Source organism: Mesorhizobium calcicola (assembly GCF_042682105.1).
In the GTDB taxonomy this organism is placed as follows: Bacteria; Pseudomonadota; Alphaproteobacteria; order Rhizobiales; family Rhizobiaceae; genus Mesorhizobium; species Mesorhizobium calcicola.
Map to the genome: position 1 here is coordinate 1 of NZ_JBHUGY010000064.1, position 202,009 is coordinate 202,009.

The 202,009-nt window shown below is 62.9% G+C and carries 189 protein-coding genes, 1 tRNA gene and 11 pseudogenes; 111 read left to right on the forward strand and 90 right to left on the reverse strand.

Annotated features, from left to right (window positions below; all coding sequences use genetic code 11):
• The first annotated feature begins 1,776 nt into the window (after positions 1-1,776).
• The 5 genes and pseudogenes from ACFSQT_RS32995 to ACFSQT_RS33015 all read left to right on the forward strand — a co-directional run.
• Positions 1,777-2,145, forward strand: coding sequence for a hypothetical protein (locus ACFSQT_RS32995; protein WP_379025947.1), 369 nt, complete (start codon positions 1,777-1,779; stop codon positions 2,143-2,145).
• 200 nt (positions 2,146-2,345) lie between these two features.
• Positions 2,346-2,693 carry a hypothetical protein gene (locus ACFSQT_RS33000; RefSeq protein WP_379025949.1) on the forward strand — a complete coding sequence of 116 codons (348 nt, stop codon included), beginning with the start codon at positions 2,346-2,348 and terminating at the stop codon, positions 2,691-2,693.
• 189 nt (positions 2,694-2,882) lie between these two features.
• Positions 2,883-3,104 carry a hypothetical protein gene (locus ACFSQT_RS33005; RefSeq protein ID WP_379025951.1) on the forward strand — a complete coding sequence of 74 codons (222 nt, stop codon included), beginning with the start codon at positions 2,883-2,885 and terminating at the stop codon, positions 3,102-3,104.
• Between the two features lie 7,354 nt (positions 3,105-10,458).
• Positions 10,459-13,129: pseudogene (pepN, locus tag ACFSQT_RS33010) on the forward strand (aminopeptidase N).
• A 170-nt stretch (positions 13,130-13,299) separates the two neighbouring features.
• Positions 13,300-13,542, forward strand: a pseudogene (locus ACFSQT_RS33015) (PAS domain-containing sensor histidine kinase); the annotation flags it as partial.
• 921 nt (positions 13,543-14,463) lie between these two features.
• Here the strand turns inward: ACFSQT_RS33015 and pepN (ACFSQT_RS33020) are convergent.
• A pseudogene (gene pepN / locus ACFSQT_RS33020) lies at positions 14,464-17,115 on the reverse strand (aminopeptidase N).
• A gap of 155 nt (positions 17,116-17,270) precedes the next feature.
• On the opposite strand from pepN (ACFSQT_RS33020), the gene ACFSQT_RS33025 reads away from it, so the two are divergent.
• Positions 17,271-19,577, forward strand: a complete 2,307-nt coding sequence (locus ACFSQT_RS33025; RefSeq protein WP_379025953.1) for a xanthine dehydrogenase family protein molybdopterin-binding subunit — start codon at positions 17,271-17,273, stop codon at positions 19,575-19,577.
• Positions 19,574-20,542, forward strand: a complete 969-nt coding sequence (locus tag ACFSQT_RS33030) for a DMT family transporter (protein ID WP_379025955.1) — start codon at positions 19,574-19,576, stop codon at positions 20,540-20,542. Before ACFSQT_RS33025 ends, ACFSQT_RS33030 begins: the two co-directional genes overlap by 4 nt.
• Here the strand turns inward: ACFSQT_RS33030 and ACFSQT_RS33035 are convergent, their stop codons facing one another.
• The 3 genes from ACFSQT_RS33035 to ACFSQT_RS33045 form a co-directional block, all read right to left on the reverse strand.
• On the reverse strand, positions 20,543-21,355 hold the full coding sequence (locus ACFSQT_RS33035; protein ID WP_379025957.1) for a helix-turn-helix domain-containing protein: 813 nt from the start codon (positions 21,353-21,355) through the stop codon (positions 20,543-20,545).
• A gap of 111 nt (positions 21,356-21,466) precedes the next feature.
• On the reverse strand, positions 21,467-22,339 hold the full coding sequence (locus ACFSQT_RS33040) for a uracil-DNA glycosylase (protein ID WP_379025959.1): 873 nt from the start codon (positions 22,337-22,339) through the stop codon (positions 21,467-21,469).
• Between the two features lie 203 nt (positions 22,340-22,542).
• The gene (locus ACFSQT_RS33045) at positions 22,543-23,187 is read right to left on the reverse strand and encodes a hypothetical protein (RefSeq protein WP_379025961.1); all 645 of its coding nucleotides are present in this window, start codon (positions 23,185-23,187) and stop codon (positions 22,543-22,545) included.
• A 219-nt stretch (positions 23,188-23,406) separates the two neighbouring features.
• Between ACFSQT_RS33045 and ACFSQT_RS33050 the strand changes: the two genes are divergently transcribed.
• Complete coding sequence (locus tag ACFSQT_RS33050) at positions 23,407-25,086, forward strand: electron transfer flavoprotein-ubiquinone oxidoreductase (RefSeq protein WP_379025963.1); 1,680 nt, start codon at positions 23,407-23,409, stop codon at positions 25,084-25,086.
• Between the two features lie 62 nt (positions 25,087-25,148).
• Entirely contained in the window at positions 25,149-25,748 is a 600-nt protein-coding gene (locus ACFSQT_RS33055) for a DUF922 domain-containing protein (RefSeq protein WP_379025965.1), read from the forward strand.
• A 55-nt stretch (positions 25,749-25,803) separates the two neighbouring features.
• Here ACFSQT_RS33055 and ACFSQT_RS33060 read toward each other — a convergent pair whose 3' ends face one another.
• The 5 genes from ACFSQT_RS33060 to ACFSQT_RS33080 form a co-directional block, all read right to left on the reverse strand.
• On the reverse strand, positions 25,804-26,823 hold the full coding sequence (locus ACFSQT_RS33060; RefSeq protein ID WP_379025967.1) for an endonuclease/exonuclease/phosphatase family protein: 1,020 nt from the start codon (positions 26,821-26,823) through the stop codon (positions 25,804-25,806).
• A gap of 121 nt (positions 26,824-26,944) precedes the next feature.
• The gene (locus tag ACFSQT_RS33065; RefSeq protein WP_379025969.1) at positions 26,945-28,408 is read right to left on the reverse strand and encodes an AMP nucleosidase; all 1,464 of its coding nucleotides are present in this window, start codon (positions 28,406-28,408) and stop codon (positions 26,945-26,947) included.
• Between the two features lie 116 nt (positions 28,409-28,524).
• Complete coding sequence (locus ACFSQT_RS33070) at positions 28,525-28,719, reverse strand: hypothetical protein (RefSeq protein WP_379025971.1); 195 nt, start codon at positions 28,717-28,719, stop codon at positions 28,525-28,527.
• A 39-nt stretch (positions 28,720-28,758) separates the two neighbouring features.
• Entirely contained in the window at positions 28,759-28,917 is a 159-nt protein-coding gene (locus ACFSQT_RS33075) for a hypothetical protein (RefSeq protein ID WP_379025973.1), read from the reverse strand.
• Positions 28,918-29,142: 225 nt separating this feature from the next.
• On the reverse strand, positions 29,143-29,484 hold the full coding sequence (locus ACFSQT_RS33080; RefSeq protein ID WP_379025975.1) for a DUF2147 domain-containing protein: 342 nt from the start codon (positions 29,482-29,484) through the stop codon (positions 29,143-29,145).
• A 452-nt stretch (positions 29,485-29,936) separates the two neighbouring features.
• Here ACFSQT_RS33080 and ACFSQT_RS33085 point away from each other — a divergent pair, with 452 nt between their 5' ends.
• Together ACFSQT_RS33085 and ACFSQT_RS33090 are read left to right on the forward strand one after the other, a co-directional pair.
• On the forward strand, positions 29,937-30,203 hold the full coding sequence (locus ACFSQT_RS33085) for an SEL1-like repeat protein (RefSeq protein ID WP_010915070.1): 267 nt from the start codon (positions 29,937-29,939) through the stop codon (positions 30,201-30,203).
• A gap of 468 nt (positions 30,204-30,671) precedes the next feature.
• Positions 30,672-31,793, forward strand: coding sequence for an ABC transporter substrate-binding protein (locus ACFSQT_RS33090; protein WP_379025977.1), 1,122 nt, complete (start codon positions 30,672-30,674; stop codon positions 31,791-31,793).
• An 81-nt stretch (positions 31,794-31,874) separates the two neighbouring features.
• Here ACFSQT_RS33090 and ACFSQT_RS33095 read toward each other — a convergent pair whose 3' ends face one another.
• From ACFSQT_RS33095 to ACFSQT_RS33130, 8 genes are all read right to left on the reverse strand, one after another.
• Positions 31,875-33,857 (reverse strand): acetyl/propionyl/methylcrotonyl-CoA carboxylase subunit alpha, encoded by a 1,983-nt coding sequence (locus ACFSQT_RS33095; RefSeq protein WP_379025979.1) that lies wholly within the window; start codon positions 33,855-33,857, stop codon positions 31,875-31,877.
• Positions 33,858-33,903: 46 nt separating this feature from the next.
• Positions 33,904-34,281 carry a hypothetical protein gene (locus tag ACFSQT_RS33100; RefSeq protein ID WP_379025981.1) on the reverse strand — a complete coding sequence of 126 codons (378 nt, stop codon included), beginning with the start codon at positions 34,279-34,281 and terminating at the stop codon, positions 33,904-33,906.
• A 120-nt stretch (positions 34,282-34,401) separates the two neighbouring features.
• On the reverse strand, positions 34,402-34,929 hold the full coding sequence (locus ACFSQT_RS33105) for an O-acetyl-ADP-ribose deacetylase (protein WP_379025983.1): 528 nt from the start codon (positions 34,927-34,929) through the stop codon (positions 34,402-34,404).
• A 1-nt stretch (position 34,930) separates the two neighbouring features.
• A complete protein-coding gene (locus ACFSQT_RS33110) occupies positions 34,931-36,538 on the reverse strand; it encodes a carboxyl transferase domain-containing protein (protein ID WP_379025985.1) in 1,608 nt (535 codons plus the stop codon).
• A gap of 9 nt (positions 36,539-36,547) precedes the next feature.
• Positions 36,548-37,468 carry a DUF1444 domain-containing protein gene (locus tag ACFSQT_RS33115; protein ID WP_379025987.1) on the reverse strand — a complete coding sequence of 307 codons (921 nt, stop codon included), beginning with the start codon at positions 37,466-37,468 and terminating at the stop codon, positions 36,548-36,550.
• Positions 37,465-38,628, reverse strand: coding sequence for an isovaleryl-CoA dehydrogenase (locus ACFSQT_RS33120; RefSeq protein ID WP_379025989.1), 1,164 nt, complete (start codon positions 38,626-38,628; stop codon positions 37,465-37,467). The genes ACFSQT_RS33115 and ACFSQT_RS33120 overlap by 4 nt, the downstream gene beginning before the upstream one ends.
• A 59-nt stretch (positions 38,629-38,687) precedes the next feature.
• Positions 38,688-39,347 carry a TetR/AcrR family transcriptional regulator gene (locus ACFSQT_RS33125; protein WP_379025991.1) on the reverse strand — a complete coding sequence of 220 codons (660 nt, stop codon included), beginning with the start codon at positions 39,345-39,347 and terminating at the stop codon, positions 38,688-38,690.
• Positions 39,348-39,416: 69 nt separating this feature from the next.
• The gene (locus tag ACFSQT_RS33130) at positions 39,417-39,701 is read right to left on the reverse strand and encodes an acylphosphatase (protein ID WP_379025993.1); all 285 of its coding nucleotides are present in this window, start codon (positions 39,699-39,701) and stop codon (positions 39,417-39,419) included.
• A gap of 166 nt (positions 39,702-39,867) precedes the next feature.
• Between ACFSQT_RS33130 and ACFSQT_RS33135 the strand changes: the two genes are divergently transcribed.
• Positions 39,868-40,860 (forward strand): bifunctional helix-turn-helix transcriptional regulator/GNAT family N-acetyltransferase, encoded by a 993-nt coding sequence (locus tag ACFSQT_RS33135; protein WP_379025995.1) that lies wholly within the window; start codon positions 39,868-39,870, stop codon positions 40,858-40,860.
• Positions 40,861-40,878: 18 nt separating this feature from the next.
• Here the strand turns inward: ACFSQT_RS33135 and ACFSQT_RS33140 are convergent, their stop codons facing one another.
• From ACFSQT_RS33140 to ACFSQT_RS33160, 5 genes and pseudogenes are all read right to left on the reverse strand, one after another.
• A complete protein-coding gene (locus ACFSQT_RS33140; RefSeq protein WP_379025997.1) occupies positions 40,879-41,991 on the reverse strand; it encodes a pyridoxal phosphate-dependent aminotransferase in 1,113 nt (370 codons plus the stop codon).
• Between the two features lie 137 nt (positions 41,992-42,128).
• A pseudogene (locus ACFSQT_RS33145) lies at positions 42,129-42,337 on the reverse strand (porin); the annotation flags it as partial.
• 67 nt (positions 42,338-42,404) lie between these two features.
• Positions 42,405-42,495: transfer RNA gene (locus tag ACFSQT_RS33150), tRNA-Ser, on the reverse strand.
• 262 nt (positions 42,496-42,757) lie between these two features.
• Positions 42,758-43,657 carry an alpha/beta fold hydrolase gene (locus ACFSQT_RS33155; protein ID WP_379025999.1) on the reverse strand — a complete coding sequence of 300 codons (900 nt, stop codon included), beginning with the start codon at positions 43,655-43,657 and terminating at the stop codon, positions 42,758-42,760.
• A gap of 162 nt (positions 43,658-43,819) precedes the next feature.
• Positions 43,820-45,850 (reverse strand): lytic transglycosylase domain-containing protein, encoded by a 2,031-nt coding sequence (locus ACFSQT_RS33160; protein ID WP_379026001.1) that lies wholly within the window; start codon positions 45,848-45,850, stop codon positions 43,820-43,822.
• 292 nt (positions 45,851-46,142) lie between these two features.
• Between ACFSQT_RS33160 and dapA the strand changes: the two genes are divergently transcribed.
• From dapA to ACFSQT_RS33175, 3 genes are read left to right on the forward strand one after another with little or no spacing between them, the layout of a single operon-like run.
• Entirely contained in the window at positions 46,143-47,024 is an 882-nt protein-coding gene (gene dapA / locus ACFSQT_RS33165) for a 4-hydroxy-tetrahydrodipicolinate synthase (protein WP_379026280.1), read from the forward strand.
• Between the two features lie 25 nt (positions 47,025-47,049).
• Positions 47,050-47,529, forward strand: coding sequence for an SsrA-binding protein SmpB (smpB, locus tag ACFSQT_RS33170; protein ID WP_027144197.1), 480 nt, complete (start codon positions 47,050-47,052; stop codon positions 47,527-47,529).
• A gap of 15 nt (positions 47,530-47,544) precedes the next feature.
• Positions 47,545-48,279, forward strand: coding sequence for a glycoside hydrolase family 25 protein (locus ACFSQT_RS33175; RefSeq protein WP_379026004.1), 735 nt, complete (start codon positions 47,545-47,547; stop codon positions 48,277-48,279).
• Positions 48,280-48,317: 38 nt separating this feature from the next.
• On the opposite strand, the gene ACFSQT_RS33180 is transcribed toward ACFSQT_RS33175, so the two are convergent.
• Complete coding sequence (locus ACFSQT_RS33180) at positions 48,318-48,680, reverse strand: winged helix-turn-helix transcriptional regulator (protein ID WP_181823960.1); 363 nt, start codon at positions 48,678-48,680, stop codon at positions 48,318-48,320.
• Positions 48,681-48,804: 124 nt separating this feature from the next.
• On the opposite strand from ACFSQT_RS33180, the gene ACFSQT_RS33185 reads away from it, so the two are divergent.
• The gene (locus ACFSQT_RS33185; protein WP_379026006.1) at positions 48,805-49,818 is read left to right on the forward strand and encodes a zinc-binding alcohol dehydrogenase family protein; all 1,014 of its coding nucleotides are present in this window, start codon (positions 48,805-48,807) and stop codon (positions 49,816-49,818) included.
• Positions 49,819-49,827: 9 nt separating this feature from the next.
• Here the strand turns inward: ACFSQT_RS33185 and ACFSQT_RS33190 are convergent, their stop codons facing one another.
• Both ACFSQT_RS33190 and ACFSQT_RS33195 read right to left on the reverse strand, forming a co-directional pair.
• Entirely contained in the window at positions 49,828-50,484 is a 657-nt protein-coding gene (locus ACFSQT_RS33190; protein WP_379026008.1) for a uracil-DNA glycosylase, read from the reverse strand.
• Between the two features lie 11 nt (positions 50,485-50,495).
• Positions 50,496-51,077, reverse strand: coding sequence for a LabA-like NYN domain-containing protein (locus tag ACFSQT_RS33195; protein ID WP_010915096.1), 582 nt, complete (start codon positions 51,075-51,077; stop codon positions 50,496-50,498).
• A 325-nt stretch (positions 51,078-51,402) separates the two neighbouring features.
• Here ACFSQT_RS33195 and rpoZ point away from each other — a divergent pair, with 325 nt between their 5' ends.
• The 9 genes from rpoZ (at position 51,403) to era (ending at position 59,180) form a co-directional block, all read left to right on the forward strand.
• Positions 51,403-51,804, forward strand: coding sequence for a DNA-directed RNA polymerase subunit omega (gene rpoZ / locus ACFSQT_RS33200; protein WP_379026010.1), 402 nt, complete (start codon positions 51,403-51,405; stop codon positions 51,802-51,804).
• A gap of 215 nt (positions 51,805-52,019) precedes the next feature.
• The gene (locus tag ACFSQT_RS33205; RefSeq protein WP_379026012.1) at positions 52,020-54,248 is read left to right on the forward strand and encodes a RelA/SpoT family protein; all 2,229 of its coding nucleotides are present in this window, start codon (positions 52,020-52,022) and stop codon (positions 54,246-54,248) included.
• A 30-nt stretch (positions 54,249-54,278) separates the two neighbouring features.
• The gene (pyrE, locus tag ACFSQT_RS33210) at positions 54,279-54,857 is read left to right on the forward strand and encodes an orotate phosphoribosyltransferase (protein ID WP_379026014.1); all 579 of its coding nucleotides are present in this window, start codon (positions 54,279-54,281) and stop codon (positions 54,855-54,857) included.
• 13 nt (positions 54,858-54,870) lie between these two features.
• Positions 54,871-55,257 carry a VOC family protein gene (locus ACFSQT_RS33215; RefSeq protein WP_379026016.1) on the forward strand — a complete coding sequence of 129 codons (387 nt, stop codon included), beginning with the start codon at positions 54,871-54,873 and terminating at the stop codon, positions 55,255-55,257.
• 211 nt (positions 55,258-55,468) lie between these two features.
• Positions 55,469-56,068 carry a DUF2062 domain-containing protein gene (locus tag ACFSQT_RS33220; protein ID WP_379026018.1) on the forward strand — a complete coding sequence of 200 codons (600 nt, stop codon included), beginning with the start codon at positions 55,469-55,471 and terminating at the stop codon, positions 56,066-56,068.
• Entirely contained in the window at positions 56,065-56,478 is a 414-nt protein-coding gene (gene acpS, locus ACFSQT_RS33225; RefSeq protein WP_379026020.1) for a holo-ACP synthase, read from the forward strand. Before ACFSQT_RS33220 ends, acpS begins: the two co-directional genes overlap by 4 nt.
• A 77-nt stretch (positions 56,479-56,555) precedes the next feature.
• Positions 56,556-57,305 (forward strand): signal peptidase I, encoded by a 750-nt coding sequence (gene lepB / locus ACFSQT_RS33230; RefSeq protein ID WP_379026022.1) that lies wholly within the window; start codon positions 56,556-56,558, stop codon positions 57,303-57,305.
• Positions 57,305-58,051, forward strand: a complete 747-nt coding sequence (rnc, locus tag ACFSQT_RS33235; protein ID WP_379026282.1) for a ribonuclease III — start codon at positions 57,305-57,307, stop codon at positions 58,049-58,051. Before lepB ends, rnc begins: the two co-directional genes overlap by 1 nt.
• Before the next feature lie 196 nt (positions 58,052-58,247).
• The gene (gene era, locus ACFSQT_RS33240) at positions 58,248-59,180 is read left to right on the forward strand and encodes a GTPase Era (RefSeq protein ID WP_379026024.1); all 933 of its coding nucleotides are present in this window, start codon (positions 58,248-58,250) and stop codon (positions 59,178-59,180) included.
• Between the two features lie 218 nt (positions 59,181-59,398).
• Here the strand turns inward: era and ACFSQT_RS33245 are convergent, their stop codons facing one another.
• Together ACFSQT_RS33245 and ACFSQT_RS33250 are read right to left on the reverse strand one after the other, a co-directional pair.
• Entirely contained in the window at positions 59,399-60,904 is a 1,506-nt protein-coding gene (locus ACFSQT_RS33245; protein ID WP_379026026.1) for a winged helix-turn-helix domain-containing tetratricopeptide repeat protein, read from the reverse strand.
• Positions 60,905-61,035: 131 nt separating this feature from the next.
• Entirely contained in the window at positions 61,036-61,839 is an 804-nt protein-coding gene (locus tag ACFSQT_RS33250; protein WP_379026028.1) for a CPBP family intramembrane glutamic endopeptidase, read from the reverse strand.
• 805 nt (positions 61,840-62,644) lie between these two features.
• On the opposite strand from ACFSQT_RS33250, the gene ACFSQT_RS33255 reads away from it, so the two are divergent.
• The 11 genes from ACFSQT_RS33255 to ACFSQT_RS33305 all read left to right on the forward strand — a co-directional run bounded on the left by ACFSQT_RS33255 (position 62,645) and on the right by ACFSQT_RS33305 (position 72,855).
• On the forward strand, positions 62,645-63,814 hold the full coding sequence (locus tag ACFSQT_RS33255; RefSeq protein WP_379026030.1) for a porin: 1,170 nt from the start codon (positions 62,645-62,647) through the stop codon (positions 63,812-63,814).
• A gap of 136 nt (positions 63,815-63,950) precedes the next feature.
• A complete protein-coding gene (gene recO, locus ACFSQT_RS33260) occupies positions 63,951-64,712 on the forward strand; it encodes a DNA repair protein RecO (protein WP_379026032.1) in 762 nt (253 codons plus the stop codon).
• Positions 64,709-64,834, forward strand: coding sequence for a hypothetical protein (locus ACFSQT_RS33265; RefSeq protein ID WP_379026034.1), 126 nt, complete (start codon positions 64,709-64,711; stop codon positions 64,832-64,834). Before recO ends, ACFSQT_RS33265 begins: the two co-directional genes overlap by 4 nt.
• A 27-nt stretch (positions 64,835-64,861) precedes the next feature.
• Positions 64,862-67,606 carry a DUF2339 domain-containing protein gene (locus tag ACFSQT_RS33270; RefSeq protein ID WP_379026036.1) on the forward strand — a complete coding sequence of 915 codons (2,745 nt, stop codon included), beginning with the start codon at positions 64,862-64,864 and terminating at the stop codon, positions 67,604-67,606.
• Between the two features lie 63 nt (positions 67,607-67,669).
• Positions 67,670-67,912, forward strand: a complete 243-nt coding sequence (locus ACFSQT_RS33275) for a type II toxin-antitoxin system VapB family antitoxin (protein WP_379026038.1) — start codon at positions 67,670-67,672, stop codon at positions 67,910-67,912.
• The gene (locus ACFSQT_RS33280; protein ID WP_379026040.1) at positions 67,912-68,328 is read left to right on the forward strand and encodes a type II toxin-antitoxin system VapC family toxin; all 417 of its coding nucleotides are present in this window, start codon (positions 67,912-67,914) and stop codon (positions 68,326-68,328) included. Before ACFSQT_RS33275 ends, ACFSQT_RS33280 begins: the two co-directional genes overlap by 1 nt.
• A 157-nt stretch (positions 68,329-68,485) precedes the next feature.
• Positions 68,486-69,004 carry a sigma-70 family RNA polymerase sigma factor gene (locus tag ACFSQT_RS33285; protein WP_379026042.1) on the forward strand — a complete coding sequence of 173 codons (519 nt, stop codon included), beginning with the start codon at positions 68,486-68,488 and terminating at the stop codon, positions 69,002-69,004.
• Positions 69,001-69,792, forward strand: coding sequence for an anti-sigma factor family protein (locus tag ACFSQT_RS33290; RefSeq protein WP_379026044.1), 792 nt, complete (start codon positions 69,001-69,003; stop codon positions 69,790-69,792). The genes ACFSQT_RS33285 and ACFSQT_RS33290 overlap by 4 nt, the downstream gene beginning before the upstream one ends.
• Before the next feature lie 207 nt (positions 69,793-69,999).
• Positions 70,000-71,106 carry a peptidase C39 family protein gene (locus tag ACFSQT_RS33295; protein ID WP_379026046.1) on the forward strand — a complete coding sequence of 369 codons (1,107 nt, stop codon included), beginning with the start codon at positions 70,000-70,002 and terminating at the stop codon, positions 71,104-71,106.
• Positions 71,103-72,566: a RimK family protein gene (locus tag ACFSQT_RS33300; RefSeq protein ID WP_379026048.1), complete on the forward strand. Its 1,464-nt coding sequence runs from the start codon at positions 71,103-71,105 to the stop codon at positions 72,564-72,566. Before ACFSQT_RS33295 ends, ACFSQT_RS33300 begins: the two co-directional genes overlap by 4 nt.
• Before the next feature lie 16 nt (positions 72,567-72,582).
• The gene (locus ACFSQT_RS33305; protein ID WP_379026050.1) at positions 72,583-72,855 is read left to right on the forward strand and encodes a DUF3303 domain-containing protein; all 273 of its coding nucleotides are present in this window, start codon (positions 72,583-72,585) and stop codon (positions 72,853-72,855) included.
• 10 nt (positions 72,856-72,865) lie between these two features.
• Here the strand turns inward: ACFSQT_RS33305 and ACFSQT_RS33310 are convergent, their stop codons facing one another.
• Positions 72,866-73,798 (reverse strand): LysR substrate-binding domain-containing protein, encoded by a 933-nt coding sequence (locus ACFSQT_RS33310; protein WP_379026052.1) that lies wholly within the window; start codon positions 73,796-73,798, stop codon positions 72,866-72,868.
• A 113-nt stretch (positions 73,799-73,911) separates the two neighbouring features.
• Here ACFSQT_RS33310 and ACFSQT_RS33315 point away from each other — a divergent pair, with 113 nt between their 5' ends.
• Positions 73,912-74,802: a fatty acid desaturase family protein gene (locus tag ACFSQT_RS33315; protein WP_379026054.1), complete on the forward strand. Its 891-nt coding sequence runs from the start codon at positions 73,912-73,914 to the stop codon at positions 74,800-74,802.
• 99 nt (positions 74,803-74,901) lie between these two features.
• A pseudogene (locus ACFSQT_RS33320) lies at positions 74,902-75,051 on the forward strand (LysR family transcriptional regulator); the annotation flags it as partial.
• Between the two features lie 99 nt (positions 75,052-75,150).
• Here the strand turns inward: ACFSQT_RS33320 and ACFSQT_RS33325 are convergent.
• The 3 genes from ACFSQT_RS33325 to ygfZ all read right to left on the reverse strand — a co-directional run bounded on the left by ACFSQT_RS33325 (position 75,151) and on the right by ygfZ (position 78,847).
• The gene (locus tag ACFSQT_RS33325; RefSeq protein WP_379026056.1) at positions 75,151-77,289 is read right to left on the reverse strand and encodes a putative bifunctional diguanylate cyclase/phosphodiesterase; all 2,139 of its coding nucleotides are present in this window, start codon (positions 77,287-77,289) and stop codon (positions 75,151-75,153) included.
• 65 nt (positions 77,290-77,354) lie between these two features.
• Entirely contained in the window at positions 77,355-77,987 is a 633-nt protein-coding gene (locus ACFSQT_RS33330; RefSeq protein ID WP_379026058.1) for an HD domain-containing protein, read from the reverse strand.
• The gene (ygfZ, locus tag ACFSQT_RS33335) at positions 77,987-78,847 is read right to left on the reverse strand and encodes a CAF17-like 4Fe-4S cluster assembly/insertion protein YgfZ (RefSeq protein ID WP_379026060.1); all 861 of its coding nucleotides are present in this window, start codon (positions 78,845-78,847) and stop codon (positions 77,987-77,989) included. Before ygfZ ends, ACFSQT_RS33330 begins: the two co-directional genes overlap by 1 nt.
• 75 nt (positions 78,848-78,922) lie before the next feature.
• On the opposite strand from ygfZ, the gene ACFSQT_RS33340 reads away from it, so the two are divergent.
• The gene (locus ACFSQT_RS33340) at positions 78,923-80,254 is read left to right on the forward strand and encodes a dihydroorotase (RefSeq protein ID WP_379026062.1); all 1,332 of its coding nucleotides are present in this window, start codon (positions 78,923-78,925) and stop codon (positions 80,252-80,254) included.
• A gap of 33 nt (positions 80,255-80,287) precedes the next feature.
• On the opposite strand, the gene ACFSQT_RS33345 is transcribed toward ACFSQT_RS33340, so the two are convergent.
• From ACFSQT_RS33345 to ACFSQT_RS33360, 4 genes are all read right to left on the reverse strand, one after another.
• Positions 80,288-81,073: a hypothetical protein gene (locus ACFSQT_RS33345; RefSeq protein ID WP_379026064.1), complete on the reverse strand. Its 786-nt coding sequence runs from the start codon at positions 81,071-81,073 to the stop codon at positions 80,288-80,290.
• A 67-nt stretch (positions 81,074-81,140) separates the two neighbouring features.
• Positions 81,141-81,398, reverse strand: a complete 258-nt coding sequence (locus tag ACFSQT_RS33350) for a hypothetical protein (RefSeq protein ID WP_008874920.1) — start codon at positions 81,396-81,398, stop codon at positions 81,141-81,143.
• A gap of 467 nt (positions 81,399-81,865) precedes the next feature.
• Positions 81,866-82,243, reverse strand: a complete 378-nt coding sequence (locus ACFSQT_RS33355; protein ID WP_379026066.1) for a TIGR02301 family protein — start codon at positions 82,241-82,243, stop codon at positions 81,866-81,868.
• A gap of 141 nt (positions 82,244-82,384) precedes the next feature.
• On the reverse strand, positions 82,385-82,798 hold the full coding sequence (locus ACFSQT_RS33360; protein WP_379026068.1) for an NUDIX hydrolase: 414 nt from the start codon (positions 82,796-82,798) through the stop codon (positions 82,385-82,387).
• A gap of 131 nt (positions 82,799-82,929) precedes the next feature.
• On the opposite strand from ACFSQT_RS33360, the gene ACFSQT_RS33365 reads away from it, so the two are divergent.
• Positions 82,930-83,691: an SOS response-associated peptidase gene (locus tag ACFSQT_RS33365; protein ID WP_379026070.1), complete on the forward strand. Its 762-nt coding sequence runs from the start codon at positions 82,930-82,932 to the stop codon at positions 83,689-83,691.
• Positions 83,692-83,814: 123 nt separating this feature from the next.
• On the opposite strand, the gene ACFSQT_RS33370 is transcribed toward ACFSQT_RS33365, so the two are convergent.
• Together ACFSQT_RS33370 and ACFSQT_RS33375 are read right to left on the reverse strand one after the other, a co-directional pair.
• Positions 83,815-83,970, reverse strand: a complete 156-nt coding sequence (locus ACFSQT_RS33370; protein ID WP_379026072.1) for a hypothetical protein — start codon at positions 83,968-83,970, stop codon at positions 83,815-83,817.
• A 110-nt stretch (positions 83,971-84,080) separates the two neighbouring features.
• The gene (locus ACFSQT_RS33375; protein ID WP_379026074.1) at positions 84,081-84,236 is read right to left on the reverse strand and encodes a hypothetical protein; all 156 of its coding nucleotides are present in this window, start codon (positions 84,234-84,236) and stop codon (positions 84,081-84,083) included.
• A 148-nt stretch (positions 84,237-84,384) separates the two neighbouring features.
• Here ACFSQT_RS33375 and cysS point away from each other — a divergent pair, with 148 nt between their 5' ends.
• The 8 genes from cysS to rarD all read left to right on the forward strand — a co-directional run bounded on the left by cysS (position 84,385) and on the right by rarD (position 91,494).
• Positions 84,385-85,818: a cysteine--tRNA ligase gene (cysS, locus tag ACFSQT_RS33380; RefSeq protein ID WP_379026076.1), complete on the forward strand. Its 1,434-nt coding sequence runs from the start codon at positions 84,385-84,387 to the stop codon at positions 85,816-85,818.
• 268 nt (positions 85,819-86,086) lie between these two features.
• Positions 86,087-86,494, forward strand: coding sequence for an endonuclease domain-containing protein (locus tag ACFSQT_RS33385; protein ID WP_379026078.1), 408 nt, complete (start codon positions 86,087-86,089; stop codon positions 86,492-86,494).
• Positions 86,491-86,877: a VOC family protein gene (locus tag ACFSQT_RS33390; RefSeq protein WP_379026080.1), complete on the forward strand. Its 387-nt coding sequence runs from the start codon at positions 86,491-86,493 to the stop codon at positions 86,875-86,877. Before ACFSQT_RS33385 ends, ACFSQT_RS33390 begins: the two co-directional genes overlap by 4 nt.
• Positions 86,878-86,883: 6 nt before the next feature.
• Positions 86,884-87,375 carry a GFA family protein gene (locus ACFSQT_RS33395; protein ID WP_379026082.1) on the forward strand — a complete coding sequence of 164 codons (492 nt, stop codon included), beginning with the start codon at positions 86,884-86,886 and terminating at the stop codon, positions 87,373-87,375.
• Positions 87,372-87,848: a GFA family protein gene (locus ACFSQT_RS33400; RefSeq protein ID WP_379026084.1), complete on the forward strand. Its 477-nt coding sequence runs from the start codon at positions 87,372-87,374 to the stop codon at positions 87,846-87,848. Before ACFSQT_RS33395 ends, ACFSQT_RS33400 begins: the two co-directional genes overlap by 4 nt.
• Complete coding sequence (gene pip, locus ACFSQT_RS33405) at positions 87,845-88,801, forward strand: prolyl aminopeptidase (RefSeq protein WP_379026086.1); 957 nt, start codon at positions 87,845-87,847, stop codon at positions 88,799-88,801. Before ACFSQT_RS33400 ends, pip begins: the two co-directional genes overlap by 4 nt.
• Entirely contained in the window at positions 88,798-90,420 is a 1,623-nt protein-coding gene (gene cimA, locus ACFSQT_RS33410) for a citramalate synthase (RefSeq protein ID WP_379026088.1), read from the forward strand. The genes pip and cimA overlap by 4 nt, the downstream gene beginning before the upstream one ends.
• 156 nt (positions 90,421-90,576) lie before the next feature.
• Complete coding sequence (gene rarD, locus ACFSQT_RS33415) at positions 90,577-91,494, forward strand: EamA family transporter RarD (RefSeq protein ID WP_379026090.1); 918 nt, start codon at positions 90,577-90,579, stop codon at positions 91,492-91,494.
• 153 nt (positions 91,495-91,647) lie between these two features.
• Here rarD and ACFSQT_RS33420 read toward each other — a convergent pair whose 3' ends face one another.
• The 5 genes and pseudogenes from ACFSQT_RS33420 to ACFSQT_RS33440 form a co-directional block, all read right to left on the reverse strand.
• Complete coding sequence (locus ACFSQT_RS33420) at positions 91,648-92,646, reverse strand: transporter (RefSeq protein ID WP_379026092.1); 999 nt, start codon at positions 92,644-92,646, stop codon at positions 91,648-91,650.
• A gap of 157 nt (positions 92,647-92,803) precedes the next feature.
• On the reverse strand, positions 92,804-94,198 hold the full coding sequence (locus ACFSQT_RS33425; RefSeq protein ID WP_379026294.1) for a hypothetical protein: 1,395 nt from the start codon (positions 94,196-94,198) through the stop codon (positions 92,804-92,806).
• A 6-nt stretch (positions 94,199-94,204) separates the two neighbouring features.
• A pseudogene (locus tag ACFSQT_RS33430) lies at positions 94,205-94,624 on the reverse strand (class I SAM-dependent methyltransferase); the annotation flags it as partial.
• Between the two features lie 58 nt (positions 94,625-94,682).
• On the reverse strand, positions 94,683-95,789 hold the full coding sequence (locus ACFSQT_RS33435; protein WP_379026094.1) for a glycosyltransferase: 1,107 nt from the start codon (positions 95,787-95,789) through the stop codon (positions 94,683-94,685).
• Positions 95,790-95,947: 158 nt separating this feature from the next.
• The gene (locus tag ACFSQT_RS33440; RefSeq protein WP_379026096.1) at positions 95,948-96,238 is read right to left on the reverse strand and encodes a muconolactone Delta-isomerase family protein; all 291 of its coding nucleotides are present in this window, start codon (positions 96,236-96,238) and stop codon (positions 95,948-95,950) included.
• A 110-nt stretch (positions 96,239-96,348) separates the two neighbouring features.
• On the opposite strand from ACFSQT_RS33440, the gene ACFSQT_RS33445 reads away from it, so the two are divergent.
• A complete protein-coding gene (locus ACFSQT_RS33445) occupies positions 96,349-97,257 on the forward strand; it encodes a LysR substrate-binding domain-containing protein (RefSeq protein ID WP_379026098.1) in 909 nt (302 codons plus the stop codon).
• Between the two features lie 94 nt (positions 97,258-97,351).
• On the opposite strand, the gene ACFSQT_RS33450 is transcribed toward ACFSQT_RS33445, so the two are convergent.
• Complete coding sequence (locus ACFSQT_RS33450) at positions 97,352-97,963, reverse strand: LOG family protein (protein WP_379026100.1); 612 nt, start codon at positions 97,961-97,963, stop codon at positions 97,352-97,354.
• 113 nt (positions 97,964-98,076) lie between these two features.
• Here ACFSQT_RS33450 and ACFSQT_RS33455 point away from each other — a divergent pair, with 113 nt between their 5' ends.
• Entirely contained in the window at positions 98,077-99,690 is a 1,614-nt protein-coding gene (locus ACFSQT_RS33455) for a LysM peptidoglycan-binding domain-containing protein (protein WP_379026102.1), read from the forward strand.
• 28 nt (positions 99,691-99,718) lie between these two features.
• Here the strand turns inward: ACFSQT_RS33455 and ACFSQT_RS33460 are convergent, their stop codons facing one another.
• Complete coding sequence (locus ACFSQT_RS33460) at positions 99,719-100,510, reverse strand: NAD(P)H-dependent oxidoreductase (protein ID WP_379026104.1); 792 nt, start codon at positions 100,508-100,510, stop codon at positions 99,719-99,721.
• 93 nt (positions 100,511-100,603) lie between these two features.
• On the opposite strand from ACFSQT_RS33460, the gene ACFSQT_RS33465 reads away from it, so the two are divergent.
• The 4 genes from ACFSQT_RS33465 to ACFSQT_RS33480 all read left to right on the forward strand — a co-directional run bounded on the left by ACFSQT_RS33465 (position 100,604) and on the right by ACFSQT_RS33480 (position 104,332).
• Positions 100,604-101,536 (forward strand): LysR family transcriptional regulator, encoded by a 933-nt coding sequence (locus tag ACFSQT_RS33465; RefSeq protein WP_379026106.1) that lies wholly within the window; start codon positions 100,604-100,606, stop codon positions 101,534-101,536.
• 68 nt (positions 101,537-101,604) lie between these two features.
• Entirely contained in the window at positions 101,605-101,952 is a 348-nt protein-coding gene (locus ACFSQT_RS33470; protein WP_379026108.1) for an ArsR/SmtB family transcription factor, read from the forward strand.
• A gap of 23 nt (positions 101,953-101,975) precedes the next feature.
• Positions 101,976-103,856, forward strand: a complete 1,881-nt coding sequence (locus ACFSQT_RS33475; RefSeq protein WP_379026110.1) for an ABCB family ABC transporter ATP-binding protein/permease — start codon at positions 101,976-101,978, stop codon at positions 103,854-103,856.
• A gap of 128 nt (positions 103,857-103,984) precedes the next feature.
• Positions 103,985-104,332 carry an antibiotic biosynthesis monooxygenase gene (locus ACFSQT_RS33480; RefSeq protein WP_379026112.1) on the forward strand — a complete coding sequence of 116 codons (348 nt, stop codon included), beginning with the start codon at positions 103,985-103,987 and terminating at the stop codon, positions 104,330-104,332.
• An 8-nt stretch (positions 104,333-104,340) separates the two neighbouring features.
• Here ACFSQT_RS33480 and ACFSQT_RS33485 read toward each other — a convergent pair whose 3' ends face one another.
• Positions 104,341-105,204 carry an SMP-30/gluconolactonase/LRE family protein gene (locus ACFSQT_RS33485; protein ID WP_379026114.1) on the reverse strand — a complete coding sequence of 288 codons (864 nt, stop codon included), beginning with the start codon at positions 105,202-105,204 and terminating at the stop codon, positions 104,341-104,343.
• 251 nt (positions 105,205-105,455) lie between these two features.
• Between ACFSQT_RS33485 and ACFSQT_RS33490 the strand changes: the two genes are divergently transcribed.
• Both ACFSQT_RS33490 and ACFSQT_RS33495 read left to right on the forward strand, forming a co-directional pair.
• A complete protein-coding gene (locus ACFSQT_RS33490; protein WP_379026116.1) occupies positions 105,456-106,154 on the forward strand; it encodes a phosphatidylserine decarboxylase in 699 nt (232 codons plus the stop codon).
• 3 nt (positions 106,155-106,157) lie between these two features.
• Positions 106,158-106,976: a CDP-alcohol phosphatidyltransferase family protein gene (locus tag ACFSQT_RS33495; RefSeq protein ID WP_379026118.1), complete on the forward strand. Its 819-nt coding sequence runs from the start codon at positions 106,158-106,160 to the stop codon at positions 106,974-106,976.
• Between the two features lie 54 nt (positions 106,977-107,030).
• Here the strand turns inward: ACFSQT_RS33495 and ACFSQT_RS33500 are convergent, their stop codons facing one another.
• Positions 107,031-109,253, reverse strand: coding sequence for an AMP-binding protein (locus ACFSQT_RS33500; RefSeq protein ID WP_379026120.1), 2,223 nt, complete (start codon positions 109,251-109,253; stop codon positions 107,031-107,033).
• Between the two features lie 254 nt (positions 109,254-109,507).
• Positions 109,508-109,915 (reverse strand): tautomerase family protein, encoded by a 408-nt coding sequence (locus ACFSQT_RS33505; RefSeq protein WP_379026122.1) that lies wholly within the window; start codon positions 109,913-109,915, stop codon positions 109,508-109,510.
• Between the two features lie 112 nt (positions 109,916-110,027).
• On the opposite strand from ACFSQT_RS33505, the gene ACFSQT_RS33510 reads away from it, so the two are divergent.
• On the forward strand, positions 110,028-110,891 hold the full coding sequence (locus ACFSQT_RS33510) for a LysR substrate-binding domain-containing protein (protein ID WP_379026124.1): 864 nt from the start codon (positions 110,028-110,030) through the stop codon (positions 110,889-110,891).
• Between the two features lie 239 nt (positions 110,892-111,130).
• On the opposite strand, the gene ACFSQT_RS33515 is transcribed toward ACFSQT_RS33510, so the two are convergent.
• From ACFSQT_RS33515 to ACFSQT_RS33525, 3 genes are all read right to left on the reverse strand, one after another.
• Positions 111,131-112,051, reverse strand: a complete 921-nt coding sequence (locus ACFSQT_RS33515) for a DMT family transporter (RefSeq protein ID WP_379026126.1) — start codon at positions 112,049-112,051, stop codon at positions 111,131-111,133.
• Between the two features lie 63 nt (positions 112,052-112,114).
• Entirely contained in the window at positions 112,115-113,002 is an 888-nt protein-coding gene (locus ACFSQT_RS33520) for a DMT family transporter (protein WP_379026128.1), read from the reverse strand.
• A gap of 175 nt (positions 113,003-113,177) precedes the next feature.
• Positions 113,178-114,689: a S10 family peptidase gene (locus ACFSQT_RS33525; RefSeq protein ID WP_379026130.1), complete on the reverse strand. Its 1,512-nt coding sequence runs from the start codon at positions 114,687-114,689 to the stop codon at positions 113,178-113,180.
• Positions 114,690-114,849: 160 nt separating this feature from the next.
• On the opposite strand from ACFSQT_RS33525, the gene ACFSQT_RS33530 reads away from it, so the two are divergent.
• Positions 114,850-115,356: an OsmC family protein gene (locus ACFSQT_RS33530; protein ID WP_379026132.1), complete on the forward strand. Its 507-nt coding sequence runs from the start codon at positions 114,850-114,852 to the stop codon at positions 115,354-115,356.
• 16 nt (positions 115,357-115,372) lie between these two features.
• Here the strand turns inward: ACFSQT_RS33530 and ACFSQT_RS33535 are convergent, their stop codons facing one another.
• The 12 genes from ACFSQT_RS33535 to rpsF form a co-directional block, all read right to left on the reverse strand.
• Complete coding sequence (locus ACFSQT_RS33535; protein ID WP_015318519.1) at positions 115,373-115,591, reverse strand: hypothetical protein; 219 nt, start codon at positions 115,589-115,591, stop codon at positions 115,373-115,375.
• Between the two features lie 239 nt (positions 115,592-115,830).
• On the reverse strand, positions 115,831-116,571 hold the full coding sequence (locus tag ACFSQT_RS33540; protein WP_379026134.1) for an SDR family NAD(P)-dependent oxidoreductase: 741 nt from the start codon (positions 116,569-116,571) through the stop codon (positions 115,831-115,833).
• Positions 116,572-116,619: 48 nt separating this feature from the next.
• Positions 116,620-118,089 carry an amidophosphoribosyltransferase gene (gene purF, locus ACFSQT_RS33545; protein ID WP_379026136.1) on the reverse strand — a complete coding sequence of 490 codons (1,470 nt, stop codon included), beginning with the start codon at positions 118,087-118,089 and terminating at the stop codon, positions 116,620-116,622.
• A gap of 104 nt (positions 118,090-118,193) precedes the next feature.
• Positions 118,194-118,865: a CvpA family protein gene (locus ACFSQT_RS33550; RefSeq protein ID WP_379026138.1), complete on the reverse strand. Its 672-nt coding sequence runs from the start codon at positions 118,863-118,865 to the stop codon at positions 118,194-118,196.
• An 82-nt stretch (positions 118,866-118,947) separates the two neighbouring features.
• Positions 118,948-120,351: a DNA repair protein RadA gene (radA, locus tag ACFSQT_RS33555; protein ID WP_379026140.1), complete on the reverse strand. Its 1,404-nt coding sequence runs from the start codon at positions 120,349-120,351 to the stop codon at positions 118,948-118,950.
• 231 nt (positions 120,352-120,582) lie between these two features.
• Complete coding sequence (locus ACFSQT_RS33560; RefSeq protein WP_258592706.1) at positions 120,583-122,073, reverse strand: replicative DNA helicase; 1,491 nt, start codon at positions 122,071-122,073, stop codon at positions 120,583-120,585.
• 208 nt (positions 122,074-122,281) lie between these two features.
• Entirely contained in the window at positions 122,282-123,259 is a 978-nt protein-coding gene (locus ACFSQT_RS33565) for a small ribosomal subunit Rsm22 family protein (RefSeq protein WP_379026143.1), read from the reverse strand.
• 1 nt (position 123,260) lies between these two features.
• Complete coding sequence (locus ACFSQT_RS33570) at positions 123,261-123,584, reverse strand: YnfA family protein (protein WP_379026145.1); 324 nt, start codon at positions 123,582-123,584, stop codon at positions 123,261-123,263.
• 174 nt (positions 123,585-123,758) lie between these two features.
• Positions 123,759-125,057 carry a class I SAM-dependent methyltransferase gene (locus ACFSQT_RS33575; RefSeq protein ID WP_379026147.1) on the reverse strand — a complete coding sequence of 433 codons (1,299 nt, stop codon included), beginning with the start codon at positions 125,055-125,057 and terminating at the stop codon, positions 123,759-123,761.
• Between the two features lie 280 nt (positions 125,058-125,337).
• The gene (rplI, locus tag ACFSQT_RS33580; protein WP_379026149.1) at positions 125,338-125,919 is read right to left on the reverse strand and encodes a 50S ribosomal protein L9; all 582 of its coding nucleotides are present in this window, start codon (positions 125,917-125,919) and stop codon (positions 125,338-125,340) included.
• A 272-nt stretch (positions 125,920-126,191) separates the two neighbouring features.
• Positions 126,192-126,440 (reverse strand): 30S ribosomal protein S18, encoded by a 249-nt coding sequence (rpsR, locus tag ACFSQT_RS33585; RefSeq protein WP_006203718.1) that lies wholly within the window; start codon positions 126,438-126,440, stop codon positions 126,192-126,194.
• Positions 126,440-126,940, reverse strand: a complete 501-nt coding sequence (rpsF, locus tag ACFSQT_RS33590) for a 30S ribosomal protein S6 (protein ID WP_379026151.1) — start codon at positions 126,938-126,940, stop codon at positions 126,440-126,442. The genes rpsR and rpsF overlap by 1 nt, the downstream gene beginning before the upstream one ends.
• A gap of 463 nt (positions 126,941-127,403) precedes the next feature.
• On the opposite strand from rpsF, the gene ACFSQT_RS33595 reads away from it, so the two are divergent.
• Complete coding sequence (locus ACFSQT_RS33595; protein ID WP_379026153.1) at positions 127,404-129,050, forward strand: pilus assembly protein TadG-related protein; 1,647 nt, start codon at positions 127,404-127,406, stop codon at positions 129,048-129,050.
• Positions 129,051-129,098: 48 nt separating this feature from the next.
• Here the strand turns inward: ACFSQT_RS33595 and ACFSQT_RS33600 are convergent, their stop codons facing one another.
• Complete coding sequence (locus tag ACFSQT_RS33600; RefSeq protein WP_379026284.1) at positions 129,099-131,051, reverse strand: LTA synthase family protein; 1,953 nt, start codon at positions 131,049-131,051, stop codon at positions 129,099-129,101.
• Positions 131,052-131,304: 253 nt separating this feature from the next.
• Here ACFSQT_RS33600 and fabD point away from each other — a divergent pair, with 253 nt between their 5' ends.
• The 4 genes from fabD (at position 131,305) to fabF (ending at position 134,801) form a co-directional block, all read left to right on the forward strand.
• Positions 131,305-132,258 carry an ACP S-malonyltransferase gene (fabD, locus tag ACFSQT_RS33605; RefSeq protein WP_379026155.1) on the forward strand — a complete coding sequence of 318 codons (954 nt, stop codon included), beginning with the start codon at positions 131,305-131,307 and terminating at the stop codon, positions 132,256-132,258.
• A gap of 60 nt (positions 132,259-132,318) precedes the next feature.
• A complete protein-coding gene (gene fabG / locus ACFSQT_RS33610) occupies positions 132,319-133,056 on the forward strand; it encodes a 3-oxoacyl-[acyl-carrier-protein] reductase (protein WP_352829971.1) in 738 nt (245 codons plus the stop codon).
• Positions 133,057-133,267: 211 nt separating this feature from the next.
• Positions 133,268-133,504, forward strand: coding sequence for an acyl carrier protein (locus ACFSQT_RS33615; RefSeq protein WP_006203723.1), 237 nt, complete (start codon positions 133,268-133,270; stop codon positions 133,502-133,504).
• 34 nt (positions 133,505-133,538) lie between these two features.
• Positions 133,539-134,801 (forward strand): beta-ketoacyl-ACP synthase II, encoded by a 1,263-nt coding sequence (gene fabF, locus ACFSQT_RS33620; RefSeq protein WP_379026158.1) that lies wholly within the window; start codon positions 133,539-133,541, stop codon positions 134,799-134,801.
• Here the strand turns inward: fabF and ACFSQT_RS33625 are convergent.
• Positions 134,789-135,058, reverse strand: a complete 270-nt coding sequence (locus tag ACFSQT_RS33625) for a hypothetical protein (protein WP_379026160.1) — start codon at positions 135,056-135,058, stop codon at positions 134,789-134,791. The genes fabF and ACFSQT_RS33625 overlap by 13 nt on opposite strands.
• Between ACFSQT_RS33625 and mltG the strand changes: the two genes are divergently transcribed.
• The 3 genes from mltG (at position 135,057) to gmk (ending at position 137,831) form a co-directional block, all read left to right on the forward strand.
• Positions 135,057-136,127, forward strand: a complete 1,071-nt coding sequence (gene mltG / locus ACFSQT_RS33630; protein ID WP_379026162.1) for an endolytic transglycosylase MltG — start codon at positions 135,057-135,059, stop codon at positions 136,125-136,127. The genes ACFSQT_RS33625 and mltG overlap by 2 nt on opposite strands.
• 153 nt (positions 136,128-136,280) lie before the next feature.
• Positions 136,281-137,171: a YicC/YloC family endoribonuclease gene (locus ACFSQT_RS33635; protein WP_379026164.1), complete on the forward strand. Its 891-nt coding sequence runs from the start codon at positions 136,281-136,283 to the stop codon at positions 137,169-137,171.
• Positions 137,172-137,174: 3 nt separating this feature from the next.
• Positions 137,175-137,831 (forward strand): guanylate kinase, encoded by a 657-nt coding sequence (gmk, locus tag ACFSQT_RS33640; protein WP_091577205.1) that lies wholly within the window; start codon positions 137,175-137,177, stop codon positions 137,829-137,831.
• Positions 137,832-137,874: 43 nt separating this feature from the next.
• On the opposite strand, the gene rsmA is transcribed toward gmk, so the two are convergent.
• From rsmA to ACFSQT_RS33675, 7 genes are all read right to left on the reverse strand, one after another.
• Positions 137,875-138,714, reverse strand: a complete 840-nt coding sequence (gene rsmA / locus ACFSQT_RS33645) for a 16S rRNA (adenine(1518)-N(6)/adenine(1519)-N(6))-dimethyltransferase RsmA (protein WP_379026166.1) — start codon at positions 138,712-138,714, stop codon at positions 137,875-137,877.
• 25 nt (positions 138,715-138,739) lie between these two features.
• Positions 138,740-139,756: a 4-hydroxythreonine-4-phosphate dehydrogenase PdxA gene (pdxA, locus tag ACFSQT_RS33650; RefSeq protein WP_379026168.1), complete on the reverse strand. Its 1,017-nt coding sequence runs from the start codon at positions 139,754-139,756 to the stop codon at positions 138,740-138,742.
• Positions 139,757-139,769: 13 nt separating this feature from the next.
• On the reverse strand, positions 139,770-140,705 hold the full coding sequence (locus tag ACFSQT_RS33655; RefSeq protein WP_379026170.1) for a peptidylprolyl isomerase: 936 nt from the start codon (positions 140,703-140,705) through the stop codon (positions 139,770-139,772).
• A 90-nt stretch (positions 140,706-140,795) separates the two neighbouring features.
• A complete protein-coding gene (locus ACFSQT_RS33660; RefSeq protein ID WP_379026172.1) occupies positions 140,796-143,237 on the reverse strand; it encodes an LPS-assembly protein LptD in 2,442 nt (813 codons plus the stop codon).
• Entirely contained in the window at positions 143,237-144,322 is a 1,086-nt protein-coding gene (gene lptG / locus ACFSQT_RS33665) for an LPS export ABC transporter permease LptG (protein ID WP_379026286.1), read from the reverse strand. The genes ACFSQT_RS33660 and lptG overlap by 1 nt, the downstream gene beginning before the upstream one ends.
• Positions 144,319-145,521, reverse strand: coding sequence for an LPS export ABC transporter permease LptF (lptF, locus tag ACFSQT_RS33670; protein WP_379026174.1), 1,203 nt, complete (start codon positions 145,519-145,521; stop codon positions 144,319-144,321). Before lptF ends, lptG begins: the two co-directional genes overlap by 4 nt.
• Positions 145,522-145,633: 112 nt before the next feature.
• A complete protein-coding gene (locus ACFSQT_RS33675) occupies positions 145,634-145,843 on the reverse strand; it encodes a hypothetical protein (RefSeq protein WP_379026176.1) in 210 nt (69 codons plus the stop codon).
• Between the two features lie 30 nt (positions 145,844-145,873).
• Between ACFSQT_RS33675 and ACFSQT_RS33680 the strand changes: the two genes are divergently transcribed.
• Both ACFSQT_RS33680 and ACFSQT_RS33685 read left to right on the forward strand, forming a co-directional pair.
• The gene (locus ACFSQT_RS33680) at positions 145,874-147,364 is read left to right on the forward strand and encodes a leucyl aminopeptidase (protein WP_379026178.1); all 1,491 of its coding nucleotides are present in this window, start codon (positions 145,874-145,876) and stop codon (positions 147,362-147,364) included.
• 28 nt (positions 147,365-147,392) lie between these two features.
• Complete coding sequence (locus ACFSQT_RS33685; RefSeq protein WP_379026180.1) at positions 147,393-147,842, forward strand: DNA polymerase III subunit chi; 450 nt, start codon at positions 147,393-147,395, stop codon at positions 147,840-147,842.
• Positions 147,843-148,174: 332 nt separating this feature from the next.
• Here the strand turns inward: ACFSQT_RS33685 and ACFSQT_RS33690 are convergent, their stop codons facing one another.
• The gene (locus ACFSQT_RS33690) at positions 148,175-148,630 is read right to left on the reverse strand and encodes a DUF995 domain-containing protein (RefSeq protein ID WP_379026182.1); all 456 of its coding nucleotides are present in this window, start codon (positions 148,628-148,630) and stop codon (positions 148,175-148,177) included.
• Positions 148,631-148,867: 237 nt separating this feature from the next.
• The gene (locus ACFSQT_RS33695; RefSeq protein WP_379026184.1) at positions 148,868-149,791 is read right to left on the reverse strand and encodes a glycoside hydrolase family 26 protein; all 924 of its coding nucleotides are present in this window, start codon (positions 149,789-149,791) and stop codon (positions 148,868-148,870) included.
• A gap of 622 nt (positions 149,792-150,413) precedes the next feature.
• On the opposite strand from ACFSQT_RS33695, the gene ACFSQT_RS33700 reads away from it, so the two are divergent.
• The 3 genes from ACFSQT_RS33700 (at position 150,414) to ACFSQT_RS33710 (ending at position 153,703) form a co-directional block, all read left to right on the forward strand.
• The gene (locus ACFSQT_RS33700; RefSeq protein WP_379026186.1) at positions 150,414-152,294 is read left to right on the forward strand and encodes a glycosyltransferase family 2 protein; all 1,881 of its coding nucleotides are present in this window, start codon (positions 150,414-150,416) and stop codon (positions 152,292-152,294) included.
• Positions 152,295-152,372: 78 nt separating this feature from the next.
• Entirely contained in the window at positions 152,373-152,924 is a 552-nt protein-coding gene (locus tag ACFSQT_RS33705; protein ID WP_379026188.1) for a DUF995 domain-containing protein, read from the forward strand.
• A 356-nt stretch (positions 152,925-153,280) separates the two neighbouring features.
• Entirely contained in the window at positions 153,281-153,703 is a 423-nt protein-coding gene (locus ACFSQT_RS33710) for a hypothetical protein (RefSeq protein WP_379026190.1), read from the forward strand.
• Here ACFSQT_RS33710 and galE read toward each other — a convergent pair.
• Both galE and ACFSQT_RS33720 read right to left on the reverse strand, forming a co-directional pair.
• Complete coding sequence (gene galE / locus ACFSQT_RS33715; RefSeq protein WP_379026192.1) at positions 153,657-154,736, reverse strand: UDP-glucose 4-epimerase GalE; 1,080 nt, start codon at positions 154,734-154,736, stop codon at positions 153,657-153,659. The genes ACFSQT_RS33710 and galE overlap by 47 nt on opposite strands.
• Positions 154,712-155,773: a UDP-glucuronic acid decarboxylase family protein gene (locus ACFSQT_RS33720; RefSeq protein WP_379026194.1), complete on the reverse strand. Its 1,062-nt coding sequence runs from the start codon at positions 155,771-155,773 to the stop codon at positions 154,712-154,714. Before ACFSQT_RS33720 ends, galE begins: the two co-directional genes overlap by 25 nt.
• Before the next feature lie 391 nt (positions 155,774-156,164).
• Here ACFSQT_RS33720 and ACFSQT_RS33725 point away from each other — a divergent pair.
• Positions 156,165-156,314, forward strand: a pseudogene (locus tag ACFSQT_RS33725) (ArsC/Spx/MgsR family protein); the annotation flags it as partial.
• 99 nt (positions 156,315-156,413) lie between these two features.
• Here the strand turns inward: ACFSQT_RS33725 and ACFSQT_RS33730 are convergent.
• Positions 156,414-156,884, reverse strand: coding sequence for a carboxymuconolactone decarboxylase family protein (locus ACFSQT_RS33730; RefSeq protein ID WP_379026196.1), 471 nt, complete (start codon positions 156,882-156,884; stop codon positions 156,414-156,416).
• Positions 156,885-156,996: 112 nt separating this feature from the next.
• Here ACFSQT_RS33730 and ACFSQT_RS33735 point away from each other — a divergent pair, with 112 nt between their 5' ends.
• The 5 genes from ACFSQT_RS33735 (at position 156,997) to ACFSQT_RS33755 (ending at position 160,531) form a co-directional block, all read left to right on the forward strand.
• Positions 156,997-157,629, forward strand: a complete 633-nt coding sequence (locus ACFSQT_RS33735; protein ID WP_379026198.1) for a TetR/AcrR family transcriptional regulator — start codon at positions 156,997-156,999, stop codon at positions 157,627-157,629.
• 25 nt (positions 157,630-157,654) lie between these two features.
• Entirely contained in the window at positions 157,655-158,266 is a 612-nt protein-coding gene (locus ACFSQT_RS33740; protein ID WP_379026200.1) for a hypothetical protein, read from the forward strand.
• Positions 158,263-159,117: a 23S rRNA (adenine(2030)-N(6))-methyltransferase RlmJ gene (locus tag ACFSQT_RS33745; protein WP_379026202.1), complete on the forward strand. Its 855-nt coding sequence runs from the start codon at positions 158,263-158,265 to the stop codon at positions 159,115-159,117. Before ACFSQT_RS33740 ends, ACFSQT_RS33745 begins: the two co-directional genes overlap by 4 nt.
• A gap of 272 nt (positions 159,118-159,389) precedes the next feature.
• Complete coding sequence (locus ACFSQT_RS33750; RefSeq protein WP_379026204.1) at positions 159,390-159,842, forward strand: hypothetical protein; 453 nt, start codon at positions 159,390-159,392, stop codon at positions 159,840-159,842.
• A gap of 74 nt (positions 159,843-159,916) precedes the next feature.
• Positions 159,917-160,531 carry a LysE family translocator gene (locus ACFSQT_RS33755; protein ID WP_379026206.1) on the forward strand — a complete coding sequence of 205 codons (615 nt, stop codon included), beginning with the start codon at positions 159,917-159,919 and terminating at the stop codon, positions 160,529-160,531.
• An 84-nt stretch (positions 160,532-160,615) separates the two neighbouring features.
• On the opposite strand, the gene ACFSQT_RS33760 is transcribed toward ACFSQT_RS33755, so the two are convergent.
• On the reverse strand, positions 160,616-160,927 hold the full coding sequence (locus ACFSQT_RS33760) for a transcriptional regulator (protein WP_379026208.1): 312 nt from the start codon (positions 160,925-160,927) through the stop codon (positions 160,616-160,618).
• A gap of 618 nt (positions 160,928-161,545) precedes the next feature.
• Here ACFSQT_RS33760 and ACFSQT_RS33765 point away from each other — a divergent pair.
• Together ACFSQT_RS33765 and ACFSQT_RS33770 are read left to right on the forward strand one after the other, a co-directional pair.
• A complete protein-coding gene (locus ACFSQT_RS33765; RefSeq protein WP_379026210.1) occupies positions 161,546-161,971 on the forward strand; it encodes a hypothetical protein in 426 nt (141 codons plus the stop codon).
• Between the two features lie 446 nt (positions 161,972-162,417).
• Positions 162,418-163,014, forward strand: coding sequence for a glutathione S-transferase family protein (locus ACFSQT_RS33770; protein WP_379026212.1), 597 nt, complete (start codon positions 162,418-162,420; stop codon positions 163,012-163,014).
• A gap of 124 nt (positions 163,015-163,138) precedes the next feature.
• Here the strand turns inward: ACFSQT_RS33770 and ACFSQT_RS33775 are convergent, their stop codons facing one another.
• Complete coding sequence (locus ACFSQT_RS33775; protein WP_379026214.1) at positions 163,139-163,798, reverse strand: outer membrane protein; 660 nt, start codon at positions 163,796-163,798, stop codon at positions 163,139-163,141.
• A 413-nt stretch (positions 163,799-164,211) separates the two neighbouring features.
• On the opposite strand from ACFSQT_RS33775, the gene ACFSQT_RS33780 reads away from it, so the two are divergent.
• From ACFSQT_RS33780 to ACFSQT_RS33815, 8 genes are all read left to right on the forward strand, one after another.
• Positions 164,212-164,973: an SDR family oxidoreductase gene (locus ACFSQT_RS33780; RefSeq protein WP_379026216.1), complete on the forward strand. Its 762-nt coding sequence runs from the start codon at positions 164,212-164,214 to the stop codon at positions 164,971-164,973.
• The gene (gene uvrC, locus ACFSQT_RS33785) at positions 164,970-167,039 is read left to right on the forward strand and encodes an excinuclease ABC subunit UvrC (RefSeq protein ID WP_379026218.1); all 2,070 of its coding nucleotides are present in this window, start codon (positions 164,970-164,972) and stop codon (positions 167,037-167,039) included. Before ACFSQT_RS33780 ends, uvrC begins: the two co-directional genes overlap by 4 nt.
• A 3-nt stretch (positions 167,040-167,042) precedes the next feature.
• Positions 167,043-167,264 (forward strand): hypothetical protein, encoded by a 222-nt coding sequence (locus ACFSQT_RS33790; protein ID WP_379026220.1) that lies wholly within the window; start codon positions 167,043-167,045, stop codon positions 167,262-167,264.
• A gap of 54 nt (positions 167,265-167,318) precedes the next feature.
• Positions 167,319-167,915 carry a CDP-diacylglycerol--glycerol-3-phosphate 3-phosphatidyltransferase gene (pgsA, locus tag ACFSQT_RS33795; RefSeq protein ID WP_269903927.1) on the forward strand — a complete coding sequence of 199 codons (597 nt, stop codon included), beginning with the start codon at positions 167,319-167,321 and terminating at the stop codon, positions 167,913-167,915.
• Position 167,916: 1 nt separating this feature from the next.
• Positions 167,917-168,174 (forward strand): molybdopterin converting factor subunit 1, encoded by a 258-nt coding sequence (gene moaD, locus ACFSQT_RS33800; RefSeq protein WP_379026223.1) that lies wholly within the window; start codon positions 167,917-167,919, stop codon positions 168,172-168,174.
• A 2-nt stretch (positions 168,175-168,176) separates the two neighbouring features.
• Complete coding sequence (locus ACFSQT_RS33805) at positions 168,177-168,653, forward strand: molybdenum cofactor biosynthesis protein MoaE (protein WP_379026225.1); 477 nt, start codon at positions 168,177-168,179, stop codon at positions 168,651-168,653.
• 96 nt (positions 168,654-168,749) lie between these two features.
• A complete protein-coding gene (locus ACFSQT_RS33810) occupies positions 168,750-169,514 on the forward strand; it encodes a YbaY family lipoprotein (RefSeq protein ID WP_379026227.1) in 765 nt (254 codons plus the stop codon).
• Positions 169,515-169,680: 166 nt separating this feature from the next.
• Positions 169,681-169,950: a hypothetical protein gene (locus ACFSQT_RS33815; RefSeq protein ID WP_379026229.1), complete on the forward strand. Its 270-nt coding sequence runs from the start codon at positions 169,681-169,683 to the stop codon at positions 169,948-169,950.
• A gap of 96 nt (positions 169,951-170,046) precedes the next feature.
• Here the strand turns inward: ACFSQT_RS33815 and ndk are convergent, their stop codons facing one another.
• Complete coding sequence (gene ndk, locus ACFSQT_RS33820; RefSeq protein WP_379026231.1) at positions 170,047-170,469, reverse strand: nucleoside-diphosphate kinase; 423 nt, start codon at positions 170,467-170,469, stop codon at positions 170,047-170,049.
• A 314-nt stretch (positions 170,470-170,783) separates the two neighbouring features.
• On the opposite strand from ndk, the gene ACFSQT_RS33825 reads away from it, so the two are divergent.
• Both ACFSQT_RS33825 and ACFSQT_RS33830 read left to right on the forward strand, forming a co-directional pair.
• Positions 170,784-171,038, forward strand: coding sequence for a DUF2934 domain-containing protein (locus tag ACFSQT_RS33825; RefSeq protein WP_379026233.1), 255 nt, complete (start codon positions 170,784-170,786; stop codon positions 171,036-171,038).
• Between the two features lie 214 nt (positions 171,039-171,252).
• Positions 171,253-171,765 carry a DinB family protein gene (locus tag ACFSQT_RS33830; protein ID WP_379026235.1) on the forward strand — a complete coding sequence of 171 codons (513 nt, stop codon included), beginning with the start codon at positions 171,253-171,255 and terminating at the stop codon, positions 171,763-171,765.
• Positions 171,766-171,814: 49 nt separating this feature from the next.
• On the opposite strand, the gene ACFSQT_RS33835 is transcribed toward ACFSQT_RS33830, so the two are convergent.
• On the reverse strand, positions 171,815-172,510 hold the full coding sequence (locus ACFSQT_RS33835; RefSeq protein ID WP_379026237.1) for a GNAT family N-acetyltransferase: 696 nt from the start codon (positions 172,508-172,510) through the stop codon (positions 171,815-171,817).
• A 2-nt stretch (positions 172,511-172,512) separates the two neighbouring features.
• Positions 172,513-173,454, reverse strand: coding sequence for a LysR substrate-binding domain-containing protein (locus tag ACFSQT_RS33840; RefSeq protein WP_379026239.1), 942 nt, complete (start codon positions 173,452-173,454; stop codon positions 172,513-172,515).
• Positions 173,455-173,565: 111 nt separating this feature from the next.
• Here ACFSQT_RS33840 and ACFSQT_RS33845 point away from each other — a divergent pair, with 111 nt between their 5' ends.
• From ACFSQT_RS33845 to ACFSQT_RS33875, 7 genes are all read left to right on the forward strand, one after another.
• Positions 173,566-174,399, forward strand: coding sequence for a hypothetical protein (locus ACFSQT_RS33845; protein ID WP_379026241.1), 834 nt, complete (start codon positions 173,566-173,568; stop codon positions 174,397-174,399).
• 45 nt (positions 174,400-174,444) lie between these two features.
• Positions 174,445-175,371, forward strand: a complete 927-nt coding sequence (locus tag ACFSQT_RS33850; protein ID WP_379026288.1) for a DMT family transporter — start codon at positions 174,445-174,447, stop codon at positions 175,369-175,371.
• Positions 175,364-175,567 carry a hypothetical protein gene (locus tag ACFSQT_RS33855; protein ID WP_379026243.1) on the forward strand — a complete coding sequence of 68 codons (204 nt, stop codon included), beginning with the start codon at positions 175,364-175,366 and terminating at the stop codon, positions 175,565-175,567. The genes ACFSQT_RS33850 and ACFSQT_RS33855 overlap by 8 nt, the downstream gene beginning before the upstream one ends.
• A 161-nt stretch (positions 175,568-175,728) precedes the next feature.
• The gene (locus tag ACFSQT_RS33860) at positions 175,729-176,178 is read left to right on the forward strand and encodes a Ros/MucR family transcriptional regulator (protein WP_379026245.1); all 450 of its coding nucleotides are present in this window, start codon (positions 175,729-175,731) and stop codon (positions 176,176-176,178) included.
• 137 nt (positions 176,179-176,315) lie between these two features.
• Complete coding sequence (locus tag ACFSQT_RS33865; protein WP_379026247.1) at positions 176,316-178,193, forward strand: ABC-F family ATP-binding cassette domain-containing protein; 1,878 nt, start codon at positions 176,316-176,318, stop codon at positions 178,191-178,193.
• Between the two features lie 4 nt (positions 178,194-178,197).
• Entirely contained in the window at positions 178,198-178,395 is a 198-nt protein-coding gene (locus tag ACFSQT_RS33870) for a hypothetical protein (protein WP_379026249.1), read from the forward strand.
• Positions 178,396-178,445: 50 nt separating this feature from the next.
• Positions 178,446-180,554: a molybdopterin-containing oxidoreductase family protein gene (locus ACFSQT_RS33875; RefSeq protein ID WP_379026251.1), complete on the forward strand. Its 2,109-nt coding sequence runs from the start codon at positions 178,446-178,448 to the stop codon at positions 180,552-180,554.
• Between the two features lie 33 nt (positions 180,555-180,587).
• Here the strand turns inward: ACFSQT_RS33875 and ACFSQT_RS33880 are convergent, their stop codons facing one another.
• Both ACFSQT_RS33880 and ACFSQT_RS33885 read right to left on the reverse strand, forming a co-directional pair.
• The gene (locus tag ACFSQT_RS33880) at positions 180,588-181,730 is read right to left on the reverse strand and encodes a flavin-containing monooxygenase (RefSeq protein ID WP_379026253.1); all 1,143 of its coding nucleotides are present in this window, start codon (positions 181,728-181,730) and stop codon (positions 180,588-180,590) included.
• 73 nt (positions 181,731-181,803) lie between these two features.
• Entirely contained in the window at positions 181,804-182,283 is a 480-nt protein-coding gene (locus ACFSQT_RS33885; protein WP_379026255.1) for an Lrp/AsnC family transcriptional regulator, read from the reverse strand.
• Positions 182,284-182,388: 105 nt separating this feature from the next.
• On the opposite strand from ACFSQT_RS33885, the pseudogene ACFSQT_RS33890 reads away from it, so the two are divergent.
• From ACFSQT_RS33890 to ACFSQT_RS33935, 10 genes and pseudogenes are all read left to right on the forward strand, one after another.
• Positions 182,389-183,599: pseudogene (locus ACFSQT_RS33890) on the forward strand (diaminopropionate ammonia-lyase).
• Complete coding sequence (locus ACFSQT_RS33895; RefSeq protein ID WP_379026257.1) at positions 183,596-184,822, forward strand: Zn-dependent hydrolase; 1,227 nt, start codon at positions 183,596-183,598, stop codon at positions 184,820-184,822. The pseudogene ACFSQT_RS33890 and the gene ACFSQT_RS33895 overlap by 4 nt, the downstream one beginning before the upstream one ends.
• An 18-nt stretch (positions 184,823-184,840) precedes the next feature.
• A complete protein-coding gene (locus ACFSQT_RS33900; RefSeq protein WP_379026259.1) occupies positions 184,841-186,013 on the forward strand; it encodes a M20 aminoacylase family protein in 1,173 nt (390 codons plus the stop codon).
• Between the two features lie 108 nt (positions 186,014-186,121).
• Positions 186,122-186,919 carry an agmatinase family protein gene (locus tag ACFSQT_RS33905; RefSeq protein WP_379026261.1) on the forward strand — a complete coding sequence of 266 codons (798 nt, stop codon included), beginning with the start codon at positions 186,122-186,124 and terminating at the stop codon, positions 186,917-186,919.
• Between the two features lie 276 nt (positions 186,920-187,195).
• Entirely contained in the window at positions 187,196-187,369 is a 174-nt protein-coding gene (locus tag ACFSQT_RS33910; RefSeq protein WP_184871105.1) for a hypothetical protein, read from the forward strand.
• A gap of 85 nt (positions 187,370-187,454) precedes the next feature.
• Complete coding sequence (locus ACFSQT_RS33915; RefSeq protein WP_379026263.1) at positions 187,455-189,548, forward strand: ATP-dependent helicase; 2,094 nt, start codon at positions 187,455-187,457, stop codon at positions 189,546-189,548.
• Between the two features lie 15 nt (positions 189,549-189,563).
• Complete coding sequence (gene dapB, locus ACFSQT_RS33920) at positions 189,564-190,355, forward strand: 4-hydroxy-tetrahydrodipicolinate reductase (protein WP_379026265.1); 792 nt, start codon at positions 189,564-189,566, stop codon at positions 190,353-190,355.
• A 229-nt stretch (positions 190,356-190,584) separates the two neighbouring features.
• Positions 190,585-191,541, forward strand: coding sequence for an ABC transporter substrate-binding protein (locus ACFSQT_RS33925; protein ID WP_379026290.1), 957 nt, complete (start codon positions 190,585-190,587; stop codon positions 191,539-191,541).
• Between the two features lie 108 nt (positions 191,542-191,649).
• Entirely contained in the window at positions 191,650-192,459 is an 810-nt protein-coding gene (locus ACFSQT_RS33930; protein WP_379026267.1) for an ABC transporter ATP-binding protein, read from the forward strand.
• Positions 192,460-192,470: 11 nt separating this feature from the next.
• Positions 192,471-193,349 (forward strand): ABC transporter permease, encoded by an 879-nt coding sequence (locus ACFSQT_RS33935; protein ID WP_379026269.1) that lies wholly within the window; start codon positions 192,471-192,473, stop codon positions 193,347-193,349.
• A gap of 111 nt (positions 193,350-193,460) precedes the next feature.
• On the opposite strand, the gene ACFSQT_RS33940 is transcribed toward ACFSQT_RS33935, so the two are convergent.
• Together ACFSQT_RS33940 and ACFSQT_RS33945 are read right to left on the reverse strand one after the other, a co-directional pair.
• A complete protein-coding gene (locus ACFSQT_RS33940) occupies positions 193,461-194,819 on the reverse strand; it encodes a sensor histidine kinase (RefSeq protein WP_379026271.1) in 1,359 nt (452 codons plus the stop codon).
• Positions 194,809-195,477: a response regulator gene (locus ACFSQT_RS33945; protein WP_379026273.1), complete on the reverse strand. Its 669-nt coding sequence runs from the start codon at positions 195,475-195,477 to the stop codon at positions 194,809-194,811. The genes ACFSQT_RS33940 and ACFSQT_RS33945 overlap by 11 nt, the downstream gene beginning before the upstream one ends.
• Before the next feature lie 546 nt (positions 195,478-196,023).
• Here ACFSQT_RS33945 and ACFSQT_RS33950 point away from each other — a divergent pair.
• The 3 genes from ACFSQT_RS33950 (at position 196,024) to ACFSQT_RS33960 (ending at position 196,962) form a co-directional block, all read left to right on the forward strand.
• On the forward strand, positions 196,024-196,221 hold the full coding sequence (locus tag ACFSQT_RS33950) for a DUF680 domain-containing protein (RefSeq protein WP_379026275.1): 198 nt from the start codon (positions 196,024-196,026) through the stop codon (positions 196,219-196,221).
• Between the two features lie 47 nt (positions 196,222-196,268).
• The gene (locus ACFSQT_RS33955) at positions 196,269-196,496 is read left to right on the forward strand and encodes a DUF680 domain-containing protein (RefSeq protein ID WP_379026277.1); all 228 of its coding nucleotides are present in this window, start codon (positions 196,269-196,271) and stop codon (positions 196,494-196,496) included.
• Between the two features lie 226 nt (positions 196,497-196,722).
• Positions 196,723-196,962, forward strand: a complete 240-nt coding sequence (locus tag ACFSQT_RS33960; RefSeq protein ID WP_379016387.1) for a DUF680 domain-containing protein — start codon at positions 196,723-196,725, stop codon at positions 196,960-196,962.
• Between the two features lie 53 nt (positions 196,963-197,015).
• Here the strand turns inward: ACFSQT_RS33960 and ACFSQT_RS33965 are convergent, their stop codons facing one another.
• From ACFSQT_RS33965 to purM, 3 genes and pseudogenes are all read right to left on the reverse strand, one after another.
• Positions 197,016-197,525, reverse strand: a complete 510-nt coding sequence (locus ACFSQT_RS33965) for a SixA phosphatase family protein (protein ID WP_379016388.1) — start codon at positions 197,523-197,525, stop codon at positions 197,016-197,018.
• 400 nt (positions 197,526-197,925) lie between these two features.
• Positions 197,926-198,639 carry a phosphoribosylglycinamide formyltransferase gene (gene purN / locus ACFSQT_RS33970; protein ID WP_379016389.1) on the reverse strand — a complete coding sequence of 238 codons (714 nt, stop codon included), beginning with the start codon at positions 198,637-198,639 and terminating at the stop codon, positions 197,926-197,928.
• Positions 198,636-199,731 (reverse strand): annotated as a pseudogene (gene purM, locus ACFSQT_RS33975) (phosphoribosylformylglycinamidine cyclo-ligase). The gene purN and the pseudogene purM overlap by 4 nt, the downstream one beginning before the upstream one ends.
• Positions 199,732-199,945: 214 nt before the next feature.
• Here purM and ACFSQT_RS33980 point away from each other — a divergent pair.
• A pseudogene (locus tag ACFSQT_RS33980) lies at positions 199,946-200,506 on the forward strand (CDP-alcohol phosphatidyltransferase family protein).
• Between the two features lie 63 nt (positions 200,507-200,569).
• Here the strand turns inward: ACFSQT_RS33980 and ACFSQT_RS33985 are convergent.
• Both ACFSQT_RS33985 and ACFSQT_RS33990 read right to left on the reverse strand, forming a co-directional pair.
• Positions 200,570-200,892: pseudogene (locus ACFSQT_RS33985) on the reverse strand (GNAT family N-acetyltransferase); the annotation flags it as partial.
• A gap of 21 nt (positions 200,893-200,913) precedes the next feature.
• Positions 200,914-201,195 (reverse strand): type II toxin-antitoxin system TacA family antitoxin, encoded by a 282-nt coding sequence (locus ACFSQT_RS33990; RefSeq protein WP_379026278.1) that lies wholly within the window; start codon positions 201,193-201,195, stop codon positions 200,914-200,916.
• Between the two features lie 233 nt (positions 201,196-201,428).
• Between ACFSQT_RS33990 and ACFSQT_RS33995 the strand changes: the two genes are divergently transcribed.
• On the forward strand, positions 201,429-202,009 hold a 581-nt coding region (locus ACFSQT_RS33995; protein ID WP_379026292.1), incomplete at its 3' end, for a sulfate ABC transporter substrate-binding protein.

The following is a 202,009-nucleotide window of genomic DNA, read 5'->3' on the forward strand; positions in this document are numbered from 1 at the left end:
CGTATGTCTCGCCGATAGGCTGGTCGCGTGTCCATTATCCCTATCTTCGGGCTGGGCGGTTTTTAACGAATGTCCGAGGAGTCGAAAACGGAGCCTGTGACTCTTGTGCTTCCTCCGTTCCATTGGCAGCTCTCTACGTACTCCTGTCAGCGTGGCGCCTTGATACTCACACGCACACCACCCTTGGCCCGTCTAATTTCCTCTCTCGGGTGCTGCTGTGCTTAGTGCGTCTGGGCGTGTCATTCCTGCCTAGGTGGACCGTACGTCTGCATTCCTTTCTGTGAACGGATAATGCTGGTCGAACTAATGGGAATTACTTTCCTCCGCCAGTGCGCCCACGATCTCGACCCTACCCGGTCGAAGAAGTCCGCCGCCGTGCCTTAATTTTCATTCCGGCCCGAGCAGTTTCCACGTTTTCCTACCGCACGCGGGAGGACCGGGGCGGCGGGAGGCCTCTACGACACTGGCGAGTTTGTCGAAGGCCCACATGAAAAACGCGCGCATCGAACAGAAGCGGGAATGAAGAAAGGCGTCTATAAGGAATTTATAGTTTGGTTGCCGTGCGGCTCGGAGAGCTCGAACAGTCGAAAGCAACAGGCGGAAAGTATCCGCGGATCGATATGTCGAGGGCATGGCGAACCTATATCGAGGGCCGCTGCGCGTTACTGCCCGGGTTCGGCGAGCCCGGCCATTCGTCACGAACAGCCAAGTCGGACGACGGCACGTGACGCTCGAGCACCCAGACGCAACGGACAGGGGCAACGCCACCGCTAGTAACGCGCAATTCCTGTCGGAAAATCTCAATCATCGACATCTGACAAGAAATCCATGTCCCGCCAGGGCGACACCGACGAATTGAAAGGCCGCGGCGGCAAACCGGCGGCTCGCGCTCCATTCCGGCTCGGCGGCGTTTCCGTCGTCACGCGCCATGTAGGAAAAGTTAGTTCAGGGTCGAGAGGACCTGGCCAACAAGATCAATCGTGCAATCGCCTCCGATGTATCTGGAGGCCTCGGCCGTACGAAACACGAGCTGTCTGAGTGGCGTTGCTCTCGCAATCGTCGGGCAACCATGATCCTGGAACCATCAGATTTTTCAGAGGCATCGCCAAAGCCGCCAAACCCCGACGATCTCAAGGAGGGTTTGGCGAGTTCGGTCCAGGACGAGATGCTCCCTATCCCCAAACGGCACCCATATCTGCGAGTTACTTCTCGAGATCGACCCCGATATCCGCGACGAGCCGACAATCGTCCGCTACACCATGCGTCGACGATATTTCAGGCGTCACTGGTGCAAAAGTCCTGCTCCTGCTCGCCGGACAGGGGGATTGCTAATGTGCGGCGTGGTGCAAGGCATTGGCCAGGCGCTAGACTCGGGGAGGAAAGGAGACGATCTTATGGCGAGGATGGGCAACACTGCTTACGCAAGCTTCATGGACTACGCGCATGTCCGCGCCGCAGACGTGACAAATTTCCCGTTCTTGGGCCCATTTCGTAGACCCGACGGTTCCTCTCGACACCAATGCGCTCGTCATCAAGGGGGCAGGCGAAGCCGGCACCCCATCGGCCTCGACACCGGAGCACTCAACGCGGTGACCGATGCACTCTGGCGCGCCTACGGTGTGCAACACATCGACATGCCGGCTACACCGGCGCGGCATCTGGCAACGATCCGGGAAGCGGCCTGCAGCGTGACAGCAAAACCCAGCCGTCGACGCCGGACACCATGCCGGCGGGCACAACACGCTCACCGCGCATCATCGCTCAAAGATCGTATCGGTGGCGGTCTTCGTCGGCATGTCGACCTGCATCAAGGCGGCGGGCACCGTTCTCAGCGGGCCAGATCGTCTTCTTCCGATCTTTCTTCGCCTTTTTCCGATGTTGCCTTTCTGGCTTTCAAGGGAAAACTCGCACCTTGCATTCACCACCAGCGCCCTCTCAATTCACATGCGCGCGCGGCGTCGTCGGCGTCTGCGCCATGGTGGCTCGGCTTTTTTCGCGCTGACCGCGGCTGCCGCTGCCGAGGCGATCACGCTGAACTCGCGCAGGCCGCTGCTGGTGGTGGGTGTTCAGTTCGATCTTCCTCGGCGAAGCCATTCGGGTCTATCGCTGGAAGCGCGGTCGCGGTCGGCCTGGTCGGCGTGCTGAATACATCTCCTGGCCGGAACTGGAACGCTGCTACATTCCGACGAGGCGCTCGGCGAACAGGAGATTGCTTTGCGTCATCGCCCGCCTCTTGTCGCGGCTGCGATCTCGGCCGTCGCCATGCTGCTGGTGCGCCAACCTCGTGCAGAGCGAGCGCACCGCGAACCATCGTGCTGTGGTTTTCGGTGACGGGGCAGAGCGTCATGGCGCTGCTGTCGGTGCAGCCGTTCGGCTGGCAGGCGCTGAACGCCGCGCCAGGCGGCTCTTTCTGGTTGCCGCCGGTTTCTGCGGCGGTCCTCGGCCAGATCCTGATGACGTCGGCCTATCGCCATGCCGAAGCCCTCGGTCGTGGCGCCCTTCGAATACACCTCGATGAATCCCTTGGGCGTTCGTCGTCGTGTATCATCGTCTTTGGCCGACGTCGCCACGCTCAACATGCTTGTCGGGCGGCCCTGATCGTCGTTGCCGCAGGCATCTTCATCATCTGGCGCGAGCGCCAACTCGGCCTGGAGCGCACCGCACAAGAAAGGCGGCGCCGCCGGCAGGGGTGATTACGATCGTTCGGCCAGCTCTTTGCGCCATCCGCACAGCACCGCCCGCGTTCCTGCTCGTCGGCCGGGAGAAAACGATTCGATCGCGCAGCTCCGACAGCGTTACGTCGAGCGGTGTGCCGAACACGGTGATGGTGCTGATGAACGACAGCACCTGATCGCCATGGCGCCAGCCTGAGCGGATGCACGATGGCATTCGGCTCGACCGGCGTTGGCTTGCTGCCCTTTAAACCCAGGACGGATAATTCCGCAGTTCGCGGCTGCCAGGTCGATCAGAACCGGGTCGCCGCTCGGGCATCATTTCTGGTGTTTGAGACGCTCAAGGCAGATGACGTCCACGCCATCTCCGAGAGGATTGACGATGCGCGGCGCGATGCCGCCCGGGTGCAGGCTCAGGCGAAGCACGTTTGACCGGCGCGTCAGCAGCGAAGGGTCCGTGACGTCGGCAAGAAAATGGCGCGATGGGCGGGCGGGAGGGGGTGTTGGCTGAACCAGGTTGACCAGTGCCGGTTCGACGGCCAGCGGCCGGGAACGGCTCATGCCCCTTATAGCACGATCTCGCACCTAGGTCGTCGTGACGCGCCATGATGTCGTAGCCCGTCGCCAGCGTCGCTGTCGCTGAGGCACCGGCTCGCCGAAGCTCGGGGCGAACAGTGCCCTGGCCGGCCAGCAGCAGGCCGGTTGTCGCTGCCGGAGCGGGAGTCGACAATTTGCTCGGCCGGTTATGCTTCTTCACCATCGTCGCGAGGGCGAACGGCGCGGTGGCGTCGGGTTGAAGGTGGAGCGGCCGCTCTCTGGAGCATTAAAGCGTCAGGATGCTCTGACTGCTAGCGGTGAGATTTCGTGGCTTCCATACTCATGGCGGCTGGTCGAGCTGTGCGACATGCCCGGCGGTTGCGGGGCATTCGCTGATATATGAGACTTGCCGCGCGTCATTTTGGGATGGTGTCGTTCATGGTGAGCTATGGCTTTTAGGAGCTGCCAGCCGTGTGCTGGCGATTTCTTTATCGCTTTGTGTGTACAGTGTTTTAGGGTTGAGTGGCGCTGGGGTCCTTCTTTCCCCTTTGTTGGGTCCACGGAATGGGGTGAGAATAGGGATGTGGGGACAGGTGGTCTGCTTGCCCGCCTTTCACTGGTTTTCGGAAATAAATCCCGCCACTCCAGCTCTTGTGTGCATCGGTTCGTTAACGCTGGCAGAGAAAGGAGGAATACAGCAGTTGAGTCCGGATTGCATGCGTGCTGGCTTGCGGAATGGTGCCGAGTGTCGCATTCTGGGGGTACATCGTGCAGCGATTCGTTTGTGTGTCAGACGGGTGCCAGTTGTACCCGTGTGTGTGCGCATAGTCCGTCAAGTATACACACGTGTGGCAGGTGCCGATATTGTCTCAGTTCTCTGTGCGAACAAAACTCTACTCGGTCTAGGTGAGGGATGATGTGATGTTATGAAAAAAACACCACATCAAATTATCGGGAACTGTGGTGAGCTATTGTTGGGGGGTGTCGACGACGGCGAGGTGGCCGTCTGCATTTGCGGTCTCCTAAGTGCTGTTTTTTGCGCGTGTGAGGAGTTACCTATTGTTTGTTGAAGTGACATTAGCCTGCACTAGACGAGAGAAGGCTGTGGGCGTGTCGTGATTTTTTCTCTGATCAGAGTGCTTAAGGGTGTGCTAACGTTCGCGGGGCTGATTGGGTGATTCCGTAATGGCTGCATGGTCCAGCTCCTTCCCTGTCTTCAGCCTCGTGTGTTGCCTGCGTCATCTGGCAAATTGTGTGACATTAATGACTAAGGGGCATAACCTCCCGAAGGTAATTTGAAATATAGCGTGCCCGCTTGCATGCCTATCCTAATGCTCCCTATGGACTTTAAAGTCGCTCAAGAATGCCGTGTGCCGGCAGCGTCTGGGCGTTCCTCCTCCGGCTCGCATGTCGCTAGCTCGTGAACCTTCATTGGGTGGTTTTATGGGGTTGATTTTTGTTGTCTCCATTTGGAATGTCGGCATATCGTTGGTAGCTTCTGGTGCTTGTGTGTGTGTGTCGATTCTGGTCCGGGCGGGGGCTAGGCTTTGGCCCCTGTGAGCTTACGGCGAGCGTGTAGTCGCCTCGCATTAGTGGCGTAACGCGAAGCTGGCGCCGAGCGATTGCGGCGGTGTAGTATCGTGCTCTTCTGAAGGTGCATGAGGCCGTTTCCCGGCGCATGGCCGTTCGACTCGGCACGTGAACCTGGTTTACTAGCCGTGACGGTCATTCCCTGTGACGCCATTCCTCTTCTATTAATCTCTCAATGTCCTTTCACTTTCTTGCTAATTTATTGCCTCCCCCTTTAGCCCCCTTGCCACACCCCTTTCTTGTGCCACATCCTGTCTGCCCCCGCTCCAACTCTTCCCCCCCCCCATTCCTTCTTCTTCATTTTTTCGTTCCCTCCTCCCCCTTCTTGCTGGGAGGCCGTTCCCCCCCCCCCCCCCCACTCAAAACCACACCAGAATGAATGCCGAGGCGGCGGACCCCCGGTTTTTTCCTGAAATCGGGACCTGGAGGCCCGCGGGAAAAACTGCCCGGAAACACTTTATCCGTCCCGGGTTCAAGGGCAGCAAAGCCAACGCCCCGGTTCCGAGCCCGAATGGCCCCCATCCCGGTGCAAAAAATCCCGCTCAGGCCTTGGCCGCATGGGCCGGGAAATCAAAGGTTGGCTGTCCCCCCCCCACCCCCCCCGTTTTTCATCAGCACCATCACCTCCGTGTTTTCGGCCCAAACACGAAACCGCTTCCGACCCCGTTAACGCCTGTCCCCCCGGAGCTGGGGCGAATCGAAATCCGGGGGGTGTTTTTTTTTTTTCTTTTCCCCCGGCCCCGAACGAGCAGACGCTGGGCCGGTGGCGGTGCGGGGGCCTGGCGAAAGGAGCTTGGCCCCGAAAACCAGTCGTAAATCACCCCCTAAGCCGCGGCGGCGCCCCCCCCCCCCCGCCCCCCCCCTTTCTTTCCCCGTTGGTGCGGGGTGGGCGCCCCCTCCCGGCCGAACCTAACCAAACTCAATTAAATGGCCGCACTCGCGGGCCCCAGATGGATGAAGATGGCCCTGCCGGCCAACGTACCGATTCAGGCCCGCCGAAACAAAAGCAAATGTTTTTGGCGGTGGCCCCGCACCGTCCCCCCCCCCCCCCCCCCCCCCCCGCCAAAGACGGAAGAAAAATAACCGACGACGACCGCCAAGGGGGGATCCATCTGAGGGGGGGGGAGGTTGTAAAGATTCGAAAGGGGAGGACCACGAGACCGAGGCTTCGGCCATGGCCGATAAAGCTCCAGGCCCCCCGACGTCAAATCAGGATCTGGGCCCCCGAGGCCCCGCACGCAGAAAACCGGCCCGGCAAACCAGAAGGAGCCCGCCCCTGGTGGCGGGCACGGGGCGGTCCCCCCAGCCCCCTGCCCCCAAGGCCCGAACGGCTGGCGGAACAGCCAGCGCCATGAACGCCCCCCCCCCTCGCCGGTCCCACCGAAAAGCCACAGCACGAAATGGTCGCGAGTGGGGTGGCGCCTCGCCTTTTTCTGCCGATGGTGTTTTGCGCCCCACCAGCAGCAAAATGGCACCGACCGGCCGGAGAAAAAATCGCGCCCCCCCCGCCGAACAAAGCCGGCGGGATTGGAACCCGGCCAAAGCAATTTCCCTTGGGTCCCCCCCCCGAACAAGGCGCCTCGTTCCCGTGGAATTTTAGCAGCGTCCATTTTTTTTTTTCCCGGCCCCCAGGAGATTGAAATACAAGGCCGGCCGAACCATGGCCCGTAACCCGCGAACCACATGCCCCGCTCCAGCCCGGATAGACCCGAATGGGCTTCGCCCGAGGGAAAGATCGGAACTTGGAACACAAAAACCACCACCAGCAAAAGCGGGGCCCACTTGCCGCGTAAAAGTTCAGCAGCGGTGATCGCCCCCTTCCGGCCCAGCCGGCGCCCGCGGTCCCAGGCGGCGAAAAAAAGCCGAGCCCCAATGGCCCGCCAGAGGAAAACGCCCAAAACGTACGAAACCCCCAGGGGGGGGGGGGGGGGGCCCGCCCTGGGGGGGGGGGGCGGATTTGTTGAATTGAAGGCGGGCCGTGCCTTAGGGGTGGTTTGAAAATGCGGGTGCCCGGTTGTTTTTCACCCGAAGGTTTTTCCCCTTGAAGCCAGAAAGGTGCCCAACAATCGTAAAAAAAAAATGGGCGGGAAAGAAAAATGATCGGAAGAAGGAACCGAAAATTCCTGTGCACCCCCCTGCCCCTTGTGGAACGGGTGCCCCTCCCCCCCGGGCCCCCCCTTGTGATTGCATGTCCGAACCTTGCCCCCGACCGAGGACCGACCGAACCTGGAAAAATAAACGAAATCCTTTAGCGTGGAATTGACCGGTGGGGGGGAAAGCGTGGGTTGTTTGCCCGCCCGGCCATGGTCCGTCCCCGGCCGTTCCCCGAAAGCGGGCCTTGGTTTTTTTTTGGCTGTTCCACGCTGGCCAAAGCCCCTTTTATTCCCCTCTTCCCCGGAAATCGTTTTTTTGGCCCAGATGCCGGCACGGTGTTTGCCGGGCATGTTCGATTTGTGTTTTTTTTTTTGACCACCGTAAGGGCCCGCGGGGCCCAGAGTGCATCGGGGTGTTCCCCCCCCCCCACAGCCCGCGTTTGGAGTGGGGGCTGGCCGGTTGTCGAGCCCTGATGGTGCCCGGGCCCCGTTTCGCCTTGACCCCCTGTGAATGTGCCCGAGCGCATTTGGGGGGAATTGGGGGGTCCGAAAGTCCACCGGTTGGCGGGGTCCCCCTCCCCGAAAATGGAAAGAAACGGGAAAAAATTGTGTCCCCCCGGCGCCGCGGGCCCATGGCCGGGGGGAGTCCCCATGGAAGCCTTGCCGTTAAGCAGTTTTTGCCCATCCCTCGCCCATAGAAATTTCCGTCCCCCCCCCCCCACACTCCCTGGTCCCCCCCCCCCAGCGTGCACCCTGGCCAATGCCTTTTGCACCCCCACGTCCCCGCACATGCAACCTGTCCCCCCAGGCGAGCAGGAGCGGGAAAAATTTGCAACGGTGGGAAACTGCCCCGGAAAAATCTCCCCGACGATGGGGTGGTTAGCGACGATGTCCCCCCCGGTACACCCCCGGCGCCGGTAAAATCGGGGTCGATCTCGACCTCGCAGATATGGGGTTGGGGGCCCGTTTGGGATAGGGGGTTGCAATTACGTTCCCCCCCTGGACGAACTACCCGCCAAACCCCTTTGGAAAGAGATTTCGTCCCCCGGGGGTTTTTTTGGCGGCTTTTGTGGCCGATGGCCCTTTCCGGAAAAAAGTCTAATGGTCCCCCGGTCGTGTGGTTTGGGCCCGACGATGCGGGCAACGCACCACCACATCAAGAACAAGCTTTTCCGATTTATCCCCCCCGTAAACCCGGCCCCGAGCTGGCCCCTCCAGTTTTTTTTTTTCCATCTCGGCGGGGCAGATGCCCCGCTTTGATTCTGGTTTTGGCCAGGTCCCCTCGCCGGCCAGCGTTGGGACGCGGAAACGCCCCGCCCCGATGCGGGAATGGGCGCGGGGAGCCCCCGCCGGGTGGGCCGAGCCCGCCCCGGGCCCTTTCAAGATTTTCGTCGGTGTTCCCCCCCCCGACCCCTGGCGGGAATGGATTTCTTTGGGGGGGTCGCATGGTTCGAGATTGAAAGCCCCTTTTTTTTTTTTCCGACAGGAATTGCGACCCCGTAGCGGTGCCCGTCCCCCTGTCCGTTTTTGGCCCTGGGTGCCGATCCTTCCAAGCGTCCCCCCAAACCGTGAAACCGTCCCCACCCCGGCCCCTTGAAGTCGAGCCCAAAGGCAGGCCTCCGAAACCCGGGAAAGACGCAAGGCCTCCGATATAAAGGTCCGCCCCCATGCCCCGAGAACCGCGGATCTTTTCCCGCCTGCTTTCCGAACAACAATTTTCGAAGCCGCCCGCGGAAAAACCCCCTTCCCATTCCCCGCCTTGTTCGATTGCGCGGTTCAATGTGGCCCCCTTTCCGAAACTCGCCAGTTGTCCCCCTAAGAAGGCCCGGCCCCGGTCTGCGTGCGGTAAGGAAAACTGCTCCGGGCCGGAAGAAAATGCGGCCGGCGGAACACCTCTTCGAACGGGTAGGTCCGAGATCGTGGGCGCAGGACGATCGACCAGCTTCTCCCAGCAGGAAAAAAATGCCGCTTTCCCACACACACCGGCACCGGCCGGGCCGCCAATAGGCCATCGACCGGGCCCCAAAAGTTGGTGTTAGAAGGCCCCCCCCCGGTGAAACCGAGACCGTCACGACACGCCCTGGATATCGTAAAAAGACCCGGCCATCGACATCCGTAACGCCCGAATAGGGAAATGAACGGACCGTAAAAAAATTGCGAAGCATAGCCCCCCGCCCCACATATTGGCGAGCCAGAGGTCCCCCACACCTTCCAATGCCCCCCCAGAAAGCGGCCATACCCTTGTCCCCCAGCCGCCATCTCGGCAAGCCCCCCACGAACCAATTGTACCCCCGCGGCCCTTGCCGCGCCGGTCCCCCACAAAAAATGTTCGGTGCGCGGTCCCCCCGCCCCGCCCCCATTTCCACCGGACGGCCAAGCCCCCGCTTTTGCCCGCCCTTCCAGCACCAAAGCGGATATTCCCCGGTAAGAACGAAGCTCTTCGGTCCGAAAAACCACCAACGACCATCCGGAGTGATGAACCCGCCGCAGTTGGTGCTTCTTGATCTTGAAACAGGCCCGGCCCAGATGTACTGCATGGAAAAAGCCAACGCCCCTGAACCCCCCGTGGTCCAGCCACGAAGCGGTTCCTCCCGCACGTTCCCACTCCGCCCGATCGCCCCGAGCCACGCGGCCCCCCCATGTAGTTGCCAGACCAGCCGTTTGTTGACGAATTCCCGAACTTGCGGGTGACCCATGGGCCCCCGTGCGCTGGCGAAAGCGCGTCCCGGTCCCTTTTTTCCTTATCAGCCCCCAATATGGTAGTTGAAAAGCCCGTGGAACCCGAAGTTCCGGCCCCACAAACCAACCGGCCCGTGCCCCATTCCGGCCAAGCGCCCAGTCGCCGGTTTCCCGGGAACCGCCCGCATCTTCGCCTGTCATAGCCCTACGTCCCATCAGTTCGGCCGGCAATCCCCTGCCGCCCAAAAGCCGGCTGTCGGCCGAAACCGACCGAAGGCCAAAACGGCGTCCCCCCGCCCGACCAATAGATTGAACGCGGTCCCCCACGGCAACAGGAACTCGGAATGTCGCCGGGTACCGGCGCCCCTGTGCCCCCGTCCGGCTGTTCACCTGCATGAAACGCCCCGGAATTTAGAATCGCCCGAGAATGGGCAAGGTCCCCCCCCCCCATTGCCGGTCCAAAACACCCCAAAAGAATGCACAACCGGACGCAGCCTTCGCCGCCTCGGTCGAAACCGATGGGGTGAAAAAACTGGCCTTGGACGACCGGCCGGAAGGCGCAGGACATAGGCCAATGCAGCAACCGCCAGGCCGGCCTGGATTGTCCCCCCCCCGTCGGGTATAGCGGGGCCACTGTTCCCCTGGATGAAAGGGGCATCCCATCCCCGCGCCGCAGCACGGAATGCGCCCATGCCCCGAATTTTTCGGTGTGACGACGGTCATGGAATGCCCTCGTGATGATGGACTGGAGGGGAACGCCTGAAATTAGGCATTGCCTCAGTTTTGTCGAGGGGCGGTTTTCGTGTAAGAGCGTCGGACTTTCAAATTTCTTGGACCAGCGGAGAACAATCTCCGCCGCCAACGCATCGACAGTGAAAAACCACGGAATGCGCACGGACACCGGCAGGTCTCAGCTCGAGGACTACGCCCAACGACTACCCTCATTCCGCAAACCAGCCTCACCTTACCGTCTTTCGCCCAGAACGCAACGCTGTGTCACCGCCGTGCTCACGTCGAGCGCCGTGATGGCGTATCCGCGTCGGCTCCGCTGGTGGCTTGACGGCGACGGGCTTGACGCTCAAGCGCATCGAGATCGGCGGCAAGAAAGCGGAACGGCCGATATTGTGGTGACATCAGACCGAGTGACCATCCTCAAGCTCCGCCGGCCACAAACGTCGCTTCCAGTTGTCGTCTCGAGACCGAGCTGGCGCCGGCGGGCAATGAAGCCCTGATGGGGCCTCTACACATAACCGTCCAGCAACGTCTACTGCACGCAGTGGCGAGGCCGAGGCTTTCTCGCCGCGTCAACCTATTTCCTCGATCGGCCCGATATCCTTTCGGTGTACACGGTGCGGATCGAGGCATTGCGTGACGACGCGCCGCTGCTTCTGTCCAAACGGCAACCCGGTCCGACAAGGGCGATCTCGGCGATGGCTGGCACTATGCCGTGTGGCACGACCCCCTTCCCCAAGCCGTCCTATCTCTTCGCGCTGGTGTCCGGCAATCTCGGCCGGATCGCCGACAGTTTCGTCACCCTGTCCGGCCGCACGGTCGAGCTCGGCATCTATGTCGAGCCCGGCAAGGAGACGCTTGGCCGGCTACGCGATGGACGCCCTGAAAGCGGTCGATGAAATGGGACGAGGAGGCGTTCGGCGCCGCGAATACGACCTCGACGTCTTCAACATCGTCGCCGTGTCCGACTTCAACATGGGCGCGATGGAGAACAAGGGCCTCAACATCTTCAACGACAAATATGTTGCTGGCCGATCAGGAGACCGCGACGGATGCCGATTTCGCCAATATCGAGGCGATCATCGCGCATGAATATTTCCACAATTGGACAGGCAACAGAATCACCTGCCGCGACTGGTTCCAGCTCTGCCTGAAGGAAGGCCTGACGGTCTTCCGCGACCATGAATTCTCCGCCGACCAGCGCTCGCGCGCGGTCAAGCGCATCGCTGAAGTGCGCACGCTGCGCGCCCACCAGTTTCCCGAGGACCAGGCCCGCTGGCGCATCCGGTACGGCCGCGCCGCTACCGCGAGATCAACAATTTCTACACGGCGACGGTCTACGAAAAGGGCTCCGAAGTGGTGCGCATGATCCGCACCATTCTCGGGCTTGCTGCGTTTCGCGCCCGGCATGGACCTCTATTTTCGAGCGACACGACGGCGACGCGGCGACGATCGAGGATTTCATCAAGGTGTTCGAGGATGCGTCCGGCCGCGATCTGTCGCAGTTCGCGCTCTGGTACCACCAGGCGGGCACACCCAACCTGACCCATCAGTTCGACGCACAATCCGGCTTCGCAGGAATTCACGCTCGAAATTGAGCAGTCGGTGCCGCCGACGCCCTCCGAAAGCCGCAAGCGGCTGATGCACATCCCGCTCGCCTTCGGCCTGATCGGCGCTGGCGGCAAGCCGGTCGATTATAGCGGCGTCGAGGGCGCCAGCGTCGAGGGCGGCGTCATCCATGTCCGCAAGCGCCGCCACATGGTGCGCTTCTCCGGTGTTGCCGAACGCCCGGCGGTGTCGCTCAACCGCGGCTTTTCGGCGCCGGTGACGCTTTCGGTCGAGCAGAAAGCCGACGACCAGTTCTTCCTCGCCCGCCACGACAGCGACGCCTTCTCGCGCTGGCAGGCCTTCAACACGCTCTTGACCGATGCGCTGATCGCGGCCTTCCGCGAGATCCTCGGCGGCAAGCAGCCGGTTTTCGCATCGAGGCTGACCGAACTCGCCGGCGGCATCGCCGGTGACGAGACGCTGGAGCCGGCCTACCGGGCGCTGGCGCTGGCGCTGCCTGGCGAAGCCGACATTGCCCGCGACATCGGCGGGAACATCGACCCCGAGGCCATCTACGCTGCCCGCGAGGCGCTTGCGCTGGCAATCGGCGCCGCCAACCGGAACAGTTTTGCCGACCTCTACGGCGGCCTCGCCGACAAGGCCGCGTTCAGCCCGGATGCGGCGAGCGCCGGACGACGCGCCTTGCGCAACACCCTGCTGGACTATCTCTCGCTGCAGCCCGGCGGAGCGGCACTTGCCGTCAGGCATTTCCAGTCGGCGACCAACATGACCGACCGCGCGGCGGCACTTACCGTGCTTGCCCATCGCCACCACGGTTCGCCCGAAGCCGTCCAGGCGCTGGCGGCTTTCGAGACGACTTATGGCTCCGACCCGCTGGTCATGGACAAATGGTTCCAGATCCAGGCCAGTGTGCCCGGGCCGCGGACCGTTGATACGGTGCGCGCCCTGACCGGCCATCCAGCCTTCTCGATGGGCAATCCCAACCGGGTGCGGTCGTTGATCGGCACATTCTCCAGCGCCAACCAGACCGGCTTCCACCGTGCCGACGGCGAGGGATACCGGCTCTTCTCGCAGACGGTGCTGGAGGTCGAAAAGCGCAACCCGCAAGTGGCGGCAAGGCTGGCGACGGCACTACGCTCATGGCGCTCGCTCGAACCTGGCCGGCAGGCCAAGGCCAGGGAAGCGCTGCTTTCGATCGCCAATACCGAAAACCTGTCGGCGGATCTGAGGGACATTGTCGAGCGCACGCTGGCGTGAGCGTGCACTTTTGTCCGGGAACGGCCGTTTCGGCATTATTTTAGTCGATTTTTAATCTTTTTTCGCTCGCCCACTGGACAAGGCGAATCACCTTTGATTCTTTACTGACGATTCGGATGTGCGGCGTTTTCCGGATCAAGCAGCATAGGCAAATTCGGGGAGTGCCATTTATGGCGAAGGCGGACGCGTGGGGCGCGCCCGGAGGGACGGCTTTTGCGCATCGCGAGACGCGAAGCGACGGCCTTGCCGGGAATGCGCGGCTCATCGCCGAACCGGCCTACCGGCGGCTCCTGGCCGCCGAGCCGCTGCTGCGCCGATCGATACCGGCCCTCATCATCACCTTCCTGATCGTCATCGCGGCGCTGCGGGTCCTGTCGCTGACGAACGAGCGCGACGATGTCGAGCGCAACGCCCATGGCCGAAAATGTCCCACTGACGCCTTGGCCGGTCGGGAAAAACCAAAACACGTGGTCCCCACCATGCGATCTTCCCCCTGTTCGTCTCAACAAACACCAAAAACGCTCAGGAGAACGGGGTTGGAGTGAGTGGGGAGAGAACAAACGGGGAGGAAGGGATGAAAAAGGGAGAGATAGGGAAAAAAAAATTCGCATGAACCCAACCCGTTGGTAATGTGGTTTCCCCGCCGGAATCCCCGCCGGCCAGCGGGTCCAAAAGATCGGCCCTTGTGCGTTTGCGCTCGGAACCCCCATCGGGGGGGGGGTACCCCCCCGCGCCCTTCGTTTCGTCCCAAGCGGACAGGGACTCCCTTAGCGGCCCCCGCCCAAAAAAGCGCGGGAAGCGTCGGGGACCCGCGATTGACACGCTCATTGAAAATGTTTGGTGATGATGGAGGCCCGGTTCATCGATCGGGGCTGCAGCAGCGGGCCTTGCTTTTCGGCTGGCCAAGACAGCCCCGCCGTTAAAAAGGCCGGTTTTTCGGCCCGGATATGAGCCCCCCGCGCGAATTCCCCCCGGGCCCAAAAGGCCGTCCCGCTTCGGCGTCCCCCCCCCCCCCCCGTTCTATCTTCTCGCCGACTGCCCGCAAAAAAGCCCGTCCCCTCACCGGCCAGCGCCCCCCACGCGTCCGGCCTTCCACCCCGCCCCGCCGCATAAATGGCAAACCTATTAGCAAACTTCCCGAATTGGTTGCCCCCTATGCCGCTTTGATCTTTTTCCGGAAAAAACCGCCCCCGCACCGGTACCGAAAAATCCGTTACCAGTAAAACGAAAAAATCAAAGGTGACCTTTTCGCCTTGTCCAGTGGGGCGAGCGAAAAAAGATAAAAATCGACTAAAATAATGCCGAAACGGCCGTTCCCGGACAAAAGTGCACGCTCACGCCAGCGTGCGCTCGACAATGTCCCTCAGATCCGCCGACAGGTTTTCGGTATTGGCGATCGAAAGCAGCGCTTCCCTGGCCTTGGCCTGCCGGCCAGGTTCGAGCGAGCGCCATGAGCGTAGTGCCGTCGCCAGCCTTGCCGCCACTTGCGGGTTGCGCTTTTCGACCTCCAGCACCGTCTGCGAGAAGAGCCGGTATCCCTCGCCGTCGGCACGGTGGAAGCCGGTCTGGTTGGCGCTGGAGAATGTGCCGATCAACGACCGCACCCGGTTGGGATTGCCCATCGAGAAGGCTGGATGGCCGGTCAGGGCGCGCACCGTATCAACGGTCCGCGGCCCGGGCACACTGGCCTGGATCTGGAAACCATTTGTCCATGACCAGCGGGTCGGAGCCATAAGTCGTCTCGAAAGCCGCCAGCGCCTGGACGGCTTCGGGCGAACCGTGGTGGCGATGGGCAAGCACGGTAAGTGCCGCCGCGCGGTCGGTCATGTTGGTCGCCGACTGGGAAATGCCTGACGGCAAGTGCCGCTCCGCCGGGCTGCAGCGAGAGATAGTCCAGCAGGGTGTTGCGCAAGGCGCGTCGTCCGGCGCTCGCCGCATCCGGGCTGAACGCGGCCTTGTCGGCGAGGCCGCCGTAGAGGTCGGCAAAACTGTTCCGGTTGGCGGCGCCGATTGCCAGCGCAAGCGCCTCGCGGGCAGCGTAGATGGCCTCGGGGTCGATGTTCCCGCCCGATGTCGCGGGCAATGTCGGCTTCGCCAGGCAGCGCCAGCGCCAGCGCCCGGTAGGCCGGCTCCAGCGTCTCGTCACCCGGCGATGCCGCCGGCGAGTTCGGTCAGCCTCGATGCGAAAACCGGCTGCTTGCCGCCGAGGATCTCGCGGAAGGCCGCGATCAGCGCATCGGTCAAGAGCGTGTTGAAGGCCTGCCAGCGCGAGAAGGCGTCGCTGTCGTGGCGGGCGAGGAAGAACTGGTCGTCGGCTTTCTGCTCGACCGAAAGCGTCACCGGCGCCGAAAAGCCGCGGTTGAGCGACACCGCCGGGCGTTCGGCAACACCGGAGAAGCGCACCATGTGGCGGCGCTTGCGGACATGGATGGACGCCGCCCTCGACGCTGGCGCCCTCGACGCCGCTATAATCGACCGGCTTGCCGCCAGCGCCGATCAGGCCGAAGGCGAGCGGGATGTGCATCAGCCGCTTGCGGCTTTCGGAGGGCGTCGGCGGCACCGACTGCTCAATTTCGAGCGTGAATTCCTGCGAAGCCGGATTGTGCGTCGAACTGATGGTCAGGTTGGGTGTGCCCGCCTGGTGGTACCAGAGCGCGAACTGCGACAGATCGCGGCCGGACGCATCCTCGAACACCTTGATGAAATCCTCGATCGTCGCCGCGTCGCCGTCGTGTCGCTCGAAATAGAGGTCCATGCCGGCGCGAAACGCAGCAAGCCCGAGAATGGTGCGGATCATGCGCCACCACTTCGGAGCCCTTTTCGTAGACCGTCGCCGTGTAGAAATTGTTGATCTCGCGGTAGCGGCGCGGCCGTACCGGATGCGCCAGCGGGCCCTGGTCCTCGGGAAACTGGTGGGCGCGCAGCGTGCGCACTTCAGCGATGCGCTTGACCGCGCGCGAGCGCTGGTCGGCGGAGAATTCATGGTCGCGGAAGACCGTCAGGCCTTCCTTCAGGCAGAGCTGGAACCAGTCGCGGCAGGTGATTCTGTTGCCTGTCCAATTGTGGAAATATTCATGCGCGATGATCGCCTCGATATTGGCGAAATCGGCATCCGTCGCGGTCTCCTGATCGGCCAGCACATATTTGTCGTTGAAGATGTTGAGGCCCTTGTTCTCCATCGCGCCCATGTTGAAGTCGGACACGGCGACGATGTTGAAGACGTCGAGGTCGTATTCGCGGCCGAACGCCTCCTCGTCCCATTTCATCGACCGCTTCAGGGCGTCCATCGCGTAGCCGGCCAGCGTCTCCTTGCCGGGCTCGACATAGATGCCGAGCTCGACCGTGCGGCCGGACAGGGTGACGAAACTGTCGGCGATCCGGCCGAGATTGCCGGCCACCAGCGCGAAGAGATAGGACGGCTTGGGGAAGGGGTCGTGCCACACGGCATAGTGCCAGCCATCGCCGAGATCGCCCTTGTCGACCGGGTTGCCGTTGGACAGAAGCAGCGGCGCGTCGTCACGCAATGCCTCGATCCGCACCGTGTACACCGAAAGGATATCGGGCCGATCGAGGAAATAGGTGACGCGGCGAAAGCCCTCGGCCTCGCACTGCGTGCAGTAGACGTTGCTGGAACGGTAGAGGCCCATCAGGGCTTCATTGCCCGCCGGCGCCAGCTCGGTCTCGATGAGCAACTGGAAGCGACGTGTGGCCGGCGGCTTGAGGATGGTCAACTGGTCTGATGTCACCACAATATCGGCCGGTTTCGCTTTCTTGCCGCCGATCTCGATGCGCTTGAGCGTCAGCCCGTCGCCGTCAAGCACCAGCGGAGCCGACGCGGATACGCCATCACGGCGCTCGACCGTGAGCACGGCGGTGACACGCGTTGCGTCTGGCGAAAGACGGAAGGTGAGGCTGGTTTGCGGAATGAGGTAGTCGTTGGGGCGGTAGTCCTCGAGCTTGAAGACCTGGCCGGTGTCCGTGCGCATTCCGTGGGTTTTCCTGTCGATTGCGTTGGCGGCGGATTGTCTCCGCTGGTCCAAGAAATTTGAAGTCCGCGCTCTTTACACGAAACCGCCCCTCGACAAAACTGAGGCAATGCCTATTTCAGGCGTTCCCCTCCAGTCATCATCACGAGGCATCCATGACCGTCGTCACACCGAAATTCGGCATGGGCGCATCCGTGCTGCGGCGCGAGGATGCCGCCTTCATCCAGGGACAGGGCCGCTATACCGACGACATCCAGCCGGCTGGCGTCCTGCATGGCTATGTCCTGCGCTCGCCGGTCGCCAAGGCCAGTTTCACCATCGGTTCGACCGAGGCGGCGAAGGCTGCGTCCGGTGTGCATCTGGTGTTGACCGGCAAGGACCTTGCCCATCTCGGCGATCTCAAATCCGGCGTCATGCAGGAACAGCCGGACGGCACCAGGGCGCCGACCCGCGACATTCCGATCCTGTGCCGTGACCGCGTCAACTATGTCGGCGACGCCGTTGCCTTCGTCGTCGCCGACAGCCGCGCTTTGGCGCAGGATGCCGCCGAACTGATCGACGTCGACTATGACAGCGAAGATGCGGCGTCCGGAACCGCGACGGCGCTTGCCGAAGGCACGCCGCTGGTGTGGCCGGAACTCGGCTCCAACCGGGCTTTCAACTACCATATGGGCGATAAGAAAAAGACGGACGCGGCGTTCGCCAGCGCCGCCCATGTCACCCGCATCGAATTCGTCAACAACCGGCTGGTCTGCAACTACATGGAGCCGCGCTCGGCGATCGGCGAGTGGAACGTGCGGGAGAACCGCTTCGTGCTGACCACGGGGTCTCAGGGCGTGCATTCCATGCAGTACATCCTGGCCGGCCTGTTCAAGATCAAGAAGCACCAACTGCGCGTCATCACGCCGGATGTCGGTGGTGGTTTCGGACCGAAGAGCTTCGTCTACCGCGAATATCCGCTGGTGCTCGAAGCGGCAAAGCGGCTTGGCCGTCCGGTGAAATGGGCGGGCGACCGCACCGAACATTTTTTGACCGACGCGCAAGGCCGCGACAATGTCGTGGCTGCCGAGATGGCGCTGGACAAGGATGGCCGCTTCCTGGGCATGAAGGTGGACCTGCTCGCCAATATGGGCGCCTATGTCTCGCAATACGGTCCGTTCATTCCCTATATCGGCGTTACGATGTCGACCGGCGTCTACGATATCCAGGCGCTCGACGTCTCGGTCACCGGCCTCTACACCAACACCTGCCCGGTCGATGCCTATCGCGGCGCCGGCCGGCCGGAAGCGGCATTCCTGCTGGAGAAGCTGGTCGACGCCTGCGCCCACGATCTCGACCTACCCGTCGAAGAGATCCGCCGCCGCAATTTCATCCGGCCCGAGCAGTTTCCCTACCGCACGCAGACCGGCCGCCTCTACGACACTGGCGAGTTCGAAGGCCACATGAACCGCGCCATCGAACAAGCGGAATGGAAGGCGTTTCCGCGGCGGCTCGAACAGTCGAAAGCAGGCGGAAAGATCCGCGGTCTCGGCATGGCGACCTATATCGAGGCCTGCGCTTTCCCGGGTTCGGAGCCGGCCTTCGTCGAACTCAACGGCGACGGCACGGTGACGCTGAAGATCGGCACCCAGACCAACGGACAGGGGCACGCCACCGCTTACGCGCAATTCCTGTCGGAAAAGCTCAATCTCGACATCGACAAGATCCATGTCCGCCAGGGCGACACCGACGAATTGAAGGCCGGCGGCGGCACCGGCGGCTCGCGCTCCATTCCGCTCGGCGGCGTTTCCGCGTCACGCGCCGGCGAGGACCTGGCCAACAAGATCAAGCGCATCGCCGCCGATGAACTGGAGGCCTCGGCCGGCGACATCGAGCTGTCTGATGGCGTTGCCCGCATCGTCGGCACCGACCGGACCATCGATTTTTCGAGCATCGCCAAAGCCGCCAAAACCCCGGACGATCTCAAGGGGTTTGGCGAGTTCGTCCAGGACGAATGCACCTATCCCAACGGCACCCATATCTGCGAGGTCGAGATCGACCCCGATACCGGCGCGACCGACATCGTCCGCTACACCATCGTCGACGATTTCGGCGTCACCGTGAATCCGCTCCTGCTCGCCGGACAGGTGCATGGCGGCGTGGTGCAAGGCATTGGCCAGGCGCTGACCGAGGAGACGATCTATGGCGAGGATGGGCAACTGCTTACGGCAAGCTTCATGGACTACGCCATGCCGCGCGCCGACAATTTCCCGTTCTTCCATTTCGAGACCCGCAACGTGCCTTCGACCACCAATGCGCTCGGCATCAAGGGGGCAGGCGAAGCCGGCACCATCGGCTCGACACCGGCAGCACTCAACGCGGTGACCGATGCACTCTGGCGCGCCTACGGTGTCAAACACATCGACATGCCGGCAACACCGGCGCGCATCTGGGCAACGATCCGGGAAGCGGCTGCAGCGTGACAGCAAAACCAGCCGTCGACGCCGACGACCATGCCGGCGGGCACAACACGCTCACCGGCATCACGCTCAAGATCGTATCGGTGGCGGTCTTCGTCGGCATGTCGACCTGCATCAAGGCGGCGGGCACCGTTCCAGCGGGCCAGATCGTCTTCTTCCGATCTTTCTTCGCCATTTTTCCGATTGTTGCCTTTCTGGCTTTCAAGGGAAAACTCGGCACCGCATTCACCACCAAGCGCCCGCTCAATCACATCGCGCGCGGCGTCGTCGGCGTCTGCGCCATGGGGCTCGGCTTTTTCGCGCTGACGCGGCTGCCGCTGCCGGAGGCGATCACGCTGAACTACGCGCAGCCGCTGCTGGTGGTGGTGTTCAGTTCGATCTTCCTCGGCGAAGCCATTCGGGTCTATCGCTGGAGCGCGGTCGCGGTCGGCCTGGTCGGCGTGCTGATCATCTCCTGGCCGGAACTGACGCTGCTCAATTCCGACGAGGCGCTCGGCGACCAGGAAGTGCTTGGCGTCATCGCCGCTCTTGTCGCGGCTGCGATCTCGGCCGTCGCCATGCTGCTGGTGCGCAACCTCGTGCAGAGCGAGCGCACCGCGACCATCGTGCTGTGGTTTTCGGTGACGGCGAGCGTCATGGCGCTGCTGTCGCAGCCGTTCGGCTGGCAGGCGCTGACGCCGCGCCAGGCGGCTCTTCTGGTTGCCGCCGGTTTCTGCGGCGGCCTCGGCCAGATCCTGATGACGTCGGCCTATCGCCATGCCGAAGCCTCGGTCGTGGCGCCCTTCGAATACACCTCGATGATCCTTGGCGTCGTCGTCGGTTATCTCGTCTTTGGCGACGTCGCCACGCTCAACATGCTTGTCGGCGGCCTGATCGTCGTTGCCGCAGGCATCTTCATCATCTGGCGCGAGCGCCAACTCGGCCTGGAGCGCACCCGCACAAGAAAGGCGGCGCCGCCGCAGGGGTGATTACGATCGTTCGGCCAGCTCTTTCGCCAGCCGCACCAGCACCGCCCGCGTCTGCTCGTCGGCCGGGAAAAACGATTCGATCGCCAGCTCCGACAGCGTTACGTCGAGCGGTGTGCCGAACACGGTGATGGTGCTGATGAACGACAGCACCTGATCGCCATGCGCCAGCCTGAGCGGATGCACGATGGCATTCGGCTCGACCGGCGTTGGCTTGCTGCCCTTTAACCCGGACGGATAAGTCCGCAGTTCGCGCTCCAGGTCGATCAGAACCGGGTCGCCGCTCGCATCATTCTGGTGTTTGAGACGCTCAAGCAGATGCGTCCGCCACTCCGAGAGATTGACGATGCGCGGCGCGATGCCGCCCGGGTGCAGGCTCAGGCGAAGCACGTTGACCGGCGGCGTCAGCAGCGAAGGGTCCGTGACGTCGGCAAGAAATGGCGCGATAGCGGCGTTGGCTGAAACCAGGTTCCAGTGCCGGTCGACGGCCAGCGCCGGGAACGGCTCATGCCCCTTGAGCACGATCTCCACCGCCGCCATCGCCGGCGCCAGCGTCGCGTCGCTGAGCGACCGCTCGCCGAAGCTCGGGGCAAAGCCTGCCGCCAGCAGCAGCCGGTTGCGCTGCCGGAGCGGGATCGACAATTGCTCGGCCAGATGCAGCACCATGTCGCGCGACGGCGCGGCTCGGCCGCTCTCGACAAAGCTCAGATGCCGCTGCGAGATTTCGGCTTCCATGGCGAGGTCGAGCTGCGACATGCGCCGGCGGGTGCGCCATTCGCGAATGAGACTGCCGGCGGCATTTTGGGATGTCGTCATGGGAGCATGGTTAGGCTGCCAGCGGGCGCATTTCAATTACCTGGGAGGTTATGGCCCTGTCCTTCTCCCCTTGTGGGCCCACGAGGGGAGAAGGGAAGGGCTGCTGCCCGTTCACCCAATCGCCCGCAACTTCGCCTTCACTTCGAGAAAATCCCGCCACGCCAGCTTCTTGTGTGCAGGCGTCCGCAACAGATAGGCCGGATGCAGCGTCGGCATGGCGGGAATGGCGATGCCGGATGCCGTCGTGTGGACGCGCCAGTTGCCGCGCAGCCGCAAGATGCCTTCCGAGGTGTTGAGCAAGGTCTTGGCCGAGGGGCCGCCGAGATTGATCAGCACCTTGGGATTGACCAGCTCGATCTGCCGCTCGATGAACGGCCGGCAGATCTCGGTCTCGTGCGGCGTGGGCGTGCGATTGCCCGGCGGCCGCCACGGAATGACATTGGCGATGTAGACCGATGTGCGGTCGAGCCCGATCGCCGCCAGCATGCGGTCGAGCAGCCGGCCGGAGCGGCCGACGAAGGGCAGGCCCTCGATGTCCTCGTCGCGGCCGGGCGCTTCGCCGACCAGCATCACCGCGGCCTCCGGGTTGCCGTCGGCAAACACCAGGTTCTTGGCTGTGGTTTTGAGATTGCAGCCGTCGAAGGCCGCCATGTGCTGGCGAAGCTCGTCCAGGGTCGTTGCCATCGTCGCCAATTGGCGCGCCAGTGCCGCCTGCGCCTCGTCGGGAACCGCGGCGGTTGCGGACGGTGCGCGCGCAATAGGCGGCACATTTGCCCTGTCGCCGGGCTCGGGGCGGGACACGCTGGTCGAGCGAGGTAGCGCAACGGCGTCGGCGGACGGCGCCACCGCCCGCTCCACCGATTTGGGCGCCTCGGCGAACCGGTTCACAGGCTGGTCTTCAAGCGCTTCGTCAACGCCCGCGCTGGCGTAAAAGGCCAGTAGGTCGGCAAGGTCCGGTCTGTTGTTTGGGGAAGCGGCAATCATGCCGGCACATTCGTCCGCATGACGGCAATTTGCAAGGCTGGGCGGCGTTGGGCTCCGCGTCGAAATATGTTGAGATTCAGGGGAGGCCGTGCGGAAAATGGTGGTGTCCGAGAACCGGAGCGGAGCGTACGTAGAGTACGTGAGCACCGGAAGCGCAGGGCACCGCCGTTTGCAGGCCGGGATCGCCTGAATATCGGCATATTTCAGCCCGTCGGGATGCGCGGATCCTGCACCAGATAGAAGGTCCAGCGCGGCGTATAGTCGGTCATCAGGAATTCGAACCTGACTGTTTTCATCGGGTCGACCTTGCCGTTCTTGAACAGCAGGCGGTCATAGGGTTCGAAATCGCGGTCGAAATCGGCGAAATTGCTCGACCGGATGTTGTCGGGCGACTTGTTGCGCTGGTCGAACGAAAGCCCGTCGCCGAACACGCTCGGCTGGTTCAGGATCTCCTGCAGCTCGAACTGGAATTCAACCCAGGCCTGGCCGCTGTTGTTGAGCACGTCGATGCGCATATACATGATGCCGTTGGCGAATTCGCCGGCCGCGCCGAAGGCCTGGATCGGCTTTGTCGTGCGGATGGTCAGCGTCACCGGCGTTGATGAATTCAGCTCTTCGGTGATGACCAGCGGGTCGTCCTTCGTTCCGGTCCCCGAGGCGCCGGTGATATGGAAGCCGCCGAGCTCGTCGGAGAAGGAGTATGCGCCCGCGGCCCAGACTTTCACCTCGTCCGCGGCGGTATGACCCGGTGCCAGCATCGGAAGGGCCAAAAGGAGCGCCCGGCAGGCCCGGCCGGGCGTCGATGGAAAGCGCGTCGATGAAAAGCCGGCTGGCCCAGGAATGCGCATGGCGTGAAGTATGGCCGATAAGCAAGCCGCCGAACAATTAAAAACGTAAGCTCGCGTGCCATGTCAGACGAAAACACCCCATCCAGCCTCGCTATGCGCGACTTTTTGGCCAAAACGGCATTGTCACGTATGCGCCGGTTTCCTGTCGCCAATTGATGCGCTATGCAGCGCAGGAGCCAGCAAGATACCCGAATGGGATAAGCCAGTGCGGAGGGGTAGATGAGCGACATCGAACGCGAAAGCATGGAATTCGACGTGGTTGTCGTCGGCGCCGGCCCGGCCGGCCTTGCCGCCGCCATCCGCCTGAAGCAGGTCAATCCCGAGCTCTCGGTTGTCGTTCTGGAAAAGGGCGGCGAGGTCGGCGCCCATATCCTCTCCGGTGCCGTCGTCGATCCGATTGGCATCGACCGGCTGCTGCCGGGCTGGCGCCAGGAGGAAGGCCATCCTTTCAAGACGCCGGTCACGGCGGACCATTTCCTCGTGCTCGGTCCTGCCGGTTCGTTCCGTCTGCCCAACTTCCTGATGCCGCCGCTGATGAACAATCACGGCAACTACATCGTCTCGCTCGGCAATGTCTGCCGCTGGCTGGCGACCAAGGCCGAGGCGCTGGGCGTCGAGATCTATCCGGGCTTTGCCGCCGCCGGCCTGCTCTACAATGAGGAAGGCGCCGTCACCGGCGTCGTCACCGGCGACATGGGGGTCGAGAAGGACGGCACGCACGGCTCCGGCTTTGCACCGGGCATGGCGCTGATGGGCAAATACGTGCTGATCGGCGAGGGTGCGCGCGGTTCGCTCGCCAAGCAGTTGATCGCCAAGTACAAGCTGTCCGATGGCCGCGAGCCCGGCAAGTACGGCATCGGCCTCAAGGAGCTCTGGCAGGTCAAGCCGGAGAACCACAAGCCGGGCCTGGTGCAGCATTCCTTCGGCTGGCCGCTCGACATGAAGACCGGCGGCGGCTCCTTCCTCTACCATATCGAGGACAACCAGGTGGCGGTCGGCTTCGTCCTCCACCTCAATTACAAGAACCCCTGGCTGTCACCGTTCGAGGAATTCCAGCGCTTCAAGACCCATCCGGCAATCCGGGGCACCTTCGATGGCGCCAAGCGCCTGGGCTATGGCGCGCGCGCCATCACCGAGGGCGGCTGGCAATCGGTGCCGAAACTGTCCTTCCCCGGTGGCGCGCTGATGGGCTGCGCTGCGGGCTTCGTCAACGTGCCGCGCATCAAGGGCTCGCACAATGCCGTGCTGTCCGGCATGCTGGCGGCCGAACATGTCGCCGAGGCGATCGGCGCCGGCCGCGCCAATGACGAGCTTTCCTCCTACGAGGCAGCCTGGCGGGCAACCGACATCGGCAAGGACCTGAAGAAGGTGCGCAACGTCAAGCCGCTATGGTCGCGCTTCGGCACCATCGTAGGCGTCGGTCTCGGCGGCCTCGACATGTGGCTGAACACGCTGTTCGGCGTCTCGCCCTTCGGCACGCTCAAGCATGGCAAGGCCGATTATGCGACGCTGGAGCCGGCCGCCCAGCACCGGAAGATCGCCTATCCGAAGCCCGATGGTGTGCTGACTTTCGACCGCCTGTCCTCGGTGTTCCTGTCCAACACCAACCATGAGGAAAACGAACCGGTGCACCTGCTTGTCGCCGACATGGCCCTGCAGCAGCGCTCCGAACACGATGTCTTTGCCGGGCCCTCGACACGCTATTGTCCGGCCGGCGTCTATGAGTGGGTCGACAAGGACGGCAACGCCGCCGCCGATCCGGCGGCCAAGGACGTGCGCTTCGTCATCAACGCGCAGAACTGCGTCCACTGCAAAACCTGCGACATCAAGGACCCGAACCAGAACATCAACTGGATACCGCCGCAAGGCGGCGAGGGACCGGTCTACCAAGGCATGTGAAGTGCCCCGCGCCGGCGGCACTCTGCCGCCGGTCCGCTCGTCGTCGTTGAAAGGAGCCGGATATGCGCTTGCTCACTCTTTCAGGTCTGGCGATCATCGGCGCCTTGTTCGGCTCCGCGACGGCCGCATCGGCTGATGTGAAAATCCTGGTCAAGACGCAGACATACGACATCTCCGGCAAGACCGGAGAGGCTCTGATCGAGTCCATGGACCGCAACGGGCCGAGGCATGGCTTCATGGCTCGCACCATCGCACAGACCAGCTATACAAAGGCTTGGAACTTCGACCTTGTTGAGGTCAAGGGCACCTGCCGCATCGGGCAGGTCAACGGAACGCTCAACCTGAATTTCACCTATCCCCATGTCGCGTCCACCCTGCCGCCGGCACTCAGCAGGCGCTGGGCGCGGTTCTTCGCCGGCGTTCGTACGCATGAGGAGACCCATGGCGACATTGCCAGGCAGATGATGAAGGCGACCGAGAAGTCGCTTACGGGCCTGACTGTCCCCAATGACGCGCAGTGTTCCAGGACACGGCGCGAGGCGCGCCGGCGGATCGACGCTATCTTTGACGAATACGAGGCCAGGCAGAACGCCTTCGACGCGCGTGAGCACCGGGAAGGCGGTCACGTAGAATATCTGGTTGACGCCTTGGCGAAATCATAGAGCCTCATTCGCGGTTCCGGATGGAGCCGGTGCCCGTACGATAGATGCCGCAGGCTCAGATTCGTGGCTTGGCCGATGTCAGCGACGCGGTCGCGGTCTCGTGTTCGTCCGTCGGCTTTTGCTCGTTGAGCCTGAGCGAGAACTCAACCAGCACCGGCAGGTGGTCCGAGCCGGTTTCTTCCAGCCGTGTCGCGGAATGAATGGTCACCCCGCCCTTGCTGAAAACCTGATCGATCGGCAGGCCGGCGAAGCGCCGCAGGAAATCCGGCAACTTGATGTAGATCCAGGTCGGTCCCGCGGATGGCATAACGGTCAGCCCGCCGAGCGCGGCGACGCGGCGCACGGCGGCACTCCACGGCACGGCGTTGCAGTCGCCCGCCATGATGGCCGTCTCGCCTAGCGAGGAGAGCGATTCCGCAAGCTCACCGATCTGCCAGTGCTGCTCGCGTGGCCATGGCCAGCTGAGATGGATCGCCGCGACATCGGCGTCAATACCGCCGAAGTCGACGGTCGCCATAGCCATGGCGCCGCGCCGCTCGCAACGCGGCTCGGTGCCGGCGGCAAAGGGCCGCCGCGACAGCAGTGCGACGCCGAATATGCCGTTCGGGTAGGGACAAAGGATCCGGTATGGGTACGCGCTGGTGATGTAGCCAAGCTCGGTCGTCCACATCGCCGACACCTCGTCGAGGGTGATCACGTCGGGATTGGTCCGGCCAATCAGCGACAGCACCTTCTTCGGCGTCGGATTGTCGTAGCGCAGGTTCATCTGCAGCAGCTTGTAAACCGCGTGGTCTTCGTTCTTGGCTTCATAAGCCGCCTGGACCGGCCACAAACGCGAAAATGGCAGCGCGCTGGAGGTGGTGGCAAAGGCCGCCAGGGCAAAAAGCAGCGCCGCGGCCGCTTGCAGGCGAAATGGCGTGGCCAGCAGCGGCAGCGCGCAAAGCGCCATCAGCACGGCAAGATGAACGCGGAAATGCGAGAAGGAATCGAAGGCCGGATGCAGCGTTCCGAAGAACCCGGCGACCAGCGCAACCGAGAACATCATCATCGCGATGAATGCCAGTGAAGCTGCCATGTCTCGACTGCGTCTCATCGGGTCAGGTCTGCATGGGTTGCCAGAAATGCTGCTGGCACGGTTATCTGCAAAAATGCGGCCCAATCAAGATGAAGAAATGCCCGTGCGAAGCGTGATCAGCCTATTGGAACGCCGTCTCCGAAAAACTTCTCAGCTTGCGTGAATGCAGCCGCTCCATCGGCATTTCCGCGAGCTTCTCCATCGCCCTGATGCCGATGGTCAGGTGCTGCGCCACCTGGCGCTTGTAGAACTCGGTCGCCATGCCGGGCAGCTTCAACTCACCATGGAGTGGTTTGTCCGAAACGCACAGCAGCGTGCCGTAGGGCACGCGGAAGCGGAAGCCGTTGGCCGCGATCGTCGCCGATTCCATGTCGAGCGCGATGGCGCGCGACTGCGACAGTCGCTGCACCGGTCCGCGCTGGTCGCGCAGTTCCCAGTTGCGGTTGTCGATGGTGGCAACGGTGCCGGTGCGCATGATGCGCTTGAGGTCATAGCCGGACAGGCCGGTAACCTCTGCGACAGCTTCCTGCAGCGCCACCTGGATCTCGGCCAGCGGCGGGATCGGCACCCAGACAGGAAGATCGTCGTCGAGGACGTGATCCTCGCGCACATAGGCATGCGCCAGCACATAGTCGCCGAGCGCCTGGGTGTTGCGCAGCCCGGCGCAATGGCCAAGCATGACCCAGGCATGTGGCCTCAGCACCGCGATATGGTCGGTGATCGTCTTGGCGTTGGAAGGCCCGACGCCGATGTTGACCATGGTGATGCCGCCATGGTTCGGCTTCTTCAGATGATAGGCCGGCATCTGTGGCAGGCGCGGCGGTGCGGCCCCTTCGCTGGGCGCGCTTTGCCCAACCTTGGTGATGACATTGCCCGGCTCGACGAACTCGGTATAGCCGTCGCCGCCATTGGCCATCAGGTCGCGGGCGCGGGCGACGAACTCGTCGATGTAGAACTGATAATTGGTGAACAGCACAAAGTTCTGAAAATGCTGCGGCGTGGTCGCCGTATAGTGCGACAGGCGGTGCAGCGAATAGTCGATGCGCTGTGCCGTGAAGGGCGCCAATGGCCGCGGTTCGCCGAAGGCCACTTCGAAAGTGCCGTTGGCGATCTGGTCGTCGGTGCCGTCGAGGTCCGGGACGTCGAACAGGTCGCGGATCGGCCGCTTGATGCGCTCGGCCGTTGTGCCGTCGACATGGGTGCCTTCGAGAAAGGCGAAATGCAGCGGGATGGGCGTGGTCGATTCCGAAACGGTGACCGCGACACCATGATTGCGCATGATCAGGCGCAACTGCTCGATCAGGTAGCTCTCGAACAGGCCCGGTTGGGTGATCGTGGTCGAAAAATGCCCGGGCGTCGGCATATGGCCATAGGCCTGGCGCGAGTCGATCTGGGTGAACGAATTGGTGGTGACGCCGATCTCCGGGTAGAAGGCGCGGTAGCGCTTGCCGTTGTCGCCGCCCGCTGCCGCCAGCGCCGCAAAGGAGTCGCGCAGGAACCTGGTGTTGCGGTCGTACAGCGCCTGCAGTGCCGCGACGGCCTTTTCGGCGCGATCAAAGCTTTGCCGGCCAAAAGGCTCCGGCATGACGACCGATTCGATGGGTTGTGGATAGATTCGCTTTTCCATGGCTCAATATAGAGACTTGGATCGGCACTTGGGAGGGGTGTCGCGATCGAAGGCAGCCAAAGCGTCTTTTTTCTTTAACCGCGCTGCAGGCTGACCAGGAGCACGAAGCCGACGCCGGACTTCTTCAAAGCTGGCGCTTCGATCGTCGAACCGGCATCGGCGCGCATCATCGGCACGGCCAGCACCGGAGCGGCGAGAACCATCAGGATAAGCGCCGCCCGCGGCAGAAGCCGAAGGGTCTTGAGAGTGTTGGCGGCGATGCGGTTCATGGTGTTCTGCTTTTCTTTTCGAGGTCTTGGTTTCTTTGTTCAGTTGCGAAGATGGGTGGGGCAGGCGAGGCGGCAGGTTCTGGAACTGGCCTCGTCCCAGGCGCGGGCTGGACGGCCCGCTTCGGCGACGAGGATGGCGAAGAACATTCCAAACAGGCTCATCAGCAGGCAGACGATGGCGAAGCGGCGAGCAAGCATTGGGTCGTGTCTCCTTCAACACGCAGGAGAATGCCCGAGCGCGACTGAACCGGCTCTGATGCCGGCGTTCATCTGCGGTTCAAATTGGTTGACGGGCTTTGTCGGCGCCAGCGTCGGTTTGGACGGGTGCTGGCCGGTCTCGAGCATCACCGGCGCAGGATGTCTCGATAAAACGAAAACGGGGCCCGTTGGGGCCCCGTTGTCATGTCGCAAGGATACGATCGATCAGAGCTTGTGCCAGGTCTGGCTCTTGCAGATCAGTCCGCCGAGCACGCAGCCGCTCATCTTAAGCGAGGTGCCCGACAATGTTGCCTTGCCCGAATAGGTCTTGTCGTTTGCCGGATCGGTGATGCTGCCGGCATATTTGTTGTCGCCTGCCGCCTCGAGCGAGCCAATGGTCTTGCCGGCATATTTGCCGGACTTGAGCGTGATGGAAAATGCGCCGCCGCCAGCGATGGCCGCGGTATCGCCGGCCTGCGTCTTCCAGTTGCCTTCGATCGGATCGGCCGACGCCGCGCCAGCCATGATCAATGTGGCCGCAAGGGCCAGGCTTACTTTTCGAAACATGCTCTTCCTCCCTTTGGATGTCCGGCCGGATGCTCCGCCTCGCCGGTCTGCCGCTTACGCAAACGTAAGCTAGTCCAGCTCCCGGCAAAACAAAAGCGGTGCCGCTGCGGAAGACTTTGGGATTTTGAAAAGGCGCCAATGCGGGCCGCGCGGGCAAGAAAAGGAAGGCATCGGCGGATCGTGTTTGTTTCCCGTGGTTAGCGGAGTGTTGATTCTCGCCACGAAAATTTTCGTCAAATTTGGCGAAAACCAGCGCGATTGCTGGCTTTGTATCCTTAACGAATTTCCGCGTTTACCTCTTGTTTTAGCTTTGTTTTCCTCAAATTAAGCACGCCATTTAACGACGGATTCAAGCCTCCACGGCATTCTCGAAAGCATCGGAAGAGCAGCCCGCAAGGACAAACGAAGGCAGCTCTCGGGAGCCAGACAGGGCCAGAACAGGGGATTTGAAAATGGCACGTTTTGAAATGCTTGAAGCAGGCTTCGGCGCCATGGGGGCAACAGCCCAGGCCGACATTCTTTTCGAACTGGGCATGATGTATGCGACCGGCCGCGATTGCGAGACCGATGTCGTTGCCGCCCACAAATGGTTCAACATCGCCGCGATCAAGGGCTCGGCCCGCGCCGCGGAACTGCGTTCGGAACTTTCGGCGGCGATGTCGAAGGTCGAGATTGCCAAGGCGCTTCGCGAAGCCCGCGAATGGATGACCATGCACTGAGATCGGCCAATCGCGGATAGACTACCGAAGACAGGGAAGCCCCGGGATCAAGACCGCACAGACGGCCAGACCCGGCGGAACAGAAGGCCGCGCAAGACGGTCGACGACCTCGAGCATGATCCCGAAAAGCGGAATCCGATTTTCTCGGACAAACGGAAACCGTATGTCCGGAGATCAGGCTCGAACAAAGAGATAGAAAAGAACGCGGCAGGCCGGAAAGGCTCAGTCGCGCGACGCGGGGAGGTGAGCGGGATTTCGGGGTGCGGGGGCGCTTGGGGACCGCTTGACGGGCAAAAAGCCACGACCAGCCGAAACAAGGCTGGCGTGGCTTTTTTGCGTGGAAGACGTCTTGCAGGCCCAATCGAGTGCCGCCGATGCGCCTAGACAGGCCCGGTGAAGGGTGAAATTGTCCCGCCTCTATGGAAGAAGCGCGGCCGGGCGGCCGCGCGTGAGTGGAGGAGTTCTACCATGAAAAAAATAAGTATTTTGAGCGCGGCCGTTTTTGGCCTGATGATGAGTGCGCCGGTTGCATTCGCCGACGACATCACCTTTGCGGTGGTCGGTCCGATGACCGGACAACTCGCCACCATCGGCGATCAGTTCAAGCAGGGCGCACAGGCCGCTGCTGACGCAATCAACGCGGCGGGCGGTGTCGACGGTCGCCAGATCAAGCTGAGCATCCAGGACGACCAGTGCGATCCCAAGCAGGCCGTTTCGGTCGCCAACCGCATCGTCGCCGATGGCGTCAAGTTCATCGACGGCCACGCCTGCTCGGGTTCGAGCATTCCGGCCTCCGCCGTCTATGCCGAGGCCGGCGCCCTGATGATGAGCCCGGCCTCGTCGAACCCGGTGCTGACCGACGCGGCGGCCAAGGCCGGCTGGCCGACGATCATGCGCCTTTATACGCGCGACGACGCGCAGGGGGCCTTCATCGGCCCGTGGATCGCCAAGAAGTTTGCCGGCAAGAACGTCGTCATCCTGCACGACAAGAGCGCCTACGGACAGGGCGTGGCTGACGCCGTCAGGGCAACCATGAATACCGGCGGCCTCAAGGAAGTGTATTATGACGGCATCAATGCCGGCGAGAAGGACTATTCGGCTCTCGTCACCAAGCTCAAGGACTTGAAGGCCGACGTGGTCTATTTCGGCGGTTACCATCCGGAAGCCGGCCTGATCCTGCGTCAGTCGGCGGAACAGAACCTGAAGTACCAGCTGATCATGCCGGACTCCATCGCCTCACCGGAATTCTGGCAGGTCGCCGGCCCGGCCGGCGAGGGCACCATGTTCGTCTTCCCGTCGGATCCGCAGGCAAAGCCCGAAGCCAAGGCAGCCGTCGAGAAGATCAAGGCGGGCGGCTTCGTGCCGGAAGGCTTCACGCTGTTCTCCTACGCGGTGATCCAGGCCTTTGCCGAGGGCGTCAAGCGCGCCGGCAGCGACGATCCGGCCAAGGTTGCCGAAGCGCTGAAGAACGGCACGCCGATCAGCACCGTTGTCGGCAACGTCACCTTCGACGAAAAGGGTGACCTCAAGAATGCCAGCTACGACATCAACCAGTGGCACGACGGCAAGTACGCGCCGATCGCGCAGTAATCGTCGCCCTGGCGGCCACATAGCGTAAAGGAATGGCCGGGTTCGTCCCGGCCATTTTTCTTTGTCGTCCGCTTTCGGCTGTCAGCTTGCGGCAGCGGCCGAAGGGTTCTGGTCCTCGACGAACCGCACCAGCACGGTCCCCTCGGTGACCTGCGCTCCTTCGGTGGCGATCTCGGCGATCACCCCGTCATGCGGGGCGGCAATGGTATGCTCCATCTTCATCGCTTCGAGGATCAGCAGCGGCCGGCCCTTGATCACAACATCGCCTTTTGCCGCGCGCACCAGCTTGACCAGTCCCGGCATCGGTGCGCGCAGGCTGCCGGCGCCTGCTGCCGCCTCATCCGCCCGGCCCAGCGGGTCCGGCACGGCGAAGGTATAGCCAACGGCGCCTTCGAACACGGCGATGTGGCCAGGCCAGCGGGCAAGGCGTGGCGCGGCGCGAAAATCATGTGAATTGGTGTCGTCAAAAGGCTTGTCCAACGCCACCTGGAACCGCCCGTCCGGCCGCACCGAAACCCTTGCCGCGATGTCGTCATCGCCGAACTTCAGCCGTGTGCGCCGCGCCACGCCGTGGAAATGCGCATAGCCGGCAAGCGACGACCACGGATCGTCGGATGGCGGCGATGCTCCGGCACCTGAGGCCGCAAGCGCGGCTGCCGCAACGATTTCGCCGCTCGGCGGCGGTACGATCGTCAATGTCTCCTGATGCCTGGCGATCAGGCTCGTGTCGACATCGCCTGCGGCAAAGTCCGGGTCGGTGGCGAGGGCGGCAAGAAAGGCGGTGTTGACGGTCGAGCCGGCAATCTCGGTTCGCGACAGCGCCGCGCCGAGCGCGTCCAGTGCTGCCTGCCTGTCCTTTGCGTGGACGACCAGCTTGGCGATCATCGGGTCGTAATAGGGTGAAATGGCATCGCCGGCCCGCACGCCGGTCTCGATGCGCATCGTGGCGCCTTCGGGGGCTGCGTCCGGAAACTTCAGATGATGCAACGTGCCGGTTGCCGGCAGGAACCCCTTTGCTGCATCCTCGGCATAGATGCGCGCCTCGAAGGCATGACCGGCAAGCGTGATCTCGCTCTGCGTCTTCGGCAGCTGTTCGCCGCTGGCGACCCGCAACTGCCACTCGACCAGGTCGGTGCCGGTCACCATTTCGGTGACCGGGTGTTCGACCTGCAGGCGGGTGTTCATTTCCATGAACCAGAAGCGGTCGGCCTTGAGGCCCTGCGAGGCGTCGACGATGAACTCGATGGTGCCGGCGCCGGAATAGTTGATCGCCTTGGCGGCTTTCACCGCCGCATCCGTCATCGCCTTGCGCAGTGCCGGTGTCATGCCGGGGGCGGGGGCTTCCTCGATCACCTTCTGGTGCCGCCGCTGCGCCGAGCAGTCCCGCTCATAGAGGTGCACGGCGTTACCGAGATTGTCGCCGAACACCTGCACCTCGATGTGTCGCGGTTTGTCGACATATTTCTCGACCAGCACGCGGTCGTCGCCGAAAGCGGCTTTCGCCTCGCGCCGCGCGCTGGACAGTGCCTCGGAAAACTCATCGGGGTGCTCGACCCGGCGCATGCCCTTGCCGCCGCCGCCGGCGCGTGCCTTGATCAGCACGGGATAACCGATCTCGCGCGCCTTGGACGCCAGCAGCACGATCTCCTGCGCCTCGCCATGGTAGCCCGGCACCACTGGCACGCCGGCCTTTTCCATCAGTCGCTTGGCGGCATCCTTCAGTCCCATGGCGCGGATCGAAGCCGCCGACGGACCGATGAAGACCAACCCCGCCGCCACCACCTGGTCGACGAAATCAGGGTTTTCCGACAGGAAGCCGTAACCGGGATGAATGGCTTGCGCGCCTGTCGCCAAGGCTGCCGCGACAATCTTGTCGCCGCGCAGATAGCTTTCGCCGACGGGCGAGGGGCCGATGGGCACGGCTTCGTCGGCCAACTCGACATGCAGGGATTTCGCATCGGCATCCGAGTAGACGGCAACGGTGTGCACGCCCAGCTTGCGCGCCGTGCGGATGACCCGGCAAGCGATCTCGCCGCGATTGGCGATCAGGATCTTGGCGAACATGGAGCCTCCCGGGTTTGCCTCGGGCGGCGCCAGTCCGGCCGCCGGCTTACTTCGACGCAGCGATCGTGCAGCCGCCGCTTGCGGTCTTGACCTTCCACCTGGCGAAGCCGGTCTGACAGGCACGCAACGCAGTCTCCTCGGCGGCCTTCTGCGAAGGTGCGTTCAGCTTCACGCTGCAGAAAATATGGAGATCGACGACGCGCGAATAGAACGTCGTGGCGTAGGCCGAATGGCCGCTCGCCGCGATATAGGCGAGGTAGGATTTGTAGCAGGCTTCCTTCGGATCGAGCGACAAGGTCGGAGAAAACCGCTTGTCGCCCATCTTGCCCGCCAGCGATTCCGCCGAACCGGCGCCATGTGTTGCGAATATGAGCAAACTTGCAAGTATCGAAGCAATCGTCTTCTGGCAATATTCCAGTTTCATTTCCGCCCTGTCCCCATTGCACTGTGCGGGATGAGCGATAGCGAATATTTTGTTTCGCCGCCAGCTGGCCAGCGGAGATTCGACGCGGCCTATTCTGGTCAATCGGTTGGTCCATACAGTTCAGCCTTTTCGCAGGGCAGCAACGGCCTGCCGGTATAGTTCCGCCGTTTGGTCGTCGAAGCAGCAAAAAATGACGGTTTCCGGCAGTGTTCGTTTCTCGATGAACCTGCTGACCGTGTCGACGGCGATCTGCGTCGCCTCTTCTTTCGGGTAGCGGTAGACACCCGTGGAGATCGCAGGAAACGCTACGGTGCGGCAGTCATTGGCGGCGGCGAGTTCGAGCGAGCGGATATAGCAAGAGGCCAGCAATTCGGCTTCGCCCTTGCCGCCGCCTTGCCAGACCGGCCCGACCGTGTGGATGATGTGTCGCGCCGGCAGTTTGTAGCCCTTGGTGATCTTGGCTTCGCCGATCTTGCATCCATTCAACATGCGGCATTCGAACTCGAGCTCACGGCCGGCCGCACGGTGAATCGCGCCATCGACCCCGCCACCACCGAGAAGCGAGGTGTTGGCGGCGTTGACGATGGCATCGACGGCCATTTTGGTGATGTCGCCGGCATGAACCTGAATCCGCGCACGATCGTTCATGTCACATCCTGAACACGCCGAAGCGCGTCTCCTCGATCTCGGCGTTGCGCGCGGCGGACAGGCTGAGCGCCAGCACCTCGCGCGTCTTCGCCGGGTCGATGATGCCGTCGTCCCAGAGGCGGGCGGACGAGTAGAGCGGGTGGCCCTCGTGCTCGTATTTCATCAGGATCGGCTTCTTGAACTTTGCCTCCTCCTCGGCGCTCCATTCGCCGCCCTTGCGCTCGATGCCTTCGCGCTTGACCATGGCGAGCACCGTTGCCGCCTGTTCGCCGCCCATCACCGAGATGCGGGCATTCGGCCACATCCACACGAAGCGCGGTGAATAGGCGCGGCCGCACATGCCGTAATTGCCGGCGCCGAACGAACCGCCGATGATGACAGTCACCTTCGGCACCCTGGCGGTGGCCACCGCCATCACCAGCTTGGCGCCGTCCTTGGCGATGCCGCCCGCTTCATATTTTCTGCCGACCATGAAGCCGGTGATGTTCTGCAGGAAAACAAGCGGGATCTTGCGCTGGCAGCAGAGCTGGATGAAGTGCGCGCCCTTCAATGCGCTATCGGAAAACAGCACGCCGTTGTTGGCGATGATGCCGACCGGCATGCCATGGAGATGGGCAAAGCCGGTGATCAGCGTGGTGCCGTAATTCTGCTTGAACTCATCGAATTCGGAGCCGTCGACGATGCGCGCGATCACCTCGCGCACGTCATAGGGCTGGCGCAGATCCGTCGGTACGATGCCGTACAACTCATCCGCTGCGTGAAGCGGTGGAATCGATCTCTGTAAGTTTAGGCTTACGGTCTTGTTCCGATTCAGGTTTTTGACGATACGACGACAGATTGCGAGCGCATGGTCGTCGTCCAGCGCATAGTGGTCGGCAACGCCGGAAAGGCGGGTGTGCACGTCCGCGCCGCCGAGGTCCTCGGCGCTGACGTCTTCACCGGTGGCCGCTTTCACCAGCGGCGGCCCGCCGAGGAAGATGGTCGCCTGGTTGCGCACCATGATCGTCTCGTCCGACATTGCCGGCACATAGGCGCCGCCCGCTGTGCACGAACCCATGACGCAGGCGATCTGCGGGATGCCGGCCGCCGACATGTTTGCCTGGTTGTAGAAGATGCGGCCGAAATGCTCGCGGTCGGGAAACACCTCGTCCTGGTTGGGTAGATTGGCGCCGCCGCTGTCGACCAGATAGATGCAAGGCAGATTGTTCTGCAGCGCGATCTCCTGCGCCCGCAAGTGCTTCTTCACGGTCAGCGGATAATAGGTGCCGCCCTTCACCGTGGCGTCGTTGACGACGATCATCACCTCGGTGCCTTCGACACGACCGATGCCGGCGATCAAGCCGGCCGCGGAAATCTCCTCGCCATACATCGACCATGCCGCGAACTGGCCGATCTCGAGGAAGGGCGAGCCGATGTCGAGCAACTGCGCAAGGCGCTCGCGCGGCAAAAGCTTGCCGCGGGAAACGTGGCGTTCCCGCGCCTCGTCCGACCCGCCGCGCTCGACGCCTGCCGCCTTGTCCGCGATGTCGGCGACCAGCGCCCGCATGCGCTCGGCATTGGCGCGAAAGGTGTCTGAGGCGGGGGAGATCTGGGTTTGCAATGTAGCCATGATCGATTCCTAATGCTCCGCCACGACTAGCAACTTACCGTCTCGTCGCTCGAAAACATATTCGGATAGAAGGTCGGGTTCGTCCTCGAAAACTTTGTCTATCAAGGCGCGAGCAATCTGGATTGTGTTGGGCACACGCTTGTCCAAAACCACAACCGCGTCACGTTGGGGAATGGCTATCAGCATGCCGCCTGGAAATTGAGCTTCAAGCAGAGCCCAGAATTTGTCGGTCAGAAGCAGAGCCGGGGAGATGGCTTCGTCACCCTCGACGGTAAAAATGGATATTCCTTCCAGGATTTCGCTTTGCCTGACCTGCGTCATCTGCCTGTTGATGTTTTCTAGTGCAAGCTGACGGAGCTGTGCGAAGGAGCGACCTCCAACATCGGCAAACTGTAAACTGGCAAGCGTGTCCTCGGTGTCAATTTGGTAGAGAACCACGACATCCCCAGCCAAATCTTCGTAGACGGGTTCTGCATCAGGTGTGGCGGCTTTTGATTCCAGGCCGCTGAGATGTTCGCGAGGTCGAATGTTCGCTATCAAATGACCAGCATCGAAACCGTCTTCGGTGTCGTTGAGGACAAGCACGCGCAGAAAACGTTGGATCTCTGTTTCAGCTTCCGCCGCCGGCAAATCGCGGATCCTGCCAAGCAAGTTTGTAACATCCACCTGGAGTTCCAGATCTTTGCCGGATCGGCGCTGCCTGGTTACTTTCAACCTAGCCGGATCGTCGGAGTCGGGAATGGTCTCCTTGATGCGACTGTCGGTCTTCAGACGCGAAATGACCTCAGCGCGCAGTGCCGCGACGTTTTCGAATTTCAGCGGATCGGAATAGGCGGTCCCCGCAGGCACCGACAGCGAAATCAAGGCGACGGCGGCGCGTGTGATTGTTCCGAAATATTCCTGCAAGCTACGCATTCTGAAATCGCTCACACCCCCTCCGCGATGATTTCGCGCCCGATCAGCCAGCGGCGGATTTCGCTGGTGCCGGCACCGATTTCGTAGAGTTTCGCGTCGCGCAACAACCGCCCGGTCGGATAGTCGTTGATATAGCCATTGCCGCCAAGCAGCTGGAGAGCGTCGAGCGCCATCTGCGTCGCCTTTTCGGCGGCAAACAGCACGCAGCCGGCGGCATCCTTGCGCGTCGTCTGGCCGCGGTCGCATGCGGCGGCGACGGCATAGACGTAGGCGCGCGCGGCGCTCATCGTCGTGTACATGTCGGCGAGCTTGCCTTGCACCAGCTGGAACTCGCCGATAGGCTGGCCGAACTGCTTGCGCTCGTGCACGTAGGGGATCGCCACGTCGAGACACGCCGCCATAAGGCCGATCGGGCCGCCGGCAAGCACGGTGCGCTCGTAGTCGAGGCCAGACATCAGCACCTCGACGCCGCGGCCTTCCTCGTGCAGCACGTTTTCGAACGGCACTTCGACATCCGAAAAAACCAGTTCGCCGGTGTTGGAGCCGCGCATGCCGAGCTTGTCGAGTTTTTGCGCCACGGAAAACCCGGCCATCGCCTTCTCGACGATGAAGGCGGTGATGCCGCGCGATTTCCGCTCCGGGTCGGTCTTGGCATAGACGACTAGCGTCTCGGCGTCCGGCCCGTTGGTGATCCACATCTTGGTGCCGTTGAGCACATAGCGGTCATTGCGCTTTTCGGCGCGCAGCTTGAGTGAGACGACGTCCGAGCCGGCCCCGGATTCCGACATCGCCAGCGCGCCGATGCGCTCGCCGGAACAGAGCGGCGGCAGGAATTTCTCCTTCTGCGCCGGCGTTGCCCAGCGGTTGATCTGGTTGACGCAGAGGTTGGAGTGGGCGCCGTAGGAGAGGCCGACCGATGCCGAGGCGCGAGAGATCTCCTCGACGGCGATGACATGCGCAAGATAGCCCATGCCGCTGCCGCCGAAATCGGGATCGGCCGTAATGCCGAGCAGCCCGAGCGCGCCGAGTTCGCGCCACAGATGCGCCGGGAATTCGTTCGCGCGATCGATGTCGGCGGCGATCGGCGCGATCCTGTCCTGCGCGAAGCGCCGCACCATGTCGCGCAGCGCCTCGATATCCTCGTCATGCCCGAAGCTGAGCGTGTTCGTGTACATGCTTTCCTCCTGCCTGCATGACCCCGAAGATCTCGATCTTCGAAGGAGCATACGCGAAATCAAGGTGCTGCGGCGTCTCTTGCGCGTCCGAAGGCGCGCGCGGTGTCATGGGTCGTCTCGCCGTCGGTTCCTGCTCCAACCAGGCGCATCGTCATCGAAAGATATGTCGCCGTCACTTCAGCGATCGACAGCCGCTCGCCCGGGCGAAACCAGACGATGACGCCGGTCATCATCTGGATCAGGGCCATGGCCGTCAGCCCGGTGTCGTCGATGCTGAAGACGCCTGCCTCGGCGCCATCGCGCAGGATGGCGCGCAGCTCCTTTTCGTAAGCGGTGCGCATCCGCAGGATCTGTGTCAGCCGTTCGGGCGACAGGCTGCGCAATTCCATGTTCGACACATGCGTGGCGTGCCGACGTTCGATATGAAAAGCGATGTGGTTTTCGACATAGGCGGAGAGCCGCCGCACGGGATCCGTGCTGGCGGGCCTGGCTGCTTCCCAGGCGTCGGTCAGGCCTTCCATATGTTCGCGCATGAGCGTGAACAGAAGCTCTTCCTTGGTCGGGAAATAGCGGTAGAGCGCGGCTGCCTGGACGCCGACTTCGGCGGCAAGCTGGCGCATTGACATCGCTTCGTAGCCAAAGCGCGCGATCAGGTTGATCGCCGCCTCACGGATGGCCGCTTCGGTCTTTTCGCCATCGGATCCTGTGGTACGCGCCATGGTCGCTCCCTGCGGAGCAATATTAAAACGAACGTTCAATTAATTCAAGGTACGGAACCAAATCCGCCGTCATGCAATGATCCTGAACCCGACAAGAGTGTTTCCGGCTGCCAACTCCTCGACATCGACCCTGGAAACGGAAGCACCGGACGGCCCTTTCCATAGGCGCTCGATCATTGTCGAGACCGCTTCATCGAGGCCTGCGATCTGGGTCGCTACGGACCCGTCCGCTTCATTGCGAACCCAGCCCGCAAGACCAAGGTTTGTGGCCTCGCGCCGAGCCCAGATTCTGAAGCCGACGCCTTGAACATTGCCGTAGACGCGTGCCCGCACTTCCCTGCGATGACCAGCCATGAATCTCTCCAAGCCTGTCTCCTTGGAATCTGGCGCACGGCCCGAGGAATGCAACCTGAGAATTGTGCGCACGACGCAACAGCTGGGCTCTCTGGTTTTTGAAATTTAATTGACTCAGTCCATTAATTTTTGGAAAATGAGGCCGCCTTATTGGGGTTGGATGCAAATGTTGGACGAACGCAACGCATTGGTGGCGCAGATCCGCCACTTCAACCGATTCTACACCCGCACCATCGGCCTTCTCGACGAGACCCTGACGCAGAGCGCTTTCACCTTGACCGAGGCGCGCGTGCTGTTCGAAGTGGGCCATCACAGCAGCCCGGCTTCCGCCGAGATCGCCGGCGAACGCGGTTTCCTGGCCGGAGCATTTCGGCTGGAGAACGGCCCGGCGGCCTCCGAAATCGCCAGGCAACTGCGTGTCGATGCCGCCTATCTGACGCGGATTCTGCGCAAGTTTGCCGCCGAGGGGCTGACCGAGGCCAGAACGGATCCGGCCGACCGTCGTCGAAGGGTTCTCTCGCTGACATCAAGGGGCGAGGCCGCGCTTGCCAGGCTTCAGGCGGCGGCTGATCGGGACACGGCGCGGCTGATCGAAAGCGTCCCCGACGACAGGCTACACGAACTGGGCAGCGCGTTGCGCAAGGCCGGGGAATTGCTGGGGGATCCTGCCGGTGAAAACGGCGAGGTGACGCTGAGGCCGCACCGCGTTGGCGACGTCGGCTGGGTCGTGCAGCGGCAGGCCCAGCTCTACGCCGATGAATATGGCTGGAACATCGAGTTCGAAGCCATGCTCGCCGAGATTGGTGCGGATTTCATCCGCAATTTCGTGCCCGGCCGCGATTTCTGCTGGATCGCCGAACGTGGCAGCGAGCCGGTTGGCGCGGTGTTCCTGGTTCATCTGGACGACGAGGTGGCCAAGCTGAGGCTGCTGCATGTCGAGGCGGCGGCGCGGGGCCTGGGCATCGGCAAACGCCTGGTCGCGGAATGCGTGAGCCAGGCCCGCGCCTGCGGCTACATCAGGCTGGTGCTGTGGACCAACGACATCCTCGTCGCGGCGCGCGCGATCTATGAGCGCGCCGGCTTCAGGCTGGTCTCGGAGGAACATCACCACAGTTTCGGCAAGGAATTGACCGGCCAGACCTGGGAACTGGATTTGTAAGCGCGACCGGCCCCAGCTCTAATTCCCCCGCGCCGCCGCCAGCGCGCCGGGCAGTTCCTCGGCGAAAATGTCGAGTTCATGGTCGAGGCCGACGCTGACTCGAATGCAGCGGTCGAGCACTGGCACCATCGGCTTGCGGATGAAGACGTCGCGTGACAGCAGGCCCTGCAGCACCTTCAGCGCGAAGGCGCCATCGCCGCCACAGTCGATGGTGACGAAATTGGTTGCCGAGACCAGCGGCTTCAGCCCGTTCTGCTCGGCTATGCCGGCGATGCGTCGGCGGCCGGCCTCAACCCGCGCCACCACGCTCTGCAGATAGTCCTGATCGGCGAGCGCCTCGACGCCGGCGATCTGGGCCATGCGGCTGACGCCGTAATGGTTGCGGATCTTCTCGAAGTCACGGATCACCTGGGACTCGGCAACCGCATAGCCGCAGCGTATGCCGGCGAGCCCATACGCCTTCGAGAATGTGCGCATGCGGATGACGTTCGGTCTGGAGATATCGATCGGTGGCAGCGCCGAGGCCGGTCCGAGTTCGCCATAGGCCTCGTCGAGCACCAGCATGGTGGTTTCCGGCAGCGCCTCGATGAAGCGGATGAGCTCGTCCGCCTCCCACCAGCTGCCCATCGGGTTGTCGGGGTTGGACAGGTAGACCAGCGGCGCCTTGTCCTTGCGCACCGCCGCAAGCAAGCCGTCCAGGCTTTCCCTGTCGTTCTCATAGGGGACCGTGACCAGCCGCCCGCCGACACCGGCAATATGGAAGTTGAAGGTTGGATACGCGCCGAGCGAGGTGACCACGGCATCGCCAGGCGCCACATACATGCGCGCCACCAGGTTGAGCAGGCCGTCTATGCCTTCGCCGACCACGATGTTTTCGGCCTTCACGTCGTGATGCGCGGCAACCGCCACTTTCAGATCATGATTGTCGGGATCGCAATACATCCACATGTCCCGGGCGATTCCGGCCATGCGCTCGATGACGCGCGGCGAAGGACCAAAACTGCTCTCATTGGCGCCGATGCGGGCGCGAAAAGCGCGGCCACGTTCGCGCTCCTGTGCTTCGGGGCCGACAAACGGCACCGTCGAGGGAAGCGCTGCGATGATCGGCGTTAGGGGAGGGCGCTGGCGCATGGTGAAAGCTCGCTTGAAAAGGGCCTTCTTGCTACCGCGCCGGTTGGGCGCGCGCAAGTTGCCGACCGAGCGGCACTTCAATGCAAAAAACCCGGCGGTTGCCCGCCGGGTTTTCGATTTCGACAAGTCGAAATGTATTAGGACGAGCGCTGGAAGCGGAGGATGCCGCCGATGCTGCTCTTCTTGTCGGCGCCAGTCCAGTGGAGAAGTCGGCGTCGTCGAACTTACCAGCATTGAGGTAGTCGACTTCGGCCGTGATCGTCAGGCCCGGTACGACGTCGTAGGCGATGTTCGCGGCAACGCCGAGATTCTTCCATTCGTCATACGAGATCTGAGCGCCGAGGCTTCGGAGGGCATCCTGCTTCGCGGAAAGGGAAGGACTTGTCCTGCGAAGCGCGAAGCGCGTAGCAGGATGGCGGAGAGGATGGGATTCGAACCCACGAGAAGCTTTTGACCTCTACTCCCTTAGCAGGGGAGCGCCTTCGACCACTCGGCCACCTCTCCGTTGCGCCGCTGGATAAAGAAAAGCGCCGGCACAATCAACAAGCCCGCGTCATTATATGGAAAAATAAGAGCGCACCGAACCGCGGCTCCCTCTTTTCGTCGCCCGTGACCGCGCCTTCATCCCGGGCGGCAGCACGGAAACAGAGAGACGAGGCAGCGGCGGCCTCGATGAAAGCGCCTCGGAAAAGTTCAAAAAGCCAAGTAGGCTGGCGAGCTGGCCTATACTGTTGTGACGACCAAAATCCTGGTTTTGTCTTGGAATTTACTTGAGGCTATTCTGTCGCTCGGCTCGATCAAGAAAGGCCGCGATGTCGTCGGGCAGGCTACCCGTATCGAGGAATGGCGCATGGCCCTGGCCCTCGACCGTGATCGTCTCCATCACCGAATGATGCTCCCGCATCTGCCGCAACGTGTCTGTGGACAGCAATCTCGAATTGGCGCCGCGTATGGTGAGCAGAGGAATCGCACCCAACGCGTCGAATTGCTGCCATAGGGCCGGCAAAGGCTGCGTCAGATCGAGACCCGCAACGGTCTCGACCAGCTTCGGGTCGAAATCCGGCACCAGGCCTTGATCCGTCTCGCGGTTGAGCGCCCGTACCATTCGCGCCCAATCCGTATCGATGAGTGCGGAAAAGTCCTGGCCGTGAACGCTGCGCTGGGCATCCAGTGCCTCGGTGAAGGTCTTGGGCTTCGGCGCGCGTTCAAGATAGGACTGGATGTGGGCAAGGCCGGCCGGCTCGATCACCGGACCGATGTCATTGAAAACAATGGCTTTCAGGGTGGCCGGCTGCATCATGCCGAGCACATGGATGATCAGCCCGCCGCGCGATGTGCCGATGAAGGCCGCCGCCTCCATTCCCAATGCCACCAGCCCGGCAAGGATGTCGCCAGCTTCGACGCCGACATTGTAACGACCGATATCGGCATCGTAGGCGGACTGTCCGCGCCCGCGATAGTCGAAGGCTACCACCTTGCGCGGAACCGCGGCTCGGGCCGAAAGATGGAGCGCCAGCTCATGAAAATCCCGGGCGTTGCGGGTCAGGCCGGGCAGGCAGACGACCGGCCAGTGTCCGGAATTTGCTTCACCATAGACGCGCGCGTGAAGTTTCAGCCCATCCGGCGCGCTGTAGAAAAAGTCGGAAAAGCCTTCAGTGCTCGACATCTGGATTCTATCCCTTCCCGTCGCCGGATTGTTCCTCGACAGCTACAGGTGAGGGAAGGTGGGGTCAAATGAAGAGCGGGACGCCGAAGCTGCCGATCTCCCCTCTTGCGGGGGAGATTGGCAGCTTCGGTGATGTCGCCTCTGGAGCCGTCACCTTGTCGGTCAGCCGCGCCCGTTCACCAGATCTCCAACGATGTCGTATTTGCCGGAAATACGCATCTTGTAAACCTCGTAATTCTCCATCACGCGCTGCACGTAACTTCTTGTTTCCGTGTAGGGAATTCGCTCGATCCAGTCGACGATGGCGTCGATGTCCTTGCCGCGCGGATCACCGTATTTCGCTACCCACTGGCTGGCCCGGTTGGGACCGGCATTGTAGCCGGCGAAGGTCAGCACATAGGAGCCGTTGAAACGATCGAGCTGCTCGCCGAGGAAGGCCGAACCCAGCGTCGCGTTGTAACCGGCGTCGGTGGTCAGTCGTGTCGGCGAGAATTGCAGTCCGGCCTTCTTCGCCAATTGCCTGGCTGTGCCCGGCATCAGCTGCAGCAACCCGCGCGCGCCGGCGCTGGACACGGCGCCGATGTTGAACTCGCTCTCCTGGCGGGCGATCGCATAGGCCAGCGCCTTTCCCGATCCGGAGATGTTGGCCGAATCGGGAATGACTCCGAGCGGATGCGACAGCGCGCCGACATCGATGCCGCGCGCCCCGGCGATCTTGCCGATTTTCAGCGCCATGAAGTGGTTGCCCTGTTTTTCCGCCAGGACGGCGAGCAGAGCCAGTTCGCCGGGGCTGGTCAACTGCCCGGCAAGGTCGCGATAGAGCGTTTCGGCATAGCGGTCGTAACCGGCCTCCTGCAGCCGCTTGATGGCGCTGACGGCTTCGCGGCCGGCAAAATTCCGCCGGTCGGCGGCGTCGGGCTGCGGATAGACGATGTTCAGCGCCTGCCGGCCGACACGTTCGGCGGCAAGCTGGCCGTAGAATGTCGTGCCGTAGGCAGCGGCGCGCGCAAAATAGTCCTTGGCATTGCCCGGGCCACCGACTTCCGCCGCACGGCCGAGCCAGTAGTAGGCGCGCGACAGGGTCATCGGTCCCTGGGCGAGGTCGGCGATGCGCGTAAAATGCGTTGCAGCAAGCTTGGGGTCGTTCAGGCCACGCAGCGCATACCAACCGGCATGGAACTCGGCCTCCGCCGCATTGGTGGCACTTTCGGCAGCATGCGTGGCGACGATCCGGTAGGCCGTCTTCATGTCGCCCTGGTCGACCAGTTCGCGCGACAACACCCGGCGCTCGACCCACCAGGCATCCGGATCGACCAGAGCTTCGCGATCGGTCGGTGCCTGCATCACGACAGCCGCGGCGCCGGCAAAATTCTCTTGCTTGCGCAGATATTCGGCCTGCGCAAAGAAATAGCCGGCAGAACGCTGTGCCGCCGGCACCGCCTTCAGCAGTTTAGGTGCATTCTTGTCGCCGCGGTCGGCCGCCGCCCAGGCATCGGCAAGCTGCTGGGCACCGGCGAGGCCGGCCACACGTCGTGCCGAATTCGCCCGATCGGCATAGAACATGCGCTCCATGCGAAAACGGTGGTCGGCGGCCGGAATCAGGCTGCCGAATTCCGTGATCAGCGCCGTCTCGTCCTTGGCCTCCAGGATCGCCGTGCGCCAGAATGGCGACAGCACCGAGCGCGCCGCCTTGGCATTGCCCGACGCCACGTAGGCGCGGGCGAGAACCATCACGCCTTCGAATGTCTGCGGCTGGCTGCCGTCGAACGCCGCAATGACGGTATCGGGGGCAGGGTTCTCGCGATAGAGCGCGCGCTCGCTGTTCTTGCGCAAGGCGACGGTGCCGGGCCAGTTGGGCAGCTCCCTGGCGGCGGCGGCAATATCGCCGCTCGGAACCTTGTCGCCGCCGTAAAGCGCGATCGCCCAGGCAAGGATGTGCTGGTCGAGCGAGTGGCCGGGGAGGGCATCACGCACGGCGCGGGCGCCGGGAATGTCGCCAGCCGCCAGCGCATCCAGCCCGCTTTTCAACAGGGCGACGCTTGGCGAGGCATCCTGTTGCGTCTCGGCCTGCAGGCCCGGCATCGTGATGGCCGAGACGACCTGCACATCGACGCTACCGCCGATCGCCATGCCCGGCATCAGCGCGAGCGTGGCGCCAAGCAGCGCGAAGAGGTGAGGCCGACTGGCCGGCATGGTCTTTACGTCTTTCCTTGTCCTGGCATTCTACCAGCAGGCGCAGAGGCCTCGAAGCCTAAACTTAGGTCGTGAAGAGCCCGTAAACAAAGAGTTAGCGCCGTCGTTCGAATTGCGCTTGCTGGCACCATGGCAATGCTTGCCGCGCAACCATGTCGAGACTATGGTGCGCCGCTTCGCTTTCGGCTAGAAGGCGCGCACGACAAAACACCGATGCATGTCGCCTGAGAGTGGGTACCGGTTTTGGGACAACGACATGCTTGAACAAAGAAGCCCCAAGGAGTTGGACGACATGCTGAGAGGCTCGCTTACTGCGCTCGTGACACCGTTCGAAAAGAGCGGGCGTTTCGACGAGAAAGCCTTTCGCGCGTTCGTCGACTGGCAGATCGCCGAGGGCACGACAGGCCTTGTCCCGGTCGGCACCACTGGTGAGTCGCCGACGCTGTCGCATGACGAGCACCGCCATGTCGTCAAGGTGTGCATCGAGGTGGCCAGGGGCCGGGTTCCGGTGGTTGCCGGCGCCGGCTCCAACAACACCGAGGAAGCGGTCGGGCTGGTGCAATATGCCGAGAAGGCCGGCGCGAACGCCGCACTCGTCGTCACCCCCTATTACAACAGGCCGACCCAGCGCGGCCTCTACGCGCATTTCGCCGCCGTCGCCAAGGCGACCAACTTGCCGATCATCATCTACAACATCCCGCCGCGCTCGGTCATCGACATGAGCCCGGAGACGATGGGCCAGTTGGTGCACGACTTCAAGAACATCATCGGCGTCAAGGATGCCACCGGCAAGGTCGAGCGGGTTTCCGAGCAGCGCGCTACATGCGGCAAGGATTTCATCCAGCTTTCGGGTGAGGACGCTTCGGCGCTCGGCTTCAACGCGCATGGCGGCGTCGGCTGCATTTCGGTGACGTCGAATGTCGCGCCACGGCTCTGCGCCGAATTCCAGGAAGCTACGCTTTCCGGGAACAGCGCCAAGGCGCTGGAGTTGCAGGACCGCCTGCTGCCGCTGCACAAGGCGATCTTCCTCGAGCCCGGCGTTTCCGGCGCGAAATATGCGCTGTCGAAGCTGGGCAAGATCGAGAACGTGCTGCGTTCGCCGCTGATGACGGTCGAACAGTCGACCGCCGACAAGATCGATGCGGCGATGAAGCACGCCGGCTTGATAAACTAGGGATGAGGCGCCACCTCTCCACATCATGAATCAAGTCAGAAAAGCCGATCCCAACAACAAGACCGTTGCGGAAAACCGCAAGGCGCGATTTTCCTATGAGGTGCTCGACACGATCGAGACCGGCCTTGTGCTGACCGGCACCGAGGTCAAGTCGCTGCGCCAGGGCCAGGCCAACATCCAGGACAGCTATGCCTCGGTCGAAGGCGGCGAGATCTGGCTGATCAATTCCTATCTGCCGGAGTATCTGCAGGCCAACCGCTTCAACCACGAGCCGCGCCGGCGCCGCAAACTCCTGCTCAACAAGCGCGAAATGGCCAAGCTGTCGCAAAGCGTCGACCGCGAAGGCATGACGCTGGTGCCGCTGAAGATCTATTTCAACGATCAGGGCCGCGCCAAGCTTCTGCTCGCCGTCGGCCGCGGCAAGAAGCTGCACGACAAGCGTGAAACCGAGAAGCAGCGCGACTGGTCGCGCGAGAAGGGCAGGCTCTTAAAAGAGCGTGGGTAGGCTGGGGCCATTCGTTTGAAGAACCGGATTGTCCTTTTGGGTTTGGCCAGCCTGATCTTGGTGTGTTTCATCGCTGCCGGCGGCTATCTCTATTTCAGGGCATTCTCGCCAGACCGTGGCAAGTATCCGGTCAGAGGCATCGACGTCTCCCATCATCAGGGCCAGATCGACTGGCGGCGCGTTGCCTCCGACGATGTCGCCTTCGCCGTCATCAAGGCGACCGAAGGCGGCGATCATGTCGACGATGCCTTCTCCACCAATCTGCGTGAGGCCCGCGCGGCTGGTCTTGCCGTCGGCGCCTATCATTTCTTCACCTTCTGCCGGCCCGGTGCCGACCAGGCGAAGAATTTCATCTCGGTGGTGCCGCACGATCAGCCTTTGTTGCCACCGGTCGTCGACATCGAGTTCGGCGGCAATTGCCCGCAGCGGCCAACACCCGAGCAACTGAACGCCGAACTGGCGGCGTTCCTCGCGCCTGTCGAGGCCGCCTTCGGCAAGCCGGCGATCGTCTATCTGACCGACGAGGCTGAGCAGGCCTATGCTGGGCGTATCCCCGCCCGGCCGCTTTGGCTTCGCTCATTGCTGCTGCAGCCGGACCGCGGCGACTGGGTCTACTGGCAGTACCACAACAGGGGCCGCGTCGACGGCATCGACGGCGATGTCGATCTGAATGTGCTGCAGGGTGGACCGGCCGTGCTGGCCACGCTGTCTGCGGCATCACCTGGATCGATCTCTCCGGAAGCCAAGTGATCCCCTGAGCCCATTCGGGGACCCTGCTTGCCGCCGCCTCATGCCGCAGCCTGGGAAACCTCCGGCGCGAGCGTCACATTGGCATCGCCCCAGACTTTCAACGCGGTGATCACCGGTTCCAGGCTCCTGCCGCGCGGCGTCAGGCTATATTCCACCTTTGGCGGCACTTCAGGATAGATCTTGCGCGCAATCAGCCCATCGGCTTCCAGTTCGCGAAGCTGGTTGGTCAGCATGCGCTGCGTGCAGTTCGGAATGCGCCGGCGTATCTCGTTGAAGCGCAGCGTGCCCTCGAACAGATGGTAGAGCACGACGCCTTTCCACTTTCCATCGATGTAGCGCAGCGTTCCCTCCACGGTGCAGCCGGGGCTGCAATCGAATCGCTCATGGCGAATGCGCGGCATGACGGTATCCTTTTCGACACTATGTGCTTTATATGTGCATTCTTGCGCTCCCGGCACATAATCCGCATCTCTGCTCCAAGCAACGCCCAACAGCAATCGCCCAACAGCAATCGCGGAGACCAAAATGCGCGCCGTCGGCTATCAAATCCCAGCCCCCATCACCTATGAGACCTCGCTTGTCGACATCGACTTGCCCAGGCCCGAGCCGAAAGGCCGTGAGTTGCTGGTCGAGGTGAGGGCAATCTCGGTCAACCCGGTCGACACCAAGGTGCGGCAAAGCGCCAGGCCCGAAGCCGGAGCGTGGCGGGTGCTCGGCTGGGACGCTGCCGGCCGGGTGGTTGGGACCGGTCCGAACGCCAGCCTGTCCAAGGCGGGTGATGATGTCTTCTATTCCGGCGCCCTGGCGCCGCAAGGCACCAATGCCGAGTTTCACCTTGTCGACGAGCGCCTTGTCGGCCGCAAACCCGGCTCGCTCGGCTATGCGCAGGCAGCGGCGCTGCCGTTGACCGCGGTCACCGCCTGGGAGACTCTGTTCGACCGCCTCGATGTCAGGAAGCCTGTCGCGGGCGCGGCGAAGGCCATCCTGATCATTGGCGGCGCCGGCGGCGTCGGCTCGATCGCGGTGCAGCTAGCGCGCCAACTCACCGATCTGACGGTGATCGCCACCGCATCGAGGCCCGAGACGCGCGACTGGGCGCTGGAGCTCGGCGCCCATCATGTCGTCGATCATTCCAGGCCGCTCGCCGCCGAAGTCGCGGCCCTTGGCCTCGGCGCACCAGCCTTTGTGTTCTCGACAACCAACACCGACCGGCACCTGGCCGAGATCGCCGAATTGATCGCCCCGCAAGGCCGTTTCGGACTGATCGACGATCCCAAATCGCTCGACATCAATCCGTTCAAGCGCAAGAGCGTGTCCGTGCATTGGGAGTTCATGTTCACCCGCTCGATGTTCGAGACGCAGGACATGGCCGCACAAGGAGAGTACCTCGACGAATTGGCCCGGCTTGTCGACGCCGGCACCATCCGCACGACACTGGGCGAGACATTCGGTCCTATCAATGCCGCCAATCTGAAGCGCGCCCACGCGCTGATCGAGACCGGCAAGGCCAAGGGCAAGATCGTGCTCGAAGGGTTCTGAAGTCGGGTGCTATGTCTGCAGGAAGGCCGCGATCTCGCTGAAGACGCTGACGAACATCGCTTCGGTCAACACGCCGGTGTTGGTGTTGTAGCGGGAGCAGTGATAGCTCGAAAACAGCGTGACGCCGCCGGCCGGCAGCTGCCCGCCATGCTTGAACGGGTAGGCGGCGATGCGCCCACCCAGCGCACGCACCGTCGACTGGTGCGCGATCGTTCCGAGCGCCAGCACGGCGCGCAGGTTGGGAAAGCGTGCGATCGTCGGCACCAGGAACGTCCGGCAGGTGGCAATCTCGGCGCCCACCGGCTTGTTCTCCGGCGGCACGCAGCGCACCGCATTGGTGATCGCCGTGCCGACGAGCTCCAGCCCATCATCGGGCCGCGCCTTGAACTCGCCGCGCGCAAAACCGTGCGAGATCAGCGTCGAGTAGAGCAGGTCGCCGGCATAGTCGCCGGTGAAGGGCCGTCCGGTGCGGTTGGCGCCGCGCAAGCCGGGCGCCAGCCCGACGATCAGAAGCCGGACGGCATCGTCGCCATTAGGTGGCACGAAGGTCGGCACCGGCGCGTTGAACCAGGATGGTTCCAGTTGTCGCCATTCAGCGATAAAGTCATGCAGCCGCGGGCAGAGCGGGCAGTCGCGGCCGGGTTCGGAGGGGGAAAGGGCGGTCAAGGCGACCGACCTCAGTAGTCGTCCTCGTCGACTTCGGCCGGCTCGGGCCGGCGCACCGGCCTCTCCGACGGATCGCGGCCGACTTCGTTCTTCAGCGTCGTCAGGTCGATGAAATGGTCGGCCTGGCGGCGCAGATCGTCGCTGATCATCGGCGGCTGGGAGGCCATGGTCGAGACGATCGACACCTTTCGGCCGCGGCGCTGCAGCGCCTCGACCAGCGTGCGGAAATCGCCATCGCCGGAAAAGATGACGTAGTGGTCGACGACATCGGCGAGTTCCAGCGCATCGACCGTGAGCTCGATGTCCATATTGCCCTTGATCTTGCGGCGGCCGGTCGAGTCGGTGAATTCCTTGGCCGGCTTGGTGACCACCTTGAAGCCGTTGTAGTCGAGCCAGTCGATCAAGGGACGGATCGAGGAGTATTCCTGATCCTCGACCAGCGCGGTGTAGTAATAGGCGCGCAGCAGATAGCCACGCTTCTGGAAGCTCGACAGAAGCTTGCGATAGTCGATGTCGAAGCCGAGCGCGCGCGACGTCGCGTAGAGATTGGCGCCGTCGATGAATAGGGCGATTTTTTCACGGGGGTCGAACATGGAAAATGGTCCTTTCGAAATAAGCGGCCGTCTAAACGAAATGCGATAGCGGCTGTCGGTCAGGCTCATAATAAACCGGCTGACCTTGGCGCTATCCGAGATAACGCCAGTTTCGCGGCAATCCAAGGGCGCGTTGCCGCACGCAAGCAATTGTGATCGAGGCGGCCGAACCCATGGATGCAGCTTGTTTTGCCGAATCGCCTGTTTAAACGAAGGATTGGGCGCCCTGCGGCCCGGCCATTGCCATGATGCTTGTATTTTGGCGGCGTTCGGGTTATGGACCGCGCCTGTTTTCCATCAAATCCATCGCATGAAAGGGGCATCCATGGCCCGCGTAACCGTTGAAGATTGCATCGACAAGGTCGACAACCGCTTCGAGCTGGTGCTCCTTGCCGGCCACCGCGCCCGCCAGATCAGCCAGGGGGCGCCGATCACCGTGCCGCGTGACAACGACAAGAACCCGGTGGTGGCGCTGCGCGAGATCGCCGACGAGACACTGTCGCCCGACGACCTCAAGGAAGACCTGATCCATTCGCTGCAGAAGCACGTCGAGGTTGACGAGCCCGAAGCCGATGGCGAGGCGATCGCCGACCAGACCGGCGCCGCTGTCGCGGCCACCGATGCCGATGGCGCCGAGGAGAACATCACTTTCGACCGGATGACCGAGGAAGATCTCCTGGCCGGCATCGAGGGCCTGGTGCCCCCCGAAAAGAGCGACGACTACTAAGCGAGCCTCTGTTGCGGAGGTCGCTGGAATAATCGTCCGGCACTTCCGTATCGGCAGTTTCGTGGCTATCTAGTACCAACTGTCGCAAATACCAGATGCAGTTTTGGCCGCGCTTGGCATAATGCATGAATCTGGTATTTGCGACAGTTGGTACCGGACATGCGCCGTACAGCAGTGCGGCGCATGATTCATTTCACCGCTGCGAGATCCCGCCCATGATGCGTCAGTATGAGCTTGTCGAGCGCGTCCAGCGCTACAAGCCTGACGTCAACGAGGCGTTGCTCAACAAGGCCTACGTCTATGCCATGCAGAAGCATGGCCACCAGAAGCGCGCTTCCGGCGATCCCTATTTCTCGCATCCGCTCGAAGTCGCCGCGATCCTCACCGAAATGCACATGGACGAGGCGACGATCGCGGTCGCCCTGCTGCATGACACCATCGAGGACACCACGGCGACGCGGGCCGAAATCGACGAGCTGTTCGGTCCCGAAATGGGCAAGCTGGTCGAGGGGCTGACCAAGCTGAAAAAGCTCGACCTGGTGTCGAAGAAGGCCGAGCAGGCGGAAAACCTGCGCAAGCTTCTGCTGGCGATTTCGGAAGACGTCCGCGTCCTGCTGGTCAAGCTCGCCGACCGCCTGCACAACATGCGCACCCTCGACCACATGCCGGAGGCCAAGCGCCTGCGCATCGCCGAGGAGACGATGGACATCTATGCGCCGCTGGCCGGACGCATGGGCATGCAAGGCATGCGCGAGGAGCTGGAGGAGATCGCCTTCCGCTACATCAATCCGGAAGCCTATCGCGCCGTCACCGCCCGGCTCGCCGAAATCTTCGAGCGCAACAAGGATGTGCTGTCCGAGATCGAGAAGGCACTGTCCACGCTGTTTGAAAAGCATGCGATCAAGGCCAGCGTGAAAAGCCGTCAGAAGAAGCCGTGGTCGGTGTTCCGCAAGATGGAGGCCAAGGCGTTGTCCTTCGAGCAGCTGTCCGACATTTTCGGCTTTCGTGTCGTCGTCGATACGGTCGAGGATTGTTATCGCGCGCTCGGCGCCATCCATACCGCCTGGTCGATGGTGCCTGGCCGTTTCAAGGATTACATCTCGACGCCGAAGCAGAACGACTACCGGTCTATCCACACCACCATCGTCGGGCCGTCGCGCCAGCGCGTCGAGCTGCAGATCCGCACCCGGCAGATGAACAAGATCGCCGAATACGGCGTTGCCGCGCATTCGATCTACAAGGATACCGGCGGCAAGGCCAACGGCGCCGCGCATGCGATCTCGAAAGAGACCAACGCCTATGCCTGGCTGCGGCGCACCATCGAGCAGCTTGCCGAGGGCGACAACCCGGAAGACTTTCTCGAAAACACCAAGCTGGAACTGTTCCAGGACCAGGTGTTCTGCTTCACGCCGAAAGGCATGCTGATCGCGCTGCCGCGCGGTGCCACGCCCATCGACTTTGCCTATGCTGTGCACACCGATGTCGGCGACACCTGCGTCGGTGCCAAGGTCAACGGCCGCATCATGCCACTGATGACGGAACTGAAGAACGGCGACGAGGTCGAGATCATCCGCTCCAAGGCGCAGGTGCCGCCGGCGGCGTGGGAATCGGTCGTCGTCACCGGCAAGGCGCGCTCGGCAATCCGCCGCGCCACCAAGAATGCCATCCGCAAGCAGTATTCCGGGCTCGGCATTCGCATCCTGGAACGCGCCTTCGAGCGCGCCGGCAAGACCTTCACCAAGGAGAGCCTGAAGCAGGTGCTGCACCGGCTGGCGCGCAAGGACATCGAGGACGTGCTGGCCTCGGTCGGCCGTGGCGAGCTTGCCTCCACCGATGTCATGAAGGCGGTGTTCCCCGACTACAAGGACGAGCGCGTCACCACCGCCGCGCCCAAGCAGCGCGAGGAGGGCTGGTCGAAGATCCGCAACGCCGCCGGCATGCTGTTCCAGATTCCGGGCCGGGCCGCGCGTAAGGACAAGGACCAGCCGCGCGACGGCGCCGTGCCGATCCGCGGCGTGCGTGGCGACCTGCCGGTGCGCTTCGCGCCGGAAGGGGCGGTGCCTGGCGACCGTATCGTCGGCATCGTCCAGCCTGGCACCGGCATCACCATCTATCCGATCCAGTCGCCGGCGTTGCAGGCCTTCGATGACCAGCCCGAGCGCTGGATCGACGTGCGCTGGGACATTGACGAGCGCACCAAGGAACGGTTTCCGGCCCGCGTCTCGGTCACCGCCATCAATGCGCCGGGTTCGCTCGCCGATATCGCCCAGGTGGTTGCATCGAACGACGCCAACATCCACACGCTGTCGATGGTGCGCACCGCGCCCGACTTCACCGAAATGCTGATCGATCTCGAAGTCTGGGACCTGAAGCATCTCAACCGGCTGCTGTCGCAGCTCAAGGACAATTCGAGCGTCAGTGATGCAAGGCGTGTGAACGGCTGATAGCGATAATCTGTTTGGGGATAGGCAGAAATGAACACCGATGAAGTGCTGGGGATTTTCCGCGAGGCGGGTGCTGTTCTCGAAGGGCATTTCATTTTGACCTCGGGCCTGAGAAGTCCGGTCTTCCTGCAGAAGGCACGCGTGTTCATGCATGCCGACAAGACCGAGCGGCTGTGCAAGGCGCTGGCCGAAAAGATCCGCGCTGGCGTGCCGGGCAAGATCGACTACGTGGTCGGCCCGGCGATCGGCGGGCTGATCCCGGCTTACGAGACGTCGCGCCACCTCGGCGTGCCGGCCATCTGGGTCGAGCGGGAAGGGGGTGAATTCCGCCTGCGCCGCTTCGAGATCGCCAGGGGCGCGCGCGTCGTCATTGTCGAGGACATCGTCACCACCGGCCTGTCGATCCGCGAAACCATCGAGTGCCTGCGCGAACTTGGCGCCGAAGTGGTTGCTGCCGCCTGCATCATCGACCGTTCAGCCGGCAAGACCCATGTCGGCGTGCCGCTGATCGCGCTCGCCGAATATGAGGTTCCGGCCTATCCGGCGGACCGGCTGCCGCCGGAACTGGCCGCCATACCGGCGGTTAAGCCCGGCAGCCGCAATATCTGACGGGGAGGGCGGGATGATCGCCGGCATCGATCATTTCGTGCTGACGGTCGCTTCGCTGGAAGTGACCTGCGCCTTTTATCAGCGCGTGCTGGGCTTTGAACGCATCGACGCGCCCGGCCGGCCGACAGCGCTGGCTTTCGGCACCCACAAGATCAATGTGCACGAGGTCGGCCGTACCTTCGAGCCGAAAGCCAAGTCGCCGACGCCCGGCTCGGGCGACTTCTGCCTGATCACCGACCGGCCGCTGGGCGAAGTCAGCACCCGTCTCGCGGCCAACGGCGTGGTGGTGGAACTCGGACCGGTCGAACGCATTGGGGCCCGTGGTCCGATGATGTCGGTCTATTTCCGCGACCCGGACGGCAATCTGGTCGAGGTCAGCGAATACCGGCCGGTTCCTTAAATTCGCCGCGATTGTCCAATGTTCGAAGCAGCGAATGCCACCCCGAAAGGGCGGCAACAAGCGTGCGCCGCGCAGGCGGTGTTTGGTTGTTCTCCTGCCGGCGCGTCGCTATATCAAGGTTGCGATTGCCATAGGGGGATCGTCAAGCGCAAGATGGTGCTGTCGCGCCCGGCTGAAAGTGCCGGCGTGGGAGCTGTGAAACGGGTATAGAGTGCTTTTTCGACGCCGCAAGCCTGATGGCCTTTTCGAGCGGGTGCGTACCTATCTGTGGCCGCGCCGCTCGTTTTCGCGCTCGCTTCAGTATTTCTCCAAGCGCATCCTGCGGCTGAAGGCCACACCGCACGCGGTGGCGGCCGGTGTCGCCGCCGGCGTCTTTGCCTCGTTCTTTCCCGTGGGCTTTCATTTCGCCATTGCCGCCGTCCTGTGCTGGGTGATCGCGGGCAATTTGGTGGCGGCCGGTGTCGCCGCCGTGTTCTTCGGCAACCCGCTGACCTTTCCGCTGCTGTGGGGCGCGTCCTGGGAAACGGGCAAGCTGATCTTGCATGATCGCCTGCCGGCGCACGGCCCGCCCGCGCATCTGGGCGAGATGCTGCACAAGCTGTCCTTTGCGCAATTGTGGAAACCTATCCTTGAGCCGATGCTGATCGGCGCGATCCCGCTCGGGCTGGTGTTCGGCCTCTTGTTCTATGGCATCACGCGCTGGGGCATGAGCGCTTTCCGAGAACAGCGGCGCAAGCGCCTTGCCGAGCGCGCGAGCCGGCATGTGCAATCGTCTCATCCCGGCGGAAGCATCGGTTCCGCCGCACGATGATCATCGGCATCGGCAGCGACCTGATCGATATCAGACGCATCGAGAAGTCGCTGGAGCGTCACGGCCAGCGCTTCATCCAGAGAATCTACACCGAGGTCGAGCAGGCCCGCTCCGAGAACCGCCGGGCGCGTGCGGCGTCCTACGCCAAGCGCTTCGCCGCCAAGGAAGCCTGCGCCAAGGCGCTGGGCACTGGCCTGGCGCAGGGCGTCTTCTGGCGCGACATGGGTGTCGTCAACCTGCCCAGCGGCGCGCCGACCATGGCGCTGACGGGAGGGGCGCGGGCGCGCCTGGACAAAATCCTGCCAAAGGGTCATCGGGCGGCAATCCACCTCACCATCACCGATGATTTCCCGCTCGCTCAAGCCTTTGTGATCATCGAGGCGTTGCTCGTCGAAGAAGCGCCACATTGATTGCATCTGACGACCGGCACGACGTTGCCCAGCGCGCGCCGAGACTCTATACCATCCAACGCACAATCGAGGACGACATGAGCGTGGTTGAAAAATCTGAGAAGAAATCCGGCGGCCTTGGCGAGACCGTCAGCGTCATCGTCCAGGCGCTTTTGCTCGCCCTGGTCATCCGCACGCTGTTGTTCCAGCCCTTTTCGATCCCGTCGGGATCGATGCGGCCAACACTTCTGGAAGGCGACTATCTGTTCGTTACCAAATGGTCCTACGGCTATTCGCGCTACTCGCTGCCTTTCGGCCCCGATATCTTTTCGGGCCGCATCTGGGGCTCCGAGCCGAAGCGCGGCGACGTGGTGGTGTTCAAGTTCCCGCCTGATCCGTCTATCGACTATATCAAACGCGTGGTCGGCCTGCCCGGCGACAAGATCCAGGTCAAGGACGGCCAGCTATTCATCAACGGCGTCGGCGTGCCGCGCGTGAAGACCGGCCAGATCGACAATCCCGACATCACTGAGGAATCACGCCCTATCGATGTCTATCGCGAGACCTTGCCCAACGGTGTCAGCTACGACACGCTCGACTTGAATCCGAACTCGATCGGCGACAACACGCGCGAATTCGACGTGCCGCCAGGCCACTATTTCATGATGGGCGACAACAGGGACAATTCCGCCGACAGCCGTTTCACCGTCGGCTACGTTCCCGCGGAAAATCTGGTTGGCCGCGCCAATCTTGTTTTCTTCTCGATCGCCGGCAAGGCGAGCCCGCTCGAAATCTGGAAATGGCCGTCGCTGATGCGCGCTTCGCGCCTGTTCCACTTCGTCAATTGATGGCTTTGAAGCGCCCGACAGGCGAAACACTGGCCGGTGTGGTGAAAGCCAAGACCGGTCATGTCTTCAAGGATATCCGCTTGCTTGAGACCGCCTTGACGCACTCCAGTGCGGTCAAGGCGGCCAGCAACAATCAGCGTCTCGAATTCCTTGGCGATCGCGTGCTTGGGCTTGTCATCGCCGATATGCTTTTCGAAAAGTTCCCCGACGCGCCGGAAGGTGAAATCGCGCCCCGCTTCAATGCGCTGGTGGATGCGAAAACATGCTCCGAAATCGGCATCGAAATGCAGTTGGAGGATCTGGTTCGGGCCGACGCTGCCTTGAAGACGCGGTCGCGTGGCTCGGGCGGAAACTATCTGGCGGATGCGGTCGAAGCCCTGATCGCGGCGGTTTACGTCGACGGTGGCATCGACGCCGCGCGGCGCTTCGTCCTGCGTTACTGGGAGCCGCGCTCGCGCACCGTCGTGGCAAAGCCGCTCAATCCGAAATCCGATTTGCAGGAATGGATTGCCAAGACCAGCGATGCGCGCCCCGAATATGTGATCGAAAAACGCGAAGGACCCGACCATCAGCCTGTCTTCACGGTGTCCCTGCAGGTCAGCGGCTTTGCGCTTTCCATCGGCACCGGCGGCTCCCGCAGGGCCGCCGAAGAAGCGGCGGCTTCGGCATTTCTTGTGCGCGAAGGCGTCTGGGCTAACGCATCGGCCAAAAAATCGGAGCCGATTTTTGGAAAGCACGATGCGTAGATTCAAAGTTTTAGAGCGTCCTTTGCGCGTCCAAGCGGACGCGCGGCGCTCTGGAGCAATTCCAGGAAAAGTGTATAGCAGTTTTTCCGGGGAAAAGCGCGCGGCGCTTTCCCTTGGGAATTGCGTCAAAACAAGGAGATAGAGCGGTTCGGCGTTTCCGTGAAACGATGAACCGCTCTGATGAAGGGAGCGCGGCATGACCGCCACCGAAGACACCTCTCCGGCAACGGAGGTCGCCGCCACGCACTCCGGCTTCGTCGCGCTGATCGGCGCGCCCAATGCCGGCAAGTCGACGCTGGTCAACCAGCTGGTCGGCGCCAAGGTGTCGATCGTCACCCACAAGGTGCAGACGACCCGCGCCATCGTGCGCGGCATTGCCACGCATGACAATGCGCAGATCGTCTTTGTCGATACGCCCGGCATCTTCAAGCCCAAGCGGCGGCTCGACACGGCGATGGTGACCACCGCCTGGGGCGGCGCCAAGGACGCCGATATCGTGCTGCTTTTGATCGACGCCGAGCGCGGCATCCGGGGCGATGCCGACGCTATTCTCGAACGGCTGAAGGACGTCCGCCAGCCGATGGTGCTGATCCTCAACAAGGTCGACCGGGTCAAGCACGAGGCGCTGCTGGCCCTTTCAGCGGCAGCGAACGAGAAAGTGCCGTTCAAGCGCACCTTCATGGTCTCGGCGCTGACCGGGTCAGGCTGCAAGGACCTGCTCGACTATCTCGCCGAAGCCTTGCCGGCCGGCCCCTGGTATTATCCGGAAGACCAGATCTCCGACCTGCCGATGCGCCAGCTGGCGGCCGAGATCACCCGCGAAAAGCTTTATCTGCGGCTGCATCAGGAACTGCCCTATTCCTCGCATATCGAGACCGAGAAATGGGAAGAGAAGCCGGACGGCTCGGTGCGCATCGACCAAACCATCTATGTCGAGCGCGACAGCCAGAAGAAGATCGTCCTCGGCCACAAGGGCGAGACAATCCGCGCCATAGGCCAGGCGGCGCGCATGGAGATAGCAGGCATCCTCGAACAGAAGGTGCACCTGTTCCTGTTCGTCAAGGTGCGCGAGAACTGGGGCGACGACCCCGAACGTTATCGCGAGATGGGGTTGGAGTTTCCGCGCTAGAGAGAAGCGGTTTTCCGTCCGAAATTGCGGCGAAACAACTAGGTCTATGGACAGAAAGCCGAACATCGTCAGCCGGCTGATCGCCACGCAATTTCCCGCTGGAAGAACCTTGCAGTCAGGCCGCTTGAATTTGGCGGCTAGGACAGCAGGATGACGGATGACCGTGTGGCTGCCGAGCGCGGCGGCCTGTTCTCTGCAAGCGGATAAGGAACATCGGACTACCGCGGCTGTCCAAGCGCCAGCAGCACGCCATTGGCGAGATGCTCCGCGTCGGCCCTGCTTTCGAACGGAACGACAGACCTCGCATACTCGACCGGCGAGAAATCGGATCCTTCGGCATTGATCAGCGCGGCCTGGCGGCTTGCCGCATCCATGTTGCCGAGCTGCGCATAACAGGCGGCAAGTCGCGTTCGGATCCATGGCGTCGGCCGCGTCGCCAGTTCCAGCGCCTCGGCGGCCGGCCGGTACTCGCCCAGCATGTAGAGCGCCAGCGATCGATCGTACTGGTACCAGTGCGGATTGAGCGGGTCGATCCTGATCGCGCGCGCCAGCCAGGCAAGCGCCTCAAGCGGCCGCCCGCACATTGTCAGCAGATGCCCCATCTGCTCGATGCATTCGGCGTCGCCTGGATTGAGCTGAAGCGCGATCCGCAAATGATGCTCGGCCGCCTCGTGGTCGCGCAGGCTGAGCCGCACCAGTGACTGGATGCGGTGTGCGGTGGCCTGGTCGGGGGACAGCGCGATGCCCCTGTCGGCAAGGTCGCGGGCTTTCGCCAGCACGGCATCGCTGGTAGGCCCGAATTCGCTGTTCAGCACATATGACAACGCCAGATAGGTATGGGCGAGGCCATAGACCGGATCCCTGGCGATCGCGGCCTCGAACAGCGCCGCCGCTCCTTGTAAGTCGCTCTGCGCCGGGTCGCGCAGCAAGGCGACGCCGCGCAGCACCAGCTCATAGGCGGCCAGGCTGGTCATCGGCCGTCGCGCGGCGCGCTGCAACCCGGCATTGTTGACCCGCACAACCAGCCGGCCGACGATCTCCTCGACAATGTCCTGCTGGATGGCGAACAGCCCGGCAGCCTCGGCCTGATAGCGATCGCCCCAGATCTGGGTGGCGCTGGCTGCATCGACGAGATTGACCGCGGCGACGATGCGGTCCGCCTGCCGCCGCACCGAGCCCTCGACGAGATAGTCGGCGCCGATGCGCGAGCGGATGGCCGGCCATTCGGCGGGCGAATGGGACGCAAACGAAAAGCTTGAATTGCGCGCCAGCACCGTTACCGTGCCGAAGCGGGCGAGGCCGTTGATGATGTCTTCGGCAAATCCGTCGACGATTGCGTCGTTGGCCGGATCGCCGCTGTCGTTGCGGAATCTGAGCACCGCCACGATCGGCTGTGCGCCGGGTTCGGGCACCGCTTCAGTCTCGGGCACCAGCATGTAGCCACGCTTCGACACCGTTCGCACCAACTCTTCGCCAAGCACCTTGCGGATCTCACGCACCGACTGCGTCAGCGAATCCTCGGTGACGAAAACGCCCGGCCAGACCGAGTCCATCAGTTCCGATTTCGGCACCACGCGGCCGATGTTGCGGGCGAGGTGCGTCAGCAACGCATAGGCCTTCGGCCGCAGAAAGGCCGGCTGGCCGGCCCGGCTGAGCGTGCCCTTGCCCAGATCGAGCGTGAAACCGCCGAATTGAAAAATCTGGTCGGTGGCCAAGACCGCCATCAAAAGGCCTGCTCCGTGGAAGCCATGCCGGCATTGGCCTATGGCTGACGGGCTGGGTCAAGACCCATGCGTGTCCAGCGGCGGACGAAAAAGCGCAGCGCCCGGCCTCGGACACCGCGCCCGTTGCGAGCCTAGACGGCGCCAGCCAAGGCGAGCTGCGTCCTTGGCCGACGAACGAAGCTTTCGGTGCCGTAGCAGGCGACGATGGCGACCGCGACGATCGCCCAGATGGCCACGCCGATCCACTGCTGCTGCACATAGTCGCCGCCGGTGAACACCTTGCCGAGGAAGCGCACGCTGTTCTGGTGCGTCACGTGCATGATGAAGGCGAGGAGCACGCTGCCAGTGTTCTGATAGAGCCAGGTGAACACAATTCCCGCCAGCACGACATTGATCGTGCCGTAGAGGCTGAGGTCGCCGACCAGGCCGAGCGGAAAGTGCCAGATGGCCCAGATCACGCCGAGGATCAGGCTGCCGGCCAGTGCTGAATGGCCGGCGAGCAGACGTGGCGTCGCAAAGCCACGCCAGCCAGGCTCTTCACCGAGCGGACCGCTGAAGACTGCGTAGAGCGCGATGATCGGCAGCAGCTCGGAGAGAGCCGGAATGTTGCTCCAGGCCGGTGCCGTCGCGCCAAACAGCGGATTGATCAGGATCGAGATCAACTGTGTTCCGAAGGGCAGGCCGAATGCCACCAGGTACCAGGACGGGTGAACCCGCCATTTCACCATCGAGGCGAGGATGGTCTTGACCGAACCCCAGCCGCCGGAAAAAGCCGCGACGATGAAGCCGGCGACCATCGGACCGAAGGTGAACCAGGGAATGCTGTCGCCATTCGACAGCCAGAATGGGATGAACGCCAGCCAGGTCAGGCCAAGCGCAAGCGAAAAGAAGGCGGTCAGCTGGTGCCTTCGCACCAGGCTCGGGACGGAAGTCATGTCAGGTCCTCTCGGCGGGCAGATTGGTCATGAGAGGTCGCCGGGCTGCCCGATCGGACGACATGCATCTGGAAACGGACCAGCCGCACTGTTCGGCAGTCCGTGCCGACCGCTTCGGTCAACCCGTTCTTATTGGCGCCGGCACGGCCAAAAATCCCGAGCGGGTTCTGAGAGATTTCCGATATTTCCATAGGCGAGGCCGACACCGTTTGGCTGTCGCGTCGTTGCAGGACGATCCGCCTCAATTGGCGCGCGACCAGCTCACACAGAATCGTCTTCAACGGTTGGCGGCTGTCACAATCAGCAATTCGACAGCGCTTGGGCGGGTTTCGATCGCCTCGGCAAAAGCAAAACCAGCCCGAAGGCGTCGCCCGGCGTTTCGCGCAGCGCCAGAGTACGATTGGCGGACGGACGTCACTGGATGGTCGGCGGATGAAAAAATATGCAGACGGGTTTCACTGAAAATGGGCGAATATTCCGCAAATAGAGCGAAATTGTAGAAATTTGATGCCTTAACGGATAGTTAGCCGCGAAATTATCTGGATATATATTGAATATATGACGATGTTCCAGTTGTGCCAACTGCCATTGCGGAAAGTGTTATTTGTGCAACACAGCATTATTCTATATATGGAGTCGGATTTATTTCTGGAATTGTCATTGAAGGCAGATGATCGATGGGTATGTTCGCCGCTGAAAAGGGCGAGCGGTGCGAGCCTTTTTCGTTGTGGGGGTGAGGCGGGAAAAACATTGCCGCCAGCCACAAATCCGAAGCCATTTAAACTATGACTGGAAAGGTCAGAAAATGAACATCAAGAGCCTCCTTCTCGGCTCAGCCGCGGCATTGATCGCGGTCAGCGGCGCGCGTGCCGCCGACGCTGTCGTCGTCGCCGAACCGGAACCGGCCGAATACGTCAAGATCTGCGACGTCTACGGCGCCGGCTACTTCTACATCCCGGGCACCGAAACCTGCCTGCGCATCGGCGGCTATGTCCGTTATGACATCGGCGTCGGCGATGCCGGCTCGCTCGATGGTGTCAACCATGTCCCTGACCACCAGAGCGCCGGCGACACGCACTCGACCTACTACAAAAACACCCGCTTCACGCTGAAGACCTGGACCGGCCAGGAAACCGAACTCGGTACCTTGAAGACCTACACCGAAACCCGGTTCAACTACGGCAACAGCAGCGGCGACTATTCTAATCAAGGCGCCTCCAGTGCGAACGACTGGCAAGGCCGTAACAAGTCTCTCTCGCTGCGTTACGCTTGGATTCAGCTCGGTGGCCTGCGCGTCGGCAAGGACGATACGGCTTTCGATACGTTCATCGGCTACGCCGGCAACGTCATCCAGGATACGCTGGTTCCCTATGGCGGCCAGGAGAGCAACGTCGTTCAGTACTACTTCGACGCGGGCAATGGCCTCTCGGCCGTGGCATCGCTCGAAGAAGGCGCCGGCGCGGTCGGCACCATCGACAGCTATGTTCCGCATGTCGTCGGCGGCTTGAAGTACAAGGGCGACTGGGGTGCGATCACCGGCGTCGTCGCCTATGACAGCAATTACGAGGAAGTGGCAGGCAAGGTTCGCTTGGACGTCAATGTCAGCAAGGAACTGACGCTGTTCGTCATCGGCGGTTACGGCACGGACGACAACCTCAACGATCCGACCAACGCCTTCAATGCCAAGGGTCGCGGCTTCTACAAGCAGTGGGGCGGCAACTGGGCAGTCTGGGGCGGCGGCACCTACAAGTTCAACGACAAGACTTCGTTCAACGCCCAGGTCTCTTATGACGACTGGAAGAACCTCGGCATCGCCGCCAATGTTGCCTACATCGTTGTGCCCGGCTTTACGGTCACGGCTGAAGTCGACTACCTCAATGCTGGAAAGTTCGACGACGCCGATTTCAGCAACTGGACCAAGGCCAACAAGAAGAGCAGCGTCGGCGGCATTCTCCGCTTCCAGCGCTCGTTCTAACGGATCGATTGATCTCACCGGCCGCCCGCAGCGTATCGCTGCGGGCGGTTTTTTGTGCGCTGTGCTTGCGCCGGCCTGTCAGCTGCCCAACTCCATACCCTTGATTTCGCCATCCAACCGGTGAAAAGCTCTGGACATGGAATGGCGCGATGAGGGAATCATTCTCGGCACCCGCAAGCATGGCGAAACCAGCGCCATTCTCGAGGTGATGACACGCGCGCATGGCCGTCATCTCGGCCTTGTCCGTGGTGGCCGTTCGCGCAAGCAGCAGCCCGTCCTCCAACCCGGCAACCGCGTCGATCTGCTGTGGCGGGCGCGGCTTGACGAGCATCTCGGCACGTTCCAGGCCGAGGCGATCGAGATGAACGCCGCCCGGCTGATGGACAGCGCGGTGGCCGTCTATGGGCTGCAGACCATGGCCGCGCATTTGCGCCTGTTGCCCGAGCGCGACGCTCATGAAGGTCTCTACGAAACGCTTGCCGTGATGATCGTCCATCTCGACGATGCCGACGCGGCCGGTGAACTGGTGGCGCGCTTCGAGCTTCTGGTGCTGGACGAACTCGGCTTTGGCCTCGATCTCAGTCGATGCGCCTCAACCGGCACGCGGCAGGACTTGGCCTATGTTTCGCCGAAATCGGGTCGCGCCGTGTCTCGTGAAGCCGGTGCGCCATGGCGCGACAAAATGCTGGCCTTGCCGGCCTTCCTGCAGCGCGGCTCCGGCCTGCGCGCGGATCCGGCGGCGGTCGACGACGCCTTCCGGCTCACCGGCTTCTTCTTCACCCGCCACGTCTATGAGCCGCGCGGCATCGAGCCGCCAGACGCCCGTGCCGGCTTCCTCGCCGCACTGCGCAAACATCACGCGCGCAGCAAGGCCACAGCCGGAGAGGATGCTGCATGAGCAAGCTGCTGGCTTTCGGCACTGAAACAGCTCGATCTTTCCCGCCGCCAATCTGGCGGCGCGTTGAGTTTCCGGCCGTTTGGCCGCCGCATTTGAATGTCAGTGAGACTGAACGTCAGTGAAAACTGGCCTGGTTTGGGGGAACCGCCATGTTTGAAAGCCTGATCGGCCTTGTCGCCATCATAGCCTTGTTCGTCATCATTTCGCGCCAGCAGAGCCGCATTGGCCTGGTCGAGCGCGAGCTTGGCGCGCTGCGCAGCCTTGTCCTTTCCGGCGTCGTATTGCCTGCGGCCAAGCCGTCCGAACAGGCAACGGCCGACAACGCGCCCGCCGACGTGCCTCCAGCCGTTGCGGCGGCCGATATCGCCTCGCCAGCAGTAGGCGAGGCCGTCACCGCGCAAGCGCCGGTCATGGAAACGGAAGCTCCAAGCAGCGAGGTCGTGTCCGGGCCGTGGGCCGCAGGCGAGGCGGCGCCGAAGGCAGCAGAACCTGCCGAGCCGGCCGCGGCGGCGAAGGCCGCCCGTCAGTCCGATGTCGAAACCGCGCTCGGCACCCGCTGGGCGGTCTGGGTCGGTGGCATCGCGCTGGCGCTGGGCGGCCTGTTCCTGATCCGCTACACCATCGAGGCCGGCATTTTCGGCCCCGGCGTGCGGCTGACCATGGCCGCGGTTCTCGGCCTGGTGCTGGTCGCCGGCGGCGAGTTCATCCGCCGCACCGGCTTCAAGGTGCCGGTGCAAGGTGCCGCCGGCGCCTACATTCCGGCGATCCTGACAGCGGCCGGTGCCTTCATCCTGTTCGGCACCGTCTATGCCGCGCATGGCATTTACGGCTTCATCGGCCCGGCGCTCGCCTTCACGCTACTCGGCGCCATCGGCGTGGCGACGATCGCGGCAGCCCTGGTCCATGGCCAGGCGCTGGCCGGCATCGGCCTCATCGGCGCCATGGTGACGCCGGTGCTGATCGCCTCGCAGGCGCCCAATCCCTGGGCGCTGTTCGGCTATCTCTCGATCGTGCTCGCGGCCACCGCCGCCATCGCCCGCATGCGCGACTGGAAATTGCTGATGGCGGCGGCCTTTTTCGGCACCGGTGTCTGGACCATCCTCTACATGACCGATGCGCCGGGCGCGAACCTCTCCACCATCCTGTTCATCGACGCCGTCACGCTGGCCGTGCTTGCGTTTGTCTGGCTCAGCCGCCGTGGCAATGAGGCCGGACCAGCTGAGGCTTTCGACTGGCCGTCGATCGTACCTGGACTGTTCGTCGCATTCTCGGCGCTGGGCCTGTCAGTCGACCCGGTCTTCGCCGCCGCCGGCGATGCCTTGCCGGGCGCAGTGCTGATCGCCGCAATGGTGGCCGTCGCGCTCTACCGCCCGCCGGCGCTGCCGCTGCTCTATGGCGCAGGAGTGGCGACGGTGATGATCTATCTCGGCATCATCCCGCCGACCTCGATCGCCTCCGATTTTTCGGGCGGCGCCTTGGGCGTCGATGGCTTGCCCGTGGCCACCTCGAACGCGCTGACATTGCGCATCGGCATCGCGCTTGGCCTGGTCTTCATCGGCGCCGGCTTCTGGGCGGCCCGCGGGTTCGCCGCTACGACACAGATCCGCGCCGCCTCATGGGCGGCGTGGGGCGTCATCGTGCCGCTGGTCATCCTGCTGGCGCTCTGGTTCACCTTCGGCGATCTCGATCGTGACCTTGTCTACGCCGCCGTCGCGGCTCTGCTGGTCGTGGTTTTCGCTGCCGGCAGCGAATGGATCGCACGCAGCGAGGACCCGCCGCTCAAGGGCGGCGTGGCGGTGTCGTTTGCCCTGGGCGGCGCGGCCATCGCCGGCCTCCTGATGCTGCATATGGCTTTCGATTCCGGCTGGACCACCATCCTGCTCGGTGCGGCGGCCATCGTGCCGGCGCTGGCGACGCGCTGGCGCTCTTATCCCGTGCTTGGCTGGATTTCGGTTGGCGCGGTGATCGCCGTGCTTGGCCGCGTCGCCTTCGATCCGACCATCGTCGGCGCCGAGTTCCTGTCGACGACACCGGTGTTCAACTGGCTGCTGCCGGGCTACGGCGTGCCGGCGCTGGCCTTCGGTTTCGCCGCCTGGCAGCTCGCCCGCACCACCAACGGCCGGCCGCGCCTCGCCATGGAAGCGGCGGCGGCGCTGTTTGCGCTGCTGACCGTTGCCATACTGGTGCGTCATGCCATGCATGGCGGGGTCATCGACACGGGAGCCGCGACGCTCGCCGAACAAGCGATCTATACGCTGATCGCCATCGGCGCCGGCGCCATCCTGGTCGCCATCGACATGCGCTCGCCGAGTTCGGTGCTGCGCTATGGCTCGATGGCGGCGGGCGTGGTTTCGGTGGCCTTCGTCGTCATCCGGCATTTCGTGGTGCTGAACCCGCTGTTCACGGACGAATCGACCGGCCAGATCCCGGTCTTCAACCTGCTGTTCCTGGCCTATCTCCTGCCGGCCATCGCTGCCGGCGGACTGGCGCTCTATGCCAGGGACAAGCGGCCGAAATGGTATGCGCAGATGCTGGCGCTGATGGCGGCCGTGCTTGCCTTCGCCTATGCCACGCTCTCGGTGAGGCGTCTGTTCAAAGGCGAGTTCATAGGCCTGTGGAGCGGTCTCGGCCAGCTGGAAACCTACACCTACTCAGCGCTCTGGCTGGTCATCGGTGTGGTCCTGCTCACCGCCGGCGTCTGGCTGAAATCGCAGGTGCTGCGCATCGCCTCGGCCGCGCTGATCGCGACCGCCGTGCTGAAGGTCTTCATCTTCGACATGTCGGAACTGGAAGGCGTGCTGAGGGCCTTGTCCTTCATCGGCCTCGGCGCGGTGCTGATCGGCATCGGCCTGTTCTACCAGCGGCTTTTGACGCGGGCGGCAAAGGAGACCTGAGGGTTGGGATTGTCTGAATATTCAAAATGGAATATATGAATATTCAACGGGAGATATTCCAAGATGCCGCTCTACATCCGCGACGACGCGGTGGACGCGCTGGCGACGAAACTGCAGCGCGAGACCAACGCCCCGAGCAAGACGGAAGCTGTGCGGACCGCGCTTTTGCATGAGCTCGAGCGTAACCGCGCACGTAAGCCACTGCGCGAGAGGATTGCCGTTCTTCAGGCCCAGGCAGCAGCGTTGGGGCCGCCCGATCCCAACTTCGACATGAAGGCGTTCATGGACGAGATGTGGGAAGATTGATGTTCGTCGATGCGTCGGTGATCGTTGCGATTCTCGCCAAGGAACAGGGTTGGGAGGAATTGCTCAAACAGATCGACGGCGCCGGCGGTCTGCATGTTTCAGCGCTTGTCCGGCTTGAAGCAACGCTTGCCCTTGGACGGGTGAATGCCGATGCCGGGAGAAAGCCGACCCCCGAAATGCTCGCTGCGGCGCGCGATCTGGTCGATGCATTCATTGTTGAGGTCGACGCTCGCAACGTGTCCATCGATGAGGACATCGGCGGGCGCGCCATTGACGCCAGCATCCGCTACGGCAAAGCAGTCGGTCATCCAGCAGATCTCAATCTAGGCGACTGTTTCGCGTATGCCTGTGCCAAGGCGCTCGATGTACCGTTGCTCTACATGGGCAATGACTTTCTTCGGACGGATCTGGCGTAAGTTGGCGTTCGATAGCCGGGAATAAATCGGCTCCTGCCAGCGTTATCCTATTGCTTGGGTGACCGGGGCGGCGGACCGCTTCGCGCTGGCCGCTTGCGCCGCGCCGGGAAGGCGCGTTCAATTGGGATCAACAAGGGCGACCTCAGAACCAGCGGTCATGGACGAAAAGAAGGCAGCAATCCTTGGCGAAATACCGCGTCTGCGCCGCTACGCGCGCTCGCTTTTGCGCGACCGCGATGCTGCCGACGATCTCGTTCAGGATTGCCTCGAACGGGCGCTTGTGCGGCTCGACAACTGGCAGACGGGAGAAAGCCCCCGGAGGTGGCTGTTTACGATCATGCATCATTTGTTCATCGACCAGATGCGCAAGGTGAACCGTCGCGGCGAAGCGGCGATGCTACCTCTGGAAGCGGGCGAGGCGATGGCCCAGCCGGCCGAGCAGGTGGAAAGCATCGCTTCGCGCGAGATCATCGACGCATTGCAGGCGATCAGCCCCGACCGCCGCGCCGCTCTCGTCATGGTCGCCATCGAAGGTTTTTCCTATGCCGAAGCCGCCAACATTCTGGGCGTCCCAGCGGGCACATTGATGTCGCGTATCGCGCGCGGGCGTGAGGAATTGCGCGGGTTGCTGGACGACACCGCGCGCCGCCGCGCAATAAGGATCGTCGAGAAATGATCCGCCGCGATTTTTCCGAACGTGACATCCACATGGCGCTCGATGGCGAGCTGCCCGGCGACGAGCGCGCCGCCTACGATGCCTGGCTCGACGCCAATCCCGAGATGAAGGCCAGGAGCGCCCGCTTTACCGCCGATCGGACGGCATTGCGTGCCGCCTTCGCCGGCGTGCTCGACGAAACCGTCCCAGTGCGGTTGCGCAAGGTCGTGTTCGGGGAGACGCCGGTCAAGGCCGCGGCGTCACGCTCGCGCTGGTGGCTTGCCGCAGCGGCAGCCGTGCTTGTGGTCGCCGGTGGAGTTGGCGGCTATTTTGCCGGCGCCGACGGCATCGGGCAGGAGAGCCCGGCGGAGGATCGGCTGGCCGAACAGGCAATTGCGGCCCACGTCGTCTTCGCCACCGAAAAGCGGCACGCGGTCGAAGTGCCGGCGAGCGACAAGGATCATCTGCAGACCTGGCTCTCCAACCGGGTAGGGCTGAAGCTGGTGGCGCCGGACCTGACCGCGAACGGTTTCCAACTGATCGGCGGCCGGCTGCTGCCGGCCGGAGAAAGCAAGGCCGCCATGCTGCTCTACGAGGACGACAAGGGCGAGCGCATATCCCTCTTCGTCACGGCGGAATCGGCGGAGAATGCCAAGGGTACTTATGCTTCGGCGCAAGACGGTCCCCAGGCCGTCTACTGGCTGGACAAGGGCTATGGCTGCGCCGTCGTCGGCACACTGCCGCGCGAACAATTGGCCGCCGTGGCAAAGAGCGCCTATGGCCAGCTTCTAGCCGGCCTGGCCAGTTGAAAGGCGCCGCTTTTGGAGGCGGCGCCTTTCCACAAATAGGGATCCTGTTCAAAGCGTTTTTGCATCGCCGGGCCGCTGCCGAATCTGTCACAATTCGGCCCTATTCGAGGTGCGATAGCGCTTTATGGCTAACGCAATTTCAGCTGATGTCCTGAGCGTCTTCGAGTAGGGCATTTCCCACCATCAATCGGGGTTTTCTCAAGCCGCATGCCTGCCGAGATCCGCACGGCCCGCGCGTCTGACGTCGATGATCTCGCCGCCATCGAGAAAGCTGTATTCCAAAGCGACCGAATTTCGCGCCGCTCCTTCCGCCTGTTCATCGAGCGTGAAACCGCCGAGACGCTGGTCGCCGAAATCGATGGCCGCATGGCCGGCTATGCGATCGTGCTGTTTCGCAAGGGTAGCGGCGTGGCACGCCTCTACTCGATCGCTACCGGCCCCTTCTTCGGTGGGCTGGGTGTCGGCCGTCAGCTGCTTGGGTCCGCGGAAGACGCCGCCTTCGAGCATGGCCGCATGATGCTGCGTCTCGAGGTGCGCGAGGACAACAGCCGAGCGATCCGCATCTACGAGCAGGCCGGCTATCGCAAGATCGGCCGCGAATCCGGCTACTATGAGGATGGTGAGACAGCGCTTCGTTATGAAAAGACGTTGCGCGGCGACGTCCCGCTCGCCACCAAGGTGCCGTTCTACCAGCAGACCTGCGAATTCACCTGCGGCCCATGCTGCCTGATGATGGCCATGGCCAATTTCGATCGCGGCTTCGTGCCGGATCCGGTCATGGAAATCCGACTGTGGCGCGAAGCGACGACCGTCTTCATGATGTCGGGACCCGGTGGCTGCGAGCCGTTCGGCCTCGCCGTCTCGGGCTATGAAAGCGGGCTTGCGGCGGAGGTCTATGTTTCCTTCTACGGCGCGCTGTTCCTGCAGTCGGTGCGCAGCGAGGACAAGCGCCGGGTGATGGAACTGGCCCAGGTCGACTTTCGCCGCCGCGCGGAACTTTACGGCATCCCGGTGAATTACCGTTCGTTCACCATTGACGACATTCGCGCCGCGATCGCGGAGGGAAAACTGGTGCTGGTGCTGGTCAGCGGTTTCCTTATGTTCGGCAAGAAGGTTCCGCACTGGGTGCTGGCCATCGGCGATGACGGCGACCACATCCTGATCCACGATCCCTGGGTCGAGGACGAAAGGCAGGAAACCATCCTTGATGCCGCCAACATTCCCGTGCCTTACGGCATCTTCATGAACATGGCGCAGTTCGGCCGCGACGGACTGCGTGCCGCCATCACTCTGGGGAAGCGCGACAGACAATGACCTGGGTCATCCTTACCGGCCGGCAGAGCGATCTCGACCAGGTGGCGACACCGCACAAGATCATCACCAACCGTGATTATCTTGCGCATCCGTCGCTGTTTCGCGGCCAACGGCCGAAGGTCATCAACCTGTCGAACAATTACGGCTACCAGAGCCGCGGCTATTATGCCTCGCTGCTGGCGGGTTCGCGCGGCCACAAGGTCATCCCGACCGTCGAGACGATGATCGACTTGTCGGAACGCAAGCTCTACGAGCATGCATTGCCGGAACTGGAGCTGGCGCTAAACAAATGCCGCAAGGATCTCGGCGGCGCCTTTCCGACCAAGGTCTGTATCTTCTTCGGCATCGGTCCGTCGAAAATCTGGGACCGTTTCGCCAAGTTGTTGTTCGACTGGTTCCGAGCGCCGGCGCTCGAAGTCCACATCAAGGACAGCGCCGAATGGGCCTCGATCCGCAAGATCGGCTTCCATCCGCTGGCGCGGATGACCGAGGACGAAGAAAAAAGCTTCATCCAGTGCCTGGAGACCTACACCAACCGTGAGTGGCGCGACACCAAGGGCCGCACCCCGGCGCGCTATACCTTCGCCACGCTGGTCGATCCGCATGAGGAATTGCCGCCGTCGGAAATATCGTCGCTGCGCTACTGGGCCAAGATCGCCGAAAAGATGGGCGTCGAAATCGAGCCCATCACCAAGCGGGACCTGGCCAAGCTCGCCAACTACGACGCGCTGTTCATCCGCGAGACCACCTCGATCTCCAACCACACCTATCGTTTCGCCCGCCGTGCCCAGCAGGAAGGCATGCCGGTGATCGACGATCCGCTGTCGATGATCCGCTGCACCAACAAGGTCTACCTCAACGAGCTGATGGCCTACAACAAGGTGCCGGTGCCGCCGACGGTGATGATCGCCGGCACTTCGGACCTCGAACTGGCGGCGCAGACATTAGGCTTTCCGCTGGTATTGAAGATTCCGGATTCGTCGTTCTCGCGCGGCGTCAAGAAATGCGCCAACTTCGAGGAGTTGAAGACGCTTGCCACGGAATGGCTGGAGGATTCCGACCTTCTGATCGCGCAGAAATTCATTCCGACCGAATATGACTGGCGCGTCGGGGTGCTCGGCGGCCAGCCACTGTTCGCCGTCCACTATCTGATGGCCAAGAAGCACTGGCAGATCGTCAACCACAAGGCCAACGGCAAGCCCGACCAGGGCGGCATCAAGACCTTCACGCTGAAGGAAACCCCGGCCCATGTCGTCGAGACGGCGGTGAAGGCGGCGCGTTGCATCGGCGACGGGCTCTACGGTGTCGATCTCAAGGAAACCAAGGACGGCGTCTTTGTCATCGAGGTCAACGACAACCCCAACCTCGACCACGGCTGGGAGGACTCTGGCGAAAAGGACGAGGTCTGGGTGCGGCTGACGCAGTGGTTCCTGGAGCGGTTGGACCGGCCCGGGCGGTAATCACCGAGGGAAAAAGATGCTGTTCATCGTGATCGAGGATTTTACCGGCTGCGATCGCAAGGAGATCTACCGCCGCTTCCGCGACCGTGGTCGCCTGAAGCCGGACGAGCTTCTCGTGCACCACAGCTGGATCGCGGCGGATATGAGCCGCTGCTTCCTGCTGGTGGAGGCCGATGACGTCACGCTGCTGCAGCGCTGGGTCATCGAATGGGCGGATCTGGTGGAGTTCGAGATCGTTCCCGTGGCGACGAACAAGGACATGGTCGGGGCGTTGAGCGGGCACCTCTGAGCGGCGGCCGTCAACGGCTCTCGATCAGCGCCGGCGATTTGACCGCGCGCACGCATTGCTTGATGAGCCATTGGCGGAATGCCGCCACCACGTCGCGCCTTGCGCTACGTTCCGGGATTGTCAGGCAGTAGGGCTGGCGCAGTCCCAACGCCTGGGCGAGGGGCCTGACAAGCCGGCCGTCTTCCAGGGCTTCGGCGCAATAGATCCCCTGCGCCAGCGCCACGCCGAGGCCGGAAATGGCAAGATCGAGCGCCGCCCGCGACGAATTGGCCGACAGGCCGCGCTGGGCTGCCCGGCCGGGCTCAATGCCCATCGCTTCGAACCAGTTGCGCCATGACGGGAACGACGCGCCCGTCGGTCCCCAGTCGGTGTGGATCAGCGGCAGGCCGGCGAGGGCGGCAGCATCCCGAGGTTTGATCGTCGCGACGAGATCCGGCGCGCAAACCGGGTAGACGGCATCCCTGACAATGTCTTCCGTTGCCTGGTCGCGATAATGAGAACGCCCGTAGGAAAGGCGGATGTCGGTCAGGTCGCGATCGAACGACACCGGATCGTCTTCGCCTCTGAGCGATATGTCGACAGCGCCGTGGGCCGCGACAAAACCCGCCAGGCGCGACGAAAGCCAGCCCATCGCCATCGATGGCGGCACCGACACCACCAGCCGGGAGCGGAACTCCGCGCCGCTCAGTTCGCGTGACACGCTGCCAATCTCGCCAAATGCCGTTGTCAGCCGAGGCAAGATTTCCCTGCCGGCATCGGTGAGGACGACGCGGCGGTTGACGCGGTTGAACAGCTTGCGACCCATCTGGTCCTCAACGGTCCGGACCAACTGGCTGACGGCCGCGGCCGAGATGGACAGCTCCTCGGCGGCGGCAGCGAAGCTGCCGGAGCGCGCTGCTGCCTCGAAAGCCTGGAGCCCCCGCAGGGATGGAAATGCGATCATGACGGCCCCAATAGATAAGCTTAGCTTATCTAAATCGCAGAATTCCTCGTTTTCAGAAAGCTTTTTTGTTGATTACGATAGGCTTTCGACATTTTCCAGCTTGGATGACGCCTGTGGACCATCGCGACATAATTGCATCCTTGACGCAGGAAGAGCGCAACCGCTTGACCGCCAAGTCGGATGTCTCAGGTCTCGTTCAACTTGCCGCCCATTGGGGCGCGATCGTGGTCATCGGATCGCTGATCGCCGCCAAGGCGCCGTTCTGGCCGCTGCTGATGCTGCCGCAAGGCATCCTGATCGTCTTCCTGTTCACGCTGCTGCACGAGACGGTTCATCGCACGGCCTTCGAAACGCAATGGCTGAACGATGCCGTGGCGCGGGTCTGTAGCCTGGCGATCGCGCTGCCGGCGGACTGGTTCCGCTACTTCCATTTCGCCCACCACCGATACACCCAGGATCCGGACAATGATCCGGAACTGGCTTTCCCCAAGCCGGAGACATGGCGGCAATACCTGGTCCATGTCTCCGGCATCCCGTTGTGGTGGGGGCACCTCAAGACGCTCTATGGCAATGCGATGGATCGCGGCCGGGAAAGCTATATTCCGCCAAAAGGCCACGCCAAGGTGCGCATCGAGGCGCGCGCCATGCTTGCCTTCTATGCCGTGATCATGCTGCTGGCAGTCTATTTCCGGCTCACGGTGCTTCTCTATGTCTGGATCGTGCCGGCCTTGCTCGGGCAGCCGTTTCTGCGCCTCTATCTCCTGGCCGAGCACGGCCGCTGTCCGTTCGTCGCCAACATGCTGGAGAACACGAGGACCACGCTGACCAACTGGCTGGTCCGCAAGCTGGCGTGGAACATGCCGTTCCATGCCGAGCATCATGCCTATCCCGGCGTGCCGTTTCATCAACTGCCGGAGTTTCATGCGCTGATCGAACGCCATCTGAAGGTGGTCGAACCGGGCTATGTCAGCTTCCACGAAAAATACATCGAGACGCTGCGCTGATGCTGCGCCGTCGCATACCGGTCGCGCCCCACTTAAAGACGCGACCGGTATGGTGGCTAGACTTGGGCAATGCTGACGCGCTGATTCCAACAGTGCTGCCTGGAAGCGATCCTGACCGACTGGACTTTGCCGAGGGGCGCGCTGTATTTCGTCACGCTGTCAGCACGCTCGCGCCCCGCCAAGGTCGAAGCCGTTGCCGGTTTCATGGCAGCACGCCTCTCACAGCCAAGCTGGCCGGTTCCAAAATAGCCGCAGCACCCGCTGGGCCTAGAGCCGGATGATTTCAGGTCGAATCGACCTGAAATCTGAATCCGCCTCTAACTCAAAGAGATAGAGCATGATGTCATCCTAGCCGGATTGCCCGACGGCGACGGTCGTTTTCAGCAGCCGAACTATGTCTGTCGCCTTTGAAGGCACGCCGATCAAATACCCCTGGGCTTCGACACAGCCATCCTTGCGCAGAATGTCGAGCTGCATCTCGGTTTCGACGCCCTCGGCGGTGACCGTGATGCCGAGCTCGCTGCCCAGCCCGATGATGGTGCGAACGATCGCCGCCGTATCGCGATTGCCGATGTCGCGGATGAACGAACGGTCGATCTTGATCTTGTCGACGGGAAAGCGCCTGAGATAGCCGAGCGAGGAATAGCCGGTGCCGAAATCGTCCAGCGCAATGCGGATGCCCAGTTCGCGCAATTGACGCAGCGTCTTCAGCACGGTCTCGCTTTCGTCCATCAGCACGGTTTCGGTGATTTCGAGTTCCAGCCGGCTGGCCGGCACCCCGGAGAAGGCCAGCGCCGAGATGACGTTGCGGGCAAAGCCGCTGCTTTTGAGCTGGACGGCCGAGACATTGACCGCGATGCGCAGGGCGGAAGGCCAGCCAGCCGCCGCCGCGCAGGCTTTCCTCAATGCCCATTCGCCAAGCCGCACGATCAGCCCCGTTTCTTCGGCGACCGGAATGAAGTTGTCCGGCGCCACCGTGCCGCGTGTCGGCGAATGCCAGCGCATCAAGGCCTCCGCGCCGACGATCTCGCCGGATTCTATGTTCATGATGGGCTGGAAATCGAGATCAAATTCCTGGCGAGGCAGCGCTGTCTCGAGGTCGGCCTCAAGCGCCCGGCGCGTTTGCACCGTGGCGTCCATTCCGGGCTCGAAGAAGCGGTACAGGTTGCGCCCCTCGCTCTTCGCTCGGTAGAGCGCCGTATCGGCGTTCTTCAGCAGCGTGTCTGCATCCCTGCCATCGTCGGGGAAAACGGCGATGCCCAGGCTGATGCCGACATGCATGTCCCGGTTCTTGTCGCGAAACGGTTTTGCGATCACCTCGACGATGCGCTTCGCCATTTTTTCCACTTCGGCCAGGCCTCTGGAAGGGAACTGGATGATGACGAATTCGTCACCGCCAAAACGCGCGACGACGTCTGTTTCATTGCGCAGGCAACGCTGCAGCCTCTCGGCCACGCTCTTCAACAGCCAGTCGCCGGCCGGATGTCCCCAAGTGTCGTTGACGGCCTTGAAGCGGTCGAGATCGAGAGAGAAGATTGCCAGCGGTGCGGCAGCGTCCTCCAACGCATAGTCGAGCCGTTCGCGAAACATCGAGCGATTGGGCAGTCCCGTCAGCGTGTCGTGATGCGCAAGATGGGTCATGCGCTCTTCGGTGCGGCGACGTTCGGTGACGTCGTCGAAGGTCACCACCCAGCCGCCGCCGCTCATCGGCCGGCGTGTGACTAGAACCGTCCTGCCGTCGGTAAGATACCGATAGGCCGAATGCGTTTTGGCCGCCGCCAGGCAGGCTTGGGTTTTGGCGACTTCGCTGTCGACGTCGATCTTCGTATAGATGCCGAGTTCCAGCAATCGTTCGAGCGCGTCGCGGTGCGTCGTTCCAATCGGGAAGTCCGCCGCCGTGACGTTGTAGAGCTCCAGAAAACGCCGGTTGCGCACGATCATCTTGCTATCGGCGTCATACATCAGCAGGCCTTGCGACATGTTGGCAAGCGCTGCGTCGAAGCGCCGGTGCTGCTCCTTGAGATCCTGTTGGGCGCGCCGCTGTTCGGTGATGTCCTCGTAAATCGAGACCCAGCCGCCCGAAGCCAGCGGGCGATGCGAGATGTTGATGATGCGGCCATCCGACAGCGTCTCCTCGTAGGTCGAGGGTTTCGCCTGGTCGATATAGGGCTTGCGGATGGCATAGAGTTCGTCGGCGCTTTGCGAGGCGATACCGATGTCGACGCTGTGGCGCAGGATGTCGAGAAACCGGATGCCGGGCCGCATCACCCTGGGGTCGAGGCAGAAGATGTTGATGTAATTGCCGTTGCAGATGATCATGCGCTCGTCGGCGTCGAACATGCACAAACCATACGACATGTTCTCGACCGCGGCCGAAAAGCGTTCGTTCTGTTCGCGCAGTTCGTCTTCCATGTGGCGCGACCGATCCATGCCTTCGGTCCCCGGTTCCGGGACGGGCGAACCATCCTTGGCATCAGCGACGGGCATGAGGCGCGCCTGCGGATCGTGATCGAACGGTCTAGTGTGGTCGCCGCCGGTTAATTTAGCGTTTTTCAGCCGATGGCGGGTGCGGTTACCTGGCGCCGCGCATTATCGAGCGCCGAAAAACGCTTCAGGAACGCATTCTGCGCCCAGGTCACCGAGCGTGGCGTGAAATCGAAACGATCGGCATTGAAGCCGCGCGGCCGGCCGAAGTATTCGGTCGCCTCGGCGGTCGAAAAACCGGCAAGCAGCGTTGCTTCGAAATAGGCGGCGATCTGGTCGGCGCGCTTGATCTCCTTGCGCAGCGCCGCGGCTGGTTCCGCCAGGGAGAAGCGAAGGTGGATGGCGCGCTGCAACCGCAATTCACAGTCCTTATAGCTGCCGCCCATCACCGATTTGAACGGCGAGATCATGTCGCCGATGACATATTCGGGGGCGTCGTGCAGCAGGGCCGCCAGCCGGGCGTCGGCCGAAGCCTCGGGCACCAGGTCGCCGTACAGCGCCTCGACCAGCAGCGAGTGCTGGGCAACCGAAAAGGCGTGCTCGCCGCGGGTCTGGCCGTTCCAGCGGGCGACGCGGGCGAGCCCATGCGCAATGTCCGATATCTCGATGTCGAGCGGCGAGGGGTCGAGCAGGTCGAGCCGGCGGCCGGACAGCATGCGCTGCCAGGCGCGTGCCGGCGCGCCGACGCGATCGGCCGCCATCAGGCCTCCTCCGCGCTGACGGCTTCCTGCGGGAAGCTGAACTTCGCCCAGCCGGGAATGGTCACGGCAACCGGAACGTCTCCCGCCATGATCGGCTGACCGGCGTCGAGCGCCGCCTTGACCCTGTCGATGCGGGCAATGGCGAGCCCAGCCGTGCCGGCATTCGAACCAAGCGTCCCGACCGGCCGCGCATCGACGGTGAGTTCCGTGCCAGCGGCGGGCAGGGGAAGTCCAGCCTGGATGATCAGCACGCGCCGCCTGGCCGTGCCGCGGTGCTGCATGCGCGAAACAACCTCCTGGCCGACATAGCAGCCCTTCTTGAAGCCGACGCCGCCGGTTTCGTCCAGCAGCACGTCGTGCGGAAAGGCATCGCCAAGTTGGTAGTCGGCCCCACTTTCGGCAATGCCGCTGGCGATGCGGAAGGCCTGCCATGCCGCAAGGTCGCTCCGCCCATCTGTTTCGCCATAGGAACGCGTGACAGCGGCGTTCGGAAAGCGCGTGTCGGCGACTGCCGTTGAATCAGATTGTGAGGTGGTTGACTCATTTCCCCACGCGACGGTGACAAGCGCCTGATCGGCCTTGGCAATCTCGACCTTCGCGCGCAGTTTATACAGCGTCAGCCGGCGGACGAAATCGTCTGAAATGTCGGCACGGCATTCGAGCCGGAATGCATTCTCGCCGGCGCGCGAGATCAGGAAATCGAACAGGATCTTGCCTTGCGGCGAAAGCAGTGCACCGGGCTTTGCCTGGCCGGGTGTCAATACGTCCAGGTCGGTGGTCAGGATGTTCTGCAAAAAATGCTCGGCATCAGGACCCGAGACGGAGATGAGTGCGCGGTCTTTAAGCTGGGCAAAGGGCATGGGCGGAAAAGCAGCCTGATCTTGCAAAACGGTCGGCCTTTACGTAAGCCGCTGGCACTCCCCCCGCAAGAGAGCATGGCCATGACCTACGACCTCATCCTGACAGGCGGCACCGTGGTCAACCATGATGGCGAGGGGGCTCGCGACATCGGTGTGAAGGACGGACGCATCGCTGCCGTCGGCGATCTCGGCCAGGCCTCGGCCGGCGAGACGGTCGACTGCCGCAGCCTGCACATCCTGCCAGGTGTCGTCGACAGCCAGGTGCATTTCCGTGAGCCGGGGCTTGAGCACAAGGAAGATCTGGAGACCGGTTCGCGGGCGGCGGTGCTGGGCGGCGTCACCGCCGTGTTCGAGATGCCCAACACCAATCCGCTGACCACCAGCGAGGCGGCACTCGCCGACAAGGTCCGGCGCGGCAGTGGCCGCATGCATTGCGATTTTGCCTTCTGGGTAGGCGGCACGCGTGAGAATGCGAAGGATGTCGGCGAGTTCGAGCGGCTGCCGGGCGCGGCCGGGATCAAGGTTTTCATGGGATCGTCCACCGGCGACCTGCTGGTCGAGGACGACGAGGGCGTCGCCTCGATCCTGAGGAATACGCGCCGCCGCGCCGCCTTCCACTCCGAGGACGAATTCCGGCTGCGCGAGCGTCTGGGCGAACGCATCGAGGGCGACCCGTCATCGCACCCCGTGTGGCGTGACGAGATCGCCGCTTTGCGCTGCACCGAGCGGCTGGTGCGCATCGCGCGCAATGTTCGAGCCCGCATCCATGTCCTGCACATCTCGACCGCGGAGGAGATCCTGTTCCTCGAGCAGCACAAGGATGTCGCGACCTGCGAGGCGACGCCGCACCACCTGACCCTGTCGGCTGACGACTACGCGCGGCTGGGCACGCTGATCCAGATGAACCCGCCGGTGCGCGAAAGGCGCCATCGCGATGGCGTCTGGCATGGCATCGCGCAAGGCATCGTCGATGTGCTCGGCTCCGATCACGCACCGCACACACTGGCCGAGAAAGCCAAACCCTATCCGGCCTCGCCGTCGGGGATGACCGGTGTGCAGACGCTGGTGCCGATCATGCTTGACCATGTCAATGCTGGCCGGCTGACGCTGCAGCGCTTTGTCGATCTCTCCAGCCATGGTCCGCAACGGATCTTCGGCATGGCGAGAAAAGGCCGCATCGCCGCCGGCTACGACGCCGATTTCACCATTGTCGACATGAAGCGGCGTGAGACCATAACCAACGCACAGGCCGGCTCGAAAGCCGGCTGGACACCTTATGACGGCAGGCAAGTCACAGGCTGGCCGGTCGGCACCGTCATCCGCGGCCGCCGCGTGATGTGGGAAGGCGAGATCGTCACGCCGGGCCAGGGCAGGGCAGTGGAGTTTTCCGAGGCATTGCCTCGCTAGGCTCCTACCTCCCGCAAGGCGGGCCAAAAAGGCTCAATCGCCGGCGACGAAGAATGTCCACTGCCCGGTAGGCGTGATGCCGACGCGGTAGAAGATGTAGGCGCCGAACTGCTTCATGTCGTCGAAATCGCCAGCGGTGACGATCTTGAACAGTTCGACGCGCTGCTTGGCATCGAGCTTGTCCAATGGCAGCGCGAAGAAATACGGCCAGACATAGAGCTCTTCCGGCTTGCCGGCATCGAGGTGGACGTAGCCGGCATTGAGCACTTCCTCCAGGATGGCCAGGATTTCCTGGCCCTCCGGGTCGCCGGAGAGACCCTTGAGGAAGGCGATGGCGTCGCCGTCTATATCGGTCAGCGACAATTGTGTGGTGTTGTCGCCCGTGCCGATCAAGGGCCGCAGCTTTTCGATGTCGCCGCTCTTGCAGGCCTCGACAATCAGGTCGTGCATGCGCCGTACCGGTTCTGGCAGCGTGCCGAGATCGTAGACGACCTCAGGCACCGGCGTCTCCGGATCGACGCGCGGCCTGGTCACGCTGCCGCCGCTCGGCGGGCTGTCCGGCTCCGCTTCGCCAGGGGCAACCGGCTTGCTGGCTGGAGGTGGCGTTCCGACCGGGTCGGGCATTGGCACGGTGCTTCCCGGCGGCGACATGTCGTCATCCGCCGACGGCTGGACCGGTGAGGGAAGCTCTTCGCGCTTGATCTCACTCAGGGCATGAGCGGGACTGCTCACGAGAACCAGGGGGAACGCGGCACAGCAGGCGACGAGACTGATGCAAAGGGCCAAGCCACGCGGCTTGCCTGACATCGAAAAATTCACTGCCCGCTTCTCCTTGATTCCGGGCATTATGCCCGAGCGGCATATCGTCAAAGAACCGGACGTCGGTTCAGTGCCGCAGCCGTTCAGGTTCGAAGGCGCCAGCAATCACCTTTTCACGCATACGGTCGAGCAGGGCAAGGGCCGAGGTCTCGCCATTGGCACGCAACATCTCGCCAAACGCCGTCTCGAGCGCTGCTTCGGCAATGATCTCTGGCTCTATGCCGGCGGAGAGACCTTCCGCCCAGGCTTCGCTGTGGCTTTCCACGGCGGTCAGGCGTTTCTCTTCCCTGACCAGCGCGTCGATGTCGTTGACACCATGTTCCATATGCGATGTCCACCCTTTCAAGCGGCGATCCGTCGATGCGGATCAGGCTTGATCTGTTCATTTCACACGCAAGGTCAATTAAGTATTTGTAAATACGACATTTTTTTGATCGTTTTTTACAAAGGCCGATTGCCTTGTGCGGAGCTGCGTTCAACTCGGGCCAAACTTAGCCGATTAGGGCGGCCTGCGGGGCGAAAACCTTCAGTTTGAGTTAATTCCGCATTCGCGGAGTAAGGTTTCATTAATACTGTTGCAGAAGTGCCACATGAGGATTGCACCAAGATGTCACTTGGCACAAGCCGGATAAATCGGCCGTCGCCAGCGATGGTCCGGATATCTGTGGATGAGCGGTCGCGAGCACTTAAGCGCGTCGCGTTGAAACGGGTTCGGTCGACGCGCTTTTTTTAGCTTTTGTCCTAATGCATCTCGCTGTCCCAAAACCGCGGCGCGCTTTTGGGCGACATGCATTAGTTGCCGTAACGCGAGGCGATGTCGCGCGACAGCGTCTCGCCTTCTTTCATATAACGGCTGATGGCTTCAGTCGCCGAGGGGGTGCATCGCGTGTAGGTGCCGCCGAAGGAGCGGTAGCCGCGATTGAAGCTGGCGATGAAGCGGGCGCGCCGCTCGGCGTCGGGATTTTCCGAATCGAGCAGCTTCTGCATCTCGATACGCCACTGGTCGCCTTTCTCACCGCACAAATTGCGCAGGAAATGCAGCGACCCCAGAACTTCCGCCAGCCGCATCAGCCCGGGCTCGAACGGCGACTCGGCGCTGAGCGCCGGCCGTGTCGAGACGACCGTGCTGGCGGCAAGGCATACAGCGAGGAGCATGGATCGACGGTTCATAAGCCTTCTCTGCCCAACGGTGTTAGCCGTTGTGGTCCGCCCAACGGCGTTGGCCGTTGCGGCTCCGCCAAACAGCATAAGCCTTTGTGGCGAAACAATTTGTCGCCCGCAAGGCGATTTTCTCGGCTGCACCCCGGCGTTTCAGCGAAGGCCCAACAAGTCCTCGGCGACGGCAAAGACCGAGCCGGCGAGCGGCAGCCCCGCCATTTCGCCGAGCGTGTAAAAGGCGGCTGTCTCAGCGTCGTCGCTGGCCACCGCCTCGCCGCCGGCATAGGCAGCGCCAAAGACTGTGAGGAGATAATCGACCGGATGGCGGTCGTCCCTGCCGTCGATGTGGATTTCCCGAAGCGGGCGGTAATCGGCGGCGTGCAAGCCGGTTTCTTCCAGCAGTTCCCGCCTGGCCGCTGCCTCCAGCGTTTCGCCGGCCTCGACCTTGCCGCCCGGAAATGCATAGAGCCCCTGCGACGGCTGTCGCGCCCGCTTGACCAGGAGCACGGTGTCGCCACGCACGACAGCCACCGAGACTGCCGGAAGTGTCTTGCGCGCTTCGTTCATGGCTTCCCGATCAGGCTCGTTTGAAGGCAGGACTGTTGTGGACCGCCCAGCATGGGGAAGCTTTAGCGGTTGCGCAACGCCGGTTCCATCGCCACTTTCAAACCGAACCAGTCGAAGGGTGCCAGTCGACCATGTGCGGACGTTTTGCCTTGACCGCGACGCCGGATCAGACCGCCGCCTTTCTGGACGTGGCGGGGCTTGAGGATTTCCCGGCGCGCTACAACATCGCGCCGACGCAGCCGATCCTGGTGGCGACCGCCGGCGCCCCGCGGGCACCTGGCTCCAATCTGCCGGACCGCCAGCCGATGCTGGTGCGCTGGGGGCTGATCCCGACCTGGGTGAAGGACACCAGGGAGTTTCCGCTGCTGTTCAACGCACGCTCTGAAGGGGCCGCCGAAAAGGCCTCGTTCAAAGCCGCCATGCGCCATCGCCGTGCGCTGGTGCCGGCATCCGGCTTTTACGAGTGGCGGCAAACCGGAGGCAAGAAGGGACAGCCCTATTGGATACGGCCCAGGCATGGCGGGTTGGTCGCCTTTGCGGGACTGATCGAGACCTACGCCGAGCCGGGCGGTTCGGAAATGGACACCGGCGCCATCCTGACCGTCAATGCCAATGCCGACATCGCCTATATCCGCGACCGCATGCCGGTGGTGGTCGATCCCAGGGACTTCGCCCGCTGGCTGGATTGCCGCACGCTTGAGCCGCGCGATGTCGCCGACCTCTTGCGGCCGGCGCAGCTTGATTTCTTCGAGGCAATTCCGGTTTCCGACCTCGTCAACAAGGTCGCCAACACCGGACCGGAAATTCAGGAGAGGGGCGTCCTGGGGCCGGAGCCCGAGAAGGTCAGGCGCCAGAAGTCCGACACGGACAACGGTCAGATGACGCTGTTTTAGAGCATGATCCTGAAAAGTGGTCCCGGTTTTCGGGAAAGATCACGCTCAAACAAGAGGACGTAAGCTGGAGGCGCCTGTCGGCGCCATCATGCCCGGCGCCTTTGGCGCCGGCCGCGCACCGCTTCAGGCAGCGCGGGGCGATACGATCTTCTGCGCCGGCTTTTTCTTCTTCGCGGTGTGGAGAAGGGCGGCGACGATCGCGGCCGGGCCGATTGCGCGATAGTGGTTGGCCAGCGCCGGTTGCTTGACGCGGGTGGCTTCCTGCTTGCTTCGAGGCATGTTTCTCTTCCCAGGTAACGTTTTCGTGTTCGCGTTTGACCGTTGAATCCGACCAAATCGTGACGTTTGGTGAACTAGCCGGCGAATGTTTCATGACTGTGCCGACATGTTTAATAAAATGTTTCACTGCCTGATTCTGCGTGATCGAGCGAAGCGTTTGCCAATCTTTGCGGCGTTTTTCTCGGAATCAGCGGCTTGACGGCAACACTGACCAAGGCGATAAAGCCGCCCATGAAAACGTCTTTCGCCATTTGTGGCATTTGCATTATTGGCTAGCCTCGCGCTGGTCCGGACGTTTTCGCCTCATCTTTCCACAGATTGGACAAACGCCCCGGCCAGCAGGCTGGAATCCGGTTTACGCCTTGGCGCAAGCTGGCTCCATCCAAACAAAAGTTCTGAATCGGGAAGGCACGAATGTCTGACGCATCGCAGGGCTTGCGCCTCTACAACACGCTGACGCGGAAGGAAGTGGATTTCGTCCCGATCGATCCGCGCAATGTGCGCATGTATGTCTGCGGCCCAACGGTCTACGACTTTGCCCATATCGGCAATGCCAGGCCGGTAATCGTGTTCGACGTGCTGTTCCGCTTGTTGCGCCATCTCTATGGCGAGACGCACGTCACCTACGTGCGCAACATCACCGACGTCGACGACAAGATCAACGCGCGCGCCTTGCGGGACTTCGGCGGCGAGATCGCTTCAGGCAGGCTCTCGCTCAACGAGGCGATCCGGCGGGTCACCGAAAAGACCGCCGACCAGTTCCACAAGGATGTGGCTGTTCTCGGCTGCCTGGAGCCGACGGTCGAGCCGCGCGCCACCGAATTCGTCGAGCCCCGCGCCGATGGCAAGGCCGACATGATCAGCTTGATTCAAAGCCTGATCGAACGCGGCCATGCCTATGTCGCGGCAGGCGAAGTCCTGTTCGACACCGCCTCGATGCCGGACTACGGCCAACTGTCGAAGCGCAATCTCGACGAGCAGCAGGCCGGTGCTCGGATCGCTGTCGACGCGCACAAGAAAAACCCGCAAGATTTCGTGCTGTGGAAGCTGTCCTCGCCCGAGGAGCCCGGCTGGAATTCGCCATGGGGCAGGGGCAGGCCGGGCTGGCACATCGAATGCTCGGCGATGTCGGCCGCCTATCTCGGCGAGGTCTTCGATATCCACGGCGGCGGGCTCGACCTGATCTTCCCGCACCATGAGAACGAGATCGCCCAGTCGCGCTGCGCCCATGGTACCGACGTCATGGCCAACATCTGGATGCACAACGGCTTCCTGCAGGTTGAAGGTCAGAAGATGTCGAAGAGCCTCGGCAATTTCTTTTCGATCAACGAACTGCTGGAGACGGAGACTTTTGGCGGCCGCAAATGGCCGGGAGAAGTGCTGCGGCTGGCGATGCTGATGACACACTATCGCGAGCCCATCGACTTTTCCGTGCGCAAGCTGGAGGAAGCCGAAAACACGCTGCGCAAATGGAAGCGGGCGGCCGATCTGGCACCGGGGGCGGGGCAGTTGCCGGTGGAGGTCATCGACGCCTTGTCGGACGATCTCGCCACCTATGCCGCCTTCCAGGTCCTGACGCAGTTGGCCGGCGAGGCCGCGGACGGCAACGAAGCCGCCGCTGCGCTGAAGGCATCGCTGCTGTTTCTCGGCTTCGATGTCGCGTCGGCCGACATCGATGAAGGTGGTGTTGCCAAGGCAATCGCCAATCGCCTCGCGCTCATCGCCGCAAAGAACTGGACCGAGGCCGACCGCATCCGCGACGAGTTGCTGGCGCAAGGTGTACAGTTGAAGGACGGCAAGGACCCCGTCACTGGCGAACGTGTGACCACCTGGGAGGTCAAGCGGTGAGGGCGGTGCTGGATACCAAGTTGGCGAAAGCGCCGATGACAGCCAATCTCCCCCCTTGCGGGGGAGATGTCCGGCAGGACAGAGGGGGGTGGGAAGGATCGCCAACCTCTCAATCCATTCCCATCGACAGACGGCTCAGGGCATCGCCACAATTGGCTGATAGGCCGGAGGGACAGCACCCCCCTCTGTCCTGCCGGACATCTCCCCCGCAAGGGGGGAGATTGGCCGTCATTTATGATTTCGCCAACCTCAAAAACGAGGGTGCCTAATGGGTCACGACCTCGTCTCGTCGCGCCAGCGCAGGAACGCAAAATCCATGCGTCGTGTAATGACCGACGCCGAACTGAAGCTCTGGAACGAGCTTCGCGCGCACAGGCTGATGGGATTGAGCTTTCGCCGGCAGGTGCCGATCGGCCTCTACATCGTTGATTTTGCCTGCTCGGACAAAAAGCTGATCGTGGAGGTCGATGGCAGCCAGCATGCAGACGCTGAGCATGTCGAGCGCGATGTGGAACGCAGCGCTTATTTGAAGAGCAGCGGCTGGACCATCCTGCGCTTCTGGAACGACGACGTCATTCGCGATATCGACAATGTCTGCCAGCATATCGTGATCGAGGCCGGTCTGGCCGGCGCCGAAATGCCGGCAAGCGAACCAGCAAGGGAGTCCGTTCCATGATCGATCATCTCGGCATCACCGTGGCCGATTTCGATGCTTCGAAGGCTTTCTACGACAAGGCGATGGCTCCGCTTGGCGCCTTGCTCCTTTACATGGTCCCGCTGGAATACACCGGTGGCGCCAAGGTCGGTGGTTATGGCCGTGACCGGCCGGTGTTCTGGCTGAGTTCGGCCAAGGACAAGCCGAGAGATCGCCAGCACGTCGCCTTCACCGCGCGCAGCCGCGCCGAGGTCGATGCCTTCTATGCCGCGGCACTTGCCGCCGGCGGCAAGGACAATGGCGGGCCGGGCCTGCGCCCGCACTATCACGCCAACTATTACGCCGCCTTCGTTTTCGACCCCGACGGCAACAATGTCGAGGCCGTCTGCCATGCCCCGGAGTGACCAGCGATGAGCCTCGACAACCGGCCGATCTACACCGGCGGCTGCCAATGCGGCGCGGTGCGCTTTCGTGTCGAGGGCGCGCTTGGCGACGCTTCGATCTGCCATTGCCGTATGTGCCAGAAGGCGTTCGGCTCGTTCTACGCGCCGCTGGTGTCGGTGCGCGGCGCCAGGCTCGACTGGACCCGCGGCGAGCCGAAATATTTCCGCTCTTCCAGCCATGTCGACCGCGGCTTTTGCGCCGATTGCGGCACGCCGCTGACCTTCACCGCGCCGGATGGTGTCGGTCTCGCCATCGGCGCGTTCGACAATCCGGCGGAGATCGTGCCGCTGATCCAGTGGGGCACCGAGGCAAAACTGCCCTATGTCGACACGATCCCGCAATTGCCGGGCGAGGAGACGATGGCCGACATATCGTCGGCCCCCTATCTGGCCGATCTCGTCTCCTATCAGCACCCGGACCACGACACCGAACAATGGCCGCCGAAGGAAAGATCATGACCGAAACAATACGAACCGGCGGCTGCCAGTGCGGCGCGGTGCGCTTCCGCATCAAGGGCGCGCTCGGCCGTCCGTCGATCTGCCATTGCCGCATGTGCCAGAAGCAGTTCGGCTCGTTCTTCGGTGCGCTGGTCATCGTGCCCAAGGATGGCGTCGAATGGACCCATGAAGAACCGAGCTATTTCCAGTCGTCGGTCAACATCGATCGCGGCTTCTGCGCCCGTTGCGGGACGCCGCTGACCTACCGCCAGCCCGGCGGACTGGAGATTGCCATCGGCGCCTTTGACGACCGTTCCGATCTCGCCCCGCAAATCCAGGTCAACTACGCCGCGCGGCTTCCCTGGGTGGAGACGATCTTCGATCAGCCCGTCCATCAGGACCCCGACTACTATGCCCGGCAGGAGCAGATCATTTCCTTCCAGCACCCCGACCATGAAACGGCGGACTGGCCGACCAAGGGTTTGCAGCTATGAGCAGCCAATTGCGTAGCCTCTATCCCGAGATCGAGGCGGTCGAGTCCGGCATGCTCGACGTCGGCGACGGCCATCAGGTCTATTGGGAACGCTCCGGCACCAGGGGCGCCAAGCCGGCGGTGTTCCTGCATGGCGGGCCGGGCGGCACCATCTCGCCGAAACACCGGCGGCTGTTCGACCCAAAGCTTTACGACGTCATCCTGTTCGACCAGCGCGGCTGCGGAAAGTCGACGCCCAACGCCTCGCTCGAAGCCAACACCACATGGCATCTCGTCGCCGACATCGAACTGCTGCGCGAGATGGCCGGTTTCGACAAATGGCTGGTGTTCGGCGGCTCCTGGGGCTCGACGCTGGCACTGGCCTATGCCGAGACACACCCTGATCGCGTCAGTGAACTGGTGGTGCGCGGCATCTACACGCTGACGCGCGCGGAACTCGAATGGTATTACCAGTTCGGTGTCTCGGAAATGTTCCCGGACAAATGGGAGCGGTTCCTGGCGCCGATCCCCGAGGCCGAGCGCGGCGACATGATGGCCGCATACCGCAAGCGGCTGGTGGGCAGCGACCGCAACGCGCAGATCGAGGCAGCCCGCGCCTGGAGCCTGTGGGAGGGCGAGACGATCACGCTTTTGCCCGAGCCCGAAACCAGCGGCCCGTTCGGGCAGGATGATTACGCCATCGCTTTTGCCCGTATCGAGAACCATTATTTCGTCCATGGCGGCTGGCTGGAAGAGGGGCAGTTGCTGCGCGATGCCTGGAAGCTTAGGGATATTCCCGGCACCATCGTCCATGGCCGCTACGACATGCCGTGTCCGGCGCACTATGCCTGGGCGCTGCACAAGGCCTGGCCAAAGGCGGATTTCCACCTGATCGAGGGTGCCGGCCATGCCTATTCGGAGCCGGGCATCCTGGACCAGCTGATCCGGGCGACGGACAGGTTTGCGGGGAAATGACCATGACCCGCGAGCGCCTCTATCTCTTCGACACCACCTTGCGCGATGGCCAGCAGACGCCGGGCATCGACTTTTCCGTCGAGGACAAGATCGCCATCGCCAGATTGCTCGACGACTTCGGCCTCGACTATGTCGAGGGCGGTTACCCCGGCGCCAACCCGACCGACACCGCCTTCTTCCAGGAGAAGCGCACGGCGCGCGCCAAATTCGTTGCCTTCGGCATGACCAAGCGGGCAGGGGTGTCGACGTCCAACGATCCCGGCCTTGCAGCCCTTGTGCAATCGAAGTCGGACGCCATCTGCTTCGTCGCCAAGAGCTGGGATTACCATGTCCGCGTCGCGCTTGGCTGCACCAACGAGGAAAACCTCGACGCCATCAAGGCCTCGGTCGAGGCGGCGATTGCCGCCGGCAAGGAGGCGATGGTCGACTGCGAGCATTTCTTCGATGGTTTCAAGGCCAATCCCGACTATGCGCTGGCCTGCGCCAGGACGGCCTACGATGCCGGCGCGCGCTGGGTGGTGCTGTGCGACACAAATGGCGGCACGCAGCCGTCGGAAGTCCGCGCCATTGTCGAGAGCGTCATCGCCTCCGGTATTCCCGGCGGCCATCTCGGCATCCATGCCCATGACGACACCGGCCAGGCCGTCGCCAATTCGCTGGCCGCGGTCGAGGCCGGCGTGCGCCAGATCCAGGGCACGCTCAACGGCATCGGCGAGCGCTGCGGCAATGCCAATCTGATCTCGATTGTGCCGACTCTGGCGCTGAAGCCGGCGTTCTCGAGCCGATTTGACACCGGTATTTCGGCGGAGGCCTTGACCGGCGTCTCCAGGCTGTCGCGCGCCTTCGACGAGCTCTTGAACCGTGCGCCGGAAGCGCAGGCACCCTATGTCGGCGCCTCGGCCTTCGCCACCAAGGCAGGCATCCACGCTTCAGCCCTGGCCAAGGAGCCGGCGACCTATGAGCACGTGCCCCCGGAAACGGTCGGCAACCGCCGCCGCGTCATGGTCTCCGACCAGGGCGGCAAGGCCAATTTCCTCGCCGAGCTGAAGCGGCGCGGCATCGAGGTGCCGAAGGACGATCATCGGCTCGATGCGCTGATTGCCGTGGTCAAGGAGCGTGAAGCCGAGGGCTACGCCTATGAAGGCGCCGACGCCAGCTTCGAGCTGTTGGCGCGCAAGATGCTGCACGGCCTGCCGGAATTCTTCAACGTCACCTCGTTCCGCTGCATGGTCGAGCGCCGCTTCGACGCCAACGGCCAGCTGAAGACGGTGTCCGAAGCGATCGTCAAAGTGCTGGTCGACGGCGAGGAGAAGATGTCGGTGGCCGAGGGGCATGGCCCGGTCAACGCGCTCGATATCGCGCTGCGCAAGGATCTCGGCAAATTCCAGGGCGAGATCGCCGACATGGAGCTCGCCGACTTCAAGGTGCGTATCCTCAATGGCGGCACCGAAGCGATCACCCGCGTGCTGATCGAATCGCATGACGGCACCGGCGCGCGCTGGTGGACGGTCGGCGTGTCCGAAAACATCATCGACGCCTCGTTCCAAGCGCTGATGGATTCCATCATCTACAAGCTGATGAAGAATCGCGAGATGGCCGGGCTGGTGGCGGCGGAGTAGTTCCTCGCCCCGCCGAGCGAGGGAGAGGAATCCAGGTTCTGCGAGGGCGATCGCCAAATAGAGCGGCGAACGCCTTTGAACCATCAGCGAAAGTCCATTGATCCATCAGAACTTTGCGATGGTCTTGTCAAGGTGGCTGGGCCATAGCGTTGGCCCATGGCCACTCAAGCACTTACCCTGGACGCCGATTCAAAGGCCCGTCGCGGCTTTCTGCTGGCGCTTGGCGCCTATCTCCTGTGGGGGTTGCTGCCCTTCTACATGAAGGCGGTGGCGCATTTGCCGCTCGCCGAAGTCATTGCCCACCGTATCGTCTGGTCGGTGCCGATCGCCGCTGCCGTGCTGGTCTGGGCCGGCCGCACGGCGGATTTCAAGGCGGCACTTCGCTCACCTCGCACCATCGCCATGGCCGCCCTGACGGCGGCTCTGATTTCGGTCAACTGGGGCATCTATGTCTGGGCGATCGCCGTCGACCGCACCGTCGAGACCGCGCTCGGCTATTACATCAATCCGCTGGTCAGCGTCGTCGTCGGCGCGCTGCTGCTCGGCGAGCGCCTCGACCGGCTGCAGATCGCCGCGGTGGTGCTGGCGGCGATCGCGGTCGCGGTGCTGACCATCGAAGGCGGCAAGCTGCCCTGGGTGTCGCTGGCATTGGCATTTTCCTTCGCCGCCTACGGTTTCTTCCGCAAGACGCTGCCGATCGGCCCGAGCCAGGGCTTCCTGCTCGAAGTGCTTTTGTTGTCGGTGCCGGCGCTGGGCTACATCGCCTACCTGATCGCGACCGGGCAGGACCACATCGTCTCCGGCAATGCCACCGACACGGCATTGCTGATCGGCTGCGGTCCGGTCACATCGATCCCGCTGCTGCTGTTCGCCTTCGGCGCCAAGCTGCTGCGCCTCTCCACCATCGGCATCATGCAATACATCGCGCCGACCATGGTGTTCCTGATCGCCGTCCTGATCTTCGACGAGCCTTTCGGCACCACCCAGGCCGTCGCGTTCGCCCTCATCTGGGCGGCATTGGCGATCTATTCCTGGTCGATGCTGACGAGCGCGCGCAAGGCTTCTGTCAGGTAAGAGGCTGTTTCGAAATTCGCCTGGCGAGGGCGCGCGCCCCGGGCGCGCTCGGGCGCCGCCGAAATGCATTCGAGCTTCACCGCATTGCGCGATGCATGCCGGTACCGTTGTGGAAGATCTTCGCGCTTCGGCGTAAAAGCCACCGGGCTGCTGTTACACCCCCCGGCCAAGCCGCCTGACGAATAGATAGGTGGCTGCCGCGATAAACACCGATACCGCCGTTACCACCCAGAAGCCCATCGGCGTGTCGACCAGCGGCAGCCCGCCGACATTCATGCCGAACAGGCCCGAGATGATGGTCGTCGGCAGCAGCACCGCCGTCATGACAGAGAGAACGTAGAGCAACTGGTTCGACTGCATGGTCAGCTTGGCCATCAGCTCGTCTTGCAACAGCCTTGTGCGCGCCTGCAATTGCTCGCCGTCATGGTAGAGAGTATGCGCCCGCTGCGAGAGCCTGGCCGCCATGTCGTTGATCGGGTCAGGCAGCTCGTTGCGATGCGAATGGTCGAGATGTCGGAACAGATTGGTGATCGTCGCCATCTGCCGATGGATGACCACCAATTGCCGGCGCGCCTCGACCAGCGCTTGTCGCTCATTGTGCCACGCATCGCGTACGACGCGGTCCTCGATGCCGTCGAGCTTGTCGCCCAGCTTGCGGAGCTCAGCCGACATGCCGTCGAGCGACTGGCCCGTGACCGCCTCGATCAGTTCCGCCGGCGAGCGGAACTTGCGCGATCCACTCTCCACTGACTTGCGGACGGCATCGACCGATTCCAGCGGCTGCTTGCGAGCGCCGATCAGCGTCGTCTCGTTGAAGGCGAAGCGGAAATGGACAAGCCCGCGCGCCTCGGAAAAATTGTGTCTGAGATCCGGCAGATCGCCATAGAGCCAGCCATCCTCGAAGTCGATGTGACAGCCATGGCTGGGGGCAAGGAAGGCGTCGCGCACCGGCCCCGGCAAAGCCTTCTCAGCGCCGATCTCCTGGCGTGCATGCAGGTCGGTGATCTGATAGCTGCGCCAGTTCCAGCACGCCTGTCCCGGGTCCTTGGTGCGCAGGCCATCGGCGGTGAAATGATAGATGAAGAACAGCCCGTGCTCGTCGGGCAGGTAAGGCGACAGGTCGGTGCCTTCCGGGGCAAGAGCGACATCCATGGGCAGTACCAGATGCAGTTTTCGGACATGGCGCCGCGTGGCGGCAGCCTGACCGCGATCTCTAGCACGGACGAGCCTGGTTGCGTGTGACGGTTTCTTGACAGCCGATCACAGTCTGCCGAGCGCCGGCGTCGCGCCGCCGCGATCGATCTTGCCGTCATCTTCGGCGCACGAAAGGGCCGCGCACCCATCGCAACGGTGCGGTCAAGCGCCAGCTGCGTGACGCGAGGATCGCGTTGCGTTCTTCGCGGAGAGCGTCTCGGTCACGGACGAGCGCGTCGCGTTCGAGCCTAAGGTCGTCATGGGCGCGAATGAGTTCGTCCTGCTCGAGTGTGAGGTCACGCGTCGTGGCCGTCGGCTGCGGGTGGTCCCGCAGCGGCAGCCGGGCCGCAAGCCATTCGGAAATTGCCGCCGGAAGGGCCAGCTTCCCTTGCATTATCGGATTTACATCCGCTGACGCGTCGCTGAACAGGCCATGATAGTGGATGTGGACCAGGCGCGCCGCGTTGGGCGCCGGCAGCCCCGCGAGGTTGTTGAGAGGAAAATTGTGCGTATCCGGCAAAAGTCGCACGGGGTGGTTTCCGGCAACTGCCGCCAGCGAGAAGGCGGCCTGGCTGGTGCCCCAATAGGTGGTGGCCTCTCCGTGCAGGACCCCGGTCCCGGTGTCGAAAGTTGGCCCGTCGGCCCACGGCTTCATATCCGCGGCCACCAATTGTTTGAAAATGGCTTCGGTACGCTGGAAAAGCCCGCATGCCCTTGTTGCTACAAAAAGCCCGCCATTGTAGCTCGCTCGCACCGCCTGGCCACCGACCGTTGTCCGCACGATGGGGAGATGCTCATAGTCGACGCCGACAAGCGCGCATAACTGTCTCCAGTAGCTGTCGAATGGGTCGCCAGGCCCCGTCGTGCACATTCCCTTGACGTCTACCGGGCGCGCGGCGGCCGAACTTGCGCCCAACGATAAATCGGGCTCGGCGACAAATATCGTATCGCTGTCGAGCTGGACGATGACAGGCGGCCCCGGCCGGCGTTCGACGTGAGCGAGCGCGTGAATGCGATACGACGTGCCGTATTGCGGGTAGTAACTCTGGATCTCGATCGGCAGGTATTCGACATCCAGCTGCTCGAATTTGCGCAGCGTCGACAAGGATGGGCGGCGGCTGCTCCTTGGTGAGACGACCGTTATCGGGCACCGCGAATAGGCGCCTGCAAAACATCGTATGCTCTCGCACAGCAGCAGGGCTTGCGCTTCGAGAATGCCCGCTTCGGCAATCAGCACAAACTCGACACTCTTCTCGGCGATGTCGAGCGCCGGACCGGCCTCCCGCGGCAGTGCCGGCGTGCCCGGCGAAGGCGCCCGTGATGGCTCGGCTTCGATCTTCTGGATAATGATCTGCTCGCCCCGATACAACTCGCGGTACTGGCCGGCATGCACCGCCAGGAAGGTATCGATCCCGAGTTTTGGATGGTCGATTTCGTCGGGGAAGAATGTCCATTCATAGTCGTCGAGAATGATGATGCCGCCGTCCCTGACCATCTGCCAGGAAAACACGGCATCGGCCTGGACATCGGCGCTGTGATGGCTGCCATCGATGAAGACGACCTCGAAGCTGCGTTCCTCGGAAATGAGGCGGGCCAGCGCCTGCGACGAACGGCTTTTGATCTTTTCGACCCGTCCGCCGAATTCAGCGAGATTGGCGTCGAAACGTTGTTCCACATGGGCAAGCTGGTCGGCCCATTTGGGGCGAAGCGCGTGTTCGGGACTTCCACTGAACGTATCGATGCATGTCAGCTGGCATTTGCTCAGATACTGCAGAAAGAAAACCGCCGACCGGCCCTCCCATGAGCCGATTTCCAGAACCTTCAGGGGCTCGTCACGGCGCGCTGCGAGCAGCGACGCCCACACCGAGAAGAACCGCGACGTCCAGTCGGTGGAAAGGTACTTGCCTTCAAACCACGCCGAAAAAACAGGGTCCATTATGCTCTCTCGATACGGACGGGCAGGGATAGCAATTCTCGCGCCGTGGAGATCCCGCTCACGGCTGGTTCATCCCAGACCGGCTCAGCCATTTTCCCGCCGCCCGCAGCCGGGCGCTGGCGCCAACTGCCAACCGTCTCATCGCCGCACTGGTCGCAGCCCGCCGATCGAGCGGCCAGCACAGCGTGCAGACCTCCAGCACCTCTCGCAGCCGCATCGGCGGGCTGGCGAGTATGCGCGCGACCGTACTTTGCGCCAGCCGCCGGGCGTCGTCGGCATCCTCGGCATGCGCAAACGGCTGCGATGCGGCGAGAAAGACGCGCAGCACGCCAAGCAGTTTGCGGTAGGCGGCGACGCGCCGCTCGGTGGCGATTTCATTCCCGCGCAGGAAACGCGACAGATCCTGCGCGAAGGCGTCGTCGTAGAGGTCGTAGGTCAGGCCGAGACGGGTCCACAAAGCCTCGCGGATCGGATGCGTCCGGTTGCGTGCGTTCTTCGAGTTCATAATTGTCAGTCCAAGCGTGTTCACCCGATAGCGCGTCAACGGCTCGGCGAGGTTTCGCGCGCGGCACAAGGGCAGCATCTGAAACCAGAGATAGTGGTCCTGCGAGACCAATTCCTCGATCCTGTAGGGTCCGGCCGCGTCGAAGCAGCTGCGGCGATAGGCGACCGCCGAATGGTAGAATGGGTTGTGGAACAGGATGGTCCATCGGATCTCGAGATCCGTTTGCGGCATTGCCTGCACATAGTGGACCTGATCGGCTTCGTCGATCAGCGTCACGGAACTTCCGACCAGGCCCAGCTGCGGATCCTCGGCCAGTGCCGCGACGAGGCGCCCGACATGCGTCGGCTCGGCGATGTCATCCGCGTCCAGGCGAAGAATGATGTCGCCGCGAGCCGCTTCGATGCCGCGGTTGGCGGCGGCGGCGGTGCCCAGATTGGTGGGACTGACGACAACCCGGATGCGCGGGTCGCGACGCGCCAGTGCCTGGAAGACCGCATCCTGGCCCGTTCCATCATCGACGATGATAAGCTCGAGATCGCCGAATTCCTGCGCGAGTATGCTGTCGACCGCCGCATCGAGGAAGCGCCGGTCGGTGTAGACCGTCATGACGACGGATGCGTGTGGGACGCGATCTGTTCCCGTCTCGGATCTGTTCTCCAAAATATCTCCCCCTGCCGACATTTCCCGATAGCCAACTCGCCCGCGAGCAGCAAACGGAAATCGTCACAGGACGGGTTTGCCTACCCGTGTCAGGCGAAAGTTCTCGAGGTAGAAAGGAAGGCGGCAAGCCTTGCGACCGCCGCGCCTCTTGCTCTCGTTCAGCGCTTCGGGCCGAAGCCCGGGTAGGGGTTGAGCGGTACGATGGCGGCGATATCCATCATGCCGGCCTTCACCAGCGGCAAGGTGGCGAGATGGCCGCGCACGTCGGCGTCGCTGCCGGCCTCGAACATCATGCCGCTGCCGGGGACGTCGCCGCGGTTCCAGACCTGGCGTACCGCGCCTTCGGCATAGAGCGTGCGCCGCTGCTCGGCCTCGCCCGGCAGCAGCGGCGCGAAATCGGCATCGCTGAACTTTTCGGTGTTGCGGGTGAGAAGGGCAAAGAACTGCATGGCGGTCTCCTTTGGTTGGGATGACCCAACTATCGCCGCGGCTAGCCAGACTGTCCAAGACTGAATAAGCTAAAGTTGAGACCTCAAAGGACTTGAAAGCCTGGAGAAAAATGTTCGACCTGCGCCAGCTTCGCTATTTCGTCACGGTCGCCGAAACCGGCAATGTCGGCCGCGCCGCCGAAATGCTGCATATTTCGCAATCGCCGCTCAGCCGGCGGATCATGCAGCTCGAGGAGCAGCTTGGCGTTCCCCTGTTTGAAAGAGCCAGGCAACGGGTCCATCTCAACGCCGAAGGCCGCGCCTTCCTCGCCGAGGCCCGCTCGCTGCTGTCCAACGCGCGACGGTTGGAGGAGTTCGGCCGCAACCTGGCCAGCGGTGCCGTCGGCCGTCTCGCCATCGGCTATGTCGAAGGAGCCGTGCATGCCGGCCTTGTCGCCGGGATGCTGCGCCAGTTCCGCCGCGAGCGGCCGGATTTTCACCTTCAATTGCGAAGCCTGCGTTCGGCGGCGCAACTGGAGGCATTACGGCAGCGCTCGCTCGACCTGGGCTTCGTCTATTCGCCGCCGGCTGGCGATGATCCGGACATCGCCACCATCGCGCTGCGCCATGAACCATTGGTGCTGGCGATCCCCGAAGACGATCCGCTTGTCGGGTTGTCGGACATCAGGCCACGCCACCTCGACGGCCGCACCTGGATCACCGTCGTGCGCCAACCCGACGACACCAACCGCGGCCAGTTCCTGGCTGCCTGTGCCAAGGCCGGCTTTCTGCCCGACATCGCTTATGAGACGGCCGATCCGTTGACCTCGCTCGGACTGGTCAGCGCCGGTCTTGGCTTGGCGACGGTGCAGGCCAGCCTGCGTGCCGCCGCACCGCCGCGGATCGTGTTTCGCGACCTGCCATGGTTCGAACGAAAGGTTTCGATCCATCTTGCCTGGCGTCGTCTTGACCACCGAGCGGTGATCGCCGGCTTGCGGGAGGCAGCGGAGGAAGAGGGCAGTAGGGCAGTAGGGCAGTAGGGCAGTAGGGCAGTAGGGCAGTAGGGCAAACCCACTCCAGGCAATCTACATACTGCCTTACTGCCATATTCCCTTACTGCCCTACATTTTGCTCCTACATCTTGTCTATCACCGACTGCACGCCCTCGGTCGGGGCATCGACGGAGGACCCCGCCACCATGATGGCGGCGACGATTGCCTCGGGGTCGTTGACGACCAGCGGCTTGACCCGCTGCGCGGTGTGGATGAAGCCCTCGGCGGCCATGTGATCGAGCAACGCCAGCATCGGATCCCAGAATCCGCCGACATTGCCGAAGACGATCGGCTTGCGGTGATGGCCGAGCTGTCCCCAGGTCATCACCTCGACGATCTCCTCGACCGTGCCGATGCCGCCCGGCAGCGCCACAAAGGCGTCGGATTTTTCGAACATCCTATGTTTGCGCTCGTGCATGTTGTCGGTGATCACGAGCTCGTCGAGCCGGTCAAGCGCGGTTTCGGTTGCCTCCTTGTTGATGAGGAAGCGCGGAATGATGCCCGTCACCTTGCCGCCGGCACGCAGGGCGCCCTCGGCAACGGCGCCCATGATGCCTTTGGTGCCGCCGCCGTAAATCAGCCTGAGGCCGGAGCGCGCAAGCGAGCGCCCAAGCAGGTGTCCGGCCTTGGCATAGGTTTCATCGCGGCCCGGAGACGAGCCGCAGTAGACGCAGACGGATCGAATCGTGTTCATGCCGATGATTGGTGATTGGGTCTGAAAGCGGGGTCAAGCCCGGGCGGGCTTTTTCTTGTCGGTTTTGGCAAAACAGGCTAGACCGGCATTAGGTGGCTAAGGGGTAGGCAAATATGGCGATTAATCCACTGAAGGTGTTCCTGTTCGCGGCGGGTGGGACCGTCGCGGCCGCGGGAACCGCCTATGTATCGGGTGCACTCGATGCGTATCTCAATCGCACGCCGCCGGCGCAAGTAGCGGCCTTGACGCCACCCGAGGCGCCGAAACCGGCCGATCCCGGCACGCAAGCGCGCCTGCCGGCGCCGGCGGTGCCGGCTGCTCCCGCCGCGGCGCCCCAGGCGGCAGCCCCGGCCGCACCGGCAACGGAGGCTCCAGCAGCGCCCGCAACCGAGGCGACAGCTCCTGCAGCGCCCGCGCCGGATGCGGCGGCGCCCGCCACGGCCGGTCCGATCGCGCCGTCCTTCGATGTCGTGCGCGTCGAGAGCAACGGCTCGATCGTCGTTGCCGGCAATGCGGCGCCCAACTCGAAGGTCGAGATACTCACCGGCACGACCGTGCTCGGCTCGACGGTCGCGGGCCCTGATGGCGCCTTTGTCATCGTGCTCGACGATCCGCTGAAACCCGGCGACTATACAATCGCGTTGCGCGCCACCATCGGCGATGTCGTGACCGCCTCGGCGCAGACCGCCGTCGTTTCGGTTCCCAAGGATGCGGCCGGCCAGGTGCTGGCCATGGTCGAGGAGCCGGGCAAGCCGGCCGAACTGCTCACCGTTCCGGCGCCCGAGACAAACCCGGCCGCCCCGGCCGCCGACGACCAGGCTGCCGCCCCGGCTGCTCCCGCGGCCGAAGCGCCTGCACCTGCCGCCCCGGCGGCTCCGGCGCCAGCCGCGGTTGAAGCAGTACCTGCTCCGGCGACTCCGGCAACGCCCCCCGCCGCAGCCGTGGCCGAACCCAAGATCGTCGTCGAGGCGGTCGAGATCGACGGCAACAAGATCTTTGTTGCCGGTCTCGCCGATCCCGGCCGCAAGGTGCGCGCCTACGCCAACGATATCCTGCTCGGTGACGCGCAGACGTCATCGGACGGCCACTTCCTGGTCGAGGCGACGCGCGACATTCCGGTCGGCAGCTACACCATCCATGTCGACGGTCTCGATGCCGACGGGGTGAAAGTTGTGGCCCGTGCCGCCGTGCCGTTCGAGCGTGAGCCGGGTGAATCGGTCGCCGCCGTGGCGCCCGCCGATCTCAAACCCGCCGAAGCAAAGCCTGCCGAGCCGAAACCGGTCGCGCCCGCTGTTGTCGCGGCGGCCCCGGCGGAGCCCGCACCGGCTCCTGCCGCACCGGCCACCGAGGCGCCGGCCGTTGCCGCCGCACCGGCCGAGATGGCACCGGCCACGACGCCCGCTCCTGCCACTGAGGCTCCGGCCGTCGTGGCGGCGGCAACGCCGCCAGGCGATGTGCCCGAGACCGTCGCGCCCAAGCTCGAGCATGCCGACGGCGCCGTCGTCATCCGCCGCAACGATACGCTGTGGCGGATTTCGCGGCGCGTCTACGGCCATGGCGTGCGTTATTCGACCATCTACCTCGCCAACCAGGATCAGATCAGCAATCCCGACCGCATCTGGCCAGGGCAGGTGTTCAAGGTTCCGGAAAAGTCGAAGGAAGGCGAAGCCGCCGACCTCAAGACGATGGGCGAGCAGGCGACGAAAGCGCCGACCAAGACCAAATAGAGCCAAGGCCATCCAGGGTCGTAGTCAGCTAGCTCTTTGAGCCGCTCAGGTGAAGTTTGAACCCGGTTGTGTTCTGATCGCCCAGGTCAGGGCGCAGGTTCATGCTCGGAATCAAATAGTCGCCGCCATTCTGCCGGCGATAGGGGATCGGCTGCGTGGTAGCGAGCGTTCTCATCCGCTCGCGCAAGCGCTGGGCAGCGGGCTCGAAGTCGGCTTCACCAAAGCGGTCGACGCTATAGATGACAAACGGCGGAAGCACGTCGTAACCCGGGTAGTAGAGAATCCCGTGATTGATCGGGAACAGCAGGTCGTCGATCTCGCCGTTGACGCCGCGAGGCGCATAATGCTCTTTCCAGCCGCCTGCCGTCACGATCAGCATTGCGCGCTTGCCGACCAAGGTTCCGTCCCCGTAGCGGTCGCCCCATCGCTTGTCGCTATGCTCACCAACACCGTAGGCGAAGCCGTAAGCGAAGACCCTGTCGACCCAACCTTTGAGAATCGCCGGCATGGCAAACCACCAGAGCGGAAACTGGAGGATCAATGCATCCGCCCAAATCAGCTTGGCGATCTCGGCCTTGACGTCTTCGGTCAGCGCGTCGGCTTCGAAAGACTTCTTGGACGCCGTGGCAGGTATCAGCCGCGTGTCCGACGCCAAGACCGGAAAGTCGGTCCGATCGACCGCTGATTTCCAGCCCTGGGCGTAAAGGTCCGTTACCCGCACTTCATGGCCTTGTGCCTCCAGTTCCGTGATGGCGACGTCGCGGAGCGCGGCGTTGAGCGAGCGCGATTCGGGATGAGCGAAGACAAGCAGAATTTTCATGCGGCGACTCCAGGGATTGAAAACCTGTTCGTCAGGTAGGCAATATCGATGCAATCCGCTATGTATCGGCAATGGATAAGATTGTGCCGAATAATGGATAAATCGGATATCACGCTCGAACGCATGCGCACCTTCGTTCGCGTCGCAGAACGGGGGAAGCTGTCGTCGGTTGCCAATGAACTGGGCATCGGGCAATCGACGGTCACGCGGCATTTGCAGGAGCTCGAGGAGGCGGTGGGTGTGCCTTTGCTCAGCCGAACCACCCGGCGGGTCACGTTGACCGATGAGGGTAACCGGTACTACGCAAACAGCATCCAGATCCTGCGCCTTGTGGAGCAGGCCGGCGATGAAGCGCGCGGCGCGCGCGGTGCGCCGGCTGGCACCGTCCGGATCTCCTGTACGGCAGCCTTCGGGGTCTTGCACGCCAGCCGGTTCGTCTTCGCCTTTCAGGATCGATATCCCGAGATCGGAATTGATCTCAGCCTCACGGACGAACGTGTGGATCTCGTCCGGGAGGGCGTCGATATCGCGCTTCGCCTTGGGCCACTCACTGACAGCTCGTTGAAGCTGCGCGCCCTCGGCCAATCACGGCGTCTGCTCGTGGCATCGCCGGATTATCTGGCGGCGCGAGGGAGACCGGTCGTCCCATCGGATCTTTCTCGGCATGAGGGCATCCGCATGTCGAATGTGGCGGGCAGCGAAACTCTTGCTTTGCAAGGCGCCGGCGGCGAACTCCATATGGTGCCTTTCGCAGGGCGACTGCGTATCGACCATGGACTGGCCGCACGCGAGGCCTTGGTCGCTGGCCGAGGGATTGCACCGGCTCATCGATGGCTTGTCGACGATCTTTTGGCAGCAGGCTTGCTCGAGACGATACTGGCGGAATATTCGCTGCCCTCCGTCCCATTGAACATGCTGATTGTCCCGGAGCGCGCGGGCATCGCAAGGGTCCGCTTACTGGTCGACTTTCTGGCCGAACAGATACTCGATATGCCGGGGATCGAGAAATCGATCTCAAAGCGTTAGTCGCCAGCCAAATCTGCCCATAAGCGCAGCTTGCCGCAGGACCGGTCATCGTTTATCGCCGATGGACGATGGCCGAATCCCCCTTCGAAGCAGACGGATGCCGCCCCGCGCCGGGCAACTGCGCCCCCGACAGCCACGCGGTCGCCGCCCGGCTTGCCGCGCTTTCGCACCCGGCGCGCATCGAAATCATAAAGCACCTGTCAGCCAGCAACTCCTGTTGCTGCCGCGAAGTCGTCGATCGTTTCGATCTGGCGCAGTCCACCGTGTCACAACACCTGAAGATACTGGTCGAAGCCGGGCTGGTCCGATTCGAGCCCGATCGCCAGCGCTCGCGTTATGCGGTCGACCACGCCGCGCTCGCCGATGTTTCCGCATCGGTCGCCGCGCTCGTCAATTCCTGCTGCTCCGGCCGCTGAGAATAAGAAGAAGGCATCAAAAAATGGCCGAAAAAACCGTCTCCGACTCCTCGACCTTCAAGACGCTGCTCAACCTGTGGCCTTACATGTGGCCGGCGGACCGCGCCGATCTCAGGGCGCGGGTCACCTGGGCGACGCTGCTGCTGGTCGTCGCCAAGCTGACGCTGGTCGCCGGGCCCTACTTCTTCAAATGGGCGACCGATGCGCTGGCCGGCGACGCCAAATCGGTGCCGCCGCTGCCGACCTTTCTGCTGGCGCCGGTCATGCTGGTCGTCGCCTACAATGTCGTGCGCCTAGTGCAGCTTGGCTTCAACCAGCTGCGCGACGCGCTGTTTGCCCGGGTCGGCCAGTACGCGGTGCGGCAGCTCGCCTTCCGCACCTTCGTCCACATGCACGAACTGTCGCTGCGCTTTCATCTCGAGCGGCGCACCGGCGGTCTGTCGCGTATCATCGAGCGCGGCACCAAGGGCATCGAGACGATTGTGCGTTTCATCATGCTCAACACCGCGCCGACCATCCTCGAATTCGCACTGACCACCGGCATCTTCGCCTACACCTATGGCTGGAAATACGTCGTCGTCGTCGCGGTCACCGTCTGGGTCTATGTCTGGTTCACGGTGCGGGCGAGCGACTGGCGCATCGCGATCCGCCGCGACATGAACGACAGCGACACCGATGCCAACACCAAGGCGATCGACTCGCTGCTCAACTACGAGACGGTCAAATATTTCAACAACGAAGGCATGGAGGCCGAGCGCTTCGACCGCTCGATGGCGCGCTACGAAATATCGGCGACGCGGATCTGGACCTCGCTCGGCTGGCTGAATTTCGGCCAGGGCATCATCTTCGGCCTCGGCACCGTCATCGTCATGTGCATGTCGGCGCTCGAAGTGCAGGCCGGCACGCAGACGGTCGGCGACTTCGTCTTCATCAACGCCATGTTGATGCAGCTGTCGGTGCCGCTCAATTTCATCGGCTTCATCTACCGCGAAATCCGCCAGGGGCTGACCGATATCGAGCAGATGTTCGATCTGCTCGATGTGCCGCGGGAGATCGTCGACAAGCCGGATGCCAGGCCGCTCGCCGTCAGCGCCGGCAAGGTCGAGTTCCGTGACGTGCATTTCTCCTATGATCCGAACCGCAAGATCCTGAAGGGCATCAGCTTCGAGGTGCCGGCCGGCAAGACGGTCGCCATCGTCGGGCCGTCGGGCGCCGGCAAGTCGACCATCTCGCGGCTTCTGTTCCGCTTCTACGACGTGCAGGGCGGCCAGGTGCTGATCGACGGCCAGGACATCAGAGACGTGACGCAGGAGAGCCTGCGTGGGGCGATCGGCATGGTGCCGCAAGACACCGTGCTGTTCAACGACACCATCGCCTACAACATCCGCTATGGCCGCATCGGCGCCAGCGAGGAGGATATGCGCAAGGCGGCCGAACTCGCCCAGATCGGCCCGTTCATCGAGCGACTGCCAGAGGGCTACAAGTCGATGGTCGGCGAGCGTGGGCTAAAACTCTCCGGCGGCGAGAAGCAGCGCGTGGCGATCGCCCGCACCATCCTGAAAGCACCGCCGATCCTGATGCTGGATGAAGCGACGTCGGCGCTCGACAGCCACACCGAGCAGGAGATCCAGGCCGCGCTCGATCTGGTCAGCCGCGGCCGCACCACCATCGTCATCGCCCACCGGCTGTCGACGGTGATTTCCGCAGACGAGATCATCGTGCTGCAGGACGGCCAGATCGCCGAGCGCGGCACCCATGCCGAGCTGATGCGAAAGCACGGCCTCTACGCCTCGATGTGGGACCGCCAGCGCGAAGCGACCGAGGCCGAGGAGCGGCTGCGCATTGCCCGCGAGGGCGACGAGCTTGGCGTCATCGTCCGCCGCCGCACGTCGGAGGTGTCATAGCGTTTTCCCTTCTCCCAAAGGAGAGAAGGGAAAGGTGTCGAAAAAATCCGCTTGACCTCAACTTTAGTTGAGATTGTAGGCCGTTCTTGGAGCCCGGAAAACCAAGATCCAAGAACGGAACAATCGAGATGAGCAAGACAAATCAGAGTGTTGACGGTAGCAGCGTGTTCAGGGTGGACAAATTCGTCGTCCCGGCGGCCGCTCGCGAGGAGATACTCGCCAAGGTCAGGGCAACACATGACCTGCTGCGCCGGCAGGATGGCTTCGTGCAGGATTTCCTGCTCGAGCAGTTCTCGGGGCCGGGCGAATTCAACCTCGTCACGATCGTCGAATGGGAAAGCCAGGCGGCCGTCGACCGGGTCGTGCCGATCGTCACGGCCGAGCATGCGCGTGCCGGGTTCAATCGGCAGGAGACGCTCGCCCGGCTTGGCGTGCGAGCCGACATCGCCAATTATCAGCGGATCCCCGGACTGTAAAAAGGCTTCTACGGCCAGCCGACGCCAGGTGCCGGCGCTTCAACGCTGAGCACCTGGCCGGTGCGGGCATCCCCAACCATATGCTCGAAGCCGCGCCATTCGGCGGCGGCGATGAACAGCGTTTTCTTGTCCGCACCGCCCAGCATGCAGGCAAAGCAGCCGCGATCGACATTGACGGTCTGCAGCACCTCGCCGCCTTCGAGCACCCGCTCGCAGTGCTTGTTGGGTACATCCGCATACCAGACCGCGCCTTCGGCATCGAGGCAGATGCCGTCGGGAAAGCCATCGAGATCGGCCCAGACCCGGCGGTTGGAAAGGGTGCCGTCCGCGGCGATGTCGAAGGCGGTCAGCCGGTTGGCGTGCGACTCGGCAACGATCAGCGTCTTGTTGTCCGGGGTTATGGCCATGCCGTTGGCAAAGGCGATATTTTCCGCCACCTGCCGGACCGCGCCGTCCGGCGTGATCAGCACGACGGTGCCTGGGCCGAAATATTGGCCGGGAGCCGGCGCCGGGCCGCCGCCATTGACATAGATGTTGCCCCGCCCGTCGACGACGATCTCATTCCACGGGCCTTTCGACAGCGGTCGCAAATCGGCGTGGGTAACCAGTGAACCGTCGGCTTCCTGCCTGAGCAGCAGCCCTTCGCGACCGGACACGACGAGCAGGTGGCCATACGGCAGCCAGTCGATGGAGTAGGGCAGCACAGCCGGAACTGTGAGCACGATTTCGCGGTTGCCATCGGCATCGACGGCCACGATCTCGCCGGTTCCCCAGTTGCAGAGCCACAGGCGTCCGTCACGCCAGCGCGGCGATTCACCGAAGGCAAGGCCGGCAGTAACGAGACGCGCTTGGGTGGTTGATTGTTTCTGCATATGCGGGACCTCCTGGTTGCACGTCATCGCGGCCGAAAGACCGACGAATGACGCTGTCTCACCAAGGACGGGCGAGGCGTCCTCGTCCCGACAGCAGCCCCACGGCTTTTCGCTCATGAAAAACTGCCATCGGCATGGCCGTTGGCGCCGCGTGACGGGCGGCTCGGAATTGCCTCGCCGATTGTTGCGTTGCGGCGAAGTGGGCTTTCGGCTATTGAGGCCGGACTTGAAACGGAGCCTACCCCAGCCCGATGAGCCTAGTCGATACGGTCAAGAACGCGTTCGTACCGATCCATCGCGAAGGCTATCCCTTCATCGCGGCCTTTGGCGCGGGCACACTTTTCCTCGGCTATTTCTCCTCGATCCTGTTCTGGATCGGCCTTATCCTGACCGCCTGGTGCGTTTATTTCTTCCGCGATCCCGAGCGGGTCACGCCGGTCGACGACCGCCTGGTGGTGAGCCCCGCCGACGGCATCATCTCGGCGGTCGGACCGGCCGTGCCGCCGCGCGAACTTGGCCTCGGCAATGTCGAGATGACCCGCATCTCGGTGTTCATGAACGTCTTCTCCTGCCATGTGAACCGCGCCCCGGTACGCGGCCGCATCGCCAAGATCGAACACCGGCCCGGAAAATTCCTCAATGCCGAACTCGACAAGGCGAGCACCGAGAACGAGCGCAACGGCCTGGTCATCGACAGCCCCAACGGCACGGTCGCGGCTGTCCAGATCGCCGGCCTGGTGGCGCGCCGCATCGTCTGCTGGGCCGAGGCCGGCGGCTCGATCGCCATTGGCGAGCGTTTCGGCCTGATCCGCTTCGGCTCGCGCGTCGACGTGTTCCTGCCCCTGACCGCCACGCCGCGCGTTGCCGTTGGCCAGACGGCGGTCGGTGGCGAAACCGTGCTGGCTGAATTCGGCGGTGTCGCCGGCACCCCCCTCGTGCGGATTTCCTGAGCAGTGGGCGCTCCGTTCAAGAAATTCGAGGCCCATGCCAGCGGCGGTCCGCGTATCCGAGAAATCCCGATGCGCATGGTGCTGCCCAACCTGGTCACCGTGCTTGCCATATGTGCTGGCCTGTCCGGCATCCGCTTCGGCTTCGAAGGCCGTTTTGAGCCCGCCGTGGTGATGGTGCTGCTTGCCGCGTTCCTCGACGGCATCGATGGCCGGCTGGCGCGGATGCTGAAGGCGACCTCCAAATTCGGCGCGCAGATGGATTCGCTGGCCGACATCGTCAATTTCGGCGTCGCGCCCGCTCTGGTGCTCTATGCCTTCCTGCTCGATCGGGCCGGATCGCCGGGCTGGATCGCGGCACTCCTGTTTGCCATCGCCTGCGGGCTCAGACTTGCCCGCTTCAACGTGCTCGACGACGAAAAGGCCGAACGCCCCTTGTGGCAGTCCGAATATTTCGTCGGCGTGCCGGCGCCGGCAGGCGCGGTGCTGGTGATGCTGCCGCTCTATCTCTATTTCCTGCGCACAGGCCTGGAGCCCAGTCGCCCGGCCGCCTTCGTCGCCACCGGCTTCACCGTCCTGGTCGCCTTTCTGCTGGTCAGCCGGCTGCCGGTCTATTCCGGCAAAAGCCTGAGAATTCCGGGCGACAAGGTGCTGCCGATCATCCTTGGTGTCGTGCTCTACGTGCTCTTGCTGATGACCTATCCCTGGTACACGCTGACCGCCTCGGTAGCCGGTTATCTGCTCTTCCTGCCGTTCAGCGTGCGCGCCTATTCGAAGCGCGCCAAGCTGGAGGGCGAGAAAGTGCCGCCTTCGGACATAGGATAGGGTTGCTCGAAGCTTTCCCGCGGCGCCCGGACGAGAACCGCTTTCGTTTCTACTCTACGCCGCCACGCCCAGCCCCAGCCTGTCGATCGCCAGCTTTCTCGTCGACACATAGTCGGTCTTGCCGGAACCCAGAACCGGGATTTCGTCGACCTTGACGATGTCGTTCGGCACCATCAGTTCGGCGGCACCCGCCTGTTTGCCGAACTTGCGCAACTCGTCGGGATTGGCGTCGTCTGCGGTGGTGACCAACACGATGCGCTCGCCGCGCCTTTTGTCCGGCACCGCCACCGCCGCATGGCGTTCTTCCGGCCACAGCGACTGCACCAGCATCTCGACCGCCCCCAGAGACACCATCTCGCCAGCGATCTTGGCGAAGCGCTTGGCGCGGCCGCGAATGGTGATGAAGCCTTCGCGGTCGACGGCAACGATGTCGCCGGTGTCGTGCCAGCCGGTTAGCGGCTGCAATTCACCGGGACGGTCCGCAGTCATATAGCCCATCATCAGGTTGGGTCCGTCGAGCCACAACTGACCCGCGTCGGAGATGCCCTCGACCGGCTCCAGTTTCATGCGCATCGCCGGCAACAGCCGCCCGACGGTGCCGTCGCGGCCATGGATCGCCGTGTTGACGGCGACCACGGGGGCTGCCTCGGTCAGCCCGAAGCCTTCGATGATCTCGGCCTGGAAGCGTTCGCGATAGACGCGGCGTGTTTCCGGCTTCACCGCCTCGGCGCCGGCGACGACGAAGCGCAGGCTGGAAAAATCGCCGTCCTTGGCGGTGCGCGCATAGTTGGCGAGGAACGTGTCGGTGCCGAACATGACCGTCGGCTTCACCTTGCGCGCGACCTCGGGGATGATCTTGTAGTGCAGCGGCGAGGGGTAGAGGAACAGTTTTACCCCGGTAACCAGCGGCAGGATGGTGCCGCCTGTCAGGCCGAAGGAGTGGAACACCGGCAGCACGTTGAGCAGGATGTCGGCCGGCGAGATGGTGATGCGCGCCTCGGCCTGCATGGCGTTGGCAAGCAGGTTCTTGTGCGACAGCAGCACCGCCTTGGGCGTACCTTCCGAACCCGAGGTGAACAGGATCACCGCCGGCTTGGCCGCATCCTGCCGCTGCAGCGGCCAGCGCCACAGCAAAGCGGCGGCAAGCTTGTCCAGCGCGGTGACGCCTTCCCGCACATCCTCCAGCCACAGCAGCCTGGCGCCGCCCTTTTCGACCGCCGCGACGATATCGGCGAGGTCGGCCTTCTCGATGAAGGCACGGGAGGAGACAACCGTGCGGATTGTCGCCGTGCGCACTGCTGCGGTCACGCTGGCGGGGCCGGCGGTGTAGTTGACCATCGCCGCCACCCGGCCGGCAGACAGCAGGCCGACAAACGACAGCACCACGCCATTGGCGTTGGGCAGAAGCAGGCCGACCGCTTCGCCTGGCGCCGTCACCGCCTCGAACCGGCGCCCCAGGACGCGGGCGCCGATGAACATCTTGCGGTAGCTCAGCGTGCCGGAGATGACATCCTCGATGATTGGGTGCGAGGCGCCGACACGGGTTGCCGCGTCGCGCATGGCCAGGAACAGGCCGCGATCGAGGTCGCTGCCGAAAAGCCGGGCCTCGGCGACACGGTCGAACAGCGCGTTGGTGTTCGAGGCCTGGTCGGGGTTGCGCGCCACCAGTTCGGCGATGGTCATCGGCTCCAGCACGCTGATCGACAGCTGCGGAAACCAGCGCCGCGGTGCCTTGTCCGCCGGCGTCAGCGACACCGGCAGGCTGCGCGCGCCGCCGACGAAGATCGGCACGATCTTGGCGTCGGCCTGCATGGCAATGCGGGTGACAGCGCGAAACAGGCGAAACGTCTTGACGTCAGGCTCGACCGCATCCGGCAAATAGACCGCGAGCCTCCCCTTGCCCTTGAGCACGCGCACCAGCCGGCGGCTGACGAAGACATGTTCGGCGTTGAAGGCGATGGTGCGGCCAAGCTCGCGCCACGGTTCGAGCCATGGCGACCGCGCCGAGACCTCGTCGAGTATATGCAAGGTATCGTCCGGCAGCAGCGACAGCATCAGCGCCGGCTCGAAACGCGATTGATGCGAGATGACGTAGATGACGGGGGCCTGCGCCTTGCGGGCGATCCTGATGCGGTTGTCGCCGATCCGGTAGGCAAGCTTGAACGGCACATAGAGCAGCGCCTGGGTGAAACGCAGGTCGAGGCGGAATTTCTCCACCACGCCGATCAGCAGCCAGGCCAGAACAAAACCCGCAAGCAGCGCCAGTGTCAGGATCATGCCGCGTCTCTCCCAACGATTTTAGCATAGCGGCTCTTTTGCGGCCGCTTCAGGGCAGAGCGTAGCGGAATGGAGGGCAAGGTCAATGTGGAGGCGCAAGGCTCTTTTCCTTCCCCCTTGTGGGTGAAGGTGGCCGAGCGAAGCTCGGTCGGATGAGGTGTGTTGGAGGGATCGCAGCGTTGAAGAAATGGCACTTGGAGTTTCGATTTTTCGGTGCCGCATTTCTTCCAACACACTCATCCGACTAGGCGCCCTTACGCCGCTTTCAACCGCCCGCTGATGAAACGAAACTCCTGCGTCTTGCCGCCATAGCCATAGGCGGCGGCCGGCACTTCATGCACGAAGGCGTAGCTTTCCTCGTGCACGCCGCCCAGCAGGCGGCCGAAGGCGTCGAAGATCGCCTTCATATAGGCTTCCAGCTCGAGCTTGGTGTTGGTGCCGTCGACCACCTTGATATCCAGCCAGAACGTGTTGCTGCCGTGCTCGGCCAGTGACTTGCCGCCGGCGAACCAGTGCTGCGGATCGATGTAGGATACGGCAACGGCGGTGATCGTCGGATCCTTGCGCAGCTCCCTAGCGGTGATCTCGGTGATTTCTCTGGCGATGCTGGCGGACAGGGCGGCGTCAGGCTTGCCGGTGATGCTGATATTGATGATGGGCATTTTCCTTCTCCTGGTTCGAGCGGCGTCTGATCGCCGTTGGAGGAACCGTGCCATCATCATTTGGTCAAAAAAATCGAATTGTTTTCAATCGAAGATTCGATATTATCGAATTATGGAAACACTCGACCCCGACCTGCTCAGGACCTTTCTCGCTTTCGTCGACAGCGGCTCGCTGGCGCAGGCGGCTTCAAGCGTCGGCCGTTCACCCTCGGCGGTGACCGCGCAGATGCAGCGGCTCGAGGAAATCGTCGGCGAGCTGCTTCTGGCGCCGCAAGGTCGGGGCCGAGGCCTGACGCCGGCGGGCGAGGACCTCGTCGGCCATGCGAGACGCATCCTGGCGGCGCATCGCGAGGCGTGGCTGGCACTGAAGGGCGCGCGCGCCGCCGGGCGCGTTGCCATCGGCACGACGCAGGACTTCGCCGACAGCGGTTTGCCCGAGCTGCTGCGCGCCTTCGCCGTCAGCCATCCGCGCGTCAGGATCGAATTGCGTGTCGGCCGCTCCGCCGAACTGGCGCAAGCGCTGCAATCCGGTGGGCTCGATCTGGCAATCGTCATGCGCCAGGTGGCAACGCCGGACGAGGTCGGCGTGCTGCGCGAGCCGATGATATGGCTGTGTTCGCAAAAAGGGCTGGCCTCGCGGCAGGAAGAATTGCCGCTGGCGCTGCTCGATCCGTATTGCGGCTTTCGCGAAGCCGCACTTGCCGCACTCGATGCGGCTGGCCGCCGCTACCGCATCGCCGCCGGCAGCGCCAGCCTGGCCGGCCTGCGCACGGCGGTGAATGCAGGTGTCGCGCTGACGCTGCGAACGGCGCGCTTTGCCCATTCCGGCATTGTCGAAGCCTCGCGCGACCTTGGCCTGCCACAGGTTCCGACGGCTGAATTCGCCATTCGGCTGCGCCTCGGCGCCGATGGCCCGGCAGCCGACCTTGCTGCACTGCTCGGCGGCAATTTGGCTCTGTCCGGGCTGCTTGGCTGAATTCGGCAAGATCCGTCTCGCGGCGCCAAAGAAAAGCCGACCTTGCGGTCGCCGATCTTACGGTCAGTTGAGTGGCAAAGAAAAAGCCGACCTTGCGGTCGGTTGAGTGGCAAAGAAAAAGCCGACCTTGCGGTCGGCTTGGGAGTAGGACGGGCCGAGGGGTTTGGGGGGACTTGGGGATGGCCCGTCGCACCAACAATGCCTGACCCGGATGATGGTTCCGTGACTGTGTCACTTTTTTACGAAATATTTGACGTATGTGTTGCGACCGGGCGTTGCGACCGGGCCATCAGCCAGTCGCGGCCAGCATGGGCAAACACCGCGCAGAGCACGATGGCGCCGCCAATCATGCTGGCGGCTGGTGCAATCTCGCCCAGGAACAGGAAGGCAAACACAATCGCGAACGGCACTTCGGCCGAGCCGAGCAGCCCGGATTCGGCGGCTGGAATAAGCCGTGCGCCCTCCGTCCACAGGATCGAGGACAGCGCGAACGATGCCCCGAAGGTGACGAGCAGAACGGCATCCCTCGGCGAAACCGCCAGCGGGTCGGTGACGAACCAGCCAAGCACGAACAGCAGGAAGGCCGAGACCGCGCCGGCCCACACTACGGGCGTGTCGCGGAAGGTCCGCACCATGATCATGTAAAGCGCGCTGCCGATGGTCATCAGCAGCGCCAGCCCGTCACCGAACAGATTGCCGGTGCCGAAGCCGGACCAGACCATGATCGCCACGCCGCATAGCGACACGGCGGCGGCGACCATCGTCTGCAACCGGCACCGTTCACGTGTCAGAATCCAGGCCAGCAGCGCGGTGACGAAAGGCGCCGTGGCATAGATGATCGCGACATTGGCGACGAAGGTGAACTTGAAGGCCGAGATGAAAGCGATGCTGGCCAGCGCCCCTTCCACCGCTAGCAGCCAGCCGCGCCAGCCAAGACGCAACGTTTCGCGGCCGCCGGAGCGGTGGCGGCGCCACAGCACATAAAGGCTGATCAGGATCGAGCCGACCAAGCCGCGCCAGCAGGTGATGGTCAGCGGATCCGCATGGATCGACTTAGTCAGCACCCCGGTCAGGCCGAACACTGCCGCCGAGGACGACACCAGCAGGATACCCAGCGTGCGCTCAGTGGTGCTGTCCCTCGTGGCCGCAATGTCACTCATGCCGCCAGCCTACGCCGTTCAGTCCTGACATCGTAGCGTCAGCAGTAGTGATGGCGATCCACGTCATAGCCGCTTGCGGAAATGCTCGCCGCCGACGATCAACAGTCCGGCGGCGATGATGAGGGCAGCACCCAGGAACACTTCGCGCCGCGGCACGTCGCCCCAGATCGCAAAGCCGAGCGCGAACGCCCACAACAGCGAGGTGTATTCGAGGGGTGCAAGGATCGAAGCCGGCGATCGCTTCATACCTTCGAACAGAAGATATTGCGCGAAGCCACCGAGCGCGCCGACGCTGGCAAGGAGCAGCAACTGGGTCCAGTCCGGCGTCTGCCACCAGAGCAGCGCCGGCGCCGCCGAAAACAGCAGGAAATAGAAATTGTTGAGGAGGAGCTGGATCATCGAACGCTCGGCAAGGGCGGTCTTGCGCAAGAGCACGATCGCGATGCCCCACAAAAAGGCGGCCGCCAGCACCAGCAGCACCGGCACGGACAGGCCGAGATGGGTCGGGTCGCACGCGACGAAGACGCCGGCAAAGCCGACCAGCACCGCCAGCCAGCGCAGCATCGGCACCTTTTCGCCGAGCATCACCACCGAAAGCACGGTGACGATGATCGGTGCCGCGTAATAGACGGTGGTCAGTTCGGCGAGCTGCAGGCTGCGCGCGGCGTTGTAGTAGCAAAGCCAGGCGGCGAGCGTGAAGGCGCTGCGCACCAGCATCGGCCGCATGATCGGCGAGCGCACCGTGTCGGCAAACAGCTGCCGCCCGCCGATCGCCGCGCAGGCGCTCAGAATGGTGATGCTGCGGAAGAACATGATCTGCCAGACCGTCATGCCGGTCACCAGCAGCTTGATCGAAGCATCCTGCGTCGAAAACAGGAGATAGGCCGCACCGGTCAGCAGGATGCCGGCGAGAACCCTTTCGCGGGTTTCGAGAATGGCGATATCGGCCATAAGGCGCGGGACCAGTGTTGCAGGAAGCGACAGAAATGGGGTGTGTGGCGACGCGAAGGGCCTGGAAAGCCAAGCTTCGCTCCAAGCTATACGGTCGAAAGTTGGCGCGGCGCTACGCCAGTCCCATGCTTGCGTTGGGGCAGGGGTTCCTGGGCGAACTGCGTTGTTGCGAATCTTACTGTGTCGCCTGGTAGAGTTCCGAAGCGGCCTCTTTCAGCGCGCGACGACCGTCGGGTCTGAAATACATCATGTGCCCGCCCTCGACGACATCGAGACGGATGGGCTTGGCATTGGCGAGTGACGGGATCTGACTCACCAGGTAGCGCGAAGCCAGGTAAGGCGTGACAAGGTCGGTGTAGCCATTGACGATGACCACGCCAAGCGCGGGGTTTAGCGAGCGCGCTCGCTGCAGATCATCCATCACGCCGGCATAGCCTTGTCGCGACATGCCGTAATCCCAATTGTGGCTGATATCACCGTTGAGCAACCGGTAGCTGACATCGGTGCGGAAATTCAGTTCGTCACGGGCGTAGCCGACGAAAGCCGAGGTCAGTGCCGGCACGCTGCGGTCGAGCACCGGATCCGGACCGGCGATGCCGGCGCTCTCCGGCGCGATATCGGCAGTCGCGATCGTGCCGTCATAGGGACTGAGCACATTGCCGCTGGCGCGGGCGAATTCCCTTGCGAAAAGGCCGGTCGGGATGCGGGCGGAGTTCCGCTGGACGAGGTCGAGCGGCAGGCCGGTGATCTCCGCAACGCGCTGGCTGGCCAGCCGTCCGCCTTGCTCCAGCCCGCTGGCGAGAGCCGCAAGATAATCGCCCAACGCATAGTGCTCGACCTCGGCGAGCTTCTCCCGCAGCGCATCGCCACCGACGCCTTGGGAGTGTAGCCGCACCGCCGCCAGAGAGGGGAGTTCGAGCGCCCAATGCAGCGGCTCGAATTCATCGGGCTGGACAAGCATGAATTCGAGCGCGGGCGAGATCAGCACGATGCCGCTCGGACTGATCCCGATATCCTCTTGCAGTGTCCGGGCGAGCAGTGCCGCCCGGAACCCGCCATAGCTTTCCCCGGCAAGGAAGAGCGGAGATCCGGTGCGGCTGTTCTGAGCAAGATAGAGCCGGATGAAAGCCCCCATCGAACTCGCATCCTGGTTGACACCCCAGAAGTCGTGCATGTCCTGGCCCGGTGCCTCGCGGCTGTAGCCGGTTCCGACCGGATCGACGAAGACGAGGTCGGTCATGTCGAGCCAACTGTCCGGATTGTCGATGAGTCTTTGCGGCGAGGGCAGGAATTCCCCTTGGGTGCCGGTGGCTATCACGCGCGGGCCGAGTGCGCCGATATGCAGATAGGCGGACGCCGCTCCCGGGCCGCCGTTGAACACGAAGGTGATTGGTCGCCGCGGATCCTTCACCCCGCCCGCCGGCGATTTCAGCGTGTAGGCGACATAGAAGACCTCCGCCGTGACCTCGCCTTTGCCCGAAAGCAGCGATAGCGTGCCGGCCTTTGCCTGATATTGCAGGCTGCGCCCGGCGATGGTGATCGAATGCTCGGTGGTCTGCGCAGGTGGCAGCAACGACAGCACGCCACCCGTCGGCGGAGCGCGTTCGGCTGTTTCAGCGAAGACGGGTTGCGCGAGGCCGGTGAGCATCAGCAGGATGGCGGGAATGAGTCTCAGCTTTGCACGCATGACACCTCCGGGAACGACTGTCGCATAGGTATGGCCGGGACGATCGAAGTCAAAGGAAATGGCTGTTGCGATGGTCTTGTCTTCCTGCGCCGCGTTCCTTCGCGCTTCCCCCGCAAGACAATGCTAAGAACACACCAAAGGCTGCCCGAAAGGAACGAACATGGATGCGACCGCACTCAAGGCCATGCAGGCGCCGCTGAAGCAGGCCTATCGCGACGACGCTTCGCAAGCGCTGATCACGCTTCGCGCCAAAGGCTCGATCGACGACCAGTCGGTTGCCTGCAAGGTGGAGACGGGCAGGGCGATCGCGATCGCCGGACTTCATCCGGCAACCGGTGGCTCAGGGCTCGAGCTCTGCTCGGGCGATATGCTGCTGGAGGCGCTGGTGGCCTGCGCCGGGGTGACGCTGAAGGCGGTGGCGACGGCGCTCGAATTCAAGCTGAGTGCTGCCACGGTGGAAGCCGAAGGCGACCTTGATTTTCGCGGCACGCTCGGTGTCGCCAGGGATGCGCCGGTCGGCTTTCGCGCCATCCGGCTCAATTTCAGTCTCGACACCGATGAGCCGCAGGAGCGGATAGACTCGCTGCTGAAACTGACCGAGCGCTATTGCGTGGTGTTTCAGACCATCAACCAGAAGCCGGAACTCACGGTGAGCGCACGGCGCTGAAACGCCATGCGGGTGCTTACTGCGCCGCCGGCTCTTCTGCGTCGCCTTCGTCGGTGAAGGGCGAGGCGCTCGGCACGCATTGCACCGACCAGCCGGCCGGTGTCGGCTGCTTCTGATATTCGGTGATGGCGGCGGTGCATTGTTCGCGCTTGTCGAAGGTGCTGGGCAGCACGACCATGCCGCCCTGCGGGCCGGCGATTACCAGATACCAGACCAACGCTGCGGTTGTTGCCATGGGGATGTCCTTGTTCTGCCCAACTGGGGCGCTTGTTGCGGGAGTCGTTTCGATCCTACCAACTCCATGGAAATGACGAAAGCATGACCGCCGCACAGCCTTCCCGCCTCACATCACAGCCGCGTGATGATGCTGCGGATTTTGGCCTCAATTTTTGAGGCCAGTCCGGCTCAGTTGAAAGCGGTCTGCGCATGATTTGGGCCCCGGCAGCCCGAATCCTTCTGGCGAAAAGGGTGCGCTTATTCTGGCTGACGATAGGCGACGAAGCGATTGTGCTTGGCTTGGAAGATCAGCCCTGTCTCTTTCAGGTCGGGGCTGGCCAGCGGTACGATACGTTTGGCGATCTCCGAAGGGTGCGGCAGCGTTGCCGGGTCCTCGCCAGGCACCGCCTGGGCGCGCATGGCGGTGCGGGTGGCGCCAGGGTCGGCGGCGTTGACCCTGAGCGGCAGGCTTTCCGTCTCATGCGCCCAGGAGCGCATCATCGTCTCGACCGCCGCCTTGGACGCCGCGTAGGGCGCCCAGAAGGCGCGCGCCGAGTGCGCCGCGTTGGAGGACAGCAAAATGGCGCGTCCGGCGTCGGAGAGCCGCAGCAGCGGGTCGACCGAGCGGATCAGCCGCCATGTCGAGGTGACGTTGATGGTCATCACCTTCTCGAAGGTCTTGGCCTCGACATGGCCGATCGGCGAGATGACGCCGAGCACGCCGGCATTGGCGACGAGAATGTCGAGCTTGCCCCAGCGCTCATGGATGGCGCCGCCCAGCCGGTCGATGCCGGCCATGTCGGCGAGGTCGAGCGGCACCAGCGTCGCCTGGCCGCCAGCCGCCTTGATCTGGTCGTCGAGCTCTTCCAGGCCGCCGACCGTGCGTGCAACCGCGATGACATGCGCGCCTGCGGCGGCAAGCTCCTTGGCGATGAAATAGCCAATGCCGCGCGAGGCGCCGGTGACGACCGCAACGCGGCCGGTAAGGTCGAGGGTCATGCTATGGATTCCGGGAACTTGACTAACGCAGATGACGGTCCGGCAATCCTACGACCCGCTTGTCGCCAGCAGCGACAGCGTGCGCACATTGTCGTGGCCTTCGAAGTCGAGCAGGCGGGTCGGATATTCGCCGGTGAAGCAGGCGTCGCAAAATTGCGGCTGGTCGTTGTCGCGGCTGGCTTCGCCGACGGCGCGATAAAGGCCCTCGATGGTGAGGAAGCCGAGCGAATCGACGCGAATGAACTCGGCCATCTCCTCGATCGACATGCGCGATGCCAGAAGCTTCGATTTTTCCGGCGTGTCGACGCCATAGAAGCAGGAGGCGCGCGTCGGCGGCGAAGCGATGCGCATGTGCACTTCCCTGGCGCCGGCGTCGCGCACCATCTGCACGATCTTCTGGCTGGTGGTGCCGCGCACGATGCTGTCGTCGACCAGCACCACGCGCTTGCCCTCGATCATGCGGCGGTTGGCGTTGTGCTTAAGCTTGACGCCCATGTGGCGGATCGAATCGCCCGGCTGGATGAAGGTGCGGCCGACATAGTGGTTGCGGATGATGCCGAGCTCGAAGGGAATGCCGGCCGCCTGGGAAAAGCCGATCGCGGCCGGGGTGCCGGAATCCGGCACCGGCACGACGATGTCGGCCTCGACGGGGCTTTCCTGCGCCAGTTCGGCGCCGATGCGCTTGCGCACCTCGTAGACGTTGCGGCCTTCGACCGAGGAATCCGGCCGCGCGAAATAGACATATTCGAAGATGCAGAAGCGGGTCTTCTGCGGCTCGAACGGAAACAGGCTCTCGATGCCTTTGGACGTGACGACGACCATCTCGCCGGGTTTCAGGTCGCGCACGAAACGCGCTCCGATGATGTCGAGCGCGCAGGTTTCGGACGCCAGGATCCAGGCGCCGTCGAGATCGCCGAGCACCAGCGGCCGAATGCCGAGCGGATCGCGGCAGCCGATCATCTTCTTGGATGTCATCGCCACCAGCGAGAAGGCGCCCTCGACCTGGCGCACCGCGTCGATGAAACGCGAGTTCAAATCGCGCTCCTTGCTGGTGGCGACGAGGTGCAGCAGCGTCTCGGTATCGGAGGTGGAGGAGAAAATCGCGCCTTGCTTCTGCAGCGCCCGCTGCACGGTCATGGCGTTGGTCAGGTTGCCGTTATGGGCGACGGCAAAGCCACCATCGGCCAGTTCGGCGAAGAAGGGTTGGATGTTGCGCATGCCGGCGCCGCCCGTGGTGGCGTAGCGCGTATGGCCGATGGCGCGGTTGCCCTGCAGGCTGTCGATGACGCGCTGTTTGGTGAAGGTGTCGCCGATCAGGCCGACATGGCGTTCGACATGGAACTGGCTGCCGTCATAGGAAACGATGCCGGCGGCTTCCTGGCCGCGATGCTGCAGCGCATGCAGGCCCAGCGTGACGATGGCCGCCGCGTCCTGTCGGCCGAAGATGCCGAACACGCCGCATTCGTCATGGAAATGGTCGTCGGCCTCGGCGGAAAGCACGTCGTCTGCGTCTGCCATCTTAAGCTCCGCTAAAATCGCCATATAGTGCGGGTTCGCGCCGAAAGCAACGCGCACCGTGCAGCGTTCACACCATCGTTTGTTTCTGGTGACCGTTCCGGGCGTCAGTTCGCCGGTGCCGCCGGTGCCGGATTGGCCGGAGCGTTGTCCGCGGGCGGCGTTGCGGGGTCATTGTCGTCAGGCGCCGGCGTGTTGGCATCGTCACCGCCCGCTGGAGCGTCCGCCGCCGGGGCGTCCGGAGCCGCGGGCGTCTCGGCCGCCGGCTGATTCGGATTGAGCTTCTTGAGGATGGCGTTTTCCGGATCTTCGGGCAGCAGGCTTTCGAGCTTGGCGCCGATCTGCTCAAGCAACGGCCGCGACTTGGCATCCGTGACCCAGGCAGGTGCCTTGGCGCCAGCCAGCCAGTTGAAGAACAGCAGCGCGACGGCAACGACCAGAATGCCGCGCGCCGCGCCGTAGAGGAAACCCAGCGTGCGGTCGAGTGCGCCGATCCTGGAATCGATGATCCAGTCGGCGAGCTTCATGGTGATGACCGAGACGACGATCAGCGCGATGACGAAGACGATGCCGGCGGCCGCCGCCATGGCGATCTTTTCGTTGTCGATGTAAGGCTTGAGGTAAGGCAGGACCGGCTTGTAGAAGAAGAACGCCGCCGCTGCCGCCGCTGCCCAGGAGACGACGGACAGGATTTCACGCGAGAAGCCGCGAACCATGGCGAGCATCGCCGAGACGAGGGTGAAGCCGACGAGAATTCCGTCAAGCAGCGTAATCGGCATGTTTTTCGCCCCACTCCATGAGCCGCATTATAGCGCGGAGCATCGGTTTTCCCAAACCGGATCCCAGTTTGGGTCCGATGCTCTAGTCCTGCTCGTCGACGCGGCTTCGGCGTGAGCCGGCTATGCGTGCCACGAGGTCGGCAAGCTCGGTCGGCTGGAAAGCACCGGCCCCAATCCCCCCGGTAAGTTCCTCGCTGCCCAAGGGCAGAACCGCGCTTCCAAAACCCAGCTTTTCGGCTTCCTTGAGGCGCTGTTGCGCATGCGCAACCGGCCTCACGGCGCCCGAAAGGCTGATTTCGCCGAAATAGACGCAATCGGCCGGGAGGGCAAGACCGGTGAGCGAGGAAACCAGCGCCGCCGCCACCGCCAGATCGGCCGCGGGCTCGGAAATGCGATAGCCGCCGGCGACGTTGAGGTAGACGTCATGGCTGCCGAAGCGCACCCCGCAATGGGCTTCCAGAACCGCCAGGATCATCGACAGCCGGGCGCCATCCCAGCCGACGACGGCGCGGCGCGGCGTGCCGAGCGAGGACGGCGCGACCAGCGCCTGGATCTCGACCAGCACCGGCCTCGTGCCCTCCATGCCGGCGAAAACAGCGGCACCCAGCGATTTCGCGTGGCGTTCGCCAAGGAAAAGCTCGGACGGGTTGGCAACCTCGCGCAGGCCCTTGTCCGACATTTCGAAGACGCCGATCTCGTCGGTCGGCCCAAAACGGTTCTTCACCGTGCGCAGGATGCGGAAGTGATGGCCGCCTTCGCCCTCGAAGTAGAGCACGGCGTCGACCATATGCTCGACGACGCGCGGCCCGGCGATCTGGCCTTCCTTGGTGACATGGCCGACCAGCACGATCGCCGCACCCGTGGATTTCGCATAACGGATCATCGCCTGGGCGGCGGCGCGCACCTGGGTGACGGTGCCCGGCGCCGAATCGGCGAGGTCGGTCCACAGCGTCTGGATCGAATCCAGAATAACGAGGTCCGGCCGCTTGCCGTCGGCGATGGTAGCGAGGATGTCCTCGACATTGGTCTCGGCCGCAAGTTCCACAGGTGTGGCGGCAACACCGAGCCGCTGCGCACGCAGCCTGATCTGGGCGACGGCCTCTTCGCCCGAGACGTAGACGACGCGGTGGCCTTTTGACGCGAGCGCAGCCGCTGCCTGGGTCAAAAGCGTCGATTTGCCGATGCCGGGATCGCCGCCGACCAGCAGCGCCGAGCCACGCACGAAGCCGCCACCGGTGGCGCGATCGAGCTCGCCGATGCCCGAGATGATGCGCGGCGCGTCCTCGATATCGCCCGACAGCGTGGTCAGCACCACCGCGCGGCCCTTGCGGGCATTGCGCGTGTTGGCCGGCCCCGAGCCGATGCCGCCGGAGGTGCCTTCCTCGACCAGCGTGTTCCATTCGCCGCAGGCATCGCATTTGCCGGCCCAGCGCTGGTGCACCGATCCGCAATTCTGGCAGATGAACTGAACGCGCGACTTGGCCATTAGGCGTGGCCTGCCTGAAAGTAATCGGGGGTTGGCGATCCTGCCCACCCCCCTCTGTCCTGCCGGACATCTCCCCCGCAAGGGGGGAGATTGGATGTCATCACTGTCTTCGCCAATTGCTCGCGTCGAAGAGAGGGCGCCGCAAATGAAACTGCCGATCTCCCCCCTTGCGGGGGAGATGCCCGGCAGGGCAGACGGGGGTGTGACGGAATGCGAGATTGGATCAAAAACTCACTCGAACCTTTCCGGCAAATGATGCTCCTCGGCAAGGTCGGAGAAGCGGGTGAACTCGCCCTGGAAGGCAAGGCTGACGGTGCCGGTCGGTCCGTGGCGCTGCTTGGCGATGATCACTTCGGCCTTGCCCTGGACCTCGACCATCTTTGTTTCCCAGGCGAGGTGCTCGGGCGTGCCTTTCTCCGGCTCCTTGTTTTTGATGTAATATTCCTCGCGATACACAAACAGCACCACGTCGGCGTCCTGCTCGATCGAGCCGGATTCGCGCAAGTCGGACAGCTGCGGATGCTTGTCGTCGCGGCTTTCGACCTGACGCGAGAGCTGCGAGAGCGCGATGATCGGCACGCCAAGCTCCTTGCCGAGCGCCTTCAGTCCGGTGGTGATCTCGGTGATTTCCTGGACCCGGTTCTGCGACGCCTTGGCGGACGACCCCTGCATGAGCTGGATATAGTCGATGACCATCAGATCCAGCCCGCGCTGGCGCTTGAGGCGGCGGGCGCGAGCCGCGAGCTGGGCAATCGAAATACCGCCCGTCTGGTCGATGTAGAGCGGGCGCTTGTGGTTCTCCTGCGTGTAGGCGACCAGCTTGCCGAAATCGGCTTCGGTCAGGTCACCGCGCCTGATCTTCGAGGATGGGATCTCGGTCTGCTCGGAGATGATGCGGGTGGCCAATTGCTCCGACGACATTTCGAGCGAGAAGAAGCCGACGACGCCGCCATTGGCCGCCTTGACTGAGCCGTCCGCCTGCTGGGCGGGCTCATAGGCGGCGGCGATATTATAGGCGATGTTGGTGGCCAGCGACGTCTTGCCCATGCCCGGACGGCCGGCGATGATGATCAAATCCGATGGCTGCAAGCCGCCCATGCGGTGGTCGAGATCGCGCAGGCCCGTGGCAATGCCGGACAGGTGGCCATCGCGCATATAGGCAGCACTCGCCATGTCGACGGCGTTCTTCAACGCATCGGAAAAACTTTCGAAACCGCCATCGTAGCGGCCGTTTTCGGCCAGCTCGAACAGCCGCCGCTCGGCATCCTCGATCTGTTCGGTGGGCGCCATGTCGACCGGCGCGTCATAGGCGATGTTGACCATGTCCTCGCCGACGGTGATCAGCGCGCGGCGCGTCGCAAGGTCGTAGATGGCACGGCCATAGTCGGTGGCGTTGACGACGGTGACGGCCTCGACCGCCAGCCGCACGACATATTGCGCCATCGTCATGTCGCCGACCTTCTCGTCGGCCGGCAGGAAGGTTTTCAGGGTGATCGGCGTCGCCACCTTGCCCATGCGGATGAACTCGGACGCCACCTCATAGATTTTGCGGTGCAGCGGCTCGTAGAAATGGCTGGCTTTCAGGAAATCCGAGACGCGGTAGAAGGCGTCGTTGTTGACGAGAATGGCGCCGAGCAGCGCCTGCTCGGCCTCGATGTTGTTTGGCGCTTCACGATAAAGCGGTGTTTCCGCGACGCCGAATTTTCGCGCTGCTTCTGCCATGATGTCCCCGATTTCGATCCCGGTCTGTCGTTAGCAGATGGCAGGCTCCGCGTCCGGCCATTGTCTGCTTATTCGTTTCCCATGCACGCGATTCACAGGAAGGATAAATCGTCCACAGGAGAGTATTCCCGTGCCCCGATTCCGGTTGACTCGACAAGGCACCGATTCGTATCTGACTCGCTAGAACGAAGCAAGAACAATGCGTCGGTCATATTGACGTTTTGTCTAGCCTGTCGCCCCAGTCCAGCCGCCGGGCCAGCTTGAAATCCGCGCCATCGCGCTTGGTGAACAAGCGCTCGGTGGCGGTGCCGTCTTCCTGACAAAGCTTGAGCAGAACCTTGCCCGAGCCGGATTTCGGTGGCGCCAGAACCCGTGCCTGGTTGGACGTGGGCCCGTCTCGGGAAGCGGCGACATAGATGAACTTCTCGTCCTCCCATGGCACATCGGCGTCCTTGGTCAGCCGGTGCAGGCGCGAGCGGGCGACGCGGCGGGAAAAATGGCACCAGTCGGGCGGGGCGAGCGGGCAGGGCGCCTGATGCGGGCAAGGTGCAAGCACATGCGCGCCCGCCTCGATCAGCTGCCGGCGCACGGCAAGGATGCGCTGCCATCCGGCCGGCGTGCCCGGCTCGACGACCAGCAGCGTGTCGCCAGTGAGTTGCCACAACCGAGCGATGAGCTTCGGCAGTGAAGCAGGGACGATCTCGTCGAGCACATAGGCGCACGTGACCAGATCGGCGGGCTCGATGGCGGCAAGGTCGATGGTTGCGTCGCCGGCCAGCCATCTGGTTCGGGCGGCAATCGCGTCGGCGGCAAGCGCCTCGCCGACCTTGCGCACTGCGGTGCTGGCTTCGAACAGCACCGCCTGTTCGAGATTGGGCCATAGGTCGGTCGTGGCCCAAAGCACCGTACCAGGACCGGCGCCGACATCGAGCAGGCTCCTGGGTTGAAAGCCGGGCTTGGCGTCGCTCAGCGCGTCGAGACTGGCACGGACGGCAGCGTAGGTCGCCGGCAGCCGCGTCGCCAGGTAGGCCTGCACGGCCACCTCCTGCGCCATATGCAGACGGCCGTCGCGCAGCTCGGCGCGGTAGCGGTCGGACAGCGTTTTTGCCGCCTGCTTCAGTGTCGCCAGCGGAACGTTTTCGAGCAGGCGCTCGACACCCTGGCGAAGTGGGGCCGGCAATTCCATCTCACGCGCCCCGTGGCGCGATGAGGATCACCGAGGCGCCGGCAATGCAGAGCGCCGCACCGGCAAGGTCCCAGCGGTCGGGGCGCACGCCCTCCACCAGCCACAGCCAGCCAAGCGACGCCGCGATGTAGATGCCGCCATAGGCGGCGTAGGCGCGGCCGGCGGCGCTGGTGTCGACCAGCGCCAGCAGGAAGCCGAACAGGGCGAGCGAAGCGAGCCCGGGAAGCAGCCACAGCGGCGATTTCTCCAGCCGCCACCAGGCCCAGAACGAAAAGCAGCCGGCGATCTCGGCCAGAGCGGCGGCGACATAGAGGACATAAGTCATGAAGAAGGTCCCGTGGCGATCACGGGACCTTTTTCAGTGCAGGGGCGGGCAATGGCAAGCGGCAAACCTATTTCTCATGCATGTCGCCCAAAAGCAGCCCCGGTTTTGGGTGGACGACATGCATAGAAACAAACCTAAAGCGCGTCGCATGCGTCCGTTAAAACGCGACGCGCCTTACTCCGCAACCTTGCGGCGGCGAGCAGGCTTGGCGGCTGGGCTCTTTTTGATGGGAGGCGTTTCAAGGTGTCCCATATCACGCATCTCAAGCGCCTTCTCGCACTTGGCTATGTAGTCGCGCGTCATCGGCAAGGTGTCGTTCTTCTTGGCGATCTGGATCTGGAAGATCACAAGATCCTGCCAGCGGAAGGCGGCTTCCGAGGCGGCCAGATAGAACTCCCACATGCGGCAGAAGCGCTCGTCGTAGATCGCCTTGGCCTTGTCGCGGTTGGCGGCGAAGCGCTCGCCCCAGTGCTTCAGCGTGTCGGCATAGTGCAGCCGCAGGATTTCGATGTCGGTGACGACCAGGCCTGACTTCTCGATCGCCGGCATGACTTCGGAGAGCGCGGGGATATAGCCGCCCGGGAAGATGTATTTGCGGATGAAGGCGCTGGTCGCCCACGGCACGCCGGAGCGGCCGATCGTGTGCAGCAGCATGACGCCATCCGGCTTGAGCAGCGTCGCGCTCTTGTCGAAGAAGGTGCGGAAGTGGTTGACGCCGACATGCTCGAACATGCCGACCGAAACGATGCGGTCGAAACGCTCGTTGAGCTCGCGGTAGTCCTTGAGCTCGAAATGCACGCGGCTTTCCAACCCTTGCGCATGCGCGCGGTCGGTGGCGACGCCATGCTGTTCGGTCGACAACGTCACGCCCTGTACGTCGACGTCGAACGCCTTGGCGAGATAGAGGCCGAGCCCGCCCCAGCCGGAGCCGATGTCGAGCACCGTCTGGCCGGCCTTCAGCCTGAGCTTGGCGGCGATGTGGCGTTTCTTGGCGGCTTGCGCTTCGTCGAGCGTCATGTCCGGCTGCTCGAAATAGGCGCAGGAATACTGCATGTCCTCGTCAAGGAAGAGCCGGTAGAGGTCGCCCGACAGGTCGTAGTGGCGCTGCACGTTGCGGCGCGAGCGCGAGGCGGTGTTGATCTGCTGCAGACGGCGGAAGGCGTGGCGCAGGCCTTCGATGGCTTTCGACCAGGTGGCATCGATGCCACCGCTGCCCATGTTCTGGAAGGCGATACGCATCACACCCAGCACGCCACCTTCAAGGATGTCGAGTTCGCCGTCCATGTAGGATTCCGGCACCGCCAGCATCGGATCGAAGGTGATGGCGCGCTCGGCATGCGTGGTCTTGATGTGCATGTGCACCGGCTCGCCACTGCCGTCGCCGAACACCACTGTCGAGCCCTTGGGGCCAGTTACCTTGAGATTGCCGGTGCGCACCAGGCGGTCGAGAACGCGCTTCAACAGAATATTCATGACCAAATGTCCCCTCAGACAGGCTGTCTCGGCGCATGACCCCGAAAATCGATTTTCGGACAGGGATCGTGCGTCAAACCACAGTATCACACCGTCCTTCGCGCGACCAAAGGACGCGCGGCGCTGTAGTCTGCATCAATATATAGGGGTTCGAAAAGTTCCATTTGGTACAAAAATGCCCGGGCGAGAGGCCCGGGCATTGGTCCAGTATGGCTGAAGCCGACTGGGATCAAGCTAAAGTGCGGCACGCCCCTGCAGGGCGCACCGGCAACTCAAATCGTCAGGCGTTATCGCCGCCTTCGAACTCGGTGTTCGGGTCGAAGAAGTTTTCCGGCCGAGCATTGTCGTTGATGTCGTCGCCGTAGATGGCTTCGGCGGTGGTCAGCGTCTCGCCCTTGGCCTGGCGTTCGGCCTCTTCGGCCGTGCGGGCGATGTTGAGTGTGATCGTGACCTCGACTTCCGGATGCAGCGCGATCGCCACATTGGTGAGGCCGATGGTCTTGATCGGCTGGTTGAGCAGGATCTGGTTGCGGTTGACCGTGAAACCTTCCGCCGTCAGCAGCTCGGCGATGTCGCGGGTCGAAACGGAACCGTAGAGCTGCCCGGTTTCACCAGCGGAGCGAACGGCGATGAAGCTCTTGCCGTCGAGCTTTTCGGCGACCTCGGTGGCTTCCGACTTGCGCTCGAGGTTGCGGGCTTCAAGCTGGGCGCGCTGGCCTTCGAACTTCTTCTTGTTGGCTTCGTTGGCGCGCAGCGCCTTGCCCTGCGGCAGCAGGAAATTACGGGCAAAGCCGTCCTTGACCTTGACGGTATCGCCCATCTGGCCGAGGCGGGAAACGCGTTCGAGAAGAATGACTTCCATGGTTTTGTTCCTTTGGTTGCACGCCAATCACCGGGATCGACGCCGAATATCTTGGGAACAGGTCAGGAAGCTTGGGCGCCTTGGCGCCGGTGTCGCTGTCCTGCCTGTTCAGGCAGTTAGAGGTTTGACCTCAACTCGGGATTTGAAAGCGATCCACACGGCGCCCGTCGCCGTGGGAAAGGAAGCGGGCGGCAAGCCGCCCGCTGGCTAGACCATGATCCCGAAAAGTGGATACCGGTTTTCGGAAAAGATCATGGTCAAATCAAAAGACCTTAGCGAACCACGTAGGGCAGCAGGCCGAGGAAGCGGGCGCGCTTGATCGCCTTGGCGAGTTCGCGCTGCTTCTTCTGGCTGACGGCGGTGATGCGCGACGGCACGATCTTGCCGCGCTCGGAAATGTAGCGCTGCAGGAGACGCACGTCCTTGTAGTCGATCTTGGGCGCGTTGGCGCCGGAGAACGGGCAGGTCTTGCGGCGGCGATGGAACGGGCGCCGGGTCGGGATCTGGTTGATGTCGACCATTATTCTGCACCCCCTTCAACGCCTTCGCGCGGACGGCGCGGACCACGATCGGCACCGGCGTCGCCAAACGAGCGCGGCGGACGATCGCCACGGTCGCCGCGATCACGGTCGCCGAACGAGCGCGGGCCACGATCGCCACGGTCGCGGTCGCCGAAGCCGCCGCGTTCCGAGCGCTCTTCGCGCTTCTGCATCATGGCCGACGGGCCTTCCTCATGCGCCTCGACCTTGACGGTCAGGAAACGCAGCACGTCTTCGGACAGGCCCATCTGGCGCTCCATCTCGTTGAGCGCGGCCGGCGGGCAGTTCAGGTCCATCAGCGTGTAGTAAGCCTTCCGGTTCTTGTTGACCCGGTAGGTGAGGGACTTCAGTCCCCAGTTCTCGACCCGGCCGACGGACCCGCCATTCGCGGAGATGACGCCCTTGTACTGTTCGACAAGCGCATCGACCTGCTGCTGCGAGAGGTCCTGCCGGGCAAGAAACACATGTTCGTAAAGAGCCATTATGTTCAGTGCCTTTCTTCGTTTCTCTCCCGGTTCCCGGCGGCAAAAGCCTCTGCAACTTCTCTGACCCGCAAACCCTCGAAGGGCACGGGGAAGAAAGGAGCATGACGAGACGGTCGAGAGCGGAGACACGGGAGGCGGAAGCGCTTCTGGCTTCACACGAAGGTTTTCGAAAAAACCTCCGGCCCTCCGTTCAGCCCCCAGCTGGGACCGGCAGATTGAGGGCGTCTATACAGCAATCCGCCCACAACGCAAGCGCAAGCGGCATTCTCTTGTGTCGCAGGGGCCGAAAAGCCCGGCAGCGACAACGGCCGGGCTTGGTGGTTTCCCGCAACCAGGTCTTAACCACGATGTCAGCTTGTGCGGAGTTGAAACCTCGCCGTCAACGGTCGGTTCATTGTGGGAGGCGCAGAAACCGGGACGGCCCGCACAAAAAGCGGCAAGCATTTCCCGGGGGGTAAGGATGCTTCTCAATAAGTTCTGGCGCTCGACGAGCGGCAATTTTACGCTTGTGCTGGGGCTGGGGTTGCCGGCCATCCTCACGGCTGTCGCCTTCGCGACCGATGTCTCCACCGTCATGCGGGCAAAGAGCAATCTGCAGAATGCGCTCGATGCGGCAAACCTTGCCTCTTCGCATCTCGGCGATCTCGACATCACCCGCAATGAAGCCTTCGACCGCTATTTCCAGGCCAACATCGCCGGCCATGGCGAACTCGGCAATGCGAAGGCGACGTTGACCGTCGACAGGGGCATCAATTTCGTCAAGACAAAGGCGGTTGCCTCGGCCGACGTCAATTTGAACTTCGCCTTCCTGTTCGGCAAGGACAAGCACATCGAGGTCGATGCCTCGGCCGTCGAATCGAACAACCAACTCGAAGTCGTGCTGGTGCTGGACAACACCGGCTCCATGGCCGGCGCGCGGATGACGGCGCTGAGGACGGCGACCAGTGCCTTGCTCGACACTCTCGAATCGGCAAAATCGCCGACGCGCCAGATTCGCGCCTCGCTGGTTCCGTTCGTCACGGCCGTCAACGTCGATGGCGATGAATTCGACCCGTCCTGGATCGACATGGACGGCAAGTCTTCCACCAACGGCGTCAATTTCCCGGTCATCGACGGCAAGCGTCCCAATCATATGGCGCTTTTCAAGCAGCTCAAGGAGACCGGATGGACCGAGGCCGGATGGAACGGCACCGGATGGAAAGGCTGTGTCGAGGCGCGGCCGGGCGCTTACAACATTTCCGACACCCCACCCGACCCGGACAAGCCCGACACGCTGTTCGTTCCGTATTTCGCGCCGGACGATCCGGAGGATGCCCAAAAGCCGTCTGGCTCCTATGGCAATGCGGCCAGATACTACAACAATTCCTATCTCGACGACGTCAGCGACAAGACCAAGGCCGCCAAGCTGAAAGGCAACCTTCTCGGCATCGATCTCAGCAGTCTGACCGACGCTGTGCCACCGGCAGACAAGAGTGCCAAGGAAAAGGTGGCCAAATACGTTGCGCCGGTCAAGGAGCTCATCACCGAGACGGGTTCCCCGATCACCGTCGGCCCGAACCGCGCTTGCCCGACCCCCGTCGTCCCTCTCACCGACGATTTCGACAAGCTGCGCAAGGCAGCAAGCGAGATGACCGAGTGGAACGGTTCGGGCACCAATGTCTCCGAAGGTCTGTCGTGGGGCATGCGGGTGCTGTCGCCTGCCGCGCCCTACACCGATGGAGCGCCGTGGAAGACGCCCGGTATCAGCAAGATCGTGCTGTTGCTCACCGACGGCGAGAACGTCGTCTATGGCGCCAGCGAACAGCCGACGAAGTCCGACTACACATCCTATGGCTATCTGGCGGGTGGCCGTTTCGGATCGGACGACCAGACCGCCGCGGCGCGCAATGTCGACGGCTGGACCAAAAGCGTTTGCACGCAATTGAAGAACCAGGGCGTGCAGATCTACACCATGGTGCTGCAATCCGACACCGCCGCCAACCGCGCGCTTTACAGCGCCTGCGCTTCGGATCCCAGCGACTATTATGCCGTCAACGATCCGACCAAGCTGCCGAACGTGTTCCAGCAGGTCGCCAACAAGTTCTCGAAGCTGCAATTGACGAATTGAAACCCATGGCCCGGGAGCGCCGGGCCGGTCCCGAACGGATCGGTTGGGTCAACTCGTATGGGCGACAACCCTGTCGACCGTTTCGGGGAAGAAATCGGGCGCCGCGAGGCGTTTACCGAACATCATGTCGTATTGCAGCAGGCGGAAATCGCGGATCGCCGGATCGATCTCCTTCTGCCGTGCCCAATCGGGCGTGGCCTCGCCAGCCGGCGTCAGCAACAGGTTGCGGTCGACGACCCGGTAGCGTTCGCGCATCTCGCCCAGGAAGCCGGTGTAGTAAGGATGGGTGATGCCGGCCGTGGTCAGGATATGATAGGGCAGGAACGCGGGGCTGACCGCACCCAGGTTCTCGACCGGACCGGAGTGGTTCGACCAGATGATCAGCGGCGTCTGATGATGTTCAAGGGCGGCTTCCGGCGTCGGTTCATTGCGCGGCGCGACATTGTCCTTCAGGAAGCCGGTTTCGACATAGACCGGTCCCAGCGGCGGCAGATGGTCGCCGAAGAAGGCGATCACAGTGGGGCGGGAGCGTTTCTTCGCCCATTCGACAAGGCGTTCAAGGCCGCGATCGGCGTCGGCTGAGCCCTCGGCGTAGCTGAGCAGCGATTCGCGCGCCCACTGGCTGATGGGTGCCTGCACCGCGTGTGTCGGATTGTAATAGCGGTTCGGCTCGTAGGGACCGTGGTTTTGCAGGCTGACGGCAAAGAAGAACACCGGGTCATCGCTGGCGTCGGCCTCGCTGATGATCTCATCGGTCATCGCCGCGTCGGATGCCAGCGGCCCGCGCTTTTGCATGGGCGGCAGCGTCTCTTCGGATTTGAAATCGTTGAAGCCGAAATCGGCATAGACCGCGCCACGGTTCCAGAACCAGTTGGTGCCGGGATGGATGGCGCGCGCCCGGTAACCCTGGCTCTTCAGGAAGGTTGCGAGCGAAGGCGTCGGCGTGCGCACATATTGCTGATAGGGGATGCTGCCGGCTGGCAGGAATGCGTTGGAAAAGCCGGTCAGCGCCTCGAATTCGATGTTGGCGGTCATGCCGCCGAATTCGGGCGAGAACATCGAGCCCGAGCGCAGCGCCCGCACATTGGGGATCGGGTCGGGCGTGATGCTGACGCCGGGCAGCTTCGTCGGATCCCAGAAGGATTCACTCATGACGATGATGATGTCGGGCTTCTCGGCTGGCACCGAGGCGGTCACATCCGAGCGGTCGATCGCCGCGATTGCCTTGTCGGAATAGCCCGGCGGCGCCGACACATGCGCCATCGGCACGTTGAGGGCAAAGGCCAGGGCAAAGCCGTTGGAGGCATAGTTTTCCTTCTGGTCCCACATGATCGGGATGATCTGCAGCCGGTCCCTTGTCCAGGAGAAGGTGGCGTAGTCCATGATCGAAACGAAGAAGGCGAGCAGCGGCACTGCCAGCGTCAGCCGGGCAAGGCGGCCCTTGCGGCTGAGCGCCGGAACCTTGCGGCGCCACAGCCGCCAGCCGTAGACGAGCAGCGACAGGCCGGTGACGATACCGACGACCATGGCAAGCGCGGTCATCGGCCGGTCGCGAACCAGGAGCGGCAGCAGCGCGAAGATCTGGCGGGCATAGAGGAAATCGGTGGGATAGAGCGGATCGCCGAGATAATGCGACTTCTGATGGCCGACGAAGGCCAGGGAAAGGGTCAACGGCGCGACGATCATCAGGCTCTGGTGGCTGCGGCCGAGCACGGCATCGAGGCCGATCAGGATCAGCGCAAACACGACGATGGTGGTCCAGCCCGGCTTGAGCGGCTGCAGGAAGAAGGAGATAGTGCCGGCAAAGTCGCCGCGCACGGTCAATTCGATGGCAAACACCAGGACGGCCGCGATTGCCAGGCTAATCAGCCCATAGCGCACGACCGGCCATCTCCTGCCCGGCAGATAGCCGGTGGACGGATCGTCTTCCAAGAACTGTGGCGCGGCCTTGCCGGCGCGTTTTGAACTCTTTGCCACCTTAACTTCCCCGCCCAGCGACAAACACGTCACTCGATTGTCATAGAACTGTCACGCAAAGCTAGCGCCTGTGGCGGAAATAAGAAGAGCCAGCAAACGAATCGTGAGCGGTTTTCATCAGGAGTGATCGCCAAAAAGCCTTTCGGAACAGGCACTCGGCCGGCGACGATGCCACCGGGCAGGGTCGAACTGGGCTTGACTTGACGGCCTGCCTTGCGTCACAGGCAAGAAAAACTCGACTATCAGGCAAGCAAAACCAGCCCTTGGGAGCCCTCGCATGGCCGTTGCATTCACCTTTCCTGGACAAGGCAGCCAGGCAGTCGGCATGGGCAAGGATCTCGCCGATGCCTTTCCCGAGGCGCGCGGGGTCTTCCAGGAAGTTGACGACGCGCTTGGCGAAAACCTGTCGGAGCTGATCTGGGAAGGGCCGGAAGAGACGTTGACGCTGACCGCCAACGCGCAGCCGGCGCTGATGGCGGTGTCGCTGGCCGCGATCAGGGCGCTGGAATCGCGCGGCTTCTCGCTGAAGGGCAAGGTCGCCTATGTTGCCGGCCATTCGCTGGGCGAATATTCGGCGCTCGCGGCCGCCGGCTTTGTTTCGGTTGCCGATGCCGCCCGGCTGCTGCGCATCCGGGGCAATGCCATGCAGGCGGCGGTGCCGGCCGGCGAGGGCGCGATGGCGGCGATCATCGGACTGGAACAGGCTGACGTCGAAGCCGCCTGCGCCGAGGCTGCCGAAGGGGCCGGCACGGACTCGGTTTGCCAGATCGCCAACGACAATGGCGGTGGCCAGCTGGTGATTTCCGGCGCCAAGGCGGCGGTCGAACTGGCAGCGAAACTCTGCACGGAAAAGGGCGCGAAGCGCGCGCTCATGCTGCAAGTCTCTGCGCCTTTCCATTCGGCGCTGATGGCGCCGGCCGCGAACGTCATGCGCGAAGCCCTGGCTGGCGTGACCAAGAATGTGCCGGCCGTCCCGGTCGTCTCCAACGTGTCGGTGACGCCCTCGATCGACCCCGACGAGATTGCGCGGCGGCTGGTTGAACAGGTTACCGGCCGCGTGCGCTGGCGCGAGACGGTGGAATGGTTCGGCGCAAACGGCATCACCACGCTTTACGAAATCGGCGCCGGCAAGGTGCTCTCGGGCCTGGCGCGGCGCATCAACCGCGACATCGCCACCGCGTCTGTGGGCGCCGCGGCTGAGGTCGAGACGGCGTTGGCGACGCTTGCTTAATCTCGTGCCATTTGACCCTGCCCGTGCAAAGGGTGTTCTCTTTTCAATCAGGAGACAAAAATGTTCGAATTGACTGGCCGCAAGGCACTCGTCACCGGCGCATCGGGGGGCATTGGCGAGGCGATCGCCAGGGTGCTGCATGCGCAAGGCGCCATCGTCGGCCTGCACGGCACCCGCGTCGAGAAACTGGAGGCGCTGGCCGCAGAGCTTGGTGACCGGGTCAAGTTGTTCCCGGCCAACCTGTCGAACCGCGACGAGGTCAAGGCGCTCGGCCAGAAGGCGGAGGCCGATCTCGAAGGCGTCGACATCCTGGTCAACAATGCCGGCATCACCAAGGACGGCCTGTTCGTGCGCATGTCTGACGCCGACTGGGACACCGTGCTCGAGGTCAATCTGACCGCCGTGTTCAGGCTGACCCGCGAACTCACCCATCCGATGATGCGCCGCCGCCACGGCCGCATCATCAACATCACCTCGGTGGTCGGCGTCACTGGCAATCCCGGCCAGACCAATTACTGCGCCTCCAAGGCCGGCATGATCGGTTTTTCCAAATCGCTGGCGCAGGAGATCGCCACCCGCAACATCACCGTCAACTGTGTCGCCCCAGGCTTCATCGAATCGGCGATGACCGGCAAGCTCAACGACAAGCAGAAGGAGGCGATCATGGCGGCGATCCCGACGCGCCGCATGGGCACCAGCGTTGAAGTCGCGTCCGCCGTTGCCTATCTCGCTTCTAACGAAGCCGCCTACGTCACCGGCCAGACCATCCATGTGAATGGCGGCATGGCGATGATTTGAACGCGGTCCGGCCGCGTTGTGGCCGGCTGTGAAAAGAGACCATTTCGGCTTGGACCTCAGCTATTTTTCGTGTAATGCGGCCCGCAACCCGGCGGTTCGGGCAAAAACCGGTTCGTAGCCGTTGCGTTTCCGGCAGGACCATCTTTCAGCTTGATTAGCGGCATTCTGCCCGCTAACGAAGACAGACAAACAAAAGACGAGGATGCCCCAAATGAGTGACACCGCAGAGCGCGTCAAGAAGATCGTCATCGAGCACCTTGGCGTCGATGCCGACAAAGTGACGGAGCAGGCGAGCTTCATCGATGATCTGGGCGCCGACAGCCTCGACACGGTCGAACTCGTCATGGCGTTTGAAGAAGAATTCGGCGTCGAGATTCCCGACGATGCGGCCGAGACCATCCTGACCGTCGGCGATGCGGTGAAGTATATCGACAAGGCATCCGCCTGACGCTTTCCGAAGTCATCACCGGGGAGGACCTGCGATGAGGCGTGTCGTCGTCACGGGCCTTGGGTTGCTGTCGCCGTTCGGCATGGGCTTCGAGCACAGCTGGAAGGAACTTCTGACCGGCCGCAGCGCAGCCAAGCGCATTACCGAGTTCGAGGTGGAGGATCTTGCTTGCAAGGTCGCCCACGTCATTCCACGTGGTGACGGCAGCAACGCCACCTTCAATCCCGAGGCCGTGCTCGAGCCGAAGGAATTGCGCAAGATCGGCGACTTCATCCTGTACGGGATTGCCGCCGCCGACGAAGCGCTGAAGGATTCCGGCTGGGAGCCCAAGAGCCATGCCGAGCAGTGCGCCACCGGCGTGCTGATCGGCTCCGGCATCGGCGGCATCGAAGGCATCGCCGAGAACGCGATGATCCTCAGGGAACGCGGCCCGCGCCGCATCAGCCCTTTCTTCATCCCGGGCCAGATCATCAATCTGGTCTCCGGACAGGTTTCGATCCGGCACGGGCTGAAAGGCCCGAACCATGCCGTCGTCACGGCCTGTTCGACCGGCGCGCACGCCATTGGCGACGCTGCCCGGTTGATCATGTGGGGCGATGCCGACGTCATGGTCGCTGGTGGCGCCGAAGCGCCGGTGACGCGGCTGTCGATCGCCGGCTTCGCCGCATGCCGGGCGCTGTCGACCGATCGCAACGATGCGCCGCAAACTGCGTCGCGCCCCTATGACCGCGACCGCGACGGCTTCGTCATGGGCGAGGGCGCCGGCGTCGTCGTGCTCGAAGAACTCGAACATGCCAAGGCGCGCAGCGCGAAGATTTACGCAGAGGTGACCGGTTACGGTCTCACCGGTGACGCCTACCACATCACCGCGCCCGCTGAAGACGGCGACGGCGCCTTCCGCTGCATGACGGCGGCGTTGAACCGGGCCAAGCTGACGCCCGCCGATGTCGACTACATCAACGCGCACGGCACCTCGACCATGGCCGACACCATCGAGCTCGGCGCCGTCGAGCGGCTTGTCGGCAATGCCGCGTCGAAGATTTCGATGTCGTCGACCAAGTCGTCGATCGGCCATCTGCTGGGGGCGGCGGGTGCTGCCGAAGCGATCTTTTCGATCCTAGCCATTCGCGACAACGTCGCGCCGGCAACCATCAACCTCGACAACCCGGAGCGCGAAACCGCGATCGACCTGGTGCCCAACAAACCGCGCGCTCGGCAGATCGACGTTGCGCTGTCCAATTCCTTCGGCTTTGGCGGCACCAACGCTTCGCTCGTCTTCCAACGCTACAATGGCTGATCGTCCGGTTGCCGGGCGACGATCTGGCGTGCCGTCAATTTTGCCATATTCGCCCCTACTCTGCCGCTGGGGATTCGTTGGGCGATCAAACGGTAGGGCGAAATGAACACAAATCCGGCAGACAACGGAGAATTCGGGCAGCGTCCGGCATCGGGTCCCATCGTGCCGAAGACGGCCAGCGAGGCCTTGCGCCCGGAGGCCGGCACACCGCCGCCGAAGCGCTCGCGCGCGTCGCGCAGCCAGATCGTCGTGTTCATGAACTTCGTCATCTCTTTGGTGATGCTGATGGTTCTGACGGCGGGCGTCGCGCTCTATTTCGGCAAGCAGGCATTCACTGAAGCTGGCCCCTCGGCCAATGGCGACACCTTCCTGGTCAAGCCGAATACCGGCGTCCAGGATATTGCCGACCAGCTCGAACGCCGCGGGCTGATCAGCGACGCCCGTGTCTTCCGCCTCGGCGTGCGCGCCTTCGGCAATGATTCGGCGCTGAAGGCCGGCGAGTACGAGATCAAGCCCAGGGCTTCCATGCGCGACATCATGGAGCTTTTGAAAAGCGGCAAGTCGGTGATGTATTCGCTGACCGTTCCTGAAGGGCTGACGGTCGAGCAGGCGCTGCAGCGCATCGCCGACGAGCCTGCCTTGAGCGGCGATATGCCGGCGACCACTCCTCCCGAGGGCAGCCTCGCCACCGACACGCTGCGCTTCACCCGCGGCGCGACGCGCCAGCAGATGGTCGACAAGCTGCTGGCGGATCAGAAGAAGCTGGTCGACGATGTCTGGCAGCGGCGCGCGCCCGATCTGCCGCTGGCCAATGTCGAAGAGTTCGTCACGCTGGCCTCGATCGTCGAGAAGGAAACGGGCAAGGGCGACGAGCGTTCGCGGGTTGCCGCCGTTTTCTTGAACCGGCTGGCCAAGGGCATGCGCCTGCAGTCCGACCCGACCATCATCTACGGTCTGTTCGGCGGCAAGGGCAAGCCGGCGGACCGGCCGATCTACCAGTCGGACATCCAGAAGCAGACGCCCTACAACACCTATATGATCAACGGCCTGCCACCGACGCCGATCGCCAATCCGGGTCGGGCGGCGCTGGAGGCGGTGGCCAATCCATCGAAGACCGACGATCTTTACTTCGTCGCCGATGGTACCGGCGGGCATGTCTTTGCCGCGACGCTGGAAGAGCACAATGAGAACGTCGCCCGCTATCGCGCGTTGCAGAAGAAGCAGGCTGATGACGCCGCCAAGGCCGCCGGCGCCACCGATGCCAGCGACAGCAATGCCGACAAGCCGGCTGACAGTGGCGACGGTGATACGGGCACTGCCCAGTAGGACGGAGAAAGGCGTTGCCTGCCAGGCGACGCCCTTTGCAAGAGCGCCGCGCGTCCGATTTCGACGCACCCGCGGCGCAATCATTTTTAAGCCGCACTTGCCCTTCTCCGGAAAACCGGCTTCGGGGCGATGTGCCAGGGACTTGTGGGCAATATGAATTTGCAGAGCATGACCGGTTTTGCACGTGCCGTCGCCGATCATGAAGGCACCGCGATCGCCTGGGAGGTCAAGTCCGTCAACGGCAAGAGCGTCGAGGTGCGGCTGCGATTGCCGCAAGGCTTCGAGCGGCTGGAACCGGCCGTCAGGCAGACGCTTCAGAAGCGTTTTGCGCGCGGTAATTTCCAGGCGACGCTGACCATCGGCCGGGCTGCCGGCGCGCAGGCGCAGCCCATCGTCAACGAAGCCTTCCTGAAGGACCTGGCGGGACTCGCCAAGCGGTTGCAGGAGCAGTTCGGTGTCGCCGCCGCGACAGCAGACGGACTGCTTTCGCTGCGCGGCGTGCTCGATATTCCCGAAACGGTCGAAACCGAAGAGGTGCGCACGGCACTCGACATCGCGATCACGGCCGCGCTCGAGGTGGCCCTCAAAGGACTGGAACAGGCGAGACAGGGCGAAGGTGCCGCACTGGCTTTGCTGCTGGCGGGCCATATCGACGCTATCGAGGCGCTGACGCTGCGGGCCGAGGCGGATCCGTCACGCGAGACAGGCGCGATCCGCGAACGCCTCGCCGAGCAGGTCAGGCTTTTGATGGACGCTTCCGCCAATCTGGACGCCGGCCGGCTGCACATGGAGGCGGCTTTCCTGGCCACCAAAGCCGATATTCGCGAAGAGATCGACCGCCTGAAAACGCATGTTGCGTCTGGTCGGGCACTCCTTGAGGGTGGCGGCGCGGTCGGCCGCAAGCTCGATTTTCTGGCACAGGAATTTAACCGCGAATCGAATACGCTGTGCTCGAAGTCGAACGCCGCTACGGTCACCGCGATCGGGCTTGAGCTGAAGGCCGTGGTCGACCAGTTTCGTGAACAGATCCAGAATCTGGAGTAGCCAATGGTTGCCAAGGATTTAGGGTCCCGCATTCGCCGCCGGGGCCTGATGCTCGTCCTGTCGTCGCCCTCCGGCGCCGGCAAGTCGACGATCGCGCGCAACCTTCTGGAAAGCGATTCCAGCCTTGAACTGTCGGTCTCGGTCACCACCAGGCCACGCCGCGGCAGCGAGATCGAAGGTGTCCACTACCATTTCCGGACGATGCGCGATTTCGAGCGACTGCGCGATTCCGACGCCCTGCTCGAATGGGCCGAAGTGCACGGCAATTGCTACGCGACACCGCGCGAGCCGGCCGAACTGGCGCTGGCTCAAGGACGCGACATGCTGTTCGACATCGACTGGCAAGGTGCACAGCAGCTCAAGGAGAAGATGCGCGCCGACATTGTCTCGATTTTCATCCTGCCGCCGTCGATGAAGGAATTGAAGGCGCGGCTGAAGCGCCGCGCCGAAGATCAGGAGGCGGTGATCGAGACGCGGCTGAAGAACGCCCGTAACGAGATCGAGCACTGGAAGGAGTATGATTTTGTCATCGTCAATGACGATCTCGATCGCGCCTTCGCCGAAGTGCGCGGCATCGTCGTCGCCGAGCGGCTAAGACGCGATCGCCGGCCCGGCCTGTTCGATTTCGTCTCGGGACTGTTGGACGAGAAGACGGACTGAGGCCTCGTCTTCCTTCTCCCACTAGATGAAGGAAGAGGCGGCACTACACAGTGTTGGTCAGGCGTACGAATTCCTCGACGCTGAGTGTTTCGGCGCGGCGTGTCGGATCGATGCCGGCGCGTTCGAGCAAGGCTTCGCCGCCGAGGCTTTTCACGCTCTGCCGCAGCATCTTGCGGCGTTGACCGAAGGCGGCTTCGGTGACGCGGCCGAGTTTCTTCACATCGGCGGGCAGGGGTGTCGCGCGCGGCTCCAGGTGCACCACCGAAGACGTGACCTTGGGCGGCGGCGTGAACGCCTGTGGCGGCACGTCGAAGGCGATCCTGGCCTGCGTGCGCCAGCCGGCCAGCACCCCAAGCCGGCCATAGGCATCGCTGCCGGGTGTGGCGACGATGCGTTGCGCCACCTCGCGCTGGAACATCAGCGTCATCGAGGCGTAGAAGGGCGGCCATTCGGTGACCGTCAACCAGCGGATCAGGAGTTCGGTGCCGATATTGTAGGGCAGGTTGGCGACGATCTTTACCGGCTTTCCGTTCCCATCCGCTTCGCGGGCCAGTGCCGCAAAGTCCGTTTTCAGCGCATCGCCGGCGATGATCTCCAGCCGGCCCGGATAGTGATCCGACACCTCGGCCAGCGCCGCCAGGCAACGCTCGTCGCGTTCGATGGCGATGACGCGGCGAGCGCCATGCAACAACAGTGCGCGGGTCAATCCGCCGGGGCCCGGTCCCACCTCGATCACGGTGGTGTTTGTCAGGTCGCCCGCGGCACGTGCAACCTTGCCGGTCAAATTGAGGTCGAGCAGAAAGTTCTGGCCGAGCGCTTTTTTCGCCTGCAACTCATGGCGCTCGATGACGTCGCGCAGCGGCGGCAAACCGTCGATGCTCATGCGCGCAGGCTCCGGCAGGAAGCGCTCATGCGGCCGCGGCCTTTGTGTCGGTGTCGGCCAATCGTCTGGCAAGCTTCAGCGCCGCCATCAGGCTGTCGGGCCGCGCCACGCCCTTGCCGGCGATGTCGAAGGCGGTGCCGTGGTCGGGCGAGGTGCGGATGAAGGGCAGGCCGAGCGTGACATTGACCGCCTCGTCGAAGGCCAGCGCCTTGGCCGGGATCAGCGCCTGGTCGTGATACATGCACAGCGCTGCGTCATAGCCGGCCCTTGCCCGGGCGTGGAACAATGTGTCGGCGGGCAAGGGGCCGAAGGCGTCGATGCCTTCGGCTCGCAGGATGTCGACAGCCGGGCGCACGATCTGCTCATCCTCGAGGCCCATGGCGCCGCCTTCACCTGCATGCGGATTGAGCCCGGCAATGGCCAGCCGCGGCCTGGCGATGCCGAAGCGGCGGGCGAGGTCGGCGGCGGTGATGCGCGCGGTGGCGACGATCAATTCCGTGGTCAGCGCCTTCGGCACCTCCGCCAGCGCAATGTGGATGGTGACGGGGACGGTGCGCAGATCGGGGCCAGCCAGCATCATCACCGGCATCGCCTCGACGCCGCTGTGTCGGGCTGCCAGGTGCGCCAGATATTCGGTGTGGCCGGGAAAGCTGAAGCCGGCATCGTAGAGCGGCTTCTTGGCGATCGGGCATGTAACGACGGCTGAAGCCTCGCCGGCAAGGCAGTCGGCGACGGCGCGGTCGATGGCTTCGATGGTGGCGGCCGCATTAGCCGGGTCCGGTCGGCCGGGGCTGTCGATGCAGCGAGCTGCCAGCGGAACGATCGGCAGGGCGAGGGCGAACACTTGCGCCGCTTGCGCGGGCGTCGTTTCGACAACCGGCAGCGAAATGCCGAGGAGGCGCGCCCGGGAGGCAATCAGCTCCGGATCGGCGAGCAGATAGAAGGGAGGCAAGGCGGCGGCCTCGCGCGCCATGAAGGCGGCGATGGCAATCTCCGGCCCGATGCCAGACGGATCGCCGGCGCTCAGCGCGAGCGCAATCATTGTGCTGCCCACGTCAGCGCTTAACGATACGGGCTTTCGCCTTCAGCTCGTCGACGTATTTCTTGCTGAGCTCGTCGGCGTTCTTGTCGCCGGAGCCTTCGCTCTGGAACACCATCTGGGCCACCTTGTCGTCGGACACTTCGCGCGACGAGCAGATGCCGATGAATTCGACGCCGCGCTCGGTCTCACGCGTGACGGTGGCGCCGCCGACCTTGGTAGCCTTGATCTGCTCGGCCCAGTCCGGCGGCAGTTGCGGCGCCAATACCCGGCCCAGATCACGAACGGTGACGTCGATCAGCCCTTTGGCGAATTCGCGCGTCGTGTTGCAGCCGTTGAAGCGGGCGCGCATGGCGTCGGCCTCGCGCTTGCGCTTGGCCAGCGTCGAGCTGCGCTCGGCCGCCGGCACCACGAAAATGACCTGCTGAAGCATGTACTCAGTGGCGCTCGGCTTGGAGCCGCCTTTTTCGAGCATCTTCCTGACAAGGTCCTGTTCGCTGACCGCGCCGGTGCCGTCGCCCGAACGGTAACGCGCGCTCAAGGCCTGGTTCCAGGCCATCTGGGCGCGGATGAATTCTTTGAAGTGGCCCTTGCTGACGCCTGACTTCTCCATGACGCCGTCGAGCTGGCTGAGCTGCATCTTGTTGGTCGAGGCAAAGCGCTGGTAGGCGGCCTCGACCTGCGCGTCGCTGACGCGGATACCGAGCCGCTTGGCCTCGGCCAGGCGCAGCGTTTGGTCGATCATTTCCTGGGCGGCATCGCCCTTCTTGCGCTGCAGCTTCAGGAAGGCGGCGCGATGCGCGATGTCGCCGGTGGTGACCGGAATGTCGTTGACGACGTATTTGATCTCGCTGGCGAAAGCCGGTGGCGTCATCACGGTGATCGACACGGACGTCGCCGCCACAAGCAGCGCGAACCCTGCTGAAAAGAGGTATTTCCTCATCGTTGGCATCCCAATTCTATCCCGGTTCCGCCCAATTTATCTTTCCCGGGTGCGCGAAACCCGTGCCAGCCCTATGCGGCGAAACGATGTCGCCGACTGTTACTGGGTGGCGAAGGCACTGCTCGATGAGCCGAAGTCACCGAGGGTGCGGAACGACAGGTTGAAACCGATGCTCTGCGACACCTCTCGGGTGTTCAGGTCGCGCGACTGCGAGTAGCTCATCAAATAGGTGAAGCAGGAATCACTGTAGGCGAAGCCGACGCCGTCTCTGACCAGCAAGCTTTGCTGCAAATCGTAGGTTCCGGACCCGAAGACGCGCCAGTTCTCGGCTAGCTGCGTCGACGCACCAAGCGATACCTCGTGGCGGTCGGTCGTGAACCCGTAAAGCGGCTGTGCCTGGATGAAGGCGTATCTGGCGGTCAGCGACACCGGCAGGCCGGTATAGGCGGCCTTTAGCTCGGCTCGGCGCACCTCGAAGCTCTGTTCGTCGAAACGACCGCTGACCGAGGCCGCGAATCCGTTGGGACTGTTGAAGCCAAACAGGCCGACATAGTCCGACTTGGTGGTGTCGAGACCCGAATGGGCGCCGACATTGACCAGGTCAGGTGCTGCGAAGGAATTCTCGCCGCCGATCTGATAGGATTGGCCGAAAATGGCATTGGTGCCCCAGCCATTGTTGTAGGAGCCGGAATAGCGCAGGCCGACATTGGCGCGCGAACCGCCTTCGACCCGGTCGTAACCGGAGAACTTGTCGCGTTCGAACAGCGTGGTCGCGTCGAAGACCATGCTTTGCGCGTCTTCGTTGGGGACGGCGAGACCGCCGACATATTGCTCGTTCGGGCGCATGAAGACCTGCGCCATCGGCTCGAACACATGGTTCGAATTGGCACTCGAAAACAGCACGGGCCAACGCATTTCGAGCCCGGCGGTTGCCATGTAACGGGCAAACGACGAGCGCGTATCGGCCTGCTGGCCCAGATTCGTTGCCATCTGGTTGACGGCGTTGAGCGAAGCCGACGATGCGTTGACGTAGTCGACGTCGCCCTGCAGCGCAAGCAATGGCGTCAGCACCAGCCCGTCGTCGGTGATGAAGCTTCGTTTCCACTCGGCCTCGGCGGTGAGACGTCCGGATTGGCCTTCGATGCCGCGGACACGCTCGGTCGCAACTGCCGGATTTACGATCGGGTTTATAACCCTAAAGGTTTGATCGAGAGCGTCGCGGCTGATGACTCGCGAGTTGACGTTGAGTGACAGTTGGCCGCCAGCCACCGACACGTCGGGAATATAGGCATAGTCGAGCGACGGCAGCACCCAGGGCTGCTTGCCGCTTCGTGCCGAGGCATAGCTGTTTGGGGTATTTTCCTGCACTTCGAAGTGCATGGCGCGCAGGTCGAAATAGTTGCGGCCATTGAGACCCGTCAGGTAAACCGACGACTGGTGGACGCTGGCACTATACTTGTCGATGTTGTAGGTGTTCGAGAAGTTCTTGTCGGTCTGCAGCAGCACATCCCAGCCGAAATCCCAACGCGGATTGATGGCGAACTGGCCCTGGGTGCCCATCATGCCGCGGAACTTGTTCGCATCGCCAACTCCGCCCGAATTGATGTTGTGGCCAGAGGTCGGGGGGAACGCACTTCCGTCCAGGAAGGCGTCAGGATCCTGCTGGTGAATACCGGCGATCTTCAGACTGTACTGGCCATTGTTGAAGCGCTGGCGCCACTCCGCTTCACCGAGGAAGCCCTGCTTGGTGTAGCCGGTGCCGATGACGGTCAGGTCGTAGGTCGGTGACAATGCGAGATAATAGGGAACCTTCACGCCGACGCCGAGATCGCTCTTGTAGACGATGCTGGGGATCAGGAAGCCGCTCTTGCGCTTCACGGTCGGGTCGGCGATCTCGAACGCAGGCAGATAGGCAAGCGGGAAGCCGAAGAACTCAAAATTCGCATTCTCGAAGCGAACCGTCTTCTTCTCGCCGTTCCAGATGATCTTCCTGGCCTTGACGCGCCATGTCGGTGCCTTGTCGGGCTTGTCCTCGCATGGTTCGCAGGCGGTGTAGACGCCATTGTGGAACGTGGTCAGCACGCCGCCCATGCGCTCGGCGCTTTCGGCGGCGAAATAGGCCTTGTCGATGGTTTCGACCCGCAGCGCGTTGACGAAGCCGTCGGCGAAATCATCGGTGATGTCGATATGATCCGAATTGATCTTGGTGCCGTCGCTGTTGATCACTTCGACATTGCCGCTCGCGACCATCCGCTTGGTATTGCGGTTGTATTCGACCCGCTGGGCGACAAGGCGATTGCCGCCATAGTCGATCTGCACGCCACCGACTGCTGTCACCGTCTGATTGTCGTTGTTGTAGACCAGCGTGTCGGCGGCCAGCAGCATCTGCGAGCCGGACGGAACTGTCGCCGCCATGTCGCCGACGTCCTGCGCAAGCGCGGGCATCGGCACGGCGTAGGCAAGCACGCACGCCAAGGCGCTGGCCGCATAGAGGCGCGCCAAACCGGCCTGCCTGTTGCTGGGCAAAAACGCCTCCCTCACTAGCCGTCTTCCTTGTATAGCAGGAAAGTCACCCCGAAGAACATAGCCACCACGACCGGTACCCAGGCGGCTACGACAGTCGGCACGAACCCCGCCACGCCGAATGCCTTCACCAGCACCGAAACGACATAAAGCAGAAACCCGGCGACGATGCCACCCAGAATCATCGTTGCCGACTGCCCCATCCTAGCAAATCGCATTGAAACTGTTGCCGCAATCAGCGTCATGGCGACGAGAAGGAACGGCAACGCCACCAGCGAATCAAACTGCATGGCAAAGGCATTTGCCTTGAGGCCGAAGGAACGGGCAACCTCGATCTTTCCGGGCAGATCGTAGAAGGGGATGGTTTCGGGGCGCGCCAGCCGCTCCTGCACGAATTCTGGCTTCAGATTGGTCGGCACGCGATCGCTTGCCGATGCCTGGATCGTGCCGTCGCGAAACGTCTTGACGTCCTGCAAATCCCAATAGCCGTCGCGCAGGAAGGCGCGCGCGGCGTCCTTGCGCTCGACGATGTCGCCTTGCGGGTCGAGCATGAAGAAGACGACATCGGCCATCTCGAGGCCCTGGTTGAGGATGGCCCGTGCGCCGATGATGGTGTCCCCGGAACTGGTTTTCTGCCGGATCCAGGGGGCGGCATCGGCCGAAACCGTGTTCGATTTGCCGGAGCGCAGCTCGGTTTCGATCTGCTCGGACCAGGAAAAGGCGTGCGCGGCGAGCGGATTGATGACGCCGACCGACAGGACGCCGAACAGCAACGCCCCGATGCAGCACGGCAACAGGAATTGCCAGGCGGAAACGCCGGCGGAACGCGCGATGACCAGCTCGTAGCGCCGGTTGAGCGACACCAGCGTCGCCATTGCAGAGAACAGGCCGACAAACGGTACCGTCTGCAGCATAATCATCGGCATCCGCAGCGCGGAAATGGCCACTGCCGTCCCGTAGGTGAAGCCGGGCAGGCCGGTGGTGCGGCCGGAGAGCTCGGTGAAATCGATCAGGAACACCAGCGCCAGGAGGCCGATGAAGAACCAGATGGTGATCGTCACGTAACGGAAGAAGAAATAGCGGCCCAGCGTCCAGCCCATCAGCTGACCCCTTGCCCTGAAGTGCCGCGCCCGGACAAACGCAGTTTCAGCGCGTTCCAGCTGTCACCGACACGGGTGGCGAAGTTTGTCATCCAGTCCGCCCAGGCCACCGGCAGTTCCATGGTCCGGTTGGAGACGATGAACCAGATCGCCACCGCCGAAGCCACAATGGGCACGCCATAGACCATATAGGCATATTGCGGGATCTCATCGGCCTTGCTGGCGGCAAAGAAGCCCAGCCAGCGCACGAACAGCGATACCGAAATCGCCGTGATCAGCGGATTGACGCGTGCCTCGCGGTGCGAGCGCGCGTCCCCGGCGACCGCGAGCGCGATCAGTGCGAAGACCATGGAATAGGTCCATTCCGAAAACCGCTGGTTGAGCTCGGCCCGGTATTCAATGGGGATTTGCTGGTAATTCTTGTCGTTGGGGTTTGGATTGAGCAGGTACTGGGTCGTCTGGTCCTTCGGCAGCAGAGTCACCTCCGAAGCCGCGGCCATGAAGGCCGACATGTCGAAGGCATAGGATGTGAACCGGATGAGCGACAGGTCGCCGGTCAGCGTTTTGCGATGGATGACGCCGTCATTCATCATCAGCACCTTTTCGCCGCCGCGTTCGATGATGTTGCCGGTCTTGGCGTAGTAGACGAGGTTGACCCCTTCTTCGCGCGAATCCGCGACGAAGATGCCGCCCAGCCGATTGTCGGGAAGCCGCTCGCCGATCTGCAGGAACAGCCCGTCCTCGATCTTGCGGAACGTGCCTTCCTGGATGATCAGCGACAACAGATCCGCGTGCGACGCCGCCACCAGGGCGCGGTTTTTCTGCCGTGCATAGGGGTCGATGCCGTTGTCGACGGCAAAGGAAAAGACGCTTGCCGCGAGTGCCAGAAGCATGATCGGCCGCACGATCGTCCAACGCGAGGCGCCCGCGGCGTTGACGACGGCGAGCTCCGAATCCGAATTCATGACGCTGAGTGTCTGTGCGACCGCCACCACCAGCGCAAAGGGCACGACGATCGGGATGATCGAGGGAAGGATGAGAGCGGCGACCTCGAAGAAGGTCAGCGACGACTGGCCGCTGTCGGTGACCAGATCGATCTTGGCCAGCACCTGCGTCGTCCACACGATGGCCAGCGTCCACACAAGTGCGGCCAGGAAGACCACGAAAGCGCGGCGCATGATGTAGCGTTCAATGACCTTCATGAAGGCTTTTCTCGATTTTCTCGAACGGCATCATGCCACCGCACAAGGGTAGCTGTCCGGCGGCGCCTGCACAACTGGCTCCATGGATGGTCGATCCGGTTCTCGTCCCATGTCACGCGCCCCGGCGGGCCGGAGTGTCGGCGGCAATGGATAAGAAAGGGCAAACATCGATGGTTAACAACAGGTTGCGGCAAAAAGCGGGGCCGTGCCGCGAAGAATCGCCATCGATTCCGTTGGTCATATGGGGTGCGAATTTGGCAAAGTCTTGCCAAATGCCGGAAAACGACCAAATGTCGCGCATCGCTTCGAACCACTTCCCCAAAAGCTACGCATTTTCCGAAAGCAGGACCTGATGAGCCAAAGACCGTCGATCGCCTTCGCCAAATTTTCCGCACCCAAGACGGGCATGGTCTTCTTGCTGTCGGCGGATGAGGGCGGCCTGAGCGATGCCGCCAAGGCTTGTGATCCTGGCAGGACATTGGAGCGGGCCTTCCCGGTGGCCGAGTTCACCGGCAAGTTCGCCAGCGCCGTCGAGGTTCTGGCGCCGGAAGGAACGTCGCTCGACAGGCTGGTTGCGATCGGCGCCGGCAAGGTGTCGGGGCTCGACGAATATGCGTGGCTGAAGCTTGGCGCAACCATTGCCGCGTCGCTGCGCAAGGCGACCGACGTGGCCGTGGTCCTCGAAATGGCCGGCGCCTCGCCGAGCGGCAAGGACGCGGCTAGCCTGGCGGCAGGCATTCTCCTGCGCAGCTATTCCTTCGACAAATACAAGACCCGGAAGGACAAGGACGACGCCGAGCCGAAAAAGCCGGTCAAGGTCACCATCCACACCACCGCCCCGGCCGCTGCGAAAAAGGCCTTTGCCGACGCCGAGGCGGTGATCGACGGCGTGCTTCTGGCGCGCGACCTCGTCAACGAACCGGCAAACATGCTTGGGCCGGTTGAGTTCGCCGCCCGCGCCAAGGAACTCGAAGCGCTCGGCGTCAAGGTCGAGATCCTGGCCGAGAAGGAGATGAAGAAGCTCGGCATGGGCTCGCTGCTCGGTGTCGCCCAAGGCTCGCCGCGCGGTGCCCGCATGGCGATCATGCAGTGGAACGGCGGCAAACCAAAGGACAGCCCGGTTGCCTTCGTCGGCAAAGGCGTCACTTTCGACACCGGCGGCAATTCGATGAAGCCGGCCTCCGGCATGGAGGACATGAAGGGCGACATGGGCGGTGCCGCCGCTGTCACCGGTCTGATGCATGCACTGGCCGCGCGCAAGGCGAAGGCCAATGTCGTCGGCATCATCGGTCTGGTCGAAAACGCCGTCGACGGCCATGCCCAGCGCCCAGGCGACATCGTCACCTCGATGTCTGGCCAGACCATCGAAGTGCTCAACACCGACGCGGAAGGGCGCCTCGTGCTGGCCGACGCGCTGTGGTACTGCAACGACCGCTTCCAGCCGAAATTCATGGTCAACCTGGCGACGCTGACCGGCGCCATCATGGTGGCGCTCGGCCAGCACTATGCCGGCCTGTTTTCGAACAATGACGACTTGGCGCTAAGGCTGACGGCGGCGGGGCAGGCGACGCAGGAGCGGTTGTGGCGCATGCCGCTCGGCGCCGAGTACGACAAGCTGATCGATTCCAAGAACGCCGATATGAAGAACATCGGCGGCCGCTATGGCGGCGCCATCATTGCCGCGCAATTCCTGCAGCGCTTCGTCAAGGAGACGCCATGGGCGCATCTCGACATTGCCGGCACGGCGATGGGCTCGCCGTCGAACGAGATCAACCAGTCCTGGGGTTCCGGTTTCGGCGTCAGGCTGCTCGATCGGCTGGTGCGAGACAATTATGAGCAGTGAGCGGGTTCATCCGGTATAGGCTGAGGCGATGGCCGACGTCCTGTTCTACCACCTGACCGAATCGACGCTCGAGGATGCGCTGCCAGGCCTCTTGGAGCGCAGCGTCGACCGCGGCTGGCGCGTCGTGGTGCAGACCGGCACTGAGGAACGCCGCGATGCTCTCGACCAGCATCTTTGGACTTTCCGTGACGATTCGTTCCTGGCGCACGCGACCGATCGTGAGGCCTATCCCGGTGAACAGCCGATCTTGTTGACCACCGGCGACGGCAATCCCAACGACGCGAAGATCCGCTTCCTGGTCGATGGCGCCATGCCGCCCGAGCTTGGCGGCTACGAGCGTGCGGTGTTCCTGTTCGACGGCCACGATGCCGCCCAGGTCGAAGCGGCCCGGGGGCACTGGAAGACGATGAAAGATGCCGGCCATGCCATCACCTACTGGCAGCAGACTCCGGACCGCCGCTGGGAGCGCAAGGCGTAGACGGCTTTAACGGTCGCCGATCGTCACCTTGTTGATTTTCGTGCCGGGAGGAAGGTCTTTTATCTGCCCGTGGATCTGGCGCCAACCGCTTTGTAGGTTGATAGGCGCCAACTCGTCGCATGTGCTCGGGGGCTCGGCCATGGCCAGCTCGAAGCCGCTACCGGCGTTATCGAGCGCTATGCCAGTGGCGGGGCAGGCGACGCCTCAGTGCGCCGTGGCGCATGCCGCTCGGCGCGCCATACAGCAAGCGGATCGATCCGGGAACGCCGACATGAAGAACATCCACGATCGTTATGGCGACGCCATTATCGGCTTGTCGCGGATGACACTGTCTACGGCTTTGCCTTTATCCGGTTCTGTTTCCAGGTGACGTAGTCGCCATATTTTATTTTCATGAACTCGTCCGCCAGGTTGCGATGCGAGTTCCTGAAAACGTACCAGTCGCCATCCGGAATCTTGCGTTGGTAAAGCACCCTGCCGGCTTGGCGATGCTCGAAACAGGTGAGGGCGTTGGAGTCGCCTCCTGCTCCGTGCCATTTTGCGCGGAAGCAAAGCTTGCCTCCTCCAGGGATGAACCAGATGCCGTCGCCGTAGCCCAGCTTGCCCTTGTCCGAGGTCCAGGCGCTGAATTGACGGCGCTGCATGGCAAAATATCCAGCGCCGTTTCGACCCCAGAGCCACGAACGGTTCTGATACATCTGGTAGATACCCTCATCGGGCACCGCCTCGGCCTGCTTGGCCAGTTCGGCGACTTGCGCCGCTGTCTTGGCAGTCGCGGGAAGCTGCAAGGCGAAGACACCTATGGAACAGGCAAGCGCCGTTCCGATACAATTCCCCAGCACTCGTTTCACAACTCTACCCCCATTATTTTACGCCACGCCCGGTTTTGCACCACGCCCGGTACAGCATCCCCGGAGCATCATGTCGAAAAGATGCGAAGCGGTTTTCGGACGACATCATGCTCTATCTTTGATCTAGAGGCGGATTTCAGATTTCAGGTCGATTCGACCTGAAATCATCCGGCTCTAGGGCAAGACATGCTGGGTAACCCTCCAATCGGGCAGCCCATAGTCACCCAACCACGGCCACACTTCCTTCTGGTTGAAGTAGACGACCGAGGTCAGAGCAGGAAATTCCGAATAGGACTTGCGGGTATCGATTTCCCATCGCGAGACATATTCCTGCTTCCCGACATAGCCGAGCTCCGCCACCACGACCGGCTTGTTGAAGCCCGCGACGCGGTCATAGCCGGGCTTCAGCGCCTCGGCGAACGTCCGGTCATGACCGGTCTCGTTATTGTCCTTTTTCTGCAGGCCGAACACCGACAGGCCGATGACGTCGACGTAGTCGTCGCCAGGGTAATATTTTTCCAGACCCTCTTCGCCCTTGGGTGACCACATATATTTGGCGGCCGGGGCCGCCTTGCGGCAGAGATCGACTTCACGTTTGTAGGCCGCGATATAGTCCTTTGGCGCCCAGTTGGCCCAGGTGAAGCGGCCGTTCTTGTCCTCCATTTCCTGCGCCCAGCGAATGGTTACAGGGCTCTTCATGGCGCCTGCCAGGTTGCAGATTGCCTGCATGTTGGCGTCATACTTGCCGCTCAATATGCCGTTGCGCAGTTCGATCGGGGTGATGCGCCAGTCCTTCGACCAGGTCCATGGCTCAACCGTGATCAACAGCGAACGTCCACGCTGAAGGGCATAGGCATCGGCCAAGGGAAGGCTCGCCAGATCGACGTCTTCCCAGGGCAGGAACAGCTCTTCGATGCTGGCGCTCTTGTCGGCACTGAAGTCCCCGTAGGGATCATAGGAACCGAACGCCGAAGCGGCGCTGCTCGTCTGAACGGGGTCCGTTGCCGCCGCGGAGCCGGCGCCTCCCGCGGTGGGGAACGCGGCGCTTCCGCCCAATACCAGCGCGATTGCAAGTGCATTTGTTGCGGAGTTCTTCATGTTGATCTCCCATGGCTTCGACATCCTGCGGAAGTTGAAGCTTCGCCCGTGCGCGGCGATGCCTGATCGACGCGACTACCCAAGACCGATCGGCTCTATTGGTGGAATCTGCGGGATTTCGGAGCGACCACCGGCAGGCTTGCGAACCTCGCACAGGGCCCACCCAACAAACTATTATCTCTCAAGGCGCCGACATCGAGGAGCTACGGAGAGAAGGATCGCCGCGATACTCACAAATTCGCGTCAATATCCCGATATATTATCCCTAGCTAAATTAAGAGCCGGTCGCGACCAAGAGTCAAGGACAATTAACGGTTGATTAACCCTGTCGCCCGAAACATGGTTAACGCTTCTCCCGAGCCTGCTCCGCCACCGAACAGCTTCGGCCCGTCAGCGAACTTTCAACACTGAAAAGTTTGCCGGCTCGTCATTGCGAGGCTGGGTCGGTGACGTTTTATTCCCCTCCCGATTCAAGGTGTTAGACTAACCAGACCTCAACAATTGTAGTTAACGAACGCTTAATTTAGTTGACTCTAAGAAAGCGTGAGCTGATTCTACCGTCGGGATTTGAGAGCTTTCAGCCATCTGTCGGTGGAAGCCCAAAGTGGCGGCGAGTAAGTGTATGGGTGCTTCCGTTCAGGCAGGCACTGTCGGCCGTACAAGCAGACGGGCACGTCGACCTGAGACGGCCCTGGCCGCCACTGCGCGGAAGGGTCCCTTTCTGGTGCCTGTGCTGTCGACCACCCAGCAATGGGTCTTGAGACTGGCCCTGGTTTTCTGGTTCGTCACGCTGGGATTTTTCTGGTTCTGGTGGCTGAAGCCCGAGCATGTCGAGCATGTCGGGCCATACGCATTCGCGACACTCATTCTGGTGTGGCTGACGCTCATGCCGTTGTACTTCCTCCTGAACGTGCATGCGTCGAAAAAGCCGTCCAAGCTTCACACGATCCTGAAGCGTTCGCGGGTCGCGATGGTGGTCACCAAGGCCCCATCCGAACCGTTTGCCGTGGTTGCGCGCACGCTCGAAGCGATGCTGGCGCAGGATTATCCACATGATACATGGCTGGCCGACGAGGACCCATCCGAGGAGACGATCGCCTGGTGCGATGCCCACAACGTCATGATTTCGACCCGGCGGGGCCGGGAAGATTATCATCGCAAGGTGTGGCCACGCCGGACGCGCTGCAAAGAGGGGAACCTGGCATTTTTCTACGATCACTATGGCTATGAGCGCTATGATTTCGTCGCTCAGATGGATGCCGACCACGTACCAACGCCAACCTATCTCCGGGAAATCCTGTTTCCTTTCGCCGATCCTGCGGTTGGCTATGTCTCGGCGCCGAGCATTTGCGACAACAATGCCGTTGACAGCTGGTCGGCGCGCGGCCGGCTGTTTCCGGAAGGGATGTTTCACGGGCCCCTGCAGTCCGGCCACACGGGCGGTGGAGCTCCGCTTTGCATCGGCTCGCACTATGCCGTGCGAACCACCGCGCTGAGGCAAGCGGGTGGTCTTGGCCCGGAACTGGCCGAGGATCATTCCACGTCGATGCTGATCAATGCGGCCGGATGGCGCGGTGTGCATGCCATCGACGCCATCGCGCATGGCGACGGCCCGCAAACCTTTGCTGATCTTGTCACGCAGGAATTCCAGTGGTCGCGGAGCCTGATGACGATCTTGCTCGAATACTCGCCCAGCTACCTTTCCAAGCTGCCGCGACGGTTGAAATTTCAGTTCCTGTTTTGCCAGCTTTGGTATCCGCTGTTCGCCGTGTTTGCGCTTCTGATGTACGTCATGCCGATCTATGCGCTGTGTTCGGGCCAGAACTTTGCCGACGTGATGTATGCCGACTTCCTGTTCTACTATGCTCCGAACTCGATTGCCCTCATCGTCCTCGTGATGATGCTGAAGGCGTTCGGCCTTTCGCGCCCGATCACCGCCAAGACGCTCAGCTGGGAGGGGACGCTGTTCCTGTTCTTCGCGCGTTGGCCATGGGTGCTCGCCGGCACGCTGTCGTCGATCCGCGATTTCCTGACCAAATCCTTCGTCGATTTCCGCGTTACCCCCAAGGGGAGCGGTCCCAAGGACCTTCTGCCCGCCCGCGTCATCGTTCCCTATGTGGTGCTTGCGGTTGGTGCGTCCTTGCCGGTTCTTCTCGTGGATCATCCTTCGAACGCCACCGGCTTCTACTGGCTCGCCGCGTTCAATGCGTTGATCTACGGGCTGCTGGTGGTTGTGATCGTCACCAGGCACCTCATCGAGAACAGGATTTCGCTGCGCGCCAATATTGTGAAACTCGCCTGGCAGGCATCGCTCGCCTGTATTGCGCTCTCGGTTCCGGCCGTGGGATTTTACGACCGCGGACTGGAAGGCATATATGGGCTGCAGCAGGGCGCTGGTCGCGTCCGCATCGTCAGGATCGCCTATGTGGTTTCCGGTGCTGGCCGGGGCGAAGCCGGCGACCGCAATTTCTACTTCGATCCGGGCTGGAACGAGAGTCGGTGACAAACAAGAAGAGATGAGATGGTACGCTAGCCGGCCCTGTCCCACCCTCAGCCGGTTGTCATTTGGAGGATCACTTCCGTGGCTGGTATCCTGTCGATCCGCTGCTTTCTGTTGACGATGATTGTTGCGCAGCCGCTGTTGGTCAGCGGCCCAAACGCCGCGACGGCCGAGGAAGTCGACGTGTCGGCGGTCGCCGCGGCGGCGCCGATCACCCCGGCGGAATTGGTTCCCCTCTATGCCGACCGCACATGGGTCTGGGAAAATGGCGCTGCCTATTTTGCCAAGGATGGGCGCCAGTTTCGCGCCTGGACCGGCGGCGCCAATGCATCGATCGGCCAGGGCAGGTGGTTGGTCACCAAGAATGGCAAATTATGCATGGATGCAAAATGGAAGACGCTTGCCGGTAGCACGCAGGGGCGAGCCTGCTTCAGCCATCACAGATTGGGCGGCACGATATACCAGATGAAGGATCCGCGCGGCTCCTGGTATGTTTTTCAGGCGTCGCCGGCGCAGCTCGGGCAGGAGTACGACAAGTTCAAATCCGGAGATACGACAGCTGCGACTTTCGAAAAGACACGTCAGATGATCAGCCCCGACCAGCAGCCAGATCCAGTCAAAAGCGGCGGTTGAGCGGAACTGCACCCCCGCGCCGGTCCCCATCCTGACAGGTTGAGCATACAACCCAGATTCGTCTCTGTTTTGAGCAGGCTGCTGCTCTTGCCGGGCGGCTGTCACGGCATTGGCGAATCACTTATCGTGAAGCTCAAGCGGTCAGGCCTGTGGGGTCGGCGCGCTGACTGCGGATTGATCGCATTTCAATAGAATCTGACGGAACGACCAGACGGCAAGCTCACCATATGGTTTTCATGAATTTTAATAAGTGATGTCTAATGTTCCTGCGTATGTGGTAGCGAGCGGTCGCTTACGCGGCGTGAAAGCGACGAAAGCAAAGTATGTCGCAACTCGCCTCTGGCAGGGGACACCTAATGAAAAATTTCGCAATAGGCGCGTTTGGCTCAGGCAAAAACAACGCGTTTGTCATTGTGGCTGCGGTGGTGGTCGCGATGGTTTCAGGTTGTCAGAGTATGGATGCAACCAAAACCAATTCGATCCTCGTCAAGCCTGTGGTCCACTCGCTTCGCGGCAAACCCGCGGTCCAGCCGGTCCGCGCCAGGTCCACGGTTCATTCGCTCAGAAGCGAGCCTCTTGTCCAGATGACGAGCGCAGTGCGGGCGATTGAAAAGGCTTACGCCTTTGCATCGCCGCAGCGGGTCAAGGTCCGCACGCCGGCGCCGGTGAAAGCCTCTTACAATCCGGGCAATGGCGGCCCGTTCCTGGGGAATTCGCCTTATATCTGCAGCCCTAGCGGATTTGGCCAACGCGCGAGCTGCCGCCCCCGCTATTCCTGAGCCATCGAACGGCGACAGGCGCTGCCGCCTTGGTTGGCGGCAGTCTCATCGGTTTCGCCTCCAGACCAAAAAATGGGGCAGCCGTCCTGACGATCGTGTCGATGTCGGAAAGCTCCGGCATAAAGCCAAGATGTTCGCGCGCGCTTGCCGGATCGGCGTAGAGCTCCGCCGGGTCTCCCGGGCGCCGGGTCCTGAGGACGACTGGAACCGATCTTGACGTCATTCGGCTGACCGCCTGGACAATCTCCTTGATGGACACGCCCCGCCCTGTGCCGAGGTTGACCGCCAGGCTTTGTCCGCCGCCCTCGAGATGCATGAGAGCTTTCAGATGGGCGCGGGCCAGATCGCTGACGTGGATATAATCCCGCACGCACGTGCCGTCCGACGTGTCGTAGTCCGTGCCGAAAACCTCGATCTCGTCGATGATGCCTGATGCGGCCATGAGCACCCTGGGAACCAGGTGCGTTTCGGGCGAATGCCACTCGCCAAGCTCGCCGTCGGGGTCGGCGCCGCAAGCGTTGAAATAGCGCAAGATGACAAATTTCATTCCGTATGCGGACGCATAGTCGCCGATGATCTGTTCGCCCATCAGCTTGGTGCGCCCGTAGGGGCTGATCGGATTTTGCGAGGAGGTCTCGCGAATGGGCAACGCTTCCGGCACGCCGTAGGTTGCGCAGCTGCTGGAGAAGATGATGGTCTCGATGGTGTTCGCGCGCGCCGCATCAAGCACCGCGATGGTGCCCGTCACATTGGTCGAATAGTATTCAGCCGGCTCGTGAACGGACTCGCCGACATAGGCCAGCGCCGCAAAGTGGATGACCGCTGCCGGCCGGTGGGTCTTCATCGCCCGCTGCAGCGCATTCCGGTCCCGGATGTCGCCGACGACAAGCGGCCCCCAGGCGACGGATTTCTCGTTGCCGCGGCTCAGATTGTCGAAAACCACCGGCAAATAGCCGGCGGCGGCCAACTGCTTGCAGGTGTGGCTGCCGATGAAGCCGGCACCACCGGTCACCAGGATTGTAGGGCGGGCCATGACGCTGCGGCTCCTTTGACCAGCTTGCTCCCGTAGAGCAGGGTGTCGAAATAGTCGACGGTATGCGCGAGCCCCTGGCTCAGGCTGATTTTCGGCTCCCAACCGAGATTGTCCCTGGCAAAGGAAATGTCCGGCTTGCGCTGTCTGGGATCGTCGACCGGCAGCGGCCGATGCACGATCTTCGATCGGGAGTTGGTGTGGTCGACGACCAGCGTCGCCAGTTCCATGATCGTGAATTCGCCGGGGTTGCCGAGATTGACCGGATGCTTGGGCGCACTCGGCGCATTCATCAGCCGGACAAAGCCCTCGATCAGGTCGTCGGCATAGCAGAAGGAACGCGTCTGCAGGCCGCTGCCATAGACGGTCAGGTCTTCGCCGCGCAGCGCCTGGACGATGAAGTTCGAAACCACGCGCCCATCGTCGGGCTGCATGCGGCGGCCATAGGTGTTGAAAATGCGGGCGACGCGGACATCGAGGCCATATGTTCTCGAATAGTCGAAGAACAGGGTCTCGGCCGAGCGCTTGCCCTCATCGTAGCAGGACCGCGGTCCGTGCGTGTTGACGTTGCCGAAATAGCTCTCGGGCTGTGGGTGCACGAAAGGGTCGCCATAGACTTCGGACGTCGATGCCTGGAATATCTTGGCGTTGTTCTGCCGCGCCAGTTCCAGAAGGTTCAGCGAACCAAGCACGCTTGTCTTGAAAGTATGGATCGGGTCTTCCTGGTAGTGCGGCGGAGAGGCTGGGCAGGCGAGATTGTAGATCTCATCGAATTGAAGACCCAAAGGCAATGCATCGACGATGTCGTGCTCGATGCACGTGAATCTCGGATTGCGCAGCAGGACATTGAGATTGTATCGCTTGCCAGTGTGGAAATTATCCAGCGCGACAACGTCATATCCGTCCCGCAAAAGACGTTCACACAGATGCGATCCCAAAAATCCCGCACCTCCGGCGACCAGGGCGCGGCTTCGTTTTTGGTTGGCGCCCCTTTGACTGTTCCCGGATTCCAGTTTCAGGACCTTGATGAGCTTACTCATGCTGCCTCACACGCACCCGCACGCTACCGCCGGGCCGGGACAAGAGCATTGCCCGGCCACGTCCTTGAGAACGTGACAACCCTCCGCGTCGGCGGAATCGCCATCATTGATGTGCTTTAATTGTTCTGTGGGTTCGCGGAGCTGGTGCTGCTACACGATCTGTATGCTGCCGTTCAGCATTTCTCTGCGCCGCGAAATCTCGATTACACGCTTGGTGCCATCATCGTCGATTGCCCGCCCAAATTGCACATCCCAACGCATCAAAAATATACCTGTGAAAATTCCAGTCAACTAATTTAGCAATTCCTTAATTAACTCTGTTTGTGAATGGTTAACCATAAGGCCGACGCCGGGCTTCTCGACCACGCCGCCAATCTGGTTGCTCCCGATGGTCGCACCGCGCGAACTGCGACGCGAGAAGGGCACGCCTTACGCGGAACCCGGCCTTGGCGATCCCAAGGGGAGTGACGACGAGATCCCGGATTTCATGCTGGGGCGTCCGATCCTGATCAACCGGCCGATCGTGGTGGACCCACTCGGCATTGTTGGGACCAGCGGCAAGCGGGTGCTCCGGATGGGCATGACCCGTCATCGGCGGGCCATGCCATGATCTCGGGCAGCAGGTTTTTGATCCCAGCCTTCACTCCCCGCCCATTTCCTTCTTGAACGTCTCGAAATCGACCTGCATTCCATTGAAGATGGTGCTCCAGTGGCGGGTCAGTGCTGCCATTGCCACGGCTTCCTGAATCTCCTCGTCGGTGGCGCCGGCGCGCTTGGCGTCCTGGGTGTCCGACCAGATGCAGTAGTTGCAGGGAATCTGCGCCGCCACCGCCAGCGAGATCAGCGACTTGACCTTTGGCGGCAGCGCCGTCTTGTCGCTGAGTTCGATGGCCTTGACCTCGGCCCAGGCTCCGGGCAGGCCCGCTTTGGGAAACTGCTTCACAAAGCTGGGCACGCCGCCCATGGTCGACTGGATGTCCTTGATGGTTGCATCGTATTCATCGGCATGGGCTGAGGCCGCGCCGAAGGAGAGGACGCAGGCCGCGGCGGTGAGCAGGAAGGCACGGCGGATGGAAGAGTGCAGGGATTCGACGATGCGACGGTTCGACATGATTTTCACCTCTGGTCTTTGTTAGCCTTACTGTGTAAGGTAGAGTGGAAAATGAACCTTACAGTGTAAGTTGTCAAGCGACGCCATGGACTCATCGATCAAAAAAAAGAGAATGCGCGGGCGGCTGTCTCGCGAGATGATCGAGGACGCGGCCTTCGAGGTGATCGAGAGGGAGGGGCTTGCCGGCTTTTCGATGCGCAAGCTGGCGGCCGCGCTCGGCTGTGAGGCGATGAGCATCTACCATCACTTTCCCTCGCAGGCGCATCTTTACGAGGCGCTGGTCGATCGGCAGATGAGCGCGATTGTCATCCCCGATGACAGCGTGCCCTGGCGCGAAAGGATCCGTATCGGCATGCAGGAATACCGTCGCGTCGCGACCGAGCATCCGGCCTTCGCGCCGTTCGTTGTCGTCTACCGCATGAATTCGCCGCCATGCCTTGCCAAGCTGGACGGTGTCATCGGCCTGTTCGAAGCGGGAGGCTTCGGTCCGGAGCTGAGCGCACGGCTGTTCCGCGCCGCCAGCTATTACCTTATGGGTGCGATCCTCGACGAGACCGCGGGCTACGCCAAAGGCCCTTCGGCGGTGACCACGGTCAGTGACGAGCAGCTGGCGAGGGATTTTCCCAGCGTCAGGACAGCCGGGGCCTATTTCGGAAGCGCCGGTTTCCACAAGACCTTCGAGCTTGGCCTCGACATGCTACTGGACGAGATGGAGCGTATCCGCGACGGTGCCAATGGAGGATAGTCGCATCAAGGGGGGCTTTATTCGCATGCGCTTTCTGTTTGTCCTGATCCTGCTCGCCGGCACGGGCATCAGTGTCATCTATCCCTGGGCGATGAGCAATTTCTCCGGTCACGAGATCGGCACCTGGCGCGTCTATGAGCAGGGCCGCTTCAAGCCGCTGACGGTGCCGCTCGGCAGCCGCGACGCGCCGGTGCGGGTGCTTGTCGACCTGACCGCAAGAGCCGAGCGCATTGTCTCGCAGCAGCGCACGGTGCTGACGCTGACATCAGCCACCAATGGCCGCACGGTGCTCGCCTCGACGCTGCAGTTCAACCATGCCGACAATCCGCGCCAGGCCAGCCCGCAACTGCCCGATAAGATTTTTCGCGATGAGGCCGGCGTGATCGCGACCGTCAGCCCCGGTCCGTACCTCTTCACCGTCGGTCCGGGTGATGCCGAGGACATTCCGATGCGGGCGGTCGATCTCATCCTGCGCTCCGGCGTCGGCGAGATCGACAGCCGCGCACGACCGGTTGGCTACTCGCTGATGGCGATCGGCCTGGTCGGGTTTCTGCTGACCTTGCGGACTGCTGGCGGGCGGCCGGCAAATCCGAATTCGCAGCCGCCACCGCCACGCTGGGGCAGGGGCCCCAAGTGAACTACCGCCACGCCTATCACGCCGGAAACTTTGCCGACGTCGTCAAGCATGTCGTGCTGACACGACTGCTTGAATATCTCAAGCAGAAGGACAAGGCGTTTCGTGTTGTCGACACCCATGCAGGAATCGGCCGCTACGATCTGTCCTCGGTCGAGGCGCAGAAGACTGGCGAGTGGCAAGGCGGCATCGGCCGGTTGATCGATGCCCCGCTCAGCCGCACGGTGGCGGAACTGCTCGCGCCCTATCTGGAAGCCGTGCGGTCGCTCAATCCCGACGGCGGCATCCAGAAATATCCGGGCTCGCCGCTGATTGCGCGTCATCTCATGCGCAAGCAGGACCGGCTGTCGGCGATCGAACTGCACCCCAAGGACGCGGGCAAGCTGCGGACACTCTTTGCCGGCGATTTCCAGGCCCGTGTCATTGAGCTCGACGGCTGGCTGGCGCTCGGCGCGCATCTGCCGCCGAAGGAAAAGCGCGGCCTGGTGCTCATCGATCCGCCATTCGAGGAAGCCGGCGAATTCGAACGCCTCGTCGACGGGCTCATAAGGGCGCACAAGCGCTGGCCCGGCGGCATCTATGCGCTGTGGTATCCGATCAAAGACCGCAAGGCGATCATCGCGTTCCGCAAGGCGCTGAAGCAATCCGGCATCCCGAAGCTGCTCGACATAGAATTCGAGATCAGGCCCGCCTCTTCGCAACCCAGCCTCGACGGCAGCGGCCTGCTGGTGGTCAACCCGCCTTTCACGCTGGAGGGCGAACTGCGGACGCTGCTGCCGGCGCTACACGGATTGCTCGCCGTGGAAAGGCCGGCGCACTGGTCAATGGAATGGCTGGCCGGCGAGCAGGCTTGACGGAGGCGAACTGGGCAAAGATCGGCAATCAGCTGCGGGGTTCGCGCTGGTCGGTCTGAGAGCGGTTTTCGTAAGTCGACTGACTTGCCGGACGAGGCGACGCTCAGCGCTTGGCGACGATGCGCGGAAGCGATCACCGGAGCCATTCCGGTTCCATGCAAGTCCGGCTTTGGCCAACGCGGTTTCGAACTGGGAAACCATCGTCAGCGCAACCGCTTGACCGCCGCCAAGCGAATCCGCAGAGTGCGCGCAATCGACCTTGAGAGGCTGCCATGACTCGCTTCGCCAAATCCGCACTTGCTGCCCTGATTTCGCTCTGCACTCCGCTTGCCGTGCCTCTCGGCGTCACCCAGGCCGTGCAGGCGGCCGACCTCGGCGTCTATTCCGACGATGATGGCGGCGTCTGCGGCGAAGCCTGGGTGCTCAACAAGATCACCAGCCGCTTTTCCTATCAGGTGCGTCACGTGCCGCATCTGCCGGACGTGCAGATCACCGATTTCCGGCGCATCCATCAGCATCGTTATCTGGCGGCCAACGACACCTGGCCGATCGGCCGCCGCTACTGCGGCGCCACCGTCAGCCTGTCAGACGGCCGTGACCGCACCATCTGGTATCTGATCGAGGAAGGCCAGGGCTTCGCCTCGATCGGCGACAATGTCGAATTCTGCGTCTCGGGCTTCGACCGCTGGATGGTCTACAACGGCCGCTGCCGCGTCCTGCGCTAAACGCGGCTTTCCCGCCGGCAGGCAAATCGGCTAGCCTGAACGCCCGAGAGCGACAGGCCAGTTCGGGAGTCTTCATGGACCTTGCCACCATCCTTGCCTTCACGGCGGCCTTCTTCGTGTTCGCTGCCAGTCCCGGTCCGGACAACATGACGATCGTCGCCCGTACGATCTCCAGCGGTGCTGCGTCGGGCATTGCCTATGGCGCGGGCACGGTGGTCGGCATTCTCATCTTCCTGGTCCTCGCCGCCTTCGGCCTGTCGATGATCGCCGCCAAGATGGCGATCGTCATGATGGTGCTTCGCTATGGCGGAGCGGCCTATCTGATCTGGATGGGCATCAGGCTGTGGACCGCCGTGCCCGTGGTGCCGGACCTGCAACCCGTCTCCGGACGATGCGGGCTGCTGACGATCTTCGCTACGGGTATCGCGCTCAACCTCGGCAATCCGAAAATGCCGCTGTTCTATGTGGCGCAGCTGCCGAACGTGGTCGGCGCGGCGCTCGACGCTGGTCATCTCGGTGTGCTGACGATGGTGATCCTGGCTGTCGAACTCGTGGTGATCGGCGGCCATGTCATCCTCGCCGGCCGCGCCCGCGGCCTGCTGCGCACGCCAAAGATCGTGCGTAGGGTCAACCGTGCGGCGGGCGGTGTGATGATCGGCGCCGGCGTCGCCGTGGTCGCCACGCGTTAGAGCAATTCCAGGAAAAGTGCGAAACGGCTTTCCGTCCGGAATTGCGTCAAACAAGAGTTAGAGAGATTTCGCCCAATCGCAGCGCTATTTTTTGCGCTGCGCCGCCTCGGCCTGATCGAGAATTTTGCGCAGAAAAGCGACGTGACCGCGGAACGCGCGCCGTCCGCTCGTCGTTGCCCTGATGCGAGTCTGCGGCCGGCGCCCGACGAACAGCTTTTCGATCTCGACATAACCGGCCCTGGCCAGCGTATCGAGATGCGCGCCAAGATTGCCGTCGGTGACGCCCACGATGGCCTTCAGCCGGGTGAATTCCAGCATCTCGCGCGTTTCCAGCATGTTCAGGGCGACCATGATCCTGAGCCGCGTGCTCTGGTGGATGATTTCGTCCGCGCTCATCGATCGGCTCCGAAGGGACGAAGCCGACGACCACAGACGAGGTCGCCATGGAACGCGATCTCGGGCAACGACAGCGCCGCTTGCTCTTGTGCGATCGACATCGAAACGCTCCTCTGCCCCACGCAGAATACTCTGTGATGTAGAGTCATCTGTCAATTCACGCGCAAGCGGGTGACGGGATCATGCTTGACAAGGTGATGCGGCGATCGGTCGTCGCATTGCTCTGGTGATCTGTGTAGATCGTCCGCTTCAACGAGATGATCGTACGATCGAGCAGCAGGTCATGATGTTCGCGGCCGAAGATCAACGCACAAAGCCGCTCGCTGACCTTCAGGGGCGCCGGTCTCGCAGGGCGCGGAGAGTGTCGGCGGCGAACTGCTGGCAGTGATCGAAGATCAGCAGAGAATCTTTGCGGTGATCAGCATGATCGTGTGCCATCCGTAACCAAAATTTAAGCTGCAGAAATCACTCTATTGCTTCGCTGGCTAGAGAGCCGCGAGTCAGATATGCATTGCCCGCCGAGGTCATTCACGGCCGTCGGCGTAACGCAAGGGGCATGACATGGCGAAACAGTCGTCTAAGGCGCCGGCATCCAAGACACCGGCAAAGAAAGCACCCGTGAAAGCAGCAACGGCGAAGGTCGCGGCAGCGGTGAAGAAAGCAGCACCTGCGGCCAAGCCGAAGGCAGCGCCGGCAAAGGCAAAAGCAGCGCCGGCCAAGAAGCCGGCAGCAGCCAAGGCCGCGGCGAAACCGGCAGTGAAGAAGGCAGCGCCGGCGAAGGCAGCGGCAAAGCCGGCCGCCAAGGCAGCACCGGCCAAGAAGCCGGCAGCCAAGGCGGCGGCGAAACCCGCGGCGAAGCCCGCAGCCAAGAAGGCAGCTCCCGCGAAGGCCGCGGCCAAGCCCGCCGCCAAGGCAGCACCGGCTAAGAAAGCAGCACCGGCCAAGAAAGCGGCGGCGGCAGCAACAAAGCCCGCCGTGAAGAAAGCAGCGGCCCCCAAGGCCAAGGCAGCGCCGGCAAAGGCGAAGGCGCCGGCCAAGAAGTAGACCGCGTCTCGTTGGAGCACTGTGTGTCCTGCTGGATGCGCGGAGAACGCTTCGACACTTGCGATCGGCGCATGATCATTCCGGAAACCGGAACTGGTTTTCGGGCCGTGCGCAAGACCGTCGGAGAAGGGGGCCAGGGCAGCAAAGCGAGGCGCCGGACAGGCTGCCTCGCTTGCTCGCATCGTTTGGCTTTCTTTCGCGCCTGGTCATGAAGCGAATGCCCCGCCGCAAAGCCGGGGTTGCGGAGGATTGAAACGCAGGTCGGGTGTTCCGCTCTGCCGAGTTTTTCTTGCTCCGTCTGGATCGCGTATCCGTCTGTAGCCAGGTCACGGTGGCCATGGCAGGAAACCTTCACCGGTTTTCTGGCAGTTGGTTTTTTGTCGCCTGGCCATTGCCGGGCAGCCGCTCCCGGGCAAAAGTGCCGGCCGGCAAACAGGAACCCGATCATGCCCAGACTGCTCTATGCTTCTTCTTCTCCCTACAGTTCCAAAGTGCGCATGGCAGCAGCCTATGCCGGCATCGCCATCGATCTCGTGCCGGTCAAGACCGAGGACAAACCGGCCGAACTGACCGGCGCCAATCCACTGGGCAAGATCCCGGTGCTGGTGCTCGACGACGGCCGCTCGATCCATGACAGCCGCGCCATTACCCAGCACCTCAATCGTGTTTCGAAGAACGCGCTGTTTCCGCGCAATCCCGACAAGCGCCTCGAGGCGGAAGTGCTGGAGGCGTTGGCGGATGGCATTTGCGACTGTGCGCTGTCGATGGTCTATGAACGACGCACGCGGCCTGAAGAGATGGTCTATCAGCCCTGGCTCGATCGCCAGTGGGCAAAGATCACGGCAGCGCTCGATCTGCTCAACGCCAACCCGCCAAAGCTGCCGAAGAAGATCACCGCCGGCCACATGGCCCTGCGCGCCTGCCTCGGCTACCTCTCACTGCGCTTTGCCGGAAAATGGGAAAAGGGCCGCGCCCGGCTGATACGCTGGGCAGCGCGCTTCGACGAGAAATTTCCGGAGCTGAAAGGTTGCATCCCCGGGTGATCGATTGATCACCCCGGGTGATCTTGTTGATCACCCCAGGGGTGATCGATTCCCCAAATGACCCATTGGACACAAAAAAAGCCGGGCGCGAGGCCCGGCTTTTTCGTGTCGTGGCTTGAACGACTTAGAACTTCATACCGACGCCGAAGGTGACGCGGTTGTCGGTGGCCTTTACGTTGCCGATACCACCACCGAAGTCCTTGCTGCCGAAATCGGTGTAGCGATACTCGACGCGGCCGAAGACATTGTCGGTCAGCTTGATGTCAGTACCGACGCCGGCGGTCCAGCCGAGCATGGTAGCGCGATCGCTGGTGCCAAGGACAGTGTCTTCCACCTTCAGGCTCCTGCCGGCGAGACCGCCGGTGCCATAGAGCAGGATTTCCGGGGTCACGGCATAGCCAAGACGGGCACGCAGCGAGCCTTCGAAGCCAGCCTTGGAGTCGATGCCGTTATCGTCGCCCTTGACGCCGTTGTAGCCGAGTTCGGCTTCAGCACCGTAGACGAAGTTCTCCTGCTGCCACTGGTAGCCGCCGAAGGCACTGCCGATGAAACCCTTGGTGTCGGTTTCAACGCCGAAATCCCTTTCCTTGGTACGGCCGCTGAAGCCATAGCCAACATTGAGACCGGCATAGGGGCCAGCCCAGGATGCGACGGGGAGTTCGGCAACCGGGGCGGGTGCCGGCGGCTCTTCCTGGACGACGTCCGCGGCGTAGGCGGTTCCGCTGAGGGCGAAGAGCCCGAGCGCCACGGCCAGCGGCCGTGCGAATTTGAGATTGGCTTGCATTGTTCTTTACTCCTTAAGCCACAGGACACAGGCTTGTTTTCTCACGATCGCCATCGACCCGTCCGGGGGGTGAAACGGATCTGGCGTTCGTCGGTTCCAAATGTCGTGTCAAAATGCGGCTGAAGCGAACCTGAACTTGGGTCATTCCCCGGCGCGATTGAGGCGGAACCTTGACGTTGCATCTTCGCAACAGCGAAATGGCAGGAGCCGCTTCATGCCGCACGGCACGCCGCTTGGTGCAAGGAGTCCAGCGTCCTATATTGCGAACGGGGGCTCCGGGTCCAGGACGAGTCGGAACGCCCAAACGGTCGTTTCGCCACAATGCTGCCCAAGGTGCGAACGCCACTTAACGCATGCCGGGCCACATTTCGCCGGCATCGGTTTTTCGGACCGAAATTGAGGATTGACGCCATATGAGCAAAGCCACTGCCACGGCGCTGGTGACGGGCGGGGCGAGACGGATCGGCAGGGCGATCGTCGAGGATCTCGCCGCCCACGGTTTTGCCGTAGCCATCCACTGCAATCGGTCGCGTGACGAAGCGGATGCAATGGCCGGCCTGATCAACCGGACCGGTGGCCGCGCCGCCGTGGTCGCCGCCGACCTCACCGATATGGACGCCGTCGGCGACCTCGTCGGCCAGGCGGAAGCGCTCGGGCCGCTCTCGCTGCTGGTCAACAATGCGTCGCTGTTCGAGGACGATTCAGTTCTGGACTTCGACTGGCGGGCTTGGGATAGGCACTTTGCCGTGCATGTGAAGGCGCCGGCGCTGCTGGCGCAGCACTTCGCCCGGGCGTTGCCGCCAGCGCAGGAGGGCCTCATCGTCAACATCATCGATCAGCGCGTTTGGCGGCCGACGCCGCGGTATTTCTCCTATGCGCTGTCCAAGTCGACGCTGTGGACCGCCACGCAGATGATGGCGCAAGCGCTCGGTCCCCGCATCCGCGTCAATGCCATTGGTCCGGGCCCGACCCTGAAGAACGCTCGCCAGGACGACAGCGATTTTGCTGCGCAGGTCGAAGGTTTGATCCTCAAGCGTGGCCCGGAATTGCCGGAATTCGGCGCCACCATCCGCTATCTCTGGGAAGCGCGCTCTGTCACCGGCCAGATGATCGCGCTCGATGGCGGCCAGCATCTTGCATGGCAGACGCCCGATGTGACAGGCATGGCGGAATGAGTCCTGTAGACCACAAAAGCAAGCCGCGCGGCGGCGACGACGATCTGCCCCCCGATATCGACCTTGAGGACGAGGCGGCGGAAGAGATTGTTGCGCCTGCTGGGCCCGACATAGCCTTTACCGCCATCGACTGGACGCCGCATGCCGGCGACGTCGAAGGCATGGTCGGCGCCGAGGTGATCCAGACACTGGTCAAGCGGTTGCCCAACGCGCCCGGCGTCTACCGCATGATGAACGCCGCCGGCGACGTGCTTTATGTCGGCAAGGCGCGCAACCTGAAGAAGCGCGTCACCAACTACGCTCAAGGTAGGTTCCACACCAACCGCATCGGCCGCATGGTGCGCGAGACGTCGACGATGGAGTTCGTCGTCACCCGCACCGAGATCGAAGCGCTGCTGCTCGAAGCCAATCTTATCAAGCGCTTGCGGCCGCGATTCAATGTGCTGATGCGCGACGACAAGTCGTTTCCCTATATCCTCCTGACCGGCGACCATGTCTCGCCCGGCATCTACAAGCATCGCGGCGCGCGGTCGCGCAAAGGCGATTATTTCGGCCCCTTTGCCTCTGCCGGCGCGGTTGGCCGCACTATCAATTCGCTGCAACGCGCCTTCCTGCTGCGCAGCTGCACCAACTCCTTCTACGAGAACCGCACGCGGCCATGCCTGCTCTACCAGATCAAGCGCTGTGCCGGCCCCTGCACCGGAGAGGTTTCGCATGAGGACTATGCCGAGCTGGTCGGCGAGGCGAAGGACTTCTTGTCGGGTCGCAGCCAGAAGGTGAAGACGGAGATCTCCGCAGCCATGCAGCAGGCCTCGGAAGACCTCGATTTCGAGCGCGCCGCGATCTATCGCGACCGGCTGGCGGCCCTGTCGCATGTGCAGAGCCACCAAGGCATCAACCCGGCGACGGTCGACGAGGCCGATGTCTTCGCCATCCATCAGGAAGGCGGCCAGGTCTGTATCCAGGTGTTCTTCTTCCGCACCGGCCAGAACTGGGGCAACCGCGCCTATTTCCCCAAGGCCGATCCGGCGCTGGAGGGATCGGAAGTGCTGGGCTCGTTCCTGGCGCAGTTCTATGACGACAAGCCGACGCCGCGCACCATCCTTTTGTCGCACGCCGTCGAGGATCAGGAACTGCTGGCCGAGGCGCTGTCGACCCGCGCCGGCCGCAAGGTCGCGATCTCGGTGCCGCAGCGCGGCGAGAAGAAGGACCTGACCGGCAACGCCCTGCAGAACGCCCGTGAGGCGCTGGGCCGCCGGCTGGCCGAGACCTCGACGCAAGGCCGGCTGCTTGCCGGTTTCGCCGAGACCTTCGGCTTGCCGAAGCCGCCGGTGCGCATCGAGGTCTACGACAACTCCCACATCATGGGCACCAATGCCGTCGGCGCCATGGTCGTCGCCGGGCCGGAGGGCTTCGTCAAGAACCAGTATCGAAAGTTCAACATCCGCTCGACCGAGATCACGCCGGGCGACGATTTCGGCATGATGCGAGAGGTGATGGAGCGGCGTTTTTCGCGGCTGCTCAAGGAGCATGGCGACGTTGCCGTGGCCGATGATGCGGCGGCAGGCGAGGCGGCCGATGATACCGAGGACGATATCTCCGGCAGCTTCCCGGCCTGGCCCGACGTCATCCTGATCGACGGCGGCCAGGGCCAGATGACGGCGGTGCGCAAGATCCTCTCGGATCTCGGCATCGAGAACCGCGTCGTGGCCATCGGCATCGCCAAGGGCCAGGACCGCGACGCCGGCCGCGAGCGCTTCTTCGTCAAGGGCAGGGACTCGTTTTCGCTGCCGGTTCGCGATCCCGTCCTCTACTTTGTCCAGCGGCTGCGCGACGAGGTCCACCGTTTCGCCATCGGCTCGCATCGTGCGCGCCGCAAGAAGGAGATGGTCAAGAGCCCGCTCGACGAGATCAGCGGCATCGGTCCCGGCCGCAAGCGCGCCCTGCTGATGCATTTCGGCACCGCCAAGGCGGTCAGTCGCGCCGCCATCGAGGATCTGAGGAAAGTCGACGGCATTTCCGAACAGGTGGCGAAACTGGTCTACAATCATTTCCACGAGAGCTGATGCATGTCGCCCAAAAGTGCGCAGCGGTTTTGGGACAACGACATGCATCAACCGAAAGAATGCATGTCGCCCAAAAGTGCGCAGCGGTTTTGGGACAACGACATGCATCAACCGAAAGAATGCATGTCGCCCAAAAGTGCGCAGCGGTTTTGGGGCAACGACATGCATCGCACTTTAAAGCGGATTCGGCAGTTTTCGGCTGGCCAATCGATTTTGGCCTGTTGACCCCCTACATTCGCTTCTGATTTGAGTAGGCAGGCAGAAAGAGTTCCCCAAGACATGGCCAAGCGCGCGTTCAACCTGCCCAACATGCTCACCTATGCCCGCATCATTGCGGTGCCGCTGGTGGTGCTGTGCTTTTTTCTCGAGGGCCATCTGAAGTCGAGCGACTTCGCCCGCTGGTCGGCGCTGATCATCTTCCTGCTCGCAAGCGTCACGGATTACCTGGACGGCTATCTGGCGCGCGCCTGGCAGCAGACCTCCAACATCGGCAAGATGCTCGATCCGATCGCCGATAAATTGCTGGTCGCCACCTGCCTGCTGCTGCTGGCGGCCGACACCGATCGCCACGCCGGCATTGCCGGCTGGTCGCTGTGGGCGGCGATCATCATCCTGTGCCGTGAAATCCTCGTCTCGGGCCTGCGCGAATATCTGGCGGCGCTGAAGGTCTCGGTGCCGGTGACGCAGCTGGCAAAATGGAAGACCGCCATCCAGATGGTCGCCATCGCCTTCCTGCTGGCCGGACCGGCCGGCGACAAGATCTTCCCGCTGACCACCCAGACCGGGCTGGTGCTGCTATGGATCGCGGCGCTGGTTACGCTCTACACCGGCTACGACTATTTCCGCGCCGGCCTCAAGCACATCATGGACGAGTGAGATGACGACCCGGCTCATCTATTTTGCCTGGGTGCGCGAGCGCATCGGCCTGCCTGAGGAAGACGTCGACCTGCCTGCCGGCGTCGAGACGGTCGCCGACCTCCTACGCTGGCTGAAATCGCGTGGCGAGGGCTACGAGCATGCGCTGCAATATCCCGACGTGATCCGCGTCGCCATCAACCAGGAACATGTCGAGCACCGCGAGAAGATATCGGGCGCCCGCGAGATTGCGCTGTTCCCGCCGATGACCGGGGGCTGACCATGCCGGCCGCCGTGGTGCCGACGGTGCGGATCCAGCGCGAAGATTTCGACGTCGCCGCCGAGATCGCCAGACTGACGCAGGGTCGCGCCGACATTGGCGCCGTGGTGACATTCTCCGGCCTTTGCCGCGACGAACAGGGTGCGCTCTCGGCACTCGAACTCGAGCATTATCCCGGCATGGCGGAGGCCGAGATCAGCCGCATCGCCACCGAAGCGGTTCAGCGCTGGCCGCTGCAAGGCCTCACCGCCATCCACCGCCACGGCAGGATCGCGCCCGGCGACAACATCGTGCTGGTGGTGGCGGCCTCGGCGCATCGCCAGGCGGCGTTCGAGGCGGCGAACTTTCTCATGGACTACCTGAAATCGCGCGCGCCGTTCTGGAAGAAGGAGCATCGCGCTGACGGCTCCGAGGGCGGCTGGGTCGAGGCCAAGGAAGCCGACGCCAGGGCCGCACAGCGCTGGAAACCGTCCGAATAAAATCCTGCCGCAGCCATGCATTGACCGCAATCCTTTGGCCAATTGATCGCGGTTGGTCAGCTTGGGCATTGGCAGCCCGGGGCGACGGAGATGGTCATGCTGGACAGGATCGCGGAGTTCTTCGTCTTCGGGTTCGTGCCTCTCGTCGTTGGCATGCTGGCCGTGCCGGAACTGTCCGTTGCCGCCGAAAGTTCCGTGCGAGGCGAGGTGATCTATCGCGAGCGCATCGCCCTGCCGCCCAGTGCCGTGCTCTCCGTCCAGCTTGCCGACGTGTCGCTGGCCGATGCGCCGGCCACGATCATCGGTGAGCAGAAAGTGAAGCCGGCCGGCCAGGTGCCGATCAGCTTCGAGATCAAATTCGACCCTTCCGTCATCCGCTCGCAGATGACCTACGCGCTTCAAGCCCGCATCACCGTCGACGATAAGCTCATGTTCATCTCCGATATGCGCCATCAGGTCGATCCGCTGACCGACGTGCCGCAGACCATTGTGCTGAAGATGGTCACGCCAAACGCCGAGCCGGCGGCTTCCGTCTTTGATCAGCTCTGGGTGGTGGACTATGTCGACGGCATTGGCGCCATCGCCGCGCCGCAAGCGACGTTCAGGGTCAGCGAGGCCGGCAAGGCAGGCGGCAGCGGCCCCTGCAACACCTATTTCGCCACCGCCAAGGTCGATGGCCAGGCGATCGCGATCAGCGACATCGGCTCGACCTACAAGGCCTGCGCGCCCGAAGTGATGGCCGAGGAAAAGGCACTGTTCGATGCGCTGGCCAAGGCCGCGTCATACCGTGTCGACGCCGGCAAACTCGTCATATCAGACAAGGATGGCCGCGAGATCCTGCGCTTCAGCGCCGCGAGTTAGCGCGTAGTTCGATCGCCCGACACTTTTCCGGAATAATTCGGGCGGGAGAAGCGTTTCTCTCCCAGACATGGCGGGTAAGGCAAAAGGGATATTTTCGAATGTCCCTTCGTTGAAGCCGCCAGACCTGCTGCGGCTCGTTCTGGCCTTAACTCAAAGGAGTCCAGAGATGAAAACCCACGCGCTTATCTTTGTTGCCACAGGCGTATCGCTCCTTGCTCTTACCGGCCTTGCGAAGGCGGACGACCATCTGTTCAATGCCGTTCAGCATGGCCTCAGCGCCGATGGCCAACCCTTCCAGACCAACAAGGCCGGCCACAGCGGCGATCTCGCGCCTGGGCAGGGTAGTCCGTTTGCAGGTGCCGATACCCAGACACCGGCCACCGACACGGCAGCAGCGAACGCCCATGCGAACGTAAAAGATCGCCAGCCGAAGTGACCAGCACCCGCCGTTGCGATGCCTGACTGTTTCGTCAATGAAAAAGGCCGGCGAAACGCCGGCCTTTTTACGGGGTTCAAGGTGTGGACTGTCGGCTCAGCCGACGATCTCGGTGTCCGAGAACCAGTACTTGATCTCATCTGCTGCCGTTTCCGTCGCATCGGAGCCGTGCACCGAGTTTTCGCCGATCGACAGCGCGTGCACCTTGCGAATGGTGCCTTCAGCGGCATTGGCCGGGTTGGTGGCGCCCATCACTTCGCGGTTCCGGGCAATGGCGTTCTCGCCTTCCAGCACCTGCACGATGGTCGGAGCCGACGACATGAACTCCACCAGTTCGCCGAAGAACGGGCGGTCCTTGTGGACGGCATAAAAGCCTTCCGCCTCGCGGCGGCTCATCCACACCCGGCGCGAAGCGATGACGCGCAGGCCGGCCTCTTCCAGCATCTTGGTGATGGCGCCGGTGAGGTTGCGCCGGGTTGCGTCCGGCTTGATCATGGAAAAGGTGCGTTCGAGCGCCATGGGTCGTCCTTGTCTGAGAATGGAATTGAGAGTGGCGGGCTCTATACAAGCCGCCCGGCTCATTGCCAAGGGGTGAGGCCAAAGGGGTTAGGGATGGTTCGCGAAGCGGACGGAAAGCCGATTGCCTGGCTTTCCGGGTAACGAATGCCCGCAGCGATGCGAAGGGCCAGGGCCACTGCGCGTTTGTGCGCCAGGCAGGCCACCCATGGGGCGGACCGGCAGGCGAGATCGGATGGCTGTAATGCGATGCTTTGCTTGCTATAGTCGCGTGTCGGCGCCGCGCTGAAGTCGGCCCGAATGGAGACAGGATGACCATGACAGACGATCGTCAGGAACGCATTCGCAACCGCGCGCATCAGATCTGGCTGCAAGAGGGACAGCCGGCTGGCGAGCATGAGCGCCATTGGCATCAGGCGGCAGCCGACGTCGACCAGGAGGATGCGGCCGGGAAGTCGGAAGCAAAGAAGCCCGCCAAGAAGGCAGCCGGCGCCGCCAAGCCAAAAGCCGCCCCCAAGAAGGCGAAGGCCGACGCGAAGACCAGCAAGCCCAAAAAGGCTGCAGCCAAGTAAGGCCTGGTCATCCCGCTGCTAACCTTGCTCGCAAGGAATTGACGGCGCTCGTGCTGCCTTGCGGTCAGGGCAGGCGTCACGCCGCTGCCGCCACCTTTTGTGCCAACCCGGCGGGTCGCGCCGCGTCCGGCGAGGTCATGGAGCAGAATGGTCATTGGCGTCGACCCCCTCGCGGGTTAGGTAGGCCCGTATCGACGCGAGCCGAGGGGAAACCATGAGACAGCATTTCATGATGTTTGCGGCCTACAACCAATGGGCCAACAACCGCATCTATGATGCCGCCGCCGAACTCGATGAAGAGGAACTCAGCCGCGACGTCGGGGCTTTTTTCGGCTCGATGATGGGCACGCTCAATCACCTGCTGACAGCCGACCGCATCTGGATGAAGCGCTTCACCGGCGAGGGCGACGCGCCGACGACGCTGGACGCCATTCTGTACCGGGCCTTGCCCGGCCTGCGGATGGCGCGTGAAGCCGAGGACAGAAGGATCATCGATTGGGTCGGCGGCCTCGGCGACAAAGCGCTGACGGGCCGCTTCACCTACATGACTGTCTCGGACATGCGCACGGTTTCGCAAAGGCTGGCGCCGGCGCTGGATCATGTCTTCAACCACCAGACACATCATCGCGGCCAGGTGCATACGATTCTGACCATCTTGGGACGGCCTAGCCTGGGTCTGGACCTGATGCTCTTCCAGCGCACCGAGGAGGGCAGGGCTTTCGCCTGATCCCGTGAAGCTTTCCTTGGTAGTCCTCGGATTGCGCGGCCAGCGCTGACTATCGCTGCATTTTGTGCAGCAGCTTTGCCTTCACGTCCGGCCACTCGGAATCAATGATGCTGAACCGGACGGAATTGCGCTTCCTGCCGTCCGGCATGATCCGCTCGTTGCGGACGATCCCCTCCTGCTTTGCCCCTATTCGCAGGATCGCCGCCCTTGATGCGTCGTTCAGTTCGTCCGTGGTGAATTGCACACGGACACAACTCATGACCTCGAATGCATGGGTCAGCAGAAGATACTTCGCCTCGGTATTGATCCCTGAACGCTGAGCCGATCTGCCGAGCCAGGTATGCCCAATCTCCAACTTTCTATTGGTGCGATCGATCTTCCAAAACCGCGTACTCCCGCAGATCACTCCCGTGCTACGCATGACGATTGCGTAAGGCATGACAGTGCCGGCCAGTCGTCCAGTCAGGGCTTTGGCAATATATCCATCGATCGTGCCCGGTCCCGGGACCACGGTGGCCTTCAGGTTCCAAAGCTCGCCATCCGCTGCCGCGCTCAGGAGCTCGGACGAATGTTCCTGCCGAAGCGGCGTGAGCTCAACGGTCTTGCCGACCAGTGTTGGTTGTCTGGATTGGAGGTCGGCGTCCATTGACCGATGGTTCTCAACTTCGGACATTGCTTCTGATCGGTCGACTCCAATCAAACCGACCAATCCGACGCTTGCGCGCACGGATTTCCGGACGTTCAAGCTCAGCCGCCTATCTCGCTGTCCAACTGAATCTGCATCAAAGCCGCTTCGGCCGTTATCCACTGCTTGAACAGTGATACCTTGCGAGGGGGCAGCGTCTTGTAGGGGCAGACGAAATACCAACCCGCCGTATTCGGGTGATGCACAGCGAATGGCGCTACCAGCCTTTCCGCACGGATATCGCCGGCCATATAGGCACGATTGGCCACCGCAAATCCCAACCCGGCGGCGGCCGCCTCGTAGGACATCATGCAGGAATCGAAATAGATGCTTTTGGTCTCCTGGAGCACGAAGCCGGCGCCGACGAAGTCGAGCCACGATTGCCAGTTCTGGGTGCAGGTATCGGAATGCAGCAGCGTGAAGTGGCGCAGATCTTCGGGCTTCACCTTCGACAGCGGCTTGTCGCCGAGGACCTCATGGAACAGCTTGCGGCTGCACACCGGCGTCAGGTCTTCCCGAAACAGCAGATCGGACTGCAGCCCGTGAAAGTGGCCGTCGCCATAGCGGATCTCGACATCGAATTCCGATGTCGAGAATTCATGCGTCGCGTAGGAGGTTGAGACGTGCATCTCGATATCCGGATATTGCTGCTGGAACAGCGGCAGGCGCGGAAACAGCCAGCGTACCGCAAAGGTCGGCAGCACCGATATCTTCAACACATGTTCCTGTGATTGCCCGGTCGCTTCCATGCTGGCGGCGACGATTCGCTCCAGCGCCTCGCGAACGCGCGAGACATAGGTCTCGCCTTCCGGCGTCAACGAGACCGCATTGCCGCCGCGCTGGAAAATCTTGAAGCGCAGTTGATCTTCCAGGCTTTTGACGCGCTGGCTGACCGCTGAAGCGGTGATGAACTGTTCTTCGCCGGCGCGCGTGAAATTCCTGTGCCTCGCAGCACTCTCCACGATTTTCAGCGAGTTGAGGTTGACCTGACTGAGCAGACGCACGGGCTTCGACCTTAAGCTGGGCTTACACTAGCACCAGCATTCCTAATTTTACAGGGGTGGGCGAACTAATCGACTGTTTCCCAAGTGTTGCCCCCATCCTGGAGAAGTACAATGAATGCCCATACCATTCCCGAACTGCGTTATGCGATGAGCCGCGAAGCCATCATCGGTCATGAAACAGCCTGGAAAGTGTCCAGCTTCGGCGTCGCGCAATATCTGCACGGCTATGACCCGGCACTGCTTGCCGCGATCGAGGAGGCAGCTCTGAAGCTCAAGGCCAGCCATGCAGTGCACAAGCACCTCGACCTGACCTTCATCACCGGCGCTGACCGTTTCATTCCCGAAATCAAGGAGTTGCTGCACGACAAGCTGCGCCTGGAGCGGCTGTCCGACATGATGGGCACCAAGCTGGAGCCCTATCCGCTGTCGATCGTCGGCTCGACGGTGACCTTCATGAATCCCAAGGACGGCGCCGTGGAATGGCATTGCGATGGCGTTCCGGTCACCGAACTCATTCCGTTGTCGATCAGCAATCCGCTGGTCGGCGGCCACCTCGAAATCTATTGCGACGACTCGGAAACCGGCCGCGCCATCCTCGAATCCGGTCGCGAGATCCCGCGCAACCGTGTCATGCGCATCGATCACAAGATGAACTACGCCACGCTTGGGCAGTTCCTCGGTGTCCTGCACCGCACCGCGCCGATCCGATTCGGCGAGCGCGTCACGCTGGTGCTCAACCAGCGCTCGGTGGCCAAACCCTATGTCGACGACAACCGCATGTTCTATCTCGCCGCCGACAACGACCATGACCGCGAATGGGTCAACGAGTTGGCCGAAGACGTCTGGACCAACCAGTTGCCGGCCTATCGCCGGTTCGAGGAAGAGCGTCCCGTTCCGGTGTCGCCCGAGGCGCCGGTTCCGGGCGGAGCCAGGGAATTATGGTAACGAACCATGATCCCGAAAAGTGGGAGCCGGTTTTCGGACGAGATCATGGTCGAACACAGGGATAGAGCTCCAAGCCGATTCTTTCGGCATGGATCAGGCTCGATATCCGCGCTGGCCTTCGCGGCCGGCGCGGTGGCGTTGTGGTCGACCAATGCGCTGGTCGGCAAATCCCTGCTGGCCAGCCACCCGGTGTCGCAGGTGCAGTTCCTGCAATTTACAGGAGCTGCCCTCGTCTTCGCCGCCATCCGGTTGATGAGCCGGGAACGAGCCGCGCCAGTCACGGCCGGGGCCGCGCTCATGGCTCTGGCGATAGGCTTCATCGGTCTGGTCGGCACCATGGTGCTGCAATACATCGCCTTCGCTTCGATGCCGGTGATCGAGGCCAATCTGGTGGCCTACACTTGGCCGTTGATGGTCGCGGCCGCGGTCATCGCTTTGCAGAACCCGCGGCGCCCGGCACTGCTGGGCCTTGCCGCGGTCGTGGGCTTCATCGGCGTCGCACTGGTGATTTCTGGAGGGCGTAACCAATCCTGGCTCCAGGGCGAACTCGTCGGCTATGTCGCCGCATTCGGGTCCGCATTGTGCATGGCTTTCTATTCGATCATGGTGGGGCGCGTTGTCACCTCGCCGGATCGTCTGTTGCTGCCATCGTCGCTGATTGGTGTGGTCTTGACGTTTTTGTGGTGCGCTCGCGACGGTTTCACCTGGCTCGTCGGCACGGACCTGGCTCTCGGCCTCTATCTCGGCGCCGGTCCGATGGGGTTGGGCTACTACTTCTGGTCGCGCGCCTTGAAGCTCGAAGGCAGCGGCAAGGTCGCGGTCGTCGCCTATCTCACGCCGATCGCTTCGACGCTGCTGCTGACCTTGTCCGGCGAAAGGCTGACGATAACGGCAATTGTCGGAGCCATCCTCGTCATCGGCAGTTGCGTCGCGGTCGGCGTGGAGCGTTCGGAGGCCGAAAACCATGTTTGATGAAAATGAACGTCTCGCCAGGCAGGAAGCGCACTGGCTTATCAAGGAATTCGGCGCCGAGGCACCCCTCTACGCCGCAATGAAGGCCGAAAAGGCGATAGAACAGAAGGATTTCGGGCGTTGCGCCCGGTGGAAGCGTATTCTAGAGATATTGGCCGACGGCCATACTGCGAAGTCTGCTAGTTCCAAGTATTAGATTTTCTAATTTGCGCGACGGCGATTTCCCGAGAAAAATAATTTCTGGAGTCTTGATTCGTTGTTGAGACTTGGCGATCCGTTGGGGGACGCGGTTAAAGAGATAAATCGACACAAGTCTTCGCAGGGGTGGGTGGCTTTGTCGCAAATAGGGTGAAAGAATTGTCAAATATCGATGATAAGACCGTTATCGAGCTGACGGCCGATATTGTCTCGGCCTATATCGGCAACAATCCGCTTCCGGCTTCCGGTTTGCCTGAGTTGATTGCAAGCGTCAGCGCGTCGGTTCGCAAGCTGGCTGGTGCGCCTGTCGTGGAAAGCCCAAGCCTGGTTCCGGCCGTCAACCCGAAGAAGTCGGTGTTTCCCGACTACATCATCTGCCTTGAGGACGGAAAGAAGTTCAAATCGCTCAAGCGACACCTCAGGACGGACTATGGCCTGAGCCCGGACGACTATCGGGCCAAATGGGGCTTGCCGCCGGACTATCCGATGGTTGCGCCAAACTATTCGGCGACACGATCGGCGCTGGCGAAGTCGACGGGACTTGGCCGCAAGCCGGCAGCGGCGCCGGCCGCCGTAGCCAAGGCGACGAAGCGCAAGGCGAATGCCTGAGCGCTGCCTTGCCGGGTAGGCAGGCCGCTGATCGGCTGCCTTGACGGCGCCCTTGCGGGCGTCGTTTCCGGGCCTTGTGCGGCCAATTGGGCCGCAAGGTCTTGCGGAGCGTTGATGTCCGGTGCAAAAGCGCGGCCATGCTGATCATCAACGACCTTTCGCTCCGCATGGCCGGACGCCTGCTTCTCGACCATGCCTCGCTGACCTTGCCGGCCGGCACCAAGGCCGGCCTTGTCGGCCGCAACGGCACTGGCAAGACGACGCTGTTCAAGGCCATCACCGGTGACCTTGCCTCCGAGACCGGCTCGATCAGCCTGCCCAAGAACACGCGCATCGGCCAGGTGGCGCAGGAAGCGCCAGGCACCGAGGATCCGCTGATCGAGATCGTGCTCAAGGCCGATCTTGAGCGCACGGCACTCCTCGAAGAAGAAAAGACCGCCACCGATCCGCACCGCATCGCCGACATCCATATGCGGCTGGCCGACATCGACGCGCACTCGGCCGAGTCGCGCGCGGCCACCATTCTTGCCGGTCTCGGCTTCGACGATGCGGCGCAGCGCCGCCCAGCCTCGTCGTTCTCCGGCGGCTGGCGCATGCGCGTGGCGCTTGCGGCGGTGCTGTTTGCCGAGCCCGATCTTTTGCTGCTCGACGAGCCGACCAACTATCTCGACCTCGAAGGCACGCTGTGGCTGGAAAACTATGTGTCGAAGTATCCGCACACCGTGCTTTTGATCTCGCATGACCGCGACCTGCTCAACCGCGCCGTCAATTCTATCGTTCATCTTGATCAGAAGAAGCTGACCTTCTGGCGCGGCGGCTACGACCAGTTCGAGCGTCAGTATACCGAGCAGAAAGAACTGCAGGAGAAGGGCCGCGTCAAGCAGGAGGCCGCCCGCAAGCATATGGAATCCTTCGTCGAGCGCTTCCGCGCCAAGGCCTCCAAGGCGAGGCAGGCGCAATCGCGCATCAAGGCGCTGGAGAGGATGAAGCCGATCGCGGCGATCGTGAACGACACGGTGCGGCCATTCTCCTTCCCGGAGCCGGTCAAGACGGTGGCATCGCCGATCGTGGCGCTGAACAACGTCAATGTCGGCTACACCGAGGGGCAGCCGATCCTCAAGAAGATGACGCTGCGCATCGACGCCGACGACCGTATCGCGCTGCTTGGCGCCAACGGCAACGGCAAGTCGACCTTCGCCAAATTGCTGTCCGGCCGGCTGAAGCAGGAGACCGGCACCATGACGGTTGCGCCTGGGCTGAGGGTGGCGATCTTCGCCCAGCACCAACTCGACGATCTCAGGCCTGAGGAAAACGCCTATGAGCATGTCCGCCGGCTGATGCCGGAAGCGCCGGAGTCCAAGGTGCGCGGCCGCGTCGCCCAGTTTGGTCTCACGACCGAGAAGATGAACACCGCCGCCAAGGACCTGTCCGGTGGCGAGAAGGCGAGGCTGCTGATGGGCCTGTCAGCCTTCGAGGGACCGAACCTGTTCATCCTCGACGAACCGACCAACCATCTCGACATCGACAGCCGCGAATCGCTGATCCATGCGCTGAACGAATTTCCGGGCGCCGTGATCCTGATCTCGCACGACCGCCATCTGCTGGAGGCGACCGCCGACCGGCTGTGGCTGGTCAAGGATGGCGCGGTCAATCCCTATGATGGCGATCTCGAGGACTATAAGACGCTGGTCACCGGTGTGTCGGGCGACCGCCGCGGCAAGCGCGAGGCGGACAAGGCGTCAAAGGCCGACCGCCGCCGCGATGCGGCGGCGCGCCGCGCCGCATTCGAGCCGCTGGCCAAGGAAATCCGCGCCACCGAAGCGCTGATGGACCGCATCCGCAAGCGCATCGACGGCATCGAGGACGACCTGTCCAATCCCGCCGTCTATGAGAAGGATCCGTCGACGGCGACAAGGCTGGCCAAGGAGCGCTCGCAACTCGCCCAGACGCTGGCCGGCCACGAGGAGAAATGGTTGACCATGTCGGCCGAATATGAAGAAGGCACGGCGGAGTAGGGTAGTGTCGAGAGAACGTTGGATCGAAGCCGGGAAGGTTTTGGCGGTCAACCCCGATGCGATCGTCAGATGCCCCGACTGCGGTGAAGCAGACCTGGACGTGCTCAATACCAAGGCAGGAGCAACCCATTTCGAGCGCCACATGCGTTGCCCGAAATGCGGCGCCTACAATGCGCTGCTAAAGAGTAACGGCGAGACGTAAAAGCAAAACTGGCCCTACGCGCCACGCGCGAAAGCCGGTAGACAGGGCGCATGAACCAGCACGCCAAGCTCCGCATCGGCCATTCGGCCTGTCCGCATGATTGCCCGTCGACCTGCGCGCTCGAAGTCGAGTTGCTCGATGGCAACCGCATCGGCCGTGTCCATGGCGCCAAGACCAACAGCTACACGGCTGGTGTCATCTGCGCCAAGGTCGCCCGCTATGCCGACCGCGTCCATCATCCTGATCGGCTGCTGAAGCCGCTGGTGCGGGCCGGCGCCAAGGGCGACGGCGTCTGGAAGGAAGCAAGCTGGGAAGCAGCGCTCGACCTCGTCGCCGAGAAATTCATCGCGGCCGAGGACAAATACGGCTCGGAGACAGTCTGGCCCTATTACTATGCCGGCACGATGGGGCTGGTGCAGCGCGACGGCATCGACCGGCTGCGCCACGCCAAAAAATATTCCGGCTTTTTCGGTTCGATCTGCACCAATCTGGCCTGGACCGGCTGGATGATGGGGGCCGGCGCCTTGCGCGGGCCCGATCCGCGCGAGATGGCGAAATCCGATTGCGTGGTGATCTGGGGCACCAATGCCGTGGTGACGCAGGTCAACGTCATGACCCACGCCATCAAGGCGCGCAAGGAGCGCGGCGCCAGGATCGTCGTCATCGACGTCTATGAAAACGCGACGATGAAGCAGGCCGATCTCGGCCTGGTGCTGAGGCCCGGCACTGATGGTGCGCTGGCCTGCGCGGTCATGCATGTTCTGTTCAGGGAAGGCATGGCCGACCGCGCCTATCTCGAAAAGTACACCGACGACCCCAAGGGGCTGGAAGCGCATCTGAGGACTCGCACACCGGAATGGGCGGCAGGTATCACCGGTTTGACGGTGGCCGAGATCGAGGCCTTTGCCCGTCTCGTCGGCACGACGAAAAAGACCTATTTCCGTCTCGGTTATGGGTTTGCGCGCCAGCGCAATGGCTCGGTCAACATGCACGCGGCCGCCTCCATCGCCGCCGTCACCGGCTGCTGGCAATATGAGGGCGGCGGCGCCTTCCACTCCAATTCCGGCATCTTCAAGCTCAACCAGGAAGTGCTGGAAGGCACGAAGATGCGCGATCCCTCGATCCGCTATCTCGACCATTCACGCATCGGCCCGGTGCTGACCGGGGCGAAGGACGCGCTCTATGGCGGCCCGCCGGTGACGGCGATGCTTATCCAGAACACCAATCCGGTGAATGTCGCGCCCGAACAGCGCCTAGTGAAGCAGGGTTTTCTGCGCGACGACCTGTTCACTTGCGTGCACGAGCAGTTCATGACCGACACGGCCAAGCTCGCCGATGTGGTTCTGCCGGCGACAATGTTCCTCGAACACGACGACCTCTACAAGGGCGGCGGCAACCAGCACATCACGCTCGGTCCCAAGCTGATCGACCCGCCGGAAGGGCCGCGCACCAACCATTTCGTCATCGAGGAACTGGCAAAGCGCCTCGGCGTCGCCGATCGTCCGGGCTTCGGCCTGACCGAGCAGCAGCATATCGACATCATCCTGGGCAAGCGCGGGCTGGGCAGCTTCGACAGCTTGAAGGAAGACAAGTGGGTCGACCTGCAGCCGGATTTCGACACCGCGCATTTCATCAAAGGTTTCGGCCATGCGGATGGGAAATTCCGCTTCCGCGCCGACTGGACCGGGCAGGCGGCGCCCAACAGGCCGCCGAAGAGCATGGGCCTGTTCGGCCCGGTGGAGCGGCTGCCGGAATTCCCTGACCATGTCGACCTGATCGAGGTCGCCGACGCGGCACACCCGTTCCGGCTGACGACATCGCCGGCGCGCAACTTCCTCAATTCGACCTTTTCCGAAACGCCGGTGTCGAAGGCCAAGGAAGGGCGGCCGGAACTGTTGCTGCATCCGGACGATGCCGCAGCTCATGGACTGACCGACGGCGACCGTGTCGAGGTTGGCAACCAGCGCGGCGAAGTCGTGCTGCACGCAAAACTGTTCGACGGCATCAAGCGTGGCGTCGTCATCGCCGAAGGCATCTGGCCGAACAGCGCCCATGAGCGCGGCGAGGGCATCAACGTGCTGACCGGCGCCGACGCACCCGCACCCTATGGTGGTGCCGCCTTCCACGACAACAAGGTGTGGCTGCGCGCGGCAAGCTGAGGCTGAAGAGACCTCCGCTCGTCCCGCGCCGAATCATACCGGCAGGATTTCGGCCGCCTTCTTTCGGTCTCGCCGCAGCCGGATGTCGTCGGCGATCTGCTCTGCCTCGATCGAGATTTCGCGCAGCAATCCGGTGACCGGATTGTGGAAGCCGATGAGATAGAGGCCGAGCTCCGAAGCCCGCGCGTTGACGCCGCTGCGACCCGGCTGAATGCCGGGCTCGAGCAACCCAGCATAGCCCGGCCGAAAGCCCGTGGCGAAGATGATCGCATCGAACTCGCTGTGCCTGCCATCGGCAAAATGGGCGCCCTGTCCGGTGATCTCGGCAATGTCGGGGGCGACCTTGATCGCGCCTTCGCGAATCTTGCCGACCGTGCCGACATCGATCACCGGGATACGCGACGCCACGGCGATCTGCTGCAACATCCCTTGGCTCGGCCGCTTGAGCCCATATTTCTCCAGCCTGCCCAGCGCCAGATCGAGGATGACAGGGAACAACGCATCGTTGATGCGTTGCGGCATCAGGCGGGCCGCCATGCCGATCATCTGTATGGGCACGCCAAGCAGCTCGCGCGGCACGATATGAACGCCGCCGCGCACCGAAATGGTCGGTCGCGCGCCGCCTTCCACCAGATCGAGCGCAATCTCGGCGCCGGTGTTGCCCATGCCGATGATCAGCACCGATTGGCCGGCAAAAGGCATGGCGTTGCGATAGTCGGCGCTATGCAGCCGTTTGCCCCTAAAGACATCGGCGCCGGCAAATCCGGGCATCAGCGGCTCGGCGTTGTTGCCCGACGCGATCACCACGTGGGAGGCATGCAGGGCACCGGATGTCGCCTCGACAAGCCAGCTTCGACCTTGCCGGGAGGCCGCCCGCACCGTTTCTCCAAATCGGGGCCGCAGGTCGAAGCGTTGCGCGTAGGCATCGAGATAGTCGGCGAAAAGATCGCGCGGCACATAACGCGGATAATGCCGGGGAAAGGGCACGAAGGGCAGCGAGGAATAGCGTTTGGTCGTATGCAGGTGGACGCGCTCATAGTGGCGTCGCCAAGCGGGCGCGGCCTGCTGTTCCTTTTCGAGAATGACGAAGTCGACGCCGGCCTGCCGCAGGCAAGCGGCAACAGCCAGGCCTGCTGGCCCGGCACCGATGATTGCAACTGGGGTGGTGTCTTCCAAGCCCGCCTCCGCCAAAACAAATTCGCCTCCGGAGAATGTCAAAAGCATGGCAGCCGGAGCCTGCCTGCGATTCTCATCCGGGCAACGGCACCGTCAGACCGACCTTGACGCGATCCATGGCGACGAAGGTGCGGAACTTCCGCACATTGTTGCTGTCGAAGAACAGTTTTCGCGTCAGCGCCTCATAGGCGCCCATGTCGGCCACGGTGATGACCAGGATGAAGTCGGCCTCGCCGGTGACGTAGTAGCATTGCTGCACTTCCGGCGCCGCCGAGAATTGTCGCTTGGCCGCGTCGATCAGTTCGGTGCGTTCGCTATCGAGCTCGACCTCGACGAAGATTGTGATGGGCTGGCCGACCGCCGCTGGCTCAACCAGGGCAACATTGCCCGCAATAACGCCGGTCTGTTCCATGCGCTTGATGCGGCGCTGCACCGCCGGCGCCGACAGGTTGACGGCTTCGCCGATCAGCCGTTGCGGCGTCGTGTTGTCCCGCTGCAGGATGGCAAGGATGGCGAAATCGAAACTGTCGAGTGAGGGTGGCAGTGCAGGCAATAGAAACATCCTGGCGAAACAAACTTGCATTTTCAGGGCCATATTACAGCGCTCTTTGCGCCGGTCCTGCAATATGTTCTCGCTGAACGCCAAGGAGGCCGCCAAGTGTTCCTGCTCAACCAGAATGCCTTGTATCGCCGGCCGCTCGATCCAGCCGATGCCGAAACACTTGGAGTTGTTGGGACCGACACGGTCGAGCGTTTCCTTGCCCAACGCGACAATCACCTGATAACGCCGCTGCATGCGCTGCCGGCGCTCGCCGCCGAACTCGGCCTCGGTGCGTTGCATGTCAAGGATGAGGGGTTTCGCCTCGGCCTCGGCAGCTTCAAGGCACTGGGGGGCGCCTATGCCGTCTTTCGCCTGGTGCTGGAAGAAGCCAGCCGGTCGCTTGGTCGGCCTGTCGATGTGGCCGATCTCAACCAGCCTGATGTGCGGGCGGTCGCCGCGATGATGACGGTTGCCTGCGCGACCGACGGCAATCATGGGCGCTCGGTCGCGCAAGGCGCGCAACTCGTCGGTGCGCGCGCGGCGATCTTCGTCCACGCCGGCGTCAGCGAGGAGCGTGTCGCGGCGATAGCCCGCTATGGCGCCGAGATGATCCGCGTCGACGGCAATTATGACGACTCGGTCAGGCAAGCCGCTCAAGTTTCGGCTGAGAACGGCTGGACCGTGGTCTCCGACACCTCATGGCCGGGCTATGAGCGCATTCCCGGCCTCGTCATGCAGGGCGCTATACGGCGATCGTGCGCGAAGCGTTGCGCCAGCTCCGGGAGCCACCGAGCCATGTCTTCGTGCAGGCCGGGGTCGGCGGCATTGCCGCCGCGGTAGCAGGCCATCTCGCCATCGTGCTCGGCAATGCCAGGCCGACCTTCATCGTGGTCGAGCCCGCGCGCGCTGCGTGCGTTCTTGCAGCCGCCCAGGCCGGGCGCCCGGTCAAGGTTGCGCATGGCCAGCCGACGGTGATGGCGATGCTTGAATGCTACGAGGCGTCTCCGGTCGCCTGGCGGGTGTTGGCGCGTGTCGCCGACGTCTTCATGACGGTGGATGAGGACGAGGCCATCGCGGTGATGCGGCGTTTGGCGCGGCCGGCCGCAGGCGATCCGGTGATCGTCGCCGGCGAGAGCGGCGGCGTCGGCCTTGCCGGGCTGATCCGGGCGGTGGCCGACAACCGCGCCGATCTCGGACTCGACCGCAAATCCCGAGTGTTGGTGATCAACACCGAAGGCGCCACCGATCCGCATCGCTATGCCGAACTGGTTGGCGTGAGCCCGGCCGATGTGCTGGCCGGCAAGATGCTTGCAGGGGCAATGCCATGATCGGGGTCGACGCGCAGCGCCTGCTCGGCCGTATCCGCGAACTCGGCACCGTTGGTCGGGACGGCGAGGGCAGGCTGATCCGGTTGGCGGCTTCCGACACCGACAAGCAGGGCCGCGATCTCTTGGTCGGCTGGCTGAGGCAGGCCGGGCTCGATATCGCCATCGACCGGGTCGGCAACATTTTCGGCATCTGGCAAAGCGCTGACAATGCAGGGCAGGCGCCACTGCTCATCGGCTCGCATATCGACACCGTCATCGATGCCGGCATCTATGATGGCTGCTATGGTGTGCTTGCCGGGCTGGAGGTGATCGAGATGCTCATGGCATCGGGCTTTTCGCCGTTGCGCCCGATCGCTGTCGCTGCTTTCACCAACGAGGAGGGCGTGCGCTACACCCCCGACATGATGGGCTCGCTGGTGCATGCCGGCGGCATCGGCGTCGAGACGGTGCTGGCGGCTGTCGGCACCGACGACAGCGTGCTCGGGCAGGAGCTTGCCCGTATCGGCTATGCCGGTGACAAGGAACCCGGCTTCCTCAAGCCGCATGCCTATCTCGAGCTGCATATCGAGCAGGGGCCGGTGCTGGAGCGCGAAGGCCTGCCGATCGGCGCGGTCGAGAATCTGCAAGGCATCTCCTGGCAGCGCATCACCATCGACGGCGTCGCCAACCACGCCGGCACCACGCCGATGTCGATGCGCAGCGACGCTGGTCACGCCGCCGCGCGGGTCATCACCTTCCTGCACGACAGGGCCAAAGCCTCGAACACGCCGACGGTCGCCACCATCGGTACGATGCGCTTCGAGCCGAATGCCATCAATGTCATTCCGTCCCGCGCCGTGTTCACTGTCGACCTGCGCGATCCCGACGAGCAGCGCCTGCAGGCGGAGGAGGTGGCACTTGCTGCCTATCTCGAGCAACTTGCCGCCGCCGAGAACGTGACGGTTTCGGTCGAACGGCTGGCGCGCTTCGAGCCGGTGCTGTTCGACATCCGCATCGTCGAGTTGATCGAGGCTGCCGCGAAAAGCCGCGGCCTCGGCGCCAAACGCATGACGTCGGGCGCCGGCCATGATGCGCAGATGATGGCGCGCATCGCGCCGGCAGCGATGATCTTCGTGCCGAGTGCCGGCGGTATCAGCCACAGTCCGCGCGAGCACACCGAAGATGCCGAGCTTGTCGCCGGCGCCAACATCCTGCTTGATGTCATCACCCAACTTGCAAAATAGGTCAGGAGGGGCGGAAGAATGTCCGAATTCGATCGTGATGCGCTGAAGCAGGAGATGATTTTCTGGCGGCACGATCTGCATGCGCATCCGGAGTTCGGCTTCGAGGAAAGGCGCACCGCCGCCTTCGTCGCCGCCAAGCTGCGTGAATTCGGGTTGGACGACGTCGCCGAAGGAGTCGGCGGCACCGGCGTCGTCGGAACGCTGAAACGCGGCAGCGGCAGCCGGGCAATCGCGCTCAGGGCCGATATGGATGCGCTGCGCATCACCGAGCAGTCCGCCGCGCCCTACCGTTCCAGCAATCCCGGCATCATGCATGCCTGCGGCCATGACGGCCACACCACCATGCTGCTCGGCGCGGCAAAGCTGCTGGCGCGGGAGGGCGGGTTCGACGGCACCGTACGCTTCATCTTCCAGCCGGCCGAAGAATGGGGCAGGGGCGCGCTGGCAATGCTCGACGATGGGCTGATGCAGCGCTTTCCCTTTGACGGGATCTTTGGCCTGCACAACATGCCCGGCCTGCCCATCGGCCATTTCGAGACCCGCGCCGGCCCGATCATGTCGGCCGAGGACAATTTCGAGATCGTGCTGAAAGGGCTCGGCGGCCATGCCGCACGGCCGCATTCGGGGAACGAAACGCTGGTCGCCGCCTGCGCACTGGTCACCAATCTGCAGACCATCGTCTCGCGCCGGCTGAGCCCGGCCGACATAGCGGTGGTGTCGGTGACCGAACTGATCACCGACGGCACGCGCAACGCACTGCCCGGTCTTGCCCGCATTCTTGGCGATGCGCGCAGCTTCCGCCCCGAGGTCAGCGCCGAGATCGAGCGGCAGATGCGCATCATCGCCGAGGGCACCGCCATCGCCTATAATGTTACCGCCGAGGTCAACTACAGCCGCGAATTCGTGCCGCTGAGCAATGATGCCGAACTGGTCGATGCGGCGTTTGCCGCCGCGAGAAGCGTTTTCGAGCCCGGCAACATCGCCGTCGCTCGCGAGCCGATGACCGGCTCGGAGGATTTCGCCCGCTTCCTCGACCATGTGCCGGGCTGTTTCGTCTTCCTCGGCAATGGCGAGACCTCGGCACCGCTGCACAATTCGAGCTACGACTTCAACGATGACGGGCTGTTGTTCGGCACGAATTTCCATGTCGCCATGGCCAGGCAAAGACTGGGCGGCGAAGCCGGGAGTTGATTGCGTTTTGATTGCCGGGGCGCGCCCGCCGCTGGCCCAAACACCATCTCTATCGCCAGCCAGCTCCCGCGTTTACTGAAATTCCCTGTTGACGGAGATCGGATGCTGATGACCAGGATTTCGCTTCTGGGAATTCCCCACGACGACAACTCGTCCTGCTTCAAGGGGCCGGCGCAAGCGCCCGCCCACATCCGTCCCGAATTGTTCTCCGATGCCTACAGCATGTGGAGCGAAACTGGTTTCGATCTGACCGACATGCTTGTCGATCATGGCGACATCCGCTTCGACGCTGCCGCCGATCCATGGGACCTGATCGAAAGCGAGGTTGGGCGCGTTCTGGAAACGGGCGATCCGCTGATCTGCCTCGGCGGCGATCATGCCATCTCCTGGCCGGTGCTGCGCGCGGTGCGCCGCCGACATCCCCGCCTGACCATTCTGCACATCGACGCGCACCCCGACATGTATGATGCCTATCAGGGCAATCCGCGCTCCCACACCTCGCCGTTTGCCCGCATCATGGAAGAGCGGCTTGCCGACCGCCTCATCCAGGTTGGCCTGCGGACCGTCAACGACCATCATCGCGACCAGTTCAAGCGCTTCGGTGTCGAGGTGATCGAAGCGGCGCGGTTTGGCGACAATGTGCAGCTCGATCTCAGGACGCCGGTCTATATCTCGATGGACCTCGACGGGCTCGACCCAGCTTTTGCGCCAGGTGTCTCGCACCGCGAACCCGGCGGTTTGACCACTCGCCAGGTCATCAACCTGATTCAATCGGTCGACCAGCCGATCGTGGCAGCCGATATCGTTGAATTGAACCCGCGTCGCGACATCGCCAATCTGACCGCCATCGTGGCGGCAAAACTCCTCAAGGAGATTGCCGGAATGATGATCAGGACACGCGTTTGATGCGGCGGCGACGTGCGCGGGCGGTTCGCATTTTACGCATTTGACGTAGACAATCGCCCGATGACGCCGGGGAGAGACTCAGCTAACCTGTGATTTGCGGCGGACCTGATTATCCGCTTGGCCGGCGCTTCCTTCTTCCTCCCAAGCGGCGCCGGCCTTCTTCTCCAAGAAGCTCTATTCGCCCGCCTCGAAATTCTACTGTGCGGTCAAGAAGGTCGGCAGGGGAACCAAATGCCGTTTCCTCGGTTGGTCCTGCTCCAATGGAGTGTTGCAACCATGTTCCGTCTGCTTGTCACCGGCGCTTTGGCCTATGTCACCTACCGTATCGCCAGGAAGATGGTCGAGGACGTGCCCGATACGGTCGACCCGCTGCTGCTGCCGCCATCGCAACATGATCGTGAGACCTTGCGCCGCCAGTCGGCTGCGATGGGGATCGATCCCCAGCGCTAGGCAGGCTTTCACGCTTCGGCTGCTGGGCCGGCTAACATTCTCGCATCGGCGTTGCGAACAAAGCAGAAACGATGCTTGATGGGCGATGAACCTCGCCACCTCTGATTCGATTTTTCGGGAACCGACCGTCCAGCCTGCCTATCTCGCCCGGCTGAACGACGCCCAGCGCCTCGCCGTCGAGCATGGCGACGGCCAGATTGCCGGACCGCTGCTGGTCATTGCCGGCGCCGGTTCAGGCAAGACCAACACGCTGGCGCATCGCGTCGCCCATCTGATCGTCAAGGGGGCTGATCCGCGCCGCATCCTGCTGATGACCTTTTCGCGCCGCGCCGCGTCCGAAATGGCCAGGCGCGTCGAGCGCATCGCCGGCGAGGTGCTCGGCCGCGATGCCGCGGTGATCACCGATGCGCTGACCTGGGCCGGCACCTTTCACGGCATCGGTGCCCGGCTGCTGCGCGACTATGCGCTGGAGATCGGCCTCGACCCGGCCTTCACCATTCATGACCGCGAGGATTCCGCCGACCTGATGAATTTGGTCCGGCATGAGTTGGGGTTCTCGAAGACGGAGGCGCGCTTTCCGACCAAGGGCACCTGCCTTGCCATCTATTCACGCGCCGTCAACGCACAGGCGCCGCTGGACGAAGTGCTGGGGTCCGCTTTCCCCTGGTGTGCTGGCTGGGCGGAGCAGTTGAAGTTGCTGTTCGCCGGTTATGTCGAGGCCAAGCAGGCGCAGAACGTGCTCGATTACGATGACTTGCTGCTCTATTGGGCGCAGATGGCGGCCGAACCTGAGATCGCGGCGCATCTGGGTGGCCGTTTCGACCATGTGCTGGTCGACGAGTATCAGGACACCAACCGCCTGCAGGCTTCGATCCTCATGGCGTTGAAACCCGACGGCGCCGGGCTGACGGTGGTCGGTGACGATGCGCAGTCGATCTATTCGTTTCGCGCCGCCGAGGTGCGCAACATCCTCGACTTTCCCCGGCAGTTCGCGCAGGCCGCCGACGTGGTGATGCTGGAACGCAATTACCGCTCGACCGAGACCATTCTTGCCGCCGCCAATGCGGTGATCGGCGAGGCCTCGGAGCGCTTCACCAAAAACCTGTGGTCGGAGCGCAAATCCACCGACAAGCCAAGGCTGGTAACAGTGCGCGACGAGGTCGAGCAGGCCAATTTCGTCTGCGATACCATTCTGGCCGAACGAGAAGCTGGCACGGCGCTGAAATCGCAGGCCGTGCTGTTTCGCGCCTCGCACCACAGCGGCCCGCTGGAGATCGAACTGACCCGGCGCAACATTCCCTTCGTCAAGTTCGGCGGCCTGAAGTTTCTCGACGCCGCTCACGTCAAGGATGTGCTGGCGGTGTTGCGCTTTGCCGAAAACCCGCGCGACCGCGTCGCTGGCTTCCGCGTGCTGCAACTGATGCCGGGCATCGGCCCTTCGGTTGCCGCGCAGATCGTCGAGACGATGACGACGGCGCTGGATGAGGCGATGGGGTTGGCCGGCTGGCGCCCGCCGCAACGCGCCGCGGATGACTGGCCGGGCTTCGTTGCGCTCTATTCCGGCCTGCGAGCCGGCGCCAGATGGCCAGCCGACCTCGAACGGATCAGGCTCTGGTACGAGCCGCATCTGGAGCGCATCCACGAGGACGCGACCACGCGCCGGGCCGACCTTTTGCAGCTCGAGCAGATCGGCTCGGGCTATGCCTCGCGCGAACGCTTCCTCACTGAGCTGACGCTTGACCCGCCGGACGCCACCAGCGACCAGGCCGGACCGCCGCACCGCGACGAGGATTATCTGATCCTGTCGACCATCCATTCGGCCAAGGGCCAGGAATGGAAGAATGTCTTCGTGCTCAACACGGTCGACGGGTGCATTCCCGCCGATCTCGGCGTTGGCACCAAGGAGGACATCGAGGAGGAGCGCCGGCTGCTCTACGTGGCGATGACACGGGCCAAGGACAGCCTGAACCTTGTCATGCCGCAGCGCTTCTTTCCGCATGGCCAGGCGGCGCGCGGCGACCGACACCTCTATGCCTCGCGCACCCGCTTCATCCCGGCTTCGATCCTCGCTGCCTTCCAGCAGGTCTCGTGGCCGACCGCGCAGGCGGCACAAAGCAGGGCGCCCCGGCCGGAGGTGCGCGTCGACATCGGCGCGCGCATGCGCGGCATGTGGAAATAGCCGCGAGATAGCACCATGCCCCAACCACCGGTCAGGATCGCCATCGCGGGTGCGCTGGGCCGCATGGGTCGCCAGATGGCGGAGGCCGTTGCCGTTGAGGCCGATGCGCGACTGGCGCTCGCCGCCCGCTTCCACCGGCCGGGCATTGTCGGCGACGGGCTGGTGAGCCGCGACGAGGCGGTTACCTTGGCTGACGTGGTGATCGATTTCACCACGCCGGCTGCTTCGGCTGACCTGGCAAGGTTTTGCGCCGACCGTGGTGGGCCAGCCCTGGTGATTGGATCGACAGGCTTCGACGCCGCTGGGTTGGCAACCATCGCCGATGCCGCGAAAACCATCGCGATCGTCCGCTCCGGCAGCTTTTCGCTCGGGCTCAACATGCTGATCGGATTGGTCGAAGACGCGGCGAGAGCGCTCGATCCCAACGAGTGGGATGTCGAGATTGTCGAGGCGCATCATCGCCACAAGATCGATGCGCCGTCCGGGACGGCGCTGATGCTCGGACAGGCCGCGGCCGGCGGGCGTGGCACCGAGCTCGACACGGTCGCAAGGCGCGTCCGCGACGGCGTCACCGGCCCGCGTCCGGCAGGCGAGATCGGCTTTGCGGTGATGCGGGGTGGAGGCATCGTTGGCGAGCACGGCGTCAGCTTTTGCGCCGAGGGCGAGCTTGTCACCTTGTCGCATTCGGCCTGCGACCGCATCATGTTCGCCCGTGGCGCCATTGCCGCCGCCCTCTGGGTGGCGGGGCGTCCGCCTGGTGAATATGACATGCGCGACGTGCTGGGACTGAGCACTCCGGCGAGGTGAGCACGGGCGGTCAGCATCAGCTTACCGATCCGTAAGGTTTGCGGCGACTTTCGGGGGCGGCGTTGAAAGCTGGATGAAAGGTTGGTGCCATAAGTCTTGGCGAGCGCCCCATATTTGTCGCAAAAGCGATGGGAGAGAGAGGGGCGCGGGAAACGAACAAAGGGAAGAGGCCATGTCGCTCGCGCGAATTCTGCTCGATTCAGCCGCCACCACCGCACTCGTCGCCACCATGGCCTTGTCCGCGCCGTCCGCGCGCGCCGCCGACAAAGTTTCCATCATGGTCGGCGGCTATGAGAAACAGATCTATCTTCCCGCCAAGCTGACGGAAGCGCTCGGTTACTTCAAGGACGAGGGTCTCGACGTCGAACTGCTGAATGAACCGGCCGGCGTCGATGCCGAAAACGAAATGCTCGCTGGTGCCGTGCAAGGAGTTGTCGGCTTCTACGATCACTGCATCGATCTGCAGGCGAAAGGCAAATTCGTCGAATCCGTCGTCCAGTTCAGCCAGGCGCCGGGCGAGGTTGAGCTTGTTTCGACGAAACATCCCGAGATCAAATCACCCGCCGACTTCAAGGGCATGAGCCTGGGCGTGACCGGTCTAGGCTCATCGACGAACTTTCTTACGGAATATCTCGCCGTCAAGAACGGTTTGAAGCTCGGTGACTTCACCTCGGTTCCGGTCGGCGCCGGCACCACCTTCATCGCCGCTATGCAGCAGGACAAGATCCAGGCAGGTATGACGACGGAGCCGACGATCACCCGGCTCCTGAAGACCGGCGAAGCTTCCGTTCTCATCGACATGCGCACAATGGAAGGCACCAAGGCTGCTCTCGGCGGCACCTACCCGGCCGCCTCCCTCTATATGCAGACCGATTGGGTCGAAGCGCACAAGGACATCGTGCAGAAGTTGGCTAATGCCTTCGTCAAGACGCAGAAATTCATCAACACGCATAGCGGCGCCGAGATCGCCGACAAGATGCCGAAGGACTATTATGTCGGCGACAAGGAAGGCTACGTGAAAGCCCTCGATGCCGGCAAGGCAATGTTCACCCCCGACGGGATCATGCCTGAAGGTGGACCTGAGACGGTGCTGACGGTTCTTTCAGCCTTCAAGAAGGAACTGCAGGGCAAGCAGATCGACCTTGCCAAGACCTACACCTCGGAATTCGTCAAGAACGCCAAGTAGCAGACAGTACCGGCGCGATGAACGGCATCGCGTCGGTACCCGTCAGTTTTTCACGTCCGGCGGCCTTGGGCCGACGGCGGGCGTCTGTTCGTATCCAGGAGTTCCACCATGGCTATTGAAAAAAATGCACCGGCGATTGAACTGATCAATGTCAGCCGGCGGTTCCTCTCACCCACCGGCAAATCGCTGACGGCACTGCGCGATTTCACCATGACCGTCGAGCGCGGTGAATTCGCCGCCGTTGTCGGTCCGACCGGTTGCGGAAAATCCACTACCCTCAACCTTGTCACGGGGCTGGCAAGCCCAAGTGCCGGCGAGGTTCGTGTCATGGGCGCGCCGGTCAAGGGAATAGACCCGCGCATCGGCTTTGTTTTCCAAAGTGACGCCTTGTTTCCCTGGCGAACCGTGATCGAGAACGTGATGGCCGGCCCGCTCTTTCGTGGCAGGGCGAAGGCGGATGCCATGGCTGCGGCACGTGACTGGCTTGCCCGGGTCGGCTTGTCGCGTTTCGAGCAACACTATCCACATCAGCTCTCCGGCGGCATGCGCAAACGTGTGGCGTTGGCCCAGACTTTCATAAACGGCCCGGAGATCCTTCTCATGGACGAGCCGTTTTCGGCGCTTGACGTGCAGACACGCGTCCTGATGCATGAGGAACTGCTGCGCCTGTGGTCTGAGGCAAAGGCTTCCGTGGTCTTCGTCACGCATGATCTTGAGGAGGCGATTGCACTGGCCGACAAGGTCTATGTCCTGACCGCCGGGCCGGCCACCGTAAAGTCGGTCTACACCATCGACCTGCCGCGCCCGCGCGTGGTCGCCGATATCCGCTACGAGCAGAGCTTCATAAACTACTCGCGCACGATCTGGGCCGACCTCAAGGAAGAGGTCGAAACCAGCTATGCGCGCGCTGCGGCCTGAGGAGGAACGCCATGACCGATGCTGCCATCGACATCAGCACAGGAGTTTTCAAGCCAGGCACCTCGGACGCGGAAATCGAGGCGGCCGCCGCGAAGGCGGCACGGCACCGCCACCGCACCGTGATATTCTGGCGGGTCGGCATTCTGGTCGCCTTTCTTGGCTTATGGGAAGTCGCCGCGCGTCAAGCTTGGATCGATCCGTTCTTCTACGCGATGCCGAGCGCGATCGCGCAGCGGCTGTACGAATGGACGACTGAAGGAACGTCCGAGGGGCCGCTGTGGTACCACCTCTATGTCACCATGGAGGAATCGGTCATCGGCTTTGTGACCGGCTCGGTTGCCGGTATCATCATCGGCGTCGCGCTCGGCCGTAACCGGATGGCCGCCGATATCTTCTCGATCTACATCAAGGTGATCAATTCCATTCCACGCGTGGTCCTGGCGCCGATCTTCATCATGATCCTCGGCCTCGGCCTGGCGTCGAAAGTGGCGCTTGCCTTCGTGATGGTGTTCTTCGTCGTGTTCCACAATGCATTCCAGGGCGTTCGGGAAGCCGACAGGGCAATGATAGCCAACGCCCGCATCCTCGGCGCGTCCGACTGGCAATTGACCCGCTCGGTAATCGTCCCGTCGGCGATGAGCTGGATATTCGCCAGCCTGCATGTCAGCTTCGGCTTTGCCATCATCGGAGCGATCGTGGGCGAATTTGTCGGCTCGCGTTACGGCATCGGCTTGCTGATAAACATAGCCAAGGGATCGTTCGACGCTGCCGGGATGTACGCGGCGATCGTCATCGTCATGGTGGTCGCGCTCGGTGCCGAATATCTGATGACGATGGTCGAGAACCGCCTGGCAAAATGGCGTCCTCAACCGCTTCACGAAACGCAGTAAGCGGGAGCATGATCCCGAAAAGTGGAAGCCGGTTTTCGGACAAGATCATGCCCAATCAAATAGGAGCATGATCCCGAAAAGTGGGAGCCGGTTTTCGGACAAGGTCATGCTCTAGTCGCCCGCGAGCGGCAACCTTACCTCGACCACCAGCCCTCCGGCCGCGCCATCGGAAAGGACGACGCGGCCGCCGGTATTTTCGACGACCTCACGCACGATGGCGAGGCCGAGCCCGCTGCCTTCCTCGGTCGAGCCGGCAATGCGGTAGAAGCGCTCGAAAACATGATCCCGCTCGTCCGCCGGGATGCCGGGCCCGTCGTCGGCGACCGTCAACACGGCCTCGCCATCGACGGCGGTCAACCTCACCGTGACGCTGCCGCCTGATATCGAGTAGCGCAGCGCATTGTCGACCAGGTTGACGATCATCTCGCGCAGCATGGTGCCGTCGCCGATGACCGGCACAGGTCCGGCCTCCTCGAGGCCGAGATCGATGTTGCGGCCAATTGCTGTCGGCGCATGCGTTTCCAGCACATGGCGGGCGGCTTCGGTCAGGTCGACGCGGTCGGCGCGTGGCCGCCGGCTGCCCGGCTCGGCGCGCGACAGCGTCAGGAGCTGTTCGGCCAGCCGCGCCAGACGGCCGGAACTCGCCTGCAGCGCCACCAGTGCCTCCTGGCGGGCATCGGGTTTACTTTCGCGAAGCGCATAGCTCGCCTGTGTCGACAGCAACGCCAGCGGCGTGCGCAACTGATGCGCCGCATTGGCGATGAAGCGGCGCTGCGCTGCCATCTGCGCCCGCACCCGCTCCATATAGGCGTTCAGCGCGTCGATCAGCGGCCGGATCTCGTTTTGTGCGCCTGGCACGTCGACGGGATCGAGGTCGCTGCGGCTTGGCGAGCGCACCGCGTCGCGCAGCCGGATCAATGGCGCCAGGCCGCGGCGCAAGCCGAGCAGAACGAACACGCCGGCAATCGCGACGAGCGCCAGTTGCTGGGCAAAGGCGCTCAGCCACAGCCGTTTCACCATCGCGTCGTGGCCGGCAAGCGTGACGCCAACGGTGACTGTTATGGGTGAATCAGCACCGGCGCCGACCACCGCATGACTGAATGTCAGCAGCCGCAGCCAATGGTCGCGATAAGCCGCCTCGGTGCCGGGGTGCCTCGGCGCCTCTGGCAAGTCGGGATAGCCGGTCAGCAGCCGCCCGCCCGCCGTCTTGACATGGTAGTAAACGCTGTCGCGGTCACCGGTGTCGAACATTTCGAGCGCCGCCGGGGGAACAGTGGCGTCGAGCACACCATCGGTCATAGCGACCTGCTCGGCAATGGTCCGTGCCGAACCCAACAGCATGCGGTCGGTGACCAGGTCGGCGGTCGCCAGAGCACTGCGATGGCTGGTCAGTAGATTGATGGTGGCAAGCCCGGCAAGCGGCAGCACCACCCAGGCGAGAAGCTGCAGGCGAAGGCTTTTAGTCCTCATGGCGCAAGAGATAGCCGAGGCCACGCAAGGTGGCGATCTGGACGCGCGATCCTTCGAGCTTCTTGCGCACACGATGCACATAGATCTCGATGGCGCTGGGGTCGGCATCGGTCTCGAAATCGTATATCGCCGCCGACAGTGCCGCCTTGCTCACCGTGCGTCCGGCCTTGACCATCAGTTGTTCGAGCACCGCGTGCTCGCGCGGTGTCAGCGCCAGCGTTTCGCCGGCCAGCGAAAACAGTCGCGTGTTGGTGTCGAAGACGAGATCGCCGCATGCAACGACAGGCGCGGTGCGGTCATTGGCACGGCGCAACTGCACGCGGATGCGCGCCTCCAGTTCCTCGATCTGGAAGGGCTTGGCCAGATAGTCGTCGGCGCCTTCATTGAGGCCTTTGACCCGGCCGTCGAGACTGGCATTGGCGGTCAGCACGATCACCGGCACCCTGTTGCCGCGCGCCCGCAGCATCCGCAGCACTTCCAGGCCGCCCATGCGCGGCAATGCCAGGTCGAGGATGACAAGCGCGTGGCCGCCGGCGGCCAGCGCGTGCTCGACATCCTCGCCGTCATGGACGACGTCGACGACATAGTTCGCCTGACGCAGGGTCTTGCCCAGCCAGTCGGCCAGTTCGCGATTGTCTTCGACGAGCAGCAGCCGCATGTCTATCGCTGTCCTGGGAAGCTGGTCACCGGAATTCCATCTGTTCTTCGACGGGCGCGGCGAGGTTGCGTCCGATTGATGATCGTGCACAAGCGATAATATCGATCCATCGGCAAGGCAAACGTGGCCGACGTGTCCCAAGGCAAAATGGAGCCGAGCTATCGTCCTGACGGACATTGGACCCACCCAATTCGTACCGTTCGACGGTCTGAAAAAGAACGCCCGGATCCGTCGAACAACGGAAATCGAACCGATCGGTTCGTTTTCTGTTGACGGACCGTGCAACGCTGGTGAACGCCGGCTCAGTGAATGGCCGCGTCATGCGGCAACGGGTTTTTACTAACAGTATGATATAAAACAATAAAATTGTGACCGCCGAAGCCATTAGCCGGATTTCAAGGTCTGGATTCGGGTCGCGGAGGAACATCTTCGTGATTGGTATCCACGGCAGCACGAACCCATCTCGGGGTGGTCCAAGCGACGCGAAATTCCTCCCAAGGGCACGCCACCAGACGGACCGAACAAAGACATACTGGAGTAAATAAAATGACCAAGATCGCTCTTACCGCCGCCGCCATCCTCGTCGCCACGGGCACTGCTTTTGCCGGCAGCGACAACTACGGCTCGGCCAATCAGCCCGCCGCCACTGTCGACCATTCGGTCACTGCTTCGATCTCGAAGTCGAACTCGACCGTCCAGGTCCCCGCTTCGCAGGGCGCTGACCGCAACCTCTTCGGCCGCTAATCGCGACCGCCGATATCAACCCAAGCTTGAATTCAGGAGTACTTGAAATGACCAAGATCGCACTCACCGCCGCCGCCATCCTCGTTGCCACGGGCACCGCCTATGCCGGCAGCGACAACTACGGTTCCAACAACGTCAACCAGCCGGTTGCCAGCCACTCGGTTTCGAACATCGACACCACGCACACTAGATCGATCCTGAAGTCCGAAAAGGCACAGGCTGACGCCAATGCCAACGTGCCGGCTCAGTCTGGCCAGGGCATCTGGGGCCACTGATCCACGGCACAGGCCTTGATTACAAAGAGCGGTGGGCTTGGCCCGCCGCTCTTGTTTTTTGCGCACAAGGATAGCCACCAGCTACCGCGTGCGCCGGGCGAGCCGATCTTCGCAGTCGGCAAAAAAGTTCAGTGTCCAGGAATAAAGCCGAACTGACTGGGGTCTTGTCGTTAGCGGAACCGTCCTCCCAAGACGCCGCCTAACGGAAGAACCAGGAGACTTGAACATGAACAGGATTGCTCTCGCCGCCGCCGCCATCGTCGTTGCCACGGGCAGCGCTTTTGCCGGCAGCGACCACTATGGCTCCAACAACGCCAGCCAGACGGTTGCCCCCGTTGCCAACGTCGATCATGCCGTCACTGGCGCGGTCTACAACACGGACATGGCTGGGTACAAGGCTGCCGATCCCAAGACGAAAGCCACCACCGACTGGCCCGAACCCGGCCAGGGCATCTGGGGCAATTAATGTCCGCGGCTGTGCGGCGGGTCTGAACAGCCGCACCTGTCCGGCATTGGATTCTAGGCTAAATCCCTCGGCCACAGACAATGAGTCAGCCGGGCCGAGGACAGGCCGGACCAATCTCCCTCGAAAACGAAGCGCGCAAGGGCGGCAGTTGGGAACTTTTCCTCGAGCCTCTTGCGCGCCTTGGCCTCCGACTCCGGCGCGGCAAGCTGGTTCGCCAGATCTTCCAGGCCCGGATTGTGACCGACCACCAGCAAGCTGCCGCCCGAAGCACTGGCCTGACGTATCTGGCTCAGAATATCCGCTGCCGAAGCGTCATAGAGCGCATTGGCGAACGCGACCCGGGGATGCGCAGGCAGTTCCGCCGCCACCAGCCGCCAGGTGTCGCGGGATCGCAGCGCCGCCGACACCAGTGCCAGGTCCGGCAGCCAGTCGCGCGCCGCAAGCTCGCGCCCCATCAATCGGGCCGCCTTCAATCCGCGTCCGGCGAGCGGCCGGTCGAAATCAGCGAGACCAGGATCGCCCCAGCTCGATTTTGCGTGGCGCAGGAGAAGCAGTTGCCTCATTGGCTTTGTTCGGGACCACGGTTGCTGCCCAGTCGGCGCGTGCTTTGCGCTTAATGTTGTCGATATCTAAAGTAGCGGACGGGCCGCTGGCCAGCCCTTCCAACCATGCCAATCGAAGCCTCTCCACCTCCCCATCGCTAGGCGGCTGAGGCAATCCTGCAAAGCTGACTTCCTCGACCGTCTCAATCGAACCGTCTCCTTGAACGAAGGGTGGCAATAGATGCTACCGCTGTTAGGGTCAGAACTCAATAATTCGGCTGCTGCCAATCGCCGATGGGTTTGGAAGCGTCATTCATAAGTCGGGAAAGTACGCGGCAACCGCAGACTCGTTTACTCCGTCCGATCCTCGCCACCAGATTGCCCGATAGCGCCAATCGTTCAAGTGCTGACCGAGCCGGACCTAAGGCGTGATGCGCGCCAACTGCTCGAGGTCGGCTTCCTCGCGCAGCGGGTCGGGCGCCATCACCACCGAGGTGGCGTTGTCGGCATCGTCGGCGAAGTGGGCAAGCACCGTGCGGCCGGCCTCCATGCGCGCCTTGCCTTCGGCGACCAGCCCCAGCGCCAGCGGATAGAGCCGGTGCTCGGCCTTCAGCACACGGGCAGCCAGCGCATCCGCATTGTCGCCGACCATCACCGGCACGGCCGCCTGCGCGATGATCGGGCCGTCATCCATCTCGGACGTGACGAAATGCACCGTGCAGCCATGGATGCGCATGCCGGCGGCCAGCGCGCGCACATGGGTGTCGAGCCCCTTGAACGCCGGCAGCAGGGCAGGGTGGATGTTGATCATGCGGCCCTGCCACTTCTGGACAAAGCCGGGGGTGAGGATGCGCATATAGCCGGCCAGCGCGACGATCTCGGCATTGAATGCCGCAAGCGCCGTGTCGATCGCGGCGTCGTGCGCCTGCTTGCTGCCGTGGTCGCCACGGGGAATGACCTGGGTGGCGATGCCGCGCGCCTTGGCGATGCCGAGGCCCGCGGCGTCCGCCCTGTCGGAAATGACGCCGACGATCTCGGCCGGGAAGGCCGGGTCGCTGGCCGCCGCGATCAGCGCGGTCATGTTGGAGCCGCGTCCCGAGATCAGGACGACGGTGCGTTTTCTCTGCGCGCTCATAGGCCGATCGAGCCCCGATAGATGACGCCGGCATTGCGGCGCGGCACGATGCGGCCGATCGGCGTCACCGTTTCGCCGGCTTCCTGCAAGACGGCGGCGACCTGCGCCGCCTGGCCGGAAGCGACCGCCAAAATCATGCCGATGCCGCAATTGAAGGTGCGCATCATCTCTTCCGGCGCCACGCCGCCGGTCTTGGCCAGCCACGAGAACACCGCGGGGACGTCGATCGCCTCGAGGTCGAGTTCGGCCGAAAAATCCTTGGGTAGCACGCGCGGAATGTTTTCCGGGAAGCCGCCGCCGGTGATGTGGGCAAGCGCCTTGATGCCATGCGTGTTGCGAATGGCCTTGAGGATCGATTTGACGTAGATGCGGGTCGGCTCGAGCAGTGCCTCGGCCAGAGTCGCCTCGTCGTTGAACGGCGCCGGATCGCCCCACGCCAGGCCGCTGACGGCGACGATGCGGCGCACCAGCGAGAAACCATTCGAATGCAGGCCCGAGGAGGCGAGCCCAAGCAGCACGTCGCCCTCGACGATATCGTCGGTGGGCAGCAGTTGCCCGCGTTCGGCCGCGCCCACCGCGAAGCCGGCCAGGTCGTAGTCGTTGTCGTGATACATGCCGGGCATTTCCGCCGTCTCGCCGCCGATCAGCGCGCAGCCGGCCTGCCGGCAGCCCTCGGCAATGCCGCCGACGATCGCGGCGCCCTGGTCCGGATCGAGCTTGCCGGTGGCGAAATAGTCGAGGAAGAACAGCGGTTCAGCACCTTGCACGACGATGTCGTTGACGCACATGGGCGACGAGATCGATGCCGATCGTGTCGTGCTTGCCGGCATCGATGGCGATCTTGAGCTTGGTGCCGACGCCGTCATTGGCGGCCACCAGCACCGGATCGGTGAAGCCGGCCGCCTTGAGGTCGAACAGGCCACCAAAGCCGCCGATCTCGCCATCGGCCCCCGGCCTGCGCGTGGCGCGCACCAGCGGCTTGATCTTCTCGACCATCAGATTGCCGGCATCGATGTCGACGCCGGCCTCGGCATAGGTGAGCCCGTTCTTGCGCTTGCCCGTTTTGGGCTGGCCTGTTTCGCGCTTGCTCATCGCAATTTTCCTGCTCGTTTGCGGGCTCTTCGCATGAACGGTTTCGGTCCGCAAGGATAACGGAAGGGATGCAGGAGTTTTGCCCCCTGATAAAAGCGTGGGGAGCAGGTGCTGAAACCGCCAATCTCGCCCACGTCGAGAGAATGGCAGCCTCTCCCTTGCGCCGGTCCTACGTCTCCATCATGTATCAGCAAGCAACCCGGCAGGCACGCATTTGACCATCCCCAACCTGATCACCATCCTGCGCCTTGTTCTGGTGCCAGCAGTGGTGCTGGCGATGCTGCAGGGCGCGCTGGGACTGGGCCTTTGCCGGGTTCCTCGTTGCCGGCATTTCCGACGGCGTCGACGGCTTCATCGCCCGCCGTTTCGACCAGCAGTCCAGGCTCGGCGCCTATCTCGACCCGATGGCCGACAAGCTGCTGCTGGTTTCCGTGTTCGTCGTCATGGGCTTCATCGGGCAATTGCCGCTGTGGCTTGTCGTCACCATGGTGTCGCGCGATGCGCTGATCGTCTGCGCGGTTCTGTTGTCCTCCGTCATGGCCCACCCGGTCGAGATGAAGCCGCTTTTCGTGTCGAAGGCCAACACCGCCATCCAGATCGTGCTGGCAGCGGTTGTGCTGGGCGAACTTGCCCTTGTCGTTCACCTCGACCCGCTGAGGCCGGCCCTCATATTGCTGTCGCGGGGTCTTGACCGTGGCTTCGGCCGCGGCCTATCTCGTGGCTTGGCTGAGGGCATATGAGCGGCTATGGCGAAGGCTCCAATCAGGACATCTGAGAGAGAAGCGGCAGTGATAGAGGGCTGCGGCTGCCGATCTTGCCGCGTCCTCCGCCTTCCGCCGGCAGATTGACCGGCGCGCAGTACGGCGTCTTGCAACAGCGCCGCGCCTAGTCCCTTCCCTGCCAACCAGCATCCACGGCGAGGCGCCCGAGCATGACCATCGGAATGGGATCTGGCATGTTGCGACGATGGCGCCGGGCGCTTCCACGAGATCAAGCCCGCCCGAAGAGAGACAGTAGTAACCGACGACGCGCGCGCCTTCCGCCACCACATAAGTACGCGACGCGCCGCTGACTTGGTTGGCCCGCGCCCTGAGGCGAAGCCACTGGTCGAGACTTTCCGTCCCGTTTTTGGAAAAGTTCGACATCGTGGTTTTCGGCCAGCGGCGCGGGGCGCCGATAGCATCAGCCCTGCCATGGCTTGGGCACGTTCATAAGGCGTGCAAAACCTTCACCGCTCGGCGGTCCATCAAGGATGTCGAGATAATGCCGGTAGCTCTCGGGATCCACCTTGATCAAGGCCTGGTCGAGGAGCGTATCTTCGGCCGCCCGGTACGCAGCATCGATCATGAAGTCGGACCGAGTCTTCCCGCGTATTTTAGCGGCGCGGTCAATCAGCATGCGCACATCCTCTCGGATGCGCAGATTGACAGGCTTGGCGTGGGTCTCGGGTGTGGTCTTTGTCATGGAGGACTCCTTCCCCACCATAACACTCCGCATACACAATGTGTATCTATTTATAATCTAGCCAGTGAGGTGCCGAGGAGAACCGGCTTCCGAAGGCCATCAAAAGAGACCTACTTGAAGAAAAAACTACGAGCCGTTTGTTTCAGCAACGGTTTTCCAGCAACGGGGGTCAAGCCCTGAACCTATGCCTCGTCGCGCATCATGCGCCACGGCTATGGTCCGATCACAAACGCATTGCATCGGAGTCTTTTCATGAAGCGACTTTTTTCCTTGGCGTCGCCACCGTCGCCGGCCTCTTCCTGGCAACCTCCCAAGCCTGGTCGGCCGACAAACTGCTCAACGCTTCCTATGATGTCGGCCGCGAACTGTTCGTCCAGGTCAACAAGGCCTTCATCGCCCAGCATCCCGGCGTCACCGTCGATCAGTCGCATGCCGGCACCTCGGCGCAGGCACGCGCCATCGCCGAGGGCCTTGGCGCCGATGTCGTCACCTTCAACCAGGTCACCGACATCGACTTCCTGGTCAAGAAGGGCCTCGTTTCGGCCGACTGGCAGAAGGATTTTCCCGACAACGCCTCGCCCTTCTATTCGCTGCCGTCCTTCCTGGTGCGCGCCGGCAATCCCAAGCACATCAAGGACTGGAACGATCTGGTGCGCGACGACGTGCAGGTGATCTTCCCCAACCCGAAAACTTCGGGCAATGCGCGCTACACCTATCTGGCGGCCACCGCCTACGCCAAGGAAGCCTTCAAGGGCGACGACGCCAAGGTGAAGGAATTCATCACCAAGCTGTTCAACAACGTGCCGATCTTCGA

Bases quoted from the DNA above. Each gene is read 5' to 3' on its own strand.
- ACFSQT_RS33000 (WP_379025949.1), top strand. From the start codon at position 2,346: ATGGCGCTGCTGTCGGTGCAGCCGTTCGGCTGGCAGGCGCTGAACGCC.
- ACFSQT_RS33005 (WP_379025951.1), top strand. From the start codon at position 2,883: ATGGCATTCGGCTCGACCGGCGTTGGCTTGCTGCCCTTTAAACCCAGG.
- ACFSQT_RS33025 (WP_379025953.1), top strand. From the start codon at position 17,271: ATGACCGTCGTCACACCGAAATTCGGCATGGGCGCATCCGTGCTGCGG.
- ACFSQT_RS33035 (WP_379025957.1), bottom strand. From the start codon at position 21,355: ATGACGACATCCCAAAATGCCGCCGGCAGTCTCATTCGCGAATGGCGC.
- ACFSQT_RS33040 (WP_379025959.1), bottom strand. From the start codon at position 22,339: ATGATTGCCGCTTCCCCAAACAACAGACCGGACCTTGCCGACCTACTG.
- ACFSQT_RS33045 (WP_379025961.1), bottom strand. From the start codon at position 23,187: ATGCGCATTCCTGGGCCAGCCGGCTTTTCATCGACGCGCTTTCCATCG.
- ACFSQT_RS33050 (WP_379025963.1), top strand. From the start codon at position 23,407: ATGAGCGACATCGAACGCGAAAGCATGGAATTCGACGTGGTTGTCGTC.
- ACFSQT_RS33055 (WP_379025965.1), top strand. From the start codon at position 25,149: ATGCGCTTGCTCACTCTTTCAGGTCTGGCGATCATCGGCGCCTTGTTC.
- ACFSQT_RS33060 (WP_379025967.1), bottom strand. From the start codon at position 26,823: ATGGCAGCTTCACTGGCATTCATCGCGATGATGATGTTCTCGGTTGCG.
- ACFSQT_RS33065 (WP_379025969.1), bottom strand. From the start codon at position 28,408: ATGCCGGAGCCTTTTGGCCGGCAAAGCTTTGATCGCGCCGAAAAGGCC.
- ACFSQT_RS33070 (WP_379025971.1), bottom strand. From the start codon at position 28,719: ATGAACCGCATCGCCGCCAACACTCTCAAGACCCTTCGGCTTCTGCCG.
- ACFSQT_RS33075 (WP_379025973.1), bottom strand. From the start codon at position 28,917: ATGCTTGCTCGCCGCTTCGCCATCGTCTGCCTGCTGATGAGCCTGTTT.
- ACFSQT_RS33080 (WP_379025975.1), bottom strand. From the start codon at position 29,484: ATGTTTCGAAAAGTAAGCCTGGCCCTTGCGGCCACATTGATCATGGCT.
- ACFSQT_RS33085 (WP_010915070.1), top strand. From the start codon at position 29,937: ATGGCACGTTTTGAAATGCTTGAAGCAGGCTTCGGCGCCATGGGGGCA.
- ACFSQT_RS33090 (WP_379025977.1), top strand. From the start codon at position 30,672: ATGAAAAAAATAAGTATTTTGAGCGCGGCCGTTTTTGGCCTGATGATG.
- ACFSQT_RS33095 (WP_379025979.1), bottom strand. From the start codon at position 33,857: ATGTTCGCCAAGATCCTGATCGCCAATCGCGGCGAGATCGCTTGCCGG.
- ACFSQT_RS33100 (WP_379025981.1), bottom strand. From the start codon at position 34,281: ATGAAACTGGAATATTGCCAGAAGACGATTGCTTCGATACTTGCAAGT.
- ACFSQT_RS33105 (WP_379025983.1), bottom strand. From the start codon at position 34,929: ATGAACGATCGTGCGCGGATTCAGGTTCATGCCGGCGACATCACCAAA.
- ACFSQT_RS33110 (WP_379025985.1), bottom strand. From the start codon at position 36,538: ATGGCTACATTGCAAACCCAGATCTCCCCCGCCTCAGACACCTTTCGC.
- ACFSQT_RS33120 (WP_379025989.1), bottom strand. From the start codon at position 38,628: ATGTACACGAACACGCTCAGCTTCGGGCATGACGAGGATATCGAGGCG.
- ACFSQT_RS33125 (WP_379025991.1), bottom strand. From the start codon at position 39,347: ATGGCGCGTACCACAGGATCCGATGGCGAAAAGACCGAAGCGGCCATC.
- ACFSQT_RS33130 (WP_379025993.1), bottom strand. From the start codon at position 39,701: ATGGCTGGTCATCGCAGGGAAGTGCGGGCACGCGTCTACGGCAATGTT.
- ACFSQT_RS33135 (WP_379025995.1), top strand. From the start codon at position 39,868: ATGTTGGACGAACGCAACGCATTGGTGGCGCAGATCCGCCACTTCAAC.
- ACFSQT_RS33140 (WP_379025997.1), bottom strand. From the start codon at position 41,991: ATGCGCCAGCGCCCTCCCCTAACGCCGATCATCGCAGCGCTTCCCTCG.
- ACFSQT_RS33155 (WP_379025999.1), bottom strand. From the start codon at position 43,657: ATGTCGAGCACTGAAGGCTTTTCCGACTTTTTCTACAGCGCGCCGGAT.
- ACFSQT_RS33160 (WP_379026001.1), bottom strand. From the start codon at position 45,850: ATGCCGGCCAGTCGGCCTCACCTCTTCGCGCTGCTTGGCGCCACGCTC.
- dapA (WP_379026280.1), top strand. From the start codon at position 46,143: ATGCTGAGAGGCTCGCTTACTGCGCTCGTGACACCGTTCGAAAAGAGC.
- smpB (WP_027144197.1), top strand. From the start codon at position 47,050: ATGAATCAAGTCAGAAAAGCCGATCCCAACAACAAGACCGTTGCGGAA.
- ACFSQT_RS33180 (WP_181823960.1), bottom strand. From the start codon at position 48,680: ATGCCGCGCATTCGCCATGAGCGATTCGATTGCAGCCCCGGCTGCACC.
- ACFSQT_RS33185 (WP_379026006.1), top strand. From the start codon at position 48,805: ATGCGCGCCGTCGGCTATCAAATCCCAGCCCCCATCACCTATGAGACC.
- ACFSQT_RS33195 (WP_010915096.1), bottom strand. From the start codon at position 51,077: ATGTTCGACCCCCGTGAAAAAATCGCCCTATTCATCGACGGCGCCAAT.
- rpoZ (WP_379026010.1), top strand. From the start codon at position 51,403: ATGGCCCGCGTAACCGTTGAAGATTGCATCGACAAGGTCGACAACCGC.
- ACFSQT_RS33205 (WP_379026012.1), top strand. From the start codon at position 52,020: ATGATGCGTCAGTATGAGCTTGTCGAGCGCGTCCAGCGCTACAAGCCT.
- pyrE (WP_379026014.1), top strand. From the start codon at position 54,279: ATGAACACCGATGAAGTGCTGGGGATTTTCCGCGAGGCGGGTGCTGTT.
- ACFSQT_RS33215 (WP_379026016.1), top strand. From the start codon at position 54,871: ATGATCGCCGGCATCGATCATTTCGTGCTGACGGTCGCTTCGCTGGAA.
- acpS (WP_379026020.1), top strand. From the start codon at position 56,065: ATGATCATCGGCATCGGCAGCGACCTGATCGATATCAGACGCATCGAG.
- lepB (WP_379026022.1), top strand. From the start codon at position 56,556: ATGAGCGTGGTTGAAAAATCTGAGAAGAAATCCGGCGGCCTTGGCGAG.
- rnc (WP_379026282.1), top strand. From the start codon at position 57,305: ATGGCTTTGAAGCGCCCGACAGGCGAAACACTGGCCGGTGTGGTGAAA.
- era (WP_379026024.1), top strand. From the start codon at position 58,248: ATGACCGCCACCGAAGACACCTCTCCGGCAACGGAGGTCGCCGCCACG.
- ACFSQT_RS33245 (WP_379026026.1), bottom strand. From the start codon at position 60,904: ATGGCGGTCTTGGCCACCGACCAGATTTTTCAATTCGGCGGTTTCACG.
- ACFSQT_RS33250 (WP_379026028.1), bottom strand. From the start codon at position 61,839: ATGACTTCCGTCCCGAGCCTGGTGCGAAGGCACCAGCTGACCGCCTTC.
- ACFSQT_RS33255 (WP_379026030.1), top strand. From the start codon at position 62,645: ATGAACATCAAGAGCCTCCTTCTCGGCTCAGCCGCGGCATTGATCGCG.
- recO (WP_379026032.1), top strand. From the start codon at position 63,951: ATGGAATGGCGCGATGAGGGAATCATTCTCGGCACCCGCAAGCATGGC.
- ACFSQT_RS33265 (WP_379026034.1), top strand. From the start codon at position 64,709: ATGAGCAAGCTGCTGGCTTTCGGCACTGAAACAGCTCGATCTTTCCCG.
- ACFSQT_RS33270 (WP_379026036.1), top strand. From the start codon at position 64,862: ATGTTTGAAAGCCTGATCGGCCTTGTCGCCATCATAGCCTTGTTCGTC.
- ACFSQT_RS33275 (WP_379026038.1), top strand. From the start codon at position 67,670: ATGCCGCTCTACATCCGCGACGACGCGGTGGACGCGCTGGCGACGAAA.
- ACFSQT_RS33280 (WP_379026040.1), top strand. From the start codon at position 67,912: ATGTTCGTCGATGCGTCGGTGATCGTTGCGATTCTCGCCAAGGAACAG.
- ACFSQT_RS33285 (WP_379026042.1), top strand. From the start codon at position 68,486: ATGGACGAAAAGAAGGCAGCAATCCTTGGCGAAATACCGCGTCTGCGC.
- ACFSQT_RS33290 (WP_379026044.1), top strand. From the start codon at position 69,001: ATGATCCGCCGCGATTTTTCCGAACGTGACATCCACATGGCGCTCGAT.
- ACFSQT_RS33295 (WP_379026046.1), top strand. From the start codon at position 70,000: ATGCCTGCCGAGATCCGCACGGCCCGCGCGTCTGACGTCGATGATCTC.
- ACFSQT_RS33300 (WP_379026048.1), top strand. From the start codon at position 71,103: ATGACCTGGGTCATCCTTACCGGCCGGCAGAGCGATCTCGACCAGGTG.
- ACFSQT_RS33305 (WP_379026050.1), top strand. From the start codon at position 72,583: ATGCTGTTCATCGTGATCGAGGATTTTACCGGCTGCGATCGCAAGGAG.
- ACFSQT_RS33310 (WP_379026052.1), bottom strand. From the start codon at position 73,798: ATGATCGCATTTCCATCCCTGCGGGGGCTCCAGGCTTTCGAGGCAGCA.
- ACFSQT_RS33325 (WP_379026056.1), bottom strand. From the start codon at position 77,289: ATGCCCGTCGCTGATGCCAAGGATGGTTCGCCCGTCCCGGAACCGGGG.
- ACFSQT_RS33330 (WP_379026058.1), bottom strand. From the start codon at position 77,987: ATGGCGGCCGATCGCGTCGGCGCGCCGGCACGCGCCTGGCAGCGCATG.
- ygfZ (WP_379026060.1), bottom strand. From the start codon at position 78,847: ATGCCCTTTGCCCAGCTTAAAGACCGCGCACTCATCTCCGTCTCGGGT.
- ACFSQT_RS33340 (WP_379026062.1), top strand. From the start codon at position 78,923: ATGGCCATGACCTACGACCTCATCCTGACAGGCGGCACCGTGGTCAAC.
- ACFSQT_RS33350 (WP_008874920.1), bottom strand. From the start codon at position 81,398: ATGGAACATGGTGTCAACGACATCGACGCGCTGGTCAGGGAAGAGAAA.
- ACFSQT_RS33355 (WP_379026066.1), bottom strand. From the start codon at position 82,243: ATGAACCGTCGATCCATGCTCCTCGCTGTATGCCTTGCCGCCAGCACG.
- ACFSQT_RS33360 (WP_379026068.1), bottom strand. From the start codon at position 82,798: ATGAACGAAGCGCGCAAGACACTTCCGGCAGTCTCGGTGGCTGTCGTG.
- ACFSQT_RS33365 (WP_379026070.1), top strand. From the start codon at position 82,930: ATGTGCGGACGTTTTGCCTTGACCGCGACGCCGGATCAGACCGCCGCC.
- ACFSQT_RS33370 (WP_379026072.1), bottom strand. From the start codon at position 83,970: ATGCCTCGAAGCAAGCAGGAAGCCACCCGCGTCAAGCAACCGGCGCTG.
- ACFSQT_RS33375 (WP_379026074.1), bottom strand. From the start codon at position 84,236: ATGCAAATGCCACAAATGGCGAAAGACGTTTTCATGGGCGGCTTTATC.
- cysS (WP_379026076.1), top strand. From the start codon at position 84,385: ATGTCTGACGCATCGCAGGGCTTGCGCCTCTACAACACGCTGACGCGG.
- ACFSQT_RS33385 (WP_379026078.1), top strand. From the start codon at position 86,087: ATGGGTCACGACCTCGTCTCGTCGCGCCAGCGCAGGAACGCAAAATCC.
- ACFSQT_RS33390 (WP_379026080.1), top strand. From the start codon at position 86,491: ATGATCGATCATCTCGGCATCACCGTGGCCGATTTCGATGCTTCGAAG.
- ACFSQT_RS33395 (WP_379026082.1), top strand. From the start codon at position 86,884: ATGAGCCTCGACAACCGGCCGATCTACACCGGCGGCTGCCAATGCGGC.
- ACFSQT_RS33400 (WP_379026084.1), top strand. From the start codon at position 87,372: ATGACCGAAACAATACGAACCGGCGGCTGCCAGTGCGGCGCGGTGCGC.
- pip (WP_379026086.1), top strand. From the start codon at position 87,845: ATGAGCAGCCAATTGCGTAGCCTCTATCCCGAGATCGAGGCGGTCGAG.
- cimA (WP_379026088.1), top strand. From the start codon at position 88,798: ATGACCATGACCCGCGAGCGCCTCTATCTCTTCGACACCACCTTGCGC.
- rarD (WP_379026090.1), top strand. From the start codon at position 90,577: ATGGCCACTCAAGCACTTACCCTGGACGCCGATTCAAAGGCCCGTCGC.
- ACFSQT_RS33420 (WP_379026092.1), bottom strand. From the start codon at position 92,646: ATGGATGTCGCTCTTGCCCCGGAAGGCACCGACCTGTCGCCTTACCTG.
- ACFSQT_RS33440 (WP_379026096.1), bottom strand. From the start codon at position 96,238: ATGCAGTTCTTTGCCCTTCTCACCCGCAACACCGAAAAGTTCAGCGAT.
- ACFSQT_RS33445 (WP_379026098.1), top strand. From the start codon at position 96,349: ATGTTCGACCTGCGCCAGCTTCGCTATTTCGTCACGGTCGCCGAAACC.
- ACFSQT_RS33450 (WP_379026100.1), bottom strand. From the start codon at position 97,963: ATGAACACGATTCGATCCGTCTGCGTCTACTGCGGCTCGTCTCCGGGC.
- ACFSQT_RS33455 (WP_379026102.1), top strand. From the start codon at position 98,077: ATGGCGATTAATCCACTGAAGGTGTTCCTGTTCGCGGCGGGTGGGACC.
- ACFSQT_RS33460 (WP_379026104.1), bottom strand. From the start codon at position 100,510: ATGAAAATTCTGCTTGTCTTCGCTCATCCCGAATCGCGCTCGCTCAAC.
- ACFSQT_RS33465 (WP_379026106.1), top strand. From the start codon at position 100,604: ATGGATAAATCGGATATCACGCTCGAACGCATGCGCACCTTCGTTCGC.
- ACFSQT_RS33470 (WP_379026108.1), top strand. From the start codon at position 101,605: ATGGCCGAATCCCCCTTCGAAGCAGACGGATGCCGCCCCGCGCCGGGC.
- ACFSQT_RS33475 (WP_379026110.1), top strand. From the start codon at position 101,976: ATGGCCGAAAAAACCGTCTCCGACTCCTCGACCTTCAAGACGCTGCTC.
- ACFSQT_RS33480 (WP_379026112.1), top strand. From the start codon at position 103,985: ATGAGCAAGACAAATCAGAGTGTTGACGGTAGCAGCGTGTTCAGGGTG.
- ACFSQT_RS33485 (WP_379026114.1), bottom strand. From the start codon at position 105,204: ATGCAGAAACAATCAACCACCCAAGCGCGTCTCGTTACTGCCGGCCTT.
- ACFSQT_RS33490 (WP_379026116.1), top strand. From the start codon at position 105,456: ATGAGCCTAGTCGATACGGTCAAGAACGCGTTCGTACCGATCCATCGC.
- ACFSQT_RS33500 (WP_379026120.1), bottom strand. From the start codon at position 109,253: ATGATCCTGACACTGGCGCTGCTTGCGGGTTTTGTTCTGGCCTGGCTG.
- ACFSQT_RS33505 (WP_379026122.1), bottom strand. From the start codon at position 109,915: ATGCCCATCATCAATATCAGCATCACCGGCAAGCCTGACGCCGCCCTG.
- ACFSQT_RS33510 (WP_379026124.1), top strand. From the start codon at position 110,028: ATGGAAACACTCGACCCCGACCTGCTCAGGACCTTTCTCGCTTTCGTC.
- ACFSQT_RS33515 (WP_379026126.1), bottom strand. From the start codon at position 112,051: ATGAGTGACATTGCGGCCACGAGGGACAGCACCACTGAGCGCACGCTG.
- ACFSQT_RS33520 (WP_379026128.1), bottom strand. From the start codon at position 113,002: ATGGCCGATATCGCCATTCTCGAAACCCGCGAAAGGGTTCTCGCCGGC.
- ACFSQT_RS33525 (WP_379026130.1), bottom strand. From the start codon at position 114,689: ATGCGTGCAAAGCTGAGACTCATTCCCGCCATCCTGCTGATGCTCACC.
- ACFSQT_RS33530 (WP_379026132.1), top strand. From the start codon at position 114,850: ATGGATGCGACCGCACTCAAGGCCATGCAGGCGCCGCTGAAGCAGGCC.
- ACFSQT_RS33535 (WP_015318519.1), bottom strand. From the start codon at position 115,591: ATGGCAACAACCGCAGCGTTGGTCTGGTATCTGGTAATCGCCGGCCCG.
- ACFSQT_RS33540 (WP_379026134.1), bottom strand. From the start codon at position 116,571: ATGACCCTCGACCTTACCGGCCGCGTTGCGGTCGTCACCGGCGCCTCG.
- purF (WP_379026136.1), bottom strand. From the start codon at position 118,089: ATGGCAGACGCAGACGACGTGCTTTCCGCCGAGGCCGACGACCATTTC.
- ACFSQT_RS33550 (WP_379026138.1), bottom strand. From the start codon at position 118,865: ATGCCGATTACGCTGCTTGACGGAATTCTCGTCGGCTTCACCCTCGTC.
- radA (WP_379026140.1), bottom strand. From the start codon at position 120,351: ATGGCCAAGTCGCGCGTTCAGTTCATCTGCCAGAATTGCGGATCGGTG.
- ACFSQT_RS33560 (WP_258592706.1), bottom strand. From the start codon at position 122,073: ATGGCAGAAGCAGCGCGAAAATTCGGCGTCGCGGAAACACCGCTTTAT.
- ACFSQT_RS33565 (WP_379026143.1), bottom strand. From the start codon at position 123,259: ATGGAATTGCCGGCCCCACTTCGCCAGGGTGTCGAGCGCCTGCTCGAA.
- ACFSQT_RS33570 (WP_379026145.1), bottom strand. From the start codon at position 123,584: ATGACTTATGTCCTCTATGTCGCCGCCGCTCTGGCCGAGATCGCCGGC.
- ACFSQT_RS33575 (WP_379026147.1), bottom strand. From the start codon at position 125,057: ATGAATATTCTGTTGAAGCGCGTTCTCGACCGCCTGGTGCGCACCGGC.
- rplI (WP_379026149.1), bottom strand. From the start codon at position 125,919: ATGGAAGTCATTCTTCTCGAACGCGTTTCCCGCCTCGGCCAGATGGGC.
- rpsR (WP_006203718.1), bottom strand. From the start codon at position 126,440: ATGGTCGACATCAACCAGATCCCGACCCGGCGCCCGTTCCATCGCCGC.
- rpsF (WP_379026151.1), bottom strand. From the start codon at position 126,940: ATGGCTCTTTACGAACATGTGTTTCTTGCCCGGCAGGACCTCTCGCAG.
- ACFSQT_RS33595 (WP_379026153.1), top strand. From the start codon at position 127,404: ATGCTTCTCAATAAGTTCTGGCGCTCGACGAGCGGCAATTTTACGCTT.
- fabD (WP_379026155.1), top strand. From the start codon at position 131,305: ATGGCCGTTGCATTCACCTTTCCTGGACAAGGCAGCCAGGCAGTCGGC.
- fabG (WP_352829971.1), top strand. From the start codon at position 132,319: ATGTTCGAATTGACTGGCCGCAAGGCACTCGTCACCGGCGCATCGGGG.
- ACFSQT_RS33615 (WP_006203723.1), top strand. From the start codon at position 133,268: ATGAGTGACACCGCAGAGCGCGTCAAGAAGATCGTCATCGAGCACCTT.
- fabF (WP_379026158.1), top strand. From the start codon at position 133,539: ATGAGGCGTGTCGTCGTCACGGGCCTTGGGTTGCTGTCGCCGTTCGGC.
- mltG (WP_379026162.1), top strand. From the start codon at position 135,057: ATGAACTTCGTCATCTCTTTGGTGATGCTGATGGTTCTGACGGCGGGC.
- ACFSQT_RS33625 (WP_379026160.1), bottom strand. From the start codon at position 135,058: ATGAACACGACGATCTGGCTGCGCGACGCGCGCGAGCGCTTCGGCGGC.
- ACFSQT_RS33635 (WP_379026164.1), top strand. From the start codon at position 136,281: ATGAATTTGCAGAGCATGACCGGTTTTGCACGTGCCGTCGCCGATCAT.
- gmk (WP_091577205.1), top strand. From the start codon at position 137,175: ATGGTTGCCAAGGATTTAGGGTCCCGCATTCGCCGCCGGGGCCTGATG.
- rsmA (WP_379026166.1), bottom strand. From the start codon at position 138,714: ATGAGCATCGACGGTTTGCCGCCGCTGCGCGACGTCATCGAGCGCCAT.
- pdxA (WP_379026168.1), bottom strand. From the start codon at position 139,756: ATGATTGCGCTCGCGCTGAGCGCCGGCGATCCGTCTGGCATCGGGCCG.
- ACFSQT_RS33655 (WP_379026170.1), bottom strand. From the start codon at position 140,705: ATGCCAACGATGAGGAAATACCTCTTTTCAGCAGGGTTCGCGCTGCTT.
- lptF (WP_379026174.1), bottom strand. From the start codon at position 145,521: ATGAAGGTCATTGAACGCTACATCATGCGCCGCGCTTTCGTGGTCTTC.
- ACFSQT_RS33680 (WP_379026178.1), top strand. From the start codon at position 145,874: ATGAGCCAAAGACCGTCGATCGCCTTCGCCAAATTTTCCGCACCCAAG.
- ACFSQT_RS33685 (WP_379026180.1), top strand. From the start codon at position 147,393: ATGGCCGACGTCCTGTTCTACCACCTGACCGAATCGACGCTCGAGGAT.
- ACFSQT_RS33695 (WP_379026184.1), bottom strand. From the start codon at position 149,791: ATGAAGAACTCCGCAACAAATGCACTTGCAATCGCGCTGGTATTGGGC.
- ACFSQT_RS33700 (WP_379026186.1), top strand. From the start codon at position 150,414: ATGGGTGCTTCCGTTCAGGCAGGCACTGTCGGCCGTACAAGCAGACGG.
- ACFSQT_RS33710 (WP_379026190.1), top strand. From the start codon at position 153,281: ATGAAAAATTTCGCAATAGGCGCGTTTGGCTCAGGCAAAAACAACGCG.
- galE (WP_379026192.1), bottom strand. From the start codon at position 154,736: ATGGCCCGCCCTACAATCCTGGTGACCGGTGGTGCCGGCTTCATCGGC.
- ACFSQT_RS33720 (WP_379026194.1), bottom strand. From the start codon at position 155,773: ATGAGTAAGCTCATCAAGGTCCTGAAACTGGAATCCGGGAACAGTCAA.
- ACFSQT_RS33730 (WP_379026196.1), bottom strand. From the start codon at position 156,884: ATGTCGAACCGTCGCATCGTCGAATCCCTGCACTCTTCCATCCGCCGT.
- ACFSQT_RS33735 (WP_379026198.1), top strand. From the start codon at position 156,997: ATGCGCGGGCGGCTGTCTCGCGAGATGATCGAGGACGCGGCCTTCGAG.
- ACFSQT_RS33740 (WP_379026200.1), top strand. From the start codon at position 157,655: ATGCGCTTTCTGTTTGTCCTGATCCTGCTCGCCGGCACGGGCATCAGT.
- ACFSQT_RS33750 (WP_379026204.1), top strand. From the start codon at position 159,390: ATGACTCGCTTCGCCAAATCCGCACTTGCTGCCCTGATTTCGCTCTGC.
- ACFSQT_RS33755 (WP_379026206.1), top strand. From the start codon at position 159,917: ATGGACCTTGCCACCATCCTTGCCTTCACGGCGGCCTTCTTCGTGTTC.
- ACFSQT_RS33760 (WP_379026208.1), bottom strand. From the start codon at position 160,927: ATGAGCGCGGACGAAATCATCCACCAGAGCACGCGGCTCAGGATCATG.
- ACFSQT_RS33770 (WP_379026212.1), top strand. From the start codon at position 162,418: ATGCCCAGACTGCTCTATGCTTCTTCTTCTCCCTACAGTTCCAAAGTG.
- ACFSQT_RS33775 (WP_379026214.1), bottom strand. From the start codon at position 163,798: ATGCAAGCCAATCTCAAATTCGCACGGCCGCTGGCCGTGGCGCTCGGG.
- ACFSQT_RS33780 (WP_379026216.1), top strand. From the start codon at position 164,212: ATGAGCAAAGCCACTGCCACGGCGCTGGTGACGGGCGGGGCGAGACGG.
- uvrC (WP_379026218.1), top strand. From the start codon at position 164,970: ATGAGTCCTGTAGACCACAAAAGCAAGCCGCGCGGCGGCGACGACGAT.
- ACFSQT_RS33790 (WP_379026220.1), top strand. From the start codon at position 167,043: ATGTCGCCCAAAAGTGCGCAGCGGTTTTGGGACAACGACATGCATCAA.
- pgsA (WP_269903927.1), top strand. From the start codon at position 167,319: ATGGCCAAGCGCGCGTTCAACCTGCCCAACATGCTCACCTATGCCCGC.
- moaD (WP_379026223.1), top strand. From the start codon at position 167,917: ATGACGACCCGGCTCATCTATTTTGCCTGGGTGCGCGAGCGCATCGGC.
- ACFSQT_RS33805 (WP_379026225.1), top strand. From the start codon at position 168,177: ATGCCGGCCGCCGTGGTGCCGACGGTGCGGATCCAGCGCGAAGATTTC.
- ACFSQT_RS33810 (WP_379026227.1), top strand. From the start codon at position 168,750: ATGCTGGACAGGATCGCGGAGTTCTTCGTCTTCGGGTTCGTGCCTCTC.
- ACFSQT_RS33815 (WP_379026229.1), top strand. From the start codon at position 169,681: ATGAAAACCCACGCGCTTATCTTTGTTGCCACAGGCGTATCGCTCCTT.
- ndk (WP_379026231.1), bottom strand. From the start codon at position 170,469: ATGGCGCTCGAACGCACCTTTTCCATGATCAAGCCGGACGCAACCCGG.
- ACFSQT_RS33825 (WP_379026233.1), top strand. From the start codon at position 170,784: ATGACAGACGATCGTCAGGAACGCATTCGCAACCGCGCGCATCAGATC.
- ACFSQT_RS33830 (WP_379026235.1), top strand. From the start codon at position 171,253: ATGAGACAGCATTTCATGATGTTTGCGGCCTACAACCAATGGGCCAAC.
- ACFSQT_RS33845 (WP_379026241.1), top strand. From the start codon at position 173,566: ATGAATGCCCATACCATTCCCGAACTGCGTTATGCGATGAGCCGCGAA.
- ACFSQT_RS33850 (WP_379026288.1), top strand. From the start codon at position 174,445: ATGGTCGAACACAGGGATAGAGCTCCAAGCCGATTCTTTCGGCATGGA.
- ACFSQT_RS33855 (WP_379026243.1), top strand. From the start codon at position 175,364: ATGTTTGATGAAAATGAACGTCTCGCCAGGCAGGAAGCGCACTGGCTT.
- ACFSQT_RS33865 (WP_379026247.1), top strand. From the start codon at position 176,316: ATGCTGATCATCAACGACCTTTCGCTCCGCATGGCCGGACGCCTGCTT.
- ACFSQT_RS33875 (WP_379026251.1), top strand. From the start codon at position 178,446: ATGAACCAGCACGCCAAGCTCCGCATCGGCCATTCGGCCTGTCCGCAT.
- ACFSQT_RS33895 (WP_379026257.1), top strand. From the start codon at position 183,596: ATGATCGGGGTCGACGCGCAGCGCCTGCTCGGCCGTATCCGCGAACTC.
- ACFSQT_RS33900 (WP_379026259.1), top strand. From the start codon at position 184,841: ATGTCCGAATTCGATCGTGATGCGCTGAAGCAGGAGATGATTTTCTGG.
- ACFSQT_RS33905 (WP_379026261.1), top strand. From the start codon at position 186,122: ATGACCAGGATTTCGCTTCTGGGAATTCCCCACGACGACAACTCGTCC.
- ACFSQT_RS33910 (WP_184871105.1), top strand. From the start codon at position 187,196: ATGTTCCGTCTGCTTGTCACCGGCGCTTTGGCCTATGTCACCTACCGT.
- ACFSQT_RS33915 (WP_379026263.1), top strand. From the start codon at position 187,455: ATGAACCTCGCCACCTCTGATTCGATTTTTCGGGAACCGACCGTCCAG.
- dapB (WP_379026265.1), top strand. From the start codon at position 189,564: ATGCCCCAACCACCGGTCAGGATCGCCATCGCGGGTGCGCTGGGCCGC.
- ACFSQT_RS33925 (WP_379026290.1), top strand. From the start codon at position 190,585: ATGGCCTTGTCCGCGCCGTCCGCGCGCGCCGCCGACAAAGTTTCCATC.
- ACFSQT_RS33930 (WP_379026267.1), top strand. From the start codon at position 191,650: ATGGCTATTGAAAAAAATGCACCGGCGATTGAACTGATCAATGTCAGC.
- ACFSQT_RS33935 (WP_379026269.1), top strand. From the start codon at position 192,471: ATGACCGATGCTGCCATCGACATCAGCACAGGAGTTTTCAAGCCAGGC.
- ACFSQT_RS33940 (WP_379026271.1), bottom strand. From the start codon at position 194,819: ATGAGGACTAAAAGCCTTCGCCTGCAGCTTCTCGCCTGGGTGGTGCTG.
- ACFSQT_RS33945 (WP_379026273.1), bottom strand. From the start codon at position 195,477: ATGCGGCTGCTGCTCGTCGAAGACAATCGCGAACTGGCCGACTGGCTG.
- ACFSQT_RS33950 (WP_379026275.1), top strand. From the start codon at position 196,024: ATGACCAAGATCGCTCTTACCGCCGCCGCCATCCTCGTCGCCACGGGC.
- ACFSQT_RS33955 (WP_379026277.1), top strand. From the start codon at position 196,269: ATGACCAAGATCGCACTCACCGCCGCCGCCATCCTCGTTGCCACGGGC.
- ACFSQT_RS33960 (WP_379016387.1), top strand. From the start codon at position 196,723: ATGAACAGGATTGCTCTCGCCGCCGCCGCCATCGTCGTTGCCACGGGC.
- ACFSQT_RS33965 (WP_379016388.1), bottom strand. From the start codon at position 197,525: ATGAGGCAACTGCTTCTCCTGCGCCACGCAAAATCGAGCTGGGGCGAT.
- purN (WP_379016389.1), bottom strand. From the start codon at position 198,639: ATGAGCGCGCAGAGAAAACGCACCGTCGTCCTGATCTCGGGACGCGGC.
- ACFSQT_RS33990 (WP_379026278.1), bottom strand. From the start codon at position 201,195: ATGACAAAGACCACACCCGAGACCCACGCCAAGCCTGTCAATCTGCGC.